Origin of the sequence: Agrobacterium tumefaciens (assembly GCF_013337285.1) — a bacterium.
GTDB classification, from domain to species: Bacteria; Pseudomonadota; Alphaproteobacteria; order Rhizobiales; family Rhizobiaceae; genus Agrobacterium; species Agrobacterium burrii.
Map to the genome: position 1 here is coordinate 287304 of NZ_SUPW01000001.1, position 227606 is coordinate 514909.

At 59.0% G+C, this 227606-nt stretch carries 218 protein-coding genes and 5 tRNA genes (2 of these 223 cut by a window edge); 90 read left to right on the plus strand and 133 right to left on the minus strand.

Features of this window, described 5'->3' with window-relative positions; all coding sequences use genetic code 11:
- From gcvT to FCH38_RS01400, 5 genes are all read left to right on the plus strand, one after another.
- Positions 1-435, plus strand: partial view of a glycine cleavage system aminomethyltransferase GcvT gene (gene gcvT / locus FCH38_RS01380; protein WP_174372635.1) — the 3' portion only. It extends 705 nt beyond the left edge of the window; the window shows 435 of its 1140 coding nt (coding positions 706-1140); its start codon lies off the left edge, out of view; it ends in the stop codon at positions 433-435.
- A 27-nt stretch (positions 436-462) separates the two neighbouring features.
- Positions 463-825, plus strand: a complete 363-nt coding sequence (gene gcvH, locus FCH38_RS01385; protein ID WP_174372636.1) for a glycine cleavage system protein GcvH — start codon at positions 463-465, stop codon at positions 823-825.
- Positions 825-3689 carry an aminomethyl-transferring glycine dehydrogenase gene (gene gcvP / locus FCH38_RS01390; protein WP_153513666.1) on the plus strand — a complete coding sequence of 955 codons (2865 nt, stop codon included), beginning with the start codon at positions 825-827 and terminating at the stop codon, positions 3687-3689. Before gcvH ends, gcvP begins: the two co-directional genes overlap by 1 nt.
- A gap of 218 nt (positions 3690-3907) precedes the next feature.
- Positions 3908-4465: a fasciclin domain-containing protein gene (locus FCH38_RS01395; protein WP_046800194.1), complete on the plus strand. Its 558-nt coding sequence runs from the start codon at positions 3908-3910 to the stop codon at positions 4463-4465.
- Between the two features lie 186 nt (positions 4466-4651).
- Positions 4652-5455: an endonuclease/exonuclease/phosphatase family protein gene (locus tag FCH38_RS01400; RefSeq protein WP_153513665.1), complete on the plus strand. Its 804-nt coding sequence runs from the start codon at positions 4652-4654 to the stop codon at positions 5453-5455.
- A gap of 43 nt (positions 5456-5498) precedes the next feature.
- Here FCH38_RS01400 and FCH38_RS01405 read toward each other — a convergent pair whose 3' ends face one another.
- From FCH38_RS01405 to cysG, 6 genes are all read right to left on the minus strand, one after another.
- On the minus strand, positions 5499-6014 hold the full coding sequence (locus FCH38_RS01405) for a hypothetical protein (protein ID WP_174372637.1): 516 nt from the start codon (positions 6012-6014) through the stop codon (positions 5499-5501).
- 162 nt (positions 6015-6176) lie between these two features.
- Positions 6177-6989, minus strand: coding sequence for a ferredoxin--NADP reductase (locus FCH38_RS01410; RefSeq protein ID WP_035217416.1), 813 nt, complete (start codon positions 6987-6989; stop codon positions 6177-6179).
- Positions 6990-7137: 148 nt separating this feature from the next.
- The gene (locus FCH38_RS01415; RefSeq protein ID WP_149897640.1) at positions 7138-7644 is read right to left on the minus strand and encodes a DUF934 domain-containing protein; all 507 of its coding nucleotides are present in this window, start codon (positions 7642-7644) and stop codon (positions 7138-7140) included.
- Positions 7645-7654: 10 nt separating this feature from the next.
- A complete protein-coding gene (locus FCH38_RS01420) occupies positions 7655-9325 on the minus strand; it encodes a nitrite/sulfite reductase (protein ID WP_174372638.1) in 1671 nt (556 codons plus the stop codon).
- A gap of 8 nt (positions 9326-9333) precedes the next feature.
- Positions 9334-9648, minus strand: coding sequence for a DUF2849 domain-containing protein (locus FCH38_RS01425; protein ID WP_174372639.1), 315 nt, complete (start codon positions 9646-9648; stop codon positions 9334-9336).
- Positions 9641-11101 carry a siroheme synthase CysG gene (gene cysG / locus FCH38_RS01430; protein WP_174372640.1) on the minus strand — a complete coding sequence of 487 codons (1461 nt, stop codon included), beginning with the start codon at positions 11099-11101 and terminating at the stop codon, positions 9641-9643. Before cysG ends, FCH38_RS01425 begins: the two co-directional genes overlap by 8 nt.
- A gap of 262 nt (positions 11102-11363) precedes the next feature.
- On the opposite strand from cysG, the gene FCH38_RS01435 reads away from it, so the two are divergent.
- Both FCH38_RS01435 and mazG read left to right on the plus strand, forming a co-directional pair.
- Positions 11364-11951 (plus strand): deaminase, encoded by a 588-nt coding sequence (locus FCH38_RS01435; protein ID WP_174372641.1) that lies wholly within the window; start codon positions 11364-11366, stop codon positions 11949-11951.
- Positions 11952-12020: 69 nt separating this feature from the next.
- Complete coding sequence (gene mazG, locus FCH38_RS01440) at positions 12021-12866, plus strand: nucleoside triphosphate pyrophosphohydrolase (RefSeq protein WP_174372642.1); 846 nt, start codon at positions 12021-12023, stop codon at positions 12864-12866.
- Between the two features lie 283 nt (positions 12867-13149).
- Here the strand turns inward: mazG and hflX are convergent, their stop codons facing one another.
- From hflX to dusB, 8 genes are all read right to left on the minus strand, one after another.
- Positions 13150-14574 (minus strand): GTPase HflX, encoded by a 1425-nt coding sequence (gene hflX, locus FCH38_RS01445; protein WP_174372643.1) that lies wholly within the window; start codon positions 14572-14574, stop codon positions 13150-13152.
- Between the two features lie 108 nt (positions 14575-14682).
- Positions 14683-14925 carry an RNA chaperone Hfq gene (gene hfq, locus FCH38_RS01450; RefSeq protein ID WP_003496145.1) on the minus strand — a complete coding sequence of 81 codons (243 nt, stop codon included), beginning with the start codon at positions 14923-14925 and terminating at the stop codon, positions 14683-14685.
- Positions 14926-15109: 184 nt separating this feature from the next.
- Positions 15110-16486 carry a Trk system potassium transporter TrkA gene (gene trkA / locus FCH38_RS01455; protein WP_174372644.1) on the minus strand — a complete coding sequence of 459 codons (1377 nt, stop codon included), beginning with the start codon at positions 16484-16486 and terminating at the stop codon, positions 15110-15112.
- Between the two features lie 48 nt (positions 16487-16534).
- Complete coding sequence (locus tag FCH38_RS01460; RefSeq protein ID WP_003496149.1) at positions 16535-17899, minus strand: sigma-54-dependent transcriptional regulator; 1365 nt, start codon at positions 17897-17899, stop codon at positions 16535-16537.
- Positions 17889-20150 carry a sensor histidine kinase NtrY-like gene (locus FCH38_RS01465; protein WP_149897647.1) on the minus strand — a complete coding sequence of 754 codons (2262 nt, stop codon included), beginning with the start codon at positions 20148-20150 and terminating at the stop codon, positions 17889-17891. Before FCH38_RS01465 ends, FCH38_RS01460 begins: the two co-directional genes overlap by 11 nt.
- 150 nt (positions 20151-20300) lie before the next feature.
- Positions 20301-21752, minus strand: coding sequence for a nitrogen regulation protein NR(I) (gene ntrC, locus FCH38_RS01470; RefSeq protein ID WP_149897648.1), 1452 nt, complete (start codon positions 21750-21752; stop codon positions 20301-20303).
- Positions 21749-22897, minus strand: coding sequence for a two-component system sensor histidine kinase NtrB (locus FCH38_RS01475; RefSeq protein ID WP_149897649.1), 1149 nt, complete (start codon positions 22895-22897; stop codon positions 21749-21751). Before FCH38_RS01475 ends, ntrC begins: the two co-directional genes overlap by 4 nt.
- A complete protein-coding gene (gene dusB, locus FCH38_RS01480; RefSeq protein WP_153513657.1) occupies positions 22894-23910 on the minus strand; it encodes a tRNA dihydrouridine synthase DusB in 1017 nt (338 codons plus the stop codon). The genes FCH38_RS01475 and dusB overlap by 4 nt, the downstream gene beginning before the upstream one ends.
- Before the next feature lie 275 nt (positions 23911-24185).
- Here dusB and FCH38_RS01485 point away from each other — a divergent pair, with 275 nt between their 5' ends.
- Both FCH38_RS01485 and FCH38_RS01490 read left to right on the plus strand, forming a co-directional pair.
- Complete coding sequence (locus FCH38_RS01485; RefSeq protein ID WP_153513656.1) at positions 24186-25373, plus strand: bifunctional 2-C-methyl-D-erythritol 4-phosphate cytidylyltransferase/2-C-methyl-D-erythritol 2,4-cyclodiphosphate synthase; 1188 nt, start codon at positions 24186-24188, stop codon at positions 25371-25373.
- Positions 25370-25879, plus strand: a complete 510-nt coding sequence (locus tag FCH38_RS01490; RefSeq protein WP_149897652.1) for a CinA family protein — start codon at positions 25370-25372, stop codon at positions 25877-25879. The genes FCH38_RS01485 and FCH38_RS01490 overlap by 4 nt, the downstream gene beginning before the upstream one ends.
- On the opposite strand, the gene FCH38_RS01495 is transcribed toward FCH38_RS01490, so the two are convergent.
- Both FCH38_RS01495 and FCH38_RS01500 read right to left on the minus strand, forming a co-directional pair.
- On the minus strand, positions 25861-26316 hold the full coding sequence (locus FCH38_RS01495) for a type II toxin-antitoxin system RatA family toxin (protein ID WP_153513655.1): 456 nt from the start codon (positions 26314-26316) through the stop codon (positions 25861-25863). The two genes, FCH38_RS01490 and FCH38_RS01495, sit on opposite strands and share 19 nt — an antisense overlap.
- 9 nt (positions 26317-26325) lie before the next feature.
- Positions 26326-26895 (minus strand): AAA family ATPase, encoded by a 570-nt coding sequence (locus FCH38_RS01500; protein WP_153513654.1) that lies wholly within the window; start codon positions 26893-26895, stop codon positions 26326-26328.
- Positions 26896-27142: 247 nt separating this feature from the next.
- Here FCH38_RS01500 and FCH38_RS01505 point away from each other — a divergent pair, with 247 nt between their 5' ends.
- The 3 genes from FCH38_RS01505 (at position 27143) to FCH38_RS01515 (ending at position 29472) form a co-directional block, all read left to right on the plus strand.
- Positions 27143-27319, plus strand: coding sequence for a hypothetical protein (locus FCH38_RS01505; RefSeq protein WP_003496171.1), 177 nt, complete (start codon positions 27143-27145; stop codon positions 27317-27319).
- 129 nt (positions 27320-27448) lie between these two features.
- On the plus strand, positions 27449-28183 hold the full coding sequence (locus FCH38_RS01510) for a helix-turn-helix transcriptional regulator (protein ID WP_153513653.1): 735 nt from the start codon (positions 27449-27451) through the stop codon (positions 28181-28183).
- A gap of 356 nt (positions 28184-28539) precedes the next feature.
- A complete protein-coding gene (locus tag FCH38_RS01515; RefSeq protein WP_153513652.1) occupies positions 28540-29472 on the plus strand; it encodes a DMT family transporter in 933 nt (310 codons plus the stop codon).
- Between the two features lie 184 nt (positions 29473-29656).
- Here the strand turns inward: FCH38_RS01515 and lipA are convergent, their stop codons facing one another.
- From lipA to FCH38_RS01575, 12 genes are all read right to left on the minus strand, one after another.
- Positions 29657-30628: a lipoyl synthase gene (gene lipA, locus FCH38_RS01520; protein WP_149897657.1), complete on the minus strand. Its 972-nt coding sequence runs from the start codon at positions 30626-30628 to the stop codon at positions 29657-29659.
- A gap of 104 nt (positions 30629-30732) precedes the next feature.
- A complete protein-coding gene (locus FCH38_RS01525; RefSeq protein ID WP_149897658.1) occupies positions 30733-30981 on the minus strand; it encodes a GlsB/YeaQ/YmgE family stress response membrane protein in 249 nt (82 codons plus the stop codon).
- Between the two features lie 80 nt (positions 30982-31061).
- A complete protein-coding gene (gene lpdA, locus FCH38_RS01530; RefSeq protein WP_174372645.1) occupies positions 31062-32507 on the minus strand; it encodes a dihydrolipoyl dehydrogenase in 1446 nt (481 codons plus the stop codon).
- Between the two features lie 60 nt (positions 32508-32567).
- Complete coding sequence (locus FCH38_RS01535; RefSeq protein ID WP_149897659.1) at positions 32568-33212, minus strand: SGNH/GDSL hydrolase family protein; 645 nt, start codon at positions 33210-33212, stop codon at positions 32568-32570.
- A 12-nt stretch (positions 33213-33224) separates the two neighbouring features.
- Positions 33225-34580 (minus strand): pyruvate dehydrogenase complex dihydrolipoamide acetyltransferase, encoded by a 1356-nt coding sequence (locus FCH38_RS01540; RefSeq protein WP_174372646.1) that lies wholly within the window; start codon positions 34578-34580, stop codon positions 33225-33227.
- A gap of 2 nt (positions 34581-34582) precedes the next feature.
- On the minus strand, positions 34583-34867 hold the full coding sequence (locus FCH38_RS01545; protein WP_174372647.1) for a hypothetical protein: 285 nt from the start codon (positions 34865-34867) through the stop codon (positions 34583-34585).
- Positions 34868-34878: 11 nt separating this feature from the next.
- Complete coding sequence (locus FCH38_RS01550) at positions 34879-36291, minus strand: pyruvate dehydrogenase complex E1 component subunit beta (RefSeq protein WP_174372648.1); 1413 nt, start codon at positions 36289-36291, stop codon at positions 34879-34881.
- Positions 36292-36308: 17 nt separating this feature from the next.
- Positions 36309-37352 carry a pyruvate dehydrogenase (acetyl-transferring) E1 component subunit alpha gene (pdhA, locus tag FCH38_RS01555; protein ID WP_149897663.1) on the minus strand — a complete coding sequence of 348 codons (1044 nt, stop codon included), beginning with the start codon at positions 37350-37352 and terminating at the stop codon, positions 36309-36311.
- A 153-nt stretch (positions 37353-37505) separates the two neighbouring features.
- Positions 37506-37823: an FtsB family cell division protein gene (locus FCH38_RS01560; RefSeq protein ID WP_149897664.1), complete on the minus strand. Its 318-nt coding sequence runs from the start codon at positions 37821-37823 to the stop codon at positions 37506-37508.
- A gap of 303 nt (positions 37824-38126) precedes the next feature.
- On the minus strand, positions 38127-39401 hold the full coding sequence (eno, locus tag FCH38_RS01565; RefSeq protein ID WP_006312487.1) for a phosphopyruvate hydratase: 1275 nt from the start codon (positions 39399-39401) through the stop codon (positions 38127-38129).
- 136 nt (positions 39402-39537) lie between these two features.
- A complete protein-coding gene (kdsA, locus tag FCH38_RS01570) occupies positions 39538-40383 on the minus strand; it encodes a 3-deoxy-8-phosphooctulonate synthase (protein ID WP_149897665.1) in 846 nt (281 codons plus the stop codon).
- Positions 40383-41264 (minus strand): VOC family protein, encoded by an 882-nt coding sequence (locus tag FCH38_RS01575; protein ID WP_174372649.1) that lies wholly within the window; start codon positions 41262-41264, stop codon positions 40383-40385. Before FCH38_RS01575 ends, kdsA begins: the two co-directional genes overlap by 1 nt.
- Before the next feature lie 212 nt (positions 41265-41476).
- On the opposite strand from FCH38_RS01575, the gene lexA reads away from it, so the two are divergent.
- Positions 41477-42199 carry a transcriptional repressor LexA gene (gene lexA, locus FCH38_RS01580; RefSeq protein ID WP_149897667.1) on the plus strand — a complete coding sequence of 241 codons (723 nt, stop codon included), beginning with the start codon at positions 41477-41479 and terminating at the stop codon, positions 42197-42199.
- Between the two features lie 413 nt (positions 42200-42612).
- Positions 42613-43290, plus strand: a complete 678-nt coding sequence (locus FCH38_RS01585; protein WP_149897668.1) for a glutathione S-transferase family protein — start codon at positions 42613-42615, stop codon at positions 43288-43290.
- 19 nt (positions 43291-43309) lie between these two features.
- Here FCH38_RS01585 and FCH38_RS01590 read toward each other — a convergent pair whose 3' ends face one another.
- Complete coding sequence (locus FCH38_RS01590; RefSeq protein ID WP_174373109.1) at positions 43310-45745, minus strand: ComEC/Rec2 family competence protein; 2436 nt, start codon at positions 45743-45745, stop codon at positions 43310-43312.
- Between the two features lie 306 nt (positions 45746-46051).
- On the opposite strand from FCH38_RS01590, the gene gltA reads away from it, so the two are divergent.
- Positions 46052-47341 carry a citrate synthase gene (gene gltA / locus FCH38_RS01595; RefSeq protein WP_149897669.1) on the plus strand — a complete coding sequence of 430 codons (1290 nt, stop codon included), beginning with the start codon at positions 46052-46054 and terminating at the stop codon, positions 47339-47341.
- A 123-nt stretch (positions 47342-47464) separates the two neighbouring features.
- Here gltA and lpxB read toward each other — a convergent pair whose 3' ends face one another.
- The 14 genes from lpxB to FCH38_RS01665 all read right to left on the minus strand — a co-directional run bounded on the left by lpxB (position 47465) and on the right by FCH38_RS01665 (position 61785).
- The gene (lpxB, locus tag FCH38_RS01600; protein WP_174372650.1) at positions 47465-48646 is read right to left on the minus strand and encodes a lipid-A-disaccharide synthase; all 1182 of its coding nucleotides are present in this window, start codon (positions 48644-48646) and stop codon (positions 47465-47467) included.
- A 4-nt stretch (positions 48647-48650) separates the two neighbouring features.
- Positions 48651-49523 (minus strand): UDP-2,3-diacylglucosamine diphosphatase LpxI domain-containing protein, encoded by an 873-nt coding sequence (locus tag FCH38_RS01605; protein ID WP_174372651.1) that lies wholly within the window; start codon positions 49521-49523, stop codon positions 48651-48653.
- A gap of 3 nt (positions 49524-49526) precedes the next feature.
- The gene (lpxA, locus tag FCH38_RS01610; protein WP_174372652.1) at positions 49527-50342 is read right to left on the minus strand and encodes an acyl-ACP--UDP-N-acetylglucosamine O-acyltransferase; all 816 of its coding nucleotides are present in this window, start codon (positions 50340-50342) and stop codon (positions 49527-49529) included.
- Positions 50339-50806, minus strand: coding sequence for a 3-hydroxyacyl-ACP dehydratase FabZ (gene fabZ / locus FCH38_RS01615; RefSeq protein WP_149897672.1), 468 nt, complete (start codon positions 50804-50806; stop codon positions 50339-50341). The genes lpxA and fabZ overlap by 4 nt, the downstream gene beginning before the upstream one ends.
- Positions 50799-51866 (minus strand): UDP-3-O-(3-hydroxymyristoyl)glucosamine N-acyltransferase, encoded by a 1068-nt coding sequence (gene lpxD, locus FCH38_RS01620; RefSeq protein WP_174372653.1) that lies wholly within the window; start codon positions 51864-51866, stop codon positions 50799-50801. Before lpxD ends, fabZ begins: the two co-directional genes overlap by 8 nt.
- A gap of 49 nt (positions 51867-51915) precedes the next feature.
- Positions 51916-54240, minus strand: coding sequence for an outer membrane protein assembly factor BamA (bamA, locus tag FCH38_RS01625; protein WP_174372654.1), 2325 nt, complete (start codon positions 54238-54240; stop codon positions 51916-51918).
- A gap of 199 nt (positions 54241-54439) precedes the next feature.
- Positions 54440-55561, minus strand: coding sequence for an RIP metalloprotease RseP (gene rseP, locus FCH38_RS01630; protein WP_174373110.1), 1122 nt, complete (start codon positions 55559-55561; stop codon positions 54440-54442).
- Between the two features lie 49 nt (positions 55562-55610).
- Complete coding sequence (locus FCH38_RS01635) at positions 55611-56444, minus strand: phosphatidate cytidylyltransferase (protein WP_149897676.1); 834 nt, start codon at positions 56442-56444, stop codon at positions 55611-55613.
- On the minus strand, positions 56444-57187 hold the full coding sequence (locus tag FCH38_RS01640; RefSeq protein ID WP_149897677.1) for an isoprenyl transferase: 744 nt from the start codon (positions 57185-57187) through the stop codon (positions 56444-56446). Before FCH38_RS01640 ends, FCH38_RS01635 begins: the two co-directional genes overlap by 1 nt.
- A 64-nt stretch (positions 57188-57251) precedes the next feature.
- A complete protein-coding gene (gene frr / locus FCH38_RS01645; RefSeq protein WP_149897678.1) occupies positions 57252-57809 on the minus strand; it encodes a ribosome recycling factor in 558 nt (185 codons plus the stop codon).
- Between the two features lie 66 nt (positions 57810-57875).
- Positions 57876-58598, minus strand: coding sequence for a UMP kinase (pyrH, locus tag FCH38_RS01650; RefSeq protein WP_045018801.1), 723 nt, complete (start codon positions 58596-58598; stop codon positions 57876-57878).
- A gap of 97 nt (positions 58599-58695) precedes the next feature.
- Positions 58696-59622, minus strand: a complete 927-nt coding sequence (gene tsf / locus FCH38_RS01655) for a translation elongation factor Ts (RefSeq protein ID WP_149897679.1) — start codon at positions 59620-59622, stop codon at positions 58696-58698.
- A gap of 361 nt (positions 59623-59983) precedes the next feature.
- The gene (gene rpsB / locus FCH38_RS01660; RefSeq protein ID WP_149897680.1) at positions 59984-60751 is read right to left on the minus strand and encodes a 30S ribosomal protein S2; all 768 of its coding nucleotides are present in this window, start codon (positions 60749-60751) and stop codon (positions 59984-59986) included.
- Between the two features lie 191 nt (positions 60752-60942).
- Entirely contained in the window at positions 60943-61785 is an 843-nt protein-coding gene (locus tag FCH38_RS01665; RefSeq protein WP_153513638.1) for a cell envelope integrity EipB family protein, read from the minus strand.
- A gap of 116 nt (positions 61786-61901) precedes the next feature.
- On the opposite strand from FCH38_RS01665, the gene FCH38_RS01670 reads away from it, so the two are divergent.
- The 4 genes from FCH38_RS01670 to FCH38_RS01685 are packed head-to-tail and all read left to right on the plus strand — an operon-like array spanning position 61902 to position 64758.
- Positions 61902-62372 (plus strand): RidA family protein, encoded by a 471-nt coding sequence (locus FCH38_RS01670; RefSeq protein WP_153513637.1) that lies wholly within the window; start codon positions 61902-61904, stop codon positions 62370-62372.
- Complete coding sequence (locus FCH38_RS01675; RefSeq protein ID WP_174372655.1) at positions 62369-63109, plus strand: glycerophosphodiester phosphodiesterase; 741 nt, start codon at positions 62369-62371, stop codon at positions 63107-63109. Before FCH38_RS01670 ends, FCH38_RS01675 begins: the two co-directional genes overlap by 4 nt.
- Positions 63106-64305, plus strand: a complete 1200-nt coding sequence (locus FCH38_RS01680) for a GNAT family N-acetyltransferase (protein WP_174372656.1) — start codon at positions 63106-63108, stop codon at positions 64303-64305. Before FCH38_RS01675 ends, FCH38_RS01680 begins: the two co-directional genes overlap by 4 nt.
- Positions 64306-64326: 21 nt before the next feature.
- Entirely contained in the window at positions 64327-64758 is a 432-nt protein-coding gene (locus tag FCH38_RS01685; protein WP_174372657.1) for an HIT family protein, read from the plus strand.
- 105 nt (positions 64759-64863) lie between these two features.
- On the opposite strand, the gene FCH38_RS01690 is transcribed toward FCH38_RS01685, so the two are convergent.
- On the minus strand, positions 64864-65715 hold the full coding sequence (locus FCH38_RS01690; protein WP_174372658.1) for an urea carboxylase-associated family protein: 852 nt from the start codon (positions 65713-65715) through the stop codon (positions 64864-64866).
- A 110-nt stretch (positions 65716-65825) separates the two neighbouring features.
- Between FCH38_RS01690 and FCH38_RS01695 the strand changes: the two genes are divergently transcribed.
- Positions 65826-66716 (plus strand): LysR family transcriptional regulator, encoded by an 891-nt coding sequence (locus FCH38_RS01695; protein ID WP_153513634.1) that lies wholly within the window; start codon positions 65826-65828, stop codon positions 66714-66716.
- Here the strand turns inward: FCH38_RS01695 and FCH38_RS01700 are convergent.
- From FCH38_RS01700 to cckA, 6 genes are all read right to left on the minus strand, one after another.
- Positions 66695-67645: a phosphatase PAP2 family protein gene (locus FCH38_RS01700; protein WP_174372659.1), complete on the minus strand. Its 951-nt coding sequence runs from the start codon at positions 67643-67645 to the stop codon at positions 66695-66697. The two genes, FCH38_RS01695 and FCH38_RS01700, sit on opposite strands and share 22 nt — an antisense overlap.
- Positions 67646-67712: 67 nt before the next feature.
- On the minus strand, positions 67713-68057 hold the full coding sequence (locus FCH38_RS01705) for an AzlD domain-containing protein (protein WP_174372660.1): 345 nt from the start codon (positions 68055-68057) through the stop codon (positions 67713-67715).
- Positions 68054-68812, minus strand: coding sequence for an AzlC family ABC transporter permease (locus tag FCH38_RS01710; RefSeq protein WP_174372661.1), 759 nt, complete (start codon positions 68810-68812; stop codon positions 68054-68056). The genes FCH38_RS01705 and FCH38_RS01710 overlap by 4 nt, the downstream gene beginning before the upstream one ends.
- Positions 68813-68976: 164 nt before the next feature.
- A complete protein-coding gene (gene clpA, locus FCH38_RS01715; protein ID WP_149897687.1) occupies positions 68977-71484 on the minus strand; it encodes an ATP-dependent Clp protease ATP-binding subunit ClpA in 2508 nt (835 codons plus the stop codon).
- Between the two features lie 10 nt (positions 71485-71494).
- Positions 71495-71848, minus strand: coding sequence for an ATP-dependent Clp protease adapter ClpS (clpS, locus tag FCH38_RS01720; RefSeq protein ID WP_149897688.1), 354 nt, complete (start codon positions 71846-71848; stop codon positions 71495-71497).
- A 272-nt stretch (positions 71849-72120) separates the two neighbouring features.
- The gene (gene cckA / locus FCH38_RS01725) at positions 72121-74703 is read right to left on the minus strand and encodes a cell cycle histidine kinase CckA (protein WP_174372662.1); all 2583 of its coding nucleotides are present in this window, start codon (positions 74701-74703) and stop codon (positions 72121-72123) included.
- Between the two features lie 346 nt (positions 74704-75049).
- Between cckA and FCH38_RS01730 the strand changes: the two genes are divergently transcribed.
- Complete coding sequence (locus FCH38_RS01730) at positions 75050-76306, plus strand: flagellar biosynthetic protein FliO (protein ID WP_174372663.1); 1257 nt, start codon at positions 75050-75052, stop codon at positions 76304-76306.
- 120 nt (positions 76307-76426) lie between these two features.
- Here FCH38_RS01730 and dksA read toward each other — a convergent pair whose 3' ends face one another.
- Positions 76427-76846, minus strand: coding sequence for an RNA polymerase-binding protein DksA (gene dksA, locus FCH38_RS01735; protein WP_046800250.1), 420 nt, complete (start codon positions 76844-76846; stop codon positions 76427-76429).
- Positions 76847-77108: 262 nt separating this feature from the next.
- On the opposite strand from dksA, the gene FCH38_RS01740 reads away from it, so the two are divergent.
- From FCH38_RS01740 to FCH38_RS01755, 4 genes are all read left to right on the plus strand, one after another.
- Entirely contained in the window at positions 77109-77624 is a 516-nt protein-coding gene (locus tag FCH38_RS01740; RefSeq protein ID WP_423753165.1) for a SixA phosphatase family protein, read from the plus strand.
- Between the two features lie 131 nt (positions 77625-77755).
- Positions 77756-79234, plus strand: a complete 1479-nt coding sequence (locus FCH38_RS01745) for a YcjX family protein (protein WP_174372665.1) — start codon at positions 77756-77758, stop codon at positions 79232-79234.
- The gene (locus tag FCH38_RS01750; RefSeq protein WP_174372666.1) at positions 79231-80310 is read left to right on the plus strand and encodes a TIGR01620 family protein; all 1080 of its coding nucleotides are present in this window, start codon (positions 79231-79233) and stop codon (positions 80308-80310) included. Before FCH38_RS01745 ends, FCH38_RS01750 begins: the two co-directional genes overlap by 4 nt.
- Positions 80311-80439: 129 nt before the next feature.
- Positions 80440-81000 carry a hypothetical protein gene (locus FCH38_RS01755; protein ID WP_046800254.1) on the plus strand — a complete coding sequence of 187 codons (561 nt, stop codon included), beginning with the start codon at positions 80440-80442 and terminating at the stop codon, positions 80998-81000.
- A gap of 14 nt (positions 81001-81014) precedes the next feature.
- Here the strand turns inward: FCH38_RS01755 and folK are convergent, their stop codons facing one another.
- The 3 genes from folK to folP form a co-directional block, all read right to left on the minus strand.
- Positions 81015-81530: a 2-amino-4-hydroxy-6-hydroxymethyldihydropteridine diphosphokinase gene (gene folK, locus FCH38_RS01760; protein ID WP_174373111.1), complete on the minus strand. Its 516-nt coding sequence runs from the start codon at positions 81528-81530 to the stop codon at positions 81015-81017.
- Between the two features lie 4 nt (positions 81531-81534).
- On the minus strand, positions 81535-81900 hold the full coding sequence (folB, locus tag FCH38_RS01765; RefSeq protein ID WP_142839671.1) for a dihydroneopterin aldolase: 366 nt from the start codon (positions 81898-81900) through the stop codon (positions 81535-81537).
- Between the two features lie 78 nt (positions 81901-81978).
- A complete protein-coding gene (gene folP, locus FCH38_RS01770; protein WP_174373112.1) occupies positions 81979-82764 on the minus strand; it encodes a dihydropteroate synthase in 786 nt (261 codons plus the stop codon).
- 179 nt (positions 82765-82943) lie between these two features.
- Between folP and FCH38_RS01775 the strand changes: the two genes are divergently transcribed.
- Positions 82944-83570 (plus strand): DUF922 domain-containing Zn-dependent protease, encoded by a 627-nt coding sequence (locus tag FCH38_RS01775; protein WP_153513626.1) that lies wholly within the window; start codon positions 82944-82946, stop codon positions 83568-83570.
- A gap of 309 nt (positions 83571-83879) precedes the next feature.
- Here FCH38_RS01775 and FCH38_RS01780 read toward each other — a convergent pair whose 3' ends face one another.
- Together FCH38_RS01780 and FCH38_RS01785 are read right to left on the minus strand one after the other, a co-directional pair.
- On the minus strand, positions 83880-84200 hold the full coding sequence (locus FCH38_RS01780) for a 2Fe-2S iron-sulfur cluster-binding protein (RefSeq protein ID WP_149897695.1): 321 nt from the start codon (positions 84198-84200) through the stop codon (positions 83880-83882).
- A gap of 130 nt (positions 84201-84330) precedes the next feature.
- Positions 84331-84699: an Hpt domain-containing protein gene (locus FCH38_RS01785; RefSeq protein ID WP_174372667.1), complete on the minus strand. Its 369-nt coding sequence runs from the start codon at positions 84697-84699 to the stop codon at positions 84331-84333.
- A gap of 480 nt (positions 84700-85179) precedes the next feature.
- On the opposite strand from FCH38_RS01785, the gene FCH38_RS01790 reads away from it, so the two are divergent.
- Positions 85180-91536 carry a hypothetical protein gene (locus FCH38_RS01790; RefSeq protein WP_174372668.1) on the plus strand — a complete coding sequence of 2119 codons (6357 nt, stop codon included), beginning with the start codon at positions 85180-85182 and terminating at the stop codon, positions 91534-91536.
- A gap of 114 nt (positions 91537-91650) precedes the next feature.
- Here the strand turns inward: FCH38_RS01790 and FCH38_RS01795 are convergent, their stop codons facing one another.
- Complete coding sequence (locus FCH38_RS01795; RefSeq protein WP_153513623.1) at positions 91651-92568, minus strand: PhzF family phenazine biosynthesis protein; 918 nt, start codon at positions 92566-92568, stop codon at positions 91651-91653.
- A gap of 201 nt (positions 92569-92769) precedes the next feature.
- On the opposite strand from FCH38_RS01795, the gene FCH38_RS01800 reads away from it, so the two are divergent.
- Complete coding sequence (locus FCH38_RS01800) at positions 92770-93648, plus strand: NAD kinase (RefSeq protein WP_336510787.1); 879 nt, start codon at positions 92770-92772, stop codon at positions 93646-93648.
- Positions 93649-93669: 21 nt separating this feature from the next.
- Positions 93670-94164, plus strand: coding sequence for a hypothetical protein (locus FCH38_RS01805; RefSeq protein WP_174372669.1), 495 nt, complete (start codon positions 93670-93672; stop codon positions 94162-94164).
- A 3-nt stretch (positions 94165-94167) separates the two neighbouring features.
- Here FCH38_RS01805 and FCH38_RS01810 read toward each other — a convergent pair whose 3' ends face one another.
- The 4 genes from FCH38_RS01810 to FCH38_RS01825 form a co-directional block, all read right to left on the minus strand.
- Entirely contained in the window at positions 94168-94638 is a 471-nt protein-coding gene (locus FCH38_RS01810; protein WP_174372670.1) for a cysteine hydrolase family protein, read from the minus strand.
- Between the two features lie 73 nt (positions 94639-94711).
- Positions 94712-95843 (minus strand): peptide chain release factor 2 gene (prfB, locus tag FCH38_RS01815; protein ID WP_174372671.1). Its coding sequence is split into 2 segments (ribosomal slippage): positions 94712-95773 and positions 95775-95843, totalling 1131 coding nucleotides; the frame shifts between segments, so codons are not numbered across the junction.
- A gap of 98 nt (positions 95844-95941) precedes the next feature.
- The gene (locus tag FCH38_RS01820) at positions 95942-98389 is read right to left on the minus strand and encodes a penicillin-binding protein 1A (RefSeq protein ID WP_174372672.1); all 2448 of its coding nucleotides are present in this window, start codon (positions 98387-98389) and stop codon (positions 95942-95944) included.
- A gap of 327 nt (positions 98390-98716) precedes the next feature.
- Positions 98717-99988 carry an N-acetylmuramoyl-L-alanine amidase gene (locus FCH38_RS01825; RefSeq protein ID WP_174372673.1) on the minus strand — a complete coding sequence of 424 codons (1272 nt, stop codon included), beginning with the start codon at positions 99986-99988 and terminating at the stop codon, positions 98717-98719.
- Positions 99989-100633: 645 nt separating this feature from the next.
- On the opposite strand from FCH38_RS01825, the gene FCH38_RS01830 reads away from it, so the two are divergent.
- On the plus strand, positions 100634-103567 hold the full coding sequence (locus tag FCH38_RS01830) for an Rne/Rng family ribonuclease (protein ID WP_174372674.1): 2934 nt from the start codon (positions 100634-100636) through the stop codon (positions 103565-103567).
- 95 nt (positions 103568-103662) lie between these two features.
- Here FCH38_RS01830 and FCH38_RS01835 read toward each other — a convergent pair whose 3' ends face one another.
- The 3 genes from FCH38_RS01835 to FCH38_RS01845 all read right to left on the minus strand — a co-directional run bounded on the left by FCH38_RS01835 (position 103663) and on the right by FCH38_RS01845 (position 105201).
- On the minus strand, positions 103663-104367 hold the full coding sequence (locus FCH38_RS01835) for an SDR family oxidoreductase (protein WP_174372675.1): 705 nt from the start codon (positions 104365-104367) through the stop codon (positions 103663-103665).
- A gap of 145 nt (positions 104368-104512) precedes the next feature.
- Positions 104513-104878 (minus strand): antibiotic biosynthesis monooxygenase family protein, encoded by a 366-nt coding sequence (locus FCH38_RS01840; protein WP_174372676.1) that lies wholly within the window; start codon positions 104876-104878, stop codon positions 104513-104515.
- Entirely contained in the window at positions 104875-105201 is a 327-nt protein-coding gene (locus FCH38_RS01845; protein ID WP_149897706.1) for an NIPSNAP family protein, read from the minus strand. Before FCH38_RS01845 ends, FCH38_RS01840 begins: the two co-directional genes overlap by 4 nt.
- 74 nt (positions 105202-105275) lie before the next feature.
- Here FCH38_RS01845 and FCH38_RS01850 point away from each other — a divergent pair, with 74 nt between their 5' ends.
- Positions 105276-105959, plus strand: coding sequence for a metalloregulator ArsR/SmtB family transcription factor (locus tag FCH38_RS01850; RefSeq protein WP_174372677.1), 684 nt, complete (start codon positions 105276-105278; stop codon positions 105957-105959).
- Between the two features lie 16 nt (positions 105960-105975).
- Here the strand turns inward: FCH38_RS01850 and FCH38_RS01855 are convergent, their stop codons facing one another.
- Complete coding sequence (locus FCH38_RS01855) at positions 105976-107133, minus strand: pyridoxal phosphate-dependent aminotransferase (RefSeq protein WP_174373114.1); 1158 nt, start codon at positions 107131-107133, stop codon at positions 105976-105978.
- A 173-nt stretch (positions 107134-107306) separates the two neighbouring features.
- Here FCH38_RS01855 and FCH38_RS01860 point away from each other — a divergent pair, with 173 nt between their 5' ends.
- From FCH38_RS01860 to aat, 5 genes are all read left to right on the plus strand, one after another.
- Positions 107307-108074: a DsbA family protein gene (locus FCH38_RS01860; protein WP_153513615.1), complete on the plus strand. Its 768-nt coding sequence runs from the start codon at positions 107307-107309 to the stop codon at positions 108072-108074.
- A gap of 124 nt (positions 108075-108198) precedes the next feature.
- The gene (gene aroQ / locus FCH38_RS01865) at positions 108199-108636 is read left to right on the plus strand and encodes a type II 3-dehydroquinate dehydratase (protein WP_003502495.1); all 438 of its coding nucleotides are present in this window, start codon (positions 108199-108201) and stop codon (positions 108634-108636) included.
- Positions 108637-108661: 25 nt separating this feature from the next.
- Positions 108662-109141: an acetyl-CoA carboxylase biotin carboxyl carrier protein gene (gene accB / locus FCH38_RS01870; protein WP_149897710.1), complete on the plus strand. Its 480-nt coding sequence runs from the start codon at positions 108662-108664 to the stop codon at positions 109139-109141.
- 12 nt (positions 109142-109153) lie between these two features.
- Positions 109154-110500: an acetyl-CoA carboxylase biotin carboxylase subunit gene (gene accC / locus FCH38_RS01875; protein WP_149897711.1), complete on the plus strand. Its 1347-nt coding sequence runs from the start codon at positions 109154-109156 to the stop codon at positions 110498-110500.
- Positions 110501-110506: 6 nt separating this feature from the next.
- A complete protein-coding gene (gene aat / locus FCH38_RS01880; protein WP_149897712.1) occupies positions 110507-111121 on the plus strand; it encodes a leucyl/phenylalanyl-tRNA--protein transferase in 615 nt (204 codons plus the stop codon).
- A gap of 15 nt (positions 111122-111136) precedes the next feature.
- On the opposite strand, the gene FCH38_RS01885 is transcribed toward aat, so the two are convergent.
- The 5 genes from FCH38_RS01885 to gatB form a co-directional block, all read right to left on the minus strand.
- Positions 111137-111574 (minus strand): DUF2155 domain-containing protein, encoded by a 438-nt coding sequence (locus FCH38_RS01885; protein WP_149897713.1) that lies wholly within the window; start codon positions 111572-111574, stop codon positions 111137-111139.
- Between the two features lie 131 nt (positions 111575-111705).
- Positions 111706-112104 (minus strand): NADH:ubiquinone oxidoreductase subunit NDUFA12, encoded by a 399-nt coding sequence (locus tag FCH38_RS01890; RefSeq protein WP_046800275.1) that lies wholly within the window; start codon positions 112102-112104, stop codon positions 111706-111708.
- A gap of 110 nt (positions 112105-112214) precedes the next feature.
- Positions 112215-112688, minus strand: a complete 474-nt coding sequence (locus tag FCH38_RS01895; protein WP_174372678.1) for a GNAT family N-acetyltransferase — start codon at positions 112686-112688, stop codon at positions 112215-112217.
- A complete protein-coding gene (locus FCH38_RS01900; protein WP_174372679.1) occupies positions 112685-113182 on the minus strand; it encodes a GNAT family N-acetyltransferase in 498 nt (165 codons plus the stop codon). Before FCH38_RS01900 ends, FCH38_RS01895 begins: the two co-directional genes overlap by 4 nt.
- A gap of 215 nt (positions 113183-113397) precedes the next feature.
- Positions 113398-114903, minus strand: a complete 1506-nt coding sequence (gene gatB, locus FCH38_RS01905; RefSeq protein WP_174372680.1) for an Asp-tRNA(Asn)/Glu-tRNA(Gln) amidotransferase subunit GatB — start codon at positions 114901-114903, stop codon at positions 113398-113400.
- Positions 114904-115053: 150 nt separating this feature from the next.
- Here gatB and FCH38_RS01910 point away from each other — a divergent pair, with 150 nt between their 5' ends.
- The gene (locus tag FCH38_RS01910) at positions 115054-115386 is read left to right on the plus strand and encodes a DUF1294 domain-containing protein (RefSeq protein WP_174372681.1); all 333 of its coding nucleotides are present in this window, start codon (positions 115054-115056) and stop codon (positions 115384-115386) included.
- Here FCH38_RS01910 and FCH38_RS01915 read toward each other — a convergent pair.
- The gene (locus FCH38_RS01915; protein WP_174372682.1) at positions 115368-115877 is read right to left on the minus strand and encodes a GNAT family N-acetyltransferase; all 510 of its coding nucleotides are present in this window, start codon (positions 115875-115877) and stop codon (positions 115368-115370) included. The genes FCH38_RS01910 and FCH38_RS01915 overlap by 19 nt on opposite strands.
- Before the next feature lie 274 nt (positions 115878-116151).
- Between FCH38_RS01915 and FCH38_RS01920 the strand changes: the two genes are divergently transcribed.
- A complete protein-coding gene (locus tag FCH38_RS01920; RefSeq protein WP_174372683.1) occupies positions 116152-116409 on the plus strand; it encodes a YjhX family toxin in 258 nt (85 codons plus the stop codon).
- A 60-nt stretch (positions 116410-116469) separates the two neighbouring features.
- On the opposite strand, the gene gatA is transcribed toward FCH38_RS01920, so the two are convergent.
- The 3 genes from gatA to FCH38_RS01935 form a co-directional block, all read right to left on the minus strand.
- The gene (gene gatA / locus FCH38_RS01925; protein WP_174372684.1) at positions 116470-117951 is read right to left on the minus strand and encodes an Asp-tRNA(Asn)/Glu-tRNA(Gln) amidotransferase subunit GatA; all 1482 of its coding nucleotides are present in this window, start codon (positions 117949-117951) and stop codon (positions 116470-116472) included.
- A 54-nt stretch (positions 117952-118005) separates the two neighbouring features.
- Positions 118006-118293 (minus strand): Asp-tRNA(Asn)/Glu-tRNA(Gln) amidotransferase subunit GatC, encoded by a 288-nt coding sequence (gene gatC / locus FCH38_RS01930; protein ID WP_003521472.1) that lies wholly within the window; start codon positions 118291-118293, stop codon positions 118006-118008.
- A 125-nt stretch (positions 118294-118418) separates the two neighbouring features.
- Positions 118419-119123: a metal-dependent hydrolase gene (locus FCH38_RS01935; RefSeq protein WP_174372685.1), complete on the minus strand. Its 705-nt coding sequence runs from the start codon at positions 119121-119123 to the stop codon at positions 118419-118421.
- Between the two features lie 84 nt (positions 119124-119207).
- On the opposite strand from FCH38_RS01935, the gene FCH38_RS01940 reads away from it, so the two are divergent.
- On the plus strand, positions 119208-119510 hold the full coding sequence (locus tag FCH38_RS01940) for an alkylphosphonate utilization protein (protein ID WP_149897722.1): 303 nt from the start codon (positions 119208-119210) through the stop codon (positions 119508-119510).
- Between the two features lie 14 nt (positions 119511-119524).
- Entirely contained in the window at positions 119525-120004 is a 480-nt protein-coding gene (ruvX, locus tag FCH38_RS01945; RefSeq protein ID WP_149897723.1) for a Holliday junction resolvase RuvX, read from the plus strand.
- On the opposite strand, the gene FCH38_RS01950 is transcribed toward ruvX, so the two are convergent.
- From FCH38_RS01950 to FCH38_RS01960, 3 genes are all read right to left on the minus strand, one after another.
- Positions 119956-120273 carry a DUF6105 family protein gene (locus FCH38_RS01950; protein ID WP_174372686.1) on the minus strand — a complete coding sequence of 106 codons (318 nt, stop codon included), beginning with the start codon at positions 120271-120273 and terminating at the stop codon, positions 119956-119958. The two genes, ruvX and FCH38_RS01950, sit on opposite strands and share 49 nt — an antisense overlap.
- Positions 120270-120431 (minus strand): hypothetical protein, encoded by a 162-nt coding sequence (locus FCH38_RS01955; RefSeq protein WP_153513604.1) that lies wholly within the window; start codon positions 120429-120431, stop codon positions 120270-120272. Before FCH38_RS01955 ends, FCH38_RS01950 begins: the two co-directional genes overlap by 4 nt.
- 251 nt (positions 120432-120682) lie before the next feature.
- Positions 120683-121327 (minus strand): TetR/AcrR family transcriptional regulator, encoded by a 645-nt coding sequence (locus FCH38_RS01960; protein ID WP_174372687.1) that lies wholly within the window; start codon positions 121325-121327, stop codon positions 120683-120685.
- 188 nt (positions 121328-121515) lie between these two features.
- Here FCH38_RS01960 and FCH38_RS01965 point away from each other — a divergent pair, with 188 nt between their 5' ends.
- Complete coding sequence (locus FCH38_RS01965; RefSeq protein WP_174372688.1) at positions 121516-121791, plus strand: type II toxin-antitoxin system prevent-host-death family antitoxin; 276 nt, start codon at positions 121516-121518, stop codon at positions 121789-121791.
- The gene (locus FCH38_RS01970) at positions 121791-122213 is read left to right on the plus strand and encodes a type II toxin-antitoxin system PemK/MazF family toxin (RefSeq protein ID WP_153513601.1); all 423 of its coding nucleotides are present in this window, start codon (positions 121791-121793) and stop codon (positions 122211-122213) included. Before FCH38_RS01965 ends, FCH38_RS01970 begins: the two co-directional genes overlap by 1 nt.
- Position 122214: 1 nt before the next feature.
- Here the strand turns inward: FCH38_RS01970 and FCH38_RS01975 are convergent, their stop codons facing one another.
- Together FCH38_RS01975 and FCH38_RS01980 are read right to left on the minus strand one after the other, a co-directional pair.
- Complete coding sequence (locus FCH38_RS01975; protein ID WP_174372689.1) at positions 122215-122826, minus strand: GNAT family N-acetyltransferase; 612 nt, start codon at positions 122824-122826, stop codon at positions 122215-122217.
- 137 nt (positions 122827-122963) lie between these two features.
- Positions 122964-124616 (minus strand): acyl-CoA dehydrogenase family protein, encoded by a 1653-nt coding sequence (locus FCH38_RS01980; protein ID WP_149897729.1) that lies wholly within the window; start codon positions 124614-124616, stop codon positions 122964-122966.
- A gap of 175 nt (positions 124617-124791) precedes the next feature.
- Between FCH38_RS01980 and FCH38_RS01985 the strand changes: the two genes are divergently transcribed.
- The 5 genes from FCH38_RS01985 to dprA all read left to right on the plus strand — a co-directional run bounded on the left by FCH38_RS01985 (position 124792) and on the right by dprA (position 129539).
- Positions 124792-125226 (plus strand): nuclear transport factor 2 family protein, encoded by a 435-nt coding sequence (locus FCH38_RS01985; RefSeq protein WP_153513600.1) that lies wholly within the window; start codon positions 124792-124794, stop codon positions 125224-125226.
- 255 nt (positions 125227-125481) lie between these two features.
- Positions 125482-126423, plus strand: a complete 942-nt coding sequence (locus FCH38_RS01990; protein ID WP_003502441.1) for an aspartate carbamoyltransferase catalytic subunit — start codon at positions 125482-125484, stop codon at positions 126421-126423.
- Positions 126420-127712, plus strand: coding sequence for a dihydroorotase (locus FCH38_RS01995; RefSeq protein WP_174372690.1), 1293 nt, complete (start codon positions 126420-126422; stop codon positions 127710-127712). Before FCH38_RS01990 ends, FCH38_RS01995 begins: the two co-directional genes overlap by 4 nt.
- Positions 127713-127760: 48 nt before the next feature.
- The gene (plsY, locus tag FCH38_RS02000; RefSeq protein ID WP_174372691.1) at positions 127761-128378 is read left to right on the plus strand and encodes a glycerol-3-phosphate 1-O-acyltransferase PlsY; all 618 of its coding nucleotides are present in this window, start codon (positions 127761-127763) and stop codon (positions 128376-128378) included.
- A 21-nt stretch (positions 128379-128399) separates the two neighbouring features.
- Positions 128400-129539: a DNA-processing protein DprA gene (gene dprA, locus FCH38_RS02005; protein WP_174372692.1), complete on the plus strand. Its 1140-nt coding sequence runs from the start codon at positions 128400-128402 to the stop codon at positions 129537-129539.
- On the opposite strand, the gene FCH38_RS02010 is transcribed toward dprA, so the two are convergent.
- On the minus strand, positions 129495-129725 hold the full coding sequence (locus FCH38_RS02010) for a hypothetical protein (protein WP_149897733.1): 231 nt from the start codon (positions 129723-129725) through the stop codon (positions 129495-129497). The two genes, dprA and FCH38_RS02010, sit on opposite strands and share 45 nt — an antisense overlap.
- 258 nt (positions 129726-129983) lie before the next feature.
- Between FCH38_RS02010 and topA the strand changes: the two genes are divergently transcribed.
- From topA to rpmG, 6 genes are all read left to right on the plus strand, one after another.
- Entirely contained in the window at positions 129984-132662 is a 2679-nt protein-coding gene (gene topA, locus FCH38_RS02015) for a type I DNA topoisomerase (protein WP_174372693.1), read from the plus strand.
- Positions 132659-135013, plus strand: coding sequence for a ribonuclease R (gene rnr, locus FCH38_RS02020; RefSeq protein WP_174372694.1), 2355 nt, complete (start codon positions 132659-132661; stop codon positions 135011-135013). The genes topA and rnr overlap by 4 nt, the downstream gene beginning before the upstream one ends.
- Before the next feature lie 47 nt (positions 135014-135060).
- Positions 135061-135504: a DUF983 domain-containing protein gene (locus FCH38_RS02025; protein WP_149897736.1), complete on the plus strand. Its 444-nt coding sequence runs from the start codon at positions 135061-135063 to the stop codon at positions 135502-135504.
- A 62-nt stretch (positions 135505-135566) separates the two neighbouring features.
- Positions 135567-136193 (plus strand): NUDIX domain-containing protein, encoded by a 627-nt coding sequence (locus FCH38_RS02030; protein ID WP_210267109.1) that lies wholly within the window; start codon positions 135567-135569, stop codon positions 136191-136193.
- A 17-nt stretch (positions 136194-136210) separates the two neighbouring features.
- Positions 136211-137374, plus strand: coding sequence for an MFS transporter (locus tag FCH38_RS02035; RefSeq protein ID WP_174373115.1), 1164 nt, complete (start codon positions 136211-136213; stop codon positions 137372-137374).
- Positions 137375-137463: 89 nt separating this feature from the next.
- Positions 137464-137631: a 50S ribosomal protein L33 gene (gene rpmG / locus FCH38_RS02040; RefSeq protein WP_003496403.1), complete on the plus strand. Its 168-nt coding sequence runs from the start codon at positions 137464-137466 to the stop codon at positions 137629-137631.
- An 839-nt stretch (positions 137632-138470) separates the two neighbouring features.
- Here the strand turns inward: rpmG and FCH38_RS02045 are convergent.
- Positions 138471-139841: a PleD family two-component system response regulator gene (locus FCH38_RS02045; protein ID WP_149897738.1), complete on the minus strand. Its 1371-nt coding sequence runs from the start codon at positions 139839-139841 to the stop codon at positions 138471-138473.
- Between the two features lie 18 nt (positions 139842-139859).
- Positions 139860-140231 (minus strand): response regulator, encoded by a 372-nt coding sequence (locus FCH38_RS02050; protein ID WP_003496409.1) that lies wholly within the window; start codon positions 140229-140231, stop codon positions 139860-139862.
- 131 nt (positions 140232-140362) lie between these two features.
- On the opposite strand from FCH38_RS02050, the gene FCH38_RS02055 reads away from it, so the two are divergent.
- The 3 genes from FCH38_RS02055 to FCH38_RS02065 all read left to right on the plus strand — a co-directional run bounded on the left by FCH38_RS02055 (position 140363) and on the right by FCH38_RS02065 (position 143435).
- Positions 140363-140671: a DUF3572 domain-containing protein gene (locus FCH38_RS02055; protein WP_174372696.1), complete on the plus strand. Its 309-nt coding sequence runs from the start codon at positions 140363-140365 to the stop codon at positions 140669-140671.
- A gap of 71 nt (positions 140672-140742) precedes the next feature.
- On the plus strand, positions 140743-142026 hold the full coding sequence (locus FCH38_RS02060; RefSeq protein WP_153513595.1) for a DNA polymerase IV: 1284 nt from the start codon (positions 140743-140745) through the stop codon (positions 142024-142026).
- A gap of 170 nt (positions 142027-142196) precedes the next feature.
- Positions 142197-143435: a L,D-transpeptidase family protein gene (locus FCH38_RS02065; RefSeq protein ID WP_174372697.1), complete on the plus strand. Its 1239-nt coding sequence runs from the start codon at positions 142197-142199 to the stop codon at positions 143433-143435.
- 23 nt (positions 143436-143458) lie between these two features.
- Here the strand turns inward: FCH38_RS02065 and dnaE are convergent, their stop codons facing one another.
- The 26 genes from dnaE to FCH38_RS02195 all read right to left on the minus strand — a co-directional run bounded on the left by dnaE (position 143459) and on the right by FCH38_RS02195 (position 171408).
- Complete coding sequence (gene dnaE / locus FCH38_RS02070) at positions 143459-146959, minus strand: DNA polymerase III subunit alpha (RefSeq protein ID WP_174372698.1); 3501 nt, start codon at positions 146957-146959, stop codon at positions 143459-143461.
- A 459-nt stretch (positions 146960-147418) separates the two neighbouring features.
- Positions 147419-148102, minus strand: coding sequence for an ABC transporter ATP-binding protein (locus tag FCH38_RS02075; protein ID WP_052818533.1), 684 nt, complete (start codon positions 148100-148102; stop codon positions 147419-147421).
- A gap of 15 nt (positions 148103-148117) precedes the next feature.
- On the minus strand, positions 148118-149425 hold the full coding sequence (locus FCH38_RS02080; protein ID WP_149897742.1) for a lipoprotein-releasing ABC transporter permease subunit: 1308 nt from the start codon (positions 149423-149425) through the stop codon (positions 148118-148120).
- Positions 149426-149550: 125 nt separating this feature from the next.
- Positions 149551-150873 carry a proline--tRNA ligase gene (gene proS / locus FCH38_RS02085; RefSeq protein ID WP_174372699.1) on the minus strand — a complete coding sequence of 441 codons (1323 nt, stop codon included), beginning with the start codon at positions 150871-150873 and terminating at the stop codon, positions 149551-149553.
- A gap of 712 nt (positions 150874-151585) precedes the next feature.
- On the minus strand, positions 151586-151891 hold the full coding sequence (locus FCH38_RS02090) for a DUF1467 family protein (RefSeq protein ID WP_174372700.1): 306 nt from the start codon (positions 151889-151891) through the stop codon (positions 151586-151588).
- A 251-nt stretch (positions 151892-152142) separates the two neighbouring features.
- Positions 152143-153810 carry a ribonuclease J gene (locus FCH38_RS02095; protein WP_174372701.1) on the minus strand — a complete coding sequence of 556 codons (1668 nt, stop codon included), beginning with the start codon at positions 153808-153810 and terminating at the stop codon, positions 152143-152145.
- A gap of 209 nt (positions 153811-154019) precedes the next feature.
- Complete coding sequence (locus FCH38_RS02100) at positions 154020-154760, minus strand: biotin--[acetyl-CoA-carboxylase] ligase (RefSeq protein ID WP_174372702.1); 741 nt, start codon at positions 154758-154760, stop codon at positions 154020-154022.
- 26 nt (positions 154761-154786) lie between these two features.
- A complete protein-coding gene (gene nuoN, locus FCH38_RS02105) occupies positions 154787-156229 on the minus strand; it encodes an NADH-quinone oxidoreductase subunit NuoN (RefSeq protein ID WP_174372703.1) in 1443 nt (480 codons plus the stop codon).
- A gap of 18 nt (positions 156230-156247) precedes the next feature.
- Positions 156248-157759 (minus strand): NADH-quinone oxidoreductase subunit M, encoded by a 1512-nt coding sequence (locus tag FCH38_RS02110; RefSeq protein WP_149897748.1) that lies wholly within the window; start codon positions 157757-157759, stop codon positions 156248-156250.
- Positions 157759-159756, minus strand: coding sequence for an NADH-quinone oxidoreductase subunit L (nuoL, locus tag FCH38_RS02115; RefSeq protein WP_174372704.1), 1998 nt, complete (start codon positions 159754-159756; stop codon positions 157759-157761). Before nuoL ends, FCH38_RS02110 begins: the two co-directional genes overlap by 1 nt.
- A gap of 7 nt (positions 159757-159763) precedes the next feature.
- Complete coding sequence (nuoK, locus tag FCH38_RS02120; RefSeq protein WP_003521516.1) at positions 159764-160072, minus strand: NADH-quinone oxidoreductase subunit NuoK; 309 nt, start codon at positions 160070-160072, stop codon at positions 159764-159766.
- Between the two features lie 27 nt (positions 160073-160099).
- The gene (locus FCH38_RS02125; RefSeq protein WP_080809276.1) at positions 160100-160714 is read right to left on the minus strand and encodes an NADH-quinone oxidoreductase subunit J; all 615 of its coding nucleotides are present in this window, start codon (positions 160712-160714) and stop codon (positions 160100-160102) included.
- A 136-nt stretch (positions 160715-160850) separates the two neighbouring features.
- Positions 160851-161342 (minus strand): NADH-quinone oxidoreductase subunit NuoI, encoded by a 492-nt coding sequence (gene nuoI / locus FCH38_RS02130; protein WP_149897750.1) that lies wholly within the window; start codon positions 161340-161342, stop codon positions 160851-160853.
- 36 nt (positions 161343-161378) lie between these two features.
- Entirely contained in the window at positions 161379-162425 is a 1047-nt protein-coding gene (gene nuoH, locus FCH38_RS02135; protein WP_010971512.1) for an NADH-quinone oxidoreductase subunit NuoH, read from the minus strand.
- Between the two features lie 13 nt (positions 162426-162438).
- A complete protein-coding gene (gene nuoG, locus FCH38_RS02140; RefSeq protein ID WP_174372705.1) occupies positions 162439-164520 on the minus strand; it encodes an NADH-quinone oxidoreductase subunit NuoG in 2082 nt (693 codons plus the stop codon).
- A 149-nt stretch (positions 164521-164669) separates the two neighbouring features.
- Complete coding sequence (nuoF, locus tag FCH38_RS02145; RefSeq protein ID WP_149897752.1) at positions 164670-165974, minus strand: NADH-quinone oxidoreductase subunit NuoF; 1305 nt, start codon at positions 165972-165974, stop codon at positions 164670-164672.
- Between the two features lie 10 nt (positions 165975-165984).
- A complete protein-coding gene (locus FCH38_RS02150) occupies positions 165985-167094 on the minus strand; it encodes an NADH-quinone oxidoreductase subunit E (protein WP_174372706.1) in 1110 nt (369 codons plus the stop codon).
- A 16-nt stretch (positions 167095-167110) separates the two neighbouring features.
- Positions 167111-167371 carry a hypothetical protein gene (locus FCH38_RS02155; protein ID WP_046800312.1) on the minus strand — a complete coding sequence of 87 codons (261 nt, stop codon included), beginning with the start codon at positions 167369-167371 and terminating at the stop codon, positions 167111-167113.
- Positions 167371-168561: an NADH-quinone oxidoreductase subunit D gene (locus FCH38_RS02160; RefSeq protein WP_020012326.1), complete on the minus strand. Its 1191-nt coding sequence runs from the start codon at positions 168559-168561 to the stop codon at positions 167371-167373. Before FCH38_RS02160 ends, FCH38_RS02155 begins: the two co-directional genes overlap by 1 nt.
- Before the next feature lies 1 nt (position 168562).
- Positions 168563-168991, minus strand: coding sequence for a GFA family protein (locus tag FCH38_RS02165; protein ID WP_174372707.1), 429 nt, complete (start codon positions 168989-168991; stop codon positions 168563-168565).
- Positions 168988-169590: an NADH-quinone oxidoreductase subunit C gene (locus tag FCH38_RS02170; protein ID WP_174372708.1), complete on the minus strand. Its 603-nt coding sequence runs from the start codon at positions 169588-169590 to the stop codon at positions 168988-168990. The genes FCH38_RS02165 and FCH38_RS02170 overlap by 4 nt, the downstream gene beginning before the upstream one ends.
- A 20-nt stretch (positions 169591-169610) precedes the next feature.
- Positions 169611-170195 carry a NuoB/complex I 20 kDa subunit family protein gene (locus FCH38_RS02175; RefSeq protein ID WP_149897755.1) on the minus strand — a complete coding sequence of 195 codons (585 nt, stop codon included), beginning with the start codon at positions 170193-170195 and terminating at the stop codon, positions 169611-169613.
- Entirely contained in the window at positions 170186-170551 is a 366-nt protein-coding gene (locus FCH38_RS02180) for an NADH-quinone oxidoreductase subunit A (RefSeq protein ID WP_046800315.1), read from the minus strand. Before FCH38_RS02180 ends, FCH38_RS02175 begins: the two co-directional genes overlap by 10 nt.
- Positions 170552-170986: 435 nt before the next feature.
- Positions 170987-171063, minus strand: a tRNA-Asp gene (locus FCH38_RS02185).
- A 42-nt stretch (positions 171064-171105) separates the two neighbouring features.
- Positions 171106-171182 (minus strand) — tRNA-Asp (locus tag FCH38_RS02190).
- Positions 171183-171270: 88 nt separating this feature from the next.
- Positions 171271-171408 (minus strand): hypothetical protein, encoded by a 138-nt coding sequence (locus FCH38_RS02195; protein ID WP_174372481.1) that lies wholly within the window; start codon positions 171406-171408, stop codon positions 171271-171273.
- Between the two features lie 219 nt (positions 171409-171627).
- Here FCH38_RS02195 and FCH38_RS02200 point away from each other — a divergent pair.
- Positions 171628-171703 (plus strand) — tRNA-Val (locus tag FCH38_RS02200).
- Positions 171704-172352: 649 nt separating this feature from the next.
- On the opposite strand, the gene FCH38_RS02205 is transcribed toward FCH38_RS02200, so the two are convergent.
- The 5 genes from FCH38_RS02205 to clpP all read right to left on the minus strand — a co-directional run bounded on the left by FCH38_RS02205 (position 172353) and on the right by clpP (position 180502).
- Positions 172353-174551 carry an esterase-like activity of phytase family protein gene (locus FCH38_RS02205; RefSeq protein WP_174372709.1) on the minus strand — a complete coding sequence of 733 codons (2199 nt, stop codon included), beginning with the start codon at positions 174549-174551 and terminating at the stop codon, positions 172353-172355.
- Between the two features lie 353 nt (positions 174552-174904).
- Positions 174905-175180, minus strand: coding sequence for a DNA-binding protein HupB (gene hupB, locus FCH38_RS02210; RefSeq protein WP_003496481.1), 276 nt, complete (start codon positions 175178-175180; stop codon positions 174905-174907).
- Between the two features lie 288 nt (positions 175181-175468).
- Positions 175469-177886: an endopeptidase La gene (gene lon / locus FCH38_RS02215; RefSeq protein WP_149897757.1), complete on the minus strand. Its 2418-nt coding sequence runs from the start codon at positions 177884-177886 to the stop codon at positions 175469-175471.
- Positions 177887-178299: 413 nt separating this feature from the next.
- Positions 178300-179577 carry an ATP-dependent Clp protease ATP-binding subunit ClpX gene (clpX, locus tag FCH38_RS02220; RefSeq protein WP_149897759.1) on the minus strand — a complete coding sequence of 426 codons (1278 nt, stop codon included), beginning with the start codon at positions 179575-179577 and terminating at the stop codon, positions 178300-178302.
- Positions 179578-179869: 292 nt separating this feature from the next.
- On the minus strand, positions 179870-180502 hold the full coding sequence (gene clpP, locus FCH38_RS02225) for an ATP-dependent Clp endopeptidase proteolytic subunit ClpP (protein WP_046800320.1): 633 nt from the start codon (positions 180500-180502) through the stop codon (positions 179870-179872).
- 454 nt (positions 180503-180956) lie between these two features.
- On the opposite strand from clpP, the gene FCH38_RS02230 reads away from it, so the two are divergent.
- Together FCH38_RS02230 and FCH38_RS02235 are read left to right on the plus strand one after the other, a co-directional pair.
- Positions 180957-182204: a GGDEF domain-containing protein gene (locus FCH38_RS02230; RefSeq protein ID WP_174372710.1), complete on the plus strand. Its 1248-nt coding sequence runs from the start codon at positions 180957-180959 to the stop codon at positions 182202-182204.
- A gap of 89 nt (positions 182205-182293) precedes the next feature.
- Positions 182294-183541, plus strand: coding sequence for a cytochrome P450 (locus FCH38_RS02235; RefSeq protein ID WP_174372711.1), 1248 nt, complete (start codon positions 182294-182296; stop codon positions 183539-183541).
- Positions 183542-183561: 20 nt separating this feature from the next.
- Here FCH38_RS02235 and FCH38_RS02240 read toward each other — a convergent pair whose 3' ends face one another.
- Positions 183562-184320 (minus strand): SDR family NAD(P)-dependent oxidoreductase, encoded by a 759-nt coding sequence (locus tag FCH38_RS02240; protein WP_149898140.1) that lies wholly within the window; start codon positions 184318-184320, stop codon positions 183562-183564.
- A gap of 102 nt (positions 184321-184422) precedes the next feature.
- Here FCH38_RS02240 and FCH38_RS02245 point away from each other — a divergent pair, with 102 nt between their 5' ends.
- Positions 184423-184737 (plus strand): ArsR/SmtB family transcription factor, encoded by a 315-nt coding sequence (locus tag FCH38_RS02245; protein ID WP_149897762.1) that lies wholly within the window; start codon positions 184423-184425, stop codon positions 184735-184737.
- 23 nt (positions 184738-184760) lie between these two features.
- On the opposite strand, the gene FCH38_RS02250 is transcribed toward FCH38_RS02245, so the two are convergent.
- The 3 genes from FCH38_RS02250 to FCH38_RS02260 all read right to left on the minus strand — a co-directional run bounded on the left by FCH38_RS02250 (position 184761) and on the right by FCH38_RS02260 (position 186909).
- Complete coding sequence (locus FCH38_RS02250; protein ID WP_149897763.1) at positions 184761-185102, minus strand: cupin domain-containing protein; 342 nt, start codon at positions 185100-185102, stop codon at positions 184761-184763.
- A gap of 14 nt (positions 185103-185116) precedes the next feature.
- Positions 185117-186400, minus strand: coding sequence for an O-acetylhomoserine aminocarboxypropyltransferase (locus FCH38_RS02255; RefSeq protein ID WP_174372712.1), 1284 nt, complete (start codon positions 186398-186400; stop codon positions 185117-185119).
- Positions 186401-186474: 74 nt separating this feature from the next.
- Positions 186475-186909 carry a CoA-binding protein gene (locus tag FCH38_RS02260; RefSeq protein ID WP_174372713.1) on the minus strand — a complete coding sequence of 145 codons (435 nt, stop codon included), beginning with the start codon at positions 186907-186909 and terminating at the stop codon, positions 186475-186477.
- 685 nt (positions 186910-187594) lie between these two features.
- Between FCH38_RS02260 and FCH38_RS02265 the strand changes: the two genes are divergently transcribed.
- From FCH38_RS02265 to FCH38_RS02295, 7 genes are all read left to right on the plus strand, one after another.
- A complete protein-coding gene (locus FCH38_RS02265; RefSeq protein ID WP_153513579.1) occupies positions 187595-187732 on the plus strand; it encodes a hypothetical protein in 138 nt (45 codons plus the stop codon).
- Positions 187733-187836: 104 nt separating this feature from the next.
- The gene (locus FCH38_RS02270) at positions 187837-188673 is read left to right on the plus strand and encodes an EamA family transporter (protein WP_174372714.1); all 837 of its coding nucleotides are present in this window, start codon (positions 187837-187839) and stop codon (positions 188671-188673) included.
- 253 nt (positions 188674-188926) lie between these two features.
- Positions 188927-189391: a 50S ribosomal protein L13 gene (gene rplM / locus FCH38_RS02275; RefSeq protein ID WP_149897767.1), complete on the plus strand. Its 465-nt coding sequence runs from the start codon at positions 188927-188929 to the stop codon at positions 189389-189391.
- Between the two features lie 2 nt (positions 189392-189393).
- Entirely contained in the window at positions 189394-189861 is a 468-nt protein-coding gene (gene rpsI, locus FCH38_RS02280) for a 30S ribosomal protein S9 (protein ID WP_149897768.1), read from the plus strand.
- A 123-nt stretch (positions 189862-189984) separates the two neighbouring features.
- Positions 189985-190938 (plus strand): agmatinase, encoded by a 954-nt coding sequence (gene speB / locus FCH38_RS02285; RefSeq protein WP_174372715.1) that lies wholly within the window; start codon positions 189985-189987, stop codon positions 190936-190938.
- A gap of 70 nt (positions 190939-191008) precedes the next feature.
- On the plus strand, positions 191009-191941 hold the full coding sequence (argC, locus tag FCH38_RS02290) for an N-acetyl-gamma-glutamyl-phosphate reductase (RefSeq protein ID WP_149897770.1): 933 nt from the start codon (positions 191009-191011) through the stop codon (positions 191939-191941).
- Between the two features lie 10 nt (positions 191942-191951).
- Complete coding sequence (locus FCH38_RS02295) at positions 191952-192797, plus strand: aminoglycoside phosphotransferase family protein (RefSeq protein WP_174372716.1); 846 nt, start codon at positions 191952-191954, stop codon at positions 192795-192797.
- A 6-nt stretch (positions 192798-192803) separates the two neighbouring features.
- Here the strand turns inward: FCH38_RS02295 and FCH38_RS02300 are convergent, their stop codons facing one another.
- Positions 192804-193922: a COX15/CtaA family protein gene (locus FCH38_RS02300; RefSeq protein ID WP_174372717.1), complete on the minus strand. Its 1119-nt coding sequence runs from the start codon at positions 193920-193922 to the stop codon at positions 192804-192806.
- 228 nt (positions 193923-194150) lie between these two features.
- Between FCH38_RS02300 and FCH38_RS02305 the strand changes: the two genes are divergently transcribed.
- Positions 194151-194363, plus strand: a complete 213-nt coding sequence (locus tag FCH38_RS02305) for a DUF2842 domain-containing protein (RefSeq protein ID WP_174373116.1) — start codon at positions 194151-194153, stop codon at positions 194361-194363.
- 97 nt (positions 194364-194460) lie between these two features.
- Positions 194461-195693, plus strand: a complete 1233-nt coding sequence (gene uppA / locus FCH38_RS02310; RefSeq protein ID WP_174372718.1) for a polysaccharide biosynthesis GNAT family N-acetyltransferase UppA — start codon at positions 194461-194463, stop codon at positions 195691-195693.
- Between the two features lie 16 nt (positions 195694-195709).
- On the opposite strand, the gene uppB is transcribed toward uppA, so the two are convergent.
- On the minus strand, positions 195710-197980 hold the full coding sequence (uppB, locus tag FCH38_RS02315; protein WP_174372719.1) for a polysaccharide biosynthesis protein UppB: 2271 nt from the start codon (positions 197978-197980) through the stop codon (positions 195710-195712).
- A 210-nt stretch (positions 197981-198190) separates the two neighbouring features.
- Here uppB and uppC point away from each other — a divergent pair, with 210 nt between their 5' ends.
- The 6 genes from uppC (at position 198191) to FCH38_RS02345 (ending at position 204001) form a co-directional block, all read left to right on the plus strand.
- Positions 198191-198763, plus strand: coding sequence for a polysaccharide export protein UppC (gene uppC / locus FCH38_RS02320; RefSeq protein WP_046800338.1), 573 nt, complete (start codon positions 198191-198193; stop codon positions 198761-198763).
- Between the two features lie 16 nt (positions 198764-198779).
- The gene (uppD, locus tag FCH38_RS02325) at positions 198780-199922 is read left to right on the plus strand and encodes a polysaccharide biosynthesis type 4 glycosyltransferase UppD (protein ID WP_174372720.1); all 1143 of its coding nucleotides are present in this window, start codon (positions 198780-198782) and stop codon (positions 199920-199922) included.
- 240 nt (positions 199923-200162) lie between these two features.
- The gene (gene uppE / locus FCH38_RS02330) at positions 200163-201716 is read left to right on the plus strand and encodes a polysaccharide biosynthesis glycosyltransferase UppE (RefSeq protein ID WP_153513572.1); all 1554 of its coding nucleotides are present in this window, start codon (positions 200163-200165) and stop codon (positions 201714-201716) included.
- Complete coding sequence (gene uppF / locus FCH38_RS02335; RefSeq protein ID WP_153513571.1) at positions 201713-202954, plus strand: polysaccharide biosynthesis O-antigen ligase family protein UppF; 1242 nt, start codon at positions 201713-201715, stop codon at positions 202952-202954. Before uppE ends, uppF begins: the two co-directional genes overlap by 4 nt.
- Before the next feature lie 78 nt (positions 202955-203032).
- Positions 203033-203182, plus strand: a complete 150-nt coding sequence (locus FCH38_RS02340; RefSeq protein ID WP_174372721.1) for a hypothetical protein — start codon at positions 203033-203035, stop codon at positions 203180-203182.
- A gap of 174 nt (positions 203183-203356) precedes the next feature.
- Positions 203357-204001, plus strand: coding sequence for a hypothetical protein (locus tag FCH38_RS02345; RefSeq protein ID WP_174372722.1), 645 nt, complete (start codon positions 203357-203359; stop codon positions 203999-204001).
- A gap of 74 nt (positions 204002-204075) precedes the next feature.
- Here the strand turns inward: FCH38_RS02345 and FCH38_RS02350 are convergent, their stop codons facing one another.
- Positions 204076-204612 carry a DUF1269 domain-containing protein gene (locus tag FCH38_RS02350; RefSeq protein WP_149897781.1) on the minus strand — a complete coding sequence of 179 codons (537 nt, stop codon included), beginning with the start codon at positions 204610-204612 and terminating at the stop codon, positions 204076-204078.
- A gap of 228 nt (positions 204613-204840) precedes the next feature.
- Between FCH38_RS02350 and FCH38_RS02355 the strand changes: the two genes are divergently transcribed.
- From FCH38_RS02355 to FCH38_RS02365, 3 genes are all read left to right on the plus strand, one after another.
- Positions 204841-204917, plus strand: a tRNA-Pro gene (locus FCH38_RS02355).
- A 272-nt stretch (positions 204918-205189) separates the two neighbouring features.
- On the plus strand, positions 205190-205450 hold the full coding sequence (locus tag FCH38_RS02360; protein WP_149897782.1) for a hypothetical protein: 261 nt from the start codon (positions 205190-205192) through the stop codon (positions 205448-205450).
- Positions 205451-206335: 885 nt separating this feature from the next.
- The gene (locus FCH38_RS02365) at positions 206336-206539 is read left to right on the plus strand and encodes a hypothetical protein (RefSeq protein ID WP_149898141.1); all 204 of its coding nucleotides are present in this window, start codon (positions 206336-206338) and stop codon (positions 206537-206539) included.
- A gap of 321 nt (positions 206540-206860) precedes the next feature.
- On the opposite strand, the gene FCH38_RS02370 is transcribed toward FCH38_RS02365, so the two are convergent.
- A complete protein-coding gene (locus FCH38_RS02370) occupies positions 206861-207415 on the minus strand; it encodes a dual specificity protein phosphatase family protein (RefSeq protein ID WP_174372723.1) in 555 nt (184 codons plus the stop codon).
- 138 nt (positions 207416-207553) lie between these two features.
- The gene (locus FCH38_RS02375) at positions 207554-208141 is read right to left on the minus strand and encodes a YqaA family protein (RefSeq protein ID WP_174372724.1); all 588 of its coding nucleotides are present in this window, start codon (positions 208139-208141) and stop codon (positions 207554-207556) included.
- Between the two features lie 521 nt (positions 208142-208662).
- Here FCH38_RS02375 and FCH38_RS02380 point away from each other — a divergent pair.
- Positions 208663-209307 carry an exopolysaccharide biosynthesis protein gene (locus FCH38_RS02380; protein WP_149897785.1) on the plus strand — a complete coding sequence of 215 codons (645 nt, stop codon included), beginning with the start codon at positions 208663-208665 and terminating at the stop codon, positions 209305-209307.
- A gap of 5 nt (positions 209308-209312) precedes the next feature.
- Here the strand turns inward: FCH38_RS02380 and FCH38_RS02385 are convergent, their stop codons facing one another.
- A complete protein-coding gene (locus FCH38_RS02385; RefSeq protein ID WP_149897786.1) occupies positions 209313-209591 on the minus strand; it encodes a hypothetical protein in 279 nt (92 codons plus the stop codon).
- A 176-nt stretch (positions 209592-209767) separates the two neighbouring features.
- On the opposite strand from FCH38_RS02385, the gene FCH38_RS02390 reads away from it, so the two are divergent.
- Positions 209768-209842 (plus strand) — tRNA-Asn (locus FCH38_RS02390).
- Between the two features lie 98 nt (positions 209843-209940).
- Here the strand turns inward: FCH38_RS02390 and FCH38_RS02395 are convergent.
- Entirely contained in the window at positions 209941-210360 is a 420-nt protein-coding gene (locus FCH38_RS02395; RefSeq protein WP_174372725.1) for a DUF2934 domain-containing protein, read from the minus strand.
- A 170-nt stretch (positions 210361-210530) separates the two neighbouring features.
- On the opposite strand from FCH38_RS02395, the gene FCH38_RS02400 reads away from it, so the two are divergent.
- Positions 210531-210770: a hypothetical protein gene (locus tag FCH38_RS02400; RefSeq protein ID WP_174372726.1), complete on the plus strand. Its 240-nt coding sequence runs from the start codon at positions 210531-210533 to the stop codon at positions 210768-210770.
- Positions 210771-210835: 65 nt separating this feature from the next.
- Here FCH38_RS02400 and FCH38_RS02405 read toward each other — a convergent pair whose 3' ends face one another.
- The 3 genes from FCH38_RS02405 to FCH38_RS02415 form a co-directional block, all read right to left on the minus strand.
- Entirely contained in the window at positions 210836-211279 is a 444-nt protein-coding gene (locus tag FCH38_RS02405) for a TIGR02594 family protein (RefSeq protein ID WP_153513565.1), read from the minus strand.
- A 113-nt stretch (positions 211280-211392) separates the two neighbouring features.
- Positions 211393-211950 carry a methylated-DNA--[protein]-cysteine S-methyltransferase gene (locus tag FCH38_RS02410; protein WP_174373117.1) on the minus strand — a complete coding sequence of 186 codons (558 nt, stop codon included), beginning with the start codon at positions 211948-211950 and terminating at the stop codon, positions 211393-211395.
- Between the two features lie 136 nt (positions 211951-212086).
- A complete protein-coding gene (locus tag FCH38_RS02415) occupies positions 212087-212368 on the minus strand; it encodes a DUF982 domain-containing protein (RefSeq protein WP_174373118.1) in 282 nt (93 codons plus the stop codon).
- Positions 212369-212556: 188 nt separating this feature from the next.
- Between FCH38_RS02415 and FCH38_RS02420 the strand changes: the two genes are divergently transcribed.
- From FCH38_RS02420 to sseA, 4 genes are all read left to right on the plus strand, one after another.
- A complete protein-coding gene (locus FCH38_RS02420) occupies positions 212557-213996 on the plus strand; it encodes a cryptochrome/photolyase family protein (protein WP_174372727.1) in 1440 nt (479 codons plus the stop codon).
- 122 nt (positions 213997-214118) lie between these two features.
- Positions 214119-215156, plus strand: a complete 1038-nt coding sequence (locus FCH38_RS02425; protein ID WP_174372728.1) for a cysteine synthase A — start codon at positions 214119-214121, stop codon at positions 215154-215156.
- A gap of 11 nt (positions 215157-215167) precedes the next feature.
- On the plus strand, positions 215168-215905 hold the full coding sequence (locus FCH38_RS02430) for an alanyl-tRNA editing protein (RefSeq protein ID WP_174372729.1): 738 nt from the start codon (positions 215168-215170) through the stop codon (positions 215903-215905).
- Positions 215906-215921: 16 nt separating this feature from the next.
- Positions 215922-217343: a 3-mercaptopyruvate sulfurtransferase gene (gene sseA, locus FCH38_RS02435; RefSeq protein WP_174372730.1), complete on the plus strand. Its 1422-nt coding sequence runs from the start codon at positions 215922-215924 to the stop codon at positions 217341-217343.
- 167 nt (positions 217344-217510) lie between these two features.
- On the opposite strand, the gene FCH38_RS02440 is transcribed toward sseA, so the two are convergent.
- Positions 217511-218155: a dihydrofolate reductase family protein gene (locus tag FCH38_RS02440; protein ID WP_174372731.1), complete on the minus strand. Its 645-nt coding sequence runs from the start codon at positions 218153-218155 to the stop codon at positions 217511-217513.
- Between the two features lie 53 nt (positions 218156-218208).
- Positions 218209-219087 carry a DUF4344 domain-containing metallopeptidase gene (locus tag FCH38_RS02445; RefSeq protein WP_149897848.1) on the minus strand — a complete coding sequence of 293 codons (879 nt, stop codon included), beginning with the start codon at positions 219085-219087 and terminating at the stop codon, positions 218209-218211.
- A 163-nt stretch (positions 219088-219250) separates the two neighbouring features.
- On the opposite strand from FCH38_RS02445, the gene FCH38_RS02450 reads away from it, so the two are divergent.
- From FCH38_RS02450 to FCH38_RS02460, 3 genes are all read left to right on the plus strand, one after another.
- Positions 219251-219718, plus strand: coding sequence for a DUF1203 domain-containing protein (locus tag FCH38_RS02450; RefSeq protein WP_153513558.1), 468 nt, complete (start codon positions 219251-219253; stop codon positions 219716-219718).
- Positions 219719-219815: 97 nt separating this feature from the next.
- Positions 219816-220151 (plus strand): PilZ domain-containing protein, encoded by a 336-nt coding sequence (locus FCH38_RS02455; RefSeq protein WP_149897850.1) that lies wholly within the window; start codon positions 219816-219818, stop codon positions 220149-220151.
- Between the two features lie 216 nt (positions 220152-220367).
- Entirely contained in the window at positions 220368-222356 is a 1989-nt protein-coding gene (locus FCH38_RS02460) for a bifunctional 2',3'-cyclic-nucleotide 2'-phosphodiesterase/3'-nucleotidase (RefSeq protein WP_149897851.1), read from the plus strand.
- 276 nt (positions 222357-222632) lie between these two features.
- Here the strand turns inward: FCH38_RS02460 and FCH38_RS02465 are convergent, their stop codons facing one another.
- A complete protein-coding gene (locus FCH38_RS02465; RefSeq protein ID WP_174372732.1) occupies positions 222633-223601 on the minus strand; it encodes a LysR family transcriptional regulator in 969 nt (322 codons plus the stop codon).
- A gap of 148 nt (positions 223602-223749) precedes the next feature.
- Here FCH38_RS02465 and FCH38_RS02470 point away from each other — a divergent pair, with 148 nt between their 5' ends.
- A complete protein-coding gene (locus FCH38_RS02470) occupies positions 223750-224367 on the plus strand; it encodes an FMN-dependent NADH-azoreductase (RefSeq protein ID WP_174372733.1) in 618 nt (205 codons plus the stop codon).
- Between the two features lie 41 nt (positions 224368-224408).
- Here the strand turns inward: FCH38_RS02470 and FCH38_RS02475 are convergent, their stop codons facing one another.
- From FCH38_RS02475 to ilvA, 3 genes are all read right to left on the minus strand, one after another.
- Positions 224409-225674 carry a GGDEF domain-containing protein gene (locus FCH38_RS02475; protein WP_174372734.1) on the minus strand — a complete coding sequence of 422 codons (1266 nt, stop codon included), beginning with the start codon at positions 225672-225674 and terminating at the stop codon, positions 224409-224411.
- Positions 225675-225791: 117 nt separating this feature from the next.
- Positions 225792-226100 (minus strand): HlyU family transcriptional regulator, encoded by a 309-nt coding sequence (locus tag FCH38_RS02480; protein WP_174372735.1) that lies wholly within the window; start codon positions 226098-226100, stop codon positions 225792-225794.
- Positions 226101-226174: 74 nt separating this feature from the next.
- Positions 226175-227449: a threonine ammonia-lyase gene (gene ilvA / locus FCH38_RS02485; protein WP_149897856.1), complete on the minus strand. Its 1275-nt coding sequence runs from the start codon at positions 227447-227449 to the stop codon at positions 226175-226177.
- 80 nt (positions 227450-227529) lie between these two features.
- Between ilvA and FCH38_RS02490 the strand changes: the two genes are divergently transcribed.
- A protein-coding gene (locus tag FCH38_RS02490; protein ID WP_174372736.1) for a TrkH family potassium uptake protein crosses the window boundary here: on the plus strand, positions 227530-227606 show its start. The gene runs 1381 nt beyond the window's last position; only the first 77 of its 1458 coding nucleotides appear in the window; its start codon is at positions 227530-227532; its stop codon lies off the right edge, out of view.

A 227606-nucleotide genomic window follows, 5' to 3' on the forward strand; every position in this document is an offset into this window, starting at 1 on the left:
CGTCTCGAAGCCGGCCTTTGTCTTTATGGCAACGACATCGACACCACGACCTCCCCCATCGAAGCTTCGCTTGAATGGGCAATCCAGAAGGCACGCCGCGCCGGTGGTGATCGCGAAGGCGGTTTTCCGGGAGCGGAGCGTATTCTGGGCGAACTCAAGGATGGTACTTCACGCCGCCGCGTCGGCCTGAAGCCCGAAGGCAAGGCGCCGGTGCGCGGCCATTCGAAGCTTTTTGCGGATGCTGAAGGCAAGACGGAAATCGGCGAAGTGACCTCTGGCGGTTTCGGCCCTTCGGTCGAAGGCCCTGTCGCCATGGGGTATTTGCCCGTGTCCTACGCGACACCCGGCACGGCGATTTTCGCGGAAGTGCGCGGCAAATACCTGCCCGTCACCGTCGCTGCCCTGCCCTTCATCAAGCCCACCTATAAACGATAATTTCATCCTATCTCCGGAGAGAACACGATGCTGAAATTTACCGCAGAACACGAATGGCTGAAGTTCGAAGGCGATATCGCCACCGTTGGCATCACCAGTCACGCCGCTGAACAACTTGGCGATCTCGTTTTCGTCGAATTGCCGGAAGTGGGCGCAACCTTCGCCAAGGATGGCGATGCAGCGACCGTTGAATCCGTCAAGGCTGCCTCAGACGTCTATTGTCCGCTGGATGGCGAAGTGGTCGAAATCAACCAGTCGATCGTTGACGATCCCTCGCTGGTCAATTCCGACCCGCAGGGTGCCGGCTGGTTCTTCAAGCTGAAGCTTTCCAACGTGGCGGATGCCGATACGCTGCTCGACGAAGCAGCCTACAAGGAGCTGATCGCGTAATGACGACGCCCACGGAATTCCATTTCACCGACTATCAGCCTTATGATTTCGCCAACCGGCGTCACATCGGGCCGTCGCCGTCGGAAATGGCAGAGATGTTGAAGGTCGTTGGCTATAAGAGCCTTGACGCCCTCATCGACGCCACCGTTCCCTCCTCCATCCGCCAGAAGGTGCCGCTCACCTGGGGTGCGGCGCTGACCGAACGCGAGGCGCTGGATCGTCTTCGCGAGACGGCCAACAAGAACCAGGTCCTGACCTCGCTGATCGGCCAGGGCTACTACGGCACCATCACGCCGCCGGTCATCCAGCGCAATATTCTGGAAAACCCGGCCTGGTATACGGCCTATACGCCCTACCAGCCGGAAATCAGCCAGGGCCGTCTTGAGGCGCTGCTGAACTACCAGACCATGGTCTGCGATCTGACCGGCCTCGACGTCGCCAACGCATCGCTGCTCGATGAAGCGACGGCCGCCGCCGAAGCCATGGCCATGTGCCAGCGCGTCGCCAAGTCCAAGGCGACCGCCTTCTTCGTGGACGCCAATTGCCATCCGCAGACCATCGCGCTGATCGAAACCCGTGCGGCCCCGCTCGGCTGGAAGGTGATCGTCGGCAATCCCTTCACCGATCTCGATCCTGTCGACGTGTTTGGCGCGATCTTCCAGTATCCCGGCACCCACGGCCATGTCAGCGATTTCTCCGGCCTGATTTCCCGCCTGCACCAGACCGGCGCGATTGCCGCCGTCGCCGCCGATCTTCTGGCGCTGACGCTCTTGAAATCTCCCGGCGAAATGGGCGCAGACATCGCCATCGGCACATCGCAGCGTTTCGGCGTTCCGGTCGGTTATGGTGGTCCGCACGCGGCTTACATGGCCGTCAAGGACGCCCATAAGCGCTCCATGCCCGGCCGCCTGGTCGGCGTTTCCGTCGATGCGCGCGGCAACCGCGCCTATCGCCTGTCGCTGCAGACCCGCGAGCAGCATATCCGCCGCGAAAAGGCGACGTCGAACATCTGCACCGCGCAGGTGCTGCTTGCCGTCATGGCGTCGATGTATGGCGTCTTCCATGGCCCGCAAGGCATCAAGGCGATTGCCCAGCAGACCCACCAGAAGGCCGTGCTGATGGCCAAGGGGCTGGAAAAGCTCGGCTACACCATCGAACCGGAAACCTTCTTCGACACGATCACCGTCGAAGTCGGCCATATGCAGGGCGTCATCCTGCGCTCGGCCGTGGCGGAAGGTGTAAACCTGCGCAAGGTTGGCGCCACCAGGATCGGCATGAGCCTTGACGAGCGTACCCGCCCGGCAACGCTTGAGGCCGTCTGGCGTGCTTTCGGCGGCAATTTCTCGATCTCGGATTTCGAGCCGGACTATCGTCTGCCGAAGGAGCTGCTGCGCACCAGCCAGTATATGACGCATCCGATCTTCCACATGAACCGTGCCGAAAGCGAGATGACCCGTTACATCCGCCGTCTTTCGGACCGCGATCTGGCGCTCGACCGCTCGATGATCCCGCTCGGTTCCTGCACCATGAAACTGAACGCAACCGCGGAAATGCTGCCGATCACCTGGCCGGAATTTTCCGACATCCATCCCTTCGTGCCGGCCAATCAGGCGCTGGGTTACAAGGAGATGATCGACGATCTCTCCGAAAAGCTTTGCTCGGTCACCGGTTACGACGCCTTCTCCATGCAGCCGAATTCCGGCGCGCAGGGGGAATATGCCGGGCTTCTCACCATCCGTAACTATCACCTCGCCAATGGCGGCACACATCGCGACGTCTGCCTCATTCCAACCTCCGCGCATGGCACCAACCCTGCCTCCGCGCAGATGGTCGGCATGAAAGTGGTGCCGGTGAAGGTGCGGGACAACGGGGACATCGATATCGATGATTTCCGTGCAAAAGCAGAGCAGTATGCGGAAAACCTCTCGTGCTGCATGATCACCTATCCGTCCACCCACGGCGTGTTCGAGGAGACGGTTCGCGAGATCTGCGAGATCACCCACAAGCATGGTGGACAGGTCTATCTCGACGGCGCCAACATGAACGCCATGGTCGGCCTTGCCCGTCCCGGCGATATCGGCTCTGACGTTTCGCATCTCAATCTGCACAAGACCTTCTGCATTCCGCATGGCGGTGGTGGCCCGGGCATGGGACCGATCGGCGTCAAGGCGCATCTGGCTCCCTACCTCCCCGGCCATCCGACGACCGATGGTCGTGAAGGTGCGGTTTCGGCTGCTCCTTTCGGCTCGCCGTCGATCCTGCCGATCTCCTGGAGCTATTGCCTGATGATGGGCGGTGAAGGGCTGACGCAGGCGACCAAGGTGGCAATCCTCAACGCCAACTATATCGCCGAGCGGCTGAAGGGCGCTTACGACGTGCTCTACAAGTCCGAAACCGGACGCGTTGCGCATGAGTGCATCATCGACACCAGACCCTTGGCGGATAGCTGCGGCGTGACGGTGGACGATGTGGCAAAGCGCCTCGTCGATTGCGGTTTCCACGCGCCGACCATGAGCTGGCCGGTGGCCGGCACGCTGATGATCGAGCCGACGGAATCCGAGACGAAGGCGGAAATCGACCGTTTCTGCGATGCCATGCTGGCGATCCGCGAGGAAGCCCGCGATATCGAAGAAGGCCGTGCGGACAAGGTCAACAATCCGCTGAAGAACGCACCGCACACGGTGGAAGACCTCGTCGGCGAATGGGATCGTCCCTACAGCCGCGAAAAGGGCTGCTTCCCGCCAGGCGCATTCCGCATCGACAAATACTGGTCGCCCGTCAACCGCATCGACAATGTCTATGGTGACCGCAACCTCATCTGCACCTGCCCGCCGATGGAGGATTATGCCGAAGCGGCGGAGTAAATTTCGTTTCGCTGAAGACAAAAGCCCGGATTGCTCCGGGCTTTTTTTATGACGGCGCACAGATAATCATTTTTAAAATCAATTATTTATCATTTTTCGCGGCTCATCTCGAAACTTCGAGAGGCCGGCCTCCGTCTCTTTTATCGCTACGGATGACCGATAGCGGCCTCTGGAAGGACCACCTTTCGGGGTTTGGATGTCACCAAGGAGGAATAACGATGTACAATGTTTCTGTTCGCGCCCTGACGCTGGCCGCAGCTCTTTCCATCGGCATGGTTTCCGCTTATGCCGCGAACCCTAAAGTTGGCGGCGCCGCAATGTTCGAGGACAAGAACATCGTTGAAAATGCGATGAACTCGAAAGACCATACGACGCTTGTCGCAGCGGTGAAGGCCGCCGGGCTTGTCGAAACACTGCAAGGCAAAGGCCCGTTCACGGTGTTCGCGCCAACCAACGAAGCTTTCGCGGCCCTTCCGAAGGGTGCGGTTGACGATCTTCTGAAGCCGGAGAACAAGGAGAAGCTGGTCAAAGTGCTGACCTGCCACGTGGTTGCCGCCAATGCATTGTCACCCGCCATCGAAAAGATGATCAAGGACGACAAGGGTGAGCATGACGTGAAGACCGTCGGCGGCTGTGTGCTCAAGGCCAAGGAAAGCATGGGCAAAATCACATTGACGGATGAGAATGGTACGGTTGCTCATGTCACCATCGCCGACGTCAAGCAATCCAATGGCGTCATTCATGTCATCGACAAGGTGTTGTTGCCGAAGATGTAATTAGTGCTGCATGACACAATGGCCGAATGAAGCATTCGGCTTGAACCTGCATCAAAGGCCCGGAAATATCCGGGCCTTTGTCATTCGGGCGACGACACCTCTACACCCTGAAATGGCAGGATATGATTGATCGCCAGTGGTTCCATGCTAAACCGGATCATGCAATCCTGCGGCGATGGAGTGTGAATGCGTCTGATATGTCTGAACGGCTGGGGTGGAAAGCTCCATGACGAGCTTGTTCCCTATCTCTCTTCATCTGATCCCGATATCTTGTGTCTGCAGGAAGTGGTACATACGCCGGGTGCCACGCAGGACACGCTGGTCTATCGCGATCACGGCGTCGATCTGCCGCAAAGGGCGAATTTCCTGCGGGATGTCGCCGACGCCCTTCCCGATCATCTGGCGGTCTTCTGCCCGGCGGCGCAGGGCGATCTCTGGCACGGAGAAATGCGCTATCCTTCCCAATTTGGGCTCGCCACCTTCGTTCGCAAATCCTTTGCCATTGTCGCGCAGGCTCAGGGTTTCGTGCACGGTGCTTTTTCAGCCGATGGATATGGGGATCACCCGAGATCGCGGACTGCCCATGCCGTTCGTATTTTTGATTTCACAACAGGCCAGCCCACCGTCATCGCCCACATGCATGGGCTGCGGCATCTTGAGGGTAAACACGATAGTCCTGCGCGTCTGGCACAGGCGAACCGCCTCGTCCAGCTCGTTAGAAACATCGCGGAGGCTGGTGACCGGATCATCGTCTGCGGCGATTTCAATGTTTTGCCTGACAGCGAGACTTTTGCCGTTCTGAGAGAACTTGATCTCACGGAGTTGGTTACGACGCGCGGCTTTACCGACACGCGGACTTCGCATTACACCAAGCAAAACCGCTATGCGGATTACATGCTGGTCAATCCTGCTGTGAAGATCGTGCACTTCGACGTTGTGAGGCAGCCGGAGGTTTCGGATCACTGCCCGCTGTTGCTCGACTTCAGTTGAGAAGCCGGGCACTCATCCACGCGTCTCGATCAGCCGAAGATCATCAGCGTACCAGCTGGATATCGCTCGTCACCACCGTCTTTCCGGTCTTGCCGTCTTTATCGGTGGTGCGTAGCCGCAGGCCGTTATTGCCGACCTTCTCGATCGTCATGGCGGCGACACGGTCACCGTTGATATCGCGGTTCCAACGAACGGTCAGATTGATCGCATTTCCCCGGCGATTGCCCGCCAGTGCCGAAGGACGGCCGGAAGGGCCTGTGTAGGTGCCGCTGTAACGCGCGCCGCTGGCGGCGAGATCGGCGGCAATCGCCCGCTTTACCACCAGAAGCCCGCGGCAGGTGCCAGACATGCGCAACGCTGTCTGCCGCGCGTCGGAATTCAGCGTACAATTGACGTTGATGGCTGGCGCGCCGATGCGGGTGATCACCGTGCCCTTTCCCGTCCATGTGCCCTCGAGTGATGACAGAAAGGCGCTTTCATCGGCGGCTGCGGGCAGCGCGGTGAAAAGGCTCGCCGCAAGAGCAATGATGGTGGTACGTATTCTTTCTGTTTTTTCCATTGGACGTTTTCGCCGGTTCGGTTTCCTGTGAGCGCTAACGCGCCATCGCCTCCGGATGTTCCAGTCGGACGATTTGCCGTTCCGGCCTCGTCAACGCCTTAAAACAAAAAAGGAGGCCTTGCGGGCCTCCTGTTTCAATGTATTCGCATGGGAAACGCGCCGTCAGCCGACGAAAGCGCGCTCGATCACGAATTCGGCGGGCTTGTTGTTGGCGCCTTCGTTCAGGCCGGCCTTTTCAAGCAATTCCTTGGTGTCCTTCAGCATGGCCGAGGAACCGCAGATCATGCCGCGATCAATTTCCGGATCAAGCGCCGGAACGCCGAGATCGGCAAACAGCTTACCGTTTTCGATCAGCGTGGTGATGCGGCCCTTGAAGGGATAATCCTCACGGGTCACCGTTGCATAGTGCTTGAGCTTGTCGCCAACGATCTCGTTCAGGAACTCGTGGTTCCTGATTTCCTCGACCAGATCGAAGCCGTATTTCAGCTCGGCCACATCGCGGCAGGTATGGGTGAGGATGACTTCTTCGAACTTCTCATAGGTCTCCGGGTCACGGATCAGGCTTGCGAAAGGCGCAATGCCGGTGCCGGTCGAGAACATGTAGAGCCGTCTGCCGGGCGTCAGCGCATCCAGAACCAGCGTGCCTGTCGGCTTCTTGCGCATCAGCACGGTATCGCCGGGCTTGATCGCCTGAAGATGCGAGGTCAGCGGGCCGTCGGGAACCTTGATCGAGAAGAATTCCAGTTCCTCATCCCAGGCCGGGCTGGCGATGGAATAGGCACGGTAGATCGGCTTTTCTCCGACCATCAGGCCGATCATGGCGAACTCACCAGAACGGAAACGGAAACCGGCCGGACGTGTCATGCGGAAACGGAACAGATGATCCGTATAGTGCTCCACAGATAAAACCGTCTCGGCGTAAACACCATCAGGTATCTTGATCGCGAAATCTTCCGTCTTGGCTGGCGCGTTCATTTCAGGTTCCGTCCATTCTTATTCGATAAGCGGCATTCTCCAATCGGGCAATTATACCATTTTTGCCGCGGTTTGAAGGCATGAGAATATCACAACTGCTATGTGCTCAGGAAATATGTATCAAAAAATCATATTTCCGCACAACGTGTCACACAGACGCACGCCGACGCCAGCTATAGGCCTCGCCGCCCGCTGCCGGCCGGGCCGTCGGCTGGTAATAAACCGGGATTTCCGGCAGGCGATTTTCGGAGAGGCGGCGGATCGCCGTGCCGTTCGTCACCGCAAAGCTGGTAAAGCCGGTGCGCAGCATCAGCGGCACCTGGTCGATCAGCACGTCGCCGACTGCCCTCACCTCGCCCGCAAAACCGAGCCGGTTGCGCAGCAACGAAGCGTGGCTGAAACCACGGCCATCGTTGAAGGCCGGGAAACTCACCGCCACAATTTCGATACGATCGAGATAGGGCTCAAGTCGCGTGACATCGTCAGCCGGTGCAATCAGAACACCGAGACCGATATCGTTGCTTTCGGCGGCACGGACCAGAAAGTCGGCAAGCGGCAACAGCGGCTTTTGCTCGCCGGTCGCTTTCACCTCTTCGGTTTCGATGACCCAGGGGTCGTTTTCCACAAAGCCGTCGCGGTTCCAGATTTTCGTCATGACACTCTCCTCAGGCGGCTTCGGCGGCGGAACCGTAGAGCGCATCCTTGAAAGGCTGCGGTCCGACACGGCGATAGGCATCGAGGAAGATTTCCTCGTTCGACAGGCGAAGCCGCAGATAGGTATCGACGATGGTTTCAATGGCGTCAGTTACCCTGTCCGGCTCAAAACCACGGCCGATGATCTCACCGATCGAGGTGTTTTCATCACCCGATCCGCCAAGCGTGATCTGGTAGAGTTCCGCACCCTTCTTTTCTACACCCAGCAGGCCGATATGGCCGACATGGTGATGGCCGCAGGCGTTGATGCAGCCGGAAATCTTGATCTTCAGTTCGCCGATTTCCAACTGGCGTTCATGAGAACCAAAGCGGGTGGAAATTTCCTGCGCCAGCGGAATGGAGCGCGCATTGGCAAGCGCGCAATAGTCCAGCCCGGGACAGGCAATGATATCGGTGATCAGCCCGGCATTGGCGGTCGCAAGGCCAGCACCCACCAGCGCGCGATAGATCGGCTCCAGATCGGCCAGCGCGACATGCGGCAGGATGATGTTTTGCTCGTGGCTGATGCGGATTTCGTCGAAAGCGTATTCTTCGGCGATATCAGCGACGAGGTCCATCTGCTCATCGGTCGCATCGCCCGGAATACCACCGATCGGCTTCAGGGAAATCGTCACCATGCCGTAATCGGGGTGCTTGTGCGGCTGGACATTCTGGTCAACGAAACGGGCGAAACCCTCATCCGCCTTCTTCCAGCGCGCCAGGCTTTCCCAGCCTTCGGGGCGGTTCTTCAGTTCCGGCGGTGCGAAATAAGCGGAAATCGCCGCGATATCGACATCAGGCAGCTTCAATTCGGTGTTTTTCAGCTCGGCGAACTCGACCTCGACCTGACGGGACAGCTCTTCCGCGCCGGTTTCATGCACGAGGATCTTGATGCGCGCCTTGTATTTATTGTCGCGGCGGCCGTGCAGGTTATAAACGCGCATGATCGCCGTGGTGTAGGACAGCAGGTCCTCTTCCGGCAGGAAATCGCGGATTTTCTTGGCGATCATCGGCGTACGGCCCTGCCCGCCACCGACATAAACGGCAAAACCGATCTCGCCCTTGTCGTTCTTTTTCAGATGCAGGCCGATATCATGAACCTGAATGGCGGCGCGATCGCGCTCGGCACCGGTGACAGCGATCTTGAACTTGCGCGGCAGGAACGAGAACTCGGGATGCACTGAGGACCACTGACGCAGGATTTCCGCATAGGGGCGCGGATCGGCGACCTCATCGGCGGCCGCGCCGGCGAAATGATCGGCGGTGACGTTGCGAATGCAGTTGCCGGAAGTCTGGAGCGCATGCATTTCCACGCTCGACAGTTCGGACAGGATATCCGGCGTATCGGAAAGCTTCGGCCAGTTGTACTGGATGTTCTGGCGGGTGGTGAAGTGGCCGTAACCCCGGTCATATTTACGGGCGATATGGGCCAGCATCCGCATCTGTTGCGAATTCAGCGTGCCGTAGGGAATGGCAACGCGCAGCATATAGGCGTGCAGCTGCAGATAGACACCGTTCATCAGGCGCAGCGGCTTGAATGCGTCCTCGGCCAGCTCGCCGGATAGCCGGCGCTCAACCTGATCGCGAAACTGTGCCACGCGGCCTTCAACAAATGCGTGATCGAACTCGTCGTAACGGTACATCTTCTTCCTCAGACTGCGATAAAGGCTGCATCGGCCGGCTTGAAACCAGCGGCATAGTGCATGGTGGGGCCGGCGGCGCGAATGCGTTCGCGAAGCCGGGTCGGCCAGAGCTTGCCATTCTCCTCCACCACATCGACGATGGCCACATCGACCACCTTGTTGGCGGAAAAATCACGCTTGCCGATTTCCTCGAACGAAGCGACGGCCTCCGCATGGCGGGCAACGATGGCGCCCTGCAGGTTCTCCGTCCAGTCACCATTGGCGTCGAGCCAGACGGCGATACCATCGCCCAGACGATTGGCGGTCAAAACCTTGTCAACCATTTGCATACTCCCGTTTGCGGTCCGTCAGCTTTGCTAGGGCAAGCGGCTCGGACCTGTCAAAATTCGCACCCGCCACCGCATCACCGATGATGACCATGACCGGGCCGGTCAGTTCATCGCGATGTTCGAGGTCGGGCAGATCGTTCAATGTGCCATGCAGCAGGCGGCGATCCGCACGGCTGGCGTTTTCGATGACGGCGACGGTGGTTTCCACACCCAGCCCGGCTTCAATCAATCGGGTCGCCACCGAAGCGGCAACGCTGCGGCCCATATAGACGGCGATGGTTGCGCCCGAGACGGCAAGGCGCGCCCAATCGGGCAGCACATCACCGGTCAGATCGTGGCCGGTAGTGAAAATCAGGGACGAGGCGACACCACGCAGCGTCAGCGGCAATTCGAAATCCGCAGCGGCGGCGAAGGCGGAGGTGATGCCCGGCACGATCTCGTAACCGATGCCGGCATTGCGCAGCGCCGCCATTTCCTCGCCTGCCCGGCCATAGACCAGCGGATCGCCGGATTTGAGGCGCACGACGCGCTTGCCGTCTTTGCCGAGGCGCACCAGCAGACGGTTGATCTCTTCCTGCGACTTGCTGTGGCAGCCCTTGCGCTTGCCGACGGACAGGCGCTCGGCATCGCGGCGCCCCATATCCACAATCGCCTGCGGCACCAAAGCGTCGTAGACAATCACATCGGCTTCCATCAGCACGCGCTGTGCGCGCAGCGTCAGCAAATCTTCCGCACCGGGACCGGCGCCCACAAGCCAGACGCGGCCTTCGCTGCGTTGGGGCGATTGCAATAGGCGATCAGCGGCATGACGGGCGGACGAGGTGTCCCCGAGAGCGACAGCATCCGCAACCGCACCCGAAAAGAACCGCCGCCAGAAATTGCGCCGCAACGCGCCCTTCGGCACATTTTCTTCGGCTGCATCGCGATACTGTACCGCAAGACGTGCAAGCTTTCCGAGCGATGGCGACAGCATCTGGTCAATGCGGGCGCGGATCATCTGGGCAAGAACCGGCCCTGCCCCTTCCGTGCCGATGGCGATGGCGATGGGTGCGCGGGCGACCAGCGCCGGGGTGAAAAAATCACAAAATTCCGGCTGATCCACCGCATTGGCGGGAATTTTCTTCGCGCGCGCGGCAGATACGATTTCGCGGTCCAGCGCCTCTTTTCCGGTGGCTGCAAAAACCAGCGTTGCGCCTTCGATCAGTGCAGCGGCGAAAGCCAAAGCCCGATGATCAATACAGTTTTCGCTGATATAGCGAGCAAAATCCGCCTCCGGCTGATCGGCGTAAGCGACGATATGCGCATTGGTGTTGGCGAGAAGCCTCACCTTGGCGAAAGCCTCGTCACCATTTCCGAAAACAGCAACCTGCCGCCCCTCAACCCGGAAGAAAGCGGGGAAGGTTGAAAGGCGGTCGCCAGCAGCAGAAAAATCATGTTCGTTGTGCATTGGACATATATCCCGCATTGCGGCGCAAGATTGAAGAAACAGAAATTCAAGCCTTTCCAGCACCTGGATTTTTATTTCTCGAACACCCCTGTTTTTGAGGAAAACAAACCGGCACCCCTGTTTTGCACCGGTCACGGTGCCCTCAAACCCATGAGAATCCCTTGACAAACCGGATCCTCGCGCCGAACAAGGGAGGACCATTTTTTGTCGTTTTCTCCATGCGAATACCGCTTTCTTTAAAGCGGCACAAAGGATCAGACCCTTGACCAGCCACCGCCTCGCGTCCCGCCTTCTCGACGTCATCGAGCACGATATCCTGCCCTTGACGGCCCGCGGTGTGAGCTTGGGCAACAAGGTTTTTGGTGCGGCGATCCTGCGCAAATCCGACCTGTCGCTGGTGGTTGCCGAGACGAACAACGAACTGGAAAATCCCCTCTGGCACGGCGAAGTGCATACGCTGAAGCGGTTTTACGAGCTGGGTGAAAAGCCGAATACCAAGGACCTGATTTTCCTTTCCACCCATGAACCCTGCACCATGTGCATGTCCGCCATCACCTGGGCCGGGTTCGACAATTTCTATTCCTTCTTCAGCCATGAGGATTCACGCGATGCTTTTGCAATCCCGCATGATCTGAAAATCCTGAAAGAGGTATTCGGGCTGGAGCCGGGCGGCTATCGCCGCAACAACGCCTTCTGGAACTCTTTCTTCATCGCCGATCTGGTTGAGGGCGAGGACGATCCGTTGAAAACCACGCTGAAGGCGCAGACGGCCCGCATCAAGGCAACTTACGATGATCTCTCCACCAGCTATCAGTCATCGAAGAGCGACAACGATATTCCGCTGAATTAGGGCATTTTCGTTGAGGGTACAGTGCGGATTTCCGCGCGGAAAATGCGTAAAAACAAAGGTTTGAGACATATGGAAGCCTCGAAGGATATTTCCCGCCTGATCGAGATCATGGAGGCGCTCCGCCAGCCGGAAACCGGTTGCCCGTGGGATATCGTTCAGACCTTCGAGACGATCAAGCCTTATACCATCGAAGAAGCTTACGAAGTTGCCGATGCCATCGAGCGCAAGGATACGGACGATCTGTGTGACGAGCTGGGTGACCTTCTTCTACAGGTGGTTTTCCATGCTCGCATCGCAGAGGAAATGGGCGAATTCGCTTTTGGTGACGTTGTGCATGCCGTCACCTCAAAGATGATCCGTCGTCACCCGCATGTTTTCGCCGTCTCCAGTGCCGACACACCGGAAACGGTCAAGCTGCAATGGGACCAGATCAAGGCTGAAGAAAAACGCGAGCGTGCGGAGCGCCGTGCGCGCCGGGGTATTACCGAGGATTTCAAGGCCGGTTTTCTGGGCGGCGTGCAGCGCAGCCAACCGGCGCTGACCGAGGCTTTGAAGCTGCAGGAACAGGCGGCGCGCGTCGGTTTCGACTGGTCGGATCCGGCGCCCATTCTCGACAAGATCGAAGAGGAAATAGCCGAGCTGCGCGAGGCGCTGGCGGAAGGCAGGCCGGAGAAGGTTTCGGACGAACTCGGTGATCTTATCTTTGCGCTGGTCAATATCGGCCGCCACGTCAAGGCCGATCCGGAAAATGCGCTGCGCGGCACCAACACGAAATTCCGCAGGCGTTTCAATCACATCGAGACATCGCTCAGCGACAATGGCGAGACGCTTCAAGCCGCGAGCCTTGAGAGAATGGAAGACCTCTGGCAGGCGGCAAAACGCATCGAGCGGTCGCTTGATGTGGCTCCGTCCTGATCAATTGGACAGCATGCCCGGGCTCCGGGTGATGGCAAAAGCAGAACCTCTCCTTCGTCTGCCTCTCCCACTGCTGCACGGTTTTGGCCGTACCGCCTCGAACCGGGCACGAAAGAAGATCAGCGTCGTTAGATGGGAAAGCCGGGCAGGCCAATCACGCCAACGTCATCCTCTGGCTTGTCCCGAGGATCTGCAACGTATTGATTTTACTCAACGTGATTAGATCCTCGGCACAGGACCGAGGATGACGTCGAATGCAAGTGACGAACACCGTTGCGAAGCGTTAGCGCTCCCAGTCTTCCTGCTCGCGTACAGTTGACTTGCCGAGCTTCCGTTCAAGCTCAGTGGCCTGCGCTTCCGACAGGCGGACATCCAGCGCAACCGATCCGTCCTCATGGTCTTCACGGTTATCGACGATGGAATTGCTATAGACCCAGGAGATCAACGGCAATTGCTCGACAGACAAGACAACAGTCGTTTCCGTCAGTACACCGGACAGGCGCTTTGAAATCTCTTCCATCAGGGCATCGACGCCCTCACCCGTGATCGCCGAAACGGCGCGGATGTCAGAGCGGCCTTCGGCGCGCTGCATGATGGCGTCATGCGCTTCCGGCTCCAGACGGTCAACCTTGTTCCAGACCTCGATGATGCGCTTTTCGGCTTCCTTCTCGTCTATACCGAGATCGCTGAGAATACGCAGCACATCCGCAGACTGGGCGGCATTGTCAGGATCGGACATATCACGCACATGCAGAACGAGATCGGCTTCAAGCACCTCTTCCAGCGTCGCACGGAAAGCCGCGACGAGATGCGTCGGCAGGTCGGAAATGAAACCGACGGTATCGGACAGGATAACCGTGCGGCCATGCGGCAGTTTCATGCGCCGCAATGTCGGGTCGAGCGTGGCGAACAGCATGTCCTCCGCCAGAACGCCAGCACCGGTGATGCGGTTGAACAACGTGGATTTGCCGGCATTGGTGTAACCGACCAGCGCGACGATCGGATGCGGCACCTTGCGGCGCTTGGCGCGGTGAAGCTGACGGGTGCGCACCACCTGCTCCAGCTCTTTTTCGAGCTTGACGATGCGATCCTGCAGCAGGCGTCTGTCGGCCTCAATCTGGGTTTCACCCGGACCACCCATGAAGCCTGCACCACCGCGCTGGCGTTCAAGGTGGGTCCAGCTTCGGACGAGGCGGCCCTTCTGGTAATTCAGATGCGCAAGATCGACCTGCAGCGTGCCTTCCTTGGTGGAAGCGCGACGACCGAAGATTTCAAGGATCAGACCTGTGCGGTCGATGACCTTGGCATTCCATTGCTTTTCGAGATTGCGCTGCTGCACCGGGGTCAGAGGATGATCGACAATCACCAGGCCGGAATTGGTTTCATCCAGAAGATGACCGATTTCCTCGATCTTGCCGGTTCCGAACAGGGTGGCGGGGCGAGGCTGATTGACGGAAACGATGAGACCCTGCGTTACCTCGAGTTCGATGGCGAGCGCCAGACCCTTTGCTTCCTCAAGTTTGGCTTCCACGGAGCGGCCGGGAGCAGCTGGTGCTGCCGCCGCATCGCGATTTTCGCGCTGTTGCTTGAGGACCGGCACGAGGACCACGGCGCGCATGTCGTCGCGGCGCTTCTCCTGCTCCGGAATGATCGATTCGTTCGAAGTGTCGCGCGTCGAAATGGGCTCAGCCTTATCCAGAAAGAACATTGCGGCCGACAGCATCCGCGCGGACGGCCATGAAGATTAACCTCACCAGACCGGAAATGTTCCGATCCAGGTCAGTCTATATCGAAGATACCGTCAGAGGGAGCCTGATCAGGCTGCGCCTTCTTCGCTTTCGAACATCTGCATCGGCTGGCCGGGCATGATGGTGGAGATCGCATGCTTGTAGACCAGCTGCGAATGACCGTCACGGCGCAGAAGCACGCAGAAATTGTCGAAGGAGGTGACAACGCCAGTCAGCTTGACGCCGTTGATCAGGAAAATCGTGAGCGAAATCTTTTGCTTACGAACGGTATTGAGGAAAAGATCCTGAAGGTTTTGAGAACGTTCCGCCATGGCGCCGCTTCTTTCTTTATTGCCGGCAGGGACACCGGAAAATAATCAATCAATAATAAACCGGCCGAGTCTAGTCCCCCGCTTGGCCAGCCTGCAACTCTGGTATCAAATCATGTCCCGTTCCGCAACGGCGAAAACGGCCTGACGGGTACGAGTATTGACCTGCTTTTTCGATTCGAAACAGTCAGAAATATTGTATCGAAACCCGGAAAAGCTGCTCCACGTCGCGCACTGCGTCCGCTGACGCAAACAGCACGACGCGGTCCTTGGCCTTGATCTTCGTGCTGCCATCCGGGCGGATGACCACGCCGTCGCGATAGATCGCGCCGATGCGCACGCCGTCGGGCATGTCGATGTCACGGAAGGACTGGCCTACCAGCGGCGAGGTTTCCAGCGCTTCCGCCTCAATCACCTCCGCCGAACCGCGCTGCACGGCATAAACCGAGCGGATGCGGCCTTTGCGCACATGCTGGAGAACGCGGGAGATGGTGACGGCGCGAGGGTTGATATAGGCATCAAGTCCGAGCGAACCCGCGACATCATGAAAGGACGAGCTGTTCAGCAGCGCCAGATTGGACTTGCAACCCAGCTGCTTTGCCATCACGGCGGCCAGAATATTCGTCTGGTCGTTATTGGTCAGCGTCACGATCAGGTCCGCATCTTGAATATCGGCCTGCATCAGAATTTTCTGATCAAGCGCCGAACCATGCATGACGATGGTGTTGCTGAGCTGCTCCGATGCGGCAACAGCCCTGTCGCGATCCGCCTCGATGATCTTCACCCGCGTTTTCGGCTGCATCTCCTCGATCTTGCGGGCAACGAAGTGGCCGATATTGCCGGCACCGGCAATCACGATGCGCTGTGCTTCCTGCTCTTCATGGCCAAACAGGCTCAGGGTACGACGGGCGTGCTGGCGCTGACAGATGACATAGGCAAGGTCGCCGACCCGCAACTGTTCGGAGGAATGCGCCACCTTGAGGATGCCGTTACGGAAAACACCGACAACCGTGGCGATGAGGTCCGGAAAGAGGTTGGAAAGCTGGTGCAGCGGCGTATTTATGACCGGGCAGTCCTCCATACATTCGATCGCCAGCATGTATATCGTGTCATCTGCGAACCGCACGACGTCGGTGGCGCCCGGAAAGGCGATGCGGCGCAACACCATCTTGCCGACTTCCACTTCCGGGGAAATCGTCACGTCGATGGACATGTTCTCGCGGCTGAAGAGATCGGCATATTCCGGCTTCAGATAACTCTGGTCACGGATGCGGGCGATCTTGGTCGGCACGCTGAACAAAGCATGCGCCACCTCGCAGGCGACGATGTTGATCTCGTCATGCAGTGTGACGGCGATGATCATGTCCGCCTGGTCCGCGCCCGCCTTCGCCAGCATATCCGGATGCGCGCCATGGCCGACATAACCGCGCACATCGAGCGTTTCGGTGATGGCGGAGATGAGCGGCGCGGCGGTATCGATCACAGATACCTCATTATCCTCGCGCGACAATTGTTCGGCTATGCCGTAACCCACCTGCCCTGCGCCGCAAATGATGACTTTCATGCTGTCTCTCTGACGGAATAATTGGTTACGGCGATGCGCCTTCTGTCCTTATACGCCGAGAGATTTCAGTTTGCGATGTAGTGCCGATCTTTCCATGCCAACAAATTCCGCCGTGCGCGAAATATTGCCGCCGAAACGGTTGATCTGGGCCACCAAATAATCCCGTTCGAACATTTCACGGGCTTCACGCAACGGCAGGGTCATGATGTGCTGGTCGCCCTGCGCCGAAATCTTCGGCAGCATGTCGCCAATATCTGCCGGCAGCATGTCGGCCGAAATCGGCGCTTCGCCGCCTTCGGGGCGGGCGAGGATCATCAGCCGCTCGATATTGTTGCGCAGCTGGCGGATATTGCCCGGCCAGTCATGCGTCTGGAGAACGGCCATGGCGTCATCACCGATCTTGCGCGGGCGGATGCCGGCCTGTTCGGAAATTTGCCGCATGAACATGTCGACGAGAAAGGGAATATCCTCACGCCGTTCGGACAAAGCCGGCACCTTTACCGGCACGACGGCAAGGCGATGGTATAGATCCTCACGGAATTGGCCTTCGGCAATCAGGCTTTCAAGGTGATGGGCGGTCGAGGAGATGATGCGCACATCCACCTTCACCCGCTTGCCGCCGCCGACGCGCTCGAACTGCTGGTCGACCAGCACGCGCAGGATCTTGTTCTGGGTCTCGCGCGGCATTTCGCCGACTTCGTCGAGATAAAGAACGCCGCGATGGGCCTCTTCGAGTGCACCGACCTTGCGTGGCTGGCCGGGTAAGCCTTCGGTGCCGAAGAGTGCGATCTCCATGCGGTCCGGTGTGATCGTCGCGGCGTTCAGAGCCACGAAAGGTCCGGTGGCGCGCGAAGATTTCTTGTGCACCATGCGCGCCACCAGTTCCTTGCCGGAACCGGAGGGGCCGAGGATCATGATGCGGCTGTTGGTGGGCGCTACCCTGTCGATGGTCTGGCGAAGCTGCGAAACGGCAAGCGAAGCACCGACGAGTTCAACCGCATCACCCGTGCGCTTCTTGAGCTCTTGAACCTCGCGCTTCAGCTTGGAGTTTTCCAGCGCCCGTTCGGCGATCAGGATCAAGCGGTCGGCCTTGAACGGTTTCTCGATGAAATCGAAAGCGCCGCGCTTGATGGCGTTGACGGCGGTTTCGATATTGCCGTGACCGGAAATCATGACGACAGGAATTTCGGGATGGCGGCTCTTGATCTCGTCCAGCAGCGCCAGACCGTCGAGCTTCGAACCCTGCATCCAGATGTCGAGAAAGATCAGGCGCGGCACACGCTCCGAAATGGCGGCCAGTGCGCTGTCGCTGTCAAACGCCATGCGGGTCTCGTGGCCCTCGTCGGACAGAATGCCCGCTACGATTTCGCGAATATCCGCCTCGTCATCCACGACCAGAATATCAGACGCCATATGCTGCTTCCTTATTATTTTCGCCGCCGACCGCCTCGATATAGGGCAGCAGCACTCTGATCATGGCGCCATGGCCATGGTCGAACTCCGGCGGGGAATCGTGGAGTTCCAGATATCCGCCATGCTCTTCGATGATCTTCTTAACGATGGCGAGGCCGAGGCCGGTGCCCTTGTCCCGCATCGTCATATAGGGTTCGAGAATGCGGTGACGGTTTTCGACGGGAAGGCCGCGGCCATTGTCGATGATGTCAGCCACGAAACGGGAGTTGGCCTCGTCGAAAGAGGCGCGCACGAGGATTTTCCCCGGCCGCTTTTCGCCCTCCACCGCCTCGATCGCTTCCGTCGCATTCTTGATGAGATTGCCGAACGCCTGGCCCAGCATGCGGGCATCAAACATGCCTTCCAGCGGGATATCGCCCAGCTCCGTTGAGAATTTCGTGTCGGCGGCGCTGATTTCGCGCAGGAACGCCGCATCCTTCAGGATCGAACGCAGGTCCGACTTTTCCTTCGTCGGCTTCGGCATGCGTGCGAAGGCCGAGAATTCATCCACCATCCGGCCGATATCACCGACCTGCCGGACGATGGTGTCCGTACACTGATCGAAAACGGCACGGTCGCTCTCGTCGATCTGCTTGCCGAAACGGCGTTTGATGCGCTCGGCGGAAAGCTGGATCGGCGTCAGCGGGTTCTTGATTTCATGGGCAATGCGGCGCGCCACATCCGACCATGCGGTGGAGCGCTGGGCGATGACGAGATCAGTGATGTCATCGAGGGTGATGACATAGCTATCGCGGCTGTCGCGGGCATCCTCGCGGGTTACCTGCACATTGAGCGTCCGCTCCTTGCCGCGCCGCATGATGTTGATCTGCTTGCGGAAATTTCCACGCGCCCAGGTATTGGCCTCGGTCACGACCTGTTCGATCTCAGGCGCGATCTCCGAAAGCTGCGCACCGATCAGCTGCTCGGAGGTCTGCGCCAGGAATTCTTCGCCAGACGGATTGACGATGGTGATCTTGCGATTTTCGTCAACGCCGATAACGGCGGCGGTAACGCCAGACAGCACGGCCTCGATGAAGCGGCGGCGATCGTCGATATCGTCCTTCGCCTCGATGATCTGATCCTGCTGGCTGCGCAGTTCCGAGACCATCTTGTTGAAGGTGCGCGACAGGCGCCCGACGTCGCCATCGACGGCGCGAACGGGAACCAGCACATGCATATTGCCGGTCGCGACACTATCTGCGGCGCTAATGAGAAGGCGGATCGGCCGCACGATACGGTCGGCCACTGCAATTGCGGTCCAGATGGCTGCCAGAAGCACGATCAACGCAAAACCGAGATAGAGAATGGCAAAGGCGATCTGCAGCGGCGCGCGGCCCGCTTCCATCGCCTTGTATTCAGCGCGGTTCTCCTCCATCAGCCGCATCGCGCCCATCACCTTGGGATCGACGGCGCGAACGGTGTAGAGGAAAGTTCCCTCGATGCCCTCAAGCTTGATGATGGCGCCGACAAGGTTGGTTATGCCGGGCGGGATCAGAGTCGGCTGGCCGGCGGCGGCCTTTTCCAGCGCATCGTGCGGAATGGCGGGAAGCGGTTTTTCCGTCTTGATGTTGGCCTGCGCAACGGCGTCACCATCTTCCTGCACCAGAAACGCGCCAAGCAGGCCGCGGCCCTTGGCCTGACGGGTCATCAGATCGACGAAACCGGTACGGTCGAGATAAAAAAGCGCGCGGTTGCGATCGAGGTCGGTGGCCATCGACAGGGTCTGTCCCTGAAGGTAACCGGCATTTTCCATCATATAGGCCTGGGCGATATTGCTGGAGGAATCGACGATCGACTGGGTTCTAAGCGAAAACCAGCGGTCTAGACCGACATTCAGCGTCAGGCTGGCGAAGATGGCGACAAGCACTGCGGGCGTGATCGCCACGATGGAGAAAAGCACGACGATGCGCACGTGCAGACGGGCCGCCGCCCTGCCCTTTTTGCGCGCTTTCAGCAGACGGTTGATTTCGCGGCCGATCAAAAAGATCAGGCCGATGACGAAGATCGAATTGATGACAACGGAGGCGATGACGACATTCGATGTCGGCGCAATCGGTGTGACCCCCAGAAGCACGAAGAGGGTGAGGATGGCGCAAACGAGGGCGACGCCGGCGAGCACCAACCCCGGCAGGGCAAAAGACATCCTGCGATCGGCAACCACCATGCCCGCTGCTTCGTCGGCAACAGTGTTTTCGGCGGCGGGTTTCCGCATGCACTACTCCCAATCGCTGGCCAGCCAGCGCCACATTCCTGAAGTCAGGCGAGAGTCGCGTCACATCGGCGAATCTCTTTCCGTCCTAGTGTGTTCCAAGCAACACAATGTGGCGAAAATGCAACGACAAAGGCAGCCTTGTCAACATTCTCAGCTGGGGCGGGAGCTGCGATAGACGGAAACGCCAAGCTCGCGGATTTTCTTGCGCAGCGTATTGCGGTTCAGTCCCAGAAGATCGGCTGCCTTGATCTGGTTGCCGCGGGTTGCCGTCAGCGCGGCGAGAATCAGCGGGAATTCCAGTTCACGCAGCACGCGGTCATAAAGACCGGGCGGCGGCAGGCCGTCACCGAAGCTGGCGAAATAATCCCGCATGTTCTCCTCGACCGCCTGGGAAATGGTCAGTGAGCCCGTGCGAACCGCCATCTTGTCCAGCGGACTGTCGGGGACATCCGACTGCAATTCCTGCTCGACGATCTCGCGGGTGATGACTTCCTGCGGATAAAGCGCCATCAGGCGGCGGATCAGGTTTTCCAGCTCGCGCACGTTGCCCGGCCAGGCATAGGCCTTCATGACTTCCAGCGCTTCGGTCTCGAAACGCTTGCCTTCCAGGCCTTCCTTCTCGCCCGTCTGGATGAAATGACGCACCAGATCGGGAATATCCTCGGCACGGTCACGCAGCGGCGGCAGGCGCAGCGGCACGACGTTGAGGCGATAATAGAGGTCTTCGCGGAAGAGGCCCTGATTGATCGACTGTTTCAAATCCTTGTTGGTGGCGGCGACGATACGGACATCGGTGCGGATCGGCGTGCGACCACCCACCGTGGTATATTCGCCCTGCTGCAACACGCGCAGCAGCCGTGTCTGGGCATCCATCGGCATATCGCCGATTTCATCGAGGAACAGCGTGCCGCCCTCGGCCTGTTCGAAACGGCCGGTCGAGCGGTTCTGCGCGCCGGTGAAGGCGCCTTTCTCATGGCCGAACAGTTCAGATTCGATCAGGTCGCGCGGGATTGCCGCCATGTTGATGGCGACGAAGGGACCGTTGCGGCGCTTGCCGTAATCATGCAGCGCGCGCGCCACCAGTTCCTTGCCGGTGCCGGATTCGCCAGTGATCATCAGGGTCAGGTCGGTCTGCATCAGGCGGGCGAGCACCCGGTAGATTTCCTGCATCGCTGCCGAGCGGCCAACGAGCGGCATGCCGTCCTGCATGTCGTCATCGAGCTTTGCCGGCTTGCGCTTGGGTTCCGACAAAGCGCGGCCGATGATGGCGATCAGTTCCGTCAGGTCGAAGGGCTTGGGCAGGTAATCATAAGCACCCTTCTCCGAGGCCTTGATGGCGGTCATGAAGGTGTTCTGGGCGCTCATGACGAGAACCGGCAGGTCCGGACGGGCCTTCTTGATGCGCGGCAGCAGATCGAAGGCGTTTTCATCCGGCATCACGACATCGGTCACGACAAGATCGCCCTCGCCCGCCGAAACCCAGCGCCAGAGCGTTGCGGCATTGGAGGTGATGCGCACATCGTAACCGGCGCGGCTGAGCGCCTGGTTCAGCACCGTGCGGATCGCGGCATCATCATCGGCGACGAGGATAGTAGCTGTCATGGGTCATTTCCTGTCGAGTTCGGCAAGCTGCTGTCGTCCAGCGCCATTTCCGGCGAGACGGGCAACAATACGCGGAAAGTCGTGCGGTGGTTCTGGCTGTCGCATTCGACAATGCCGCCATGGGCGCCGATCAGCTTGGCGACAAGCGCCAGGCCGAGGCCCGAACCATTCGTCTTGGTGGTGATGAAGGGATCGAAGAGATGCGGCAGGAGATCGGCCGGGACACCCGGTCCGTTGTCATGCACGCAGAATTCGAGCGGCAGCGAGATGCGCTCGCGGCTGCCGGCAACAGAAAGGCGCATGCCGGGGCGGTAAGCGGTCGTCAGCAATATCTCGCCATCCGGCTGGTTGCCCACGGCTTCCGCCGCATTCTTCACCAGATTGAGAAAAACCTGCACCAGCTGGTCGCGATTGGCATAGACCGGCGGCAGCGAGGGATCGTAATTTTCCGAAATCTTGATGTTGCGGGCAAAGCCGGCCTTGGCAATGGCCTTCACATGATCCAGCACCGAATGGATGTTGACCGGTACGCGGTCCACCGGCCGCTCGTCGGAAAACACCTCCATACGATCGACCAGCGAAACGATGCGGTCGGTCTCGTCGCAGATCAATCTGGTCAGGGCGCGGTCCTCGTCCGGAACCGACATTTCCAGAAGCTGGGCAGCACCTCGAATACCGGAAAGCGGGTTCTTGATCTCATGCGCCAGCATCGAGGCAAGCCCGGTGACGGAACGGGCAGCTGCACGATGGGTCAATTGCCGGTCGATCTTGTCGGCCATCGACCGTTCCTGAAAGACGACGACGACCGATCCCGGCTCGCTGACAACAGGCGCGACATAAAGGTCGACCAGCTTGTCCTGTCCCAGACGCGGAGAACTCAGATCAACGCGATATTCGTTGACCGGAGCGCGGCGTTCCCGCACCTGATCGATCAGCGCCAGCAGCGGGCTGCCGAAAGGAATAAAGGTGGAGACGCGGTAGCGGGCAAGATGGGAGGCGCTCGCCCCGAAAAAGGCTTCGGCTTCCCAATTGGCGAATGCGATGAAACCTTCGGCATCCACAAGAATGACGGGGTTCTGCACCGCGTTCAGAACCGCCATGGCGAGCGGGTTTGCATCTGCCGGGCTGTGTTTGTCAGCGCTCATGCGGCCTTCCTTGCGGCGTCTTCGCCGGCATTGTCGCAAAGGGCGGCGCGCAGCAGATCCGCCACCTCCCCCGTGTCACGCGATGTCATGATTTTAGCCTTGTCGGGCGTGGTGAACTCAGGCGCGAAACGCTCGAGATACCAGCCCAGATGTTTGCGGGCATGCCGCAGACCGGCTTCCCTTCCGTAGAATTCCAGCATCATCTCGTAGTGCTCGACGGCGACACCAGCGATTTCGGCACGTTGCGGCGCGGCGTGTCCGGCCAGCACCGCCGGCAGCCAGGGCTGACCCTGCGCGCCGCGACCGACCATGACGGCATCAGCACCGGAACGGCGCAGGATTTCCCGTGCATCCTCTACGGTCTCGACATCGCCATTGGCGATCAGCGGCACGGAAATCACCTCGCGCACGGCGCGAATGGCGTCCCAGTCCGCGCGTCCTTCGTAAAACTGCATGCGGGTGCGGCCGTGAATGGTGATGAGCTGGACCCCTGCCGCTTCGGCGCGGCGGGCAATTTCGGGCGCGTTGATGGTGTTTTCGTCCCAGCCAAGCCGCATTTTCAGCGTGACAGGCACATCGACCGCACCGACAGTCGCCTCGATAAGCGAGAGCGCATGATCGGGATCGCGCATCAGCGCCGAGCCGGAATAACCGCCCGTCACCTTCTTGGCCGGACAGCCCATATTGATATCGATGATGCCTGCGCCGTTATCCGCGGCGATCCTGGCGGCTTCCGCCATGAAATGCGCCTCACGCCCGGCAAGCTGCACCATATGCGGCACCATGCCGGCATTTTTCAGCCGCGCCCAGGATTCGCCCCTGTTAGCGACGAGTTCGCGGCTGGCGACCATTTCCGTCACCACCAGCCCCGCGCCATAACGCCAGGCGAGCTGCCGGAACGGCAGATCCGTCACGCCCGACATGGGGGCCAGCACCGCACGATTACGGATCGTTACTGAGCCGATGCTGAACGGTTCTGACAATTCCGGAAGGGACAACTGATGATCTTTCATGCAGAAGGGTTATTTGCATTATTTTTAGACAGTGTTTGCGCAGTTGCCAAGCACTTTTAGAAGGTTGCACCTTTTATTTGCGGGGCGGCTGCCTGCCTGTTTTGCGGTCGGTGGCAAATTGTGCAGGTCCGAGCGTGCAATGACGTGCGATCCTGCGGCGTGCAGGATGAATGCGCGTCTTATCGGGCTGGCCATCCCGGTTTTGAAACGCTAGAGCAGGACTGTCAACCGCTAAGGGTTGCGTGCAAAGCATAAGACCAATGCAGGAAAGTACTATGAAACTCGGCATCGTCATCGTCGCCGCCGGACGCGGTGAAAGGGCTGGCTCCCCCGCGGAAGGGCCGAAACAATATCGCCCGATCGGCGGCAAGGCCGTGATCGAGCATACATTGTCGACCTTTCTTGGCTGGGACGGCACCTGCCCGATCGTTGTCGTCGTCCATGCAGACGATACAGCACTCCTGTCGCCGATCCTCCAGCGGCTCGATGCCGGCGAACGGATTATCACGGTGACCGGCGGCGCGACACGCCAGCAATCGGTGCTGGCCGGGCTGGAAGCATTGGCCGCGCATGAACCGACGCATGTAATGATCCAGGACGCCGTGCGGCCTTTCGTCACTGTGGACATGCTGGAGCGTATTGTGGCGCTGCACCGTGCTGGCGCTGTAGGCGTTCTGCCTGCCCTGCCCGTCACCGATACGCTGAAGCGCGGGTCAAATGATCGCGTCGTGGAAACGGTTTCCCGGCAGGGGCTTTATGCGGCGCAGACGCCACAAAGTTTTGGCTTTGGCGATATTCTCGCCGCACACCGCGCCGCTGCGGCTTCCGGAAAGACCGATTTTACCGACGATGCGTCGATTGCCGAATGGGCGGGGCTGCCGGTGACGCTGACCGAAGGTTCGGTCGACAATGTCAAACTCACTCTCAAGCGGGATATCGCCATGGCCGATGAAAAGCTCTCTCACGCATTGCCCGACGTGCGCACCGGCAATGGCTACGACGTACACCAGCTGGAGGCCGGGGATGGCGTGACGCTTTGCGGCGTGTTCATCGAACACGACCAGAAACTCAAAGGCCATTCGGATGCCGATGTGGCGCTGCATGCGTTGACGGACGCGCTGCTCGCCACCTGCGGTGCGGGCGATATCGGCGATCACTTCCCGCCGTCCGATCCGCAATGGAAGGGTGCCGCCTCGCGCATCTTCCTCGAACATGCGGCCAAGGTGGTGCGCGACAATGGCGGCACGATCATGAATGCCGATGTCTCGCTGATCGCCGAAGCGCCGCGCGTCGGCCCGCACCGCCAGGCCATGCGCGAAGCGCTCTCGGACATGCTCGGCATTGCGCTGGAGCGCTGCTCGGTGAAGGCGACAACCAATGAAACCATCGGTTTCGTCGGCCGCCGGGAAGGCATCGCAGCAATCGCCACCGCTACCGTCGTCTACAGGGGCAGACCGCTATGAGCCTCTTCCCCGCTGACATAGAAGAACTGGCGCGGCAGATCATTGCCGATTTCACCGCCCGTGGCTTCATGGTCTCGACCGCCGAAAGCTGCACGGGCGGCCTGATCGCCGGTTCGCTGACCGAAATTGCCGGCTCTTCCGCCGTCGTTGATCGCGGTTTCGTCACTTATACGAACCAGGCCAAGATGGACATGCTGGGCGTTGGTGCCGAGACGCTGACGACATTCGGCGCGGTATCCCGGCAGACGGCGCTACAGATGGCGCATGGTGCACTTTTCCGCTCAAGGGCGGATTTTGCCGTAGCCGTGACCGGAATTGCCGGTCCAGGCGGCGGTTCCGCTGATAAACCAGTAGGACTGGTGCATCTGGCCGCCAAATCGCGCGGCGGTAAAATTCTGCATCATGAAAAGCGTTACGGCGAGATCGGCCGCGCCGAAATCCGGCTTGCTACCGTCAAGACGGCGCTTGAGATGCTTGTCGCCCTCAATCAGGCCGGGTCGGCGTAAATCTTGTCTGCGCGGGTCTCGAAGGCTTCGGCGAACATACGGAAGGCCCGATCAAACATCGACCCCATGACCGCACCGAGCAGACGGCTCTTGAATTCATAATCGATGAAGAAATGAATGGTCGAGCCGCCATCCTCCGATTCTTCGAAACGCCAGCGATTGTCGAGATATTTGAACGGCCCATCGATATATTTCACATCGATGGCGCGCTCGGCCAGGTTCAGCAGCACCTGCGTGGTGAAGGTCTCGCGTATTGCCTTGTAGCCCACCGTCATATCGGCCACCAGCAGTACCCTGCCATCCCGCTCCTTGCGCGAGCGAATTGTAAGCCCTTCGCAAAGAGGCAGAAACTGCGGATATTTCTCCACATCGGCGACAAGGTCGTACATGCGGTCTGGCGAGTGTTTGACGTGGCGATGCGTTTCGAACTGGGGCATAAGCGGCAGTTAATCGTCGATAACAAGAAGATCAAGAAGGCGGCGAAACTGTTTTCGGCTTTTCAGCTGGAATACCGGCACGCCCTGACCATAAAGGGCGAAATTCTGTTCAAAAATCGGGGTGTGGCGGCGCTCGAAATTCCAGATATAGCGCAGGAAATCGGCGTCTATTCTTTCCGGGCATCCCTCCGCCATCTCCGGCCGCGCCTTGCCATAACCCTTGATCGCCCGGCTGACGGCGCCCCACAGGCAGAGCCAGCGCGGCATGCGCACCCAGAGCACGATGTGGGACCGCGGGATACGCATATCGAAAGACGACGGGTTGCTGCCATCCATCAGCCAGCGCTCCTCGGTGACGATGGTGGCAATTATCTCCCGCTGCTCCTCACGCGGACGCACCTGCCAGTCGGGCAGCCAGAAAACCTCGCGGTCCATGGAGATATAACGAAGCCCAAAATGGCGTGCGAGTTTCTGCGAGAGCGTCGACTTGCCACCGCCAGAACAGCCGACAACCATGATGCGCTGCGCCCCGGCGATGATTGCAGCCGCGTCTTCCACTTTCTCAAGATAGTTCGGCATTACACGACCTCGTCAGGATTGCAGCGATTGCCTGCCGCACGCACATCGCAATGAAGCAATATTGTCGTCGCGCATGGCAGTTACGGAAAATTGACTATTGCAACCCCCTCACAGGGATTGCTATTTATTTGCCACTAATATTACACCCACTGGATGCAAACGCGCCGGGCGCTCCCGTTTTCCCCACGCGTATTCATCTTTGGGTTCAGACCCGATACATAACCGCTTTGAGCCACTGAGTGAGCCGATGGACGATTTTTCCAACATCATCAACCTTCTCGAATCCGCCAAGCAACTCGCATCGATGAACGGCATGCCCGTGCTTGCCTACCTTATCGACGTTGCAAAATGCGAGGCGAGAGAGAACAAGCCGGTTCTGCGCAAGCGCAAACGCGGCGAATCGACCGCCAAGGAAGACTGTTAATTGCCGTTTCATATAGCCGACCGATAAAGCCGGCTGGCCCAATCTTCAAGACGATGTCATAATCAGACAATGAAACTGGCCGCTTTTTTCGAGGCGGCCATTTCTTTGCACAATGGAAACGACAGCGTCATGACAGTCGCCTCGGCAGATATCAGAACCTACCAGCAGGAAAGACCTAGGGAACGGCACGGTTTCGTGCAGATCGTTCTTCCAGTCTCCGGCTGCCTGCGGATCGATGTGGGCGGACGACAGGACGAATTGTCGACCGGACGCGGCGTCTTCATCCATCGTGATGCACCGCATACGCAGGAAGCGACGGCGATCAACCATTCGCTGGTGGTCGATATCGATGAAAGTGCTGTTTCCGAACAGACGCTGGAGAGATTCGCCCGCGTGCCGTTTCTCGATATTGCACCTGACACACGGCAATTGATCGCCTATATGCGCGGCCTCATCAAAACCGACGGCCAGCGCGACGATATCGCCGGTCTTTGGGCGCCGCTGCTGGTGGACAGCCTCGCGACCGAAAAAGCCGATATCCGCCAGCGCCTGCGCAAACTCAGTGCAGTCGTCAGAGCAGAGCCTTTCTTTCCCTGGACGATCGACATGCTGGCGACCTGCGTGACGATCAGCGACAGCCGCCTGCACGCGCTGTTTCTTGCAGAATTCGGTCTCCCGCCTCACCGTTGGCTTGCCGGGTTGCGCATGGACAATGTCTGCACGCTCCTCAGCGAATCCAGCCTGCCAATCGCCGAGATCGCGCTCAGGGCCGGTTTTTCCGACCAGACGGCGCTGACGCGCGCCATGCGCAATGCGGTGGGTGAAACGCCGGCCGCCTATCGCCGGAACCGCGGCATTCATTAGATTTGAGCTTTCAGGAGGTCGTCCGTTCATAGTGGGCGAGAGGCGCGTGTGTTTACCCCCCTCTACCCTGCCGGGCATCTCCCCCTCAAGGGGGGAGATCGACAGGAGGCGCTACCTCCACTTCATTCTCAAGCTTCGAGATGAACGAGACCTTGCCGCAGATCGATCTCCCCCCTTGAGGGGGAGATGCCCGGCAGGGCAGAGGGGGGTAAGCCACACCCACCTCGATCCGCTGTCAATGAACAACCTCCTAAAAACCAACAATCAGAGCGGCGGACAAGTCAGGAGTTTTCGTCAAGACAACCGCAAAGGCCTGTGGCACATCGCGGACAAAGTGAATGCGGATGTGACATGACATGAACAACAAAACGGGTCTCGGTGTTTTTTACGGCGTGCTGGCGGGCGCGCTCTGGGGCGGCATCTTTCTCGCCCCAAAACTCGTGCCGGATTTTTCCGCGCTGCAATTATCGACGGCGCGTTATCTCACCTACGGGCTGATTTCCCTCATCATCATCGGGCCGCGCCTGAAGCGGGTATCGGCGCATTTCGGCGCGCGGGAATGGTTTGCGCTCGGCTGGCTGAGCATGATCGGCAATATTGCCTATTATGTCTTCATATCAACGGCGGTGAAGCTGAGCGGCGTCGCCTTCACTTCGATCATCATCGGCTTCCTGCCCGTCGCCGTCACCATCATCGGCAGCCGCGATCATGGCGCGGTCTCGCTGAAGCGGCTGTGGCCGTCGCTTGCCTTCGGCGCCATCGGCATTATCGGCATTTCCTGGCAGTCGCTGACGGAAAACGACGCCGGGCTGGATGTCTCACGTGTCATCGGTCTTGCCTGTGCTCTCGGCGCGCTGGCCTCCTGGACGGCTTTTGCCGTCGGCAATGCCCGCTGGCTGTCACGTCTTCACGATGTCAGCGCCGATGACTGGAACATGATGACGGGCGTCGTGACCGGCGGGCTTGCGCTTCTGCTCGCCATTCCAGCCTTCGGCTTTGGCGGAGAAAGCCACAATACGGGAGACTGGCTGCATTTCGCCGCCATCGCCGCCGGGCTCGGTTTCACCGCCTCCATTCTCGGCAATGCCTTCTGGAACCGCATGAGCCGCATGCTGCCGCTCACCCTGGTCGGACAGATGATCCTGTTCGAAACGCTGTTTGCGCTGCTTTATGGTTTTCTCTGGGAAGGTCGCGGGCCGACCACTGTTGAGATCGTGGCGATCTGCTCGGTGGTGCTGAGCGTCGTGTTGTGCATGCGGGCGCATAGGCCGGAGAAGGTTGTGGTGTGATTGGGTTGAAGGCCGACAACAGGCGGCTGGGCCATTTCACAAGCCTCGCCTCCCACTCATCGTCATCCAATCAGGTATCGTACAATCGATAGGCCGCAGATGCTCGGGACAAGCCCGAGCATGACGGTGGAGAGAGCGTATATCACCCGATCCAGCAACCTATGTTGCTGAACCTTTCTGTCCCTTATTCCGCAGCCGCCAGCAGCTTCTTCTCGCGGGCCGCACGCAGGCGCTCGAAATCGTCGCCGGCATGGTGCGACGAGCGGGTCAGCGGGCTGGAGGAGACCATCAGGAAGCCCTTGGTGTAGGCGACCGTCTCGTAGGACTTGAATTCTTCCGGCGTCACGAAGGCCTCAACCTTGTGGTGCTTGCGGGTCGGCTGCAGGTACTGGCCGATGGTCAGGAAATCCACGTCGGCGGTGCGCAGATCGTCCATCAATTGCAGCACTTCGTTACGTTCCTCGCCGAGGCCGACCATGATGCCAGACTTGGTGAACATGGTGGGGTCCAGTTCCTTCACCCGCTGCAGCAGGCGCACGGAATGGAAATAACGCGCACCAGGACGAACGGTAAGATAATTGCCCGGAACCGTTTCCATATTATGGTTGAAAACGTCAGGCTTGGCGGCAACGACCCGTTCCAGAGCGCCGGGCTTCTTCAGGAAGTCTGGCGTGAGGATTTCGATGGTCGTGTTGGGAGACGCAGCGCGGATCGCCCAGATGACCTTCTCGAAATGTTCCGCACCGCCATCGGCGAGATCGTCGCGGTCCACCGAGGTGATGACGACGTGCGAAAGGCCCATCTGCTTGACGGCCTTGGCGACGTTTTCCGGTTCATCCATATCCAGCGCATTGGGCTTGCCGGTCGCGACGTTGCAGAAGGCGCAGGCGCGGGTGCAGATCTCACCCATGATCATGAAGGTCGCGTGTTTCTTTTCCCAGCATTCGCCGATATTCGGACAGCCGGCTTCCTCACACACCGTTACCAGCTTGTGGCTGCGCACCAGTTCGCGCGTCTCGTGATAACCCTTGGAGGTTGGCGCCTTGACACGGATCCATTCCGGCTTGCGCATGACCTCGGTATCGGGCCGATGCGCCTTTTCCGGATGGCGGATGCGCTTGTCGTCAGACAACGTCCTGTCGAGAATAGTGACCATTAAAAACCTGCTTCCATCGCTTTCCGCGACCTAAACATCTGTTGGCCCGATGCTTTAGAACAATTCCAGAAAAAGCGTAAGCCCCTTCCGGGCACCAAGCCTTTTCAGCGCCGCACCAGCTTTGCCAGAAACAGCAACAGGCTGGCGCCGAGGAACGAGGTGATGAAATAACCGAGCCTGCTATCCTGCACGAAGACATCGAGGGCTCGAAGCACCGCGACCGCGACGACCGAGCCGACAATGCCGAGCACGATATTCATGAAAATGCCGAAGCGCATATCCATGAGCTTGCCCGCAAGCCAGCCGGCGAGACCGCCGATGATGATTGCTGCAATCCAGCCTACACTTTCCATTCACGCGCTCCTGAAAGAACCAGTATCGAGACATATGGGACACCCGGCAAGGGTAGACAATGCCGGGCATCACGCGGCACTTATGCGTTCAGCACACGCCCATAGGCGTCGAGCACGCTTTCCTTCATCGATTCCGAAATGGTCGGATGCGGGAAGATCGTGTGCATCAAATCTTCTTCTGTTGTCTCTAGGTTCATGGCGACGACGAAGCCCTGAATGAGTTCGGTGACTTCCGCGCCGACCATATGTGCGCCAAGCAGCTCACCGGTCTTCTTGTCGAAGATGGTCTTGACCATGCCCTGATCTTCACCCAGAGCGACCGCCTTGCCGTTTGCCGCAAAGGAGAAGCGGCCGACGCGGATATCGCGGCCCTGTTCCTTGGCCTTGGCTTCGGTCAAACCAACCGAGGCGACCTGCGGGTTGCAATAGGTGCAGCCGGGGATCTTCAGCTTGTCCATCGGATGAACATTCGGCAGACCGGCGATCTTTTCGACGCAGATGACGGCCTCATGCTCGGCCTTGTGAGCGAGCAGCGGCGGGCCGGCGACATCGCCGATGGCGTAGACACCAGGCACATTGGTCTTGCCATAACCGTCGATGACGATGAAGCCGCGATCGGTCTTTACGCCAACGGCCTCAAGGCCGATGCCTTCGACATTCGCCACGACGCCGACAGCCGAAATCATCCGGTCAGCGGTGATCTTCTCGGAAGAACCGTCCTTCTTCTCCAGCGTCGCAGTGACGGAGTTTGCAGCCTTCTCGACCTTGGAAACCTTGGTCTCCAGATGAATCTTGATGCCCTGCTTTTCCAGCTGCTTCTTCGCGAAAGCAGAGATTTCCGCATCTTCGACCGGCATGACCTGGCTCATGATCTCGACGACGGTAACATCGACGCCCATGGTGCGGTAGAAGCTGGCGAATTCGATGCCGATGGCGCCCGAACCCATGACCAGCAGCGACTTCGGCAGTTCTTCCGGCTTCATCGCCTCGAAATAGGTCCAGATCAGCTTGCCGTCCGGCTCGATGCCGGGCAGCGCGCGCGGGCGGGCGCCTGTCGCGACGATGATGTGCTTGGCAGTGTAAGTGCCCTCACCCAGCGTGTTCTTCGGAACCGGACCCTGCGGCTGAACCACCGGCTTGGTGGACTTGCCGACGACGATTTCGCCCGGCTTGGTGATTTTCGCTTCACCCCAGATGATATCGACCTTGTTCTTCTTGAACAGGAAACCGACGCCATTGTTCATGCGAGCGGCAATGCCGCGCGAGCGGGCGACGATTGCCTTGACGTCCGGCTTGATCGAACCTTCCAGCGTCAGGCCATAATCCTTGGCGTGGGTGGCGGTGTGCATGACATCGGCGGTGCGCAGCAGGGCCTTGGTGGGAATGCAGCCCCAGTTGGAGCAGATGCCGGCAAGGTGCTCGCGCTCCACGACGGCGACCTTCATGCCGAGCTGGGCGGCGCGGATCGCGGCAATATAACCGCCCGGTCCCGAACCGATGATGATGACGTCATAAGATTGAACCATTGGAAATCCTGCCTTGTCTTATTCGGATGACGGCACGCCGTTCCGAAACGAGAATGATTGTCAAAGTCCGAGCATCATGCGGACGACGGGCTCCAGCCCGCGGCCGATGGCCCGCGTGTTTTCAGCATCGAGATGGACGCCGTCCACCGGCGTCGTGCGGGCGACCGACCCGGCATCGAAAAAGCCGCAATCGAGGTCGTCGGCAAGGTCCCTGTAGACGGACGCCAGCATCGCCGATTCATCGATCGCATCACGAAAGATCGCGCCCATGAATGGATTGGCCGTTTCGCATAGTTGCGGTGGCGCGACGATCAGAACGTCAGGCGCTTCCCAGTCCGACACCTGCCAGACGTGGTTGCGCGTAAGTTTCACCAGCCGCTCGACACCCTTCATCGCAACAATGGCCGAACCATGGATCGCCGGTTTCATGTCGTTGGTGCCGAGCATGATGATGACCAGATCCAGCGGCGCGTGGCTGTGCAGCAGCGTCGGCAAAAGCCTTGCGCCATTGCGGTCGCAATCGCCGGTGTGGTCGTCATAAGCGGTGGTGCGACCGCCCAGTCCTTCGTGGATCACATGGACGTCAGGACCGAGCGCCTTTTGCAGGACGCTCGGCCAAAGATCGTCATGGCTGTGACGGCCACCCGTTTGCGCATCCGATCCCCAGGTGAGGGAATCGCCAAAGCAGAGGACCGACTTCACCATGTTACTCTCCGATCAAACCAACATGCCCATCGGGTTTTCGATGTAGCGCTTGAACGCGCCGATCAGTTCGGCTCCGAGCGCACCATCGACGCAGCGGTGGTCGGTGGAAAGCGTGACCGTCATGACGTTGGCGATCTTGATCTCGCCGTTCTTCACAACTGCCCGCTGTTCGCCCGCGCCGACCGCCAGAATGGTGGCATGCGGCGGGTTGATGACGGCGGAGAAGCTTTTCACACCCATCATGCCCATGTTGGACACGGCAGTCGTGCCGCCCTGATACTCCTCGGGCTTCAGCTTGCGCTCTTTCGCGCGCTTGCCGTAATCCTTCATCTCGTTGGAGATGGTGGAGAGCGACTTTTCTTCCGCCTTGCGGATGATCGGCGTGATCAGGCCACCCGGAATGGAAACGGCAACGCCGACATCCGAATGCTTGTGCTTGACCATGGCGCTTTCCGTCCAGGAGACGTTGGCATCAGGAACATCACGCAGCGAAAGCGCCAGCGCCTTGATGACCATGTCGTTGACCGACAGCTTGTAGGCCGGCTTGCCGTCCTTTTCAGGAGCAGCGGCATTGAGCTGGGCGCGCAGCGCCAGAAGCGTATCCAGTTCGCAATCCACGGAAACGTAGAAATGCGGAACCGTCTGCTTGGATTCGACCAGACGCTTGGCAATGACCTTACGCATGCCGTCATGCGGCACAAGCTCGTAGGAGCCCTGTTCGAACAGCTTGAGAACCGCTTCGTCGGACTGGCCCTTGGCCAGCGCCGGGGCCGGTGCGCCTGCCGATGCAGCAGCCGGAGCAGCCTTTGCACCGCCGGAAGCGGCAGCCTTTTCCACATCTGTCTTGACGATGCGGCCATGCGGGCCGGAACCGGAGACGGCCGTGAGGTCGAGACCGGCTTCCTTGGCGAGACGGCGGGCAAGCGGCGATGCAAAGATGCGCTCGCCGGACTTTGCGACCGGGGCCGGTGTGGACGATGCAGGTGCCTGATCGGCGGCCGGCTTTTCAGCCTTGGCAGGTGCTGCTTCTTCCTTCGGCGCTTCGGCCTTAACGGCTTCCTGCTTCGGCGCTTCCGCCTTGGCAGGAGCGGCATCGCCGCCCTTTGCCGCAGCGGCCACGTCCTCGCCTTCAGCGGCGAGAATGGCGATCAAGGCGTTGACCTTGACGCCTTCAGAGCCGGCGGCAACCACGAGCTTGGCAACGGTCCCTTCGTCAACGGCTTCCACTTCCATGGTCGCCTTGTCGGTCTCGATCTCGGCAATCACGTCACCGGGGGCAACCTTGTCGCCTTCCTTGACCAGCCACTTGGCCAGATTGCCCTCTTCCATCGTCGGGGAAAGGGCAGGCATGGTGATGTTGATAGGCATGACTAGTCCCCCCAAACGAGATTATATTGATCCAACTCTTCAGGATGTTCCGCCAGCCGATCCAGCTGCGATGGCGAGACTTCGATATATCCGGCGACATCACTCAGCCATTCGCTAACGGCGCCGATGACGCCGATATACTCACGCGGAACACCGGCAATCACATCGCCTTCACCGTCATTGATAACCGCCCAAAAGACGACGCGCTCGAATTGAGGAGCCCCTTTGGAACCTAACACACGATACCAATTTTCCGTTGCCGGGAGGATTTGTTTTATTTTGCTCACAATCTCCCCCTTTACTTGTAGCAGACGGTTTTGACGGCCTGAACGACTTCATCGACGTTTGGCAGAGCCAGCTTTTCGAGGTTTGCCGCGTAAGGCATCGGAACGTCCTTGCCGGCGATCGTCAGGATCGGCGCATCGAGATAATCGAAAGCGGCGCGCATGACCTGGTTGGCGATGAAGTCACCAACCGATGACTGCGGGAAGCCTTCCTCGACAGTCACCAGACGACCGGTCTTCTTTACCGATTCGATGACGGTGGGCAGGTCCATCGGACGAATGGTGCGCAGATCGATCAGTTCGACATCGATGCCAAGCTTTTCGAGTTCCGCAACCGCCTTGATCGCATAGGTCATGCCGATGCCGAAGGAAACGATGGTCGCATCCGTGCCCTTGCGGTGAATGCGCGCTTTGCCGATCGGCAGCACGAAATCATCGAGCTTCGGCACTTCGAAGCTCTGGCCGTAGAGAATTTCATTTTCAAGGAAAATGACCGGGTTCGGATCGCGGATAGCCGCTTTCAGCAGGCCCTTGGCGTCGGCTGCCGTGTAAGGCATGACGACCTTGAGGCCCGGAATATGGCTGTACCATGCGGCGTAACATTGCGAATGCTGCGCACCGACGCGGGCAGCAGCACCGGACGGACCGCGGAACACCATCGGTGCGCCCATCTGGCCGCCCGACATATAAAGCGTCTTTGCCGCCGAGTTGACGATCTGGTCGATCGCCTGCATGGCGAAGTTGAAGGTCATGAATTCGACGATGGGCCGCAGGCCCGTCATCGCCGCACCGACGCCGATACCGGCAAAACCGTGCTCGGTGATCGGGGTGTCGATCACGCGGCGCTCGCCGAATTCCTGCAGCAGGCCTTGGGTGATCTTGTAGGCGCCCTGATATTCGGCGACTTCTTCACCCATGACGAAGACCTTTTCGTCGGCGCGCATTTCTTCGGCCATGGCGTCACGCAGCGCTTCACGCACCGTCGTCATCACCATTTCCGTGCCTTCAGGAATATCCGGATCGGCCGCAACTTCGATCTTCGGGGCTGCCGGAACCTTGGCGGCTTCCTTGGCAGCGCTCGGCTCTTCGGTCGCTTCGCGGGTCTTGCCGCCAGCGGCATCCGAATCGGAATTTGCAGCTTGCGCCTTCGGCGCGGAAGCGGACGAAATGTCGTCGGCGCTTTCGCCTTCCTGAAGAAGAATGGCGATAGCCGTATTGACCTTGACGCCTTCAGTGCCGGCATCGATCAGCAGTTTGCCGATCACGCCTTCATCGACGGCTTCCACTTCCATGGTCGCCTTGTCGGTCTCGATCTCGGCAATCACGTCACCGGAGGTGACCTTGTCGCCTTCCTTTTTAAGCCATTTGGAAAGCGTGCCTTCCTCCATGGTCGGGGAAAGGGCGGGCATAAGAATTTCTACTGGCATGGGTTTCCCTTTCCCGATCAGAGCAGAATGTCGGTGTAAAGCTCGGACGCATCCGGCTCTGGGTCGTTCTGGGCAAAGTCGGCGCTGTCGGCGACGATATCACGGACATCCTTGTCGATGGCCTTGAGTTCGTCTTCGCTTGCCCAGCCCTGCTCCAGAAGCCGTGCCTTGACCTGCTCGATCGGGTCATGTTCGGAGCGCATCTTCTGCACTTCGTCCTTGGAACGGTATTTCGCCGGGTCGGACATGGAGTGACCACGGTAACGGTAGGTCAGCATTTCGAGAATGATCGGACCCTTGCCGGAACGGCAATGTTCCAGCGCCTGGTCGGCGGCGGCCTTGACGGCGCGCACATCCATGCCATCCACCTGAATGCCGGGAATGCCGAAGGACTGGCCGCGCAGCGAATAATTCGACTGGGCGGTGGCGCGGGCAGTCGACGTGCCCATGGCGTAATGGTTGTTCTCGACGATATAGATGATCGGCAGTTTCCACAGAGCCGCCATGTTGAAGCTCTCGTAGACCTGACCCTGATTGGCCGCGCCATCGCCGAAATAGGTGACGGAAACATTGTCGTTGCCGCGATATTTGTTGGCGAAGGCAAGACCGGTTCCGAGCGAAACCTGCGCGCCGACGATGCCATGGCCGCCGTAGAAATGTTTCTCCTTGGAGAACATGTGCATCGAGCCGCCCTTGCCCTTCGACAGGCCGCCGCTGCGGCCGGTCAATTCGGCCATGACGCCACGCGCGCTCATGCCGAGCGCCAGCATGTGGCCGTGGTCGCGGTAAGCGGTGATGACCTGATCACCTTCCTTCTGCGACATCTGCATACCGACGACAACGGCTTCCTGACCGATGTAGAGGTGACAGAAACCACCGATGAAACCCATGCCATAAAGCTGGCCGGCCTTTTCCTCGAAGCGGCGGATGAGCAGCATCTCACGGTAAGCGTGAAGCTCTTCTTCCTTTGCGAAGTCCGGGCTGTTCTTACCGGTGAATTCGGTTGCAGCCTTTGCCGTTGTCTTTCGGCCGGACACGGTCGCTGGTTTTCGCGGCGCCATTCATCCCTCCCTGAGTTGCTATTTGAACGGATAGATTGGCGCGCACCATATGCAAGAAAATGCCATGCAGCAATGCTATAAACGCATGGCACATATTCACGCTAAGATGCTGTGAATAAATCAAAATTCGTTAATTAACCTGATTTCGGTTAATTAGAAATATGTGTTCATGATGACGATTTCGTCCGTGCGGGACATATTCAGCTGATAACGCGAAATTTCATCGATCATGTCTCGCTCCAGCGAGCCGTCACTCAATAATTCCACCTGCCGCTCCAGCGCCACACGCGATTGTGTGAGCTTTGCGAGCTCCGCCGTTCTGGCAATGCGCTGCCGCTCCAGCCGCTCCGTCGCCTGCAGGCCGAAGTCGCCATGGATGGAATGATAGCCGAAATAAGAGAGAAAAGCGATCGTGATGGCCGGAACGATCAAGCGGCCGAATCGTCTCTTTTTATGATGTCTGGTCCACATGCCGGAGAGAAGCCTTAAAACGCACAGTGTGAGTCTCGAGACTAAAGCGGATTGTTTAACTATCCGTTGACCTTAAATCGCGATCGGCAAAGGGGCATGAAAAAGCCCGCCGGAAGGCGGGCTGGATTCATTGGGAGACATATCCCCCTCACAGTCATCCTCGCCCTTGAGGCGAGGATCCACAAGCGGGGTTGTGGATGGATCCTCGGGTCAAGCCCGAGGAGGACGTCTCATGCGTTGATATGCATCTGGCCAACCATGGCACGCCAGACAGCGGGCCATGTCGCCAAACCCAAGCGTGAATTATCCGCGCAGGATCGAACGGCCGGCGTAAGCAGCCTGCGGACCGAGCATTTCTTCAATGCGGATCAGCTGGTTGTACTTTGCGAGCCGGTCGGAACGGGCAAGCGAGCCGGTCTTGATCTGACCGCAGTTCGTCGCGACAGCGAGATCGGCGATGGTGGAATCTTCCGTCTCGCCCGAGCGGTGCGACATGACGGCGGTGTAGCCGGCCTTGTGCGCGGTTTCCACCGCATCCAGCGTCTCGGAGAGCGAACCGATCTGGTTGACCTTGACGAGGATGGAGTTTGCAACGCCCATCTTGATGCCGTCACGCAGACGCGCGGAGTTGGTGACGAACAGATCGTCGCCGACGAGCTGGCACTTGTTGCCGACGAGATCGGTCAGCGTCTTCCAGCCTTCCCAGTCGTCTTCGGCCATGCCGTCTTCAACCGAGATGATCGGGTATTTGTTGACAAGCTCGGCCAGATATTCAGCCATTGCGCCCGGCTCCAGCGTGCGGCCTTCGCCTTCGAGGACGTATTTGCCGTCCTTGAAGAATTCGGTCGATGCGCAGTCGAGGCCGACATACATGTCTTCGCCCGGACGGTAACCGGCCTTTTCAATCGACTTCATGATGAAATCGAGCGCAGCCGGCGCGCTTTCGAGACCCGGTGCAAAACCGCCCTCATCGCCGACATTGGTGTTGTGGCCCTGTGCCGACAGTTCTTTTTTCAGCGTATGGAACACTTCAGAACCCATGCGCACGGCTTCGCGGATGTTTTCCGCGCCGACCGGCAGGATCATGAATTCCTGGAAATCGATCGGGTTGTCGGCATGTGCGCCGCCATTGATGATGTTCATCATCGGAACCGGCAGCAGATGCGCGTTCGGGCCACCGACATAACGGTAAAGCGGCAGGCCGGAAGCTTCGGCCGCAGCCTTGGCGATGGCGAGCGAAACGCCGAGGATGGCGTTGGCGCCGAGGCGCGACTTGTTCGGCGTACCGTCGAGCGCGATCATCATCTGATCGATCTGGATCTGGTTTTCGGCATCGAAACCGCCGATGGCGTCGAAGATTTCCGTGTTGACGGCTTCGACCGCCTTTTCCACGCCCTTGCCGAGATAACGCTTGCCGCCATCGCGCAGCTCAACCGCCTCATGCGCGCCTGTCGAGGCGCCGGAAGGAACGGCCGCACGGCCCATGGAGCCGTCTTCGAGGTAAACATCGACTTCAACAGTCGGGTTGCCGCGGCTGTCGAGGATTTCGCGCGCGATGATATCGGTAATGGCAGTCATGGTCTCTCCCTTGGGAATGGAACAGATATTTTCCGTCGCCTGTCTTAGACGATGACGAAGAAATTACAATGACGGCGGGCGGCAGAAACGGAGCGCCCGCCATTTAAAATCGATTGGCACAAACCGCGCCAGCCCCTTAGGCTTTGGTGATCGCGTCGAAGGCCAGAAGCTTTTCCAGCAGTTTCGGCATGTCCTTAAGGTGCACCATGTTGGGGCCATCGGATGGTGCATTGTCCGGGTCCTCATGGGTCTCGATGAAGAGGCCGGCGACACCGACCGCGACTGCCGCACGCGAAAGCGTCTCGACGAACTCGCGCTGACCGCCCGTCGAACCGCCCTGCCCGCCCGGCTGCTGCACCGAATGGGTGGCGTCGAAGACGACAGGCGCGCCGAGCGACGCCATGATCGGCAGCGAGCGCATGTCGGAGACCAGCGTGTTGTAACCGAAGGACGCACCGCGCTCGCATAAGAGCACATTCGGGTTGCCGCTTTCATTCAACTTGGCCAGCACGTTCTTCATGTCCCAGGGTGCCAGGAACTGGCCCTTCTTGACGTTGATGACACGGCCGGTTTTGGCGGCGGCGACGAGAAGATCGGTCTGGCGGCTGAGAAAGGCCGGGATCTGCAACACATCCACCACTTCGGACACGATGGCGCATTGTTCCTCGGTATGAATGTCGGTCAGAACAGGAAAGCCGAATTCCTTCTTGAGATCGGCGAAAACCTGCATCGCGTTATCAAGGCCTATGCCGCGCTTGCCGGAAAGCGAGGTGCGGTTCGCCTTGTCGAAAGAGGATTTGTAAACGAGGCCTATTCCAAGCTTGTCGCAAAGCTCCTTCAGCACGCCCGCAATCATGAAGGCATGTTCGCGGCTCTCCATCTGGCAGGGGCCGGCAATCAGCGAAAAACGCTCGGTATTGGAAAAGGAAACCTTGCCGGCGCCATCGCCGGCGGTGACTTTGAGATTGTTCGTAACGCTCATCATTTTTCCTCGAAGGCGAAGGCAACGCCCTGACCGGGTGCTGCGGGCACCACCAGCCGGCCGCCCGCTTCTGCGCTGGACACGCCATTAGCAGCAAGTGCTGCTTCTGTCACGGCAAGATCGCGAACGGAAAAGACGATGCCTGCGCCGCGCAATCCACCGCCGCCCTCTTCGGGAGCATTAAAGGCATGTCCGCCAAAGACCGGCTTTTGCGTCAATCTTATGCGGGCATTGCCGGTTGCGAAAACCACATCACCATCCGGGGACATTTTGCCATCACAGCCAAAAACAGTTTCGATCAGCCGCACCGCATTCACATCACCACCGGCAAACAGGACGATCTCGCTGAGGCCGGAAACGCCATTGGCATGGCTCTCCAGCACTGAACGGTCGCCCGGCAGGGCCTGCAACCGCTGGCAACTGAACAGGAAGAAATCCGCAGCGGAACCACTGGTTGCAAAAGCCAGCCGGAAGGCCGCTTCGCTCTGCGAACCATCAGGCATTTTGACCGGCCGCGAAAATTCAAAGACATTTCCGGCCGAAATGCCTGAGGCTACGAATCGGTCGTGATCGCCAGGAGCGTCCTGTGTTGCAGCAACTAGAGCGGAAAATCCCTCCCCTGCGACATGTTTCCGGAAGACCTGATCCCGCCCGGTGAACACATCTCCCCGGCCAATCGAGGCATTATAGTTAGCCGGGTTAGCAATTGCGAGAGGTTCCAGATAGGTGCCGTCAGCGAAAAAAACGCAGGCATTCTGAGTGCCGAAAGGGTGGAGAGCCGCTGGTGCTACCGTAAATCCAAGGTTTCCAAGGCGATTGACGGCAATGCCAAGGACTTCCACAGGCAGAACGAGATGGTCGACACGGTATGCTTTCGTCATTTTCCTGCTTCCTGCTCTCACATCCGGCATAGCGATGCCGGAACGGTCCGAAAGGCAGAAAAGCACAATTTCGTGCTTTCAGGCAAATCATCAAAACAACAGATAGCAGCTTCACGAAATTTTAGGGGATTGCGGAACACATATGGAACATATAGTGTTCGTTCTGTATTTGTTTCACGATCTCCACGACGATTCTCAAGGGTGTTTTCCTCATGCTCACGCGCAAACAGCAGGAATTGCTTCTCTTCATTCATGAACGAATGAAAGAGTCCGGCGTGCCGCCCTCCTTCGATGAAATGAAGGACGCACTCGATCTTGCTTCCAAATCCGGTATCCACCGGCTGATTACCGCTCTCGAAGAGCGTGGTTTTATTCGCCGGCTACCTAACAGGGCGCGGGCGCTGGAAGTCATCAAGCTTCCGGAGGCCTATACGCCGGGTGCGAGGCCGCAACGCGGCTTTTCGCCAAGCGTCATCGAAGGCAGCCTTGGCAAACCGAAGACGCCGGAACCCGCACCAGCGCCAAAGGCTCCGGCCAACGATCTCGGCGGGGCGGTCACCGTGCCGGTCATGGGTCGCATCGCCGCCGGTGTGCCGATTTCCGCCATCCAGAACAACACCCATGATGTTGCCGTGCCGGTGGACATGCTGGGTTCGGGCGAACATTACGCGCTCGAGGTCAAGGGCGATTCGATGATCGAGGCCGGTATTTTCGACGGCGATACTGTCATCATCCGCAACAGCAATACCGCCAATCCAGGCGATATCGTCGTAGCGCTGGTGGATGATGAGGAAGCGACGTTGAAACGCTTCCGCCGCAAGGGCGCTTCCATCGCGCTTGAAGCAGCCAACCCCGCTTATGAAACTCGCATCTTCGGGCCTGATCGGGTAAAAATTCAGGGCAAGCTGGTCGGGCTTATACGTCGTTACCATTGATCTGAATTCGCCGTCATCCTCTCGAAACAGGCATCGTCATGAGGCTAACCCTGTCGAAGATGGCGGCAATTTCCTAATTCGGCAGACTATGTGAGTGTCGGGAAAGCTTATCATTCCCGCAGACGGACGCAACCTGTCTGGTAGAGATCAGTTCCAGTCTCATATGGATATCCTTGTCGCGCTCTTCTCTCCGGCGTGTTGTCACCACTGCGTCATATACCGTGGGCTTTTGGTCGCGTGAGGTCGTTTACGCTTGAGGGATATGGCTGGCCTGGCGCTGCCGCCGAATAGTGACACGCAGTGGAAAGCCCCTGCCATTCATCAACGCGATTTATGGGTGCCATGGATTATTTTCGATATTCCATCATGCCCCGACAGGTATAGAAATGCGCGTCATATCCGGGAGATAAGCCATGTACGATCTTTATATCGCCAACAAGAACTACTCCTCATGGTCGCTGCGGCCGTGGGTGTTGATGCGCACGCTCGGTATCGCCTTTGATGAGAAACTTGTTCCGTTCGGCGAAGGTGTCGCCTTTTCCAGCTTTTCGCCAACCGGCAAGGTGCCGTGCCTTGTCGATGAGGGCGTGACGATATGGGAAACGCTGTCTATCGCCGAATATCTCGCCGAACGGCATCAGGGCGTCTGGGCGAGCGACAAGCAGGCACGTGCATGGTCGCGTTCGGCTGCGAGTGAAATGCATGCCGGCTTTTCCTCGCTGCGCAATCTTTATCCGATGTCGGTCGGTATTCGGGTCAAGCCGAAGGATGGCGATCTTGGACTTGCGGCAGACATAAAGCGCATCGATGCGCTCTGGAGCGAAGGTCTGACAAAATTCGGCGGCCCATATCTTGCCGGTCAGAAATTCACGGCGGTCGATGCTTTCTTCTGCCCGGTCGCGTTCCGTTTCCAGACCTATGGCGCTGAGCTCTCGACTGCAGCAAAAGCCTATTGTGATCGGTTGCTCGCCCTGCCCGCCATGCGTGAATGGTATGAGGCCGGATTGAAGGAAATCTGGCGCGACGCGGCGCATGAACAGGAAATCAGCGGCATTGGTGAATTGACTGCCGATCTGCGCGTGAAGGTCTGAGGATCCATGCTGGCGGCGTTCACTGAGATGTCGCCAGCAACTGCCTGACCGGTTCCGGCACCTCGTATTCGAAACGGTCGCTTTTCCAGTCGTAATAGCGGTGCTCGCTCCATGGCCTGTCCGCCCCGGCAATCGCCGCGCGCAGCCGTCCGACGACCGCGGATTGATCGCTGCCGGCAAAGTTTATTTCTACCGAGCCAATGCGCCGCAATATATCGCGGTTGAGCAGAAGCGCTCCTGAGCGGCATTGCGCAAACGAGGTCCTGCGGGAAACGACGACAATATCGGCGATGTCGCAGGCTTTTCCGGCAAACCGGCCGTCTTCCAGAACGACAATCCATTCACCACTGCCGGCGCGCGCCACGCACCATATGCCTTTGCTGCAGGTGAAGACGCCGGGTGCCGCATCTTTCAGCGCCGCCGTCATCTGCCGCGTCACCACCCTCATCTCTTCCGGCGTGAGCTTTGATTTTGTGGTCAGGCCTACACTGGTTACTGCGGCATCCGCTTTAAGAATGACCGGCGGCGCGGGCTGTTCCGGCAGCAGCAGCGCCCTTTGCCACTGGCCATATACAAAGCCCTGCGGTCGGGTTTTTGTCGTATAGGCCTTGCCGTCTTCCAGCAGCGCCACCAGTTCACCATCCTCGTGAATGAGAAGATCCGGGACATCGTGATAGGCCACAGCCGCCGACAGGCCGAAAGCGGAGACAAGAAGCGGAATACCCAGCAGCGCAAGCCGGCTGCGCAGTAAGGTCAGCAGCAGGAAGCCGGCCGAGCCGAGACCGATAAACCACTCATGCGGCCGCCCCGTTGCAGCGCTGCCGCCCCAGGACGCCACTTCATTGGCGACTTCGATGACGAGCGCCATGCCATAACCCATAACCTTCAGGAACGGCGCATCGAGCCCGAACGGCATCAGCAGCATAGCGAGCAGGCCGAAGGGCATGACGATCAGCGACATTAGCGGCATGGCGGCGAGATTGGCGAAAAGTCCATAGGTGGTGACACGATGGAAATGCTCGGCCGAATAGATCGCCGTCGAAAGGCCGCCAATCAGCGATGTGGTGATGACGCCGCCAATGACGGCGCCCGCCGTTTGAAACACCGTGATCCATGCCGGTTTGCGGCCGATGAAAAGGCGCTCGCGATCGTTGTGCCGGCGGCTCCACCAGGCATAGGTGGATACGAGCGCGATGGTCGCGGCGAACGACATCTGGAAGCTCGGTCCCATAATTTCCGAGGGCGAAAAGACAAGAATGACCAGAGCCGAAAGAGCAACATTCCTGAGGCTGAGTGACGGCTGATCAAAAAGAATCGCGATCAACATCACCGACATCATCAGCCAGGCGCGCTCGGCGGAGACAGCGAAACCGGAAATCAGATAATAGGCGAGCGTCATCAGGAGGGCTGCGAAAGCCGAAATCTTCTTGACGGGCCAGCGCTGCGCAAAGGCGGGGAACAGGCTGAAGGCAAGTCTTAAACCGACGAAAAATATACCGGCGGCAAGCGCCATGTTAAGCCCGGATATGGCAACGATATGGGCAAGGCCGGAGAGCCTCAGCGCCTCCATCGTCTCGCCGGATATGGCCTGCCTCTCATCGGTGACGATGGAGGCGGCGAAAGCTCCGGCGTCACCGCCAATGGTGTTGCGGATGCGCTCGGCAATGGCGCTACGCAGGCCGTAAAGCCGCCTATCGGCCCATTCCAGCCAGCCCGTTTCGGTCTTGATGTCACCCTTGGGTGATACAAGTGTCTGCGGTGGCTTATAGAAAAATCCGGTGGCGCCTATGCCTTTGAAATAGGAAGCGAAGGCGAAATCGTTCAGCCCCGGCAAAGCGGGGCCGGATGGCGGCGACAGCCGCGCCTTGCCGCTGATGGTGGCGCCAAGCGCCACCGGCTCACCTCCCCCACGGGCAAGCAGCGAAATCCTCTTCGGCGGGCGCGACAATGTCGGCCCTTCGGTCGCGATCAGTTGAACGACGTATCGCCAGGAGCCGCGCGCATCCACTTCCCGGCGCGCCACCGTGCCGGTGATGGTGGTTGTGACCGGAGTATCCAGCACCACGGTTGCCGCCCGCCGGGTTTCAAGATCTGCCAGAAGCATGCCCAGCAGAAGAAAAGCGACAACACTGCAGATGGCTGCCCATGGGCTGCTGTCATATCGGGTAAAAAGTGCCAGACCGGCAGCCAGCAGGAATGCCATTGCCAGAACGGATAAAGACAGCGTGACTTCCAGAGAGAACCACAGGATCGCGCCGCAGCCGATGAAGACGGGAACGAAAAGAAAATCGTGGCCGAATGCGCGCTCTTCGTCGAGGCAGCCGGCAAGTTTTCGGGCGATGACTGCCTTGAGATTGCGCTTGGGAACAGGGGCTGGAAAATCATAAGCCACAACGTCGCCGGCGCGGTGAACGGGAAACAGGATTTCATGCGTGCCGGGCAAGCCGCCCTGCAACGTTTCGGCATATCCGAGATGCTTTCTTTCCCCTTGACCGAGCAATCCGCGCCGCCCCTGCCGCACTGGAAACAGGTTTGCAGGGCAGCGCGAAGGATTGCAATCCTTATCCTTTAACGGAGCGTTGACCGAGATTGAATTGCCATGGCCGATAAAGCCGCAAGCAACGTCATTGCGTATGCCGCAATGCACAATTTGACCTTCGAATAGCTTGGCATCGGCGCAAGGATCATATAGCTAATCGGTAGACGCTTAACCGCGAGGCGTGTCTCAACGCCTCCACCCGCATGTTCTCGGAGGATCAGTATGACGGACAAAAGCGCTACAGTGACATTTGGCGACAAGCAGGTCGAGCTCCCGGTCAGGGAAGGCACGATTGGACCGAGCGTCGTCGATATCGCCACGCTGTACAAACACACGGGCTCCTTCACTTACGATCCGGGATTCACATCGACGGCCTCCTGCGAATCCAAGATCACCTATATCGATGGTGACGAGGGCGTTCTCCTGCATCGTGGCTTCCCGATCGAGCAGTTGGCCGAACAGGGCGACTTCCTGGAAACCTGCTATCTGCTGCTTTACGGCGAATTGCCGACGGCGGCGCAGAAGAAGGATTTCGACACCCGCGTGACGCGCCACACCATGGTGCATGAACAGATGAGCCGCTTCTTCACCGGCTATCGTCGCGATGCGCATCCGATGGCCGTCATGTGCGGCACGGTCGGCGCTCTCTCGGCCTTCTACCACGACTCGACCGACATTACCGATCCGCACCAGCGCATGGTCGCTTCGCTGCGCATGATCGCGAAAATGCCGACGATCGCCGCCATGGCCTTCAAGTATCATATCGGCCAGCCCTTCGTTTACCCGAAAAACGATCTGGATTACGCCTCCAACTTCCTGCACATGTGCTTTGCCGTGCCTTGCGAGGAGTACAAGGTCGATCCGGTTCTGGCCCGCGCCATGGACCGCATTTTCATCCTGCATGCCGACCACGAGCAGAACGCCTCCACCTCCACGGTGCGTCTTGCCGGTTCTTCGGGTGCAAACCCGTTCGCCTGTATTGCGGCGGGCATCGCCTGCCTCTGGGGTCCGGCACATGGCGGCGCCAACGAAGCGGCGCTCAACATGCTGAACGAAATCGGCTCTGTTGACCGTATTCCGGAATACATCGCCCGCGCCAAGGACAAGAACGATCCGTTCCGCCTGATGGGCTTTGGCCACCGCGTCTACAAGAACTACGACCCGCGCGCCAAGATCATGCAGAAGACGATGTACGAAGTGCTGGAAGCCACCGGCAATTCCGACGATCCGATCATGCAGGTTGCGTTGGAGCTGGAAAAGATTGCCCTTTCCGACCCCTACTTCGTCGAAAAGAAGCTTTACCCGAATGTCGACTTCTATTCGGGCATCACGCTGAAGGCGCTCGGCTTCCCCACCACCATGTTCACCGTTCTCTTTGCGCTCGCCCGCACCGTCGGCTGGATCGCACAGTGGAACGAAATGATCGAAGATCCGCAGCAGCGCATCGGCCGTCCGCGCCAGCTCTACACCGGCGCCGGCAAGCGTGACTACGTTCCGGTTTCCAAGCGTTAAGCCCACGAAACCATAGAATATAAAAGGCCGGCGGATGAAAATCCGCCGGCCTTTTTGTTGAGTATCGAGTGGAGAAAGAAGCCAACAGGGTGTTGGCGACCAGCATGGGCGAGCGTTGCGCGCTCAGCCTTGCTGTCTGCGGCCGTTCAGCACATCGAGCAGAATGGCAGCGCCGGTTTCGCCCGGAGCCACGTCGGTGTGCAAACGCTGCTGCACCAGAGCATAACCTTCAAGCATTGCCCGCCGCTCGGTGGTGTCGGATGACAGGCGTTCAGCCCAGCGCAGCATGGACCCCGGCCGCACCACCTCGTTCAGATATTCCGGCACGACAGGGTAGTCGGCAATCAGGTTCGGAAGCGCGCCGGTCCAGGTTTTTATCCGCTTGCTCAGCATGGTGAAAATCCAGTCGGTCTTGTAGACCGATACTGTCGGCACGCCGGCTAGTGCCAGTTCGAGAATGACGGTGCCGGAGGCGGCAATCGCCGCATCGCCCTGCGCAAACGCATTCCACTTGAACGCAGCATCCGTGCCGATTTCAGGCTTGATATCATCAGGCCACGTCGCCGCCAGCTCGCGCATGCGGCTTTCCTGCCGCGGCACGGTGGGCAGCAGAAACCGGGTTGGGCCGTTGCGTTCCACGAAGGCTTTTGCAGCCTCGCGAAACGGCTCCATCAGCCGCGTCGTTTCAGTGGAGCGCGACCCCGGCAGGAGGAGAATGGTTTTCGGCTCGCCCTTTGCCGGAGGCAAGCGTTCCGCCCGCTTTTTCCGCACCGTCAGCAGATCGGGATCGACGCTGAGGCGGTGGCCGACAAAAGTGGTCGGCGGGCCGCCGAGACGCCGCATCGCCTCTGGTTCGAAAGGCAGCAGCGCCAGAACGTGATCGACATAGGACAACATCGCGGTGGCGCGATATTCCTTCCACGCCCAGACACTGGGGCAGACATAGTTGACGACCGGAAGATGCGGCAATTGCTTGCGGACTTTTTTCGCAACACGATGCGTGAAGTCCGGGCTGTCGATGATCAGCAGAATATCCGGCTTTGCGGCAATGATCGCCTGCGCAGTCTGATTGATACGCGCGATGAGTTTTGGCAGCTTTTTGAGGACTTGTGTGAAGCCCATGATGGAAAGTTCGGAATAATCGAACAGCGAGGTCAGCCCCTGCGCCTCCAGCGCCTCGCCGCCGACGCCCATCAACTCGATGGAACCCGGATATCGGGCTTTCACGGAGCGGATCAAATCTGCGCCCAGAAGATCGCCGGATACTTCCCCGGCGATAACCGCCACTTTTAGTGCTGCCGTCATCCGATCATCTCTCCCCGATCATATCACCACCGAGTGACGTATCGATGCCGCAGACAAATATGCCCGCCTGATCGGCGGCTTTCAACATCTCGTCGCGGTCAAGCACCAGCGCCCGTCCCGCTTCGACAGCGATGCCCGCCAGTCCGGCTTTCTGCGCATTCTCCACGGTTTCGATGCCGATGGTCGGCAGGTCGGCGCGGATATCCTGTTGCGGCTTGCAAAGCTTCACCAGCACACCCTTGCGGCGGGGCGATATGCGGCCCTCGGCACGCAGTGCCGCAACACGCGCCAGCATGGCATCCGTGCCCTCGACGCCCTCCAAGGCAACGATGCGGCCACCGACGGAGACAGCCCCCTGCCCGACATCGAGCGTGCCGAGCGCAAGTGCCGCCTCAGCCGCTTTACGTATATCGCGCAGGTCTTCGTCTGTGGGTTTCTGAGCACCCAAAGTGCCTGTCGTGGCAAGCAGGCCGGGTGCAATCTCGTGGGCACCGATGACCTTTGCGCCAAGCGTGCCGATGACCTTGATCACCATCTGCAACACGGCGTCATCACCGCCCGACAGCAACGTGCGGACGATGGAGGGCAGTTTCAGCACGATTCCGACCGTCGGGCGGATTTCCCGCCATTCCGGCCGTCGCGCCACGGCGCCGGAAAGCACGACGCGGTCCACCCGGTTTTCACGCAGCAAACGGCCGAGCCCTGCCACGTCGCCCACGCTGATGACGGCATTGTCGAAACCGCTCCAGTCGAAGCTGGAATCATCGCGCAGACGCACGATGAAGGGATTTTCACCCATCTCGCGGGCGGCGGCCGCCACATAAAGCGGCAGCTGGCCGCTGCCAGCCACGATGGCGAGACGCCCGCCGCCTGTCACGGCTCACTTGCCCCGGTTTGGTGAGGAGATCGGGCGGTCGCTGCCAGCACCGATGAAATCGATGACTTCGAGGGCCTGCGGGCAATCCAGATAGTCATTGCGCTCGATTGCCGCCGCGTTGCCGCGGATCGTGCCTTCGGCCTCGAAAACCTGCTTGAAGACGCGCCGGACCTTGTGAATATCCGCCCGTTCAATGCCGGCACGTGTCATGCCGACCACATTGAGGCCGCCGAGAATACCGGGGTTGCCGTTCAACATGCCATAGGGAATGACGTCGTAGTTAACCGCCGACAGCCCGCCGATGAAGGCCTGACGGCCGATGCGGGTAAACTGGTGCACGGCGCAGCCGCCGCCAAGAATAGCGCGGTCTTCGATAGTCACATGACCCGCCAGCATCACATTATTCGACAGGACAATATGGTTGCCGAGGAGGCAATCATGCGCCACATGTGAATTGGCGAGGAACAGATTGTCGTCGCCGACAATGGTTTTGCCGCCACCGTCGGAACTGCCGGCGTTCATCGTCACGCCTTCGCGCATGATGCAGCGTTCGCCGATCTCGAGCGTCGTTTCCGACCCATCGTGACGAATCGCCTGCGGCGTGCCGCCGATGACCGCCATGGGATGGATCACTGATCCACGGCCGATAACGGTCAAGCCGGAAACGACAGCATGATTGTGCAATATGACATCGTCGTGCAACGTGACCTTTGCACCGACATAGCTGAGCGCGCCGATGACAACATTTTCACCGATAACCGCGCCGTCTTCGACAATGGCGGTCGGGTGAATTCTGGCCGAGGCGGCGATCTTGCTCATTGCTGGTCCTCGGGGATCATCATCGCACCGACATCGGCTTCCGCCACCAGCGCGCCTTCCACCTTCGCCTCACAATGGAATTTAAAGACATTGCCGCGCTGGCGCTGCTTGACGACGTGGATTTCCAGACGATCGCCGGGGATCACGGGTTTGCGAAAACGCGCATTGTCGATTGTCATGAAATAGACGAGGTGACCACCCTCGCCCTGACTGCGAGCGCATATCGCACCAGCCGTCTGGGCCATGGCTTCAACGATCAGAACGCCCGGCATGATCGGCCGGTCCGGGAAATGGCCGGTAAAATGCGGTTCGTTGACCGTGACATTCTTGATGCCGGTCGCCGAGTTGTTACCATCGATATCGATGATCTTGTCGATCAGCAAGAATGGGTAACGATGCGGCAGAAGCTTCATGACTTCCAGAATGTCAGCCGCGCCGAGCGTCGTCTTCGTTTCTTCAGTCATTGTTTTTCTCTCCTGTTTTTTTATCACGCGCTTCAGCGCGTGCCAGAATTTCGGCCATGTCGCGCAGGAAATATTTCATTGGACGCGCAGGCGTTCCGCCGTAACGGGCGCCGGCCGGAACATCGGCGACCACACCGCTCATTGCTGCGATCTGCACCCCGTCACCAATGGTAATATGGCCATTGACACCCGCTGCCCCGCCGATCATCACGCCATCGCCGATGCGGGTGCTGCCGGCAATGCCGACCTTGCTGACGATGCCGCAATGGCGGCCGATGCGAACGTTGTGGCCGATCTGGACCTGATTGTCGATCTTGGTGCCTTCGCCGATGACGGTATCATCCATCGTGCCGCGATCGATCGTGGTATTGGCGCCGATCTCGACATTGTCCTGAATGATGACCCGGCCGATCTGCACGATTTTCAGCATGCCGCGTGGACCGGGGGCATAACCGAACCCATCCTGACCGATGCGTGCGCCGTTATGGATAATCACATTGTTGCCAATGAGGGCCACAAGAATGCTCGCGCCACCGGCAATGGTGCAATCGCGTCCCACCTGCACGTCAGGGCCGATGATGACGCCCGGACCGATCCTTGTACCCGCACCAATATGAGCGCCGGCGCCGATCACGGCGAGCGGCTCAACGATCACGCCCGCCTCCAGCTTCGCCGACGGGTCGACATGGGCAGCCGGAGAAATCTCGGCCTCCAATGGCGCAATCGTCGCGGGACGCATGGCGGAGGGATGCAGCAAGGCACCCACCTGCGCAAAAAGCGTATGCGGATTTTTCGATATCAGTGCCGGAATGTGAGGCGGAAGCATATCCGCCAGCGCCGCGTCGCAAATGACGGCACCAGCCTCGCAGGTCTGCAACTCGTCACGGTTCTTGCGGGTGAGAATGTAGCAGAGCTGATCGGGTTTTGCGCGGTAGACCGGCGCGACGGACCTGATGATCCGCTCTCCTGCTGTCTCATCAGACAGTTCCGCCCCAAAACGGTCTGCGATGTCTTTCAATCGCAGTCCCTCGTGGGGCGGAAAAAAGGCGTTGTATTCCATTAGCCGGACACTCCAGAACGTTCAAAGTTGCAGTTCTGGACTGCCGATATCAGAAAGTGTTGGACATGCCAAACCGGAAACGCTGTTCCTCGTCATAGTCTTCCTTGGCGATCGGTACCGCGTAGTCGACGCGGATCGGACCGAAGGGCGATGCCCACATCACGCCGATACCAGCGGATGCACGGATGGAGTTGTCATCCTTTACACCAGTGCTGTTGGCGACCTTGTTGCCGTAAAGCGTACCGGCATCGACGAAACCAGCCAGACGCAGGCCGAAATCTTCCGGAACACCAGGCATCGGGGCGGTGACTTCAGCAGAAGCTGCGAAGTAGGTCGTGCCGCCGATGGAGTCGGAACCGATGCGCGGGCCGATACCGTCGTTCTTGAAGCCGCGAACCTGACGGCCACCGAACTTGAACTGATCGAATACCAGCAGATTGTCACCAGTCGGAACAACATGACCCGCCTGACCGGTGAGCGAGCCGATGACATCGTACTCATCCGACAGCGTGTAATAGAAGCGCGCCTTGGCGTAGATCTTGTAATATTCGGAATCGCCGCCGAGACCTGCAAATTCGTTCGTCAGGGCAGCCTGCCAGCCTTCGCGCGGCATGTTGCGGTCATCGAGCGTATTGTAGTTCAGCGTGTTGGAGATGATGGACTGCGTCCAGTCACCACCACGGATCAGAGCCTTGTAGGGCTCGGCAAGATTGCTGCCGGTTTCCCAATCGCCTTCGCCATCATAATTGATCTGCTTGTAGGTATACTTGAACGTCGTCGAGAGGTCTTCGGTGATCGGCGCGGTTACGCGCAGCGAGAAGCCCTGCTCGTCGTAATCGTAATAGTCTTCGCTGCGGCTCTGGCTCTTGAACAGGTCGAAACCTGCGGCGAGGCGATAGCCCAAGAAATAGGGCTCGGTGAAGGACAGCGTGTAGGTACGCGCATCGTCTTCACCCGCACCGGCGGCGAGACGAATATACTGACCACGACCGAGGAAGTTCTTTTCTTCGATGGAAGCTTCAAGCAGAACGCCGTCGTTCTGCGAGTAACCAGCACCAATACCGAACGAACCCGTCGACTGGTCCTCAACATCGACAACGATCACGACGCGGTCAGGCGCGCTGCCGCCGGCGGTCGAGATGTTGACCTTCGAGAAATAACCCAGCGCTTCGAGACGACGCTTTGCCGCCGTGATGATAGTCTGGTTGAAAGCATCGCCTTCGGAAATATCGAATTCGCGGCGGATAACGTAATCACGCGTGCGGGTGTTGCCGCGGATTTCGATACGCTCGACATAAGCGCGCTCACCCTGATCGACGATATAGGTCACACCGATGGTGTTGCCGGACATGTCGCGGTCGCCGCGCGGCGTTACGCGGGCGAAAGGATAACCTTCGCCGGCGACGCGCTTGGAAATCGCTTCCATGCTCTGCTGAACTTCCTTGGCGCTGTAGCTGGCGCCCTGGCGGGTTTCAACGAGGCCCTGCAATTCAGAACCATCAACACCCGGAACGGTCGATTCGACGGCGACGTTGCCGAAGTCGTATTTCTTGCCTTCATCCACCGTGATGGAGATGGTGTATTCGTTCTTGGACTCGTCCAGTACAGCGTCGGACGACACGACCCGGAAGTCGGCATAGCCGCGGTTGTAATAGAACTGGCGCAGCGCCTCTTCGTCAGCGCGCAGCTTGTCCTCGTTATAGACGTCCTTACGTGTCAGGAACGACAGCATGTTGGACTTCTTGGTATTGATGACGGCGGCCAGACGACCGTCGCTATAGGAATTGTTGCCGACAAAGTCGATGCGGCCGATCTTGGTGCGCTCACCTTCGTTGATGACGAAAGCGATGTTCACACGACCCTGACCGACGGAAACGGTCTGCGTGGTGATTTCGACGTCGCTGCGACCGATTGCGGCATAAGCTTCCTTGATGCGGGCAATATCCGCCGTCACGATAGCCTGATTGTACGGGCCGAGCGACTGGGTCTGCACGATGCCGACGAGCTTGTCGTCCTTGATCTTGCGGTTGCCGTTGAAGACCACCTGGTTGACCAGCTGGTTCTCATTGACGGTCACGACCAGCGTGCTGCCGGAAACGCGCATGGAGACATTCGAGAAGTAACCGGTGGCGTAAAGACGCTTCACCGATTCATCGATATCCGAATTGGAAAAGTTCTTACCCGGCGCAATGGTGATGTTGGAACGCACGGAGTCCGCACCGGACCTCTCGGCCCCGCGAACATCGATCTTGCTGATAACGGCTGCGTTTGCAGCACCAGCAGAGGCAAGCACGCCAAGGCCCGCAACCGAAGAAACACCAGCAGACAGCGCAACCGCCGACACAGCGTTCAAAAATCTTGAACCAGCCTTCATTTCAAATCTTACCTTTTTACGTTGTCCCTCAGCGGGCGGAACCCGACTCCGGCCATGTGCGTCGTTTTACCTGCTTTTCCCCTACAAGCAAGTCAGAACGTTAAATTCTGTTTACTTCGTGATCCAGAGTGGCTCATTCGCCACTTCGGCATAAAAACAAGGTAAACAAGCCCCTAACAAAACCGTTAAAACACAATCCTCAGCCAATCAAGCTGCTGATATCATTCCATGTTGCAAAAACCATAAGACCCAGAATCATTGCCATACCAATACGGAACGCTACTTCCTGCGCGCCGACGCCAAGCGGCCTGCCGCGGATGGCCTCGATGGCGTAAAACACCAGATGTCCACCGTCCAGAACCGGGACAGGCATCAGGTTCAGAAGGCCGATCGACACGGAAAGCACGGCGGCGAGCTGGATCACGGCCGAAATGCCGAGCGTCGCCATCTGGCCGGATGCCTGCGCCACGCGGACGGGGCCGCCGAGCTGATCGGCATTCATGCGCCCGGTCACGAGATTGCCGATATAGTTGAAGGTGCCGGTGATGACGTGGCCCGTTTCGCGCACGCCTTCCATCAGCGCCTGCGTCGGCGAATATTCAATATGGCGGAAATTGCCGCTGGTCTGGTCGGTGACGATGCCGATGATGCCCATTTCCAGCTTGTTGCCGAACTGGTCCGTGGTTTCGGTGCGGGTCGGAACCATCGGCAGCTTCAGTTCCTCGCCTGCCCTTTCGACAGTCACGGTGATCGGCGTGCCCGGCCGGATGCCGACATAACGGCGGACATCCTCGAAGGTGACGACTTTTTCGCTGTCGATTGCCACCAGACGGTCACCCGGGCGCACGCCGGCGGCGGCAGCGGCGCTGTTTTCACGCACCGAGGCCACGATCGGATCGGAGATCATCCGGCCATAAACACCGAACAGGACCGCGAAGATGAGAATCGCCAGAATGAAGTTGGCTATGGGACCGGCGGCGACCGTCGCCGCCCTTTTCCAGAGCTTTGCACCGGAAAGCGTCTGCGCCCTCTCCTCCAGCGACATATGCGACAGGCCGGAACTATCCGGCTTGCTCGCTGCATCTTCGTCGCCGAAGAACTTGACGTAGCCGCCGAGCGGGATTGCGGAAATCTTCCATCTCGTGCCGTGCCGGTCGGTAAAGCCGATCAGTTCCGGGCCGAATCCGATGGAAAAAGCTGTCGAGCGGATGCCGCTCCAGCGGCCGACGAGATAGTGGCCCATTTCATGGACAAAAACGAGCAGTGACAGCACCAGGACGAAGGGCACGATGTAGCCGGTCAGAAAACCGGTCGCCGCCATTACTGTGTTCATGACAATGTGCCCTTTATGTCGTGACCTTTCGCGCCGCTTAGAAGCCCGGCAACAGACCGCCGCCCGATCCGGGCACGTCGCCTGTCGCTGCCGCATGCACGAAAGCAATGAGGAATACCGTAAAGCAGGCAAAAACAAGACCGTCAACACGGTCCATGAAGCCGCCATGGCCCGGGATGAGATGGCTGGAATCCTTGACCTGAAAACGCCGTTTCACGAAGGATTCAAAAAGATCGCCGATCTGGCTGAAGACCGAGAGGATAAGCGCAAGCCCAAGTATCAGCAGGCTGATCCTGCCGTGATAGGCCAGCGACACCACGCCACCGCCGATCAACGCAGCCACGGCCCCACCGATGGCGCCAGACCAGGTCTTGCCGGGCGAGATCGCCGGCGCAAGCTTTGGTCCGCCAATGGCGCGCCCGACGAAATAAGCCAGAATATCCGTCGACCAGACAACGGCGAAAATGAACAGGATAGAAACGAAGCCGGTCAACTCGTCGCCACGAATGGCAGCCAGCGAAATGCCGCTGAGACCAGCATAGATGATGCCGCCCACCAGCCACCAGTTTTTACCGCGCAGGACAGGGAAAAGTGCGGCTGTCAGCGTAAAACCGGAGAGTAGCGGCAGATCAAGCGAGGGTTCGCCAAAAATCGTGTTGCCGGCGATGACGGCGACCGCAAACCAGCCCCATGCATTGCCGGTGGAGTTGGTTTCGGACAGCCGGGTAACCGTCGACCATTCATAATAGATGAGGATCGCCAGAAGACCGGCCACGATACGGAACAGGATGCCGCCATACCAGGTGGCGGCCAATATGACCGCCGCCATGACGATTGCGGATACGATCCGCAGTCTGAGTTCACGGCTCATCAGGCGCCTGCCACGGCAACCTGCTCGGCGATGGCGCCGAAGCGGCGATTACGCGTTGCATATTGCTCGATTGCGGAAAAGAACAGCTGCCGGTCGAAGTCGGGCCAATATTCGGGAACGAACAGGAACTCGGAATAGGCCGCCTGCCAGAGCAGAAAGTTCGACAGGCGCTCTTCGCCGCTGGTGCGGATGATGAGATCCGGATCCGGAATTCCGCACGTATCAAGTCTCGCCGAAATCATCTCCGGCGTGATCGATGCGGCATCCAGCCGACCTTCGGCGACATCGCGGGCGATCGCCATCGTCGCGCGGGTAATCTCGTCACGGCTGCCGTAATTGAAGGCGATCACCAGCGTCAGCTTGGTGTTATCAGCCGTCATCTGTTCGGCTTCTTCGAGAAGAGAGCGGATGTCGTTTTTCAGGCCCTGCCGGTCGCCGATAATGCGCACGCGGACATTTTCACGATGCAGTTCTGCAAGGTCGCGCCGGATGAAGGCCTTCAGAAGCCCCATCAGATCGCTCACCTCGGATTCGGGCCTGCGCCAGTTTTCCGAGGAGAAGGCGAAGAGCGTGAGATAGCTGATGCCGCAGTCGCCGGCCGCACGCACAGTCTCGCGCACGACCTCAACCCCGCGGCGATGCCCCATCACCCGCGGCAGACCGCGCTGTTTTGCCCAACGCCCATTGCCATCCATGATGATGGCGACGTGCTCGGGTATTGAGGAACGTGTCGTCGTCGGCATATCGATCCAGTAACAGGCAGTGCGGAATTAAAACGAATAAAATACAGGTCTATCGCAAGCGATATCACACCTGCATGATTTCCCTTTCCTTCTCGCCAAGCAAGCGTTCAATATCGGAAATCGTGTCGTCGGTCATTTTCTGGACCTTTTCAGACTGTCCACGGCTCTCGTCCTGACCGATGTCTCCGTCCTTTTCGGCTTTTTTCAGGCCGTCCATGCCATCGCGACGCACATGGCGAATCGCCACCTTGGCTTTTTCGGCATAGTCGTGGGCCACCTTGACGAGCGATTTGCGGCGCTCTTCGTTGAGTTCAGGCAGCGGAATTCTCAAGTTCTGGCCATCGACGATCGGGTTGAGGCCGAGATTGGATTCGCGAATGGCGCGGTCGACGGCGTTGACCATCGACTTGTCCCAGATGTTGACGCCGAGCATGCGCGGCTCAGGAACCGTGATGTTGGCAACCTGATTGAGCGGCACGCGCGAGCCATAGGCTTCAATGGTCACCGGATCGAGAATATTGGCCGAAGCACGGCCGGTGCGCAGCGATGCGATATCGCTCTTGAATGCATTGATGGCGCCATCCATGCGGCGCTTGATATCGTTGAGGTCAATACCACTCATCTAGATACTCCATCTCTATCGGCCTTTCCGGCCGTAATTCGCCCCAGGGGCGGCGTCTTTTCTTGATTACTTGTCGTGCACGATGGTCTTGCGACCACCGCCGGTCAATATCTGTGCGAAACCGCCCTTCTCGTGGATCGAGAAGACAATGATCGGGATATGGTTTTCGCGGGCAAGCGCCACAGCGGCGATATCCATGACCGCCAGCCCCTTGCCGAGAACTTCGCTGTGGGTCAGCTCGTCGAAACGGGTGGCCGTCGGGTCCTTCTTGGGATCGGCGGAATAGATGCCGTCCACCTGGGTGCCCTTGAAGATCGCCTCGGCACCCATTTCGGCGGCACGCAGCGCTGCGGCGGAATCGGTGGTGAAGAAGGGGTTGCCCGTGCCGCCGGCAAAAATCACCACGCGGCCCTGCGCGAGGTGGTGAAGGGCCGCACGCTGCGAGAAGCTCTCACAGATCTCGGGCATGGCGATTGCGGAGAGAACGACGGTGTCGATGCTGAGCTTGCGCAGCGAGGTTGCCAGCGCCAGCGCGTTGATGATGGTTGCCAGCATGCCCATATGGTCGCCGGTAACCCGGTCGCCGCCCTTGGAGGCCACGGCCACGCCGCGGAAAATATTGCCGCCGCCGACGACGACGCCGACTTCAACACCCATCGCCCTCGCTTCGGCAATATCGGAGGCGATCCGGTCGGCCACCGCCACATCGATACCGAAACCCTGGTCACCCATGAGGGCTTCACCAGAAGCCTTGAGAAGAACACGTTTGTAGATCGGCTTGGAAGACATCATGACTCCTCGGAAATGTAACCGAAACGCGGATACACGAAGGGCACCGCGTTGTCACGCGATGCCCTCCCGTTTTCCCAAGATTGGGTAAATATAATCAGCCCTTGGCGACTGCGGCGACTTCTGCTGCGAAATCGCTTTCTTCCTTCTCGACGCCTTCGCCGAGCAGCAGGCGAACCATGCCCGTCACTTCGATGGCGGCGCCAGCTTCCTTTTCGGCTTCCTTGACGGCAGCACCGACAGTGATGTCGGGGTTGATGACGAAAGCCTGCGACAGAAGGGCGACCTCTTCGAAGAACTTGCGCATGCGGCCATCAACCATCTTTTCGATGATGGCTTCCGGCTTGCCGGATTCGCGGGCCTGTTCGATGAAGACGTTGCGTTCGCGCTCGGCAACTGCGGCATCGACTTCTTCGGAGCGGATGGCGAGCGGGTTGGTCGCAGCAATGTGCATGGCGACCTGGCGGCCGATGGAGTTCAGAACGGCCTTGTCGCCAACCGACTTCAGGGCAACCAGAACGCCGAGCTTACCGATGCCGTCGCCGGCAGCGTTGTGGATGTAGGTCGCGACAACGCCGTGCTCGACTTCGAGCGCAGCCGAACGACGCAGCGTCATGTTTTCGCCGATGGTGGCGATCGCGTCCTTGATGCTGTCGGAAACGGACTTGCCGGTCGCCGGGTAGGTTGCGGCGCCAACAGCCTCAACGGTGCCGTTGGTGGAGAGAGCGACCTGGGCGATACCACGGATGAGGTCCTGGAACGCGTCGTTACGGGCAACGAAGTCGGTCTCGGAGTTGAGTTCGACAACAACAGCCTTGTGACCCATGGTGGCGACGCCGATCAGACCTTCGGCAGCCGTGCGGCCGGACTTCTTGTCAGCCTTTGCGATGCCCTTGGCGCGCAGCCAGTCGATCGCCGCTTCCATGTCGCCATTGGTCTCAGCAAGAGCCTTCTTGCAGTCCATCATGCCTGCGCCGGATTTCTCGCGCAGTTCCTTCACCATTGCGGCTGTGATTTCGGTCATTGTTTGCCTCTTATCGGTTCGATCGGTCAGCAGGCAGAATTTGCCGTGCCGAATTCTGGGTGATGAGTGTACCCGGCCGCACACCCTTTGAAACCGGAGAGGATTTCAGGAAAGGGGTATGCGCATTCCCAAGTGCTGCGGCGTCTCCATACATCGAAATGATGGGTGCCGTCGAAGTGTGACAGCGTTATGAAGGCCGTCACCGCATTTCAACCACATCGAACGCCAAGCCTTCACCGAAGACCCGACGGAGCGGTATGAAACGAACAAGGCCGTCAACCCACTGAAGGTCTTTGACGGCCTTGTCATATCCTTATCGAGGAGACGGCGATTAAGAAATCGCCGCCAGACAGGGCCTTTATCAGGCGCCAGCCTCATCTTCGAGCGCGGGCTCGATCGGAGCTTCTTCCGAAGCGCCGATGTCACGGCCGGAAGCGCCCTGCTGACGTGCGATACCGTCGATGGCAGCGCGGGCGATCAGGTCGCAATAAAGCGAGATGGCGCGCGATGCGTCGTCGTTACCGGGGATCGGGTAGTCGATGTGATCCGGGTCGCAGTTGCTGTCGATGATCGCAACGACCGGAATGCCAAGACGCTTGGCTTCTTCGATCGCGATCTTTTCCTTGTTGGTGTCGATGATGAACATCAGGTCCGGAACGCCGCCCATATCGCGGATACCGCCGAGAGCCTTTTCAAGCTTTTCGCGCTCGCGCTCAAGGTTCAGGCGTTCCTTCTTGGAATAGCCGGAGCCTTCCGAGTTCAGGATTTCGTCAACCTTGCGCAGACGCTGGATCGAGTTGGAAATCGTCTTCCAGTTGGTCATCATGCCGCCGAGCCAGCGGGAGTTGACGTAATACTGGGCCGAACGCTTTGCGCTGTCGGCGATGATTTCGGACGCCTGACGCTTGGTGCCGACGAACAGAACGCGGCCGCCACGAGCAACGGTGTCGGACACGACCTGAAGGGCGCGCGACAGCATCGGAACGGTCTGAGCCAGGTCGATGATGTGGATGTTGTTACGGTCGCCGAAGATGTACGGCTTCATCTTCGGGTTCCAGCGATGCGTCTGGTGGCCGAAGTGAATGCCAGCTTCCAGAAGCTGACGCATAGAAAAATCGGGCAATGCCATGCCTAGTTACTCCTTTTCCGGTTTAACCCCCGCGAAGCAAACAGCGCCGTTTTATCGGCACCACCGGGCGGAACGGACCGGATTTCTCCCGGAACATCCCAAGCTTCGCGTGTGGAATGGTGAGGCGCATACAATCGCCCCAGATAAAAAGCAAGCTTTTATGCAAAAAAACCGCGCGAACAGCCCGCCTTTCAGCGAACCGGCTTGTTTTCGCAGGTTCCCGGCTTGAGAATATCAAGCTTCGCCAGTTTGCCGGTCAGAACAAAATCGCCGTAATCCATGGTCAGATCGCGGGTGATTCCGTTTTCGTAAAGCTTGAAGGACATGCGGTAGATCGGTAGCGAATCCGTTCCCGTCTTGTCGTTATAATAGGCGATAGTGACAGGCCAGAATGCGGCTTTCGCAAATTCGCCCGCCTTTACGGCGTCAGCATCGCCATCCTTCGGCATCTGCGACTTGCCTACCAGCGTCGAGGTGATCAGGCTTTCATCGCCATCATCGGAACCGTCGAAAATCCGGGATTCGAAGATACGCTTTCCCTGTTTCGCATGTTCGATGACCTGAAACATATGCTGCGTCGGGAATTCGCTGGCGACGAGACTGACCTGGCGGGCATCGGGCATCGTCAAATCGACCTTGACGCCGTCGGTGTTGTCGATTGCCGCCCCCTGCACTTCCTTGTCCAGCTTGTCGTCGGTGTAGGACTTGGTCTCGAAGGTAAACTTCTTCGCAGCCAGATCCTCGAAGGTCGTGGTCTGCTGGTCGGTCATGCGCACCGCGTCGCCGGTGTTGATCTGCGTCACGAAACGGAAATCCGTCTTATAACCCTGACAGGCCGAGCCGGTGAATTCATAGACCATGCGGCCCGTCATGCCCTCGATGCCGGAGCGATCGGACGCGTCCTTGAGTTCGAGATCGTAGACGGCGCGATGGGCGACGAGGTCCGGAACCGCCACCGGCAAGGCATTGGCGGCGTTTGACAGGCCGGTCATAAGCCCTGTTGCGGCAACAAAACCAAGCGTCCTGACAAACATGCAATATCTCCTGTTGGACTCGCTGCTCATATTGTACAAGCAACCGCCCGGCTTTTGGATCAACATCTTCTGAATGCCGGATTCTTGAAGGATTTACAACAAAACCGGAGACGAAAATGTCTGATGTCATCGAAGGCCGCCTCAAGGAACTTGGCTTTACGCTTCCCGTAGCCGCAGCACCAGCCGCAAACTACGTTCCCTTCACCATCAGCGGCAATCTTCTGTATGTATCGGGTCAACTGCCGATGGAATCTGGCAAGATTGCGGTGACGGGCCTTGTTGGCCGCGACATCGACGTTGCGGGAGCCCAGCGCGCCGCCGAATTATGCGCCGTCAATATTCTCGCGCAGGTCAAGGCCGCATTGAACGGCGACCTCTCGAAAATCCGCCGCGTCATCAAGCTGAACGGCTTCGTTGCCTCCGTTCCGGAATTCGTTGAACAGCATCTCGTCATCAACGGCGCATCCAATCTTCTCGCCAATGTTCTCGGTGATGCCGGCAAACATGCCCGCGCCGCCGTCGGCATGGCCTGCCTGCCCTTCAATGCCGCCGTCGAGATCGACGCCATCGTGGAAATCGACGCATGACGCTAAAACTTTCCTGGCTGACGGCCCAGCCCGTCGCCCATCGCGGTTATCATGATCTCAACAAGGCGGTCTGGGAAAATACGCTTTCCGCCTTTTCCCGCGCCGTCGAAGCCGGTTTTGCCATCGAATGCGATGTTCAGCTGGCAGCCGACAGCGTGCCAGTGATTTTTCACGACGACGACATGGCCCGGCTGACCGGCATCAAGGGCGACGTGCGCGAACGCACGTCGGGTGAACTGGCCATGCTTTCGGTCGGCCAGACGAAGGATCGTGTTCCGACGCTGAAGCAGCTTCTGGCGCTCTGCGCCGGCAAGGTGCCGCTGGTGATCGAGCTGAAAGGCCGCAAGGGCGAAGGCGTCGATGACGGTTTTGCCGAGGCGGTTCTGGAGGACCTCGAGGGCTACAAGGGCCATGTGGCGCTGATGAGCTTCGACCACCACCTGCTGAAGGACCTGAAGGCTGCGGGGTCTCCCTGGCCGCTTGGTCTCACCGCCGAAGGCGACAAGCCGGAAGACTTCTTTAGTCATGACGAAGCGATGCAGCTTGGGCTTGATTTCATCTCCTATCATTGGGGTCACCTGCCCAACAGCTTCATCGAGGCGCAAAGAAAACTTGGGCTTCCGGTGATTACCTGGACGGTCAGGGATGAAAATGCGCGTGAGACTACCTATAAATATGCGGACCAGATGACATTCGAAGGTTTCGACCCGAGAGAGAACCCCTCCGCTACGGCATGACAGAAGACTATTCCATTCGCGTTGCGCAATCTCTGGGGGATATCGATCCGGAAAGCTGGAAACGGCTTTCCGGAACATCACGCAATACGTCAGGAAAACCATACAATCCTTTCATCTCTCACGCATTTTTATCATCGATGGAAGAGTCCGGATCGGCGACAGCCAAGACCGGCTGGCTTGGAAACCATCTGCTGCTCGAAAACGCGTCCGGGGATCTGGTCGGGGCGATACCGGCCTATCTGAAGAACCACAGCAAGGGCGAATATGTCTTCGACCATGGCTGGGCGGATGCTTTCGAGCGGGCTGGCGGTCATTATTATCCGAAACTGCAATGTTCGGTTCCCTTCACGCCGGCGACGGGGCCGCGGCTGCTCACTTCCGAAACCGTGGACGAAACACGCTTCAAGCCGCTTCTGGCCTCCGGCCTCGCGCAGGTGACGGAAAAGATCGGCGTCTCCTCCGCACATGTCACGTTTCTGCCCGAAGACGATCTTGCAGCACTTCTGCCCCGCGATTTCCTGCACAGGACCGACCAGCAATTCCACTTCATCAATGACGGTTATCGCGACCATGATGATTTTCTCGACGCTCTTTCCTCACGCAAGCGCAAGGGGCTGAAAAAGGAGCGCCGCGCGGCACTGGAAAACGGCATCGAAATCGACTGGCTAACCGGCAGCGATCTGACCGAGGACATCTGGGACCAGTTCTTCGCGTTCTATCTGGATACCGGCGGCCGCAAATGGGGCCGGCCCTATCTGACGCGGGAATTTTATTCGCTGATCGGCGAACGCATGGCCGACGATGTTCTGCTGGTGATGGCGAAACGCGACGGGCGTTATATCGCCGGTGCGATCAACTTTATTGGCTCGGACGCGCTTTACGGTCGTCACTGGGGCTGCATCGAGGATCACCCCTATTTGCATTTCGAGGTCTGTTACCATCAGGCGATCGATTTCGCGCTGGCGAAGGGATTGAAACGGGTGGAAGCCGGTGCCCAGGGCGAACACAAGCTGGCGCGCGGTTACGTGCCGGTCACCACCCATTCGGCGCATTTCATCGTCCACCCGGGCCTGCGCCGCGCCATTGCCGATTACCTTCAGCGCGAGCGCGAAGAGGTCGAGCATATTGGCGACTATCTTGATGAACACACGCCATTCCGCAAGGGCGAGAGACAGGAACAGGAACCGGACGCATAGTCCGCGATGAGGAGATCACCGATGACGGCCAGCGCCTATGACGACAACAATATCTTCGCGAAAATCCTGCGCGGTGAAATTCCGAGCCACAAGCTTTATGAGGACGAGCATACGCTGGCCTTCATGGATGTGATGCCACAAGCCCCCGGCCATCTGCTTGTCGTTCCGAAGACCGGTTCGCGCAATCTGCTCGATGCGGACCCTGAAGTTCTGGCGAGGACCATTCCCGTGGTGCAAAAACTGGCCGTGGCGGCCAAGGAAGCCTTCGATGCCGATGGCGTCTTCGTTGCCCAGTTCAACGAACCGGCGGCCGGCCAGACCGTGTTCCACCTGCATTTCCACGTCATTCCGCGCAAGGAAGGCGAACCGCTTAAACCCCATTCGGGCGCCATGGCCGATGGCGAGGTGTTGAAGGCCCACGCGGAGAAGATCAAGGCGGCGCTGGCTTCCTGAGGCTGGCCTTACACGCAACGTCATCCTCGGCCTTGTGCCGAGGATTCAACCACGTATCGTGACGTTAATCCGTTGCAGAGAACGGAGGAGACGTTTTCCGATTTATCACTCCACAGGGCGATAGGTATTCGTTTCCGGCCAGGGCCAACCTTCGAGCACCGCCATATCCGGCCGGAATATTTCCACCTTTAGCGGATAACAGAGAGCCGCATCGCTGGAATGGGCCGAGCCACAATCGCCACCCGGACAGGCGGACAGCGCGCCAATGAGATCGATTTCCGCAAAAAGCTCCAGATAATCTCCCGGCCGCACCGGGCTGGCCTTCATGAAATATTGATGCGTGTCGCGGGTGAACCCCGTGCACATGAAGACGTTCAGTACATCATGCACATGCGGCTCGGCCTCCCGGAATGACAGGCCGCTGGCCGAAGCAAGGGCGGTCGTCAGGTTAGAATGGCAGCAATGGTGATAGTCGCCGCCGCTGAGCAGCTTGTTGGTATAGGGATCGCAGCGGGTGCCAATTACATCATGCACGCCGCCGCCATCCTCGTCCCAGCCATACCATGACAATGTATCGTGGGTGATAGTCGCGATGGGTCGCAGGGACGGCAGGTTGCTCCACAGCCGGTTGCCGACGGAAACATGAGTGGCATGCAGGGCGCGGGTCTTGCCGCTGAAAAAGCGCTCGCTCAGGTCATGCGCGTTCCAGAGGTTCAAGTCCCCGACCTGCGGACCTTCGATGCTGACGATGCGGAAAAAATGCCCCTTCGGCACATTGAAAGTCCGGCCGTCACGCGGCGGCACGATGACCTCGTCGATCTTCTCCATGCCCTCCCTTGCCTTTTCCAGACGCGCAAGGTCCGGCTTCTCAAGCAAGCCGTTCGGATAAACGACGACAGGGCGGATAGCGCGGCGCGCGGCGGCATCGACGGGTTCGGCAGCAGGCATAAGGGTCATGAAATCCTCGCGGCAATGTAAATGTCGATGTGAAATTGCGGCATGAACGCCCGGCTGACAAGAAGGGTTTTTCTTGCGCTCAGCCCAAGCGTAACTTACCCTCATCAACGATGAAACTGCCGCCGCTCGCCACCCTTCGCGCTTTTGAAGCCGCCGCCAGACAACAAAGCTTTTCTGTGGCTGCGCAGGAACTTGGCATGACGGCAACTGCGGTAAGCCAGCATGTGCGCAATCTGGAAGCTTGGCTTGGCGTGGCTCTGTTCGACCGGCATGCGAGAGGCGTGAGACTTACCCCGGCCGGCCAGGAATTCGGCGTCACGGTTTCAGGTGGCCTGCGGCAGATCGCCTCCGGCGCGGAGCGTATCCGTCGGGGCCACGACCGCATGACTGTGCGCCTGGCGAGCCTGCCCTCCGTGGTGGCGCATTTTCTGACACCCCGCCTGCCCCGCTTCCGGGCGCTGCATCCAGACATACAGGTGTCGATCAGCTATTCCGGCACGGACTACGCCGTGGAGGCCGATCTCAGAATCATACATGGCGCGACCCCTGTGCAGAAAGCCGTGGCGCTCTTCAGCGCCGAGACGCGCCCGACATGCGCACCGGCTTACATTGCGAAATCCGGTACCTTCGATGACGTCTCCAGCCTATGCCAAGCGGAATTGCTGCATGATGACAGCGAGACGGCATGGCGGGAATGGCTGGCAACTGCTGGCCTATCCCCGCCACGGAGCGCCGGCCCGATCTTTGCGGATTTCAACCTGCTGGTGACCGCGCTGAAGACCGGTCAGGGCATTGGCCTGTGCCCGACTGCACTTCTGCGCGACGAGATCGCCGGAGGACAATTGACAGTGCTTTTCGACCGGGCTGCCGATACGGAAAAATATTACTGGCTGATTGAAGCCGAAGTGATGAGCGCATCGGCCCGGCTGTTATCCGACTGGCTTCTCGCGGAAGCCCGCGAGAGCGAAACCCATGGCAATTATTCCGCCGCGGTAAGTTGAGCCGGAACGCTTACCGTCTCACCGGTGCGCTTCCTTGCCGACATCCAGTTGAGCAGGCGGGCCGAGGCGGCGCAGACGATGACAAAAGCGATGAGACCGCCGAAAACATCGGCAAGATGATGTCCGCCTTGTACTAGAACGGCCAGTAGCATCACGAAATTCAATGGCAGGATTACCGCCATCACCAGCCGATGGCGCGGCACGAACCAGACGGACATCGCCGCCATGAAGATGTGGAATGACGGAAAGCCGATCAGCCCCAGCACGTTTCTGGGAGTAAGGTAACTCACGCCTTCCTGCCCCAGCCGCATCAATTCCCGCCCATAGGCAGGGTCGACAGCCAACGGAATGGTCTGCGTAACCCACTGCGGCAACTCATGATAGGCTTTGGCACCATAGGTCGGGAAAAATATCCAGAAGGTGATGCTGACCATGGCGCCAATCACCCCTGTGACGAGGAAATGGTGCAACATCCTGTCCTTACCGGTGAAACCCAGCGTGATGATGATCAGCAGGAGTTGCGGCAACGAGGTCGCGTAAACCATGAACAGCGTTTTGCCGATCCAGGGATATGTGGCCGCCCAAATGACGATATCCGGCCAGCTATAACCAAAAGCCGCATCCACACGGAAAAGCGCCTGATCGATGACCGGAAAAGCAACCGGCAGGAACATGTAATTGAAAACCGAGGCGACGAGCGAAAACAGGATGAACAGCCCGCTCGAAATCAGAGCGGCGGCGATGCCAGAATCGCGCCCGGTTTTGCGATAGAACTGGCCGAGGATAAAAACACCGGCACCTGCCAGCGCGCACAAAAAATATCCGATATAATCGACATTGATGCCTTTGAAAGCGATCAATGCCGCGTCGATAACGAGCAATACGGCAATAAAACCAACAACAAACCGTTCTGCCGCAAAGAGTCGCATGAAGCCGATATCCCTGTTTATGATCCACAATCTAAAACAGAGAGCTTTAATATTCGAATAAATGAAATCAAAAACCTAGCGCGAACAGCCCACCCGCCAGAAGAAAAATCGGAACAGCCACACCAACGATGATGCGCTGGCCGGACAATAGAAATGCCACGAAACCGAGTGCCGCCGCGCCAATGCGCAGCCACAGGGGCGTGGCCTCCAGCGTTCCGGTTGGAAAGACGATCAGCTTGGCGGTGACGGCCATGACCAGCGACGTAGCGACCGCCCTCACCCAATAAAGCGCCTCGGAATCTTCCTTGAGGCGGTTACCGGCGAGAACGCCGAGCCAGCGCCACAGATCGGTCGCCAGCCAACCGGCGATGGCGATGAACAGATAGGGCGCCCACCAATTTTCGGTCATCATGGTTCGCTCTCGGGTGAGACGGGTTTGATCTTTCGGCGGAAGACGAAGCGGTCGATCAGATAGGCGAGCGTACCTCCACCGATGCCGGCATAGAGGATGTCGAATTCGGGGGCGATCACCGCGAAGGCAGGCCCGGCGATCACGCCGATGACAAAAGCGACCTTGACGACGGAATGGCGGGCGGTGGCCCAGATCGATGCCACGAAATAGACGGGTGTGAGGAAAAACAGCACACCGGCGACCAACGGCGGAAAGGCGGCGACGACGCCGTAACACAGGCCGACGATGATGGCGTTGATGACGGTCAGCGTCATGCCGAAACCGGCGAACCAGGCGGCGCGCGCCTCACGCGGCACCTTCGACAGATTTTGCGTCGCGAAGACCCAGGCGGTGATGGCGACGAAATGCGAGAGAAACAGCAATATCCATGTCGGCGTCTTTGCGCCGCGCATCTCCGGAACGATGGATGCGACCATCGGCATCATCCGGACCGAGGACAGCGTGACCGCCAGAAAACAGGCGGCGAGATTGGCGCCACCGACCATCGAACCGATGAGGATCATCTTGGCCGGCAGAGCCCAGATCATCAGCGTCATGAACACTGCTTCGCCGCGCGGCACCCCGGATTCCAGCGCGAAGGCGCTGAAACCGACGAAGGATGTCATGAGAATGAGCGAGGGCAGTGAGAAGATGCCCCGCATTCCCCTGAAAAACCAGCCACGCAGGGAGATGGTGTCGCTATCGGCCGTTTGCATTCAGAATCCAATAATACATGTCGCCCGAAACTGAGCAGCGGTTTCAGGATAACGACGTGCATAAAACAAAAAACGCGTTGCGTGAATTCGGGAAATGCGTTGCGCTTTACACATGAAAATGCCGGGCTTTCGCCCGGCATCGGTTTATCGGTTGAGCAACCGCATCATTTCTTCTTCGGCACTTTCGGCACCGTATTGGCCTTGCGGCGCGGCTTGTTCTCTTCGTCTGGCTTGTCCGCCTCGGCGACTAGAACATCCGCCTCCTCTGCCGCTTTCGAGGCGGGTTTCGCCTTGGCCTTCGACGCCTTGCCCGGCGACTTGGCGGCCTTCAGCTCCGCCTCCGGCTTCGGCTTCACAGGCGCGGTCTCCGGCAGAACCTCAAGTTTAAGGCCGTCGGAACCGTCGTCCTTCTTGCCGACGGTGACGCTGACGACGCCGCCCTTCTTGAGCTTGCCGAAGAGAATCTCGTTGGCGAGCGGCTTCTTGATGTGTTCCTGGATCACGCGCGACAGCGGGCGAGCGCCCATCTTTTCGTCGTAACCCTTTTCCGCCAACCAGGAGATCGCATCTTCGTGCAGATCGAAGGTGACGTTGCGTTCGGACAGCTGGGTTTCCAGCTGCATGACGAACTTCTGCACGACCTTGTGAATAACGGCGGTCGGCAGCGGCGAGAACGGAATGATCGCATCCAGACGGTTGCGGAATTCCGGCGTGAACAGGCGGTTGATCGCCTCTTCATCCTCACCCGTGCGACGCGAAGAACCGAAACCGATGGCCGACTTGGCCATTTCGGACGCGCCCGCATTGGTCGTCATGATGAGGATAACGTTGCGGAAGTCGATCTTCTTGCCGTTATGGTCGGTCAGCGAGCCATGGTCCATCACCTGCAACAGAATGTTGTAGATATCCGGATGCGCCTTTTCGATTTCGTCCAGCAGCACCACCGAGTGCGGATGCTGGTCGACGCCATCGGTCAACAGACCGCCCTGATCGAAGCCGACATAACCGGGAGGTGCGCCGAGCAGGCGCGACACGGTATGGCGCTCCATATATTCCGACATGTCGAAGCGCAGCATCTCGACACCGAGCGAGGCGGCAAGCTGCTTGGCCACCTCCGTCTTGCCGACACCGGTCGGGCCGGAGAAGACATAGGAGCCGATCGGCTTGTTGGGTTCGCGCAGGCCGGCACGCGCCAGCTTGATGGCTGTTGCCAGCGCCTCGATGGCGATATCCTGACCATAAACGACCGAGCGCAGTTCCTTTTCAAGATTGGCGAGAACCATCTCGTCATCCTTGGACACCGTCTTCGGCGGAATGCGGGCCATCGTCGCGATGGTGACCTCGATTTCCTTTTCGGTGATCAGCTTGCGGCGCTTGGATGCCGGCAGCAACATCTGGGCGGCACCGGTCTCGTCGATCACGTCGATCGCCTTGTCCGGCAGCTTGCGGTCGGAAATATAGCGGGCCGACAATTCGACGGCAGCCTTGATCGCCTCGTTGGAATATCTCAGGTGGTGATATTCCTCGAAATAGGGCTTCAGACCCTTCATGATGGCGATGGTGTCATCGATGGACGGCTCGTTGACGTCGATCTTCTGGAAACGACGCACCAGCGCACGGTCCTTTTCGAAGAACTGCCGATATTCCTTGTAGGTGGTCGAGCCGATGCAGCGGATCGCGCCCGAAGACAACGCCGGCTTCAACAGGTTCGATGCATCCATCGCGCCGCCTGACGTGGCGCCAGCACCGATGACGGTGTGGATTTCGTCGATGAACAGCACCGCACCCGGAAACTCTTCGAGTTCCTTAACGACCTGCTTCAGCCGCTCTTCGAAATCGCCGCGATAACGGGTGCCGGCGAGCAGCGTGCCCATGTCGAGCGAGAAGATCGTGTCGTTGGCCAGCGCTTCCGGCACCTTGCCTTCAACGATGCGCTTGGCCAGACCTTCGGCGATTGCCGTCTTGCCAACGCCGGGATCACCCACATAAAGCGGGTTGTTCTTGGAGCGGCGGCAGAGAATCTGGATGGTGCGGTTGACCTCCTCGTGACGGCCGATCAACGGGTCGATCTTGCCGTTTCTCGCCTTGTCGTTGAGGTTGACGCAATAGGCTTTCAGCGCGTCCTGCTGCTTTTTAGCGGACGGACCTTCTTCCTCGGGATTGCTGCGGCTTGCCTTCGGATCGGCTTCGGGTTCGTCGGCGCCGCGTGGTGCGCGGGTCTGCGACGTGCCCGGACGCTTGCCGATACCGTGGGAGATGTAATTGACCGCGTCGTAACGGGTCATTTCCTGCTCCTGCAGGAAATAGGCGGCATGGCTTTCGCGCTCGGCGAAAATGGCGACGAGCACGTTTGCGCCGGTCACTTCCTCGCGGCCGGACGATTGCACATGGATGACAGCCCGCTGAATGACGCGCTGGAAGCCGGAGGTGGGCTTGGAATCCTCGTCATAACCGGTCACGAGGTTGGTCAGTTCGTTGTCGACGTAGTCGCTGACGGTCTTGCGCAGCGCATCGAGATCGACGTTGCAGGCGCCCATCACGGCGGCGGCATCCGCGTCGTCGATCAGCGCCAGAAGGAGATGTTCAAGCGTCGCATATTCGTGGTGACGCTCATTTGCAAAGGTCAGTGCCTGGTGCAGCGCCTTCTCGAGACTTGGGGAAAAAGTTGGCACGTTGCGATCCTCATTTCTTTTCCATGACGCATTGCAGCGGATGCTGGTGCTGTCGGGCGAAATCCATGACCTGGCTTACTTTCGTCTCTGCGACCTCATATGTAAACACCCCGCATTCGCCCACACCGTGCTGGTGCACGTGCAGCATGATACGGGTTGCCGCTTCGCGATCCTTCTGGAAAAAACGCTCCAGAATATGAATAACGAACTCCATGGGAGTGTAGTCGTCATTCAGTAAAAGAACACGGTACAAATTCGGTCTTTTCGTCTTTGCCTTGACGCGGGTGATAACGGAGGTACCGCGGTTGTTGCCGCCGTCTTCCCCGTCGCCCTCGCCCTGCATGTAGATCGGCCTAGCGATCATCTTTCATCATTCTCCACACTATTCTCGAACCGACAGCTCATCGCCAGCAGGGAGAACTTCGCCTCTTCATATCTAGGTCGTCGTGACGCGATTTTAAGCCCCTTGCGCAACGGCGCAATCACTATTGCGTTTGCAAGGAGGCAAACCTCGGGAAAAATTGGGGACTTGCGGCAGCGCTTCGGCAAACTGCGTGACACCCGCCGTCCCCGAAGCATTTTTTGGCCAGGCGGCAGCGGTTCCCGCGCATGGCAGGCGACGGCGAAAATCCGTCGTCATTCCTTGGCGTCGAGCATTTCGCGAACGGCAATGGCCAGTTGCTTCAGCGAAAAAGGTTTCGGCAGGAAGCCGAACTTGGCGTCCGCCGGCAGGTTTTTTGCGAATGCGTCCTCGGCATAACCGGAAACGAAGATGAATTTCAGATCGGGATAAGACTTGCGCAGTTCCTTAAGCAGCGTCGGGCCGTCCATTTCAGGCATCACCACATCGGACACGACGATATCGACCTTGCCTTCCAGCTCTTCCATTACCTCCAGCGCCTCGGTGCCGGAACCCGCCTCATGCACGGTGTAACCGCGGGTTTCCAGCATGCGCTTGCCGCCGCGCCGCACCGCCTCCTCGTCCTCCACCAGCAGTACGACAGCGGAGTTGCCGGTGAGGTCGAGCGGTTCTTCCTTTACCGGCTCAGGTGCCGCCACAGGAGCGAGCGCTGCTTCTCCAGGCTGCTGGCCCGCAACGGCCTCCACCACATGGCGCGGCAGGTAGATGCGGAAGGCTGTTCCCTTGCCCATTTCCGATTCGGGATAGATGTAACCGCCGGACTGCTTGACGATGCCATAGACCATCGACAGGCCGAGACCGGTGCCCTTGCCGACTTCCTTGGTCGTGAAGAAGGGCTCGAAAATCTTGTCCATGATTTCAGGCGGAATGCCGGTGCCATTGTCGGCAACTTCCACCATGACCATGTCTTCCGCCGGAACTTCCGGCCGGCCGAGTGCTGCCGCCTCCTGCGCATCCACATTGCGGGTGCGGATGGTGATCTTGCCACCTTCAGGCATGGCATCGCGGGCATTGACGCAGAGATTGATGAGCACCTGCTCGAATTGTGACAGGTCAGTCTTCACCGGCCAGAGGTCGCGTCCGTAATCCACCTCAAGCTTGACATTGGTACCGGAAATCAACCGGTCGACCAGCATGCGCAGATCGCCGATCACATCCGTCAGATTGAGGATCGCCGGACGCATCGTCTGCTTGCGCGAAAACGCCAGCAGCTGGCGCACCAGAACCGCTGCGCGGTTGGCGTTGCGCTTGATCTCCATCAGGTCGGCGAAACTCGGATCGGCGGGCCGCGCCTGTAGCAGCAGATGGTCGGATGACAGCAGGATGGCAGTCAGCACATTGTTGAAATCGTGGGCGATACCGCCCGCCAGCGTGCCGACGGCATTCATCTTCTGCGTCTGCGCCATCTGGGTTTCCAGCGCCTTCTGCTCGGTCACCTCGATGGCATAAACGATCGCCACTTCTTCGGGCGCCTCGTCGTCCTGATCGATGACAGCGTTGACGTAGAAACGGAAATGTCTGGTCTCGTCGCTCGGGTGGCGCGAATCGAACGGTGCGATATCGCCCTGCCGGTCCTTCGCCTCGGCCAGCGCCTGTTCGAGCCGCGGCTTCTCATTGTCGTGCAAGACGGTTTCAAGCGCCACGCCACGGTCGATATCGTCACGCCCGACGACACCGGAGAACAGCTTCAGGAACGGCGCATTGATGCGCAGAATGCGGCCTTCGCCATCGAGCGAGGCAATCGCCATCGGCGTATTGTTGAAGAAGCGCGTGAAACGCATGGCGGAGGATGATTCGGTATCCTCCTGCCCCTTGGGGCGCATCAGAACGATCGTCCGGCTTTCACCGGGTGCTCCATCCTTCAAGGTGACCTGATGCACGAGGCGGGCCGGCATGCTCTGGCCGTTCACCCGGCGCATGTCGAGATCGAGGATTTCGGTGCGCTTGGCACTGCCCTGCGGATGGACGGATTCGATCAGCGCCATGCCTTCGCCGGCGACGATATCGGACACCGTCATCGAGCCGGGTGAAAATTGCGCCAGATCGATGCCCAGCCATTCGGACAGGGTGGCGTTCAGATAAACGATCTCGCCCTTGCGGCCGGCGGAGAAGAAACCGGCCGGCGCGTGGTCGAGATAATCGATGGCGTTCTGCAATTCGCGGAAAAACCGTTCCTGATCCTCGCGCTCCGGCGTGATATCGGCGATCTGGAAGACGTGCAGCCCCTCGCCGCCCGCATCCTTCAGCACCCGGCCTTTCAGCCTGTACCAGTGCGGCCCGGCGCTCCCATCCTCGCCCAGCGGTTTCTGCAGCCGGAACTCCTCGTAACCGTCGCGGCCTTCCCGCAGCACGTTGATGAGCCGGTAAAGCGCTTCGGTCGATTCCCGGCTGCGCGACAGCAGCGTTTCGAGGCTCTGGATATCGCTCGCCCTGGTGGTGCCGCTCATGCGGCAATAGGTGGCGTTGGCATAGACCATATGCCCCTTGGCATCGGTGATCAGCGTGCCTTCGGGATGGGCCGACAGGAACCGGCGGGCAAGCCCGTCCGATTGCGACTGCGGCATGACCTCGATGAAACCGATGATCGACGAGACCAGAAAAAATATGCCCATCATCGCCAGCACGCCCAGAATGCCGAGCACGATTTCGTTTTCCAAAGAGTTCTTGAAATAAACGAAGGCGGCGGCAGCGGCGATCAGCACCAGCGCCAGAAGCAGGATGCGCAAAACCGTGCCGGAACGGGCACGCCTGTCCACCAGCGGAAGGTCGTTGTCGCTTGTCTCGCGCACCCGTGTCATCTTGGCCTCGCAGTCGTGCAGGTCGTCATTCGGTCAGCCACGGTTCTCGACGGAATCGGGCGTTAAAATTTCTTGTAGCAACTCGCTTGCGCATCAAAAAGCTCCGCCGGGCCACAAAGGCTTAAAAACGCACAGGGAAAACGCTTAGAAAGGCGCAATACACAGGCCTTTCAGTCGGCAAGGGAACCGAAAGCCACACCAGGCGGTTTTGTGTTCCAGGGGGACGGTGGCGGATAAACCTTGTATCGCGCCCAAAAAAATCGTCTTTTCCTGTTTGATGTTCACACTATAAGAACCACGGCAATATTAATTGCCCAAGAAATTAAAGGCCAGAAAATCTGAAGGGATGATCTCCATGATGGAAGATTTTATCGGCACCTATGGAAATAATCTCATCGTTGCCGTCGTCGGTGTGGGTGCGGCGCTGCTTATTCTGGCGATCGCTTTGTGGATCCTGCGCCGGCGCAGCGGTTCGTCGCCGTTTATCCGTGGCGGGCGCAACCGGCAGCCGCGCCTGCAGGTTCTCGACGCGACGGCCGTTGATGCGCGCCGCCGTCTGGTGCTGGTTCGCCGCGACAATGTCGAGCATTTGGTGATGATCGGCGGCCCGACCGATATCGTCATCGAAAGCGGTATCGGCGCAATTCCTATCGTCAGGGACGTGCAGGAGCCGGAACTGAAGGCCCTGCCGCGTCAGGAGAGCGAACCGAAGAGAGCCGAGCCGTCTATTCCCCAGGAACGCCGCGCCGCCCTGCCGCAACAGCCGCCCGTCGCAGCGGCAGCCCCTCCCGTGTCGCAGGAACCGGTGAGACAGCCGCAACGGCCGGAGCCGGCCCCGCCTGCTCCTCGCCCGCCACAACCGGCCGCAACAACCGCACCATTGCCGCCACGTCCATCGACACCGCCGCAACCCGTATCGCCGCCGCCCGTGGCAGTCCGCGAGCCCGCTCCACCGGTCAGACAGGCCGCACCAGAGAGGGAGATCGTGCGTCCCGTCCCGCCACCGCCAACAATGGCTGCCGCAGCCCCGGCAGCTGCCATTTTGCCAGTAGCCGCCGCGTCGCTCGACATGGCCAGCGAACGAAGCGAGCCGCGTCGTGCGGAACCCTTCGTACCCGCTCCGGTACAGACACCGATACCGGTCGCACCACCGGCGCCAGCACAGGCGACGCAGGCAAAGGTGGAGGAAGAACGGCCGACGGTCATCGCCCCACCGGTTTTTGCCGCGCGCGAGCCGGTATTCGACCAATCCAGCGCCGCAGATTTTCTCGATGCGGCGCGCGAGCGGGTTCTTCCCGGCATGAAGCCTGAGCAGAACGCGCCGCCCGCCCCCTTCCCGCCGAAACCCGAAAGTCCGGCTTTTGCGTCCAACGACGCTGAACCGAAATTTTCCGATGAGCTGGCCAGCGATTTCGAGAGCTTTCTCGAAGCGGAGATAGCCAAGAGCCGGGATGCGGATAACGAACCGGCAATTGCCGCCGCCGAAAAGCAGCAGAAAAACGAGCCCGTTTCGCCACCAGTTACCGGAGCGTCGCCAGATGGTGACGTGCAAAAGGAAATGGCGCGTATTTTTGGCGAGCTTTCCGTTACCCGCGACCGCTGAGGCGGCGTGCATAAAGCTTCAATGCCAAAAGGGCACGGAACAATTCCGTGCCCTTTTGCTTGTGCTTGTGCAGGTGCTTAATATGGCCGGTTCGCTGCGGCGTCCGGCACAGCAGCCTTGTTATTCGTCGCGATAAACTTTTTCGCGACGCTCGTGACGTTCCTGCGCCTCGATGGAGAGCGTCGCTATCGGGCGGGCGTCCAGACGCTTGAGGCCGATAGGTTCACCCGTTTCCTCACAGAAACCGTAGGTGCCGTCTTCGATCCGCTGAAGAGCCGCATCGATTTTGGAAATCAGCTTGCGCTGACGGTCGCGGGCGCGAAGTTCGATCGCCCGGTCTGTTTCGGATGAAGCCCGATCAGCGAGATCGGGGTGATTGGCGCTTTCTTCGGCGAGATGTCCGAGGGTCTCGCGCGCTTCTCTCAGGATGTCATTTTTCCAGGCGACCAGCTTCGCGCGGAAGTAGGCCCGCTGGCTGGCATTCATGAACTCGTCGTCTTCCGAGAGTACATATTTGCTAAGATCGATCTTCTCACTCAACGCGATTCTCCTCGAAGAACATCTCAATGCGGCGGTGTATACTCCAATGATATAGGCCGGTTCAAGTCTACAGATCAGTTTTCAGGCATTTTTAAAACTGACACAAAAATCATCTAAATGACTAATTTTTATCCTCTATTGGCGTCGAGGCGATCTGTTCTTCGATCACTTCAATGCGACTTGCCAACAGGAAAGAGGACTTGCGGTCCCTCGATCCTATCCTGTAGCATCCGGCTGTACCCAGAGTTTCGAACGCCGGTTCCTGCCCTTGACAGTTTCTCATCCGAAGCGAGTTTATCTTTTACGCCACGCCAAAGCCGCCTGGGCGGCGCCGGGGGAACGCGATTTCGACCGGGGATTGAACGAGGCAGGTTTTGCCGAGGCGGAGATCATTGCCGACCTTGCCGCCGACCGGCGCTACCGCCCCGACCTGCTCTTATCCTCCACCGCCGCACGCTGTCGGCAGACCACGCAGGCCTGGCAGCGCGCCTTCAACGAAGGCATCGAAATAGCCTATGTCGATGAGATGTATAATGCGCGCAGCGAAACCTATCTCTCCCTCATCGCAGCGCAGACGGATGCTGGTTCGGTGATGCTGGTGGGCCATAACCCCACCATGGAGGCGACACTGGAGGCGATGATCGGCGAGGATATGCTGCATGCCGCCCTGCCCTCCGGTTTCCCGACCGCAGGGCTCACCGTGCTCGATTACGACGGCAGTGGCGCAAATGGCGAGGATCGCTGGCGGCTGGTCGATTTTCTCTCACCGGGCAAGTAGCCGCCCCAACGCGTGACGGAGCCATCGCCGATGGCGGCTGTCGTAAAAATCCATCGGGGCGCTTCTTTTTTGGGCAGCCTCGACTTCCTATATTGCAGCCGTGATCATGAACCACAGCCGGGAAACTGCCATTGCCGCCTTCTCTGACGTCCCTGACAGACAGTGCGCTTATCGCGCTCGATAATCTGGCCGACCGTGCGAGCAACCTCACCCATCCGACATTACGGCTTGGCGTTACAGGCCTTTCGCGGGCGGGAAAGACGGTTTTCATTTCCTCCCTCGTCCATAATCTCCTGAATGGCGGCCGCCTGCCCCTATTCGAGGCCATGCGGTCAGGCCGCGTCTCGAATGTGCGCCTTGAGCCGCAGCCGGACGACGCTATTCCCCGCTTCCAGTACGAAGACCATATTCAGGCGCTGGTGCGCGACAGGCTGTGGCCGGATTCGACGCGGGCAATCTCGGAACTCAGGATCACGCTGGATTACCAGAGCGCCAGCGGCTGGGGCCGGTGGTTCTCGGCCGGCAAGCTATCCATCGATATTGTCGACTATCCCGGAGAATGGCTGCTCGACCTGCCGCTGCTCTCACAGGACTACAAGCAGTTCAGCGATGCGACCGTCGCACTTGCCGGAAGCGGCATCCGCGCCGAACTGGCGCAGGAGTGGCTGGCGATCGCCTCTTCGCTAGATATCAATGCGCCTGCCGATGAGATGACGGCGCGCCGCCTTGCCGAAAGCTTCGCAGCCTATCTGAAAGCCTGCAAATCCGACGAGAGATCGCTCTCCACCCTGCCGCCCGGCCGTTTCCTGATGCCGGGCGATCTGGAGGGTTCTCCGGCGCTGACCTTTGCGCCCCTGCCGGGGCTGACCAACGAAAAGGCACCAAAGGGCTCGCTACGGGCGATGATGGAGCGGCGTTACGACGCCTATAAGTCGATTGTGGTCAAACCCTTCTTCCGCGAGCATTTCGCCCGCCTCGACCGTCAGATCGTGCTGATCGACACGCTGCAGGCCGTTAATCGCGGACCGGAAGCCGTTCAGGATCTGGAACGGGCGCTGGGCGATGTTCTTGCCTGTTTCCGCCCCGGCACCAACAGTCTGTTGTCCTCGCTCATCGGCCGTCGCATCGACAAGGTGCTGATTGCCGCCACCAAGGCCGACCATCTGCATCACGAAAGCCATGACCGGCTGGAGCGGCTGACCCGTCGTCTGGTGGACCGCGCCATCACCACCATCGGCATGAACGGTGCCGGCATAGAGGTCATGGCTCTCGCTTCCGTGCGCGCCACCAGAGAGGCAAGCGTGCGTCAGGATGGCCACGAACTGCCCGTCATCGTCGGCACGCCGATGGCCGGTGAAACCATCAATGGCGAGACCTTCGACGGCAACCGCAAAACGGCGATCTTTCCCGGCGACTTGCCCGAAGACCCGGAACCGTTATTTCGCAGCATAGACGAGGATGGCGACAAGGCGACGCTACCGGATGTCAATGTCGTGCGCTTCCGCCCGCCCAATGTTGACGAGCCGGGTAGCGGCGGCATCCGGCTTTCCGTTCCCCATATCAGGCTCGACCGCGCCATGCAGTTCCTGTTCGGAGACAAGCTCGCATGAAGGCTCCCACACAAAACGATCCGCAGGCCCGCCGCCCGGCGGCTTTCACCCTCGAGACAGAGGAGACGGCACGGCCGTCGCCGGCGCAGAAACGCGCGCCGCGTAGCTTCGATACCGAGATTTCATTGACGCCTGACGAGGACGATCCGTTTCTGGCGCCTGAAGAGATCGATGCGGCCGCATTGCCGGTGGCCTCACCGAAGAAAAACCGCTTCTCTCTCGGCAAGCTCGCGCTCGGCGCGCTTGGTGTCCTGTTCTCGCTCGCCTTCGGCCTCTGGGCGGACCAGCTTATCCGCAACCTGTTCTCCCGCTCCGACTGGCTAGGTTATACGGCGAGCATCGCCCTTATCGTGGCGCTTTTCGCCGTTCTCGTCCTTGTCGGGCGGGAAGTCTTCGGGATCATGCGGCTCAACGCCGTGCAGTCGCTCAAGGCCGATGCCGAGACCGCGAGCCTCGACAAGAGCCCGAAACCTGCCCGCGCCGTTATCACCCGCCTTAATGCCGTCCTCTCCCACCGGGCCGAAACAGCCAAGGGCCGTGCGGCGCTGAAGGATACCGAAAATGATGTGATTGACGGCCCACATCTCATCGAGCTCGCCGAGCGTGAATTGCTGGCACCGCTCGACCGGCAGGCGCGGGCGCTGATTCTCAATTCCTCCAAGCGTGTCTCCGTGGTCACCGCCGTCAGCCCGCGCGCTATCGTCGATCTGGCTTACGTGCTGTTCGAGGTGACACGGCTGGTCAGGGCCATGGCCGAGCTTTACGGCGGCCGTCCCGGCACGCTCGGCATGCTCCGGCTGCTGCGCGACGTCGTCGCCCATCTTGCCGTCACGGGCTCGATTGCCGTCGGCGATGGGCTGGCCCAGCAAGTTCTTGGCCACGGTCTTGCCTCGAAGCTTTCCGCCCGCCTCGGCGAAGGCGTCATCAACGGCCTGATGACGGCGCGAATCGGCATTGCGGCGATGGACCTTTGCCGCCCGCTGCCGTTTCGTGCGGTGAAGCGGCCGGGGATCGGTGATTTCATGTCCGACCTGACGCCCGATTTAAGCGGCGGAAAAAGCGGTGAAAAAGCCTGATCGGTGGGGCGTACACGGCTCAAAAGGTTACGGACGAAGCCGCAAATACGGGTGAAATAAACCAAGCATTAACCATTCCGCCGGTAGATTGCCGCCTATCGAACAGGCTTCTTCGCCGGGGAAAGTATCATGTATTCGCGCTTCTTTTCGCTTGTGGGCGGACTTGCCGCCATATTGTCCGTCAGCGGCGGCTTCGGCCTGTCTGACGTCCATGCCGCATCGCGCGATCGCGACGACGTATTCTTCCGCTCTGTGGCCGGCGTCTGGAAAGGTCCGGGAGAAATCGTCGCGGGCAAATACAAGGGCACCAAATTCACCTGCGATCTGACAGGCGAACCGCTCGATGATAAAAAGACCGGCATCAAGCTTGGCGGCACCTGCCGCGTCGGCGTCTTCAGCCAGCCCATGTCTGCCATCATCAGCCAGAAGGGCAGCAGCTACGAAGGCAAGTTCCTCGATGGCGCCGAGGGCAAGGGACTGGACATCACCTCCGGACAGGTCAGTGGCGACAAGGTCGTTGTCGGCATCAACCGTTCCAAGCTCAATGGCGCCATGGTCGCCCGCGTCTCGAGTGACAATTCGATGAACATCACCATTTCCGTCAAGGTCGCCGACCAGATGATCCCTGTCATCGGCGTGACGCTGGCGCGCGACATCGACCAGCTCGCCGTTGGTTCGATCAAGCCTTAAGCGCAATAATCTTCTCAGTCATTACCGAGCGGGAGTGTCCACCACTCCCGCTTTTCGTTTGTGCGGACAATGCCGCTTCTATCCGCCTGCTGAAGCCATTCCCGTACCAGCTTCCCCCTGACGTCGATATCCGGGGCGATCTCGGCGAGCGGCATCAGGACGAAAGCGCGCTCGGTCATGCGCGGGTGCGGCACTTCGATGCTTTCCGTTACGATAACCTCATCGCCATAGGTCAACACGTCAATATCGATGGTCCGTGGCCCCCAGCGTTCCGTGCGCACCCGCTTCATGCCCTTTTCAATGTCGAGGCATAATTGCAGCAGCGCGGGCGCCGTGAGCGAGGTTTCGACCAGCGCACAGCAATTGAAGAAATCCGCCTGATCCGTCTTACCCCAGGGAGGTGTGCGGTAAAGGCCGGAGACGGCCAACAGGCGGCAATTTTCATGCGTATCCAGTTCGTGCAAGGCCTTGGCCATTGCGGCGGCGGGATCGCCGATATTGCCGCCGAGACCCAATGCGGCGACTGTCATCTTTTCAGGCACGGTGTTCAACACTCACCTGCGCATAATCGAGAATGCCGGGAACGGGCGCGGACGGTTTACGCACCGTGATGCGCAGCCAGACGATTTGCGGGTAACGGGCGCGCAGCGCTTTGGCGATGTCGTTCGCCAGCGCCTCGATCAGATAACGGCGCTGGCCCACGACGATTTTTTCGATAACGGCGAAGGCCACGCCGTAATCGACGGTATTTTCGATCTCGTCGGTTTCCAGCGCGTCACCCGCCTCGACCTCCATTTCGGCATCGACGAAAAAGCGCTGGCCCAGCACCTCCTCCTGCTCGAGAAGGCCATGACGGGCGAAAAAGGAACAGTTTTTCAGGATGATGGTATAGCGGCTCATCGCATCGCCTCCATGGCAGGAATGTTTCGCCCGAAAGCCGCGCCTTTGTCAGGACACGGCATTCCGGCACTCGTTGATCTACGCATCGGCCTTTGCCGGCGCTTTGGCAAGAACCGCATCGGCAATTGCCAGTGCATCGCGTGTGGCAGTGACATTGTGCACGCGAAAAATCGAAGCACCCGAAAGGCGCAGGATCGCTGTCGTCGCAGCCGTTCCGATATCGCGTTCGTGGGCAGCATCCCTGCCCGTCAGCGACCCTATGAAACGCTTGCGCGACGTGCCGGCCAGAACCGGCAGGCCAAAAGCGGCAAGTTCACCGAATCGCGCCATAAGCTCGACATTTTCGCGCTCGTCCTTGGCAAACCCGAAACCGGGATCGAGCACGATGGCATCACGGGCAATGCCCGCATCCTGCGCAATCTCCAGCGAGCGATTGAGGAATTCAAACTGGTCCTCGATGACATCGACGAGCTTCTGCCTGTCGCGGCCGGTATGCATGATGCAGACGCCAGCACGTGTGGCGGCAATCACGCCCGCCATCTCCGCATCCTTCTGCAACCCGAAGACATCATTGACGATATGCGCGCCAGCCTCGATCGAAAGCCTCGCGGTGGATGCGCGATAGGTATCGACCGAAATCAGCACATCCGTCTCGCGGCGCAGTTTCTCGATGACAGGCAACACGCGGTCCTGCTCCTGCGCCTCTGTCACCTGCGCCGCACCCGGCCGGGTGGATTCGCCGCCGATATCGATGATGTCAGCTCCCTCTTCCACGCAGGTCAGCGCATGGGAAAAAGCCGCTTCGACGGCAAGAAAACGGCCGCCGTCGGAAAAGGAATCGGGGGTGGCGTTGACGATGGCCATAATACGGCCACGCCCATCAAGTTTCAGGGAGCGACCATGGGCCGCTTGCCACACATTGCTGCCGGCTGTTATCACGTAACACGCGCCTTTCAGGAATAACGGAGTGTTATGCCAATCCTTATAAGTTCCGCTCCGCCTATGCAGCAAACGTTTTTCAAGTTCAACCGGAAGGCCGGGTCATGACCAAAACATCACGTGCTCTTTGCGCCGCCCTTGCGGGTGCGCTGGCACTTTCTTCGGCCGGGCCGGCTTTTTCCGAAACCATCGTCCGCAAGACCTATTCCTATTTTTCGATCGCCGGCAAAACCGCCGCAGATCTCGACCAGCAGCTCTCCAAGCATGGCCCGCTGACGCGCAATACCGGTGCGCGCCATCCCGGTGCGACCGAGATCAAATTCGGCGGCGAACTCAGTTATGTCGAAAAAAACGGCCAGTGCAGCGTTGGAACGGCCAAGGTTCTTTTGAACACCCGTATCCTTCTGCCGCGATGGAAAAACCGTCGCCGCACCACGGCGGAACTGGCCTTCATCTGGGATACGCTGCTTGCCGATATCAAGCGCCATGAGGAGCGGCACGCGGAAATCGCCCGCACCCATGCCCGTTCGCTCGAAAGAGAGCTGGCAGCACTTCATCCGCAGAAAAACTGCGAGACGCTGCAGGAAATGGTCGGCAAGATCACCCAGACGGTGATGGATGAACACGACAGGGACCAGATGCGTTTCGATGTGGTAGAATCGAAAAATTTCGATGCCCGCATGACCCGACTTTTGAAAAACCGGCTCGAACAGGGGCAGAATCGGCGCTAAACCGCCTTTCGCCGCATTTCCCGTTAAGGCGCAACGCAACGGAAACATGACGTTACGTCATGTCCGATCTCACCCGTGACTTCTCGTCATGGTGCCGTCGCCGAGACTCATTGTAGCTTGTTCATACGGTTTTTAACGGTTGTGGCCCGCAACGGGTCCGACGCTCAAAACTCTCTCCGGTTCTCCCGGTGCGCACTTGAGGGCTCGCAGGTGTTTCCTCCCTCGCCTGCATGCTGCGTACCCGCCTCGCCCCGCTCCCCGCTACCTGGTGAGCGGGGCTTTTTCTGCGACCGGCAGTGCGAAGGGCTTTCAGCCCTGGCGTTCGGGAACGTGAACGACGAGACCGTCAAGCTCGTCTTTCATCTTGATCTGACAGGAGAGACGCGAGGTGGGGCGCACGTCGAAGGCGAAATCCAGCATGTCCTCTTCCATCGGCTCCGGCCCGCCGACACGCTCCGCCCAGGCGTCATCGACATAGACATGACAGGTCGCGCAGGCACAGGCGCCGCCACATTCCGCATCGATGCCCGGAATGGAGTTGCGCACGGCGTTCTCCATGACGGTGGAACCGTTGCTCACATCGAGTTCATGGGGCGTGCCGTCAAAGGCGACGATGGTCAGTTTTGTCATGCCGGAATCCAAAATGGTGATCTAAGAACTGTTCTAAACACATAGAAAGGCCGGTTCGCCTTGGCAACCCGCTTCCAGGGCGCACAGGCTGAACCGGCCTTATAAAATGACAAATTTGATGAACTCCGCCTCAGCGGCAGAGCTTGAGGATAAAGTTTTCCGCCTCGACGATGGTTGCCGCGAGTTTCGCAATTGCCGCGCTGTCCTTGCCCTTGTCCTCTACCGCAGCGGCGGCGGCGGAAACAGCGGGGGCGCCAACGGCCTGTGCGGCACCCTTCAGGCGATGGGCTGTCGCCCTCACGGTCTTGTCGTCAGCCTCGGCAATTTCATGCAAGGCGGCGCGGGCATTACGGCTGAACAGTTGCAGCACTTCGATTTCCAGATCCTTGTCACCCATCGTCTGACGGGCAAGATGATCGAAATCGATCGGCTTTTTCGTAACGGCCGGCGCACCGCCGCAATTATCCGGAGCTTCGAAAGCAATACTGACCGCTGCCATGGCTGAAATTCCTTGTTCCGCCGTTTCTTGTTTCGTGTCACATCTGTGTCGTATTTACGCATCCAAACCGGTGCTATCGGCTTAAATTACGGCGTGACGCGGGCGAAAATCTTCTGCTATGGTTAATTTATGTTAAACTTATGCGAAACAAGGCGTTCAGAGCGAAACTCAGGTTTAAAAACTGTTAAAAAGCCGACACTTCGCTACCGTCTCAAATCCGCATTAATTGTTTCGAACACCTAAATGTGTCACTACGGTACTGCCGTTCCTGCGAGGCTTGAGTGCAAGCTTTGTTATTACGGCACAGTGATGTAATTTCGCCCGAAAGCTGGACCACCAGCAATTCGGGATTTGGTAAATGGCGGAATTGTTTCCTTTAACGGGATAATGTTCCGCCGGCATGATGGCGGCAGTCCGCTTGCAGGTTGCAAGTGGTCGAACGGCATGAAGCCGGGCGTATGTGTAACGAGGCGTAACCGCATGGCGAATAACAAGATCAGCGACTCTGTCGACGAGACTGCATTTCAGGCGTTGGAAGACGCCCTGCAGCTTGGTGCTTTCGAAGAAAAGCCGGAATCGCGGAAAACCGCAGCGCCAAAGCAGCCGGAGGCCAGATTGAAGGAAGCAAGCCGACAGACCCCTGCTCCCGAGGCCGCCCGCGCGCCTGCAGAACAGGCACCCAAATCGCCCAATCTGGAAGCGGCCAATGACGGCTCCAAGCGCAGCCCGGCGATGATCCTGAAATCGCTGGAAGGCGGCTCCATCGGCGGCGCACTCAGAAATGCGACGATCATGTCGGTCATCTGGGCGCTTGGCGGTCTCGGTGTCGCCCATCTTCTTTACGGTAACGCGCTGTGGAATATCGCCTCGATTGCCGATCTCACCGCAATCCCCGGCCTGATGGCGATCGTCGTCGGCATTCTCGTTCCCGTCATGCTGTTCTTCGCCTTCGCGATCATGATGGCGCGTGCCCGCGACCTGCGCAACGCTGCCCGGTCAATGGCTGAAGTGGCGCTTCGCCTTGCCGAGCCCGAAACGGTTGCCTCCGACCGCATCATGTCCGTCGGCCAGGCGGTTCGCCGCGAAGTCTCGGCCATGAATGACGGCATCGAGCGCACCATTGCGCGTGCGACGGAACTCGAAACGCTCGTTCATTCCGAAGTCAACGCGCTTGAGCGCAGCTATGCTGACAATGAACTGCGCGTACGCAGCCTCGTGCAGGAACTGACCGCCGAGCGCGACGCCATCGTCAACCACGCCGAGCGTATCCGCTCGTCCATCGTGGGTGCGCAGGAACAGATCAAGGAAGAGCTTTCCATCGTCGGTGAAGAGCTTTCGATGCGGCTTGCCACCTCCGGTGAAGCCTTCGCCTCGATGATCGATACGCGCTCCGCAGCACTGCTCGAAAAATCGCGCGCTTCTACCGAAGCAATGGGCAGCCTTATCGCCGCCAAGACCGAAAACCTGCTTCAGGCATTGAATTCCTCGGGCTCGACGCTGTCGAACGAATTCGACATGCGCCTGCACAATCTCGCCTCGACGCTGGATGAGCGCGGTGAAGTTCTGCTCGAACGGTTCGCGATCCATGCATCGACGCTGGATAGCGGTGCTGAAAGCCTCAACAGCGCGCTTGAAGAACGCACCCGACAGCTTAACGAAACGCTCTCCACCCGCACGCTCGAACTCAACCGCAATATTGATCGCGGTCAGCAGGTCATCGGCAGTTCGCTGGACACCGTGCTCGACAAGCTCTCTGCCTCGCTCGAGGAAAAGGGTCTCTCCTTCCGCCAGAGCCTGCAGAGCACGGCTGATGATGCGATCATGGATCTCGATCTGCGTTCCGGCCTCTACGAAGAGCGCCTGCAGGCAACGGTCGGCCAGGTCAACTCCGCCTTCGACGAACATGTGGCGGATTTCGCCAGCGCCTTCGACCAGCGTGCCGGCAGCCTCGACAGCAAGCTGATGGAAAGCCTTGCCCGCATCAACGAAACCGTTGCCGGCGGCTCGGAAGCCCTCGACACCATGCTGAACAGCGGTCTTGAGCGCATCGGCAATACCATGACCGATCAGTCTCTGGCGCTGGCAACCGCGCTGGGCACGGGCCAGGAAATGCTTGAAAGCGCGCTTGAAATCCGCACCCGCGAGTTCAGCGACGCCATCGGCCAACGCACTACCGAAATTACCAATGCTTTCGCCAATTCGCACGAGAAGATCGACGGCGTTCTGGCGGAACGCAGCAATGCCCTGTTCGGCGCGCTTTCGGCCAGCCAGGACCGTTTCGACGAGGCGCTCGCCAGCCGTTCGCTGGCCATTACCGGCTCTGTCTCCGGCACGGCCGAGCGCCTTGCCATCATGCTCGACGAACGTGCAGCCGCCATCAACAGCGTTGTTGCCGATGTCGAGCGCCGTCTGTCGGAAACGCTCGAAACCCGGGCGGCTGCCATCACCGGCGCCGTTTCCGGTATCGAGGACCGCATTTCCGACACGCTGGAAAGCCGCACGGCCGCATTGCATGACGTTGTTTCCGGCGCGGAAAGCCGCATCGCCGAAACGCTGGATGGCCGCACGGCTGCTCTTTCCAGCACGATTTCCGGTGTCGAGGAACGCATCGCCGACACCATGGACAGCCGCACCCTGTCGCTTGACATGACCTTTGCCAATGTCGAGGAAAGGCTTTCCGAAACACTCGACAGCCGTACCTCCGCCCTCACCGGCATTGTTGCAAGCGCCGAAGAAAAGATCGCCGGCGCACTCGACAGCCGCACGGCAACCTTCGGCGACGTGGTCGCGGGTGCCGAAACACGTATCGCGGAAACGCTGGACGGTCGTACCGCCGCGCTTAACGCCGTGGTTTCCGGTGCGGAAGAACGCATCGCCGATACGCTTGACAGCCGCACCATGGCGCTCGACATGGCATTCTCCGGCGCTGAGGAAAAAATCGCCGAAGCACTTGACACGCGCACCGCAGCCCTTGGCCAACTGGTGGCCGGCGCCGAGACGCGTATTGCCGGCGCGCTCGACAGCCGCACGGATTCGTTGAAAAACGTCGTTTCCGGCGCGGAAGAGCGGATCACTGACGTGCTCGACAGCCGTACCATGGCGCTGGACATGAGTTTCTCCGGCGTAGAGGAAAAAATCGCCGATATTCTCGACAGCCGCACCGCTGCCCTGCACGGCGCCGTTTCCGGCGTAGAGAACCGTATTGCCGGTGCGCTGGATAGCCGTACCGCTGCCCTTTCCGGCATCGTCTCTGGTGCGGAAGAACGTATCGCCGATGCGCTCGACAGCCGCACCATGGCGCTCGACATGACGATTTCGGGTGTCGAGGAGCGGATTGCCGAGGCGATGGATGCGAGAACATCGTCGCTTTCGCTTGCGGCGGCCGGTGTCGGCCAGCGCCTTGAAGCCACTGCGTTTACACTTGAAAACGCCCTTGCCAGCGGTCACGAGCGGCTGGAAACCATGCTCGGCTCACAGGCGGAACGCATTGCCGGTTCGCTGGAGCGCAATAGCGGCCTGATCGAGCAGAGCGTTTCCGGTGCGGCCAACCGCATCGAAACCGTTGTGGAAGATGGCAGCAGCCGTTTTGCGCAGACGGTGGAGGAAGGCGTTTCCCGCCTCGAAACCAATCTGTCGCAATCGCATGAGGATATCCGCACCGCGCTCGACCAGCGCCACGCGGATATGGCAGCGACGCTAAGCTCCGCCACCACACAGATGGGTGACATGCTCTCCGAGCAGGCGATGATGATCGGCACCACTGTCGCCTCCAGCGCCAGCATGCTCGAACTGTCGCTCGAAACCCAGCAGGACACGCTTCAGAAGGCAATCGACGGAAGTGCTGCGACGCTGGAAGAACGTCTTCGCAACAGCGCCGGCGACATCGCCGTCAAGATCGGTGAAGCCGCCCGCGAAATCGGCGGTGCGACAGACGCCCTCTCCTCCCGCATCGAAACCTCGATCGGCAACGTCACTACCCGTCTCGATGAGACCGGTGCGCGTATCGAAACGTCGCTCGACACGTTGCAGGCGCGTGTCGGCGGTGATCTGGCCAATGTGAACACGTCGATTGAAGATTCGGGCCGTCGCTTCGCCGAAGCACTCGAGGACAAGACTGCGATATTTGCCCGCACCAGCGACGAAGCTGCCGAGCGTATCACCGGTATTCTGGACGAGCAGACGACACGTGTCTCCGACACCTTCGAAAGCCGCACGAGCCGTCTGGCCGAAACTTTCGATACCGGCACGGCCCGTATCGACGAACGTCTCGGCACCATGGACCGGGCGCTGACGATCGGCCTCGAAAACGTCAACCGTACCATTGAAGGCAAGGCCAGCGATCTCGCGGTCAGCCTGCGCGGCGCAGTCGTCTCCGCCACCCAGAACATCGGTGACGAAGCGGCTCGCTCGTCTGCCCTGCTCGCCAAGTCCGGCTCGGAATTTGCCGATCAGGTCCAGGCGCAGAACGAGGCCTTCACCAAGGCCATCGAAGAGCGCTCCGGCGAGATCGTCAACCGCATCTCGGATGCGCAGACGCGCCTTTCCGGCCAAGCCGCTGCCGTCGCCCAGACCTTCTCCGAGGCTGGCAACATCATCGTCAACAAGGTTGCCGAGGCTGAAGCTGTCGTCCGTTCTCAGGTCGGCGTCATCTCCGAGACGCTGACGGGTGTCGAATCGGCCCTCGACGCGCGTGGCGAATCCATTCGCTCGGCGCTGGATAACCGCACCCGCGAACTCAACTCGATGCTGGCCAGCCGTTCTGCGGAACTGTCACGCCTGATCGAGGAGAAAGCCAAGCCGGTGGTCGACGAATACGCCACCATTGGCCGCGAAGCCGCCGAAAAGATCGTCTCCGCCGCTCAGCAGAGCGCAGAACTTCTGTCGCAGAGCAATAGCGGCATGGTCGGCATGGTCGAACAGGCGATCAGCGACTACGCCAATGCCGGCACGGATGCGGCGAGCAAGCTTGTCGCCGCCACCCGCCAGAGCACCGACATGTTGTCGCAGACCCATACCGCGATGGCGGATGCCGTCGAACAGGGTATCGACAAATATGCCCGCTCGGGCAGCGATGCGGCCAACAAACTGGTTGCCGCCACCCGCCAGAGCACGGATATGCTGTCACAGACCCATAACAGCATGGCGGAAATCGTCGAAAAGTCGGCATCGAACTTCAACTCCGCCGTCGAGCGCGCCGCACAGGAATTCGGCACGGCCGACGAAGCGTTGAATGCATCTGCGACCCGCTTCTCCGATAGCGCCTCGCAGGCCGCCGATATGGTGTCCAGCTCCAGCCGTCTGCTCGAAGGAAAAATCGACCGTCTGTCGAATATTTCCGGCCAGACACTGGCGCAGGTTGCCGGCATCGTCGGACGCTTCGAGGAACATTCGAAGGTGCTGAGCCAGGCGTCCGAACTGCTCAATGCGGCACAGTCGAGCCTCGTCGGCACGCTGGAGGAACGTCAGGATGCGCTGCGCAGCCTGTCCGTCGGCCTCGTCAAGCGCTCCGAAGAGATCGAAAGCGCCATGCGCAACGTCGTCGGTGTGGTGGAAACCACGCTCAACGAGGCCGAGGAGCGTTCGCAGAACGTCGCCGGCAATCTGCGCGACAATCTGCAGGCGTCCTTTACCGATATCGGCCGCTCGCTGGATGAAACCGAACAGCGCGCCCGCTCGGCGGCACAGACCATGCGGGGCGCCCTGCTCTCTGCCGGTCAGGATGCCAGCCGCTCGATCGAAAGCACCCTGTCCGACGCGCAGAAATATTCCGACGAGCTGGTCAACCGCCTGCGCGGCGGCGTCGAATCGTCGCTTTCCGAAGTCGACAATCTTCTGGGCAGCGCCTCGGAAAAATCCAATGCCGCCGCAGCCAACCTCAAGGAAACGCTGCGTCAGGCCGTCGAAGAAGCCGTCAGCCGTTTTGCCGGCGCAACCGACGAGATTCGCCGCTCCAGCCATGATATCCGCCGCGAGCTGGATGCGACCCGCGCCGAACTGAAGCGCGGCGCATTCGACCTGCCGGAAGAAGCCAAGGAAAGCGCTGCCGCCATGCGTCGCGCCGTTTCCGAGCAGATCAAGGCCTTGCAGGATATTTCCCAGCTCGTCGGTCGTTCGACCCACCAGATGGAAATTTCCGAACCGGTGGCCCGCGCCATTGCTGCAACCCAGCCAGCCGCCGAGCGCCGCGTCGAGCCGCGTCCACAGCCGGCGGCCTCTGCTCCGGTGCAGCAGCGCCCGGCACAACCGCAGCCTGCCCCCGCACCTGCTGTACTGCGTGGCTCCCTGCCGCTTGAGAACCGCCAGGTCGAAAACCGGCAAACGCCCGCGCCTGCTCCGGCAGCTGGCGCTGCACCCGCCGGACGCCGCGAAGAAGGCGGCGGCTGGATCAGCGACCTGCTGCGCGGCGCCTCGCAGGAAACGACTGCCGCGTCAGCGCCCCGCCCCGCCGCCGAACAGCAGCCGACCCGTGCGGCCGACACCCGCAATCCCCGGCACATGGTCGAATCGCTGAACTCGCTCTCTGTCGACATCGCCCGCGCCATCGACCACGATGCCTCGGTGGAACTGTGGCGGCGCTACCAGCGCGGCGAGCGCGACGTCTTCACCCGTCGCCTCTACACGCTGAAGGGCCAGACGACGTTTGACGAGATCAAGCGGAAATACGAACGGGAAGCCGAATTCCGCACCGCCGTGGACCGCTACATCACGGACTTCGAAAAGCTGCTCGCCGACGTGGCCCGCACCGACCGCGACCGGAGCGTCACCCAGTCCTACCTCACCTCCGATACCGGCAAGGTCTATACGATGCTTGCCCACGCGGCGGGCCGGTTCAATTGATCTGATTGACGCAAAAACAATAAAACCCCGGTCTTTTGACCGGGGTTTTTCTTTTTGAATTGCTGACTGTTTCGTCGCTCGTCAACGACGTGAACTTATTCGGTTACGCTGAAATCAAAGGTCGAACGTGCCCGTCGCAACCCGAACCGCATGCCCACCGATGCGGGCGCGGGCGATTTCGCCGTCCTTGATGTCCATGCGCAGGTGGATGTGGGACGGCCTTTCCATTTCCACGCCCTGCTCTATCAGCAGCGGATAGTGACCATCGGTCAGGCCGTCGAAATGATGGATGGCGCCCGAGAGCGCGGCGGCTGCCGAGCCGGTGGCGGGGTCTTCCGAAATCCCCATATCCGGGGAAAACATGCGGGCATGGAACTTCGCCGCATGATTGACGCCGCCGCGACAGTAGATATAGGCCGCCGTCAGGCGTCCTTCGACCAATGGCGCGGTGCGTAGCCACAGATTGGCGTCGAAATCCATGTCCCTGATAGCGGCGATATTGTGCAGCGGTACAGCCAAGAACGGCACACCGGCCGTCCAGATCGACGGCACGTGGTTTTCAAAGCCGAGATGGGCTTCGCTGACGCCCAGCGCATCGGCAAGAGCTGCATGATCGAGCGGCAGGTCAACGCGGGACGATTTTCGCGGCAGGTCGAATTCGGCGAAGCTGACCGCGCCGGCGCGCATCTTCACCGCGCAGCGAACGGGACCCACTTTCTCTTCCAGCACGCAGACCATATCGATATCTTCATCGCCATCCTTGCGGTTGCGCTCGGCGATGGCGACCGCCGCGCCGACTGTCGGATGTCCCGCGAAGGGCAACTCGCCTGATGGCGTGAAGATGCGCAGCGACGCCGCATGGGCGGGATTGTCCGAACGGTTGACGAACACGGTCTCGGACAGGTTCATTTCTCTCGCGATCGCCTGCATCGTCGCCTGATCCAGATCATCCGCGCCATACATGACCGCGAGCGGATTTCCCGCCATTTTGGTCTCGGTAAAGACATCGTAGATATTGTAGCTCAGCACCAAATCCGTCTCCTGCCATTCATCCCACGGCCTGCTTGCAGCAAACTGCATCAGGCCGCCCTGCATCGCAACCCTTGTCGGAGAGCGGAAATCAAGAAGCTGTGGAACGGTGCAGCGCAATGGCACGGTGGGGGAACGTCTCACTGCCCGAAAGGCCTTGTCGCCAACCGCCGTCTTCATGTACCAAGGATCGTCCTGCGGCTTGTGATCGACCGTTTTCATCGACGTTTGAGGATTGCGAGCCGCTTCAACAGGTTACAGCATCGTTTGCAGGCCTTCTCAGGTCTGCGCCGTTGTCGAGGGAAGCGGATGTCGCATTCTAACTTTTCACTGTCCTTCGTCGCCTCCGCAACCGAGGAGGCGCAGACGGCGATGGAGGCGCTGAAGGGCGTTTACGGCAACACGTCGTTTGAAGAGGCGGAAGTGATCGTGGCGCTCGGCGGCGATGGCTTCATGCTGCAAATCCTCAACGAAACGATGAACTCCGGCAAGCGTGTCTATGGCATGAACCGGGGATCGGTCGGCTTCCTGATGAATGATTATCGAGTGGAAGGACTGCTGGAGCGTATTGCGGTTGCGACCGGTAATGATTTCCATCCGCTGCGCATGACAACGACGGATTCGGATGGCGATGAGTTTACGGCCCTTGCCATGAACGAGGTCAGTCTGTTCCGCCAATCCCATCAGGCCGCCAAGCTCCGTGTCGAGGTGGATGGCAAGGTACGGCTGGAAGAACTGATCTGCGATGGCATGATGGTGGCGACGCCCGCCGGCTCCACAGCCTACAATTTTTCCGCCCATGGACCTATCCTGCCGCTCGAATCGCCGCTGCTCGCGCTCACCCCGGTCAGCGCGTTTCGTCCGCGGCGCTGGCGCGGCGCGCTTTTGCCGAATAAGGTGACGGTCGATATTCATGTGATGGAGCGGGATAAACGCCCGGTGAATGCCGTCGCTGACCATACCGAGGTGAAATCCGTTCGTCATGTTCGGATCGCACAATCGCAGGACCGGACGGCCAGAATTCTCTCGGATTCGGACCGTTCCTGGTCCGACCGGGTTCTTGCCGAACAATTCAACAATTGACGTCAACCACCGATAATGGCCATGCAACTGAAAAAAACTATCCTCGCTGCCCTCCTCCTTATTACCACCGTGTTGCCTGCACGAGCGCAGGCGATCGATGCGTTGCCGGTGTCGGCGATCTTCGTTGTCAGCAGCGGCATGTGGGAAGAGCAGAATCTGGAACCGGTAAAGGGCGCTGATGGCCAGCTGCGGCCACCACCTGCAACGCCGACACGCGGTTATTACAAGGTGGTTGCGATCCGCCAGAGCGACGGCACAGCGAAAATCTACCTGCAGCGCATCGTCTTTACCGCAGATGGACCGAACCTGCTCGAGAACGTCGAGCTGGAAGAGTTCAACCAGATGAAGTCCTATGTCACGGATGTTCGCCCCGAAAGCTCGAACGGCGCTTCCGCCTCGCCTGGCCTGTTCGTCACCGTTTATCTGAAAACAGACCCTATGGCCAAGGAAGCCGAAAGCTGGACGATCCTGATCGACGAGCTTGGCGAGATGAAGATCGAGAAAGCCTCGAACTGACGGCTAAATATTAAGCTCATGCGGTCCGGCCAGAACTGAGCCGAAATGGTGTTTCCAGAGCCTGGCGCCAAGTTCGCCGCTGCGGTCGAGGCTGGAACCGACCGTCAGCCACGGTAACAGCGTGGGGTGCAACCCCGCATCGAACAGCGAAAAACCGGCCGCCAATACGCAGGTATCAGCTTGAATGCCGCAGACCAGCACCCTGTCGGGCTTGAGAGACAAGAGATGGTCGACCGCAGCCTTCGGTGGTGCATAACCGTGCTTGATGAATATGCGATCCGCGGCGACGAGCGACTCATCATCCCTGCCCGGCTTCCAGCCCAGTTGCCGCTCGAAGGGGGTTACGCTCTCATCATGACGCTCGACGGTGGCAATGCTGACCATCCTAGCTGCAAGTGCCGATATCTCCGCCACCAGCGCAGCCGGTGGATTGAAGCTCGGCTGAACGTCGACGATGTAGAGCACCTGTTTCATGCAAAACCTCCAACGAAAAACCCCTCGCAATGGACTTGCGAGGGGCAATTTCTTGATCGACGCGACTGGCGTCTTAATCGATATCCGACACTTCCACGTCCGCGCCACCGCTGATGCGATGCGCGAGAGCGGCTTCCATGAATTCGTTCAGATCACCGTCCAGCACGTTGCCGGGCGCAGTGCTTTCAACGCCCGTACGCAGATCCTTGACCAGCTGGTAAGGCTGCAGAACGTAGGAACGGATCTGGTGGCCCCAGCCGATATCGGTCTTGGACGCCGCCTGGGCGTTGGCCGCATCTTCCCGCTTTTGCAGTTCCACTTCATAGAGGCGGGCGCGCAGCATGTCCCACGCCTTGGCGCGGTTCTTGTGCTGCGATCGTTCCTGCTGGCAGGCAACAGCAATACCGGTCGGGATGTGCGTGATGCGCACGGCCGAATCTGTCGTGTTGACGTGCTGGCCGCCGGCACCTGACGAACGGTAGGTATCGATACGGCAATCGCTTTCGTTGATGTCGATCTGGATCGAATCATCGACGACCGGGTAAACCCAGACGGAAGAGAACGATGTGTGGCGGCGCGCATTGCTGTCATAAGGCGAGATGCGAACGAGGCGGTGCACGCCCGATTCCGTCTTCAGCCAGCCAAAAGCATTGTGGCCCTTGACGAGGATCGTCGCGGACTTGATGCCGGCCTCTTCGCCGTCGTGAACTTCCAGCACCTCGACCTTGAAGCCTTCGCGGTCGGCCCAGCGGGTGTACATGCGCAGCAGCATGTTCGCCCAGTCCTGGCTTTCCGTGCCGCCGGCGCCGGAATGCACTTCGAGATAGGTGTCATTGCCATCAGCTTCGCCTGACAGCATGGCTTCCACCTGACGGCGGTTCGCATCGCTTCTCAGCGCCTTCAGCGCGTCTTCGGCGTCCTTGACGATCTCGTCGTCGCCTTCCATCTCGCCGAGCTCGATCAGTTCGACATTGTCTCTGAGCTGCTGCTCAAGCGCCTTGACGCCGCTGATGCTGTCATCCAGCTGCTGGCGCTCGCGCATCAGCTTCTGGGCCTCGGTGGCATCGTTCCAGAGGGTCGGGTCCTCTGCCTTGTTATTCAACCAGTCCAGTCGTCTTATCGCCTGGTCCCAGTCAAAGATGCCTCCTCAGCAGGCTTATGGCCTGCTTGATTTCGTCGACTACGTTCACGATTTCATTGCGCATTTCGCTGGTTCTTCGCCTTCATTGAAACTTGTTGCTCAAATAAATGCGGGGGGCGCGGATGTAAAGACCCGCGCCCCCCGATGATCCCGGAACTGGTATCAATAAAGACCGCCGCCACCGCCGGTGATGGCCTGCTGCGCCTGCGGCGAGGTCTTCAGAATATCTTCCTGAGACATGTAGTTTTCCGCGCCGATCACCGAGAAGCTGTCGGCCGGGCCGGTGCCCGGCTTGAAGGCTTCCATGATGGTGTCCGGCTCACCCACAACCGCCGCCATGCCTGTCTTGCGGTTGACGGCGACGAAGTTCATGCCAGCAGGCACGATGAACTTGCTCGGCTCCAGATGCTTGGCCGCATCGGCGATGAACTCACCGAAGATCGGCGCCGACAGCGAACCGCCCGTGCCGCCACGACCGAGAGGCGCCGGCGAGTCAAAACCGATATAGAGGCCGGCAACCATGTCCGGCGTGTAACCGACGAACCAGGCGTCCTTTTCATCATTGGTGGTGCCCGTCTTGCCGGCAACCGGAAGATTGACCTTGATCTTGCCCGCCGCCGTGCCGCGCTGAACCACACCTTCCAGCATCGAGGTCGTCTGGTAGGCGGTCATCGGGTCGAGAACCTGCTCGCGATTGTCAACGATGACAGGCTCGTCCTGGTTCTGCCAGCGCGCGGCGTTGCAGCCCTCGCAGGCGCGCTCTTCATGGCGGAAGATCGTCTTGCCGTAACGGTCCTGAATACGGTCGATCAGCGTCGGCTTGATCTGCTTGCCGCCATTGGCAAGAACGGAATAGGCCGAGACCATGCGCATGACGGTGGTTTCACCCGAACCCAGCGACATCGACAGAAGCGGCGGCATCTTGTCATAGATGCCGAAACGTTCGGCATATTCCGCCACCAGATTCATGCCCATATCCTGCGCCAGACGCACGGTCATGAGGTTACGGGATTTTTCGATACCGAGACGCAGGGTCGACGGACCGGCGGAACCCCCGCCGTAATTCTGCGGCTTCCAGACCTGACCGCCGGAAACCACCTCGATCGGCGCATCGAGAATGACCGATGCCGGAGTGTATCCATTGTCGAGGGCTGCCGCGTAAATGAACGGCTTGAAGGAAGAACCGGGCTGGCGCATTGCCTGCGTGGAGCGGTTAAATTCCGACTGCGCATAGGAGAAACCGCCGACCATGGCCAGAACACGGCCGGTATGCGGGTCCATCACCACCATACCGCCCTGCACTTTGGGCGGCTGGCGCAGGCGATATTCATTGCCGGAATTGGCCAGCGGCTGCGCATAGATCACATCGCCTACCGCCACGACACCCACCGGCGACTTGGCTGTCGCCTTTTTGCCGGTCGCGTCGCGATAGGCCCAGCGCATGTTTTCAGCGGAGATATGGCCGCGCGTGCGCTTGTCGCCATCTTCGGTTTCCGTATCCGGCTGGACACCGATATCGATGCCATCGGCCGCAACGGCGAGGACCACGGCGACCTTCCATTCGGGAACGTCGCGCAGGCCCTTGACCTTGGCGAGCGCCGCCGTCCAGTCGCCTGCCGTCTCGATCTTTTCGACGGGTCCGCGGAAACCGCGACGCTCGTCATATTGCACCAGACCATCCTGAAGCGCCTTGCGCGCTTCCGCCTGGATCTGCGGATCGAAAGAGGTGCGGACGGACAGTCCGCCTTCGAGAAGCGCTTTTTCGCCGTATTTCTCGACGATCTGGCGGCGGACTTCTTCGGCGAAATAGTCAGACGCGAAAATATGCGCGCCGCCACGACGCAGATTAACGCCGAGCGGCTGCTTTTTAGCGTCTGTGGCATCTGCAACGGTGATGTAGCCGTTTTCGGCCATACGGTCGATGACCCAGTCGCGACGCTCCAGAGCAGCCTTTTCACGACGGATTGGATGATAATTGGCCGGACCCTTCGGCAGCGATGCGAGATAGGCGGTTTCCGCAATCGTCAGTTCCGTCACCGATTTGTTGAAATAGGTGAGTGCTGCGCCGGCAATACCGTAGGAATTCAGGCCGAAGAAGATTTCATTGAGGTAAAGCTCAAGAATCTTGTCCTTGGAATAGGTTTGCTCGATGCGGAAGGAAAGGATGGCTTCCTTGAGCTTACGGTCGAAGGTCTGGTCGTTGGTCAGAAGAAAATTCTTGGCGACCTGCTGGGTTATGGTCGAAGCGCCGACAGGGCGGCGACCGGAACCAAGGTTCTGCACGTTGACCAGAACTGCGCGGCCAAGCCCCCAGATATCGACACCGGGGTGATTGTAGAAATTCTTGTCTTCCGCTGACAGGAAGGCCGCCTTCACCCGGTCGGGAATGGCCTGGATCGGCAGGAACAGGCGCTTTTCATGGGCGTATTCCGCCATCAGCGCACCGTTGCCGGCGTGCACACGGGTCGTTACCGGCGGCTCATAGGTGCTCAGAACTGCATAATCCGGCAGGTCCTTCGTCACGCCGTGCAAATAAATCGCACCGACGACGGCGGCGCACAGAAAGAGCACGCTGGCCAAGCCGAAAAAATATCCAATTAGTCTGATCATACCAAGCTACCGATAATTCGAATCGTAACCATCAACGCCCGACGATATACGGGCGCATCCTTGCATATCGCGTGCCGTTTTGCACACCATACCTTCGATGACAAGCGGATACGGCAGCATTCGCTGATATGTTACCGCGCCACCGGCCCGCAATCGCGCTCCGGCTGCTTTACGGATCGCCACCGAATCCGCTTCCCGAGTAACGCGGGGAATGTGAGTAAAATAGGGCTCCTGCCCCTTAATCATCCGCAAGGCCCAAGAATTGAACAGCTTTTTGAACTGCAATAGCAAGGCGGCAACAGGCTCGTGCCGTCTCCACCTGATGCTTCAGCCGCCATTCGCCACGGCTTTTGCGCGGTAGCGGCCAACCGCCGTCGCCAGCGTATCCGCGACCTTCTTGCGCCATTCGGCATCGAGAAGCAGTTTTTCGTCTTCCGGATTGGAAAGAAAGCCGAGTTCCAGCAGCACCGACGGCACATCATGGGCGCGCAGCACCATGAAACCGGCATAACGATGCGGATTGTTGATGAGGCCGACCTGCCCCTCGAAGGAGGAGACGATGTTTTCGGCGAGCGTCACCGAAAAGGCCTGGGTTTCGCGGCGGGTGAAATCGAGCAGGATATCGGCGACTTCCGGCGGCTCGGTGGAGGCAGCCACACCGGCGATCTGGTCGGACTTGTTTTCGCGCTCCGCCAGTTCCTGCGCCTGCCGGTCCGATGCCCGATCAGACAATGTGTAGACGGTGGCGCCACGGATGCCCTTCTGCTTCAGCGTATCGGCATGCAGGGAAATGAACAGGTTGGCGTTGTTCTGCCGGGCGATCGTCACCCGCTCTGACAAAGCGAGGAACGTATCGGAATCGCGGGTCAGAAATGCCTTGATACCGGCCTCCCGGTTCAGCCGCTCCACCAGTTCCTTCGCAAAGGTCAGCGTGATGACCTTTTCCTCCGTACCGGTTGCGCCGCCTGTCGCACCGGCATCGATGCCGCCATGGCCGGCATCGACCGCGATGACGAATTCCGCCTGCCGCGAAGTCTTGTCGGTGGGGGTGATCGCGGCAGTGGTGACGGGTACCGGCAACTGCCATTGCTGCGTTTTTACCAGTTCGGCGAATTTGGCCTTGGTGGTGATTTCCGTGTCCAGCACGAAACGGAAAGCTGCGCCATCCTCGCCCTTCTTCGTTTCAGCCACAGTCACCTGCACCGGTTTTTTGGCCGTCAGCACGATGCGGGCGCTGTTCTGGCCCATGCTGCCGAAGCGGATGTCCGAAAAAAGGCCTGTCGGCTTGAGGTCGGATGCCGGAAAGGCGAAATTCACCGCCGGAAAGTCCACAACGATACGGGCCGGCGAATCGAGATAGTGAACATCGAATTCCGGCTCTTCGGCAAAATCGAGAACGATGCGCGTGCGCGCCTCATCGCCAATGATGCGCGCCTGATTGACGATAAGCGGCTCAAGCGCAAAGGCCTGTAGAACGCCGGAGAGGACGGCTACCACTGAAAGGAAAGCAGGCAGGACGAGGACACGCACAAGCCGCGCGATTCGCACGCCAAGCGGCCCTGCCCCACCTGATATCTCTGCGCTGCGCGTGAAATTCATGGTCTTGAAGAAATTCCGTATTTCAGTCGTTTTCGATAAATGGAGCGGAAAAGCACCGGGAACAGCACTGTTTCGACCACGCTAGGCGTTTGTTTGCGCGTTTGCGCCCCACAATCGCAGGCCTTGGTGAACCAATTGTTAACCCGGAAATTCCACCAATAATATGGCATATTTAGCCAGCCTATTGCTATTATGACAGAGAAAACATACAACAAGGGTGAGGGTTAAAAGTGTTGACGGGATAGATGCCCGCCGGCTGCCAATCGAAAAAGACGCTGGCGCTGCAAAACGGGCAATCATCTGCCGTCGTTACATTTATCCTGAAACTGGATCAATTCCGGCCGTGGCCGGAGACCTACCCGGTGGCCCTACCACCGCTGCTCTGAGGAGAGCAAATTCATCGGACCCCAAGGGGTCTATATATTATTGTCGTTCCGCCTGGCCAATGATGTCGCAGCAGTTTTCACATGAACCGGATACCAGGAGCAGGCCAAGCGCCTCGCCGTCGGTCCGGATGCTGCCAGTTTACAGAAGCCCGGCAGGAGACTTCATTTCCGGCACATCCTTGCACTCATATGAAAGGCTCGTCCGTGTGGCGGGCCTGTTCTCGTATAAAACAAGGCTGCGCCGAGGAGCACAGCTTACATGGCAGACAAAATGCTTATCGACGCCTCCCACGAAGAGGAGACACGCGTAGTCGTTGTCCGTGGGAACCGGATCGAGGAATTCGATTTCGAGTCGGAACACAAGAAACAGATCCGCGGCAATATCTACCTTGCCAAGGTGACGAGGGTTGAACCCTCGCTTCAGGCGGCCTTCGTCGATTACGGTGGAAATCGCCACGGCTTTCTCGCTTTTGCGGAAATCCATCCGGATTATTACCAGATCCCGCTTGCCGACCGTCAGGCTCTGCTGAAGGCCGAAGCCGAGGATCATCGCCGCAGCGACGACTTCGAATCGGCTGATGCCCCTGAACCCGGCGCGCCGACGGTTGATCTTTCGCAGGTTGACCAGCCCGATGTCGGCATTGTTGCCGCCAGCGAGACTACGGACGTCGTGGTGACGGAAGAAATCGCTCCTGCAGCCGAGGAAGTCTCCGGGGAGGCTGCGGTTGCGGCCGTCGAGGAAGCGCCCGCCAAGGCAGAAAAGCCGAAGCGCGTCCGTCGCCCGCGCGTCAAGAAGAAGACACCGGAAGAAGAAGCCGCTGAAGCATCTTCCGAGGAAGACGGCAGCACCGGCGGCGAGATGGCCGCGATGGTCGATACCGATACGATTTCCGAAGAAGTCGAAGGTCTTCGCCGCGGCAATGACGATGATGACGACGATGACGACGATCATCACGAAAAGGAAGTGATCGAATCCGTCGGCGCCGAAGACGCCATGGAAGAGGTTCCGGATCGCGTTGCCCGCAAGCCGCGCAAGCAGTACCGCATTCAGGAAGTCATCAAGCGCCGCCAGATTCTTCTGGTGCAGGTGGCCAAGGAAGAACGCGGCAACAAGGGTGCCGCCCTCACCACCTATCTGTCGCTTGCCGGCCGTTATTCCGTGCTGATGCCGAACACGGCGCGTGGCGGCGGCATTTCCCGCAAAATCACCCAGCCGACCGACCGCAAGCGCCTGAAAGAAATCGCCCGCGATCTGGAAGTTCCGCAGGGTATGGGCGTCATTCTGCGCACCGCCGGCGCCAACCGTACCCGCGTCGAGATCAAGCGCGACTTCGAATATCTGATGCGCCTGTGGGAAAACGTCCGCACGCTGACGCTGAATTCGACGGCTCCCTGCCTCGTTTACGAGGAAGGCTCGCTGATCAAGCGTTCGATCCGCGATCTCTACAACAAGGATATCGGCGAGATCATCGTTTCCGGCGAAGAAGGCTATCGTGAAGCGAAAGACTTCATGAAGATGCTGATGCCGAGCCACGCCAAGGTGGTTCAGCCTTACCGCGACATTCACCCGATCTTCTCACGCTCCGGCATCGAAGCCCAGCTCGACCGGATGCTGCAGCCGCAGGTAACGCTGAAATCGGGCGGTTATCTGATCATCAACCAGACCGAAGCGCTGGTTGCCATCGACGTGAACTCGGGCCGTTCGACCCGCGAGCATTCCATCGAAGAAACAGCGCTGACGACCAACCTTGAGGCTGCGGAAGAAGTGGCGCGCCAGCTGCGCCTTCGCGACCTTGCCGGTCTCGTCGTTGTTGACTTCATCGACATGGAAGAGAAGCGTAACAATCGCTCCGTCGAGAAGAAGCTCAAGGATTGCCTGAAAAACGACCGGGCGCGCATCCAGGTCGGCCGCATCTCGCATTTTGGCCTTCTGGAAATGTCGCGCCAGCGCATCCGCGCTTCGGTGCTGGAATCGACCACGCAGGTCTGCCAGCATTGCGGCGGCACGGGCCATGTACGCTCGGAATCCTCCGTCGCGCTGCATGTGCTGCGCGGTGTCGAGGAATATCTGCTGCGCAACACTACCCACAACATCACCGTGCGTTGCACGCCGGAAACGGCGCTTTACCTGCTCAACCACAAGCGCGGCACGATCGTCGATTATGAAGGCCGCTTCGGCGTGTCGATCATCATTGCTGCTGACGCCAGCGTCGGTGCGCAGCATTTCGCCATCGATCGTGGTGAAGCCGTCGAAAATCCCGTGAAGATCGAAAGCCTCATCCAGATGCTTCCGAGCTTCGTGGAAGAGGAAGACGATATCGTCATCGAGGCCGATGAGGATGAAGACGAGGAAGAAATCGTCAAGGCTGCTCCTGCCGGTGAACCGCGCCAGCAGCAGCAGGGCGAAAATGGTGAAGACGGCAAGCGCAAGCGCAAGCGTCGCCGCCGTCGTCGTGGCAAGGGCGGACAGAACGACCAGAACGGCGCTCTTGATGCGCAGGCCGACGATGACGCCGATGATGTTGATGGCGACGACGACAGCGTCGAAGCCGATGACACCGACGGTGATGCCGACGAAAACGGCGTGAACGAAGCCGCAAACTCCGACGAGGACGGCAAGCGCAAGCGCCGTCGTCGCGGCAAGCGTGGCGGCCGCCGCAACCGGGACGACGCTCTCGATGCTGCAGGCAGCGAAGCTGGTGACGAAGGCGAGACGGAAGGCGAAAGCGAAGAAGTTTCTGTCGAAGCGACCGCATCAGTCGCAGCGACCGTGACGGAAGAGCCGACCGCCGCCGACGTGGTGGAAGGTGTGGTTGCCGACGTCGTCGCAGAAGAAGCACCGAAGAAGCCGCGCCGCACCCGCAAGGCGAAAGCCAAGACAGAAACCGAAGAAGCGCCGAAGGCTGAAGTAGAAGCCCAGGCTGTCGAAACGGTTGAGCCGGTGATCGTCGAGCCGGTCGTTGTTAAAGCAACCGTCGCCGAAGTCGCCATTGAAGAGGTCGGTGAAGCATCGGCCGATCTGGCAGCGGAGGCAGACGCACCTGCAACGGAAGAAAAGACCCGCGCCAACCGGGGCACCAATGTCTCGAGTTCGGAACCGGTCGTGACCTCTTCCGGTTCGCCTGCGAACCCCGACGGCGACGAGCCGAAGCCGCGCAAGGGCGGCTGGTGGCAGCGCAAAGGCTTCTTCTGATAGAAGCGACTAAAACAAAAAGCCCGCGACCATGTTGCGGGCTTTTTTTATGCCGGATGTCTTGTTGTCGTCTTGCCGGGTCTACATTCCACCCCTCAGACAGATCGCGTCAGGCCGCCATCAACGCGGATATTCTGGCCGGTGATGTAGCCTGCGCCTTCCGAGGCAAGAAACGCCACGGTGGCGGCGATCTCTTCGCTTGTTCCGTAACGCTGCATCGGCACGCCCTGACGGCGTTCTTCCGTGGCGGGCAGGCTGTCGATCCAGCCGGGCAGGACATTGTTCATGCGCACATTGTCGGCGGCATAGGTATCGGAAAAAATCTTGGTGTAAGAGGCAAGGCCGGCGCGGAAGACGGCCGATGTCGGGAACATGCTGCTCGGCTCGAAAGCCCAGGCGGTCGAGATGTTGACGATCGTGCCCGCCTTCTGTTTCACCATGACCGGGGCGATGATCCGGGTCGGGCGGATGACGTTCATGAGATAGACGTCGAGACCCGTATGCCATTGCTCATCGGTAATATCGAGGATGGAGGCGCGCGGGCCATGTCCGGCGCTGTTGACCAGCACATCGATACGGCCGAATTTTGCGAGCGTCAGATCCGTGAGGCGCTGGAGATCGTCGTTCGACTGGTTGGAGCCCGTGACGCCGATGCCGCCCAGTTCCTGCGCCAGCGCTTCCCCCTTGCCCGAAGACGACAGGATCGCGAGCTTGTAACCATCCGCCGCCAGCCGTTTCGCCACGGCGGCCCCCATCCCGCTGCCACCTGCCGTTACAACAGCTACTTTTTCTGCCGACATCGTTTTCTCCATTTTCAATTCGGCGAACCGCCGCGTGGCGATCCTTGTCCATCCAGAACCCGCCTCATCTATAGCGGGTTTCGGAAACGAGTTCGAACCAGAAAGCCTTGGGCCGGCATGAAGAAAAACTGATGCTGACGGTTTGTCAGCGTGGCACCTCCATATCCGCCGAATGGATTTGCCTGCTGTCCGGTGGCGCCTCTTCCCTCTCCTGCAAGCCGTAGTCCCGCATCGCATAAGCGATGCGCAAGCGATAATTGGAAAAGACGTCGGAGCGCCCCATGGCCTGTGCGGCGCGATGCGGCGCGGTATTGCGCCACGCCTTCACCGCCTCCTCATCCCGGAAGAACGACAGGGAAAGCATCTTGTCCGGATTGCTGATGCTCTGAAACCGCTCAACCGAAACGAAACCGTCAATGGTTTCCAATTCTGCGCGCAGGCTGGCGGCGATATCGAGATAATGCTGTTTCTCGCCTTCAGCTGGCCAGACCTCGAAGATGACGGCGATCATCGTCCACCTCCGGCATGGGGAGCGGAAGCCAGCCGCAGGAAAAGCCTGTCCTCACGGCGGATGAATTGTTCGCGTCGGGCGAATTCGTAGTTCTCCCGTCCAGCCGGATCGGCGGCGAGCCGTGCCCTGTAGGCTTCGTAAGCGGCGAGGCTTTCGATATTATAGACACCGTAAGCAATGGTGTTCGATCCTTCCTTCGGTGCGTAATAACCGATGAGATCAGCCCCGCAGCGCGGTATCGCTTCGCCCCAGTTGCGGGCATATTGGTCGAAAGCATCGACCTTGAAAGGGTCGATCTCGTAGCGGATGAAACAGGTCAGCATCGTCTTTCTCCTCGTGTTCTGCCTCTCCCGTATAAGCCATTGCCTCGCATCAATGCTTCGGCTATCATCGAACTATGAAAGACGGACCCTTGATCGCCAATGTCGCCGCCCTGATCGGCGACCCTGCCCGCGCCAACATCTTGACGGCGCTGATGGACGGGCGTGCGCTGACGGCAAGCGAGCTTGCCGAAGCCGCCGGCGTAACCCTGCAGACAGCCAGTGGGCATTTGTCTAAACTCTCCGATGCGCAGCTGCTGAAGGCGGAAAAACAGGGCCGTCATCGCTATTTCCGTCTCTCCGACGAGGATGTAGCGCAGGTTCTTGAAGCACTGATGGGGCTTGCCCAGCGCACGGGCGCAGTGCGCGTGCGAACCGGACCGAAGGACAAGGCGCTGCGCGAGGCGCGTATCTGCTACGATCATCTGGCCGGGGAAAGTGGTGTGGCACTGCTTGCGGCTATCACTGCGAGCGGGCTCGTGACACCGGGTGACGATCCCGTCCTGACAGATAGGGGGCGCGATTTTTTCTCAGGCTTCGGCATCGACGTTTCGCCGCTCGAAAAGGCCCGGCGTCCGGTCTGCCTGCATTGTCTGGACTGGAGCGAGCGCCGCCATCACCTCGGCGGCGGGCTTGGCGCGTCGCTGCTCGACGCCATGCAGCAGCGCGACTGGCTGCGGCGCGGAAACGGCCGCGTGCTGACCTTCACCACCAAGGGTGAAAAGGCGTTCAACACCACCTTTGGCTGCACGCCCGCCTGATGCCTTGTGATCTGGCTTATTTCAGCCAGCCCGCGATACGCCCCACGGCCTCGGCAATGTCAGAGACTGAACCCGCATAAGAAATGCGCAGCGCACGGTGGCCCTCCTCCGGGTCGAAATCCATGCCGGGCGTCGCCGCCACATCGATCTCCGCCAGCATGCGTTTGGCAAAATCCATGCTGTCATTGGAATAGCGACTGGTATCGACATAGGCATAAAAAGCCCCATCCATGGGCGATGCCAGCGGCAAGCCGATCTCCGGCAGGCGCGCCATCAGGAAGTCGCGGTTGGTGCGGTAGCTTTCCCTGTAGACATCCAGCTCCTCCGCCGCGGAAAAGGCTGCGGTCGCGGCGAGTTGGGACAGTTCCGGCGGGGAGATATAAAGGCTCTGGGCGAGACACTCGACCGGGCGGACGAGATTTTCCGGCAGGACCATCCAGCCGATACGCCAGCCGGTCATGCAATAATATTTCGAGAAGGAATTGATGATCACCGCACTATCGGTGATTTCGAGCGCGCTGGTTTCCTCGCCGACAAAGGTGAGGCCGTGGTAGATTTCATCGGAAATGAAGGCCATGTCGCGGCTTTCGCAATAGCTCGCCAGCCGCTTCAACGCCTCACGGCCCGTAACGGTGCCGGTCGGGTTGGCCGGACTTGCCAGAAGCACGCCCTTCAGCTTTAAGCCGGCTTTGGTCTCCGCCCGTTCCAGGCTGGCAGGCGTCAGCGTGTAGCCCGTTTCAGCCGTAACCGGCACTTCCACGACATTGAGGCCAAGCGCTTTCAGAATATTGCGATAGGCGGGATAGCCGGGCCTTGCGATCGCGACGGAATCGCCGGCATCGAAAAGGCTGAGGAAGGCAAGATTGAAGGCGGCGGAAGACCCTGTCGTCACGGCAATGCGAGCCGGATCGACGGCGATCTGATGGCGCAGCCGGTAGTGACCGGCGATCGCTTCACGCAACTCGCGCAGGCCCAGTGCGTCGGTATAGCCAATGCGGCCGTGTTTCAGCGCCTCCTGCGCGGCTTCCAGCGAGGCTTTCGGCGCGGGATGGGAAGGCTGGCCGACCGCCATGGAAATGACGGGGCGTCCCGCCTGCCTGCGCCGGTTCGCTTCCGCCAGGATGTCCATGGCGTGAAAGGGTTCGACGGCGCTCCGCTTCGAGATCGTTATCAAGGGCATGCTCTTTCCTGAACCGTATTTCGCAGACTTGCCGCAGAATCACGATCTTCACAATCATGCGATCATAATGCGGACAAGTATTTTTGCCGTATGGCATTTGGCTTAAAGTAAGGTAATTGCCTTCATAAGATTTCAAGAGGCTCCGGCCGCACAGAATGAGGACCGATATGGCGCATTTTCTACGTTCCGCCCTTCTCGCTAGCGTGACGGCGCTTTCCACGGTATTTGCCACCCTGCCCGCCCATGCGCTGGATGAACAGCAGAAGAAGGAAATGGGCGAATTCATCAAGCAATATCTGATCGAAAACCCCGAGATCATGCTTGAGGTTCAGGACGCGCTGGAGCGCAAGCAATATGCGAACCGCAACGCCAAGGCGGCGGAAGCGGTTGCCGACAACAAGAAGACCATCTTCGAATCGAAATACGATCTGGCGCTCGGCAACCCCGACGGTGACGTCACGCTGGTCGAATTCTTCGACTATAATTGCGGTTATTGCAAACGCGCCATGGGCGACATGGACACGATCCTGAAGGGCGACAAAAAAGTGCGCGTCGTTCTCAAGGAATTCCCGATCCTCGGGCCGGAATCGGTTGCCGCGCACCGGGTCTCCAACGCCGTGAAGCTCCTGGCGCCTGCCAAGTACCCCGAATTCCAGCGCACCCTGCTTGGCGGCCGCGGACGGGCGAATGAGGACAGCGCCATGGAAGTCGCCACCTCGCTCGGCCTGAAAGAAGTCGATATCCGCAAGTCGATGGCGGAAAACCCCAATGACGCGCAGGTGCAGGAAACCTACAAGCTGGCCAACAGCCTCGGCATCACCGGCACGCCGTCCTATATCGTCGGTGACGAGGCGGTTTTCGGTGCCGTCGGTGCGGACCCGCTTAAGGAAAAAATCGCCAATATGCGCAGCTGTGGAAAAGCCACCTGCTCCTGATTGTCAAAAAAGCTCCCGCATTGCCTGTGGATGCCGGGCCTCCCGGCTGTTTACGGCCTGCGGGGGCTTTTCCTTGACGGCTGCGCAGTCTATAGGTGTCGCTGATTTTCTTATGGAAACGTGAATGAGCAACATCATCATCGTCATCAATGGCCCCAATCTCAACATGCTGGGAAAAAGGGAACCGGGTATCTATGGTGGCAAGACGCTGAAAGACATCGAGAATGATTGTCTTGCGGCTGGTGCCGATCTCGGTTTCGCGGTTGAATTTCGCCAGTCCAACCACGAAGGCGTGCTTGTGGACTGGTTGCAAGAGGCGGGCGAGCGGGCGGCGGGCGTCGTCATCAATCCCGGCGCCTACAGCCACACCTCGATTGCGTTGCACGACGCCATTCGTGCTATTTCCACACCGGTCGTGGAAGTGCACATTTCCAACATCCACGCGCGGGAAGAGTTCCGTCACAAATCGATGGTATCACCTGCGGCGAAAGGCATGGTCTGCGGTTTTGGACCATACGGATATATCATGGCGCTTCACGCGCTGAAAAACATCACGGCATAAAAAGAAACAAAGAATAGGGTTTGTCATGTCTGAAAAGAAACAGGGTATCGACAAGGAACTGATCCGCGATCTCGCGAATATCCTCAACGATACCGACCTTTCGGAAATCGAAGTGGAGCAGGACGACCTGCGCATCCGCGTCTCCCGCGCCGCTCCGCCCGCCACGGTCTATGCCGCGGCGCCCGCCCCTTACGCAGTACCGGCAGCAGCGCCTGCCGCAGCACCGGCGATCGCAGCACCTGCAGCCGCCGCCGCACCTGCCCGCAACCCGGCCAACACCGTGTCCTCGCCGATGGTCGGCACGGTCTATCTGTCGCCTGCTCCGGGTGCCCGTCCCTTCATCGAAGTCGGCGCGACCGTCAAGGAAGGCCAGACCATCGTTATCGTCGAGGCCATGAAGACCATGAACCAGATCCCCGCGCCCAAATCCGGCAAGATCGTGGAAATCATCGTCAACGACGCGCAGCCCGTGGAGTATGGCGAAGCCCTCGTGGTCATCGAATAAAGGCGGTTCAGCATGGTTTCGAAGATCCTCATAGCCAACCGTGGCGAGATCGCGCTGCGCGTCCTGCGCGCCGCCAAGGAGCTTGGCATTCCCACGGTGGCAGTGCATTCCACGGCCGACGCGGATGCGATGCATGTGCGTCTTGCCGACGAAAGCGTGTGCATCGGCCCGCCGCCCTCGCGTGACAGCTACCTCAACATCCACCAGATCGTTGCGGCCTGCGAAATCACCGGTGCGGACGCCGTTCACCCCGGTTACGGCTTCCTGTCGGAAAACGCCAAGTTCGCCGATATTCTCGACGCGCACGGCATCACCTTCATCGGACCGACCGCCGAACATATCCGCATCATGGGCGACAAGATCACCGCCAAGCAGACGGCGCAGCAACTCGGCATCCCCGTCGTTCCCGGTTCTGACGGCGAAGTGAAGCCTGAAAACGCGCTGGAAATTGCCCGGACGATCGGCTTCCCGGTCCTCATCAAGGCGACGGCAGGCGGCGGCGGTCGCGGCATGAAAGTGGCAAAGACCGAAGAAGACCTGGAAGAGGCGGTTGCGACTGCCCGTTCCGAAGCGGCAGCGGCCTTCGGCAACGACGCCGTCTACATGGAAAAATACCTCGGCAAGCCGCGCCATATCGAAGTGCAGGTTTTCGGCGATGGTGAAGGCGCTGCCATTCACCTTGGCGAGCGCGACTGCTCGCTTCAGCGCCGTCACCAGAAGGTGCTGGAAGAAGCCAATTCGCCGGCACTTACCGTCGAACAGCGCATGAAGATCGGCGAGATTTGCGCCGACGCCATGCGCAAGCTGAAATATCGCGGCGCCGGCACCATCGAGTTCCTTTATGAAAACGGCGAGTTCTATTTCATCGAAATGAACACTCGTCTGCAGGTGGAGCATCCGGTGACGGAAGCGATCACCGGCATGGATCTCGTGCAGGAACAGATCCGCGTCGCTTCGGGCCAGGGCCTGTCGGTGACGCAGGCGGATATCGAATTCCATGGCCATGCCATCGAATGCCGTATCAATGCCGAAGACCCGCGCACCTTCGTTCCCTCACCCGGCACGCTGACCTATTTCCACACGCCGGGTGGCCTTGGCGTTCGCGTCGATTCGGGCGCGTATCAGGGCTACAAAATCCCGCCCTATTACGACAGCATGATCGGCAAGCTGATCGTTCACGGCCGCGACCGGGACGAGTGCATTCGCCGCCTTCGCCGGGCGCTGGATGAGTTCGTCGTCGACGGCATCAAGACCACCCTGCCGCTTTTCCAGGATCTCCTCCAGAACGAGGATATTCTCAATGGCGATTACGACATTCACTGGCTGGAAAAATATCTGGCCGGTGACGCGTCTCACTAAGACGATATGGCTGGGCGGCGCAGCAGAAATAACGACATAACGGTCGATATTCTGCTGCGCGCCTATTCCGCCGGCCTGTTTCCCATGGCCGATTCGGCTGACGATCCGGAACTTTTCTGGGTCGAGCCGGAGATTCGCGGCATCATCCCACTCAATGATTTTCACGTTTCCAAAAGCCTCACCAAGGCAATACGCAAGAAGCCGTTCGACATACGCTTCAACACCGCCTTCGAAGCTGTCATGGCGGGCTGTGCGGCGGAAGCGCCGGACAGGCCGAGCACGTGGATCAATGCCACCATCCGCAAGCTTTATACCGAGCTGCACCAGATCGGTCATGCGCACAGCGTCGAGGCGTGGGATGGCAAGGAACTTGTGGGCGGCCTTTACGGTGTCTCGCTCGGCGCTGCCTTTTTCGGCGAAAGCATGTTTTCCCGCCGCACCAACGCCTCGAAGATTTGCCTCGTGCATCTGGTGGAGCGGTTGAAAACAAGCGGCTTCGTGCTGCTCGACACACAATTCACCACCGAACATCTGAAGACATTCGGCGCCATCGATGTGCCGAAGCAGGAATATGCAAAGATACTGGATCTTGCCGTCAACCGGCCCAGCCTGCAATTCTGAATAATTTACGTTAGGTTATTTGCTTGCCGTTGAGGGAGCCGGGACTTCCGAGTCCGGCTTGCAGCCCGTCAGCCAGACGTCGTAGATCGGGTGCTCAACGGCGTTGAGGCCGGGGCTGTCGGCAAACATCCAGCCGGTGAAAATGCGCTTGATCTTGCGGTCGAGCGTGATTTCATCAACCTCGACAAAAGCGTCGATCTTCTGGGTTTCCGTCTGGTCGCGGGAATAACAGACCTTCGGCGTCACCTGAAGCGCGCCGAACTGTACGGTCTCGTCAATATAGACATCAAACGAGGTGATGCGGCCGGTGATCTTGTCGATGCCGGAAAACACCGCGACACGGTTTTCCAGACGCGCCGCAGAGACGGGCGAAATGAGGATGACAGCAGAAACCGCTGCGAACAGCGACACTGTCAGCGCACGCAAAGAACGATCCCGCGTGATTTTCCTCATACGATATGTCTCCAAATATTTGCCTGTGTCGAGACGCCGACCGGATCAACGCGTAAGGGCGGAATGTGGCAAAAACCGGTGAGGCCGGATGTCAGCGCGGTGTTTTGCACAACACCGCGCATCACAATGGCTCAGTTGCCGGGTGTCCAGGCGTCGTAGTCGCCGGTCACGCGCGGGCGCTCGCCGGCAACCGCCAGCGACCCTTGAGGGCGATAGGCTTTGGACGTGCCGGTGTGGTTCGGCTGATGCGGCTTCTGCCAGTCGCGCGCGACGTAGCTTTCCTGGCTCGGCGGTACGTCGGTGCGGTAGTGCATCCAGCCATGCCAGCCGGGCGGAATAGCCGACGCTTCCGCATAACCATTATAGATCACCCAGCGGCGCGGCATGCCCCAAGAGGTGGTGCCGCCTTCGTAGTAGGTATTGCCCAACTCGTCCTGTCCGACTTTCTTGCCAAAACGCCAGGTGTGAAACCGCGTTCCGATCGTCTGGCCGTTCCACCAGGTGAAGATTTGCGTCAGGAGAGTCTTCATTATCCGTTCCTCGGGCTTGAATGCGCTGCAGCGATTTTAAATCGCACGGCACAAGACATGCTTATGCCGCCCCTCACGGCAATTGTCCAGCATTTCGAGATATATCGGCGCTATTTCAGCTTCATCCTGAAGCCTAAATGCCGCTTCTCGAAACCCAGTCGCTCATAGAAGCGATGTGCATCCAGCCGGGCCATGTTGGAGGTGAGCTGCACGGCGTTCACGCCCTGACGGCGGGCGTCCTCAAGGCAATAATTGATCATAACCGCGCCGATGCCCCGTCCGCGCATGTCAGACCGTGTCTGCACCGCCTCGATCACCATGGACTTCGCCCCTCGCCCCACGAGCTTGGTCAGGATCGCCGTCTGGAAAGTGCCGACCACCTCGCCATCCAGTTCCGCGACATAGAGCGTTTCGCTGGGCGATGCGGCAATGGCACGGAAGGCCGCGAGATAGTCAGGCTGCGCCGATTCGTCGGCGGTGTCGCCGTGGCCGCCGATCTCGTCGGCAGCAAAAATGGCGGCGAGTGCCGGGAGATCGTCTTCGCGCGCCGTGCGAATGATCAGTTTTTCTAACGTCGGATTCATCGTTTAAGGCTCTTTTCCATCACGATGCCGGGTAAACCCTCAATGCCGGCCATGCGCTCGATTCGGTCCACTTCGGCAAAACCGACGCCTTCATAAAAGGCGATTGCGACAGTATTTTTAGGCTCGACCTCGAGACGCATGATTTCCGCATCCGGGAAACAGGTTTCGAGTTCCGCGAAGAGATCGCGGCCGACGCCCTGCCGCTGAAGGTCGGGCGCGACATAAAGCTGGTGTAGCAGGGCCGTCTTCGCCATCTTGGTGGACATCGAACCATAGGCCATGCCGCCGATCCGCTTGCCATCATCAGCCACCAGAAATTCGCCGCCCTTTTTCGCAACACGGTCTTTCATAGCCTGCGGCGAATGCCATGCGGCAATCAACTCGCTCACCTTTTCTGCGCCGTAGATCGGGTCATAGGTCGCATGCCAGGTTGTGGCGAGCAGCGCCCGGACTGGCTCGATGTCACGCAGGCTTGCCGTGCGGATGAAAAACATGATTTGGCTCCGTCTGGAAACAGAAATGCCGGGTGTTATCCCGGCAGTAAGCGATGTCAGTCCCCCAATCTCGACGTAATCCTCGGGCTTGTCCCTAGGATCTAATCACGTTTGATCTTGTGGGTCGTTAGATCCTCGGGACAAGCCCGAGGATGACGGAGGAGAGGCGTGCGGTCTCTCCAACCTTTACTGATGGCCACTCCGGCCCGCAGTTACTATTCGTCCTCTATGCCGAGCTTGGCCTTGACCAGCACCTGCACGGCCTGCGGGTTGGCCTTGCCGCCCGTCGACTTCATGACCTGCCCGACGAACCAGCCGGCGAGCGCGGGCTTCGCCTTGACCTTCTCGACCTGATCGGGATTGGCGGCGATGATGTCATCCACGGCCTTTTCGATGGCCCCGGTATCCGTCACCTGCTTCATGCCGCGCGTCTCGACGATTTCGGCCGGATTGCCGCCCTCATTCCAGACGATTTCGAACAGGTCCTTGGCGATCTTGCCGGAAATGGTCTCGGCCTTGATGAGATCGATGATACCGCCGAGCTGTTCCGGCGAAACCGGGGTCGTCTCGATATCCTTGCCCGACTTGTTGAGCGCGCCGAGAAGATCGTTGATGACCCAGTTGGCGGCGGCCTTCGGATCCCGACCGGCGGCGACGGCTTCGTAATAATCGGCAATCGCCTTTTCCGACACGAGGATCGAGGCGTCATAGACCGACAGGCCGAGGTCAGCCACGAAACGGGCCTTCTTGTCGTCGGGCAGTTCCGGCAGATCGACCTTCAGCGCCTCGACGAAAGCATCGTCGAATTCGAGCGGCAAGAGGTCCGGATCGGGGAAATAGCGATAGTCATGCGCGTCTTCCTTGGAGCGCATGGAGCGCGTCTCGCCCTTGCCGGGATCGAACAGGCGGGTTTCCTGATCGATGGCTCCGCCGTCTTCCAGAATGGCGATCTGGCGGCGCGCCTCATATTCGATGGCCTGGCCGACGAAGCGGATGGAGTTGACGTTCTTGATTTCGCAACGCGTGCCGAAACCTTCGCCGGGACGGCGCACGGAGACGTTGACGTCGGCGCGCATCGAGCCTTCATCCATGTTGCCGTCGCAGGTGCCGAGATAACGGACGATGGAGCGCAGCTTGGTGAGATAGGCCTTGGCCTCATCCGACGAGCGCATATCCGGCTTGGAGACGATTTCCATCAGCGCCACGCCCGAACGGTTGAGATCCACGAAGGACATGGTCGGGTGCTGGTCATGCATGGATTTGCCGGCGTCCTGCTCCAGATGCAGGCGCTCGATGCCGATCTCGATATCCTCGAAATTGCCCTGACGGTCCGGCCCGAGCGAAATGGTGATGATGCCCTCACCGACAATCGGGTCCTTGAACTGCGAAATCTGGTAGCCCTGCGGCAGATCCGGATAGAAATAGTTCTTGCGGTCGAAGATCGAACGGTTGTTGATCTTGGCCTTCAGGCCCAGACCGGTGCGCACTGCCTGCGCAACGCATTCCTCGTTGATGACGGGAAGCATGCCGGGCATGGCGGCGTCCACCAGTGACACATTGGAATTCGGCGCATTGCCGAAGGTAGTGGAAGCGCCGGAAAACAGCTTGGAATTGGAGAGAACCTGCGCATGGACTTCCAGCCCGATCACGATTTCCCAATCGCCGGTCGCGCCGGGAATGAAGCGTTTCGGATCGGGGGTGCGCACGTCTACAAGGGTCATATGAAGCTCACGATATACGGGTTCTTTGGCTCTGGTGGGTAGAACATATGGCGCGCGGGCGCAAGACATCTTGCGCCCTGTCGCACGAAGCGCCGGATTTTCGGCGCTCTGCATACGTAATTTTTACGCGTCTGATTTTCAATTCACATCATGACGATGATCGCCCTGTGTTTCATGATCTATGTCGCCTTCAATCTTGTCGTCTTTCTTGTCTATTGGTGGGACAGGCAAGCGGCGAGGAATGGCCGCTGGCGCATTCGCGAAAGCACATTGCTGGGGCTCGCCTTCGTGGGCGGCAGCGTGGGCGCTATTTCGGCTCAACGCCTGCTGCGGCACAAAACGCGCAAGGAGCCCTTCCGCAGCATTCTGCTCTCCATTGTGATCTTACAGGCGGGCCTTGTTGCGTCATTGGCAATCATGCCGGACTGGCCGCCTCGCCTTCTAAACAGCTTGGCAAGTCTCAGTCAGAATTCCGTCCCGTAGAGGCCGCTCTCGACCTCGACAAGCTGCTTTTGCAGACCAACGGATTGCACGTCGCGATCAAGCTTTGGCGCATAGGAAACGGAAAGCCAGCGGACGCTGTAGCCATGGTGGCGGAAAAAGGCGACGGCGGGTTCGTTCTGCGCGTGGGTTTCGAGCCGGATGGCTTCGAAACCCTTGTCCGCTATCAACCGTTCAACATCAGCGAGCAGGAGGCTGCCGACCTGCCGGCGCTGAAAATCCGGATCAATCCAGAAATCGGAAATCGTCTCGTCAAAATGCTCCCGCGCCGCCCATCCGGCAACCGTGCCGCTAAATTCCGCCACTCGAATGGCAAGCCATGACGAACGGGTAAAATTGGAAAAAGCGCTGGAAGCATTGTCGTAAAGCGTCGCGGTGATGCCGAGTGCGGCGGTTGCCTGCCGCCAGGCCCTGAGACCGATGGCCGCTAAGGCCTCCGCTTCCTGCTCATGCGCATTGCGAATGACGATCAAGCCGCGCCCTCCATGGCCATGGCGAGTAAAACATCGGTGGCGCGATTCGGCCAGTATGGTTTTTCGGGGTGCGCTGCGGACTTGACCATGCCAGCCTTGCCCGCTAACCAGAACGGGCAATAACGGAGTTTTTATGTTCGCTCAATCGGAGTCCTGGTAAAGGCCCCGCCCGCAAGTTTCTTGCGCGCCGGGCCAGATGAAACCGAGCCGGATGCCCTAACGGCAGCCGGGTTTGCTTTCACGCGTCTAAAAGACGCCGACCGGACTTCCAAAAATGGACATTTCCCGCGCCGAACAGCGCATTCTTCACCTGCTCGCCCAGGGCGGCAGAATTGAACTCGTTCGAGACGACCACCAGAAAATCGAAAAGATCGCGCTTTATACCCGCGACGGCTGGATTTTCAGCGGCCTCGACCTGCTCACCTTCCGCAAACTGAAACGGAAAAGAGCGATCGCCTCTTCCGCCGGCAAGCCCTACCGCATCACCCCCCGCGGACTGGAACTCGTAAGGGGTGAGCTGGACAACAGATGAAAAAAACGGGCGGCACTTGATGCCGCCCGTCCAATTTCTCTAACGCCCTTGTTCAGGCGTTCACCACCACTTGGCCGGCGTGAACTTGCCCGCTGCCTGCTCGATGGCGTGTGCGGTCTTGAACAGCGTTTCTTCCTCGAAAGGCTTGCCGATGAGCTGCAGGCCGAGCGGCAGGCCCTTGCCGTCAAGGCCGGCAGGCACCGAAAGGCCGGGAAGGCCGGCCATGTTGACGGTGATGGTGAAGACGTCCTGGAGATACATCTTCACCGGATCGGAAGCGAGTTCCTCGTCACCCACAGCGAAGGCGGAGGACGGGGTGATCGGGGCCAGAACGGCGTCAACGCCCTCATGGAAGACGTTTTCGAAGTCGCGCTTGATGAGGGTGCGGACCTTCTGCGCCTTCAGGTAATAGGCGTCGTAATAACCGGCCGAGAGCACATAGGTGCCGACCATGATGCGGCGCTGCACTTCCTTGCCGAAACCGGCGGCACGGCTTTTTTCGTACATGTCGGCAATGTCCTTGCCGTCGACGCGCAGGCCGTAACGAACGCCGTCATAACGGGCAAGGTTGGACGAGGCTTCGGCCGGTGCGACGATGTAATAGGCGGGCAACGCGTATTTGGTATGCGGCAGCGAGATATCGACCACTTCCGCACCAGCATCGCGCAGCCATTCCACGCCCTTGGCCCAGAGCTTTTCGATTTCTTCCGGCATGCCATCGACGCGATATTCCCGGGGAATGCCGATCTTCAGGCCCTTCAGCGACTGGCCGATGGCCTTTTCGTAATCCGGCACCGGCAGGTCTACGGATGTCGTATCCTTGGCATCCACGCTCGCCATTGTCTTCAGCAGGATCGCCGCGTCGCGCACGTCACGGGCAATCGGGCCGGCCTGATCGAGCGAAGAGGCATAAGCGACGATGCCGAAGCGCGAGCAGCGGCCATAGGTGGGCTTGATGCCAACGGTGCCGGTGAAGGCCGCCGGCTGGCGAATGGAGCCGCCGGTGTCGGTTGCGGTCGCACCGGCGCACAGATGCGCAGCGACGGCTGCGGCCGAGCCGCCGGACGAGCCGCCCGGCACCAGCTTCTGTTCTGAACCGTTGGCGCGCCACGGGTTGATGACCGGACCGTACCAAGAGCTTTCATTGGATGAGCCCATGGCGAATTCGTCCATGTTGAGCTTGCCGAGCATGACAGCGCCCTGATCCCAGAGATTCTGGGTGACGGTGGATTCATATTTCGGCTTGAAGCCATCGAGAACATGCGAACATGCCTGCGTGTGCACGTCGCGGGTGGCGAAAAGGTCTTTTACGCCGAGCGGAATGCCTTCCAGCTCGCCCGCCTTGCCGGCGGCGATACGTTCGTCGGAAGCCTTCGCCATGTCGCGGGCCTTTTCAGGCGTCAAGGCGACATAGGCGTTCAGCGCGCCGTTGGCCGCATCGATGGCTGAGAGATAGGCGTCGGTCAGCTCGAGGGCGGAAAATTCTTTGCCCTTCAGCTTTTCGCGGGCTTCGGCAATGGTCAGGCTCGTCAGGTCGGTCATGGTCGGCAACGGCTTTCGAAAATCTCGGAAAAATCGGGCGGTAGAGGCGGTCGCTTATTCGACCACTTTCGGGACCATGAAGAAGTCCCGGTCGGTCGCAGGCGCATTGGCGACGATGTCTTCCGCCTTATTGCCGTCGGTCACCACATCGGCACGCTTCTTCATGTCCACCGGGGTCACTGATGTCATTGGCTCGACGCCATCGACATTCACTTCCGAAAGCTGCTCCACGAAACCGAGTATGCCGTTCAGCTGGCCGAGCATATTCTGTGCTTCTTCTTCGCTGACAGCGATACGGGCAAGGCGCGCAACGCGCTTTACGGTGGCGAGATCGACGGACATGGTTCTACTCCGGTCAGAATTTTCCTAACCGCTATAATCACCATGTCCGTCCTTCGCAACGGTAGAAAGCATGTCGTGTCAAACTGTGTTACGGTTTTGCGGTCACGATATGCTCTAGCAAAATGTCAGAAGGACAGCGTCTCGCCAGCCTTCGGCGTATGAACGCGGGCTTCCGCGCCTTCCATGCCGGCCACGAATTTCTCCGGCGTCTGGTCGATGATCGGGAAGGAACCGTAGTGGCAGGGGATGACATTCTGGAACTTGAAGAAGCGCTGGCAGGCAAGTGCGGCCACAGCACCACCCATGGTGAAACGGTCGCCGATCGGCACGAGGCCGATATCGGGCTGATGCAATTCATTGATGAGCTTCATGTCGGAGAAGATATCGGTATCGCCCATGTGATAGACGGCCGGGCCATTTTCGAAATGCAGCATCAGGCCGTTCGCATTGCCGAGCGAATGCGAAACGCCATCTTCGGTGAGCTGGGCAGACGAATGCAGCGCATTGGTGAAGGTGACGGAAAAACCGTCGAAATGCACCGTGCCACCGGTATTGCCCATGTCGATCTTCGCAACACCTTTCGAAGACAGCCATGCGGCGAGATCGGCATTGGCAAGCACCGTCGCGCCCGTTTCGCGGGCAAGCTCGACGGTATCGCCAACATGGTCGCCATGGCCGTGGGTCAGGAGAATATGGGTGATGCCCTCGGCTGCTGTCTTCGCGTCCTGTCCGGCAAAACCGGGATTGCCGGTGAAAAACGGATCGATGAGGATCTTCGCGTCGCCGTTTTCGAGGCGGAAGGCGGAATGGCCGAGCCATGTGATTTTCATGGGAAGTTCTCCTTTGTATTGCCGGTGTAGTATGACATAGGACGACTTGAGAAACCGCACTACCTGTATTTAAGAGAGGCGACAATGGCCGCTGACAATGACGATTATGTGTACGATGAAGCGTCTGGCGAATGGCGGCCGGCTTCCGAAGTGGCCGCCGAGGCGGCTCGCGCGAATGAAGTGCACGATGCAGCCGGCAATGTGCTGGCGGACGGCGATTCCGTAACCTTGATCAAGGACCTGAAGGTCAAAGGCACCAACACGGTCATCAAGCAGGGCACCGTCATCAAGTCGATCCGGCTCACCGAAAATCCGGAAGAGATCGATTGCAGGCATGATGCGGTCAAGGGTCTGGTGCTGCGCACCGAATTCGTCCGCAAGCGATAAAGGCAGCGCGAGACATGGCGATACTCACCATCGAGGAACTGGCGGAAACGCTTCAGCCCGCACAGGCGATTGCCGGTCTCGACCTTGGCACGAAAACCATCGGGCTTTCCATGTCGGACCTGTCGCGACGCTTCGCGACGCCTCGCCCCGTTTTGAAGCGGGTAAAATTCACTCGGGATGCCGAAGTGCTGCTGGCCTTTGCCGAAAAGGAGAAGGTTGCCGCCTTCATCATCGGTCTGCCAATGAACATGGATGGCTCGGCCGGGCCGCGCGTGCAGGCAACACGCGCCTTCGTGCGCACCATGGGCGAAAAAACCGCCCTGCCCTTTATTTTCTGGGATGAGCGGCTTTCCACGGTCGCGGCCGAGCGCGCGTTGCTGGAAATGGATGTCTCACGCGCCAAGCGGGCCGAGCGCATCGATTCGGCAGCCGCCAGCTTCATTCTTCAGGGTGCGCTGGACAGGCTTTCGGCACTCGCCCGCGCCGTCGACTGACGGCCCTGCCACCAGGCGGCAATCTGCTTCCTCTTGCGAAAACCGAGGATAGCAAAAACGATCAGGCTATCGACCGCAACAGCGCGCGCCACCAGCGGCGGCAGGCTTTCCGGCGGCAGGCCGAGAATATTGCCGTAAATCTGGAATACCAGATCATGCGTCTGGCGCGTCAACATGAAAAAGCCGAAACTCATGTCGTAATAGGAAAGCCAGTACCAGCTGCCCAGCAATGCGACGGGACCTGCCCACAGGATCAGAAACCACTTCATGCCGCCTGCCCCCGCGCGAAAACCGTATCGGGAATGCCGGCAAGCACCGCCCAGCGCACCGCGGCCATCAGGCAGAGGTTCAGCGCCGGCGCGTCGATATCCAACGGCAGCATCACAAAAAACGTCATCATGACGCCCAAAGCTGTCCAGCGGCTCACTTGCGGCTCCCTTATGCGCAGTCATTGCGCATGGTTAACTTTTCGTTAATTCACACTGGACCGGCAGCCATGGCGACGCAATTGAAAGCTGTCATTATGGTTAATGGCGGGCGGGCGGCATGTGGAAAACGCGTATCTGCGTGAACGGGCAGATACGGCGGGCGGTTGCCGGCCCGGTGAAAACATCACTTATTTTTCTTTAATACGGCGCTTGCGCAGGGATTGCAGTCTCCCCCAACCCGGCAGCGGTTTCAGCCGTAGACGCCGCGCACCAGCCTTTTGACGGCCGTGGTGATCTTCTCCCAGTCCCGCTCGGATTTCAGCGGTACACCGGCGAACTGGCCACTGGTGGCAGCGGAAATGACGAGGTGCTGGATGGCGGCGAACAGCACGGCATTGACTGCGGCGGTATCCACGCCCTTCGGAGCCGCGAGCGAACCACGCATGCGCTCCAGCCACTTGCCCAGCGACTTGGCGCGGGCTTCGGCCAATCGCCGGACCTGCGGCGAGCCATCCGAGACTTCCCAGGCGATGATTTTGCAGACGAGAGGATCGCTGCGTAGCGCATCCATGAAATAAAGCGCCAGCTTTTCCATGAGATCGCCATAGGTCAGAAGGAACATACCGCCGGTGTCTTCGGGAATGCGATCCTTCACCCAGGAGCCGAGATCCTCGCCAATCGCCTCGATCAAACCGTCAAGGCCGCCGAAATAACGATAGATCAGCTGCTTGTCGCAACCGGCGCGGCGGGCAACCGCATTGATGCCGAAGCCCTGAAAGCCTTCTTCGGCAAGCAGCGACCTCGCCGCCTCAAAAATCGCTTTCTCGGTCTGAGCGCGATCCTTGATACGTTTTTCCGGTCTGTCGGCTGAAATCGCCTCTGCACTCGCCAGCATGATTCCCTACCCGTGTTCTAAAAGGCCTGACCACAGGGGTTAACAAAGCATGAAGGGAAGAACAATGTGGCTGGGCGGATGGGGAGAAGGTTCCTGTGGACGAATAGGCATCGAGACCGATATCCGCGGCTTTAAGTTTTCTGTATTTTCTGTATTATTCAGAATTACACAGATTTTGAGGCTTTCTCATGAAAAGAAAATCTATTTCCACCGCCGAGTTTATGCGGCATTTCGGTCGGTATCATGACGAAGCGCAGAAATCGCCCATCACCCTGACGAAGCATGGGCGTCCTTCGGTCGTCGTCGTGCCGGTCGAACTCTTCGAGAAAATGCTGGGAAGCGACGATCCGCGCCAGTCTTATGGGGCCGGTGAAATGCCTGATGAAATGGCAACCATGTTCGAGACCCAACTGGAGAAAGATTCCAACGAATATCGGAAATCTCGCGATGAGCAGGACCGATAATGTCCAAATTCAAACGGGGCGATATCGTTTCCTATCCGTATTTGTGGAGATGGCAGTTTTCCGCTGATCCACAGCGGGACCATGGAGAAAAGGACCGCCCCGTTTGCATAATCCTGTCGGTTACGGACGCTCAGGGACTATCACATGTACTGCTGCTGCCGATTTCATCGAAACCGCCGCTCGATAGCCAGCAACAAGCCATCGAAATACCCAAACTGGAACTCCGACGGGCAAAACTTACAAACTATGACGGAGGCTGGATCACCGTTAGCGAATGCAATTACGACGTAATCGAACGTTCATATCATTTCAATGCTACGCAATCTCCAATCGGGCGTTTCAGCGACACATTTCTCGAAGAGATTCGCACCGCATTTGCGCCGTTTCTGGCAGCAGGTGCAGCGAGGGTCATCAGAACCTGAATCACTCCAACGCCATGCCGAACCACACACTGCCGGGCGTTTCGTGGCTGTCCAGGCGTTTGAAGCCGCGGGTTTCCCAAAAGCGCATACCGGCATGGTTGCGTTCGCTGGCGCCGAGATGGATGCCGTAGACGTTGTTCTGTCTTGCCATATCCAGCCAGCGCGACAGAAGCCGGGTGCCGCCGCCCTTGCCCTGCGTGCGCGGCAGAAGGTTCATGTGGATATGGGCCGGGAACGGATCCGTAAGCCACTCTGGCGTGCGGCGCGGGTGGTGGATGAAATGGGCGCGGCGCTGGTCGGCGTCCCATGTCTGCTGGTCGCCGCCGGGGTCGGGGTAAAGGGCGCGCAGATGCGGCCACCATTCCTGCTCCAGCCGCTCTTCATGCAAGGCCGTATCGAGCGCGCCGGCGATATAACCGCAGACCCCCTCCTCGTCCTCGGCCACGAAAACGGCATCTGGCCACAGATGCAGATAGGGCACGGAATAGATATGCCCGACCATGCGGCCATCATTATAAAGCGGAGTTGCATCCTGCCCGGCATCGCCGGTGGCAAGGCTTATGGCGTAGAGCGCGTCTTCATCCTCGGTTCGGGCGGAACGAAAGGTCAGCATTGGCAGCCGCCTTCCCTTGCCGCGCGTCGACACGCGAAAGTGTCACGACAGATCAGAACACGCCTAACGCCATTGCTGTTTTTCAAATCCGAGACCCCTCCCGCCGGGACTGTAAAACCTTCATCCGTATACGTCGATCAGGACGCAGGCGGATAAAGGAGATCGATTATATAGTTCGGATCGAAGCGGGAATCGAGCATGCCGTAAGTGTGCCGCCAGCCACCCGCAAGACGGGTTTCGAGGAAGGCATCGGCGATCTTGCCGGCGCCAAGCCGGCAAAGCTCGGCGGCAGCGGCTGCAAGCGCGAATTGCTCCACCAGCAGACGGGCCGCCCCTTCGTCGCGCTCGGCAAGCGCGATGGCTGCGCGCAGCACATCGGTGGTCTTCTTGCCGGCAGGCCCGAGGTCGCGTTCCAGCGTCTGGAAGACAAGATCGAACAGGTCCTTGCCGCGCTGTAGAACCCGCAGCACATCCAGCGCCATGACGTTGCCGGAGCCTTCCCAGATGGCGTTAACAGGCGCTTCACGATAGTGGCGGGCAATCGGCCGCTCTTCCACGTAACCGTTGCCGCCGAGGCACTCCATGGCCTCGTAGATGAGGGCCGGCGCAATCTTGCAGCACCAGTATTTCACGATCGGCGTCATCACCCGCGCATAAGCGGCCTCGGCCGGGTTGTTGCGGGCGGCATCGAAAGCCGACGCCAGCCGGAAGGAAAGTGCTGTCGCGGCAGCCACATCCAGCGCCATGTCGGCGAGAACACGGGTCATGATCGGCTGGCTGACCAGCATCTTGCCGAAAACCGAGCGTCCTCTAGCAAAATGCACGGCTTCGGCAAGCGAGGCGCGCATCATGCCGGCGGAGGCCAGCGCGCAATCGAGCCGCGTCAGCGTCACCATGTCGAGGATGGTGCGCACGCCGCTGCCCGGATCGCCGAGCAGATAACCGAAGGCATCGGTGAATTCGACTTCGGCCGACGCATTGGAGCGGTTGCCGAGCTTGTCCTTCAGCCGCTGGAAGTGCAGGCCGTTCTTCGAACCGTCTTCCAGATAACGCGGCACGAGGAAGCAACCCATGCCATCACCCATCTGGGCCAGCATGACGAAACCGTCACTCATCGGCGCGGAGAGGAACCACTTGTGGCCGGACAGGCGGTAGATGCCCTCGCCCACCCGCTCGGCCGTCGTGCGGTTGGCGCGAACATCCGTGCCGCCCTGCTTTTCCGTCATGCCCATGCCGACGGTGACAGCAGTTTTCTGCAGGGCCGGTTTCTGCGCGGAATCATATTTGCGCGACAGGATTTTCGGCATCCACTCCTTCTGCACCCGCGGCGAGGTCATGATGGCGGCGACGGAAGCGCTGGTCATGGTCAGTGGGCAGAGGTGCCCTGCTTCGAGCTGAGATGTCAGGTAGAATTTCGTAGCGCGGGCCTTGTGTTCGTTGCCGCGCGTATCGGAAGAGTTTTCCCAGACGCTTGAATGCAGGCCTGATGACATGGAACGGCGCATCAGCGCGTGCCAGGCGGGATGGAACTCCACCTGGTCGAGACGTTCGCCTCGCGGGCCGTGGGTGTGCAACTGCGGCACCCCCTGATTGGCCATGCGCGCCAGTTCCTGCGCCTCATGCGAGGTAACGTAGCGGCCGAGCTGATCGAACTCGTCCCTCAGGTTACGCGACAGGCCAGAGGTAAGATCGACGATCAGCGGATCGGAACGATAGGCATTGATGCCGGACCAGAGGCTTGGCTGGTTCAGTTCGGCGAGCGATTCTTCTGTCCGGGAATTCTGGGTCATCCACTGCTTCTAGCTGTTTTGTACTGGAATTGCATAGTGGGGTGATATTGCATAATTTTGCCCACAGGAAGCGATTGAGACGATTAAGTCCCCGGTTTCAGCATTTTTCGGGACCACCTGAAGATGCCGAACATGTTTCCAGCAAGACCGAGCGACATCACCAGGAGAGGACACCATGGAGGAGCCCGTCGTAAGAAAGCTCTTCGAGCGATATGAGCGCTGTTTCAACACGTCTCTCAACGGCGAAATGGACATGGAAGAGGTCGCGTCCCTGTACGCCTCCGATTTCATAGCGGCTTCGCCTGCCGGCCTGATGACCGGAAAGAACGACGATCAGCTCAGGCAAGTGATGGCGCAGGGTTATGAGCGGTATCGCGCCATGGGCACAAAGGAAATGCGGATACGCGATGTCTGTCTCTCGCCCATCGATGAACATCATTGCATGGCGCATGTGGCATGGACGGCGACCTATGCCCGCCAAAACCAATCGGACATCGGGATCGATTTTGATGTTCATTACTTTGTCCAGACGCTGGACGGCGAACCGAAAGTTTTCGGCTGGGTTTCCGGCGACGAGCAGGCGCTTTTGAGGAAGCACGGCATCGCCTGATATTCGCTTGCGACAGGAGCAAGGTTTGCCCACCAGACAGTCTCTCTGTTATCGAGGTTGGGGAAACATCGCCATGTTTTCATTTCAAGGGTTTGTGACGCTTGCCCCTGCGGCGAGCAGTCTCTATAGAGCGCAGGACCGAATTCCGCGGCGCTCCTGAGGCGTGTTTACGGCGAATGGCAGCGCACGGATCAGCATTCGGGCGTTCCAGGCATTTTCACGGGAAAATGCGACGCCCGTCAGGAGGCAAACCGCATGGTCTTCTTCCCCCATCGCCATCTCCTCGGCATCAAGGGGCTTTCCCATCAGGATATAACCCTGCTTCTCGACAAGGCCGACGAGGCGGTGAAAATCAGCCGCCAGCGCGAGAAAAAGACCTCGACGCTCCGGGGCCTGACGCAGATAAACCTGTTCTTCGAAGCCTCGACGCGCACGCAATCCTCCTTCGAGCTGGCCGGAAAGCGCCTTGGCGCAGACGTGATGAACATGTCGGTCGGCAATTCCTCGGTGAAGAAGGGCGAGACGCTGATCGATACGGCGATGACGCTGAACGCCATGCGCCCGGACGTGCTGGTCGTGCGTCATTCCTCCGCCGGCGCCGCCGCCCTTCTGGCGCAGAAGGTCGCCTGCTCCGTGGTCAATGCCGGCGACGGCCAGCATGAGCACCCGACACAGGCGCTGCTCGATGCGCTGACCATCCGCCGCGCCAAGGGCGAACTATCAGGCATCACGGTGGCGATCTGCGGCGACGTGCTGCATTCGCGCGTGGCCCGTTCCAACATCATCCTGCTCAACCAGATGGGCGCGCGCGTTCGTGTCGTCGCCCCCGCCACGCTTCTGCCCTCCGGCATTCGCGACATGAGCGTGGAAGTCTTCCACGACATGAAGGAAGGGCTGAAGAATGCCGATGTGGTGATGATGCTGCGCCTGCAGCGCGAGCGCATGTCCGGCTCCTTCGTGCCTTCGGTGCGCGAATATTTCCATTATTACGGCCTCGATGCGGAAAAGCTGAAGGCGGCGAAGGAAGATGCGCTGGTCATGCATCCCGGCCCGATGAACCGCGGCGTGGAAATCGCCTCCGAAGTGGCCGACGGTCCGCAGAGCGTGATCGAAAGCCAGGTGGAAATGGGGGTTGCCGTGCGCATGGCTGTGATGGAAACCCTGCTTGTCTCGCAAAATCAGGGTGAGCGCGTATGAGTGCCGTGACCGTTCTAAAAAACCTCCGCATCGTCGATCCCTCCCGCGATCTCGACGAGACCGGTAGCGTGATCATCGGTGCGGACGGCACCATTCTGGCGGCGGGCAAAGACGCCCACAATCAGGGCGCACCGGAAGGCGCGACGGTGCGAGACTGCAAGGGGCTGCTGGCTGTTCCCGGTCTGGTTGATGCCCGTGTCTTCGTCGGCGAGCCAGGTGGCGAGCATCGCGAAACCATCGAATCCGCCTCACGCGCGGCAGCGGCTGGCGGCGTGACCAGCATCATCGTCATGCCGGATACCGACCCTGTTATCGATGACATCGCGCTGGTCGAATATGTGAAGAAGACGGCGCGCGACAAGGCGCTCGTCAATGTTCACCCGGCAGCGGCCCTGACCAAGGGCCTCAACGGCGAAGAAATGACAGAGTTCGGCATGTTGAAGGAAGCCGGTGCGGTTGCCTTCACCAATGGTCGCAAGGCGCTTTCCGACACGCTGGTCCTGCGCCGCGCCATGACCTATGCCCGCGAACTGGGTGCGGTGATCGCGCTCGAGACCCGCGACAAATATATTGGCGGCGGCGACATGAACGAGGGGCTTTTCGCAAGCTGGCTCGGGCTGTCAGGCATTCCGAAAGAAGCCGAAATCATTCCGCTGGAACGTGACCTGCGCATTGCCGGCCTGACGCAGGCGATCTATCACGCCGCCAAGATTTCCGTACCTGAATCGGCCGAGGCGATCCGCCTTGCCCGGCAGCGGGGCGTCAAGGCCACCTGCGGCATCTCGATCAACCATCTCACACTCAACGAGAACGATATCGGCGAATACCGCACCTTCTTCAAGCTTTCCCCGCCGTTGCGCGCCGAAGACGACCGCAAGGCCATGGTGGAAGCGCTGAAGGACGGCACCATCGATATTATTGTCTCCTCGCACGACCCGCAGGATGTGGACACCAAGCGCCTGCCGTTTTCGGATGCGGCCAGCGGCGCGGTGGGTCTGGAAACCATGCTGGCGGCGGCGCTGCGCCTTTACCACAGCGGCGAGGTTCCGCTGATGCGCCTCATCGATGCGCTTTCCACCCGCCCGGCGAAGATTTTCGGTCTCGACGCCGGAACGCTTAAAGTCGGTGCAAAAGCCGATATCACCCTGATCGATCTCGACGAACCATGGCTGGTGGCCCGCGATCAGCTGGTGTCGAAATCCAAGAATACGCCGTTCGAAGACGCCCGTTTCAGCGGCCGTGCTGTCGCCACTTATGTGGCTGGCAAAGCCGTTCATTCCTTGGCATAAGATCAGCAACAGAGATCACGCTGACGGCGCGACAGAGGGGACGTTTGAATGAGTGCTTTGACTGACTGGCAGACGGCGCCTGCCCTTCTCGCGCTTTCGGCGCTGATCGGCTATCTGTTCGGCTCCATCCCCTTCGGCCTCATCCTCACCCGCATGGCGGGGCTGGGCGACGTGCGCAAGATCGGTTCGGGCAATATCGGCGCGACCAATGTGCTGCGCACCGGCAACAAGAAGCTCGCCGCGGCCACCCTGCTGCTTGACGCGCTGAAGGGCACGGCGGCCGTGCTGGTCGCCAATGCGCTGTGGGGTTACGAGGCCTCGCTGGTGGCCGGTTTCTTCGCCTTTCTCGGCCATCTGTTTCCGGTGTGGCTCGGCTTCAAGGGCGGCAAGGGTGTCGCCGTCTATATCGGCGTGCTTCTTGGCGCAGCACCTCTGATGATGCTGGCCTTTGCGCTGATCTGGCTCGCGACCGCCTTCATCACCCGCTATTCATCGCTGTCGGCGCTTCTGGCCATGCTTGTCATTCCCGTGGCGCTATGGGTGCTCGGACCTGAAAAGACCGCGCTGGTCGTTACATTGCTGAGCGTAATTTCGTGGTGGAAGCACCGGGAGAATATTGCGCGGCTTCTGGCCGGCACCGAAAGCCGGATCGGGCAAAAGGGCTAAGGCCTATTCTAAGGATATGTCATGCCGCATGAGGAAACGACACGGCAGGGCATAGAGCTTTCCGCGCGGCAACGGGTCGCGTGGCTGCGGCTGATCCGCAGCGACAATATCGGCCCCGTCACGTTTCGCGAACTGATCAACCATTTCGGCAGTGCCGAAAAGGCGCTTGATGCCCTGCCCGAGCTTTCGAGACGCGGCGGCTCGCTGCGCAGTCCACGCATCGCCACGCAGGCACAGGCGGAAGACGAGATCGAAACGGCTGAAAAATTCGGCGCGCGTTTCGTCGGTATCGGCGAGCCGGACTATCCGCCCGCTTTGCGGCATCTGGACGGCGCGCCGCCGCTGATCGCCATGAGGGGCTCGGCGTCCACCGCAACAAGACCATCGGTCGGCATCGTCGGATCGCGCAACGCTTCCATCAACGGGGCGAAATTCGCCGCGATGCTGGCGCGCGATTGCGGTAGGGGCGGTTATGCGATTGCTTCGGGTCTGGCGCGGGGCATCGACGCGGCGGCACATCGGGCAAGCCTTGCAACCGGTACGGTGGCCATGCTGGCGGGCGGTCTCGACCGTCCCTACCCGCAGGAAAATTTCGGGCTGCTGGAAGACATCTATGATCAGGGCGGCGCGACGATCAGCGAAATGCCCTTCGGCTGGGAACCGCGCGCCCGGGATTTTCCCCGCCGCAACCGGCTGATATCAGGCGTCTCGCTTGGCGTTGTCATCGTCGAGGCGGCAGAGCGTTCCGGTTCGCTGATTACGGCCCGGCTTGCCGGCGAAGCGGGGCGGCTGGTTTTCGCCGTTCCCGGCTCGCCGCTCGATGCGCGCTGCGAAGGCACCAACCGGCTGATCAAGGAAGGCGCGATGCTGACCACGGGTGCTGACGACATTCTGGAGGCGCTGCGACCGCTGATGGAGCCGCAATTGCCCTATGACCGCAAAATCGAGGAACCGCGATCAGAAGAAGAAATGTCACCGCCCGGAGATGATGAGCGCAGCATCATTGCCGCCGCACTCGGCCCCTCGCCCGTCGAGACAGACGACATCATTCGCCACACGGGTTTTTCCGCCGCTACCGTTCATATGGTGCTTTTGGAACTCGATATTGCCGGGCGATTAAACCGGTACGCCGGGGGACGGGTTTCGCTCCTCGCGGATTGACAGCTTGCGCCGCCCGCTCTGGATATCGCCGACTTCCACATAGGCCATCTCGATCAGATAACACAGCATATCGGCACCCTCACGGTTGGCGACCTGCCGCAGCTCTGCCAGCATCTGGCGAATGTAAGCCAAGTTCTCTCTGGTCCCTTCATTATCGGCATTATTGTTTGTTGCGTTCGGGACCATATATTTATCCTGAGAATTTCGTCTGAAACGAAGAGCAATAAGTAGATTCAAATGATGTTGGTGATCATAACCAATTTACCAAAGATTGCAATACAACAATAGATTATCCATAGGTTGCATGAACCCTGAAGCGATAAAATCGGGCTTGCCTCTTGACCAGCGGACATTACCTGTCCATGTCGAATTATAAAGAAGCCTTGTTGCGGCGTTCCTCCGTGATCCGGCTATGTTAACGGACAAGTTCCCAGAGAAAAAAATATGAATGTCGTCGTCGTAGAATCTCCGGCCAAAGCCAAGACAATCAACAAGTATCTTGGTCCGGGCTACAAGGTTCTTGCATCCTTTGGCCACGTCCGGGATCTTCCCGCCAAGGACGGATCGGTGCTGCCCGACCAGGATTTCGAAATGTCCTGGGAGGTCGACGCCGCATCCGCCAAGCGGATGAAGGACATTGCCGATGCAGTAAAATCCTCCGACGGCCTGTTTCTCGCAACCGACCCGGATCGCGAAGGTGAAGCCATTTCCTGGCACGTTCTCGATCTCTTGAAGAAGAAGCGCGTTCTCGGCGACAAGCCGGTGAAGCGCGTGGTCTTCAACGCCATCACCAAAAAGGCGGTGCTGGACGCCATGGCCAACCCGCGCGACATCGACGTGCCGCTGGTGGATGCCTATCTCGCCCGCCGCGCACTGGATTATCTTGTCGGCTTCAATCTGTCGCCGGTTTTGTGGCGCAAGCTGCCCGGTGCCCGTTCCGCCGGGCGCGTGCAGTCCGTTTCGTTGCGGCTCGTCTGCGACCGCGAATCCGAGATCGAACGTTTCGTCTCCGAGGAATACTGGAACATCAGCGCGCTGTTGAAGACACCGCGCGGTGACGAGTTCGAGGCGAAGCTGGTTTCAGCCGATGGCAAGCGGCTGCAAAGCCGCGGGATCAAGACCGGCGAAGATGCGAACCGGCTGAAGACACTGCTTGAAGGCGCGACCTATGTCGTGGATACGGTCGAGGCAAAGCCGGTCAAGCGTAATCCCGGCCCGCCCTTCACCACCTCGACGCTGCAGCAGGCGGCCTCCTCGCGCATGGGTTTTGGCGCCTCGCGCACCATGCAGGTGGCGCAGAAGCTCTATGAAGGTATCGACATCGGCGGCGAAACCGTCGGTCTGATCACCTATATGCGTACCGACGGTGTGCAGATGGCCCCGGAAGCCATCGATGCTGCCCGCCAGGCCATCGGCGAGCAGTTCGGTGGCCGTTATGTCCCGGAAAAGGCGCGTTTCTATTCCACCAAGGCCAAGAACGCCCAGGAAGCGCACGAGGCCATTCGCCCGACCGATTTCAACCGCACGCCGGATCAGGTGAAGCGTTATCTCGATGCAGATCAGCTGCGTCTCTACGACCTGATCTGGAAGCGCGGCATCGCCAGCCAGATGGCTTCCGCTGAAATCGAGCGCACGACGGTCGAAATCCTCGCGGACAAGAACGGCGAGAAGGCCGGGCTTCGCGCCGTTGGCTCGGTGATCCGTTTTGACGGTTTCATCGCCGCCTATACCGACCAGAAGGAAGATGGCGAGCAGAGCGACGACGGTGACGACGAAGGCCGTCTGCCACAGATCAATGCGCGCGAAAATCTCGCCAAGCAGAAGATCAATGCCAGCCAGCACTTCACGGAGCCGCCACCACGTTATTCGGAAGCCTCGCTGATCAAGAAGATGGAAGAGCTTGGCATCGGCCGTCCTTCCACCTATGCCGCGACACTGAAGACGCTGAGCGACCGCGAATATATCGTCATCGACAAGCGCAAGCTGATCCCTCATTCACGCGGCCGGCTGGTAACGGCTTTCCTCGAAAGCTTCTTTTCCAAATATGTCGAATATGACTTCACCGCTGATCTGGAAGAAAAGCTCGACCGCATTTCGGCGGGCGAGCTGGACTGGAAGCAGGTGCTGCGCGATTTCTGGAAGGATTTCTTCGCGCAGATCGAAGATACCAAGGAATTGCGCGTCACCAACGTGCTGGATGCGCTGAACGAGGTTCTGGCCCCGCTGGTCTTCCCCAAGCGGGAGGATGGTTCCGATCCGCGCATCTGCCAGGTTTGCGGCACCGGCAATCTTTCGCTGAAGCTAGGCAAATACGGCGCTTTCGTTGGTTGCTCCAACTATCCGGACTGCAACTTTACCCGCCAGCTCACCTCCGACGGTTCGGAGGCGGAAGCTGCGGCCTCGAACGAGCCGAAGGCGCTCGGCGCTGATCCGATGACCGGGGAAGAGCTGACATTGCGCTCTGGCCGTTTCGGACCCTATATCCAGCGCGGCGATGGCAAGGAAGCCAAACGTTCCTCGCTGCCCAAGGGCTGGAAGCCTGAGGACATCGACCACGAAAAGGCGCTGGCGCTGATCAACCTGCCGCGCGATATCGGTAAGCACCCGGAAACCGGCAAGATGATCTCCGCTGGTCTCGGTCGCTACGGACCTTTCCTGCTGCATGACGGTTCCTATGCCAACCTCGAAAGTATCGAAGACGTGTTCTCGATCGGCCTCAACCGCGCCGTCACCGTGATTGCCGAAAAGCAGAGCAAGGGACCGGGTCGCAGCGGCACGCCGGCGGCATTGAAAGAGCTGGGCGACCACCCCGATGGCGGCGCAATCACCGTGCGTGACGGGCGTTATGGCGCTTACGTCAACTGGGGCAAGGTCAACGCCACCATTCCGAAGGGGCAGGACCCCGTTTCGGTGACGCTGGACGAATCGCTGGTGCTCATCGCCGAACGCATCGCCAAGACCGGCACCGGCGGCAAACCCGCCAAGGCCAAGAAGCCTGCCGCTAAAAAAGCCGATGGTGATACCGCCGCAAAACCGAAGGCGACGAAAGCCAAGGCTGCGACCAAGAGCAAGGCGGCCGCCAAGCCGAAGGCAGCGGCCAAACCCAAGAAGGCAGAATCGTGAGCAAGACGCCGCGTCAGACACAGGGTTCCGCCGGCGACGGTTTCGGGCGCACGGGGCGCGGCAAGCGGGTGAGCGAAGGTGAAGGCATCATCCATGGCGAAGTGCCTTCCCGCGAAGTACTGCTGAAATTTATCGCCGACCATCCGCAACAGGCCTCCAAGCGCGAAATCGCCAAGGCCTTCGGGCTGAAGGGTGAAAACCGCATCGTCCTGAAAGCACTGCTGAAGGAACTCGAAGTCGACGGCATGGTGCACAAGAGCCGCAAGTCGCTGACGCGACCGGGCGGCCTGCCGCCTGTGACTGTGCTCGACATCACCACCCGCGACAAGGACGGCGAATTGATCGGCCGGCCCGCGGAATGGCCGGAAGATATGGGTGCTGCACCCGCCGTGCTCATCCGCCAGTCCTCGCAGGATCGTGGCAAGAAAGCGCCTGCCGCCGGTCTGGGCGACCGCATTCTGGCAAAGATTTTCCCTTCCAAGGAGAGCGTCGGCCCGGCCTATACCGCCCGTGTCGTCAAGCTGATCGACCGTCGCCAGAACGCGCTGCTCGGCGTGTTCAGGCCAACCGAAGGCGGCGGCGGACGGCTGATGCCGATCGACCGGCGCGGCGAGGAAATGGTCATCGATCCCGAGGGCGTCGGCGATGCCAAGGACGGCGATCTGATCGAGGTGGAAACATCGCGCAATAGCGGTCGTTACGGCCTGACGCGCGCGAAGGTTCTCTCCGTCGTCGGCTCCGTTGCGTCGGAAAAGGCGATCTCGATGATCGCCATTTATGCGCATGGCATTCCGCATATCTTCCCGCCAAATGTTCTGGCTGAAGCCGATGCGGCCAAGGCCGCCACCATGTCGCACCGTGAGGACTGGCGCGACCTGCCGCTCATCACCATCGATCCGGCCGACGCCAAGGACCATGACGACGCGGTCTATGCCGAGCTGGACCCCTCGCCCGACAATCCTGATGGTGTCATCGTCACCGTCGCCATCGCCGATGTGTCCTGGTATGTGCGCTCGGCATCGCCGCTCGATCGCGAGGCGCAGAAGCGCGGCAACTCCGTCTATTTCCCGGATCGGGTCGTGCCGATGTTGCCGGAGCGCATCTCCAACGATCTCTGCTCGCTGAAGGAAGGCGTCGACCGCCCGGCCCTTGCGGTGCGCATGACCTTTTCGAAGGAAGGCCGCAAGGCGGGCCACACGTTCCATCGCATCATGATGAAGAGCGCCGCCAAGCTCTCCTACCAGCAGGCGCAGGCCGCCATTGACGGAGACCCTGACGACAAGACCGGCACGCTGCTGGAGCCGATCCTCAAGCCGCTGTGGCACGCCTATGCGGTGATGAAGCGCGGCCGCGACCGCCGCCAGCCACTGGAACTCGACATGCCGGAGCGCAAGATCCAGCTGCGGCCAGACGGCACGGTGGACAAGGTCGTCATTCCCGAACGCCTCGACGCGCATAAGCTGATCGAGGAAATGATGATCCAGGCCAATGTCGCCGCCGCCGAGACGCTGGAAAAGAAGAAGCAGCGGCTGGTCTACCGCGTCCACGATGCCCCGACGCTCTCCAAGCAGGAGGTGCTGCGCGAATTCCTCGGCACGATCGGCATATCCATGGCCAAGGGTGTGGCGATGCGCGCCAATTCCTTCAACGGCATTCTGGCACGCGCCCTCGATACGCCGCACCAGATCATGGTCAACGAGATGGTGCTGCGCAGCCAGAGCCAGGCGATCTACAGCCCTGAGAATATCGGCCATTTCGGCCTCAATCTGATGAAATATGCGCATTTCACCTCGCCGATCCGCCGTTATGCCGATCTGATCGTGCATCGCGCGCTGGTGGGGTCGCTGGGGCTTGGCGAAGGCGGCATCACGCCGCAGGAAGAAGCGACGCTGGACGATATCGCCGCCGAAATCTCAACCTTCGAGCGGCGCGCCATGGCGGCCGAGCGCGACACCGTCAACCGGCTGATCGCGCATCATCTTTCCGAACGCGTGGGTGAAGAATTCGAGGGTCGCGTCGGCGGTGTCACCAAGGCGGGACTATTTGTCGCGCTTCCGCAGTTTGGCGCTGATGGCTTTGTTCCTATATCTACACTCGGAACCGACTATTTCTTCTATGACGAGGCGCATCAGGCTCTGACGGGGGAAAAGACCGGTCTCGGTTTTCAGCTGGGCGACTCGGTTCAGGTGCGACTTGCGGAAGCAGTACCTCTGGCGGGTGCGTTGCGTTTCGAAATGCTGAGCCCCGGGCGCAAGATGCCGGTCGGTTCGCGGTCGTTCCACAAGGCAGGCCGGCGGACATCGCGTCCCGGCGCCAAGCCGGGAACAAGGCCGCCCAGAGGGCGACGGTAACAACACCGCGAATAGGCGGTTGAAAGAACGGAAGAAGGACTTAGGGGATGAGTGCACATCAGGGCTCGGAAACAGTCACCTTCGGAGACGCCAGCGCCGAGCGGCCACTTGGCCGTTCGATCATGCGCGGCATGGCGAACCGCTGCCCCGCCTGTGGCGGCGGCCGCCTGTTTCGGGCATTCCTGAAGCCGGTGGACAATTGTGCCGCCTGCGGCGCGGAAATGCACCACCACCGGTCCGATGACCTGCCGCCCTATATTTCCATCGTCATCATCGGCCATATCGCCGTTGGCGGTTTCATGATGACGGATATGGTGTTCTCTGTGCCCATGTGGGTGCATTTCGCCATCTGGGTGCCGATCACCATTCTGGCCGCGCTGTTGACGCTGCAGCCGATCAAGGGCGGCGTCATCGGCCTGCAATGGGCGCTGCGCATGCATGGCTTTGACGGAAAGCAGCCAAAAGTGCAGATAGACGGCTCCTCACACTGACGACGGGCGGCAACGTGCGCGTGACCGAACCCCGCAAGAGCGCCGAGGTTGCGAGCCCGACCCTGCGGCCACGGGATGCCGCTTCCATCATTTTATTCGACCGTTCCGGCCCGGCGATCCGCGTATTGATGGGCCAGCGCAGCCATGCCCACATCTTCATGCCCGGCGCCTACGTATTTCCCGGCGGCAAACGTGATCCACGCGACCACGCGCTGCCCTTTTCCGGCGATCTGCACCCCGCGGTCCTTAACCGCCTCACCGCCTCCGCGTCGCGCCGCCTGAGCGTTGCCGGTGCAAGGGCGCTGGCGCTTGCCGCTGCGCGCGAGCTTGTCGAGGAAACCGGGGTGGATATGGGGCTGGATGCTGATGGTCCGAACCTTTCCTGTTTCCGCTATGTGGCGCGCGCCATCACCCCGCCCGGCAATATCAGGCGTTACGACACGCGGTTCTTTTGCTGTTATGCCGACGAATTGCGGCTGGATACCCGGCTAATCCGGGATTCTGACGAGTTGCACGATGTGCAATGGCTTGACATGACAGACCTTTCTGGTCTGAACATGCCGAAAATCACACGCACGGTTCTCGAAGATGTCACAAAATTCATGATAGGTGATCCGTCACTGCCCTTTGAAAGCCCCGCGCGGCTCTATGTCACGCGCCACGGCCGGTTTATTCGAGACGTTGTATAAAGGCCGTCATGTCACAAATGAAATGCGAAGCGGATGCCATTCACTGGCCCTCACTGATCGCCGCGATTTCCGCCATCAGTGCGGTCGGTGTCGCCATCGGTCTTGGCCTGCCGCTCCTGTCGATCATCCTTGAGAAGCGCGGCATCTCCTCCACCATGATCGGGGTGAATTCGGCCATGGCCGGCGTCGCAGCGATGATGGCGGCTTCGGTGACCAGCAAGATAGCCCATGATTTCGGCGTGGCGCGAACCATGCTGCTGGCCGTGGTCATTTCCGCGCTGAGTGCGCTCTGTTTTTATTTCGCCGACGCCTTCTGGATGTGGTTTCCGTTGCGAATCGTTTTCCACGGCGCCACCACCACCCTGTTTATCCTGTCCGAATACTGGATAAACATGACCGCGCCGCCGAAAAAACGCGGCATGGTTCTCGGCATTTACGCCACTGGTCTCGCGGTGGGCTTCGCGGTCGGCCCGCTGTTGTTCTCCGTGGTCGGCAGCGAGGGCATTCTGCCCTTCCTCGTCGGGGCGGCGATCATTCTTCTGGCAGCGATTCCCATCTTCATGGCGCGCCGTGAAAGCCCGGAGCTGGACGAGCGGCCCAACCACCATTTCGTCCGTTATGTCTGGCTGGTGCCGATGGCGTCGGCGGCGGCTTTCGTCTTCGGCTCGGTGCAGGCCGGTGGCCTGTCGCTCTTTCCCATCTATGCCACGCGTGAAGGCTTCAACGAATCGCAGGCCGCATTGCTGCTGACCGTGATGGGCATCGGCAACATGGTCTTCCAGATACCGATCGGCCTGTTATCGGACAGGATGAAGGATCGGCGCACCATGCTCGCGCTGATGGCCTTTGCGGGCGTTTGTGGCACGCTGGCGTTGCCTTTCCTGGTAGACAGCTGGATCCTCGTGGCGGCGCTCCTGCTGTTCTGGGGCGGCCTCGTCTCCGGCATGTATACCGTCGGCCTCACTCACCTCGGATCGCGCCTTAAAGGCGCTGATCTGGTCTCCGCCAATGCCGCCTTTATCTTCTGTTACGCCATGGGTACGATTGCCGGACCGCAGGCCGTCGGCATTTCCATGGATGTCGCGGGCACTGATGGTTTCGCCTGGGCGCTTGCCGTATTTTTCGGGCTTTACGTGGTCCTTTATGGCTTCCGTTTTGTTTTCCGGGCAAAACAGACTTGACTTTTCAGGCGCGATACGTAGTTTCGCGCCAGATTTAGCCGAGGTGAGAAGCGCCTGCGGCTTCTCTTTTGTTTAAAGGCAGGACGACCATGGCGAAAGCTACAACAATCAAGATCAAGCTGCTGTCGACAGCCGACACCGGTACCTTCTACGTCACCACCAAGAACAGCCGTACGTTCACGGACAAGATGACGAAGACGAAGTACGACCCGGTTGTACGCAAGCACGTTGAATTCAAGGAAACCAAGATCAAGTAATTTTCTTGATCGGGTTCTCCGACAAAAGCGCGCCCAATGGGCGCGTTTTTTGTTTGTGCGGATAGTCTTTTCGTGTGGATGGCAAAGACATTTTCAGCCGGAATGCGTGGCGCTTCCGCGTCCAGAAAATGTGTGATGCTGACATATGGAAGGCAGCCGGGAGGCCGCTAAAACCCGGCAAAGCTTCTTGGCACAGTGACTTAGCACTTCACCCCTCCTCCCGCTACAGCGGTGCAGCCGTGGACGACGTGGAGCCGCCACACCGACCCGGTGGGCGGACCTGTTTCTCAAACAGACAAGTTTTCGGGAGAAGGCGGTCGGCCAACGATGTGATTACGGCACGAGGAACCGATTCGGACATCGTCAGCCGACCGACCCCACGATTCAGGAGATGCGGCGGACCTGAGCATCATGGGGCATTCGAACTACGCAATACCAGCCCCTGACGAGCGAAACCGCAGCGGCATGAACCGCCATCATTCCATCATCACAAGACGGAAAAACCGCCGGAAGAACTGTTATTCTCGATAATGAGTGTGCGCAGAAGTAAAATAAAAATCAACAAATTCTTAAGCCAGCGATACATAACTCAAAAAACATGGTTAAATATACAACGCTGGCACACTATAGTTTCCCGCGAGATTGAATTCAATATATTTTTCAACTTGAACTGTATTAAACCCGCTGAATTTCGCCTATTCATTGCAATAAGATAAAATACAGGCAAGGTCAGGGGCTTGAGCCTGTCAATGTGGCTTTTCAGCTCCTCGAACGACGGCTATCTTCGGTAAACCCAAAAAGATGACATGGTTTTCCGCGCCAGACGCCTGCGGGCCGCTTCAGGCGGCAGCAGCCACCACCCGGTTGCGCCCGGCATGTTTCGCTTCATAGAGCGCCCGGTCGGCCTGTTTCACCAGTTCGTCCGGCATGCCGAAAGCGCCGCTGCTGGTGGCGATGCCGAGCGAGGCGGTAATGCTCAGTTCACGGTCGATGGAGCGGACGTAGAAGGGCTTGTCTTCGACGATCGCCCGCAGCCGCTCGGCGACGCTGGCAGCAAGCTCCATCGGCGTGTCAGGCATGACCACGACGAATTCTTCGCCACCGTAACGGCAGGCAAGATCAGCGCCGCGCACCGTGCTGCGGATGCGTGCTGCAAATTCCCGCAGCACCTCATCGCCCACATCATGGCCATAGGTATCATTGACCAGCTTGAACCGATCTATGTCGGTCATGCAGATGGAAATCGGGCGGCCCCGCACGGCGGCACGGTCGAAGAGTATCTTGAGATGATTGTCGAGATAACGGCGATTGTTGAGGCCGGTCAGCGCGTCGACGATGGCAAGCTCCATCGTATGCTGCATATTGAGCCGCAGGTGTTCGTTGTAACGCTTGCGCCTGATCTGCGTCAGTGAGCGGGCGACAAGTTCGTTGGGGTCGATCGGGCGCAGGATATAATCATTGACGCCGAGATCGAGCGCACGCGCCACCATATCGTCCGCCCCCTGCTCCGCCACCAGAAGCAGCGGGAGGAAACGGGTGCGTTCCAGCGAGCGAAGCTGCGAACACAATCGCAGCGGATCGTAATCCGCAAAATTGGAATTGACGATGACAAGCTCGAAGGGGTTGCTTGCCGCTTTCAGCAGCGCCGCCTGCGGCTCGGTGACGGCATCCACCTCGGCGACCGGCTTCAGCGCCCTGACGATACGTTCCTGCGAGCTGGCGCGGCCATCCGCGACGAGTACACGGCCGGGCGTCTGCATCAGGCCGTCGGCACGTAGCATCTCCTCGATGCCGATCTGCCTTGCAGTTTCGGCGCGCAGCCGCAATTCGTCGCTGACGGCTTTCAAGCGCACGAGGCTTTTGACACGGGCAATCAGCTGCAGGTCGTTGACCGGCTTGGTCAGAAAATCATCGGCGCCGGCTTTCAGGCCGCGCACCCGGTCGGATGGCTGATCGAGCGCAGTGACCATGACCACGGGAATATGCGCCGTCTTCGGGTTGGCCTTCAGCCTCTCGCAGACCTCGAAACCGTCCATGCCCGGCATCATGATGTCGAGCAGGATAATATCGACCTGTTCCTCGTCGCAGATCGCCAGCGCCTTAAAACCATCCTCGGCGGTGACGACATCGAAATATTCCGCCACAAGCCGAGCCTCGAGAAGCTTCACATTGGCAGGAATGTCGTCAACAACCAGAACTCTCGCCGTCATAACCGTTCCCCAGCCGCCTTAGGCGTCGCCCAGATAAGTCTTGATGATTTCGATGAATTTCGGGACGGAAATTGGCTTCGACACATAGGCCTCGCAGCCGCCCTGACGAATGCGTTCCTCATCGCCCTTCATGGCGAAGGCGGTGACGGCGATGACCGGAATGACGTGCAGCTCGTCGTCCTCCTTCAGCCATTTCGTCACCTCCAGCCCCGAAACCTCCGGCAGCTGGATATCCATGAGAATGAGGTCCGGACGGTGCTTGCGGGCAAGGTCCAGCGCTTCCATGCCGTTGCGCGTCTGGATCGTCGTATAACCAGACGCCTCGATCAGGTCGCGAAAGAGCTTCATGTTCAGCTCGTTGTCTTCGACTATCATGACCTGTTTGGGCATGGTGGGCAGTCCCCGTTTCGCTTTGAAACCTTCATCCAGACATATAAGTTGTCAGAGAACCGATTCCATCGTCCATTTGTTGCGCAAGGCTAGAGGGATTTGGTTTCAAAATAGGTAACTTCGGGGAAGAAATGCTGCGCGATACGAAAAACAAAGGCAATGCCGGCAAAGATCCGCAAGAAACGGCGGCCGCCATACTTGGCTGGCTGGCCAACGAGCCGGACATGCTGGCACGTTTTCTGGCGCTGAGCGGCTTGCAGGCCAATATGCTGCGCCAGGCCGTCGCCGACCCCGGCTTTCTGGCCGGCCTCACCGATTTTCTGATGAGCCACGAGCCGGACCTCATGGCGTTCTGTGCCGCAACCGATACCTCACCCGAAACGGTGGCTGCCGCCTGGCACCATTTTTCCGGTCCGGGGCTGGATTCGGGTGTGTATTGACCGGCCAGCCCCTTGAGCGACCGTCTCCACCGGAGTATGGTCGGCAACGTTCTGGTTTTGTTTTCAGCCCCATGTCCACGTCGCACTCCTATGATCCCGGTTTTTGTCGCGACTGTCTGGCCGGTCAGCCAGCGGGTTTGAGGCGTTGCCGCTCCTGTGGCAGCCCGCGTCTCGTCTATCATGATGAACTCTATGATCTGAGCATCGCCCATATCGACTGCGACGCCTTTTATGCTTCCGTTGAAAAGCGCGACAATCCGGAACTGGCTGACAAGCCGGTCATTGTCGGCGGTGGCAAGCGGGGCGTGGTTTCGACGGCGTGCTACATCGCCCGCATTCAGGGCGTGCGTTCCGCCATGCCGATGTTCAAGGCGTTGGAAGCCTGCCCGGATGCGGTGGTCATCAAACCCGACATGGAGAAGTACAGCCGTGTCGGACGCGAAATCCGCGCCATGATGCAGGAATTGACGCCGCTGGTGCAGCCGCTTTCCATAGACGAAGCTTTTCTCGATCTCGCCGGCACGGAGAGGCTGCATCACGATCCACCAGCGCGTGTGCTGGCGAAGTTTGCAAAGCGTGTGGAAAAGGAGGTCGGCGTGACCGTCTCGGCCGGGCTTTCCTATTGCAAGTTTCTGGCCAAGGTCGCATCCGACCTCAACAAGCCGCGGGGTTTTTCGGTGATTGGCGAGGCGGAGGCGCTTGCCTTTCTGGCGACGCGGCCCGTAACCACAATCTGGGGCGTGGGCAAAGCTTTTGCTGCGACACTGGAGGCGGACGGTATCCGCATGATCGCCCAGCTGCAGGAAATGGAAGAAGGCGACCTGATGCGCCGTTACGGCGTGATGGGACAGCGGCTCTTCCGGCTTTCGCGCGGCATTGACGAGCGGCATGTGCACAATAACGACCCGGTCAAAAGCGTGTCTTCCGAAACCACCTTCTTCAACGACATTTCCCGCCATGAGGACCTGGTGCCGATCCTGCGGTCGCTTTCCGAAAAAGTCGCATGGCGGCTGAAGAAAAACGGCATTGCCGGCCAGACAGTGGTGCTGAAGATGAAGACGTCCGACTTTAAAATCCGTACCCGCAACCGCAAGCTCGATGATCCCACCCAGCTTGCCGACCGGATTTTCCGTACCGGGCTATCTATGTTGGAAAAGGAAACCGACGGCACAAAATTCCGCCTGCTCGGCATCGGCGTCAGCGATCTGCGCGATGCGGGTCTTGCCGACCCTCCTGATCTCGTCGACAGGCAGGCTGCCCGCCGGGCGGCGGCGGAAGCGGCGATGGACAAGCTGCGTGACAAGTTCGGCAAAGGCAGCGTCGAGACCGGCTACACGTTTGGCACACGCAAATAGCGGTTTAATCGTGAGCCTTGGGAACTGCGCATCGACCCGTTCCGCCACTTCATACCAATGTATTTTAGATTTTACACAAATTAGTGATGTTACGGCTGCGCCGTCCTTAAGCTTCCTTAAACTTCGCGTGGTTGAGTGAAGCAAGTTTTGTGCATGTGGTGTATTGCGTCATGTCCCTTCGCCTCCGTCTTCTGACCGGCATGCTGTCGGCCAGTATTTTTGCCTTCCCGGCGCTTGCCGCCGATAGCAGATCGCTGCAGATCCTCGTTTCGAAAAGCGACCAGTCGCTTTCGCTTTATGAAAATGGCGAGATCATCGCCACCTCGAAAGTCTCCACCGGCAAGGCCGGGCATGAGACGCCGAGCGGCATATTTTCCATTCTGGAAAAACGGAAATACCACGAATCGAATATCTATTCGGCCGCCCCCATGCCCTTCATGCAGCGGCTGACATGGTCCGGCATTGCGCTGCACGAAGGCAAGGTACCGAACTACGCGGCTTCGCATGGCTGCGTGCGCCTGCCTTCGAAATTCGCCAAGTCACTTTTCGGCGACACAGCGACTGGCGTGCATGTCATCATCACCGACCGCCCGGTTTCGCTGCGCTTCGTTGAGCATCCGGCGTTGTTTACACCGCGAGACGACGGCGATGACGGCAAGCTGCTTCTGTCCGATGTCGAGTTGCGCCCGGCGACCTTCGATGCGGCATTGGGCGCGGTCGAGGTTGCCGTCAATGAAAAGACGCAAGCCATCAAGCCGGCGGCGAAGGTCAGGGATCCCTCCCCTTTGCGCATTCTCATTACCCGGCGTGGGGAGCGGGAAAAGGTGATGGATATCCAGGCCCTGCTGACCCGCCTTGGCTTCGATGCCGGTTCGCCCGATGGTTATACCGGAGAAATGACTGTCAGCGCCGTGAACGGTTTCAAGCGCTGGAAGGGATTGCCAACCACCGGACCGCTTCTGACCGACGCCTTCGTGACGGCGCTTTACACTTCCGCCGGCGAAGATCATCCACTGAGCGGCAAGATCATGGTGCGGCAGGATTTCAAGCCGCTGTTCGAGGCGGCTATCGACATCAGGGATCCGGAGGTGGCGCTGGGAACCCATTTTCTAGAAGCCGTTTCAGTGGATCGTGCAAAAGGAACCGCCGAATGGAACGGCGTGACGCTCGAAAACCATCTTCCCGCCGCCGCCCGCAAGCGGCTTGGCATTACCGTCACCGAAGCGCCGGGCGGCTTCGATCAATTGAGCGCCGTACTTGGCCGTCTCGACATACCGGCAGACATTCGCTCCCGCATTGAACAGGAGCTTTCAACCGGCAGCTCGATCACTGTTTCCGATCTCAGTCACCAGATGGAGACAGGAACCGGAACGGACTTCATTACCGTGACGAAGGAAGGGCCGGTTTGAGGGACGCGTGAGCGTCTGAACCCTTAAACCAGTTCCACATCGACGACGCCGGGAGCGGAGCGAAGTGCTGCGGCGATTTCCGGTGAAATGCGGTATTTCTCCGTCAGTTCCACTTCGATTTCGCGGCTGCCCTCATCCTTGATGACGATGAAATAGACTGACCCGTCACCCTTGGTGTTGAGGTGGCGGGCGACGGTTTTCAGTGGGCCGGAATCGCGCACATAGACGCGCAGAGCCTTCTGCATCTGCACCGACTTCTCCTCCAGCGATTGCGCCGTCTGGATGCGCAGACCGATGCCTTCCGGGCGTTCTTCCGCAGCCACGGTGATGACAAGTGATTTGCCGACCTCGAGCAGATCACGGAACTGAGCGAGCCCTTCGGAAAAGAGCACCGCCTCATATTGCCCTGACGCATCAGAGAAGGTGACGATGCCCATCTTGTTGCCGGTACGGGTCTTGCGCTCCTGTTTGCCGGTGACGGTGCCGGCCAGACGCCCGGCGGTTGCGCCCTGTTTCACCGCGGCGGAAAAATCAGCGATATTCTGCACACGCAACTTTTCCAGCACGGGGCGATAGGTGTCGAGCGGATGGGCGGTGAGGTAGAACCCGAGCACCTGATATTCACGCAACAGCTTTTCCGAAGCGAGCCACGGCTGGAAGGCCGGCAGCACCAGCTTTTCCGGGCCGTTTCCACCACCGGAACCGAACATGTCCGACTGGCCGATGGTGCGGTTGTTCTGCGCCATCTGCGCATAACCGATGATGCGGTCGAGCCCACCGATCAATTCGGCACGATCGCGGCCGAAACAATCGAAGCCGCCGGCATTGATAAGGCTTTCTAGAACACGCCGATTGATCTGCTTCGGATCGATACGCAGGCAGAAATCCTCAAGGCTCGTGAACGGCTTGTCGCCACGCACTTCGACGATATGTTCGACAGCACCCTCGCCGACGCCCTTGATGGCGGCCAGCGAATAATAGATGCGGTTTTCACCCGTCTCGAACTGGCGGAAAGACGTCTGCACCGAAGGCGCTACGACCTCGATGCCGAGGCGGCCGGCATCCTGACGGAAATCATTGAGCTTTTCCGTGTTCGCCATATCGAGCGTCATGGAGGCGGCAAGGAATTCCACCGGATAATGCGCCTTCATATAGGCGGTCTGGTAAGAAACGATGGCGTAAGCGGCGGCGTGGCTCTTGTTGAAGCCGTAATTGGCAAACTTTGCCAGAAGGTCGAAGATGGTGTTGGCCTGCGGTTTCGACACACCGTTCCTGATGGCGCCATCGACGAAACGTTCGCGCTGCTGGTCCATCTCTTCCTTGATCTTCTTGCCCATGGCGCGGCGCAGAAGATCGGCCTCGCCGAGCGAATAACCTGACAGGACCTGGGCGATCTGCATCACCTGTTCCTGATAGACGATAACGCCCTGCGTTTCCTTCAACAGATGGTCGATGGTCGGATGGATGGACTCCAGCTCCTCCTCGCCATGTTTGCGGGCGTTATAGACCGGGATATTTTCCATCGGGCCTGGACGATAAAGCGCCACCAGCGCAATGATATCCTCGATGCAGTCCGGGCGCATGCCGATCAGCGCCTTGCGCATGCCCGCACTTTCCACCTGGAACACGCCGATGGTTTCGCCACGCGAGAGCATCTCGTAGGTTTTCGTGTCCTCCAGCGGAATGGCGGCAAGATCGACCTTGATGCCACGCTTGGCGACGAAATCGACCGCCACCTTCAGCACCGTCAGCGTCTTCAGGCCGAGAAAGTCGAATTTGACGAGACCGGCGCTTTCCACCCATTTCATGTTGAACTGGGTTACCGGCATGTCGGACCGCGGATCGCGATACATCGGTACCAGCTTCGACAGCGGCCGGTCGCCAATGACGATACCGGCGGCGTGGGTGGAAGCGTGGCGATAAAGCCCCTCGATCTTCTGGGCGATATCCAAGAGGCGAGCGACGACCGGCTCCTTGTCCGCCTCTTCCTGCAGGCGCGGCTCTTCCTCGATCGCTTTCGACAGCGGCGTGGGATTGGCCGGGTTGTTGGGCACCAGCTTGCAGATCTTGTCCACCTGCCCATAGGGCATTTCCAGCACGCGGCCGACGTCGCGCAGGGCCGCGCGCGCCTGCAACGATCCGAAGGTGATGATCTGCGCCACCTGCTCGCGGCCATATTTGCGCTGCACGTAGCGGATTACCTCTTCGCGGCGATCCTGGCAGAAGTCGATATCGAAGTCGGGCATCGAGACGCGTTCGGGGTTGAGGAAGCGCTCGAACAGCAACGAGAAACGCAACGGATCGACATCGGTGATGGTCAGCGCATAAGCCACAAGCGAGCCGGCGCCCGAACCGCGGCCGGGGCCGACCGGGATGTCCTGCTGCTTGGCCCATTTGATGAAGTCGGCAACAATCAGGAAGTAGCCGGGAAAACCCATGCGTTCGATAACGCCGAGCTCAAAATCCAGCCTGTCGCGATATTCCTGTTCGGTGTAGCCCGGTGCCATGCCAAGGGCTGCAAGGCGTTGATCGAGACCCTCGACCGCCTGACGGCGAAGCTCCTCGGCCTCTGCCCGCTGCGCCGCTTCCGGGTCCTCGCTGGCGCCGGTGAAACGCGGCAGGATGGGTCCGCGCTTTTTCAGCACATAGGAGCAGCGGAGCGCAATCTCGATGGTGTTTTCGAGCGCCTCGGGAATGTCGGCAAACAGCGCCGTCATCTCTTCGCGGCTTTTGAGATAATGATCGGGCGTCAGGCGAAAGCGGCTGTCATCGGAAACGATGGCGTTATGCGCCACCGCCATCAGCGCATCATGCGCCTCGTAATCGGCCTTGGAAGGGAAAAACGCCTCGTTGGTGGCGACCAGCGGTATATCGTGTTCATAAGCAAGACCGATCATGCGTCGCTCATGGGAGCGGTCGTAACCGGACTGGCGTTGCAATTCGATATAAAGCCTGTCACCGAAGAGTGATTTCAGCACCAGCAGCCGCTCTTTGGCCTGTGCAGCATGGCCTTCTCTCAGGGCCATATCCACCGGCCCGCCGGTGGCGCCCGTCAGCGCGATCAAGCCGGCATTGGAAGCCTCTTCCAGCCATGCACGGGTAATATGGACGGATTGACCGCCGCCCTCGCCATCCAGATAGGCACGGCTGATGAGATCCACCAGTCGCTCGTAACCTTCGGCATTGGCGGCCAGAAGCACGATTGCGGGGAGCTTCGCAAGATGGCTGTTATGATTGCGGCGATCCTCCGCCGCGTCCTGCATGTCGATCGACACCTGGCAACCGATGATCGGCTGCAGGCCTTCATCGCGCGCCTTTTCGGAAAATTCCAGCGCGACGAAAAGATTGTTGGTGTCGGTGATGGCGATTGCCGGCTGGCCGTCTGCGACAGCCTTGGACATGATTTTCTTGAGGGGTAATGCCCCCTCAAGCAGGGAATAAGCGGAGTGAACCCGCAAATGAACGAAACCAGGCGTCTTCAGCGTTTCGTCAGAGTTTTCTCCACGCACAACCGTATCGCCCATATCGTCGTCCTGTCATTCTGAATCGAGGGGGCGATTTTCCGATTTCCGGCGCTTAAAGTCTACAGCCTTGCGGCCTCCATACAGGCTTCTGCGCCGGTGTTTCCTTCACAGGGCAGTGAGGATCACCGAAAAGCTGGCAACAAAGACAGCGATGGAAGCGAAAGCGGCAACGTCACGGATGAAATCAGTCATTGGTCTCTCCTTACTCGTTATGTTCCAAATTTGTTCTCATTTTGTTCGATTGTCAACAGGGTTTTGCTGATATTCCCCTTGCTAACGCGGTAGAATCGAATGGGGTTCCGTTTGCGCCTGGGGCAAGCCTCTGACTCCAAAGCGAAAAAACCCGGAGGTTAAAACACCTCCGGGTTCGGAAAAAATTCAATTGTGGACGAAAGAGGCGACACATGGAGGTGCCGCGACGAAGCGGCTCAACCGTGTGGACGGTATTACCGGCTCAGATCAGAAATCGACGATCTTGCCGTCTGCAAGCGTTACGCGGCGGTCCATGCGGGCAGCGAGGTCGTGGTTATGGGTGGCGATCATCGCCGCAAGGCCGGACTGGCGCACTAAGGCCTCCAGCGCATCGAAAACATAATGCGCGGTCTCGGGATCGAGGTTGCCGGTCGGCTCATCCGCAAGCAGCAGAAGCGGCGCATTTGCAACCGCGCGCGCAATTGCCACACGTTGCTGTTCGCCACCGGAAAGTTCGGCCGGACGATGTTCGCCGCGATGCCCGACGCGCATATAGTCCAGCAGGGCGCTCGCGCGCTTGCGGGCCTCGGCCTGTGTCAAGCCAGCGATGAGCTGCGGCATCATCACATTTTCCACCGCTGAAAATTCCGGCAGGAGGTGATGGAACTGGTAGACGAAGCCGATATCGCTGCGGCGGATCGCGGTGCGGGTTTCATCCGGCAGGCCGTTGCATGGTGCGCCGTTGATGAAGACCTCGCCGGCATCGGGGTGTTCCAGAAGCCCGGCCAGATGCAGCAGTGTGGATTTTCCGGTACCGGAGGGGGCGACGAGCGCCACCATCTCACCGCTTCTCAATTCAAAATCGGCCTTGCGCAGAATGGAAAGCGACGTTTCACCCTGACCATAGGTCCGTTCCACGCCGGTAAGCCGCAGCACTGTTTTTTTTGCCATATTTCGAAGCGGTCCTTATTCGTAACGCAGGGCCTGCACCGGATCGAGCTTGGACGCCCGCCATGCTGGAAAGATCGTTGCCAGGAAAGAAAGCGTCAACGCCATGATGACGACGGTGATGGTCTCGCTGATATCCATTTCGGCCGGCAGCTGGCTGAGGAAATAGAGCTGCGGATCGAACAGCACCGTGCCTGATATCCACGAGAAGAACTGCCGGATGGATTCCACATTGAGGCAGACGATGACGCCGAGCGCCACACCGGCAAAGGTGCCGACCGTACCGATGGCCGCTCCCGTCATGAAGAAGATACGCATGACGGCGCCGGAACTGGCGCCCATGGTGCGCAGAATGGCGATATCGCTGCCCTTGTCCTTCACCAGCATGATCAGGCCGGAAATAATATTCAGCGCCGCCACCAGAACGATGAGGGTGAGGATCATGAACATCACGTTTCTTTCCACCTGCAGGGCGGAAAAGAAGGTCTGGTTCCGTTGTCTCCAGTCGGTGATATAGATCTGCCGTTCGGCCGCCTGCTCCACCAGCGGCCGGATGCCGTCGACATCATCAGGCCGGCTGACGTAGAGCTCGATGGATTGCACGATGCCGTCGGCGTTGAAATAAAGCTGGGCTTCGGAAAGCGGCATATAGATCATCGATGCGTCATATTCCGACATGCCGATCTCGAAGACGCCTGATATCTTGTAGGATTTGACGCGCGGGTTGACGCCCATCGGCGTCACGTCGCCTTCCGGCGAAATGAGGGTGATATCGTCGCCAGCCGTCACGCCAAGCTGCGCGGCGAGCCTCGAGCCGACCAAAACGCCATCGCCTGCCATGAAGCCGACGAGGTCGCCGGTCTTGATGTTGCTGGCAACTTCCTTGATCTTGTCGATGTCCTCCTGGCGCACACCGCGCACCAGCGCGCCGGAGCCTGCACCACCACGGCCGGAGGCCAAGGTCTGGCCTTCCACCAGCGGCAGGGCCATGGTGACGCCCGGCACGGCGGAAAACTTCTTCGCCAGCTCATCGTAATTGTTGAAGGGCTGGTCGATCGGCTGCACGATCATATGGCCGTTAATGCCGAGAATGCGCGAAATCAGCTCGGTGCGGAAGCCGTTCATGACAGCCATGACGATGATCAGCGTCGCGACACCCAACATGATGCCGACGAAGGAAAAACCGGCAATGACGGAAATGAACGCTTCCTTGCGCCGCGACCGCAGATAGCGCCACGCCACCATGCGTTCAAAAGCGGAAAAAGGCCGGGCGGTCTTTCCCTTGGCGGAAGGAGCCGCACCCTTGTCAGCCTCGGCTTTTGCCATGTCGTCTCCCTGATCTCAAATTGCAAGATCGGTCATTTCAAAGACCGGTCCCAATCTCTGCGGCATCTGCGCATTAAACTGGAGCGGTCTTCGGGTGAAGGCCGCTCCCATCTTTCCGTTTGCGCTTAGGCAAGCGCCTTGTTCATTGCCGCCTCGATTGTGACGGTTTCACGTTCGCCGGTCTTGCGGTCCTTCACTTCGACTTCGCCATTCGCGACGGAACGTGGGCCGACGATGATCTGCATCGGTACACCAATCAGATCGGCAGTGGCGAATTTCTGGCCCGCACGGTCGTCGGTATCGTCGTAAAGAACATCCTTGCCGGCGTTGGAGAGCGAATAATACAGCTTTTCGCAGGCCGCATCACAGGCCGCATCCCCTGCCTTCATGTTGATAATGACGACATCGAAAGGAGCGACCGAGGCCGGCCAGATGATTCCGTTCTCATCATGCGATGCTTCAATGATGGCGGGAACAAGGCGTGTCGGGCCAATGCCATAGGAACCCATGTGGACAGGGTGTTCCTTGCCGTCCGCGCCCTGCACTTTCGCGCCCATCGGCTCGGAATATTTGGTGCCGAAATAGAAGATGTGGCCAACTTCGATGCCGCGCGCCGAAAGACGTTCACCGTCGGGGATGGCATCATAAGCGGCTTCGTCGTGCATCTCGGAGGTCGCGGCATAATCGGCCGTCCACTCGTCGAACACGCCCTGCAGGGCTGCAACATCATCGAAATCGGTATTTTCGGCCGGGATGGCGCGGTCGAGGAAGCTCTTGTGGCAGAAAACCTCGGATTCGCCGGTATCAGCCAGAATGATGAATTCATGGCTGTGGTTGCCGCCGATCGGACCGGTATCGGCGCGCATGGGAATGGCGCGCAGACCAAGGCGCTCGAAGGTGCGCAGATAAGCCACGAACATCTTGTTATAGGAGTGGATCGCGTCTTCCTTGGTCAGGTCGAAGGAATAGGCATCCTTCATCAGGAACTCACGCGAACGCATGGTGCCGAAACGCGGACGCACTTCATCGCGGAACTTCAGCTGGATATGGTAAAGGTTCAGCGGCAGGTTCTTGTAGGACTTCACATAGGACCGGAAGATGTCGGTGATCATCTCCTCATTGGTGGGGCCGTAGAGCATCTGGCGGTCCTGACGGTCCTTGATGCGCAGCATTTCCTTGCCGTAATCGTCATAACGGCCGCTTTCCTGCCAGAGTTCGGCGGTCTGCAGCGTCGGCATCAGAAGCTCGATGGCGCCGGAGCGGTCCTGCTCCTGACGGATGATCTTGTTGACCTTGTCCAGCACGCGCTTGCCGAGCGGCAGCCAGGAATAAATGCCTGCCGATTGCTGCCGGATCATGCCCGCACGCAACATCAGGCGATGGGAGACGATCTCCGCTTCCTTGGGATTTTCCTTCAGGATGGGCATGAAATAACGGCTGAGACGCATGACGGCTTCCATTGATGTGGACGACGGCGCGAAAGGCGCGGGAATCGCCCCGAATAAAGGGATATTGGCGCCGGATATAGCCGTTTCCCGCCAAGAAGAAAACCCGCCATGAAAAGAGCATTGAAGGCGAGTTCGTGGCATTTTCGAGATAGCTAATTCGCGTCAAAACGCTTTGACCGGAATATTATTCTTGATCCGGTGCGACAAATTGCACCATAGAGAATTTTTTGCCGACTGTAACAAATATGCAAAAAATGAGATGACAAGCATGGGTGATTAAGCTAGCTTTAGCTTACAAAAGAGGCAGGAAGTCTAAATTCTTGTCGTTTTCGCGGTCAGTCTTGGGAGGATCAGATCTTAGGCGCGCTCGTCGCTGCCCCGGCAACGGTTACAGATCACGCGAAACCTGAAAAACAAGGCTGAAATGCCTTGTTTTTTTTTGATTCCATCACACCAAAACGCGTCGGCCGGTTATTCCGGTGAAATTGTGACGGTGAATCAGCCGTTCACTATGCTCATGCTGTGTGCACGACAGAGATGACATCCATATGACAGCCCCATCTTTGCCCGCGTGCGAAACGGGCAGTTTCGTCAGTGCGCTACGACATTTTCTGTCACTCCAGCCTTGAGCCAAAATCCGTTAGACATCGCATTTGCCCTCGTTGGGAACGCGGTTCTCAAAGCACGGATTTGGCAGCGTGGGGGCCGATATTCAGTCGTAAACGGGGACAATCCTCGGGAGATCATCGAGGCTGAAACCGAACCACCAGGACACCCCGTACCAGACACCACAGATCAGGGCCGATATCAGAGTTGTCCACAGAACGATGCGACCGCCTCGGAAGCGGGAGGGCGCGCTGGCGATGGTGCCGAGTGCCACATCGCCCTCTTCCGCCTGGGTGCGAAGTCCAATCGGCAACACGACAAAAAGCACCGTCCACCAGACGATGAAATAAACGGCGAAGACCGAAAGAAGCGGCATGACGTCCTCCTGCGCAATGCGTTCCTTGTAACGCATTCATCCGTATAGCGAAATCACTTCCGTGCCAGAAGTGTAAAAAGCCGTGGAGGGAGGAACAGAACCGCGCTTTGAGCGGGCACCCTCAGATCGCTGACCAAGGAGGGCGACTTATCTCCGTCATTCCAGACTAGATCCGGCATCCAGCCACGGCGCATCTGCGCCGTGAGACAAGTCTTTACGCGATCAAGGACTTGATCGTGCTGGACCCCGGAATTAGTCCGGGGTGACGGAGCGTCTTGCTTCCCCGATCAGACCTTCGTCACAAAAACCGTGACGATCGGCTTCTTGCCCCAGGTCTGGTTGGCGGCGGCGCGCACGGCGCGGCGCACCGCTTCGCGCAACAGCGCCAGATCCTTGCGGCGGGCGCGGGGAATGCTTTCCACGGCGCCGAGAACGGCGTCATACAGCGTGTCTTCCATATCCTCGCCCTCATCATCGAATTCCGGCAGGCCGAAGGGCACGACATCGGGATCGCCGTGGAAGTCGTAACGGCTGTCCAGCACGACATTGACGGAGACGTGACCGGCGAAGGAGAGCTTGCGGCGGTTGCTGATGCCCATCTCATCCATGTCGCCGATGAGATTGCCATCCTTGAACACGCGGCCATGCGGCGCGTCATCGATGACTTCCGCGGGTCCCGGTGCCAGACGCAGAACATTGCCGTTGCGCACCTTGGGAACCTGCGAAATACCGGCCTGCTCGGCCAGTTCTTTCTGCGCCACCAGATGCGCAGCCTCGCCATGAACGGGCACGACGATCCGCGGCTTCGTCCATTCATACATCCTCAGAAGCTCGTTACGGCGCGGATGGCCGGAAACGTGAACCAGAGCCTCGTTGTCGGTGATGATATGGACACCCTGCTCGATCAGGCCGTTCTTGATGTCGATGATGGCCTTTTCATTGCCGGGAATGGCGCGCGAAGAAAACACAACTGTATCTCCCGCAGCCAGCGCCACATTGCGCATCTCGTCACGCGAGAGCTTGGCGAGTGCGGCGCGCGGCTCGCCCTGCGAACCGGTCAGGATCAACACCACCTTGTCGCGCGGGATATAGCCATATTCGTCTTCGGCCAGAAACGGCTTGATGCCTTCCATGATGCCGAGATCCTGCGAGACGTTGACAACGCGCTTCAGCGACGAACCGAGCAGCAGCACCTCACGGCCCGCCGCCTCCGCCGCCTGGGCGATGGAGCGGATACGCCCGACATTGGAGGAGAAGGTGGTGACAGCCACCCGGCCCTCGGCATTTTCGATGATCTGCCGCAGACCCTCGGAAACTTCCTGTTCGGAAGGCGATACGCCTTCGCGCAACGCGTTGGTGCTGTCGCACATCAGCGCCAGCACGCCCTCTTCGCCGATGGCGCGGAAACGGGCTTCATCCGTCAACGGTCCGAGCGACGGCGCTTCGTCGATTTTCCAGTCACCGGTGTGGATGACATTGCCGAGCGGCGTGCGGATGACCAGCGACATCGGCTCGGGGATGGAGTGGTTGACGCCTACGGCTTCGATTTCGAACGGACCGACATTGATGCGATCGCCCGCCTTGAAGGGAGTGATCGGAATTTCGGCGCGGCTGCCCTCATAGGCCCGTTTGGCTTCCAGCATGCCGGCGGTGAAACCCGAGGCATAGACCGGCACGTTGAGGCCCGGCCACAGATCGTTCAGCGCGCCGTAGTGGTCCTCATGGGCGTGGGTGATGATGATGCCTTTGAGGTTCTTCTTCTGCTCGGCGATATAGGTGATATCGGGGAGCACCAGATCGACGCCCGGCAGATCGAGACCGGCAAAGGTCACGCCGCAATCCACCATGATCCATTCGCGCTTGCCTGCCGGCCCGTAGCCATAAAGCGCCAGATTCATGCCGATTTCACCGACGCCGCCAAGCGGCAGGAAGACCAGTTCGTCCTGTTTAGCCATTGTTTTTCTTATCCATTCACAAGAGCGCACAGGCGACGGCGAAATGCCGCGCCCCGCGCATGTTTCCAGCATCGGACCTGTTAAACCATCTGATCGACCGGGCCGATGCGGAGCCGGTCTACCGTCCTGCTTTTCATGAGCTGCAGGAAAACTCCAACCTTTGGGATCGGGTTCGGCGCGGCGTTTTTATAAACTCCGCACCGCGCACCTCATCCGAAAAACACGTCGCCGGCGGCGATGGCGCGTCTCGCACCCTCATCCTCATCCAGCAGCAGATAACCATTATCATCTATTCCAACGAAACGCCCGCCGATCGAGCGATCCGGAAAGTTGACGGTGATATGCTCGCCGATACCACAGGCCGCTGCACGCCAGCCGACCATGACGCCGGCAACGCCCCTGCCCTCATCCCAATCTCGCAGCACATCCGCCGTCTCGCGGAACAAATGCGCGAAAAGCTCGTCGGGCGAGCAGGACGCGCCGTGTTCGGACAGCATGGTGACGGGATAAAGCGGGTTATCCGGCTTATGGGCGATATTGATGCCGATGCCGATGACGATGGCGCGGCGTCCATCCGGCAGAAGCTCGGCCTCCATCAGGATACCGCAGGTTTTCTGGCGGCCGATCAGCACGTCGTTCGGCCATTTGATTTCAAGCGGCGCGCCGCCCGTCGGCAAAACTGCGCGAATGGCGCGATAGACCGCAAGCGCGAAGGCAAGCGGCAGGGAGCCGATACGGTCCATCGGAGCGGGATCGATGAGGAGAAGCGAGGCGTAGAGATTGCCGGGTTCGGAGACCCACGGCCGACCGCGACGGCCGCGCCCGCCGGTCTGGCGAATGGCGGTGATCCACAGATTACCGCCATCGCCTGCCCTTGCGCGGGCGAAACATTCGATGTTGGTCGATGGCGTCTCCGCCATCGCCTCGTGCCGGAAGTCATCAATGGACATCCGGCCCGTATGCTTATGGGTATCGCTCAAAAGAACGTCTTTGCCGCGACCGTGACCGCATTGCCGAGCGCACCGCCGAAGACGATGAAGCCGACGACGAACAGGCCCGAAAGTGCATAAACGACCTTCAGTTCGCCGGCCGGACGCTCGAAGCTGCCCTTGGCTTCATCGAACCACATGACCTTGACGACGCGGATGTAATAATAGGCACCCACGACCGAGCCGATCACGCCGATGACGGCGAGCGGATAGAGCTTGGCCTCGATGGCGGCGAGGAAGACGTAATACTTGCCGAAGAAGCCGGCGAGCGGCGGGATGCCGGCAAGCGAGAACATCAGGATCGTCAGAACCACCGCCATGAAGGGATTGGTGGAGGAAAGCCCGGCCAGATCCTCGACATTTTCGACATTGCCGATTTCCTTGCGGCGCATGGAGAGAATGCAGGCGAAGGTGCCGAGCGTCATGACCATATAGATGGTCATGTAGAGGATCACCCCCGAAATACCGGCTTCTGTTCCGGCCGCAAGACCGACCAGCGCATACCCCATATGGCCGATGGAGGAATAGGCCATCAGGCGCTTGATGTTCTTCTGGCCGATGGCCGCAAAGGAACCAAGCAGCATCGAGGCAATCGAGATGAAGACGACGATCTGCTGCCAGTCGGCGAACACCGGCTGGAAAGCCTCGACGACGATACGCACGAGGATCGCCATGGCGCCGATCTTCGGTGCGGCCGACAGGAAGGCGGTGACCGGGGTCGGCGCGCCTTCATAGACGTCCGGCGTCCACATGTGGAACGGTACGGCCGAAATTTTGAAGGCAAGGCCGGCGAGAACGAAGACCAGACCGAAGACGAGGCCGAGCGACCGGGTTTCAGATGCCAGCACCTGGGCGATTTCGGCAAAGCCGGTATTGCCGGTGAAGCCGTAAACCAGCGACATGCCGTATAGCAGCATGCCGGAAGAGAGCGCGCCGAGAACGAAATATTTCAGGCCCGCTTCCGTGGAGCGCAGGCTTTCGCGGTTGATGGCGCAGACGACGTAAAGCGCCAGCGACTGCAACTCCAGCGCCATATAAAGCGAGATCATGTTATTGGCGGAGATCATCAGCAAAATGCCAAGGGTCGCCAGAACCAGCAGCACCGGATATTCGAAACGGCCGATAGGCTCGAAACGACCCTGGCCGACGGAAAGGATCATGGCGGTGATCGAGCCGATCAGCGCCAGAACCTTCATGAAATTGCCGAAGGAATCGGCGATGTAAACACCGCCGAAGGCCACGCCCGATGCCGGGGCGAAGATGATCCAGAGACCGACGACGAGCAGCAGGGCAACGGCGAGGCCGGTGACCGTCGTTGTCGACTTGTCGCCCGAGAAGACGCCAATCATGAGCAGCGCCAGGGCGCCGACCGCAAGGATCAGCTCGGGCGTCGCGATGTGCAGACTGGCAAAAAGGATTTCAGCGGTCATGTCCAACGGGTCCTGTCGTCAATTCATAGAAAGCGCAACATTTTGCGCCGCCTGCAATGCAGCCGAATAGTTGTTTACCAGAAGATCCACCGATGCGGCTGTCGCATCGAAGACCGGCGCCGGATAGACGCCGAAGAAGATCGTCAGCGCAACCAGCGGATAAAGGATGATTTTTTCGCGGGTAGACAGATCGAGCATCGATTTAAGGCTTTCCTTCTCGAGCGCGCCGAAAATCACGCGGCGGTAGAGCCACAGCGCATAAGCGGCCGAGAGGATGACGCCGGTTGCCGCAAACAGGGCGACCAGCGTGTTGGCGCGGAAGATACCGATCAGCGTCAGGAATTCACCGACGAAGCCGGAGGTGCCGGGCAGACCGACATTGGCCATGGTGAAGACCATGAAGGCGACGGCATATTTCGGCATGTTGTTCACGAGACCGCCATAGGCGGAAATCTCGCGGGTATGCAGCCGGTCGTAAACGACGCCGACGCAGAGGAAGAGCGCGCCAGACACGATGCCGTGCGACAGCATCTGGAAGATTGCGCCCTGCACGCCCTGCACATTGGCGGCGAAGATGCCCATGGTCACGTAACCCATGTGGGCGACCGACGAATAGGCGATCAGCTTCTTGATGTCGTCCTGCATCATCGCCACCAGCGATGTGTAGATGATGGCGACAACCGACAGCGTGAAGACGAAGGGTGCGAAATAATCCGACGCCAGCGGGAACATTGACAGCGAGAAACGGATGAAACCGTAACCGCCGAGCTTCAACATGACGCCGGCCAGAATGACGGAGCCTGCGGTCGGCGCCTGAACGTGGGCATCCGGCAGCCAGGTATGCACCGGCCACATCGGCATCTTCACCGAGAAGGCCGCAAAACAGGCAAGCCAGAGCCATGTCTGCATGCCGGCCGGGAAGCCGAATTTCAGAAGCTCGGTCATGTCGGTCGTGCCGGCCTGCCAGTACATCGCCATGATGGCGAGCATGGTCAGAACCGAGCCGAGCAGCGTGTAGAGGAAGAACTTGTAGGAGGCGTAAACGCGATCCTTGCCGCCCCAGACACCGATGATGATGAACATCGGGATCAGCGTCGCTTCGAAGAAGACGTAGAAGAGAACGGTATCCAGCGCCACGAAGACGCCGACCATGACGACTTCCAGCAGCAGGAAGGCGATCATGTATTCCTTGACGCGCTTCTCGATCGAATTCCAGCTTGCCAGTACGCAGAAAGGCATGAGGAAAGTGGTGAGGATGACGAACAGCATGGAGATGCCGTCGACACCCAGATGATAGGCGGCGATGTTGCCAAACCAGGCGTGTTTTTCCACCATCTGGAAACCCGGGTTCGAATTGTCGAACCCGATCCAGACGAACAGCGACACCAGGAAGGTGAAAACGGTCGTCAGCAGAGAAACGTTGAGAATGTTACGGCGACCGAAGGGGCCGTTCTCATTCGTCAAAAGCAGGAGCACCACGCCGACGAGCGGCAGAAAGGTGACCGTTGAAAGAATAGGCCAATCGGTCATCAGAGGGCACTCCCGAGCATCATCCAGGTGACAAGCGCCGCGATGCCGATCAGCATCGCAAAGGCATAGTGATAAAGGTAACCGGATTGCAGGCGGACCATGCGGTTGGTCACGTCAACCACACGCGCTGCAATGCCGTTCGGTCCATAATGGTCGATGACGGCGACGTCGCCCTTCTTCCACAGGAAGCGGCCGAGCGCCTTTGCGGAACGAACGAAGAGGAAGTCGTAAAGTTCATCGAAGTACCACTTGTTGAGAAGGAACTGGTAGAGGCCACGATGGGTCTGCGCCAAACGCTTCGGCGTCTCCGGCGACTTGATGTACATGTACCATGCGGTCACGAAACCAAGGGCCATGGCGAAGAACGGGCTCCACTTTACCCAGAGGGGCACGTGGTGGAATTCCTCGAGGATTTCGTTTTCCGGAAGCATGAACAGAGCCCCCTTCCAGAATTCGGCATATTCCTCACCGAAGAAATGGCCTTCGAACAGGACACCGGCAAAGATCGCGCCGATGGTGAGAATGAAGAGCGGGATCAGCATGACCATCGGCGATTCATGCACATGGTGCATGACGTCGGCCGAAGCGCGCGGCTTGCCGAAGAAGGTCATGAAGGCCAGACGCCAGGAATAGAAGCTGGTGAACAGCGCGGCGATGACCAGCAGCGTGAAGGCGAAACCGGACAGCACCGAATGGGATGCATAAGCGGATTCGATGATGACGTCCTTCGAGAAGAAACCGGCAAAGCCGATCATCGTGCCCGGAATACCGACGCCGGTCAGCGCCAGCGTGCCGACAGTCATGGTCCAGAAGGTGATGGGGATATGCTTGCGCAGGCCGCCCATGTACCGCATGTCCTGCTCGCCATCGACGGCATGGATGACCGAGCCGGCGCACAAGAACAGCAGGGCCTTGAAGAAGGCGTGCGTGAAGAGGTGGAACACGGCAGCACCATAAGCGCCGACGCCGAGGGCCACGAACATGTAACCGAGCTGCGAGCAGGTCGAGTAAGCAATCACGCGCTTGATGTCGTTCTGCACCAGACCGACGGTCGCCGCGAAGAAAGCGGTGATCGCGCCGATCAGCGTCACGACGGTCAGCGCATCCGGCGACAGTTCGAACAAAGGCGACATGCGGGCGACGAGGAAGACGCCGGCGGTGACCATGGTTGCGGCGTGGATGAGGGCGGACACCGGGGTCGGGCCTTCCATGGCGTCAGGCAGCCAGGTGTGCAGCAGGAACTGCGCCGACTTACCCATCGCGCCCATGAAGAGCAGCAGGCACACGCCCGTCATCGCATTGGCCTTGTCCAGCTGCATGCCGAACAGGTTGATGACGGTTTCGGTGGACGCGGCGCCTTCGGCCGGCAGATAGGTGCTGGCGGCGGCAAAGATCGTTTCCAGATTGATCGAGCCGAACAGCACGAACACACCGCCAATGCCGAGGATGAAGCCGAAGTCACCGACACGGTTGACGATGAAGGCCTTCATGGCAGCGGCGGAGGCAGACGGTTTCTTGAACCAGAAGCCGATCAGCAGATAGGATGCCAGACCCACGCCTTCCCAGCCGAAGAACATCTGCAGCAGGTTGTCGGAGGTCACCAGCATCAGCATGGCGAAGGTGAAGAGCGACAGATAGGCGAAGAAGCGCGGACGATGCGGATCGTGGTGCATGTAGCCGATCGAATAGAGGTGCACCAGCGTCGAGACCGTGTTGACCACGACGAACATGACGGCCGTCAACGTATCGATGCGGAAAGCCCATTCGACGTCGATGCCGCCGGACTGGATCCAGCGCAAAACGGTAACCTTGATCACCTCGCCCGGCTCGCCATGGGCAAGCGCCACGGTGAAGAAGACGATCCACGACAGGATGGCGACCACGATCATCAGACCGGTGGTGACATATTCCGACGCCTTGGCGCCGATCGACCGGCCGAACAGGCCGGCGATCAGGAAGCCGATCAGGGGAAGAAAGACGATAGCCTTGTAGATCATAGCCTTATCAGCCCTTCATCATATTGACGTCTTCGACGGCGATCGATCCGCGGTTGCGGTAGAAGACAACGAGTATTGCAAGACCGATGGCCGCTTCGGCGGCTGCGACGGTCAGAATGAACAAAGCGAAGACCTGGCCGACGATATCGTTCAGGAACGCCGAAAACGCCACCATGTTGATGTTGACCGCAAGCAGGATAAGCTCGATCGACATGAGGATGACGATGACGTTCTTCCGGTTGAGGAAGATGCCGAACACGCCGATCGTGAAGAGAATGGCGCTGACCGTCAGGTAGTGGGAAAGACCGATTTCCATATTCTGTTTCCTTGGATCCGTTCGCCTTCAGATGCCCTGGCCCGGCTTGACCTTGACCGTGGTAACGGCGGTCTTCGGGTCACGGCCGACCTGCGTGGAGATATCCTGCCGTTTGATGTCGGTGCGATGACGCAGGGTCAGCACGATGGCGCCGATCATGGCCACCAGCAGCACGAGACCGGCCAGCTGGAAGAAGTAGACGTAATTGGTATAGAGCACATCGCCGAGGGCAGCCGTATTGGTGCGCACGGCCGGCGACGGTATCGGCATGGTGATCGATTTTGCCGCGACCGGGTTCAGCACACTGCCGCCGACCACAACGATCAGTTCAGCCGCCAGAATGACGCCGATCAGCGCACCAACCGGGGCATATTGCAGCACGCCGGAGCGCAGCTCGGCAAAATCCACATCCAGCATCATGACGACGAAGAGGAAGAGTACCGCGACCGCGCCGACATAAACTACCAGCAGGATCATGGCGAGGAACTCGGCCCCCGTCAGCAGGAACAGCGCGGCTGCGTTGAAGAAGGTCAAAATCAGGAAGAGCACCGAATGAACAGGGTTCTTCGATGCGATGACCATGAACGCAGACGCCACGGCGACGAAAGCGAATATATAAAAGAATACAGCGTGCAGACCCATCTTGGTGCCTTCTTGTCCTCATCGGGAAGAATGACGCAGCCGCCCCCTCACCCGTTTCGTCCCCGCCGGCGAAAACCGCGCAGGCATTTTACGTTGTCATCGCTTTCCGGGATCGCCCCGGAAAGACGGTTGCGCCTTAACGGTAAGGCGCATCCAGTGCGAGGTTGCGTGCGATTTCACGCTCCCAGCGATCGCCATTTTCGAGAAGCCTCTGCTTGTCGAAATAAAGCTCCTCGCGGGTTTCCGTCGCGAATTCGAAGTTCGGACCTTCGACGATGGCGTCGACCGGGCAGGCTTCCTGGCAGAAGCCGCAATAGATGCACTTCACCATGTCGATGTCGTAACGCACCGTGCGGCGGGTGCCGTCATTGCGGCGCGGGCCGGCTTCGATGGTGATCGCCTGAGCGGGACAGATCGCTTCACACAGCTTGCAGGCGATGCAGCGTTCTTCACCGTTCGGATAACGGCGCAGCGCATGTTCGCCACGGAAGCGCGGAGAGACCGGACCCTTTTCGAAAGGATAGTTTATCGTCGCCTTCTGCTTGAAGAAGTGGCGCATCGTCAGGAAGATCGCTCCGACGAATTCCTTGAGGAACAGCGAATTGACGGCTTGGGACAGGCTTGCCATCTCAGTCTCCAGATCTTTGAGCGAGGAGTTCAGACATCAACCGGCCCACCCCGTCAACTTCAGTACGAATGCAACAATAACGACCATGGCGAGCGACAGCGGCAGGAACACCTTCCAGCCGAGGCGCATGAGCTGGTCATAGCGGTAACGCGGAACGAAGGCCTTGGTGAGCGCGATCATGAAGAAGACCATGCAGCCCTTCAGCGCGAACCAGACAATGCCCGGAACCCAGTTCAGGAACCACACATCGACGATCGGCAGCCAGCCGCCAAGGAAAAGGATGGTCGTCAGGCAGCAGATCAAAACGATCGCAGCATATTCGCCGAGCATGAACATCATGTAAGGCGTCGAGCCATATTCGACCATGTGACCGGCGACCAGTTCCGATTCCGCTTCCGGAAGGTCGAAGGGCGGCCGGTTGGTTTCGGCAAGGCCCGAAATGAAGAACACGATGAACATCGGGAACAGCGACAGCCAGTGCCAGTCGAGGAACGAGGCAGGCAAGCCCATCATGGTGCCGAGACCCGTGCGCTGTGCCAGAACGATGTCTGTCAGGTTGAGCGAGCCGACGCAGAGCAGAACGGTAACGATGACGAGACCGATCGACACTTCGTAGGACACCATCTGCGCGGCCGAACGCAGCGCGCCGAGGAACGGATACTTCGAGTTCGAAGCCCAGCCGCCCATGATGATGCCGTACACTTCAAGCGAGGAAATCGCAAAGATGTAGAGAATGCCGACATTGATATTGGCGACGACCCAGCCATCGGCGAAGGGAATGACCGCGTAGGTGGCAAGCGCCAGCGTCACTGCAACCAGCGGCGCCAGAAGGAAGACCGCCTTGTTGGCGCCAGCCGGAATGACGGGCTCCTTGAGGATGAACTTCAAAAGGTCGGCGAAGGACTGGAAGAGACCGAAGGGACCAACGACGTTCGGACCACGGCGCAGCTGCACGGCTGCCCAGACCTTGCGGTCAGCGAGCAGCAGGAAGGCGATGGCCACCAGAAGGCAAACGAGAAGCAGCAGGGACTGGCCGACCATGATCAGCGCGGGCCAGACGTAGCTCCAGAAAAACTGTTCCATAAATCCCCTACCCTTACTCTGCCGCAGCCTGGAAATTGTTGCGGGCCAATGCGGAACACTCGGCCATGACGGCGGATGCGCGCGCAATCGGGTTCGTCAAATAAAAGTCTTTTACCGGCGAAGCAAACGCCGACTTGTTGAGTGAGCCGGTCTTGCCAGCCAAAGCCTCGATATCCTGGCCATTGCCGGCGGCGATCTCGTCGGTTTCCGCCAGATGCGGATGCGCGACATAAAGCTGGCCGCGAAGCGCCGACAGCGAATCGAACGGCAGCTTCTTGCCGAGCACGTCGGAAAGCGCACGCAGGATCGCCCAGTCTTCGCGGGCTTCGCCCGGTGCGAAACCGGCGCGGTTGCCCACCTGCACGCGGCCTTCGGTGTTGACCCAGATACCGGATTTTTCGGTATAGGCCGCACCCGGAAGGATGACGTCGGCGTTCATCGCACCCTGATCGCCATGGCTGCCGATATAGACGGTGAACTTCGCGCCCTTGTTGGACAGGTCGAGTTCATCGGCGCCCAGCAGGAAGAGAACGTCCATCGACGTTACCATTTCGGCGGCGGCAACACCGCCCTCACCCGGCACGAAGCCGATATCGAGACCGCCGACGCGCGAAGCAGCCGTGTGCAGCACCGAGAAGCCGTTCCATTCGTCGCTGATAGCACCCACCGAAGCAGCAAGCTTTGCAGCAGCAGCCAGAACGGCGGCACCGTCGGCGCGTGCCAGAGCGCCCTGACCGATGATGATCAGCGGGTTCTTCGCAGACTTCAGTTTTTCAACGAAGCTGTGCGAACCGCCGGCCAGATCGGAAAGCGTTTCGGCACCCGAGCCGAGATATTCGTAGTTATAGCGCAACTCACCGGCTTCACCGATCACGCCGATCGGGAAACCGCCGCGACGCCAGCGCTTGCGAATGCGGGCGTTCAGCACGGCAGCTTCGTAACGCGGGTTGGAACCAATGATCAGCAGCGCGTCGGCCTGCTCGATGCCTTCAATGGTGGAATTGAAGATGTAGCTGGCGCGACCCAAGGACGGATCAAGCGCTGCGCCATCCTGACGGCAATCGACATTTGCCGAGCCGAGCGACGCCAGCAGCGACTTCAGCGCGAACATTTCTTCGACAGAAGACAGATCGCCGGCAATCGCGCCGATCTTGTTGCCGGATGTCGCGGCAACAGCCTGCTTGATCGCACCGAAGGCTTCACCCCAGGTAGCGGCTTGCAAACGGCCGTCCTTGCGGACGTAAGGCCGGTCGAGACGCTGCGTCTTCAGGCCGTCCCAGATGAAGCGGCTCTTGTCGGAAATCCACTCTTCGTTGATCGCCTCGTTGACACGCGGCATGACGCGCATGACTTCGCGGCCACGAGTATCGACACGGATGGCCGAACCGAGCGCGTCCATCACGTCGATGGTTTCGGTCTTGTTCAGTTCCCACGGACGGGCGGTGAAAGCGAAAGGCTTGGAGGTGAGCGCACCGACCGGGCAGAGGTCAACGACGTTGCCCTGCAACTCGGAGGTCATGGCCTGTTCGAGATAGGTGGTGATTTCAGCATCTTCGCCGCGGCCGATGAGGCCGAGTTCGGCAATGCCGGCAACTTCCGTGGTGAAACGGACGCAGCGCGTGCAGTGGATGCAGCGGTTCATCACCGTCTTGACGAGCGGGCCGATATATTTGTCTTCAACCGCACGCTTGTTTTCCGCATAACGCGAACCGGCGATACCGAAGGCCATGGCCTGGTCCTGCAGGTCGCATTCACCGCCCTGGTCGCAGATCGGGCAATCAAGAGGATGGTTGATGAGCAGGAATTCCATCACGCCTTCGCGGGCCTTCTTGACCATCGGCGTGTTGGTGAAAACCTCAGGCAATTCGCCATTCGGGCCGCCGCGAACATCGCGCACGCCCATGGCGCAGGATGCGGCGGGCTTGGGCGGTCCGCCCTTCACCTCGATGAGACACATGCGGCAGTTACCCGCGACCGACAAGCGCTCATGAAAACAAAAGCGCGGAACTTCGGCACCAGCCTCCTCGCACGCCTGCAACAGCGTGAAATGATCCGGAACCTCGATCTCTTTACCGTCAACCTTGAGCTTTGCCATGGTTCTACTTACGTCCTGTTGCCTGTTCGTCCCATGTCTCACACGGTCCGCAACAAATCCTTAATCGCGCCCGGCATCCGAAGGTTCGCCAGACGTTTCATGGTGTTGCGAGGCCGGAAATTTCCGGCTCCGCTCGAAGCCTTTGATGCTTATTCAGCGGCTTCCAGAACAGCGCCATCATCCATGGCCCTGTAGGTATATTGGTCGATGCGCTTTTCGATTTCCGGACGGAAATTGCGGATCAGCGCCTGTACCGGCCATGCGGCGGCGTCGCCGAGCGCACAGATGGTATGGCCTTCGATCTGCTTCGTCACTTCGAACAGCATGTCGATTTCGCGCTTCTGCGCATTGCCCTTGACCATGCGTTCCAGCACGCGCCACATCCAGCCGGTGCCTTCGCGGCACGGCGTGCACTGGCCGCAGCTTTCATGCTTGAAGAAGGCCGCGATACGGGCAATCGCCTTGATGACATCGGTGGACTTGTCCATGACGATCATGCCGCCGGTGCCGAACGAAGACTTCACTTCGCGCATGCCGTCGAAGTCCATGATGGCGTCCTTCATGTCCTCACCGCGAACGATGGGGCAGGATGCGCCGCCGGGGATGACGCCGAGCAGATTGTCCCAGCCGCCGCGAATGCCGCCGCAATGGGTTTCGATCAGCTCGCGGAAGGACAGGCCCAGCGCATCTTCGAAGGTGCAGGGACGCTCGACATGGCCCGACACCATGAACAGCTTGGTGCCGACATTGTTCGGACGACCGATCCCCGAGAACCATGCCGCACCACGGCGCAGGATGGTCGGTGCAACGGCGATGGACTCAACGTTGTTGACGGTCGTCGGGCAGCCGTAAAGACCCATATTGGCCGGGAACGGGGGCTTCAGACGCGGCTGGCCCTTCTTGCCTTCAAGGCTTTCCAGCAGAGCCGTTTCTTCGCCGCAGATATAGGCGCCGGCGCCGTGATGGACGTAGATGTCGTAGTCCCAGCCGTTCTTGTTGTTCTTGCCGAGCAGGCCGGCATCGTAACATTCGTCAATAGCCGCCTGCAGCGCCTCGCGCTCACGCATATATTCGCCGCGAACGTAGATATAGGCAGTGTGAGCACCCATGGCGAAACCGGCGATCACGCAGCCTTCGATCAGCGTATGCGGATCGTTGCGCAGGATTTCGCGGTCCTTGCAGGTGCCGGGCTCGGATTCGTCGGCATTGACGACGAGGTAATGCGGACGGCCGTCATTTTCCTTCGGCATGAAGGACCATTTGAGACCCGTCGGGAAGCCTGCGCCGCCGCGACCGCGAAGGCCGGAAGCCTTCATCTCGTTGATGATCCAGTCACGGCCCTTTTCGATGATCTGCTTGGTGCCGTCCCAATGGCCGCGCGCTCTCACGCCCTTCAGGGACTTGTCCTTGAGGCCATAGAGATTGGTAAAGATGCGATCCTGATCTTTTAACATGCTTCACCCTTTACCGCGGCTTCTTGCCGAAGACCCTGATATACTCGGCTTCGCCACCCTTGGCGAGCGCCTCGGCCTGCTTGATCCACTCGTCGCGTTCGATGCGGCCCTTGAAATTCAGATAACCGTCAACCCAGTCGCACTCGGCCTTTTTCCAACCGGCAACCTGCGCGAAGGTGAAGATGCCAAGCTCGTGCAACGTGCCCTCGATCTTCGGACCGACGCCGGAAATCAGCTTCAGGTCGTCGGGTGCCGCCGGACGTTCGATGCCTGCCGGACGATCGGCGGAATCAAGCGACGGCTTGGATGCTGTCGCTTCCTTGCCAGCCGATTCCTTTTCCCCGGCCTTTGCGTTTTCAGCAGCGGCTTTCGGTTCAGTAACCGGCGTCTTCAGCTTCGGATCGGTTTCCGGAGCATCGGTCTTCGGCTTGGCGGCATTGGCCGGCGGAACCGGTGCCGCATCCGCCGCCACTTCGGCCGGCTTGTCGAGGTTGGAACGATCCGGCTTGATCTCTTCCGTCAGCGTCGTCAGGCCGCCGACCGGAACCGATTCATGACGGTCGATCTGCGGGCCGGTCTTGACCGTGTCGCCCTTGCCGGCCTCGAATGTGTCGATGATCTCTTCCAGGCGCTCAGGCGTCAGGTCCTCATAGGCATCCTTGAAGATGATGACCATCGGCGCGTTGACGCAGGCGCCCTGACATTCCACTTCTTCCCAGGACAGCGTGCCGCTGTCGTTGGTGTGCAGCGGATCGTGGTGAATTTTCTTGCGGCAGACATCCATCAGCGCTTCGGAACCGCGCAGCATGCAGGGCGTGGTGCCACACACCTGAACGTGGGCGCGCGTGCCGACCGGCTTCAGCTGGAACTGTGTATAGAAGGTCGCCACTTCCATGACGCGGATATAGGCCATATCCAGCATGTCGGCGATCTTTTCGATGGCGGCGCGGGTAACCCAGCCATCCTGCTCCTGCGCACGCATGAGCAGCGGGATAACCGCCGATTGCTGGCGTCCCTCTGGATATTTCAGAATCGTCTTTTCCGCCCAAGCGGTGTTATCCGCGTTGAAGGCAAACGCCACGGGCTGGAACTGATCTTCGGCTAGTCGACGAACGGACATACTTCCTCACGCCTTTTCAGTTTAACGTCTCACAACGCGATCTCGCCACCGTGACGAATTCGCAGGCGTAAGCCGCCTTGTCTTTTTGCATGAACACAATGAACTTGCTGCCGTTCGGAACCGAGGCCTTGATCTCGTATCCCGACGACAGAAGCTGCTTGATGGTTGAACCGCCGCCGCTTGACAGCGACACGCCACCCTCGCCGGTCGCCGTCTGGGCGAGAACGGGGGCAGACATCGCAGCAAGAAAAGCCAATATGGCCAGCGGCAGACGCATCAGCGGTCGACCTCCCCGAACACGATGTCGAGGGAGCCGAGCACGGCTGTAACGTCGGCAAGCTGATGGCCCTTGCACAGGAAATCCATCGCCTGCAAATGTGCGTAGCCCGGCGCGCGAATCTTGCAGCGGTAGGGCTTGTTGGAACCATCAGCAACCACATAGACCCCGAACTCGCCCTTCGGCGCTTCGACGGCGGCGTAAACTTCGCCGGCGGGAACGTGGTAACCTTCGGTGTAAAGCTTGAAGTGGTGGATCAAAGCTTCCATCGAACGCTTCATCTCGCCGCGCTTGGGCGGAACCACCTTACCGTCAAGCGAGGAAACCGGACCGATGCGGTGCTTGCCGGACAGAAGATCGACGCACTGCTTCATGATCTTTACCGATTCACGCATTTCCTGCATGCGGATCAGGTAACGGTCGTAGCAGTCGCCGTTCTTGCCGACGGGAATGTCGAATTCCAGATCGGAATAGCACTCATAGGGCTGCGAACGGCGTAGATCCCAGGCAGCGCCGGAACCGCGAACCATGACGCCGGTGAAACCCCAGGCGAAGGCATCTTCCAGCGAGACGACGCCGATATCGACGTTACGCTGCTTGTAGATGCGGTTATCGGTCAACAGGCCTTCAATATTGTCGAGAACGGTGAGGAACGGATCGCACCATTTGCCGATATCGTCCACCAACTCCGGCGGCAGATCCTGATGTACGCCGCCCGGACGGACATAGGCCGAGTGCATACGGGCGCCACAGGCGCGCTCATAGAACACCATCAGCTTTTCGCGCTCTTCGAAACCCCAGACCGGCGGCGTCATCGCGCCAACGTCCATGGCCTGCGTGGTCACGTTCATGATGTGCGACAGGATGCGGCCGATTTCCGAATAAAGCACGCGGATCAGCTGACCACGCATCGGGATTTCAAGGCCGAGCAGCTTTTCGACGGCGAGCGCGAAAGCATGTTCCTGGTTCATCGGCGCGACATAGTCGAGACGATCGAAATAGGGAACGGCCTGCAGATAGGTCTTGGTTTCGATCAGCTTTTCGGTGCCGCGATGCAAGAGACCGATATGCGGATCGACGCGTTCGACGATTTCGCCGTCCAGTTCCAGAACCAGACGCAGCACACCGTGCGCGGAGGGATGTTCCGGACCGAAGTTGATCGTGAAATTGCGGACGTTATGCTCAGTCATTCTAGTGCTCCGCCGAGGTGATCATGGCGATGAATTCGGGGCCGGTCATGTTCTGCGTGGTTTCTGCGAATGAGTAGCTCGAGGGCTTTTCATCCGTGAAAATCTGCTGCGCGAACGTGAAGCTGGACGGGTTGTCGAAAGCCTGCAGCGAAACGGCAAAATGTTTGCCATCCTTGGAACGCCACATCAACGTGCTGCCGCAGGTCTTGCAGAAGCATCGCTCGCCCCACTCCGACGAAGAATAGACGCCGAGGTTCTGCTCGTTTTCGAAGGCGATATCAGTGCATTCGACAGCCATGAACGCACCGCCGGACCAGCGGCGGCACATGGAGCAATGGCAAACGCCGAATTCGCGGGCGCCAATGCCGGCATTGAAGCCAACGGCGCCGCAAAGACATTGTCCATGCTCTGTCGCGGGGGCTTGGCTCATTGCTTGGCCTTTTCGTCACCCGGGAGAACATAATCGGTTCCTTCCCAAGGGGAAAGGAAGTCGAAGTTACGGAATTCCTGCTTCAGTTCGACCGGTTCATAAAGAACCCGTTTCAGCACGTCATCGTAACGCACTTCCACAAAGCCGGTAACCGGAAAATCCTTGCGCAGCGGATGGCCTTCGAAACCGTAATCCGTGAGGATGCGTCGCAGGTCCTTATGGCCCTCGAAAGGAATGCCATACATATCCCAGGCTTCGCGCTCGAACCATTCCGCGCCCATGTAGACGGAGGTCGATGACGGAACGCCTTCGTCTTCCGCCACCTGCAGCTTGATGCGCACCCGCAGATTCTGGCGCGGCGACAGAAGATGGTAGACGACATCGAAACGCTTTTCGCGCTGCGGCCAGTCAACGCCGCAAATATCGATGATGTTGACGAAACCGCACTGAACGTCGTCGCGCAGGAAGGTCAAAAGCGCAATCACGCTTTCAGTGGTGGTGTTCAGCGTCAGCTCGCCATAGGCGATATCGGCAGATACCACGAGAGAACCGCGCGCTTCCTTAACGTAAGCAGCCAGATCGTTGAGAGCTTCGCTCATTATCTATCCGTCCTTTGCCCTTAGCGCTCGATCGTACCGGTACGCCGGATCTTCTTCTGCAGCAGAAGCACGCCGTAAAGCAGCGCTTCGGCCGTGGGGGGACAGCCCGGAACGTAGATATCCACCGGCACGACTCGGTCGCAGCCACGCACAACGGCGTAGGAATAATGGTAATAACCGCCGCCATTGGCGCAGGAGCCCATGGAAATGACGTAACGCGGCTCAGGCATCTGGTCATAGACCTTGCGCAGTGCCGGGGCCATCTTGTTGGTCAGCGTGCCGGCAACGATCATCACGTCCGACTGGCGCGGCGAAGCGCGCGGGGCGACACCGAAGCGCTCCATGTCATAACGCGGACCGGACGCCTGCATCAGGCCTTCAACGGCGCAGCAGGCGAGACCGAACTGCATCCACATCAGGGAGCCGGTGCGCGCCCAGGTGATCAGTTCGTCGGTCGAGGTGACGAGAAAGCCCTTGTCGGCCAGCTCGTCATTAATTTCCGTGAAGTAGGCATCGTTGCTGCCAACCGGCTTGCCGGTCGAGGGATCGATGATCCCCTTCGGTTGCTGTGCAACGAGCGTGCTGTTGTCCTGGCTCATGCCCATTCCAGCGCTCCCTTCTTCCACTCATAGATAAAGCCGATGGTGAGGACACCAAGGAACACCATCATCGACCAGAAACCGAACCAGCCCATATCACCGAACGATACCGCCCAGGGAAACAGGAAAGCAACTTCCAGATCGAAGATGATGAACAGGATCGACACCAGATAAAAGCGGATATCGAACTTCATGCGGGCGTCGTCGAAGGCGTTGAAACCGCACTCGAAAGCAGAAAGCTTTTCCGGGTCCGGCGCCTTGTAAGCGACAGCAAACGGCGCAATGAGAAGCGCCAGGCCAATGACAAGAGCGATACCGATGAATATTGCGATCGGAATGTAGGAACTGAGGAGTTCAGTCATGGTCTCTTCCTTGCCCGGCCGGGTGCCGGACCTGCCTTTGCGACCGATAAGTCTCAAGGCGCACAAATATGTTGCAACGCCAAAGTGGTTAGCGCAGCCGCGCCCTCTCTGCAAGAGTTTAGGCACCATTTCAAGACACCTGCCGCATTGATTGGCAACAATATTGCCCGAATTGACGCAAATTTGGGCCACAATTCCGACCTAAGCCCCTCAAATACAATAATAATCGAATGAAGGACGCAACCGCAAAAAAGTCAGGCAAATTTCACGTCGAAATAGCGGCGAAGTGACGATCTCCAGAAATCGAAACTTGACTAAAAAATGCAGGAAAAATCGCGTCCGCGCAGGCGGGAATCAGGTGGCGGAATCACCAATGCCGAGGCGCTTTGTCGGCGCATCGGCTGGATTTTCATGGAGACATTTCTTGAAAAGAAATGGCGCGAGTGACGGGGCTCGAACCCGCGACCTCCGGCGTGACAGGCCGGCACTCTAACCAACTGAGCTACACCCGCGCATGACGAACGTGACCGTTCGTTTATATTTCGAGGACAGGATGGCGCGAGTGACGGGGCTCGAACCCGCGACCTCCGGCGTGACAGGCCGGCACTCTAACCAACTGAGCTACACCCGCATCTCCTGACGGACAGGACCGTGTCCCGCCGCACGAACTAGTCTCGGCTGTTCGTTGAGCGGCTAACTACGGCGTTCGTGCGGGGGTGTCAAGCAGGTTTCACGACAAAAGAATAAGCTTCTGCATTTTGATCGGGAAAAACTTGGAGACCTTTGGCGGGCGCTGGCGCAAATGCCTTGTTCTGCGGGCTTTTCCCAACGAAAACAAAAAACTTGTCCACAGCCATAGGCGTCTCAGGCAAGATTTCCGCATGTCTCTCAAGGTCGCTGAGGATAAGTTTTTACCGGAAAGCCCACAGTTCCCGGCTTTTCGCCACCAACCTCACATAAAGGGAAAAGCTGTCGGCAAAAAAAACAAAAAAACTTCACAAAAGCCCTTGCGGTTTTTTTCCGATCCGAATACATCACGGCCACCGACGCGGCGGACATGATCTGCAAAACGCGAAGGGCGATTAGCTCAGTTGGTAGAGCGCCTCGTTTACACCGAGGATGTCGGGAGTTCGAGTCTCTCATCGCCCACCATTTTCCAAGCCCTTTAAATTCTGATGCCTTCAACCGAATATCGTTCGGATGCGATTTCGATTTGTCGTAAATTCCTGAAATCGGGAATCACCCCTGCCCCACATCAACGAATGCCGGGCCTGTGTTTCGAGCGGATGGAATCGTTTTGCGATTTTTCCATGCCAGATCGGCACTCCTGTTTCAGATTCCGACAGCTTTGCCGAGGCCGTGTATCACCCCGCAACATACCGAAAAATAAGCAGATTCAGACTTTTTAAACAGATTTCAGGCATTGTTTTCGAGCCGTTTCATGATGAACGGTAGAAATAATGGATGAAACCATGGTCGACGCGTTTGTTACACTCGCGCTTATTGCGCTGCCTGTTTATATTTTTTTCCGTTGGGTCCAGCAGGACTCGGAAAAAGACAGTACTCCCAAAAGCAAGAATTCCATGGGGCGATGATCCTTTGTGATCGGTCTGCAGCTTTTGCCTGGTGCCCCCCCTCCGACAAATTCTCAATGACCGATAGCGAAGCGGCAATACCGGTTTTAACGGCCTGCATTGCGAAACATCGCGCCCAATAGGCCCCCCCGCACAGGGGTCGCTTCTGCCGCAAAAAAAGCCGGGCTATGCCCGGCTTTTCTCGTTTGCGAAGCCAATCGGTACGATCAGTTGATCGCCTTCATCTCGACCTTGAAGAACAGCGTCTCACCGGAAGAATCGTCCACACCGTCATTGTCGGTCACGGCATAGGCCGTTCCCGCCTTGTCGAAGGTGAAGCCTTCCAGCTTGTCGACGACATAACCGTTGGTCTGGGCCTTGAGGTCGGGCAGGAAGTCATGCGCTTCCTGCTTGGCGACCAGCGGCAGTTCGCCACCAATCTTGCCCGGCTTCAGGTCTGCGATCGCAACGCGGTAGAGCTTCTTGATCTTGGCCTTGTCGCCGATCTGGTTGTCGCGCTCGACGATATAGACATATTCGCCCTGCGCGGTGATTTCAGAAAGGCCGACCCAGCCTGCCTCGGTCTTGTCGAGCTGGTAACGCACGGCGCCCCATTCCTTGGACTTCGGGTTATAGGAGACGAGCTTGACGAAGCCCTTCTCGTCCGTGCCCCATTCGCGCTGCATGGCCATCCACAGCGTTGCATCGTCGCCCTTGCCGATCATGGTCACGCCTTCGAAACCGAAGCGGGTGTCGCCGGCAAGAAGTTCCTTCGGCAGCGCGATCTCAGCCTTGATTTCGCCCTTGGCGTTGACGTTGTAGAGAGCGTGCGGCACGAGCTTGGCGCTGTCGCCTTCCGAGGCCAGCCAGAAGCCACCCTTGCCATCGAGCGTTATGCCTTCGATGTCGAGTTTCTGGGCAGCGATGCCATCACGCTTGACGCGCAGCACGCTGGTGATGGTTGCGGGCTTCTTCGTTGCGTCGATGGTGTAGATCGACGGCTGGTTGCCATAAACCGAGTCGGAAACGGCATAAAGAATGCCGGGCTTTTCGGCATCGCCGACCAGGCCCGAAAGAGCGCCCCAGCCGATCGGCGCACCGTCGACGGTGGCGGAAACCAGCTGCGGATAGGCGGCCTCGCCTTCAGCGCGCTCATAAAGCATGACGTGCGAGCGAACGCCGCCATCCTCGATCAGATCGACTTCGTTCGCCGTGACAAGAAGATTGCGCGACGGGATGGCGACGGCCCCTTCCGGCGAAACGCCCGAAGGCAGGAGTTGCGTCAGTTCCGGCTCTTTTCCGGTGTCCTTGTAGACGGCGACGACAGAAGCGCGCTCGGCGAGCACGAAGAAATATTTCTGACCGCCGAATGTTGCCGCTTCCAGACCTTCCGGCTCGATGCCCTTGGCCTTGGAGCGCTTTTCCGGATAGTGGCCGATGGCCGCAACCGCATGCTCGAGCGAGGAGCCGGCCTCATAGAGAAGCTTGCCGGTCTTGTCGAAGATGGTGAAGCCGCGCGAACCGCCCTGCCAGTCACCTTCATTGGCGATGACGATACGGTCATTGTCCAGCCACTTCACGGCGTCAGGCTCGCGCTTGCGGCCTTCCTGCTTGTCGGTGAACTTCAGCTGGCCGTCGCTCTTGGTGTCGATGCCTTCGAGATCAACCTTGCCGGCGGAGAAATGTGACTTCACCGTGCCGGTCTTGCCGTCGAGAATGACGATATGGTTGTTTTCCTGCATCGTCAGCGCGATCTCGCCGATGGAGTTGATCGAAACGAATTCCGGCTCCGGATCTTCCGGGGCGATTTCGGCAAGGCCGGTCAGTTCGATCTTCTTCAACGTCGCGCAGTCGGCAACGCCGTTCTTCAGACCGACCGTTACCAGATAACCGGCAGGCATCTGCGGTAGAGCGCCTTCGTTCACGTCTTCATCGCGTTCGTTTTCGATCGCGATGGCGGCAAAGGTCTTGTCGGGAGAAACGGCAACCGAATCTGGCTGGCCGCCGAGATCGCAGCTTGCCTCGATCTTCTTGGTGGCGATGTCGACCGTGACCAGCTTGCCGGACGGCTTGGCGCGGTTTTCCGACGTGTTGACGCCGGCCAGAACCTTGACGCCGGCAACGGCAACCGAGGTCGGCTCGCCTTCGAGCAGCAACGCGCCGCCGGCCTTGGGGGCCATGGCGTCGGTGATGTCGATGAAGCCGATGCCACCGAGCGGGCTGTCCGAATAGATCAGCGTCTTGCCATCTTCGCTGGCAGTGACGATTTCAGCCGACGTGACGGACTTGGCGTCCTTGTCCGCGGGCAGATTTTTCGCCACCGGGAAAGATGCGATGCGGTTGAAAACCGGCTCGGCAGCGGCCGGGAAAGCTGCGGATGTCAGCAGCGCGGCAGTCAAAGCCATATGAGAAAATCGGAACGCCATTATAATCCCCCTTGGGTCCAGAAATACCTCATGGCTTCTGCGTCAAAGACATGACAGTGGGATGACATTTCCTGTCGGGTGAATCAAAAAGCCCGGCCGTGAAGGCCGGGCTTTCCTGTTTATGCGCACATTCCGTGTATCGAAACGCCGTGTTTCCGGATGGAAGCTACACAGCCACGTATCGACACTTTCAATCCACACCATACTGGCCGAGAAACTGGTCTGCCCGAAAGACACTTTCGAAAGACCGCCCTCTTCATGCCTGCTGATGGTGCGAGCGCGTCAAAACATGTTTCCTCGTGAACCTGAAAAACCGTATGCCCGCCGCCGGGCATCACGGTCTTCCGGAAACCTTACGAGTTAACAGCGTCCTTCAGGCCCTTGCCTGCGGAAAACTTCGGTACGTTGCGAGCCGGGATATCGACTTCAGCACCCGTGGAAGGGTTACGACCCTTGGAGGCTTCACGGCGGCTAACGGAGAAGCTGCCGAAGCCAGCGAGGCGGATGTCGCCACCGCTCTTCAGTTCGTTCTGTACGGTTTCGAATACGGCATCAACAGCGGAAGCAGCATCTGCCTTCGTGAGACCAGCCTTTTCGGCAACAGCAGAGACGAGCTCGTTCTTGTTCATGTTTCCACCCCTTTCAATGGTTTGAAACGACTAAAATTAAGCCGGCGCAGAATACAGTTGCATCCGCGCGCAGCAACTCAAAAGCGCTGGAATCGCCTGAAAAACAAGGGGTCTACGGGGTTTTTCACAAAAAAGGCCGACATTTCTGCCGGCCTTCCACATATTCGTGCCAATTTGGCATCACTTGCGCGGGGCGGAACACCGCCTCTTGTCTTCCGACACCTAACACATTGATTCTATGCATCGCCTTTGCAAAAACCGATTCCGGCTTCCGCGCGGATGCATGTATCAATGCGCGATCGTCTGGCCGCCGTCATCGACGCCTTCGACCGTAGCGATCACCGGCGTTTCGATGCTGCCATCCCACTCGATGGGCTCCGGCGTGCGAAGAAGCGCGTGCGCGATGACCTCGCCCATGCGCGAAACCGGGATGATCTCCATCTCGTTCTTCACATTGTCCGGAATCTCCGCCAGATCCTTGGCGTTTTCCTCCGGGATCAGCACCTTCTTGATGCCGCCGCGAAGCGCTGCGAGCAGCTTTTCCTTCAGGCCGCCGATGGGCAACACGCGACCACGAAGCGTGATCTCGCCCGTCATCGCCACATCCTTCGAAACCGGAATACCGGTCATGATGGAGACGATGGCGGTTGCCATGGCGACGCCGGCGGACGGACCGTCCTTCGGGGTAGCACCTTCCGGAACGTGAACGTGGATGTCGCTCTTGTCGAAGCGCGGCGGCTCGATGCCGAAGTCCACGGCGCGCGAACGGACATAGGATGCCGCTGCCGAAATGGATTCCTTCATCACTTCCTTGAGGTTGCCGGTGACCGTCATACGGCCCTTGCCCGGCATCATCACGCCTTCGATGGTGAGCAACTCACCGCCGACTTCCGTCCAGGCGAGACCGGTGACGACACCGACCTGATCCTCGCGCTCGGCCTCACCGTGGCGGAACCGCGGAACGCCCAGATAATCCGGAACATTGGCGGCGGTGACTTCCACGGATTTGGTCTTGCCCTTGATGATCTCGGTGACGGCCTTTCTGGCAAGCTTCATCAGCTCGCGTTCGAAGCTGCGTACACCCGCCTCGCGGGTATATTGCTGGATGACGATCATCAGGGCGTCATCGCTGACCGAGAACTCTTCCGGACGCAGGGCGTGTTCCTTGATCGCCTTCGGCAACAGGTGACGCTTGGCGATTTCGCGCTTTTCGTCTTCCGTGTAACCGGCGATGCGGATCACTTCCATGCGGTCCATCAGCGGGCCTGGAATGTTCAGCGTGTTGGCGGTGGTCACGAACATCACGTCGGACAGGTCGTATTCCACTTCAAGGTAATGATCCATGAAGGTGGAGTTCTGTTCCGGATCGAGAACCTCGAGCAGTGCAGACGACGGATCGCCACGGAAATCCATGCCCATCTTGTCGATTTCGTCGAGCAGGAACAGCGGGTTCGCCTTCTTGGCCTTCTTCATCGACTGGACGATCTTGCCCGGCATGGAGCCGATATAAGTACGGCGGTGACCGCGGATTTCCGCTTCGTCACGAACGCCACCCAGCGCCATGCGGACATATTCGCGGCCGGTCGCCTTGGCAATCGACTTGGCGAGCGAGGTCTTGCCGACGCCGGGAGGACCGACGAGGCACAGGATCGGGCCGCGGATTTTCGTCGCGCGTGCCTGCACGGCCAGATATTCGACGATGCGTTCCTTGACCTTGTCCAGACCGAAGTGATCCTGATCGAGGATCGTCTCGGCGGCATTGAGGTCGGTCTTGACCTTCGACTTCTTGCCCCAGGGCAGGCTGAGCAGCCAGTCCAGATAGTTGCGCACGACGGTGGCTTCCGCCGACATCGGGCTCATCTGGCGCAGCTTCTTCATTTCCGCTTCGGCCTTTTCCTTGGCCTCCTTGGAAAGCTTGGTCTTGGCGATGCGCTCTTCCAGTTCGGCCATCTCGTCACGGCCATCTTCGCCGTCACCGAGTTCCTTCTGGATCGCCTTCATCTGCTCGTTCAGGTAATATTCGCGCTGGGTCTTCTCCATCTGGCGCTTGACGCGCGACCGAATTCGCTTTTCGACCTGAAGCACGGAAATTTCGCCTTCCATGAAGCCGAGCGCCTTTTCAAGCCGCTGCTTCACGCTGACGGTTTCCAGCATTTCCTGCTTTTCGGTGATCTTGATCGACAGGTGCGAAGCAACCGTATCGGCCAGCTTCGAATAATCGTCGATCTGGCCGGCAGCGCCGACAACTTCGGGCGAAATCTTCTTGTTGAGCTTCACATAGCTCTCGAATTCCGAAACGACGGAGCGCGACAGCGCTTCGATCTCGACCGGGTCTTCGGCAGGCTCTTGCAACGGCGTCGCGGAGGCTTCGTAGAAATCCTCGCGGCCGGTGTATTCATCGATCTGCGCGCGGCCCTTGCCTTCCACAAGCACCTTCACGGTGCCGTCGGGCAGCTTCAGAAGCTGGAGGACATTGGCAACCGTGCCGACCTTGTGGATGGCGTCCGGGGTCGGATCGTCATCGCTGGCGTTGATCTGGGTGACAAGCATGATCTGCTTGTCCGAACCCATGACTTCCTCGAGCGCACGAATGGATTTTTCCCGCCCGACGAACAGGGGAACGATCATATGCGGGAAAACGACAATGTCGCGCAGGGGAAGTACCGGATAGGTACCGCCAGATGCCGCAGACGTGATGTTCGTCATATCATTTCCTTTCATGGTCCCTTTCGGGACACCTTGCCGGACATCTTGGGGGCGTCCGGCATATTCATTTCTCGAGACTGAAAGTGGAGTTTCGAAACACCGATTTCAAGTCGCCGGAAGAGACGGCCCCGCGCACCGGCAGAACCGTGAAATTCAACAAAACCCAGCGCCGGCTATTACTCCCGACATTTCCGGTTATCCATAAGGATCAGGAACCGGGTCGCCGACGGCAATTCACATTTCCGTCACATCGCGCTGCAAATCAGTTGTAAGACTTTATCAGCAAAGCGCAATCCGCTCCAAACGCAAAATCGGGCTCCGCCAAGTTAGGCGCAAGTTTCGCACCCGGACCCAACAGAAAAGGCCCGCACGGGTGCGGGCCTTTCACATTCACGATAATCCGGATCAGTCGATCACGCCGAGACGTTGGTCTTTTCTTCCTGACGATCCGCATAGATGTAGAGCGGACGGGCGACACCGCTGACGACGTCATTGGAGATCACCACTTCGCGCACACCTTCCAGCGTCGGCAGTTCGAACATGGTATCCAGCAGGATCTTTTCCATGATAGAGCGAAGGCCGCGGGCGCCGGTCTTGCGGGTAATCGCCCGGCGGGCGATCTCGCGCAGCGCGTCCTCGTGGAAGGTCAGTTCCACATCTTCCATCTCGAACAGGCGCTGATACTGCTTGACCAGCGCGTTCTTCGGCTCGGACAGGATCTGGATCAGCGCATCTTCATCAAGGTCTTCCAGCGTTGCCAGAACGGGCAGACGGCCGATGAATTCCGGGATGAGGCCGAACTTCACCAAATCTTCCGGCTCCAGTTCGCGCAGCACCTCGCCCACACGGCGATCGTCTTCCGCCTTGACGGTCGCACCGAAGCCGATCGAGGTCTTTTCACCACGGGCCGAGATGATCTTGTCGAGGCCGGCAAAAGCGCCGCCGCAGATGAACAGGATGTTGGTCGTATCCACCTGCAGGAATTCCTGCTGCGGATGCTTGCGGCCGCCCTGCGGCGGAACGGAAGCGACCGTGCCTTCCATGATCTTCAGAAGCGCCTGCTGAACGCCCTCACCCGACACGTCGCGCGTGATGGACGGGTTGTCCGACTTGCGGGAAATCTTGTCGACTTCATCGATATAGACGATGCCGCGCTGGGCGCGTTCGACGTTGTAATCCGCAGACTGCAGAAGCTTCAGGATGATGTTTTCCACATCCTCGCCGACATAACCGGCTTCGGTCAGCGTCGTTGCGTCCGCCATGGTGAAGGGAACGTCGATGATGCGGGCGAGCGTCTGCGCAAGATAGGTCTTGCCGCAACCCGTCGGACCGACGAGCATGATGTTCGACTTCGCAAGCTCGACATCGCCGTTCTTGGAGGCGTGCGCGAGGCGCTTGTAATGGTTGTGAACGGCCACCGACAGGATTTTCTTCGCCTGTTTCTGACCGATGACATATTCGTCGAGAATCTTGATGATATCCTGCGGGGTGGGAACACCCTCGCGCGACTTCACCATAGACGTCTTGTTCTCCTCGCGGATGATGTCCATGCACAATTCGACGCATTCATCGCAGATGAATACTGTCGGCCCGGCAATGAGTTTCCGGACTTCGTGCTGGCTCTTGCCGCAGAATGAACAATAGAGTGTATTTTTAGAGTCGCCGCCGTTGCTGCCGCTGACTTTGCTCATATCTCTTTCCTTCCAGCACGCCGCAGGTCCGCCAAACGGATCGCGGTCAACTTACCGCCCGCAGATACGGCTCGCCTTGGGGTGCATTGCCGTATCCACCTCGTTTCCCGGGGTACTAGCCGTGTCAGATACAGGAGCTGACAACCGGCTGCAACGAATTCCCCATCAAACCAAAGGCCACGTCATAAAAATTCAACACAGCCTTAATATATACTAATATCGCTTTCTGTTGCGGTTGAAAGCCCCGAAATTACTTTTGCGGGATCAAACAAACGTCAAAAAGCGGCGCGCCTCAATTCGCGGCGGCGCCTTCCATTTCCTGGCGCGAGGTGAGGATCTTGTCGATCACACCCCAATTCTGCGCCTCGTCCGCATCCATGAAGTGGTCGCGATCAAGGGTTTTTTCAACCTCTTCGAGTGTGCGGCCGGTGTGCTTCACGTAGACTTCATTCAGGCGACGCTTCATCTTGATGATGTCGCGGGCGTGACGCTCGATGTCCGAGGCCTGGCCCTGGAAACCGCCGGAGGGCTGGTGCACCATGATGCGGGCGTTCGGGGTTGCGAAACGCATTCCCTTTTCGCCGGCGGCCAGAAGCAGCGAACCCATCGATGCGGCCTGGCCGACGCAGAGCGTCGAAACCGCAGGGCGGATGAACTGCATCGTATCGTAGATCGCCATGCCGGCGGTTACGACACCACCCGGCGAATTGATGTAGAGCGCGATTTCCTTCTTCGGGTTTTCAGCCTCGAGGAAAAGCAGCTGCGCGCAGACGAGCGAAGCCATCTGGTCTTCCACCGGGCCGGTGAGGAAAATAATGCGTTCCTTGAGAAGACGGGAAAATATGTCATAGGAGCGTTCGCCGCGATTGGTCTGCTCTACGACCATCGGCACCAGAGCCATGGCGGTATCAACTGGATTTTTCATGTCCGTCCTTTGTCAACTCTGCCCTTCGCGGGAAACCGCTCCGGAATCACTTCTAACCTTCATACTCCCTACATAGAGTGTCCCTGCCCCGTACTTCAAGACACGAAGCCGCATATCCTTAACGGCTCAACAGCGATTGCAGGCGTTTGAAGCCTCTGACGGCAACGGCTTCAAACCGGCGGGCGCATCCTGAACTACCTGCCCTTGCCGACATTATTTTTCATCGAAGCGACCCGCAAATGCAAAAACCCGTGGCCATGCACAGATATAACTTCTTACCGGCAAGAACTCGTTAGGGATTTACTGCTGATACTGCGCGGCGAATTTCCGGTTTCCGTCAGGAGGCGGGCGCCCCATTCGGGCGAAATGGCATCTCAACAATTTCGGCGGGCATTGCGCACATCGTGCCACAAAGCCCGCTTTCACGGCATGATAGCGCAGATAGGATTTTGCAATGCTGGATGCAAAAACGGGCATGCTGCTTTGGGCGTCGGAGACGTTCACCCTTGCCGTCCTTTTGGGAACCCTGTGGCTGCACCGCCCTGCCCGCCAGCACAATCTCTATTTCGCCGCCGGTTTCCTTTCGACCGGCATCGGCGCCATTCTTGTCGCTCTGCGCGGCGACATTCCCAACTACCTGTCGATTGAAGTCGGCAACACGCTGGCGCTTTCAGCTTTCGGTTTCTGGCTGGCCGGCCTTCTCTCCTTCGAACAGCGCAAGCTCGCCGGCTGGATCGCCATTCCAGCGCTTTTGTGGGTCGGCGGCATGCTCATCCCGCCAGTGCGGGAAAGCATGGCTTCGCGTATCCTGCTTTACCATGCCTGTGCCGCAGTCGCTTATTTCATGCTGGCCGGCGTCGTTCTGGCAAACAGGAGCCGGGCATCGCTCAGCCGCAAGGTTCTTGCCGCGATTTTCATTTTACAGGCCTTTTTCGGCGCCATCATCGCATTGGTCGTCATTCCCGGTGACATCACGTCCCCCAGTGCCGTCGCACTGACGTCGCCACTCGCCTTTTCAGGCATTCTCGGCTTTACCATCATCATCATGATCAGCGCGAAGATCATCATGGAGGATTCCGAAAACCGCCTGCACCGGCTGGCGATGACTGACCACCTCACCGGCGTTCTCAACCGGCGCGGCCTGCTGGAGGAGTTCGAGCGCATCAAGAAGCGGTCACAGGCTTCCAGCCGCTATGTGGCGCTGGTGCTGTTCGATATCGACCATTTCAAGAAGATCAACGACAAATATGGCCACCAGTCCGGCGATGCGGTGCTCGTGCATTTCTGCGACATGGCGCGGCGCGTCATCGGCGATCGTGGCCTTTTCGTCAGAATGGGCGGCGAGGAATTCGCACTGGTCGCCGAAGTCGAAAGCCCGTCCAGCACGGTGACGCTGGCGGAAGCCATTCGCAGCAATCTGCGTCTTTCCAAGATCAGTTCGCGTGGCGAAGGTATCGAAGTCACCACCAGCGTCGGCATCTCCGAAGCGATGATCAAGGATGCAGACCTGAGCGTGATGATGACGGAAGCCGACCGTGCGCTCTATGCCGCGAAAAAAGCCGGTCGCAACAGGACCGTCATCCACGTGAATTCGGCCAATGTCGTCGTCCCCTCCTCAGACCGGGACGAAAATCCGATGGACAATAATGCCGACCGGCAGGTTGCAGCGCTGAACCGGATATCGGCCATCGCCAGCCGGTGACATGATGCCCATGCGATGACAGGCGGAAAAACAGGCAGCGGTTTTTCCCCACCCTTTCCAAAGCACAGGACGCGGGCTAAACCTTGAGCATGACAGCGACATTTCCCTTCCTCACCATCGACCCCGCCACGCGCCGCGTTTCACTTGATGCCCGCGACCCGGCCTTCTACAATGATCCGAACCCGGTCTATGCGGCGCTTCACGCGCAATGTCCCACCTTTTACTGGGAAGAGCAGCGGCAATGGTTCTTCACCGAATATGACCATGTCAGCGCGCTTCTGCGCGACCGCCGGTTCGGGAGGCAAATCCTGCATGTGGCGAGCCGCGAGGAAATCGGCCTTGCGCAACCGCTGGAGCATGTGAAGCACTTCGATGCCGCCGAGCAGCATTCGCTGCTGGAACTGGAGCCGCCGGAACACACCCGGCTGCGCACGCTTATCAATCGCGCTTTTGTGTCCCGGCATGTCGACAAGATGAAGCCGGAAATCGAAGAACTCGCCAACCGCCTGATCGACGCTTTCGAAGCCGATGGCACGACGGAACTGCTCTCCACCTATGCCGATATCATTCCCGTGACGATGATCGCCCGCATGATCGGCATTCCCGAAGAGATGGGGCCGCAGCTCCTGAAATGGTCGCATGCTTATGTCGGCATGTACATGTTCAAACGCACCCCCGAGGACGAGCATCTTGCCGACAAGGCTGCGAAGGAATTTTCGGACTATGTGCGCAGCGTGATCGCCGAGCGACGGGCGGAGCCGCAAGACGATCTCTTGAGCCACATGATCCACACGGAGCATAAGGGCCAGTACCTGACCGATGACGAACTGATTTCCACCACCATCGTGCTGCTGAACGCCGGGCACGAGGCGACCGTGCACCAGATCGGCAATTCCGTACGCATCATTCTCGAAAGCGGCATCTCGCCCGAAACCCTGTTCCGCGACGAGACCACAACGGAACGCACGATTGAAGAGACGCTACGCATCTGCGCCCCCGTCCATATTTTCCAGCGCTGGGTTCTGGAACCGGTCGAGATCGACGGTGTGACCTTCAAACGCGGTGACAAGGTCAGCCTCATTCTGGCCGCCGCCAATCTCGATCCGGCAAAATTCTCCGATCCGCTGGCTTTCCGGCCGGACCGCAACGAAGGCGCCAACGTCTCCTTCGGCGCCGGCATCCATTTCTGCATCGGCGCACCGCTGGCAAGACTGGAGCTTAATCTTGCCCTGCCGTTGCTGTTCAAGCGCCTGCCGGGTCTCAGGATCGCCCAGCCGCCGAAGGTCAAGGACGTCTATCATTTCCATGGTCTGGAGCGGCTTGATCTGGCGTGGTGAATCGGGAGGCGAGGTCGCCTTTATATCTGAGCCAAACCACCATCAACGGAAAGTTCCACTCCGGTGATATAGCTGGCCTTGGCTGACGCCAAAAACAGTACCGCTTCGGCAATTTCGTCGGGATGGGCCATACGGCCGATCGGCGCTGCGTCCTTGAGATAGGCCTCGAAACCGGCGATCTTTTCATCGTCCATCTTAAGACCATTTTCCATGATCGGCGTGCGGGTGACACCCGGGCTTACCGTATTGACACGGATTCCCCGCGCCTTCAGGTCATTGGCAAAGCTGCGGGCGAACGAGCGAACCGCCGCCTTTGAAGCATTGTAAGCGCTCAATTTTTCCAAGCCCTTATTGCCGACGATCGAACCCGTCAGCACGATCGAACCGCCGTCCCGTAGCACCGGCAACAACGTCTGCACGGTATAGAACACGCCCTTTACGTTAATGTCGAAAATCCGGTCATAGAGCGCTTCGTGAGTTGCACCAAGATCGTTGTTTTCCGCGATTCCGGCATTGGCGACCAGGACATCCAATGTTCGCCCATCAGCTTCGATACGGCTTTTGAGCTGTTCCAGCTCCGACAGATTCGCAACATCGGAAACGACGCCGATTGCACGCTCCCCAAGTCTGGCGACAGCGGCATCGAGATTGGCCGCACTACGGCCCGTTACATAAACCGCAGCGGCACCACCTTCCAAAAACAGCTTCGCAACTGAAAAACCAATGCCCGTCGATCCGCCTGTGACGACGACGACCTGCCCGCTGAACATTCCAGACATTGCAATCTCCTGAAAATATCTAAATTTCCGAATTACCATAATTCGGTATTTCGGTTTTATTGAAATATTGAAGCCTGTCAAGCCTTGTGCTAGAGCGGTTTTATGGTTCAGTTTTTTCACCCCGCCCGCGAAGACATATCGCTCACCGCCATGCTGGCCGCACTCGGCGACCCCGCCCGCATGGGTATCGTTCGGAAATTATGGGAAGTGGAAGCCGGGCAGAATTGCGCTTGTGCAGCACCCTGCCCGGATATGCCACGCTCGACGCTTTCCAACCACCTGCGTATCTTGCGCGAAGCAGGACTGATACGCACCCACAAACAGGGCGTCGAAAACATCAACGTCATGCGCCACGATGATCTGGAAGCACGCTTTCCAGGGCTTATACGGTCGATCATATCCTTCGACCGGCCGTAAAGCGCGGTGGTAATACTACGCCATCACAGCCGGATAACGTAATCCTTCCTTGTCGTTTCCACGACCTCCCAGGTGCCTGTAAACCCAGGCTGCAGGACCAGCCGGTCGCCCGGCTTCAGGTGGCGCGGCGCCCCGCCATCTTCCGTCAGGATGGAATGGCCTTCGAGAATGTTGAAATATTCCCATTCGTCATAGACCACCCGCCATTTGCCCGGCGTAGATTGCCAGATGCCGGCATAGATGCCGCCCGGCGCTTCCTCCAGATTCCACGTGGTGAATCTGGGATCGCCGGAAATCAATCGTTCCGGCGCAGGCGCGCCATGCTCCGCTTCGACCGAAACATCAAATGTCAGCAAGTTCGTCATGGCGAGCCGCCCTCTCAGATTTTCGAAAGCGACTGTTCGAGATCGGCGATGATGTCTTTCACATCTTCAATGCCGATGGACAGGCGCACCACATCCGGCCCCGCACCTGCCGCCGTCTGCTGTTCCGGCGTCAGCTGCGCGTGGGTGGTGGACGCCGGGTGGATGACGAGCGAGCGCGTATCGCCGATATTGGCGAGATGCGAGAAAAGCTGCAGCCCTTCCACCAGCGCCTTGCCGGCGGTATAACCGCCCTTGACGCCGAAGGTGAAGACGGAGCCCGCCCCTTTTGGCGAATAATGCTGCTGGATGGCATAGTTGTCGCTGTCCTCCAGCCCGGCATAATGCACCCAGCCGACTTTTGGATGCGCCTTCAGCCATTTGGCGACAGCGAGCGCATTGTCGGAATGGCGCTGAACGCGCAATGGCAGGGTTTCGATGCCGGTGAGGATGAGGAAGGCGTTGAAGGGCGAGATGGCCGGGCCGAGGTCACGCAGGCCAAGCACGCGGCAAGCGATGGCGAAAGCAAAATTGCCAAAGGTCTGGTGCAGCACGACGCCCGAATATTCCGGCCGGGGCTGCGACAGCGCCGGATATCTGTCGGTCGCCGACCAGTCGAAGGTTCCGCCATCGACAATGATGCCGCCCATGGAATTGCCGTGGCCGCCAAGGAATTTCGTCAGTGAATGCAGCACGATGTCAGCGCCATGTTCCAACGGCCGCAGCAGATAGGGGCTTGCCATCGTGTTGTCGACGATCAGCGGCAGACCATGGCGGTGAGCAATCTCGGCAATTGCAGCGATATCCACGAAGGTACCGCCGGGATTGGCAAGGCTTTCAATGAAGACGGCGCGGGTGCGCTCGTCGATCTGCCGCTCGAAACTGGCCGGATCGGTCGCATCGGCCCAGCGTACCTGCCAGTCGAAACCCTTGAAGGCGTGGCCGAACTGGTTGATGGAACCGCCATAAAGCTGGCGGGCGGCAACGAAATTATCGCCGTGTTGCAGCAGCGTGTGGAAGACCAGCAATTGCGCGGCGTGGCCGGATGCGACCGCGAGCGCCGCCGTGCCGCCCTCAAGCGCTGCGACACGCTCTTCCAGAACCGCCTGGGTGGGGTTCATGATGCGGGTATAGATATTGCCGAATTCCTTCAGTCCGAACAGCGCCGCGGCATGATCGGCATCACGGAACGCGTAGGCGGTCGTCTGGTAGATGGGCGTCGCGCGCGCCCCGGTGGTCGGGTCTGGCTGTGCGCCTGCATGGACGGCCAGCGTTGAAAAACCGGGATTGCTGCTCGACATGATGTTTCCTCCAATAACAATTTTGGAGGGATCATAATGCCTTGCGGCGAAATGATAAGCCCGATCTGTACCAACTATCGCACAATATTGAGACGCGGATACTCAATTGCGGGGCAACGGTCCATCACCACGTTCATGCCATAGGCCTCGGCCTTGGCGGCGGCATTGTCATCGCGCACGGATAGCTGGCCCCAGATCACTTTAGGGCGCTGTGGCAGCAATATCGCCTCCTCCACAATCGCCGACAGATATTCCGGCGCCCTGAAGACATCGATCATGTCCACAGGTTCGGCAATATCGGCAAGCCGGGCATAGACCTTCTGCCCCAATATCTCCTTGCCCGCCTGACCGGGATTGACCGGAAACACCCGGTAGCCCTTCGACAATAAAAAGCGCATGACGCCATGGCTGGGGCGGTCCGGATTGGGTGAGGCGCCAAGCAGGGCGATGGTCCTGACATCGGTCAGGATTTTTCTGAGATAGTCCGGTTCGTAAGTATCATGCTGCATGTCAACTTGTCCCTTTGGCGCATTACGCAGTTTGAGAGATGCTGGCAGGCACCCCTTCCGAGAGATCAGCGCGAGTATCGCGTTTCCTGCATAAATCCGCAGCTACATTTGCACGCTACCGTCGCTTGCTTTTGTCCGTTGCTTTCATTGTCATTTAGGAAGCGTTGTGGCTTTCTTGAACCCCCTGCCCGGTTTAAAACCACGTGAACATGGCCTCGTCCTCGCTCGATATGGGGTATTTCATTCACGCAAAATGATTTCACGAAAGCACCCTGCATAAGCTGGTATTGAGTATTTTCATCCAGTTTCCAAAACGATCCATATGCGAAAGAACGCTGGCTCAAACAACATTAGCGTGCAATTTATGCGCCATTCGTCTCCTGTTTGTTTTCATTCCGTTCACCGATGAATTAGACTTGACTAATTTTCAGAAAGTTATTTTGTAAATCAATCCATCTGTAAATCTACAACGTTGCAGTTTGTTATTTTACACGGCGGTGAAATTTATTTTCATAACAGTGAAAGAAATAGGCGCTGAAAATACTACACTCTCACGCTCCGCTAGAAACGCGAATTACGCGCGAAAATCCGCTGAAATAACCCTGATTTTTAGAAAACGCGCAAGATTTCGGCGAGACTGGAGCTGTGCATCCGGAGCCGGCATGCCCGTCCCGCGGATGAAATCATGAGCAAAGCGATTTCGCTCGCGAAGCAGGAAGTCTCGCGACATGCACAAACCCAAAATTTGACGCATGTCATTATTGGCGGAAGGCTGAATACTCGCGCCGATGATCAGACGAAACCGGCAATCATTTTCGAATGATCGCAAAGCGTCCACAACGCCTCCCGACCTCCATCGAAAATGGATTCCGGTATTCAAACCCATGCTATAGGTTTCGGAAAGTAGCCTGCGAGCGAGTCCCTATTGTGACAATCGACATTCTTTTTCTGGTTCTTCTGGGTGCCATCCTGCATGCCGGATGGAATGCGCTGGTCAAGTCCGGCTCCGACAAGTCACTTGACGCCTCGCTGATTGCGGCGGGCGCGGCGGCTTGCTCGTTGCCGTTTCTGCCCTTCCTGCCTTTTCCTGCTCCGGTCGCCATTCCTTTTCTGATCGCGTCTGCCTTTCTGCAATTTGCCTATTTCCGCCTTGTCGCCGCTGCCTATACGATCGGTGACATCGGCCTTGTCTATCCCGTCATGCGCGGCGTGGCCCCCCTGATCGTTGCAGCGACGAGCAGCCTTTTCCTGAGCGAGGTGCTGAGCCCGCTGGCGCTTGCCGGGATCGCCATCATTTCCGGCGGCATCCTGACACTCGCCTTCGAGGCGCGGCGTGGCGGCGGAAAGGCGATCGTCCTTGCGCTCATCAATGCCTTCGTTATCGCCTCCTACACCTTCGTGGACGGTGTCGGTGCAAGGCTTTCGGGCAATGCTATTTCCTATACGCTGTGGATGTCGCTGCTGCCGCCCGTGCTGCTTTTCAGCTTCGCCTTTTACCAACGCGGAATAAGCACCGTCGCGGCGCATGTACGGCGCAACTGGTGGCGCGGCCTGATCGGCGGCGGCGGCTCGATTCTCTCTTACGGTCTGGCGCTTTACGCCATGACCAAGGCCCCCGTCGCCGTCGTTGCGGCGCTCCGGGAAACCTCCATTCTGTTTGCGCTGGTCATCTCCGTCGTGATCCTGAAAGAGCGCGCCAGCATCTGGCGTTATCTCGCCGGCGGCATCATCGCAGCAGGCGTTCTGGTCATGAGACTGGGATAAAATAGACAAATTAAATGGGGTAAAATATTACCACATAAATAAGTTATTGTTTTTACTTAATTATTTTTGAGGCCTTCAAAAAACGTCATATTGACGCCTCTGCCAGCGCACCGTATAAGCGCGCCAGATCGGATTCCAGCCGGAATAGGGTCATTTGCGGTTACCCTCAGGGCAACCAAACCAAGCAACAAGAAACGCCCGTTTGCTCTTATTCAAAAAGAGGATCACGGGTCCACGTTAGAAAGTGAAACCAATGTCTACTTTCGTTCAGAAGCCTGCTGAGGTGGAGAAGAAGTGGATCATCATCGACGCCGAAGGCCTCGTTGTTGGTCGCCTCGCCACTATCGTTGCAACCCGCCTGCGCGGTAAGCACAAGGCCACCTTTACCCCCCACGTCGATGATGGCGACAATGTCATCGTTATCAACGCGGAAAAAATTGCCTTCACCGGCAACAAATACGCCGACAAGAAGTACTACTGGCACACCGGTCACCCGGGTGGCATCAAGGAGCGCACCGCTCGCCAGATCATCGAAGGCCGCTTCCCGGAGCGCGTCGTTGAAAAGGCCATCGAGCGCATGATCCCGCGCGGCCCGCTCGGCCGTCGCCAGATGAAGAACCTGCGCGTTTACGCCGGCTCGAACCATCCGCACGAAGCACAGCAGCCCACCGTTCTCGACGTGGCCGCGCTTAACAAGAAGAACGTAAGGAGCGCCTGATAATGGCCGATCTTTCCTCTCTGAAAGACCTCGCCCCGGCATCGGAAGCTTCGGCTCCCGTGCACGTCCGCAAGGTTGATACCCTCGGCCGCTCCTACGCGACCGGCAAGCGCAAGAACGCCGTCGCCCGCGTATGGGTGAAGGCCGGTTCTGGCAAGATCATCATCAACGGTCGCGATTTCTCTGCTTATTTCGCACGTCCGGTTCTGCAGATGATCCTCCAGCAGCCGCTGGTCGCAGCTGCCCGCGCTGGTCAGTTCGACATCATCGCAACGGTTGCAGGCGGCGGTCTTTCCGGCCAGGCCGGCGCCGTTCGTCACGGTGTTTCCAAGGCCCTCACCTACTTCGAACCGGGCCTGCGCCCTGTTCTGAAGAAGGGTGGCTTCCTGACCCGCGACAGCCGCGTTGTCGAGCGTAAGAAGTACGGTAAGGCCAAGGCCCGCCGTTCGTTCCAGTTCTCCAAGCGTTAATCGCTTACTGGTGCAATACATTCGAAAGGCGGGGCTTCGGCTCCGCCTTTTTTTATTGCCGTTTCCCTTGTTTTTTGGACGAGAAGACAGCACCCTCAGCGCAAACCGCAACAGGGGTGATCAATGCCATCCAAAACCATCGACCACGCCTTTACCGCCACAACGCTGACATCGGCTGCGACCGACCCGACCCATGCGGGCGTCCTCTCCTTCATGCGGCGCAAATACACAAAAACCCTCAAGGGCGTTTCGACAGCCGTCTGGGGCATTCCCTTCGATGCCGCTACATCCAACCGGCCGGGCGCGCGCTTTGGGCCGCAGGCAATCCGCCGCGCTTCGGCGATCTTCGATAACGATCCGCAATATCCCTTCGCGCGCGATCTCTTCGCCCATATGCCGACCGTCGATTATGGCGACTGCCTGCTTGACTACGGCAATCACTGGAAGACGCCGGAGACGATCGAAAAGGAAGCGCGCAGGATCATCTCCAAGACGGATTATCTGCTGACGCTTGGCGGCGACCATTTCATTACCTGGCCGCTGCTGAAGGCGCATGTGGCCAAGCATGGGCGGTTGGCGCTGGTGCATTTCGACGCGCATCAGGACACCTGGTTCGACGACGGCAAACGCATCGACCACGGTTCCTTCGTGGCCCGCGCCGTGCGTGACGGGCTGATCGATCCCGACCGCTCGATCCAGATCGGCATCCGCACCCATGCGCCGGAGGATTTCGGCATTCGTATTCTCCATGGATACGAGGTGGAGGAGATGCGGGCGGGCGACATCGCCTCGCTGATCGTCAAACATACGGCTGGTATGCCCACCTATCTGACCTTTGACATCGATTGCCTTGATCCAGCCTTTGCGCCCGGAACCGGCACGCCAGTCGCCGGAGGGCCGACCAGCGCCAAAATTCTCTCCGTTCTGCGCGGGCTTGGCCAGCTCGATATTCGCGGCTCCGATGTGGTCGAAGTCGCGCCCGCTTACGATCATGCGGATATTACCGCCATTGCCGGAGCCACTGTTGCAATGTATATGCTTGGCCTGCGTGCCGAACGGCTGGCCAAGGCTGGCTGACACAAAAAACGGCACTTGCCAAACTGATTCCGATTACCCTTACAACCCTTTGAAAAGTCAGGACAAGGACATGACAGCGAAGATCTTCATCGATGGCGAACACGGCACCACGGGTCTGCAGATCCGCACGCGCCTTGCTGGTCGCCGCGATATTGAACTGCTGTCCATTCCCGAAGCAGAGCGCCGCAATGGCGCAATGCGCGAGGATATGCTCAACAACGCCGACATTTCGATCCTCTGCCTGCCTGATGATGCTTCGCGGGAAGCTGTCTCGATGGTGGCCGGCAACAACAATGTCCGCATCATCGATACCTCGACCGCTTATCGCGTCCACAAGGACTGGGCTTACGGTTTTGCCGAGATGGACAGCGAGCAGGGCGACAAGGTTCGTTCCGCCCGCTTCGTCGCCAATCCGGGCTGCTACCCGACCGGCGCAATCGGCCTCATCCGTCCCCTGCGCGCTACCGGCATCCTGCCCGATGGTTATCCGATCAGCGTCAATGCGGTTTCCGGTTATACCGGTGGCGGCAAGCAGATGATCGCGCAGATGGAAGACCAGAGCCGCGACGACGCGATCAGCGCCAATAATTTCCTCTATGGCCTGACGCTCGCCCACAAGCATGTGCCGGAAATGACCATTCACGGCCAGCTTGACCGCGCGCCGCTGTTTGCGCCTTCCGTCGGACGTTTCGCACAGGGCATGATCGTGCAGGTTCCGTTGTTTGCCGCCGACCTCAAGGAAGGTACGAGCATCGAGACGGTGCATGCCGCGCTCACCGCCCATTATGCGGGCCAGGATATCGTCAGTGTGGTGCCGCTTGCCGAAAGCAAGGGGCTTTCCCGCATCGATGCCGAGGAATTGGCGGGCAAGGACACGATGAAGCTGTTCGTTTTCGGCACACCGGGCGGCGAACACATCAATCTCGTGGCGCTGCTCGACAATCTCGGCAAGGGCGCATCCGGCGCGGCTGTGCAGAACATGGAACTGATGCTGTCGGCATGAGGCTTTTTGCATGAGCCGAACCACCCCGTCTTTTCCGGCCTCGTGGAATATCGAGGCCGCAAAACAGATTGCCGACACGCCGGCCGGGGTGGTCTACGCGGTGACGCGTGGTGACGGCTCTCCAGCCGTCGCCAAAGTCCTGAAAAATAAGGTGCTGAAGGACAGTCTTCGCGGTGCGGATTTCATCACGTGGCGCGCGGGTGTCGGCTGCGTGGAACTACTCGAGCGTTCCGATGATATTCTGCTGATGGAACATGCCGGCGCGGAGACGCTGCGCGATGTACTGTTCCGCGACGGTGACGACGATGCGGCCACGGAAATCGCCGCCGATGTTCTGCTCACATACCATCAGCCATCGCAGCAGCCCCCGCCCTCAAGCCTGCTGACATTGCCTCTCTATTTCGAAAGCCTGTTCCGCAAGGCCGAACAGGATCGCACCGATGGCGTCGAGAGCATCTATATCGAAGCCGCCACGCTGGCGCAGGAGCTTATCGACGGGCAACGGGATGTGAAGCCGCTGCATGGCGATCTGCATCACGAGAACATCATGCGCAGCGGGCGCGGCTGGATCATCATCGACCCGGCCGGCCTGATCGGCGATGCGGCGCTCGATGTCGCCAACATGTTCTCCAATCCACTCGACCGCTTCGACCTGACACGCAGCGAAGCGCGCATCGCCTCCATGGCGGCGATTTTTTCGAGAGCGCTACAGCGGGATGAACGGGTGTTGCTGCAATATGCCTTCGCTTATGGCTGCCTCTCGGCCGCGTGGCACGAAGAAGACGGCAATGCGGAAGAGCGCGACAACGAACTCGCTGTTGCGGCCACCCTCAAAACGGTGTTGAAGCAGTTCTGAGTGCGCTCAGTCCCTGACTTCGACGGCGACAGGTGCCGGATATTCGCCAATGAAACCGCGCCAGTGGGCGACTGCAAAACCAAGGACGAACAGTGCCATGCCCTGATGGGCGAGCGCCACATGAATATCCACATGCATGAGAAGCGTGGTGATACCGAGCGCCGCCTGAATGGAAACGAGCACGAAGAACAGCACGGCGCGGCGTGCGTGTGGCGTATTCGGCAAGGCGCGCGCCATCGACACCATGTGCCACAGTGTGGCGGCAAACAGGGTATAGGCGCCGACACGGTGGATGAACTGCACCGTCTTCGGGTTTTCAAAGAGGTTGATCCACCAGGGCTGCTGCAGGAAGAGATCGCCCGGCACCAGTGAGCCGTCCATCAACGGCCAGGTGTTGTAGGAAAGGCCGGCGTTCAGCCCCGCCACCAGCGCGCCGAGATAAATCTGGAACAGACAGAGCACCGTCAACAGGCCGGCAAAGCCCCTGCCCGTCTTTTCATCAGCCGCCTCAGGCGAATGATGCGACAGGCCGCGCAATATCCACATGCAGCCGGCGAAGATGAGGCAGGCAATGGTCAGATGCGTGGCAAGACGATATTGCGAGACATCCGTGCGATTGACGAGACCTGATGATACCATCCACCAGCCGATAAAGCCCTGAAAACCACCGAGCCCCAGAAGGCCGACCAAGGGCAGGCGCAAACGCTTTTCAACGCGGCCGGTCAGCCAGAAGAAGGCGAGCGGCAAAGCGAAGATGAGACCGATGGCGCGGGCCAGCAGGCGATGCGCCCATTCCCACCAGAAAATCGTCTTGAACTCGTCAAGCGACATGCCCCTGTTGATTTCCTGATATTGCGGAATGCGCTTATAGAGCTGGAATTCCTCTTCCCATTCGGCAACCGAAAGCGGCGGGATAGCACCGTGGATGGGCTTCCATTCGGTGATCGACAGGCCGGATTCGGTGAGCCGCGTGGCGCCGCCGACCAGCACGAGACAGAAAAGCGTGAAGAGAACGACGCGCAGCCAGAGGCGCAGCAGGCGGCGGTTCTTTTCCTGCTTCTGCAGGGCAGCCTCCACCACCATTTCCGCGGAACCGTTTGCCATCGTCATGCTGCTTGAACGCATCTTTTCAGGTCTCCCTCATACAGTGATGTTGATTAGCCCCAACCGGCACCACAAAACAAGGCCTCAGGGTTTGCGGCATGCGGTCGCGGCGGTATAGTCACGCCAGATATTAGATCGTCCTGCCTCTTCTTCGAATCGCCAAGACGATCTGATTTTTTGTTTTACGCATGTCTTTTTCCCAAAACCGATGACACTTTGGGGAGACATGCTCTCATGATGGAAGATTTCATGCACCCTCGCTTCAGATCGCTTATCGGCACCGTCGTCATCATCTGCCTCGTCGTCATCTACGCCGTGGCGGCGACGGCCATCGCATCGGCGATGCTGGCGCAATCGCCCTGGTGGGTGCATCTCGCCTATTTCGTGCTGAGCGGGCTTTTGTGGATATTGCCGGCCATGCTTATCATCAAATGGATGGCCGGACCCAGAAAGCAGGGATAAGCGCCAATGTTCGCGCAACACCCTGAGGTCGCAATTTTATAAACCGATTGTTTGCCGCTCAGCGATATAGTCCCACCGAAACAACCGGAGAGAGTGGATGGCGGCTGAGGGGCCGGTCACAATCAGCGAGAGCAAAACGTCGACCGCCATCCAAGGCGAACGGCGGGGTGCCGACCGTCTGGTGATCGATCTCGTCGATGATGCTTCCACCATCCGCGCCGACTGGGAGCAGATGGAGAGAGATCCGCTCAACTCCCTGCATCAGGGTTTCGGCTGGTGCTCCATCTGGGCGCAGACACAAAAAAGCCCGCTGCTCATCATTCGCGGCAGACAGGTCGGAAAGACGGTTTTCCTGCTGCCGCTTGAAATCGTGCAGGAAGGCGGCATCCGCAAGGCGCGTTTTCCGGGCGGCCGTTTCAACAATATCAATACCGGGCTTTTCGATCCGTCCTTTGCCGAACAGGCAGAACATAAGACGGCGGCGGCGATTGCCCGCGAGGCGCGAAAACTGCTGCATGGCCGGGCGGATATCCTGGCCTTGCAGAACATACCGCTCACCTGGCGCGGCAGGACCAATCCGCTTTCGTATCTGGCCTCCGTCGAAAATCAGAACCCCGCCTTTCAACTGCCGCTGCTGGAGAGTTTTGAAAGCACCTTGCGGCAGGTCAACGCCAAGAGGCGGCGAAAGAAATTCCGTATCCAGAGCCGAAGGGCCGAGGAAATGGGCGGTTACAGCCATGTGATTGTCCGTTCGCCACAGGAAAAATGCGAGTTATTGCAGGCTTTCTTCCGGCAAAAGGCCACCCGCTTCGCCTCACAGGGCATCCCGGATGTTTTCCGGAGCCAATCGGTGAAGGACTTTTTCTACGATCTGGCCAACTTTCCGGAAACGGGCACGGACAGTCTTCTGGAGCTGCACGCCATTCGCCTGCATGGAGAAAACGAAGGCGTTATTGCCGCCATATCCGGGCTTTCGCGCAAGCAGGACCACATCATCTGTCAGTTTGGATCGATCGATGAGTCGGTCTCGGAACTCAGCCCCGGGGAGTTGCTGTTCTGGCTGATGATCGAACGGGCCTGCAAGGAGAAAGCCGCACTCTTCGATTTCGGCGTTGGCGACCAGCTTTACAAACGCAGCTGGTGTCCGCTTTCCACCGCCCAGCACGATATATTCCTGCCGGTGACATTGAAGGGGCGCGCAGCGGCCTCGGCCTATGTCGCCATCGCCAGGACGAAGAGCCTGATCAAGTCAAACCCGGCGCTCTATGCGCTGATCCAGCGTTTTCGCGCCGGGCGGCCAAGAACGGATGCCATGTCTGTTACTGACTGAGAGGGTTTGCCGTCCGTCAGGCGGCGCTGAGACGACCCGGCTTGCGCATGCCGGTCATCGGCAATGCCTGTTCGTAGCCCTGGGCCACCAGCTCACCGAGCGTCTTTTCCAGCATCTCGCCATCCTTGCCGGGCACGGAAACGATGATTTCCGCCGGCAGATTGCGTAGCATTTTTTCAAGGCTCGAAATCTGCACCGAGCCGCATTCGACCAGAACCGTATCATAGGCGTCAGACAGGGCGCTTAGAATCATCGTCAGGCGGTCGATGGCGCGCATGGCCTCACGCGGCTGCGCATTGCCGCGCGGCACGATATGGGCGTCAGATAGCCGATCACCGTGAATGGTTTCGCCAAAGGCGGCGGCGCCGGCCAGAAGGTCCATGACACCCGGCAGCCCGGCCTCTGGCGCCATCAGACGCGTGGGACAGGCCGAAGCCGTCATATCGACAAGAACGACAGAGCGACCCATTTCAGACAGGGCGCGCGCCAGCATGACGGTGGTGGTCGAACCGCTGTCACCGGCTGGCGAGACGACGGCGGCGACGGGCTTGGCAAGGCGGGTGGCCAGAAAGGCCGCAACGGCATCGATCGAGAAATCGTCGGAGGTTTCGATCTCCTCTTTCGCCGCCTCTTCTTTCAAAGTTGCGACCTCTTTCACCGGTAAAACCGAAGCAGCAGCGACGGCGGCGACCGGTACCGGCCGCTGCTCTTCGACAACAGGTGGCTGCTGGTAGGCAGCAGCAGGCAGGGCCTGGACGGCTGGTGGTGAAGTCTCATGATGTGTGGCAACCGGCTGTTCCGGCGGATCCGTAGTCTCATCCGTATCGGCGGGCGCACGCGTCGGCGCAGGCGGATCGGACAGCGGCGGAACCTGATTTCTGCCCACCGGCTTTAAGGCGCGTCCCGTGAAGAGTTCCACCAGCATGACAACGATGCAGGAGAGCAGAAAGGCCGCCAGCGTAACGACGATGGTGATGGCTCCGGTTTTCGGGAAATAGGGTTCACGCGGCTCCACCGCGCCTGAGATCACGCGCGCGTCGGCGGGCGTGGAATCCACCGAACCGGCGCGCGAGGTCGCCTCACGATAACGGGCAAGATAGGTTTCCAGAAGCTGGCGCTGGGCCGAGGCCTCGCGTTCCAGATCGTTCAGACCAACCTGCTGCTCACCGGCACGCACGCTTTCCGTTTTCAAGACGTTTAATTGCTGAACCAGTTGCCGTTCGCGCAGGCGGGAAACATTGGCCTCGTTTTCAAGGCTTGCCAGCACCTTGCGGGTTTCTTCCTGAATCTGCCGCTGTATGCCGTCCAGCTGGTTGCGTAGCGCCCTGATGCGTGGATGGCCTTCCAGCAGCGAGGAGGTCAGATCGGAAATCTGGCTGCGGATGCCCGTTTCGTTTTCCTTCAACCGCTGGATCGTCGGGGAACCGACGACATCCGGAAACGTATCGAGCGGGCGGCCGCTGGAAAGCGCATTGCGCACGCCTTCCGCCCGCGCTTCCGCATTCGCACGCTCTCCACGGATACGGCCGAGTTCGGTCGAGATATCACTGAGCTGGCGGGTGGCGAGCGTTTCGCCCTGCCCGGCCGACAGGAGATCGGATGAGGCGCGGTAGTCCGCGACTTTCCTGTCCGCATCGCGCACCTTTTCGCGCAGACTGGCGATTTCCGGCTCCAGCCAGCGTGCCGCTTCCGTGCTGGTATCGAGTTTTGCACCGCTTTGCAGCGCGATATAGGCCTTCATCATCTCGTTGGGGATGGCGGCGGCGAGCTTCGGATCTTCCGAGGAGAACTCAACGGTGATGACACGCGAGCTTTCGACCTGATAGACCTGCAATTTCTCGCGGAATGCCTTCAGCACCCGCTCTTCGGGTTGCACCTGAAGCGGATCCTTCTTGATACCGACGGCGACCAGCAGTCCCGACAGGAGAGAAGGACGCGCCTCCGGATCGAATTCCGGCAACTCATAAAGCTTCATATTTTTCGCGACCTGCTTGATGAGGTCGACCGATTGCAGAATCTGCACCTGGCTGGAAACAGTCAATTCATCGAGCACAGGTTCTGCCGGCGCATTCGACTGCTGCGAAGCGCCGAAGGAGGCCGCGCGGGATTCGATGAGGACACGCGCCTCGCCTTTATAGGCGGGCGACATCATGCTGGCGATCACGAAGGCGGCGCCGCCGGCCAGAAGCGTGACGGCCGCGATCCGGCCCCTGCGCCGCCATATGGCCGCGACAAGCTGCCCCAGATCGATATCCACATCCCTGTCATCAATGCGATCGCCGTTCATGTAAGCTCCGTAACCGAGACAAATCTCGGGCGCTCAAATATAGATGGCCAATTTTCGCGGATTGTAAGTCTTGGCGGTAACACAACAGTTAATCCCCGCGAATCCGACAAAATAAATCAGATATTGCAATACTCCGGACCGACTGTTTACCGCGCATTAACCCTAACAGAACGATAAGAATGCTCATAGATCGACTCGGAGCCAGATGAGATGCCGCTCGCCGGATCACGACATGTCACCGCACTGACGCTAGCCGTTCTGACGGCCCTTTCCGGTTGCGCGGCATATCAACCCGCGCCGCGCTCATTCAATGAGGCCGCCCTGCAACCCTATCATGTCGATAGCGGCGACAGGCTGCGCATCAACGTTTTCGAACAGGTGGGACTGACGAACACCTACACGGTCGATCAGGCCGGTTATGTCGCCTTCCCGCTTGTCGGTCAGGTTCCTGCCCGCGGCAAGACATTGCCGCAGCTCGAAGCCGCCATTGCCGCGAAATTGCGCCAGGGTTATCTGCGCGACCCTGATGTGACGATCGAGATCGACCGGTATCGCCCCGTTTTCATCATGGGTGAAGTTGGTCGTCCCGGCCAATATTCCTATGTGCCCGGCATGACGGTGCAGAACGCCATTGCCATTGCCGGCGGATTTACCCCGCGCGCCAATCAGGCCGATGTCGATCTTACCCGCAAGATCAATGCCGAGGTAATGACCGGCCGGATCGGCATCACCGCACCCATTCTTGCGGGCGATACGGTCTATGTGCGTGAACGCTTCTTCTGAAAACGGAGTGGCACACGTGTCGGATGACGGCCCTCCCCTGCGCATCATTCACTGTTTCCGCTCCCCCGTCGGCGGTGTCTTCCGCCATGTGCGCGACCTGATCGAAGAACATGTCAAACAGGGCCACAAGGTCGGCATCGTCTGCGACAGCTCGACCGGCGGCGCGCATGAGGAACGGCTTTTCACCCAGATAGCCCCGATGCTGGAGCTGGGACTTACCCGCCTGCCCATCAGGCGCTCCATCGGCCCAGGCGACCTGCCGGCGCTCTGGAGATCCTACAAGCAGATAAAAAGTTTGCGGCCGGACATCTTGCACGGGCATAGCGCCAAGGGTGGCGCTCTTGCCCGGCTGATCGGCTCATTGTTGCGGGCGAACAGGTATCGCGTAGCCCGCCTCTACTCGCCGCATGGCGGCAGCCTGCATTATGATCGCAAGAGCCTGAAGGGGCAGCTGTTCCTGCGGCTCGAGCGGTTTCAGGAACATTTCACCGACGCGCTCTGTTTCGTCTGCAATTTCGAACAGCGGACTTATGAAACCAAGGTCGGCAAGCCGCGCACCCGAACGGCGATGATCTATAACGGCGTGCAGGAAAGCGAGTTCGAAACCGTGCCGGTTCGCGAGGATGCCGCCCGTTTCCTCTATATCGGCATGTTGCGCGACCTCAAGGGGCCTGATGTCTTCATCAAGGCCTTCGCCAGGATGGAGCGCAGTATCGGCCACCCCATGTCCGGGGTTATCGTCGGTGATGGACCGGACAGGGACAAATATGCTGATATGATCGACAAATCAGGGCTTTCCCGGCGGATTGCCATGCACGCCGCCATGCCCGCCAGACAGGCCTTCGAGCTGGCGGAGACAGTGGTGGTTCCCTCACGCGCCGAAGCCATGCCCTATATCGTGCTTGAGGCGCTGGCGGCGGGCAAGACGGTTATCGCCTCACATGTCGGCGGCATTCCCGAGGTTCTGGGAGAAGACAGCGAGGCGCTGGTTCCGGCCGGGGACGCCGAGGCGCTGGCGAAAATCATGGTCAGGGACGCTGAAGACGGCGATTGGTCAAAGCGGGTGATGCCCCCACCAAACAGCTTTAAGGCGAAGTTTTCAACACCTGTCATGGCCGATGACATGATGAAGCTCTATCGCGACCTGCTTTCACGCTAAAGCGCGCCTCACGTCTAAAGACATTTTAAAAACACGATTTTTAATTGTATATTCCGCCATCCTGTAGAAAAGCATCATAAACGTTTCTTAGCATGTTTCGGCTAGTTTCCTGCTCGTAGAGCGCGTGTGTCCGTTCGGACGCTACGCAAGGAGGCTTTACCACTTTGAAGTTGCGCATCGTTCCCATCGAAAATCGATCTCGATTTTCGGGCCGATCCGCTAGAGGGTGCGGACCAAGTAATGACCAAGGCTGACAAGGACAGACTGCAATTCGATCTGGCGTCGTTGCGCAAGCAAATCTCCGAGCGCGAAGCCGGTGAGCCTTCGGCGTCCGAGACCGTTGTTCTCAATCCGCTTGCTCGGCAGATCGCCAACCAGCTGCGTGCCGGCAACCATTCACCGAATATGGTGATCGGCCAGTTGCGGCTGCTGGAATTCACGATGCTCGTGGTCATCGCCGCCATCGTCAACGGCATCGCCGCCGACCGGGGTCTTGAAACCTTTCTCTCGGTTTTCGCGGCCGGCGTTCTGGGCGCGGCGCTCTGCGTGTTCCTGCTGCAGGCGAGCGATTGTTACCAACTGCCGACGCTGCGCACGCCGCTGAAGATGTTTGCCCGCATTCAGGGCGCAGTGTGTCTGTCTTTCGTGGGCATCGCCTGCTTCCTTCTCGCCTTTTTTCCCGATGCGCTGCATTCCTGGCCGGCTTTCGGCATATGGTACGCGATAGGCGCGGTAGCCATTTTCACCGGACGGCTGATCCTTGGCTTCGCCATTCGCCACTGGGGCCGTAATGGCGTCATGGAACGCCGCGCCGTCATCGTCGGCGGCGGCGATGCTGCCAGAGACCTCATCCGTTCGCTCGAGCAGCAGTCGGACAATGATATCCGCATCTGCGGGATTTTTGATGACCGGAAAAGCGAGCGCTCGCCAGAGGTTGTCGCCGGTTATCCCAAACTCGGCACCTTTGCCGAACTGGTGGAATTTGCCCGTCTGACGAAGCTCGACATGTTGATCATCGCGCTGCCGCTCAGTGCAGAGGCTCGCATTCTCCAGCTCTTGCGCAAACTCTGGGTGCTGCCGGTTGATATTCGCATCGCAGCACATGCCAATAAATTGCGGTTCCGTCCGCGCGCCTATTCGCATGTGGGCAATGTGCCGATGCTCGATGTGTTCGACAAGCCGATCCGCGACTGGGATTCGGTGGCGAAACGGATATTCGACATCACCTTCAGCCTCCTCGGCATCGCCCTTTTCTGGCCGGTGATGCTGGGTGCCGGGATTGCCGTCAAGGCCACTTCCAAAGGCCCCGTCCTCTTCAAACAGAAGCGTCACGGCTTCAACAATGAGACGATCAATGTCTGGAAGTTCCGTTCCATGTATACGGAACTCAGCGACCCCACCGCCAAGAAGGCCGTCACCAAGAACGACCCGCGCGTCACACCCGTCGGCCGTTTCCTGCGCAAATCGTCGATGGACGAACTGCCGCAGCTCTTCAACGTTCTCTATGGCGATCTCTCGCTGGTCGGCCCTCGCCCGCACGCAGTGCATGCCCAGACGGGTGATCTGAAATATACCGAAGTGGTGGAGCATTATTTCGCGCGCCACAAGGTCAAGCCGGGCGTGACCGGCTGGGCGCAGATCAATGGCTGGCGCGGCGAAATCGACCATGGCGACAAGATCAAGTTCCGCACCGAATACGATCTTTATTATATCGAGAACTGGTCGCTTTTCCTCGATCTCAAGATCCTGTTCCTGACGCCGATACGGCTGCTCAAATCGGAAAACGCCTATTGACCCACGTCGGTTACCAGCACGCACCGGGTTTTGACGCGCCACTCGCCGCCATGCGGCTCGTCGGTTCGTTCTTCATTGCCTTCGGCGTGTTCCTCTCCGGCTTCGTCATCTCCGAACCGGCGCCCTACGAACTGATGATGGTCGGGCAAGTGGCCATCTGGTTCCTTCTGGGCCTGCGCCTTTCCCGCACCGTCGTGCTGCTGCTGTGCCTGCTGCTTGCCTTTAATGTCGGCGGTTATCTTTCGCTGACCACCATGGCCGATCTGGACGAGGGACCGCTTTACCTCGCCGTCTCGACCTTTCTGGCGCTGACCTCGGTTTTTTACGCGGCGATCATCGAGGACAAATACCAGCGGCTGCTGCTGATTTTTCGCGCCTGGCTTGCGGCGGCGCTGATCACCTCGCTGCTCGGTATCATCGGATATTTTCACGCCCTTCCCGGCTTCGAAGTCTTCACGCTTTACGATCGCGCCAAGGGTGCCTTTCAGGACCCGAACGTCTTCGGTCCCTTCCTGGTGACACCGTCGCTTTACCTGATCTATGGCCTGCTTACGGGCAAGGCGATGCATGCGCCCTGGCGTATCCTCGGCCTGCTGATCCTGTCGCTTGGCGTGTTCCTGTCGTTTTCGCGCGCGGCATGGGGCCTGTTTTTATTCGCCGCCCTCCTGCTCGTCTTCGTCATGCTGCTGAAGGAGCGCACAGCCGCGTTTCGCCTGAAAATTCTCGTGCTGTTTCTCGTTGCGGTCGCGCTCATGGTCGCAGCCGTCATCATCGCGCTGCAATTCAAACAGGTCTCCGACCTGTTCTTCAGCCGCGCATCGGCGGTGCAATCCTATGATGGCGGGCATCTGGGGCGTTTTGCCCGTCACTATCTAGGTTTCCTGCTGGCGATGGAGCATCCGCTCGGCATCGGGCCGATGGTGTTCGACAATATCTTTCCCGCCGCCGAACATAATATCTGGCTGAAAAGCCTGACCACGCATGGCTGGTTCGGCTTCGTGATCTATCTGACGCTGATCTGCTGGACGATCGCTGCCGGTTTCAGGCAGCTGCTGCGGCCGCGGCCATGGCAGCCGTTTCTGATCATTTCCTGGGTGACCTTTGTCGGCCACGTCATGATCGGCGCCGTCATCGATACCGATCACTGGCGGCATTTCTTCCTGCTGCTCGGCATATTGTGGGGCTGCATGGCACTGGAAAAACGCGAAAGCCTGCGCCGCCGCACAAGCCGCGCCTAAAATGCTTCCCCTTACGGAACCCTGCGCGATTTCATGCGTTTAGCCCCCGATTACGATCGTCAAACGGGGAGACATCTTATGACGCAGACCAATAATCTCTATCTCATCATCGGCGCACTGATGGTGGTCCTTATTGGCCTTGGAGCCTATGTCTGGCACGAGGAAAGCAAGCCGAAGGGCATCGAGATGAATATCGGCCCGAACGGCGTTTCCGTTCAGGAAAATTAAGGCGCAAGCGTCGCGCAAACTTCCTTCATTAGACCGGGTGCACCCCAAGCCCAAGCGGCGCGGGACGCACCCGGTCTTCTTATGAGAGAAGACGAAAGGCGGGATCAAGGATCCGCGCCAAGCCGGTTCGGTACGAATGATGCGTATCGGGCTGATCATGGAAAAGTTACCGAGATGGTTTCCTCCGTCGACCTGTCCACCCGCCTCACTGCCACGAGATTAGCCCTCAAGGCCATCAAGGAGCAGGATGACAATTCCACCGCAACCTCATCCTCCTCGTCACGGGCAGCCCTTCTTGGCGCCTATGGCGTCGATACGTCTTCTTCTTCCACCAATACGAGGCTGACACAGCTTCTGGCGCAATATGCGCAGACCTCCGGCGAAGAGACGCAGACCGAGACTACACCTCAGGCGTCATCCGGCGATATCACACAGGCCGGTTTCATGAAGGATCTGAAGGCGATGCTGGAGGACCTGTCCAAGGACCCGGACAAGGGCTCGCAGGCAAAGGCGATGCTGGAAGCACTGGCAGCCGGCACGCTCACCGTATCCGATCCATCCGAAGGCGCGCAGATCAAGGCGTGGGATGTAAAGTCCGATTCGAAAACCACTTCGAAACCGGCAACCGAGATCGCCACGACGGGCTGGAGCGATTTTCTGAAGGATCACCTCAAACGCGACGGCTCAGCCTACGCCAAGAGCGCCAGCGGCGCTTATGTTGACAGCATCTCCGGCGCCAACGCGTTTTTCGGCAGCGTCGGCAGCCGCTACTATTATCTCACCTGGCCGCAGGCAAAACCCGGCACGCTGACCGTCTAAGCGGCTTCTTCAGGAGACTCATCTGGATAAAACGCTGCGGCATGGATCATGCCGCAGCGTTCTTCGTGTTTCCACTAAGCGACGGGTGCGGCAGCCTGTGCGGTTTCACCCGACAGGGCCTTTTGCAATTGCGCCTCCTGCTCCGGGGACAGCGAGGTCTTGATGACCCGGCCGCGCAGCCCTTCCAGTTCCGCCATAACCTTTTCCGGCTGTACCTTGCGTATCAACACAAACAGCGCCGACGAGCCATTGGGGATGGTTTCGCCAAGGGATTTGATGAAATCGTCATCGATGCCGAAATCGGTCAGTGAACCCGCCAGCGCGCCCGTGCCGGCACCAATCGCGCCGCCTATTGCGAAGCCCGCCAGCGGATTGAGGAACAGCAGGCCAACAAGACCGCCCCATAGGCCGCCGGACAGAAAACCGGAGCTTGCACCAAGCGCCGTCAGATTGACGCTCTGCTTCAGATGCACCTTGCCGTTCTCATCACGAACGACGACCACGGCGTCTTCCAGATCGACCAGATATTCCTTTTTCAGGCCGGCAAGCTTCAGAAGGACCCGATCAGCCTCTTCCGTTCCATCAAAACCAACAACGACGAGTTCGGACATATTTATCTCCCTGAGTTTCAATTCCGCTGCAATTGAACGCTGAAGTTCACGGCAGGTTCCAGCCATGATGGAAAGAGGATGTGTCAGGCGTTTGACGGAAGCAACCGGCAATAAACGGAACGACAGTCTCTCCCCTGCCCGCCATCCACACCCTTTGTTCCTTTTTTTGAGAAAAGGCGATTTTCCGCTTGCGCCCTAACAGGCTTATATATAAACGGCTTTCAGGTTCGGAGCGTAGCGCAGCCCGGTAGCGCACTTGACTGGGGGTCAAGGGGTCGTGGGTTCGAATCCCGCCGCTCCGACCATAAAAATCAGATAGATAGCCAGTTCCCCCAGAGCTGGCTATATTTGTTTTAGCCACATTGTAGCCAGCGGGTCCGCCCTCGCAACTGCGCGTTAGCTTTGCGTGGTGTTTGGTTCTCTCCCGCCCTGACGGCGCGCATTTGACTTGCTGGAGGCTGGTGGATTGAGCGCTAGACCAAATTTGTTCTTACCGCCATCGCCGTCTCCCTGACGGTTATCGCGTTCAAGGACACCCCCAGCACCCTGACGAAGCCTGAGCCTGAAGGACATAGACATGGCGAAGAAATCAAAAATCGAACACTCCGAATTTTCAGGCGAATTCGAAGATGACGGCATCACGGTCCTCGTTGATATTTACCGATCCGCCGGCACGCAGCAGGATTGGAAGCTTGAGGTCATAAGCGAAAATGACCTTGTCACCACCTGGGACGAGCCTTTCGCCACCGATAAAGATGCATGGGAAGAATTCCTTGCCACGTGCGAAAAGGACGGCATTCGTAGCTTTCTTGAAGACGAGGATCCCGCAGTCCACTAAGGCTTAAGCCAAACAAGCCACGTCGCGGGATATTGAGGGGCCACCAACCGTATTCACCACACTGAGGAGAACCAAAAGCTTTCGGCGGCAGCGTCGGCGGCAATTGTTGCCTCGTCATGGAGTGGTGACTTGCCCCTGAAGCCTATCAAACGCAAAGATAGCCCATCGTGGCACCAACAGGAATCCATTCGCGGCACTAGCGTTTATACCTCAACGCACAGCGATGACAGCAAGGCGGCTGAAGCGATCAGAATGCTTTTCGAGCAGCAGTCGCTGAAACAGGTGTTTTAGATGAAGGTGCTCGTGGCCTTGCCCTGTTGCGCAAATTGCTGCCGCATCACTGGATATTGGCCCGGGTAATCTGGGGCGTCACGAGTGTTTCCGACGGGCGTTTACGATCCGCTGGTTTCTTTTTCCTTCTTCGCCTGATCATGATGCCACTTGATGGCGAAGTACATGCCCGTACCCAATACGATAATCTTGAACGGGAAGAAGACTATAGGGAACAAATCCACCCAATTCCAATCCGTCATTTTGAATATTTCCAGTCTATTACTTGACATAATCTCCCGCGGCTAGAGCTACGTCAAAACTGCTGTCTCAGCAACTTCATTCATGCACGCAAGCACGGTCTTTTTGACGCAGGCCCGCCCGGTTTTTTCATCTGGGCGCTTGCCTCATGCCCCAGCCATCCCCTGCCGTATGGCGCTCATCAGCCACCCTTCGTTCGTTTCGGTAGCGAGGAATGCCAAGTAATCAACAGGTTGGCGATTTGCTCTTTGTTCATGCCACTCGCCTCTCGTCAAACAGAACGATTGCTCACATTGCTTTGTTGACTCTTCGCTAAAATTGGAACATTTAGTGAACAAAAGAGAGGTCGCCGATATGTCCGATGCTGCAAAAATCACCCCTGTACGGCCTGACGACATAGCCGGATACGTCATCCAGTGTCACGATGGCGATGCAAGGGCGGCCGTCGAAACGCTGCTTGGTGAAATCGAACATCTGCAGGAACAGCTTTCCCTTGCGGTTGCCATCATGGGCAAAGGATATACGCGTGGCTGGACGCCGGATATGGCAGGCGATTGAGCTGGCTGTTTGCCGTTGGATGCGGTTTACCGGGTGAGGATACCTTAACTTTGATGGACCATGCCTTTGATGTGAATGGAGCGCGCACCTACCAGAGTCGCCTTCGGCAAGATATCTCCGACAAGATTGTGCGTTGTTGGTAAAGCCGATTACACAGCGACTCCTGATCCGCTTTCAAACCACTCCGTCGCCATCAGGGTTTGCCAATTCACCAGACCCTGCACCGAGAATTGCGCCCAGCCGCATTGTCAATCAAGATGGGATGCAAATCCTTATGCCGGGAAGGGTCCATGATTTACGCAGGATCAGCTCGAAACGCCCTCAGAATTCATTTGACGCGATGGCGAAGTCGTCGGTGATTGGCATGTGCTCCACATTTTCCCAGGTTCTATCCATGGCATAGGTTGCCGAGAGATAGGGGATGCCGATGTGGCCGTAACGCACCGAAAGCTGGCTCTCCGCCTCCTTTTCACCAAGACGCGCGACGCGGCTGAGATAGAGGGCGGTGGCGAGGCCCGTCCGGTCAGCGCCGGCCTTGCAATGAATGAGGATCGGTTTTGGCGCATCGCGCATGATCGCGACGAGCTGGTTGACCTGATCCATGTTGAGCTCCTGGCTGGCCGACATGCCGAAATCGACGTGCTTCAGCCCAAGCTCGCGCGCTGTTTCGACCTCGTCCCGGTACCAGGCCTTGGATTCGTTCGGCCCGCGCAGATTTATAACCGTCTTGATGCCGTGATCTTTGGTGTAGCGGACAAGCTCTTCGTTGCTCGGCTGGTTGGAGCGGTAAAGCTGACCGGCCACAACCTCGTGAAAGTTGCCGAGGAGCTGGATGGCGTAGAGATATCCGCCTGCCGCAAGCACAACAACGCCCATGCCCCCAAAGGAGCACTTCCAAAATCTTCGCATAATAAAACGGTTCCCTTACTCGACAAGAGAACCGATACAGATGGATTCTGACAGCAAGCTGAAAGTTATGCGACAGTATTGTAAGAGTAGAAAAATTGCGTTCGATCAACGCACGAAAACGTAAACCGCATAGACCGCGATGAGCGCCGCGGCCACTGCTGCCGTGATAACACCGAGGCGTTTTTCGATGAAATGGCGCACTGAATCACCGTATCTCTGCAGCAATCCGGCAAGAATGAAAAAGCGGGCGCCACGTGTGACGACGGCCGAAAGAATGAAGAGGCCGAGGCTGATATTGGCCGCACCCGACAGGATCGTCACCACCTTGATCGGCGGCAGGTGCGCCAGCCCCGATGTCACCAGCAGGAGAACGATGGTTTCGTAGTCCACCGAGTTTTTCAGCTGTTCGAAACTGTCGAGCTTGCCGTAAAATTCAAGGATGGGCCGGGCGATGCTCTCGAAAGCATAGTGGCCGAGGAACCAGCCGGCGATGCCGCCAAGGACCGAGGCGACTGTCGCCACAAACGCATAAAACATCGCCTTTTTCGGCTTGGCCAACACCATGGGCAGGAAAAGCACATCCGCGGGCACGACGAAGACGGAGCTTTCCACAAAAGCGACGACCGCCAGCCACCATACGGCGGTTTTGCGCGCCGCAAGCGCCATCGTCCAGGCATAGATGTTTTTCAGCATTTCATGTCCCCGGGGAAGAGTGTGGAGCGAAGTCAAGGCGGGAGTGCCGAGGCATCTCAGCGATGGATTGAGGCGATTTAAGACGGCGCGCAGCAGACGGAGAAGAGCCAGCGCCGCAGCAGGATTAGACACAACGCAAGAGAATGGCAAATGTTGGAAGATTTATTTTTGCATCGCGAAAAATGGGAAATGCCAGCAATTCCAGTCCATACCGGCAAGCGGTTGCTGCGCTGCGAAATTTCACCCTGTAGTAGATGAACTCGCCTTTTTGCTGTAGAATAAGAGACGTAAGAAGTGGAGGAAGTTATCATGGACTATGTAAACTTCATTACCTCGATCAATCCGGTGATACTCGCCATCCTGCTGGTGGTTCTTCTCGCCGGCGCCTATAGCCACTGGGTTTCGCACTAACAATGCGAAAGATATGACGAACCATGACGCTGCCGATTTCTTTCGGCGATAGGCATGCGGCCGGATGAATGTTATCAAACTCGGAGTTAAAACAACTTCCGGGAAGCGGCATGACGAACGAATTCGCATTCACTGATACGTCTGAAAAGCTCAGCACCACGCTGGAGAAGCTTATAGGCAAGTTGCAGGGCCAGACGATCACGTTGCGCGAACTGATGGAAGCAATCGGCGAACAGGGCCTGTTGCTCATCTGCGCAATTGCGTCCCTGCCCTTTCTCATTCCGGTCTCCATTCCCGGCGTCAGCACGGTGTTCGGCGCGGCGATCATCCTCGTCAGCCTGGCGATCACGCTGAACCGCCTGCCATGGCTGCCGGCGAAGATTCTCGACCGGCAGATGGAAACGGCAAAGCTGGTGCCGGCGCTTCAAAAAGGTGTCGCCATCGTTTCCAAACTGGATGGATTTATTCGTCCGCGTGTACCGGTGCTCACCACCGGCATCGTCGCCAACAGGATAAACGGTCTGGCGCTGATGACGGCGGGCGTGCTGCTGATGATGCCGCTCGGCTTCATTCCTTTTTCCAACACCCTGCCCGGCGTCGCCATCCTGCTTTTATCTGCGGGCATGATCCAGCGTGACGGTGTCACCGTGCTCGGTGGCTATCTGTTTCTCGGCCTGACGGCGATTTATTTCGCAGCGCTCGCCTATGCCGCCTTCTGGGCCGGACAGGGCATCAGCAGCTCGATCGGCGGATAAAAAGCCTACTGTCCCCTGTTACGACGGGCTTCGCGGCTGTTCTGTCGCGATGCCCACCAGACCGCGAGCCTTCGCCGCCTGCGGCGCACCGCCGGCAGATCGTGCGAAAGTACGACAAGACCGAGCGGAATCATCCAGAAACCGAGAACGGGCAAGAACCCCAGCGTTCCGCCAACCACCAGAGCGGAGCCGGTGGCGATCCTGCCAACCCGCGAACGCGGCATGGCAAGGCTCCATTTTCCGACATGGAGGCGACCTGTCTTGTGGTTCATTCCGAATTTCATTCCATCCTACCCTTCAGCGTCTGGCCTGTGGATAATTTTTTGACCGTCGATAAGCCCGGAAAATCGGGGCTTCAGAGGGATAAAACAAGAGGAATGCGTTTTTTTTGAAAAAACCGCTTGGCAAATCGGAAAAGCATTTGTATTACCCCGCTCACACCGCGCCAAGCAGCGCACGTTCCCTGGTAGCTCAGCGGTAGAGCATTCGACTGTTAATCGACAGGTCGCCGGTTCGAATCCGGCCCGGGGAGCCATTTCTCTCAAAACATGTTTTGAAGAGCGAAGTGCCGCTGCATTCGCCCGATCCGGTTCGTGGCGTCTTTCGCCCGCCGGAATAGCGGGCTACAGGCAATCAGCTCTTCTTGACCGCGCGCTTCGTCGCCTTTGCGGGGTTGGTCAGCGCCGGTGGATCGCTTGCCGGGAAACTTTCTTCAAGGCTCTCCGTCAGATCGTCAACTTTACCCTTGTCCGTCGACTTCTGCTCCTTCTCGAGCGATTTTACCGCCGGGGATTTAGCCTTTGCAGCCGGAGCCTTCTTCGCTGGCGTTTTCTTCGCAGGCGCCTTGTCCGTCGAGGTCTTGTCTGTCGAGGTCTTGGCGGCAGCGGATTTTTTCACGCCGTTCTTACCCGTGGTCTTTGCGGCTCCCGCACCAGCAGAGACTTCCCGTTCTGCCTCGGTCCAGTGGCGCTCATGATGCCCGTCAGGCTTGCCTTCCTTCTCCCATATTGCGCGCGCTTTTTCACGGATTGCGGCTTCGCGATCATGGCTCATAACGGGCCTCCCTCTTTGCGTTGCACCGGTTTTGATTGTGCCACTGAAAAAACAGAAAAAGCCAGACTTTGTTCCTCGCAGACCGAATGCGAATGAGCATTTCTTCGAAAAAGGGAACCGTCATGGAGGCGGGATCGTTTGCCCGCAGAAACCCCGCAGGAGAATTATCCATGAACACCCCAAAGAAGCCGAAGAACGAACCGCTCGATATTCGCGACGAAGATGTGGCGCGTTTCGAAACCGACAGCGAACTCAAATCGAAGGATGGTGAGATTTATCCGGATGAGACGATGAACCTGCGCGCCCGCCGGCAGGCTGCGCGCCAGCATGAGGACACCTTCATCGTTGCCACCGACCTTGAGGACGACGACCAGCGAGATGCCGCACCGGGCACCAGGGAGCAGCCATAGGCCGCTTAAAATGGATAAGGCGGGTCATTGCCCGCCTTTATAAGAAATATGATGTTGTCCGGTCGTCAACGGCGAACGGAAACGATTGCCTTGCGGTTGAAATTGGATACCTGCACCCGGCCAGACTGGTTGCCACCAAGAATCTGGGCGGTCTTGCCGCTCATGCTCTTTAGAATTCCGGCGTGATAACCGCGGCCGTTACGGATGACGACGATATCGCCGGGCTTGGCCTGGCTGACGGGAACGGCATAACCGAAAGACGTCCAGGATTTTGCAAATCCGTAGGATTTCGGCGACTGCCGGCCGGCCTTGCCGGCAACGGCATGCAGGAAAAGGCCGCACCAAGGGGTGCTGCGGGGATTTGCCCCAAGAATATTCTTCAGGCTCTTGTTGTTCTTGGACTCATGCAGCCCGGTGTATTTTTCTGCCTGGTTCAGCATGCCGGCAGAGGCCGGCGCCGCGACTGTAAAAGCCAAGGCAGCGGATAGAATTAACGCGGATACTCTCAAACGTCTCGCCCTTATGTTGGAGGGCGTCCGTGTATTGTGACAATTTAGCGACAATTTGACGAGAAATGGGCAGAAATCAGACAGCTATTCATGCGGCCTGATCTGTCATTGCTTCAAAACAGGCTGCCCTGCGCCTCATCGGCGCGGCTGCGGCCGCCATTTTCGAGATCCAGCATGCGCAATTTGGTGTTGTTTCCGCCCGGTGCGGAAAAGCCGCCCAGCCGGCCGCCGGCAGCCAGAACGCGGTGGCAGGGAATGATGAGCGGCACCGGGTTTTTCGCCATGGCCTGACCGACATCGCGGGCCTTTTCCATGCCGAGGCCAAGGTCCCTTACTATGCCGCCATAAGTCGTCGTGTGGCCCCAGCCGATTTGCCGCGCCACCGCGTAAACATCGAGAAAGAAACGATCCTGTCCGGCAAGATCGAGTTCGACGGGGGTAAAATCAATCGCCTCACCACTGAAATAGCGGGTGATCATCGCGATCACCTCACGCGTGCGTGTGTCGGGAACCGCAATCGTGGACGACGGAAAACGTTTAAGGAGAAGCTTTTCGGTTTCCCCTGCGTCAGCACCGGGCAATTGCAGACGGGCGATGCCGCGTCCTGCCCATGCTAGGCCGCAATGGCCGAGTGCGGTTGGAAAAACAATATAGCCGTAGTGGTTGGTCATCGCATTCATTCATCCGCTTTCGGGCGCACACGATGCCATATCCTGCGTTCGAAACAACCCGTTTCCTGATCTCGAAAAAAACAAGGCCACCCTGCTCTGGCGGGTGGCCTTTAACGGATCAGTCCTGAAAATCCGCTCAGGATGCGATTTTATTCGGCTCCTCCGCCTTGTCCTCCATCAGGCATTGCGCTTGCCGGCTCGCGGCAACGAAGGCGGTACGGGCGATTTCTCCCGCCACATCACCCATCAACGAGGCGCGGCACAGACGCAACGCCTGTTCATGCGCCTTGTCGCCGCGTTCGGGCCATTCGTGCTGCAGGAAATCGAAGGCTTCGTAAACGCCGTTGAAAATCCGGGGAGCACCGTTTTCAAGGGAGATGGTAACGGGCTTTTCCCACTTAACGTCTTTCAGCAACATTGATTGCACTTCCATGCTCTATTAACCCGCGACAAACGCCGGCTCCTCCAGTTGGTTCCCTTCACCTGCTGTTTCAAGAGCGAAAAAATAACCCTCGAGAAACCATGTGCCCCATCTTTCCATTCTAGCCGATTTGCGGAACAAAGCGTTTCAACACTCGTTCAAGCGGAAGTGAACCGGGTTCTTTCATGCCAATAACAGCCTCCCCCGTCATCGTCTGGTTCCGCAAGGATTTGCGCCTTTCGGACAATCTTGCCCTTCTCGCAGCAGTGGATCACGGCGGCCCCATCATCCCCGTCTATGTCAGGGAAAAATCCTCTGGTCCGCTGGGCGGTGCGCAGGAATGGTGGCTTCACCATTCGCTCGCCTCGCTTTCCGCAGCACTCGAAGAAAAAGGCAGTCGTCTGCTGCTTCGAAACGGCGACGCCGAAAAGGCGCTGCGCCAGTTGATATCCGAAACCGGCGCTGAAGCCGTATTCTGGAATCGCCGGTACGAACCAGCCGGCTTGGCGACCGACAAGGCGCTGAAACAAAACCTGAGAGATGCCGGTCTGACCGTTCACAGCTTTTCCGGCCACCTGCTGCACGAACCCTCCCGGTTGAAGACGAAATCCGGCGGCCCCTACCGGGTCTATACGCCCTTCTGGCGGGCGCTTGAGGGTGGCGAGGAGCCACATGCCCCGGCGGATGCGCCGAAGAGCCTCAAGGCACCTGCGACATGGCCGAAATCGGAAAAGCTTGATGACTGGAAGCTGCTGCCGGTCAAGCCTGACTGGGCGACGGATTTCAGCGAGATATGGGCACCCGGCGAAAACAGCGCGCGGGAAAAACTCGATGACTTTATCGACGGCGCTTTGAAGGGATATGAGGAAGGCCGCGATTTTCCGGCAAAGGGCGCAACCTCTATGCTCTCGCCGCATCTGGCCTTGGGTGAAATATCGCCTGCCACCGTCTGGCACGCAACGAAGGGGCTTTCCCGCCACATCGCCTCAAACGATATCAGCCGTTTTCGCAAGGAAATCGTCTGGCGGGAATTCTGCTATCACCTGCTGTTTCATTTCCCCGAACTGGACGAGAAAAACTGGAACGACAGTTTCGACGCCTTTGGCTGGCGGGACGATGAGAAATCCTTCAAGGCCTGGACGCGCGGCATGACGGGTTATCCCATCGTCGATGCCGGCATGAGACAATTGTGGCAACATGGCACCATGCATAACCGGGTGCGGATGATCGTGGCGTCCTTCCTCATCAAACATCTGCTGATCGACTGGCGCAAGGGCGAGACGTGGTTCCGCGATACGCTGGTCGATGCCGATCCGGCCTCCAACGCCGCCAACTGGCAATGGGTGGCGGGTTCCGGGGCGGATGCCTCACCATTTTTCCGCATCTTCAACCCCATCCTGCAGGGCGAGAAATTCGATGGCGATGGGGATTATGTGCGCCGTTTCGTGCCGGAGCTGGACAAGCTGGAGCGGAAATACATCCACAAGCCATTTGAAGCACCGAAGGAGGTGCTGCAAAAGGCGGGAATCGAGCTTGGCAAGACCTATCCGTTACCAATCGTCGATCACGGAAAGGCGCGGGAAAGAGCGCTTGCAGCCTATGCGGCGGTGAAGAACAACGCATAAAATTGGGTATCGGCAAAATTTTGCGTGGCGAAGCCCAAGCCGGGAAGATAATTTCTTGCCTTGGGGCGGTTGTAACGGGACATAACGGCACCTAATTTCCGCTCAGACAAGAAGGCTCAATCATGACCATTCATCCCTCTGCGCTCAGTGCTATCGGCAACACGCCACTCATCCGTCTGAAAGCTGCCTCCGAGGCGACGGGGTGCGAAATCCTAGGCAAGGCGGAGTTCCTGAACCCCGGCCAATCAGTGAAGGATCGCGCCGCGCTCTACATCATCCGCGACGCTGAACGGCGCGGACAGCTGCGGCCGGGCGGCACCATTGTCGAAGGCACGGCGGGCAATACCGGCATCGGCCTTTCGCTGGTCGCCAATATGCTCGGTTACAAGACGGTCATCGTTATTCCCGAGACGCAGAGCCAGGAAAAGAAGGACGCGCTGAAGCTTCTTGGCGCAAAGCTGGTCGAGGTTCCGGCCGCCCCCTATTCCAACCCGAACAATTACGTGAAGGTCTCCGGACGGCTGGCGAAACAGCTGGCCGCGACCGACGAGAACGGCGCAATCTGGGCCAACCAGTTCGACAATATCGCCAACCGTCAGGCCCATATCGAAACGACTGCGCCTGAAATCTGGGACCAGACGGATGGCAAGGTCGATGGATTCATATGCTCGGTGGGATCAGGCGGAACGCTTGCGGGCGTGGCCGATGGCCTGCGCGATTTCAACCCTGATATCAAGATCGGCCTTGCCGATCCTGAGGGTGCGGCCCTTTACGAATTCTACAAGCACGGTGTTCTGAAGTCCGAAGGTTCCTCCATTACCGAGGGCATTGGGCAGGGCCGTATCACCGCCAATCTGGAGGGTTTCACGCCGAATTTCTCCTATCGTATTTCGGATGCGGAAGCCCTGCCGGTGCTGTTCGATCTGGTGACAAAGGAAGGGCTTTGCCTCGGTGGCTCCTCCGGCATCAACATTGCCGGCGCAATCCGCCTTGCCCGCGAGCTTGGTCCGGGGCATACAATCGTGACGATACTATGCGACTACGGTAATCGTTATCAGTCGAAGCTGTTCAATCCGGATTTCCTGCGCTCCAAGGGGCTGCCGATTCCGCAATGGCTGGCGACGAAAAGCGAGATTGCGGTTCCGTACGAAACCGTTTGAGGACATGCCGAATGCCTGTGAATGCCCTGTTCCGTGACGATTTTTATCTCTCAACCGTAGAAGCAATCGTCACGGCGGTGCATGAGGATGGCGGCATAGAATTCGACCAGACCTGCTTTTACGCAACGTCCGGCGGCCAGCCGGGCGATAGCGGGTTTCTCGAGCGGGCCGATGGCTCGCGCATCGACCTCGGCGTCACGAAAAACGGTGCCGACAAGAGCGTCATCATCCATGTGCCGCTCGACGGCCAGCCTTCTCCGGAAGTCGGCGAAAAGCTGACCCTGCATGTGGACTGGCCGCGCCGCTACAAGCTGATGCGCATGCACACCGCCTGCCATCTCCTGTCCGTCGTCTGCCAGTGGCCGATAACAGGTGCCGCCGTCGGCGAGGACGAATCGCGTGTCGATTTCGACATGTCGGAAACCATCGACAAAGATGAAGTGACGGCGAAGCTGATGGAACTGGTGAAAGCCAACCATCCCGTCTTCCTGCAATGGATCACCGACGAAGAACTTCAGGCCAATCCGGGCATCGTCAAATCCAAGAATGTGCGCCCGCCGATGGGCCTTGGCCGGGTCAGCCTTGTCTGCATCGGCGAAAATTCCAGCATCGACAGCCAGCCTTGCGGCGGCACCCATGTTTCGCAAACGCAGGAAGTGGGCGATATTCACATTGCCAAGATAGAAAAGAAGGGCAAGGAGAACAGGCGGTTCCGCATTCGTTTCGGCGCGCCTGAAGCTGCTGCCTGAAATCAGGAGAGACATCGTGAGCACGGATAAGAGCCGTTTCGTCGTTTCGGCGGACTGGGTGGAAAAACAGCTCGGCACATCAGGGTTTCGTCTCGTTGATGCCTCGTGGTATCTGCCGGCACACAAGCGCAATGGCACGGAAGAATTTGCGGCTGGTCATCTGCCCGGCGCTGTGTTCTTCGATCAGGATAAGATCGCCGACCATACGACCGGCCTGCCGCACTCCCTGCCCTCACCAGAGTTCTTTGCGGAACAGGCTGGTGAGCTTGGCCTCAGCGAAGACGACACGATCGTGGTTTATGACGGTCCCGGTTTCTTTTCCGCACCGCGCGTCTGGTGGATGCTGCGGGTGATGGGCGTGCGTAAGGCCTATGTGCTGGACGGCGGTCTGGATAGCTGGAAGCGCGACGGCCGACCACTTGAGACCGGCACGCCGGAGATCGAGCCTGCGACGTTTACATCTGACTTCAACGAGAAGCGTGTGACGTCGCTCTCAACCATGCGCGGCATCGTCGACAGCGGTGATAAGCAGATTGCCGATGCCCGTGGCGCGGGGCGCTTCACTGGTGATGAGGCAGAGCCGCGTGCCGGCATGCGCTCGGGCCACATGCCCGGCGCACGCAGCCTGCCCGCCACTGCCTTTTCCGAGAACGGTCATTTCAAGGACCTGAACGCCATCCGCAAGATGGTGGCGGACGCCGGCATCGATCTCAATCAGCCGGTGGTGACGAGCTGCGGTTCTGGCGTCACCGCCGCCGTCATCACGCTGGCGCTGGAATCCCTCGGCCATCGGGACAACTCGCTTTATGACGGCTCCTGGTCCGAATGGGGCGGGTTGGAAGACACGCCTGTCGTCACCGGCCCCGCGGAGCCTGTTCCCGTGGTCTCGCATGGGCCTTTGAAGGCGCATGTGACGCAGCTGGAAATGACGTCACCTCCGAAGGTCAGCCTGCCTATCCCCGTCAATATCCAGACGGCGCTGATGCGGGTCACCGATATTCCCCTGCACTTCTATCGCTATCTTTACTGGCGGGTGGGGAAACGCTGGCATTGGCAGAAGCGCATGCGCATGAGCGACGCTGAACTGTCCGCCGTTCTCAAGGACCCGAAGAACAGCGTCACGGTTCTTTACATCAACGGTGCCGCTGCCGGCTTCTTCGAGTTGAACAAGGCAAGCGACGAGGTGACCGAGCTTTCCTATTTCGGGCTGCTCGAAGAGGCGATCGGTGCTGGCGTCGGCAAGTGGTTTCTGTTGCAGGCGCTTTACGCCGCCTGGCAGGACAATCCGAAACGCGTGACGGTGACGACCAACACGCTTGACCATCCGCGCGCGCTGCATCTTTACCAGATGATGGGCTTTTCGCCTATCGGCACCTATGAAGCCTGGGTAGAGCCGCTGTCCGATACCGAGCTTCTGGAAATTTCGCTGCGTAACTGAGGCTCCGGTTGATACTGAGGCTCGATTGATCGGGTGCCGCATGCACCTTTCCCGATCACTTCACTCCCCTCATTCCTGTGACAAGCACAGGCATGAGGGGAGTGCGGAAACGTCAGCGCAGGAACTGCTGCACAGTGTTTGTGAGGCTCGCTTTAACTGCGCAGCATTCACACCCTGTCGATGATCAGGTGGGTGGCACCCTCACCTGCCACCGTTTTGGTGGAGCGATAGCCGAGTGCCGGCAAGTCCAGCCCTTCGAACAGATTTTCGCCCTTGCCGAGAAACACCGGCGCCAGCGCCAGATGCAATTCATCGATCATGCCTTTGGCAATATATTGCCGGATGGTGGAAACACCGCCGCCAATGCGGACATCCTTGCCGTTTGCTGCCACAAGCGCGCCATCGAGGGCCGCCTCGATACCGTTGGTAACAAAATGGAACACCGTACCGCCCTTCATCGTGAAGGACGGGCGCGCATGGTGTGTCAGCACGAAAACCGGCACGTGATAGGGCGGTTCCTCGCCCCACCAGCCTTTCCAGCTTTCATCAGGCCATGCGCCGCGGATGGGGCCAAACATGTTGCGGCCCAAAATCCATGCGCCGATATTTTCGAAACTCTTTTCGGAAAAATCCTCATCCATGCCGGTCGAGCCGCCTTCCTCGCCGAACATGCGGTGGAAGGTGCGGGTCTTGAACGCCCACTGATGCAACTCTTCGCCGTTCACACCCAGCGGGTTCTGCAGGCTCTGATCCGGCCCCGCGCCATATCCATCAAGCGAAATGGAGAAATTGCGAACGACAACCTTCGGCATGGCACTTTACCTCCCATTCAGGAGGCCAGATCGCCAGCGTCCGGCAATCGACCTCAGATTTCCCGTTCCAGAACGACCGCTGTTGGGATTTGCCCCCCGGCAGCGCCCTTGTCTTCCGTGACAGTGTTCATGAGATGATCGGCAATCAGCTCCGCCTGGAATTTTCCAAGCTCATAACAATAAGTGATCTCCCGCTTTTCCGCCGACCAGTAGACATCGGGACGGCCGCAGGTTCTGGCCGTCAGCTTGACGTCACCCTTCAGACCGTAAGCGCCGAAACTGCGGCTGATGAGATCGAGAACCTTCGATTCCTTGATCATGATGGCGTAGGGTTCAAGCTCGGGATCGCGCGGCGGCATGTAGCTGACGGTGAATTTGGACGGCGTCTGGCTGCGATGGGGGCTAAGGAAACTCTCCCAAGCCGAAGCGACGCGCGGATAGGCAGCAGCGCACTTGTCGAACTCGGCCTTGTCCAGACCCATCATGGCGGCCAGATCGCCATATCCGTCCTTGTCGCGGCCGACCATCAGGCAGGCCATGTTGCGGTCACGGCCTTTCTCGGGAACGAGCGCGGAAAAGACCGGCGCTTCGTGCTCGGGCAAGGTTTCCGCCTCGCGTCCCAGATACCAGCTGTCGGTAGCGTTGACGAGCGCGGTGTCCAGCCATTCCTCGTTGGCCTGAAGAACGAGCGTGCCCGCCAGCTGGTCGGCCGGGGCCTGCATGCTGCTGGTTTCCGGCGCGCCGAAATCCGATATCAGCATGCGCGCACCCTCGTGATAAAGCGAGAAGATGGCGTTGCCGATGACGAAATTGACCGCCTGCTGCAGCTGGTCGTCGGACAGGCCATCGAGACCGGCGGCAACCTGTGCCTGAGCCGGGGCCGTCAACGAAACAAAAGCCAGCGGAACGGCGGCCAGAAAACGACGCAACATAAAATCAGACCTTCCGGGAACGAGGAGCGTCACTGATTCCCGATGCAAACGAAACACGCAATGGGCTGGTTGCATCACCTGTCAAGAATCGGGTGGATAGTGCTCCATTTCGGGATCATAGCTGCAAAGAAGCAACGCCGATCCGAACCAGAGAGAGCCCGTCATGACCGATCTCGTTTTTACAGCAATGCCGGCTAAGGAAGCTGAGGCCTTCCGCGCGGGGGCGACCGATGCCTATGGCAACCAGCCGGAGAAAGCCGTTTCTCCCGGCGGCATGCCCTGCCGCCATTGCCTTTCCCAGATCGATGAGGGTGAGCAGATGCTGATCCTCGCCTACCGGCCCTTCCCTTCGCTCCAGCCCTATGCCGAAACGGGTCCGATCTTTCTGCACGCTGAGGCCTGCGAGCACTATCCGCAGACGGATGCCGTTCCGCCGATACTGGACAGCCCCGACTATATCGTGCGCGGATATGGCGCCGACGACCGCATCGTCTATGGCACCGGCGCGGTGACGGCGACAGGCGAGATCGTATCGCGCGCGCAATATCTGCTGGAACGCGCGGACGTTGCCTATGTCCATGTGCGCTCCGCCCGCAACAATTGCTATCAGTGCCGTATCGACACAGCATAATCGCCGATTACTTACAATTTTAACAGAAGGGCTAAACGGCTTTCAAACTTTGTGCCCCATGATGCAGTTATCGGAAACAATTGATTTGAGTAGCAAAATGACAAACAACCTCAATATGGCGACCCGCAGCGCAACCCGCAGCAAGACGAGGATTTTTGCGACCGTGCACTATTTCAGCCAGTCGACCAGAGGCCGGGTGCTGGACCTCTCCGCCACCGGCATGGCGCTCGAACTGGACGGAACTTTCGCTGCCGCCAAGGGAAGCCGGGTGAAAGTGCAGAGCGAGGATCTCGGTTTCATCGAGGGCGTCGTGCAATGGCAGCACCAGAACCGCCTCGGCCTGCAGCTGAAACTTTCCACCAACACGCTGGCGCAGCTCTCCTCCTATTTCCGCTTCTTCCACGAAGAAGTGAAACCGACGCTCGCTCGCTGATCTGCTCCCCCCGAAAGCCGGAATGCGCTGCCCGGACGAAGCGCATTTCCCGATGTGGAAGCGTGCGCATCACGCTCCAATGACAAAAAATTTATCAAACGGTTGAAAACAGGCCTGTCTGTCACCGGCTTGTCATTTTGGTGATGGACTCCTCGGCGATTGCTTCTACCCTGTCCGCTTCTCATGACAGAGCAAGCTTCATCCGAAGGAGTTCCCATGTCGTCGCTTCTCGCTCTCCACCCCATCACCCGCCGTTCGCTTCTCGGCGGCATTGCGGCCTCTTCGGCGCTCGTGCTGCTGCACCCCTTCGCCGCCCGCGCCGCTGCCAATCAGGCGCATCTGCGCATCATGGAAACGACTGATATCCACGTTCACGTCTTTCCCTATGATTATTACGCCGACAAGCCGAACGACACGATGGGTCTGGCGCGCACCGCCTCGATCATCGGCGCCATCCGCGCCGAGGCCGGAAACTCGATGCTGGTGGATAATGGCGACTTCCTGCAGGGCAACCCGCTCGGCGACTATATCGCCTATGAGCGCGGCATGAAGGCTGGCGACAAACACCCCGTGATCAATGCCATGAACGTGCTGGGTTATGATTGCGGCACGCTCGGCAACCACGAGTTCAATTACGGCCTCGACTATATGTCGAATACGCTGGCCGGTGCCGGTTTCCCCTTCGTCTGCGCCAACCTTACCAAGGGCCAGCTGGCCTCGGATCCGAAGCAGGACGATCTGTTCTTCAAGCCCTATGTCATCCTTGAAAAACAGATTCGCGATGGCGGCGGCGTGACCAGCCCGGTCAAGGTCGGCATCATCGGCTTCGTGCCGCCGCAGATCATGATGTGGGATTCCAAGAACCTCGAGGGCAAGGCCCAGACGCGCGACATCATCGAGGCAGCCAAAGCCTGGGTTCCAGCGATGAAGGAAGAAGGGGCCGATATCGTCATCGCCCTTTCCCATTCCGGTATCGACGGCAAGGGCCAGAGCGACCGCATGGAAAACGCCTCGCTTTATCTGGCGGGTGTCGAAGGCATCGACGCGATCTTCACCGGCCACCAGCATCTCGTCTTCCCCGGTCCGAAGACCTGGGACGGCATCGAAGGTGTTGATGCGGTCAAGGGTACGCTTCTCGGCAAACCCGCCGTGATGGCCGGTTTCTGGGGCTCGCATATGGGCCTTATCGACCTGCTGCTCGAAAAGGACGGCAAGAGCTGGAAGATCGTCGATTTCACCTCCGAAGCCCGGCCGATCTACCACCGCGACGATAACCGCAAGATCGTCGCCGACTTCACCGACAAGCCGGAAGTCATTGCCGCCGCCAGGGCCGATCACGAGGCTGCCCTTGCCTATGTGCGCCGCCCGGTCGGCAAGACGTCCGCCCCGCTCTATTCCTATTTCGCGCTGGTGGCCGACGATCCCTCCGTGCAGATCGTCTCCAACGCCCAGACCTGGTACATCAAGGACATGCTGAAGGAAGGGCAATATAAGGATTTGCCGGTGCTTTCGGCGGCAGCGCCCTTCAAGTCGGGCGGTCGCGGCGGTGCGGATTATTATACCGATGTCCCCGCCGGTGACATCGCCATCAAGAATGTCGCCGACCTTTATCTTTACCCCAATACGGTGCAGGCGGTGCTGATCAACGGCGCGCAGGTAAAGAACTGGCTGGAAATGTCCGCCGGCATGTTCAACACGGTCGAGGCTGGTGCGAAGGACGCACCGCTGCTCAACGCAGATTTCCCATCCTATAATTTCGATGTCATCGACGGTGTCACCTACCAGATCGACATTTCCAAGCCGGCGAAATTCGACAAGGACGGCAAGGCGGTCAATCCCGACAGCAACCGCATCGTGAACCTTCAGTTCAACGGCAAGCCGATCGATCCCGAGCAGAAATTCGTGGTAGCGACCAATAATTACCGCGCCGGCGGCGGCGGCAAATTCCCCGACATCGCCGCCGACAAGGTGATCTTCGTGGCGCCTGACACCAACCGCGACGTGATCGTGCGCTATATCATCGATCAGGGCACCATCAACCCGTCAGCGGATGCCAACTGGTCCTTTGCGCCGGTTGCCAATACCTCGGCAATCTTCGAAACCGGCCCGAAAGGTCGCCACTACGCCGCCGAGATCAAGGGCGCGAAAATCGAGGATGCCGGCGACGGCGCGGAAGGTTTCGCGAAGTTCCGTCTGGTTCTCTAAGAGAACCCTGCGCTCCAGGCGATAAATCGCCGGGAGCTTTCTTCAATCGCGGTTGGGCTTATGTCCGACGTCATCGATCCGGGTTGCCGATTGTATAGCGCAGGGGGTCGGCAGGTTTCTTCTCCCCGAGGGGGAGAAGGTGGCCCGAAGGGTCGGATGAGGGGGCAAGGTTGCCGGATTTCGGAGAGCTTGCCCCCTCATCCCGCTGCCGCGACCTTCTCCCCCTCGGGAGAAGAAACAAGCGGCACTTTCACAGACCTATTTCAACAGCCAATGTCACTCAGCAGCGATAGTAATATTCCGCTGCTTGTTCGCTTCGAGCATACCACTGAAATCCTTATGATTCGGACATGCCGACAGACGCTGCTGGAAAGCCTCGGCGAGCCACTGACCTGCAGGACCTGCGGGTGAATCCACCCGCCGCAGTGCAAAGAGTGGATATTCCCCCTGCTCATAGGCCTCGAGTTCAAGCGCCTTCAAGCTGCCATTGGTAAGATCGTTTCGAACGATCGATGCAGGCAGACCGCCCCAGCCGAGACCGCCCTTGATAAGCTGGTATTTGGTGGCGATATCGCTGACCCGCCATGTCTTGTAGGACAGCACGTTGAAATCACGGCCCTTTGTCAGCCCCGACGCATCGGTGACGACCAGCTGGACCTCTTCACGCACATCCGAAAGGGCCAGCGGCCGGTCGATCTGCGCCAGCGGATGATCCGCAGCGACGACCGGCAGCATGAAGGAATGGCCGACTTTTTCGGCGACGAGTTCGTCATCCTGGCGCATCAGCGCCCCGCCGATGCCGATGCCCGCCTTGCGGGAGAGCACCATGTCCATGACCATACCCAACTCACCGACATTGAGGCTGAGACTGACCGTTGGGAACTCCTTACGAAAATCCCGCAACACCGCCACCATGGCCTCCGCCGGAACCATGGTGCTGATGGCAACGGAAAGCTCCGCTTCAAGCCCCTGCTTCAGCCCCTTGGCGCGGGCGCGCATTTCCTGCAGGCCGGCGACGATGCGCCTTGCATCCTCCAGCATGGCGCGGCCCTCATCCGTCAGCTTCGGCTGGCGTACGCCGTTGCGCTCGAACAGGGTGACTTCAAGCTGGGCTTCCAGATTGGCGATGGTGTAGCTGACCACCGACTGGGCGCGATTGAGCGCCCGCGACGCGGCGGAGAAACTGCCGGTCTCGGCAACCGTCAAAAATACCTGCAATTGGTCGAGCGTCGGGTTCGCGTCCATGTCCCATCCATTTCATCGATAGATGGCTTTCATATTATCACAGTTTTCTTGATGGCAGTAATTTTTCATATAGGGGCAAAGGAAGGGCGTCGTGCTCTCCCGCCCTCCCAAGGCGCCCGTCAATTCATCGCATATGCAAGGAAAGACCATGTCCAACATTCTGCTCATCACCTCCAGCCCGCGTGGCGACGAATCGGTTTCGAACAAGTTTTCCGGTGAACTCGCGAACAAGCTGAAGGCCAAGTCGGCGACGAATACCCTTGTTCACCGCGATCTCGCCGCCGATCCCATTCCGCACCTCGACACCGTCAAGACGGCTGCAATCCGCAAGCCGGCCGACCAGCGTACAGCTGAAGAAGCGGTTGCGGCCGACTATTCCGACAAGCTGGTTGCCGAGCTTATGGCCGCCGACACTGTCGTCATCGGCACCGGCCTCATCAACTTCAACATCTATTCCGGCCTGAAGTCGTGGATCGACAACGTCGCCCGCGCCGGTCAGACCTTCCGCTACACCGAAACCGGCCCGGAAGGCCTCGCCAAGGGCAAGAAGGTCTACATCGTGCTGGCGGCTGCCGGCGTTTATTCCGAAGGCCCGGCCGTATCGATGAACCATGCCGTTCCTTACCTCAAGACCGTTCTCGGTTTCATGGGCATGACCGATGTGGAAGTGATCTATGTCGAAGGTCTGGCATTCGGCCCGGAAGCCGTCGAGAAGGCCATTGCCGCCGCCGGCGCCAAGGTTGCCGAACTGGCACAGGCCGCTTGAGGCACGTTAAGGCGGAACTGACACCGGCGGGACTGCCGGTGTCAGCCGACCCACATTCCAAAACGGCCGTGGACCTGATCCCGGCCGTTATTTTTTGCCGCATATAGCCGCGCATCGGCCTCCGATAGAAGTGCGCGGAAAAGCTGCCCGTCCTCGAAGGCCGTAGCGACGCCGATACTGACCGTCAGCGGCGAACCATCGGGGCGGCGCAGATCCGCCAAGATCGCCACCCGGATACCTGCCGAGAAGGCAAGTGCGGCCTCATGGGCCATTGCTGGCAGGAGCGCCACAAATTCCTCGCCACCGAAGCGGTATAGATGTCCATGCGGCTGTACGCTGCGTTTCAGCACGGCGGCGAATTCCCGCAATATTTCATCGCCCTGCAGATGGCCGAAGGTATCGTTGACGGTCTTGAAATGATCGATATCGACGATCAGCACGCTAACCGGCCGCTGTTTCTCCAGGCATTCCACGACGACCGAGGGCGCATCGAGTTCCATGCGGGCGCGGTCCGACACGCCGGTCAGCATGTCGCGCCCCGAGCGGGACAGAAGCTCCTCGTAGCGCTCCCTGAACGTGAGATCGTTGAAGACATCGGCGACGCTGCGGCGTGTCAGAAAGCGGCCTTTGGTCGATGTCAGGTTGAGATAAAGGGCGAACAAGACCGAATAGATGCCGACCGCGACCATCTTCGCCTTCCAGCCATCGTAAAACACACCGACCGGCGCATCGAACAAATATCGCAATGCCCCGTAAAAAGCCGCCTGATCGAAGCTTAAAATGACGACACCACAGATCGCGAAGCGCAGCACGATATGGCGCTGGAAATACCGCCCCAGCTTTTCGTAAAGCAGGATGATGGCGATGGCATCGACATAAAGAATGCTGGTGCCCCAGACCATCAGCACGCCCATCTCATCGAGAAAACCGGTATCGACCGACTGTCCGGGGACGATCGCCACCGTCTGATGAAACCGGACGATCTGCGCCATGATGACGGTCAATATATTGCCGAGAAACAGGCCGTAGATCGGCTGGCGGACAACGGCCGCATCCTCTCGCATATAAAGCATCAGGATCATCATCAGCTTGCCGGCAAACAGGATGGAGGAGCCGGGCGACGCCACGCCAAAAGGCAGGCCGACGTAAAAGACGGCGGCCAGATAGGTTTCCAGAAAATGCATAACACCCAGCGCGGTGAGAAAAACACCGATGCCGAGAATATGCCGGTAATGAAGGAATGCCGTCATTACCGAAAAATAGACGATGGCCTCCGTCAGGAAGAGGGCCAGATTTGCCCATTGCATCGGCACACGCCCTATCGATCCACATCACGCCGGTCTATCTGCGTGACTCCATGCCCTTCAAGGACGATAGGCCTAAGCAACCAACGGAATCTTAATTTAGAGAGTAAGAAAACGTCATCATTTTCCTGGGAAAAGCGACGCGCCGTTCTGGTCGATAATCAGTTTCGCCTTGCGGATCGTAAACTCCACCGCATCGTCCATGCTGCTGAAGACGTCGGCACGCACGAATTCATGCACCAGCACTTCATCGCCGACCTTTTTCTCGATACGGCCGGCCAGACGAAACTGGCCGCCCTCCTTCATCGGCGTCGCGTAGATCAGATAGTCGCCATGTGCATGCGGCTCCGCTTGCGCCGTCTTTTGCGGCGCGTCGGACGGCTGGCCGGAGCCGAAGGCCGAAAGGATTTTGGAAAAAAACGATGCCATGGCTTTTCACTCCCTGATCTGTATCGCATTCGAAGGGCGGATATGCCCCGCCCTTCCCTGTCGTTCTTCCCCGATCAGATGATCAGGTTCGACAGGATGTCATTTTCGGTAATATCCTCATAACCAAGGCCTGCGGCCTCGAAGCGCTCCAGAAGTCCTGCGAAGTTTTCCTGCGCGTTGGTTTCGATACCGATCAGGATCGAGCCGAAATTGCGGGCGGACTTTTTCAGATATTCGAAACGGGCGATATCGTCATCCGGGCCGAGCAGGTTGAGGAAATCGCGCAAAGCGCCGGGGCGCTGCGGCAGGCGCAGAATGAAATATTTCTTCACGCCAGTGTAGCGCATGGCGCGCTCTTTCACGTCCGGCAGACGTTCGAAATCGAAATTGCCACCGGAAACGACGACAATAACCGTCTTGCCCTGCAACTTCTCGCGGCCGAGTTTCTCCAGCGCCGCAATGCCCATCGCGCCCGCCGGTTCCAGCACCACGCCCTCAAGGTTCAGCATCTCGATGATCGTTACGCAAATGGCGTTTTCGGGAATGAGCGAAACCTGCTCTGCCGGAAAATTCTTCAGCGCCGTGAAGTTCAGATCACCGATGCGGGCAACGGCGGCACCATCGACGAAATTGTCGATCTTGTTGAGCGTCACCGGCTCGCCGCGTTCGAGGCTTCTTTTCAGGCTCGGCGCGCCCTCCGGCTCGCAGAACACGAAATTGTCCTTCTGAACCGTGCCGGCGAGAAAACCCGTGAGGCCCGCAGACAGACCGCCGCCGCCGACGGGCATGACGACGATATCAGGCTTCGTGCCTTCGGGAAGCTGATCGATGATTTCGGCGGCAACCGTCGCCTGGCCTTCGATGATGTCCTCATGGTCAAACGGCGGCACCATGTAGCCGGCGCTCTCCTCGACGTATGCGCGGGCAGCGGCGTAACACTGGTCGAAGATATCGCCTACCAGACGGATCTTGATGAATTCGCCGCCGAAGATGCGGGTCTTGTCGATCTTCTGCTGCGGTGTCGTCACCGGCATGAAAACGACCCCGTGAACGCCGAAATGGCGGCAGGCGAAAGCAAAGCCCTGGGCGTGGTTGCCGGCCGAGGCGCAAACGAAAACCTTGTCCTTGCCGGCCTTGGCCACGGCCTTGCGGAGAAAGTTGAATGCGCCTCTAATCTTGTAGGAACGGACCGGGGACAGATCTTCACGCTTCAGCCAAATCGATGCGCCATACCGGCGGCTGAGATGTTCATTCAACTGCAACGGCGTTTCCGGGAATATTTCCCGCACTTCCCGCCGCGCTGCTTCCACAAGCTGCTTGTCCACGATAGTCAATCCATTGAAATTCATAATGGCACCCGCTATGCCATAGGAAGGCGTCGGAGACAAAGACTCATTTCAGCGCGGCAACGAACTCTGGGTTTCATCTCTTGAACAGCAACCTTCTGCGCTCGGTCATATATGTTTCGTCCATCTTCGGGCTTTACATGGCGACGGCCATGTTCCT

Excerpts from the sequence above, each read along its gene's own strand:
- folB (WP_142839671.1), bottom strand. The coding sequence starts at position 81,900 with ATGAGCCGCTATACCATCATCCTGAAAAACTGTTCCTTTTTCGCCCGT.
- FCH38_RS02100 (WP_174372702.1), bottom strand. The coding sequence starts at position 154,760 with ATGTCCATTGATGACTTCCGGCACGAGGCGATGGCGGAGACGCCATCG.
- plsY (WP_174372691.1), top strand. The coding sequence starts at position 127,761 with ATGAGTGCTTTGACTGACTGGCAGACGGCGCCTGCCCTTCTCGCGCTT.
- FCH38_RS01750 (WP_174372666.1), top strand. The coding sequence starts at position 79,231 with ATGAAGGCTCCCACACAAAACGATCCGCAGGCCCGCCGCCCGGCGGCT.
- FCH38_RS02430 (WP_174372729.1), top strand. The coding sequence starts at position 215,168 with ATGCCTGTGAATGCCCTGTTCCGTGACGATTTTTATCTCTCAACCGTA.
- FCH38_RS01820 (WP_174372672.1), bottom strand. The coding sequence starts at position 98,389 with ATGATCAGACTAATTGGATATTTTTTCGGCTTGGCCAGCGTGCTCTTT.
- FCH38_RS01680 (WP_174372656.1), top strand. The coding sequence starts at position 63,106 with ATGACAGAAGACTATTCCATTCGCGTTGCGCAATCTCTGGGGGATATC.
- hflX (WP_174372643.1), bottom strand. The coding sequence starts at position 14,574 with ATGTTCTTTCTGGATAAGGCTGAGCCCATTTCGACGCGCGACACTTCG.
- accC (WP_149897711.1), top strand. The coding sequence starts at position 109,154 with ATGGTTTCGAAGATCCTCATAGCCAACCGTGGCGAGATCGCGCTGCGC.
- topA (WP_174372693.1), top strand. The coding sequence starts at position 129,984 with ATGAATGTCGTCGTCGTAGAATCTCCGGCCAAAGCCAAGACAATCAAC.
- FCH38_RS02300 (WP_174372717.1), bottom strand. The coding sequence starts at position 193,922 with ATGCGTTCAAGCAGCATGACGATGGCAAACGGTTCCGCGGAAATGGTG.
- uppE (WP_153513572.1), top strand. The coding sequence starts at position 200,163 with ATGACCAAGGCTGACAAGGACAGACTGCAATTCGATCTGGCGTCGTTG.
- FCH38_RS01465 (WP_149897647.1), bottom strand. The coding sequence starts at position 20,150 with ATGCGGAAACCCGCCGCCGAAAACACTGTTGCCGACGAAGCAGCGGGC.
- frr (WP_149897678.1), bottom strand. The coding sequence starts at position 57,809 with ATGAGTGGTATTGACCTCAACGATATCAAGCGCCGCATGGATGGCGCC.
- gatB (WP_174372680.1), bottom strand. The coding sequence starts at position 114,903 with ATGACCCTTGTAGACGTGCGCACCCCCGATCCGAAACGCTTCATTCCC.
- FCH38_RS01420 (WP_174372638.1), bottom strand. The coding sequence starts at position 9,325 with ATGTACCGTTACGACGAGTTCGATCACGCATTTGTTGAAGGCCGCGTG.
- FCH38_RS01425 (WP_174372639.1), bottom strand. The coding sequence starts at position 9,648 with ATGGTTGACAAGGTTTTGACCGCCAATCGTCTGGGCGATGGTATCGCC.
- FCH38_RS02075 (WP_052818533.1), bottom strand. The coding sequence starts at position 148,102 with ATGGCAAAAAAAACAGTGCTGCGGCTTACCGGCGTGGAACGGACCTAT.
- FCH38_RS02110 (WP_149897748.1), bottom strand. The coding sequence starts at position 157,759 with ATGACCGATTGGCCTATTCTTTCAACGGTCACCTTTCTGCCGCTCGTC.
- FCH38_RS01560 (WP_149897664.1), bottom strand. The coding sequence starts at position 37,823 with ATGTGGACCAGACATCATAAAAAGAGACGATTCGGCCGCTTGATCGTT.
- dusB (WP_153513657.1), bottom strand. The coding sequence starts at position 23,910 with ATGAAAGATCATCAGTTGTCCCTTCCGGAATTGTCAGAACCGTTCAGC.
- FCH38_RS01970 (WP_153513601.1), top strand. The coding sequence starts at position 121,791 with ATGTCCAAATTCAAACGGGGCGATATCGTTTCCTATCCGTATTTGTGG.
- accB (WP_149897710.1), top strand. The coding sequence starts at position 108,662 with ATGTCTGAAAAGAAACAGGGTATCGACAAGGAACTGATCCGCGATCTC.
- nuoN (WP_174372703.1), bottom strand. The coding sequence starts at position 156,229 with ATGACCGCTGAAATCCTTTTTGCCAGTCTGCACATCGCGACGCCCGAG.
- rseP (WP_174373110.1), bottom strand. The coding sequence starts at position 55,561 with ATGGCGGCGACCGGTTTTCTGACCGGCTACATCGTGCCCTTCGTCCTG.
- FCH38_RS02165 (WP_174372707.1), bottom strand. The coding sequence starts at position 168,991 with ATGAGCCAAGCCCCCGCGACAGAGCATGGACAATGTCTTTGCGGCGCC.
- FCH38_RS02090 (WP_174372700.1), bottom strand. The coding sequence starts at position 151,891 with ATGCGTTACAAGGAACGCATTGCGCAGGAGGACGTCATGCCGCTTCTT.
- lpxA (WP_174372652.1), bottom strand. The coding sequence starts at position 50,342 with ATGAGCAAGATCGCCGCCTCGGCCAGAATTCACCCGACCGCCATTGTC.
- trkA (WP_174372644.1), bottom strand. The coding sequence starts at position 16,486 with ATGAAAGTCATCATTTGCGGCGCAGGGCAGGTGGGTTACGGCATAGCC.
- FCH38_RS02340 (WP_174372721.1), top strand. The coding sequence starts at position 203,033 with ATGACGCAGACCAATAATCTCTATCTCATCATCGGCGCACTGATGGTG.
- hfq (WP_003496145.1), bottom strand. The coding sequence starts at position 14,925 with ATGGCGGAACGTTCTCAAAACCTTCAGGATCTTTTCCTCAATACCGTT.
- FCH38_RS01690 (WP_174372658.1), bottom strand. The coding sequence starts at position 65,715 with ATGACCCTTATGCCTGCTGCCGAACCCGTCGATGCCGCCGCGCGCCGC.
- FCH38_RS01730 (WP_174372663.1), top strand. The coding sequence starts at position 75,050 with ATGATCTCCATGATGGAAGATTTTATCGGCACCTATGGAAATAATCTC.
- FCH38_RS02480 (WP_174372735.1), bottom strand. The coding sequence starts at position 226,100 with ATGGCATCGTTTTTTTCCAAAATCCTTTCGGCCTTCGGCTCCGGCCAG.
- FCH38_RS01910 (WP_174372681.1), top strand. The coding sequence starts at position 115,054 with ATGACGATGATCGCCCTGTGTTTCATGATCTATGTCGCCTTCAATCTT.
- FCH38_RS01825 (WP_174372673.1), bottom strand. The coding sequence starts at position 99,988 with ATGAATTTCACGCGCAGCGCAGAGATATCAGGTGGGGCAGGGCCGCTT.
- FCH38_RS02080 (WP_149897742.1), bottom strand. The coding sequence starts at position 149,425 with ATGGCAAAAGCCGAGGCTGACAAGGGTGCGGCTCCTTCCGCCAAGGGA.
- FCH38_RS02455 (WP_149897850.1), top strand. The coding sequence starts at position 219,816 with ATGACAAACAACCTCAATATGGCGACCCGCAGCGCAACCCGCAGCAAG.
- FCH38_RS02345 (WP_174372722.1), top strand. The coding sequence starts at position 203,357 with ATGGTTTCCTCCGTCGACCTGTCCACCCGCCTCACTGCCACGAGATTA.
- ruvX (WP_149897723.1), top strand. The coding sequence starts at position 119,525 with ATGGCGATACTCACCATCGAGGAACTGGCGGAAACGCTTCAGCCCGCA.
- FCH38_RS01805 (WP_174372669.1), top strand. The coding sequence starts at position 93,670 with ATGCAACTGAAAAAAACTATCCTCGCTGCCCTCCTCCTTATTACCACC.
- FCH38_RS01400 (WP_153513665.1), top strand. The coding sequence starts at position 4,652 with ATGCGTCTGATATGTCTGAACGGCTGGGGTGGAAAGCTCCATGACGAG.
- lpxB (WP_174372650.1), bottom strand. The coding sequence starts at position 48,646 with ATGACGGCAGCACTAAAAGTGGCGGTTATCGCCGGGGAAGTATCCGGC.
- FCH38_RS01845 (WP_149897706.1), bottom strand. The coding sequence starts at position 105,201 with ATGCTGACCTGTTTCATCCGCTACGAGATCGACCCTTTCAAGGTCGAT.
- lpxD (WP_174372653.1), bottom strand. The coding sequence starts at position 51,866 with ATGGAATACAACGCCTTTTTTCCGCCCCACGAGGGACTGCGATTGAAA.
- FCH38_RS01885 (WP_149897713.1), bottom strand. The coding sequence starts at position 111,574 with ATGAGGAAAATCACGCGGGATCGTTCTTTGCGTGCGCTGACAGTGTCG.
- FCH38_RS01675 (WP_174372655.1), top strand. The coding sequence starts at position 62,369 with ATGACGCTAAAACTTTCCTGGCTGACGGCCCAGCCCGTCGCCCATCGC.
- FCH38_RS01920 (WP_174372683.1), top strand. The coding sequence starts at position 116,152 with ATGGACATTTCCCGCGCCGAACAGCGCATTCTTCACCTGCTCGCCCAG.
- FCH38_RS01840 (WP_174372676.1), bottom strand. The coding sequence starts at position 104,878 with ATGATCGCCGTCATCTTCGAGGTCTGGCCAGCTGAAGGCGAGAAACAG.
- FCH38_RS01635 (WP_149897676.1), bottom strand. The coding sequence starts at position 56,444 with ATGAGCCGTGAACTCAGACTGCGGATCGTATCCGCAATCGTCATGGCG.
- FCH38_RS01525 (WP_149897658.1), bottom strand. The coding sequence starts at position 30,981 with ATGGAAAGTGTAGGCTGGATTGCAGCAATCATCATCGGCGGTCTCGCC.
- pyrH (WP_045018801.1), bottom strand. The coding sequence starts at position 58,598 with ATGTCTTCCAAGCCGATCTACAAACGTGTTCTTCTCAAGGCTTCTGGT.
- FCH38_RS02205 (WP_174372709.1), bottom strand. The coding sequence starts at position 174,551 with ATGGCGTTCCGATTTTCTCATATGGCTTTGACTGCCGCGCTGCTGACA.
- FCH38_RS01495 (WP_153513655.1), bottom strand. The coding sequence starts at position 26,316 with ATGCCCCAGTTCGAAACGCATCGCCACGTCAAACACTCGCCAGACCGC.
- ilvA (WP_149897856.1), bottom strand. The coding sequence starts at position 227,449 with ATGAATTTCAATGGATTGACTATCGTGGACAAGCAGCTTGTGGAAGCA.
- FCH38_RS02380 (WP_149897785.1), top strand. The coding sequence starts at position 208,663 with ATGACGAACGAATTCGCATTCACTGATACGTCTGAAAAGCTCAGCACC.
- FCH38_RS02010 (WP_149897733.1), bottom strand. The coding sequence starts at position 129,725 with ATGGTCCCGAACGCAACAAACAATAATGCCGATAATGAAGGGACCAGA.
- FCH38_RS01895 (WP_174372678.1), bottom strand. The coding sequence starts at position 112,688 with ATGAATCCGACGTTAGAAAAACTGATCATTCGCACGGCGCGCGAAGAC.
- FCH38_RS01900 (WP_174372679.1), bottom strand. The coding sequence starts at position 113,182 with ATGTTTTTCATCCGCACGGCAAGCCTGCGTGACATCGAGCCAGTCCGG.
- FCH38_RS01485 (WP_153513656.1), top strand. The coding sequence starts at position 24,186 with ATGAAACTCGGCATCGTCATCGTCGCCGCCGGACGCGGTGAAAGGGCT.
- FCH38_RS02230 (WP_174372710.1), top strand. The coding sequence starts at position 180,957 with ATGCTGGATGCAAAAACGGGCATGCTGCTTTGGGCGTCGGAGACGTTC.
- FCH38_RS01460 (WP_003496149.1), bottom strand. The coding sequence starts at position 17,899 with ATGGCGTCTGATATTCTGGTCGTGGATGACGAGGCGGATATTCGCGAA.
- FCH38_RS01960 (WP_174372687.1), bottom strand. The coding sequence starts at position 121,327 with ATGCTGGCGAGTGCAGAGGCGATTTCAGCCGACAGACCGGAAAAACGT.
- FCH38_RS01575 (WP_174372649.1), bottom strand. The coding sequence starts at position 41,264 with ATGACGAAAGCATACCGTGTCGACCATCTCGTTCTGCCTGTGGAAGTC.
- FCH38_RS01710 (WP_174372661.1), bottom strand. The coding sequence starts at position 68,812 with ATGCAAACGGCCGATAGCGACACCATCTCCCTGCGTGGCTGGTTTTTC.
- rpsB (WP_149897680.1), bottom strand. The coding sequence starts at position 60,751 with ATGGCATTGCCCGATTTTTCTATGCGTCAGCTTCTGGAAGCTGGCATT.
- lexA (WP_149897667.1), top strand. The coding sequence starts at position 41,477 with ATGCTCACGCGCAAACAGCAGGAATTGCTTCTCTTCATTCATGAACGA.
- FCH38_RS02425 (WP_174372728.1), top strand. The coding sequence starts at position 214,119 with ATGACCATTCATCCCTCTGCGCTCAGTGCTATCGGCAACACGCCACTC.
- FCH38_RS02395 (WP_174372725.1), bottom strand. The coding sequence starts at position 210,360 with ATGAGCCATGATCGCGAAGCCGCAATCCGTGAAAAAGCGCGCGCAATA.
- FCH38_RS02475 (WP_174372734.1), bottom strand. The coding sequence starts at position 225,674 with ATGCAATGGGCAAATCTGGCCCTCTTCCTGACGGAGGCCATCGTCTAT.
- FCH38_RS02410 (WP_174373117.1), bottom strand. The coding sequence starts at position 211,950 with ATGACCAACCACTACGGCTATATTGTTTTTCCAACCGCACTCGGCCAT.
- FCH38_RS02450 (WP_153513558.1), top strand. The coding sequence starts at position 219,251 with ATGACCGATCTCGTTTTTACAGCAATGCCGGCTAAGGAAGCTGAGGCC.
- FCH38_RS02365 (WP_149898141.1), top strand. The coding sequence starts at position 206,336 with ATGTCCGATGCTGCAAAAATCACCCCTGTACGGCCTGACGACATAGCC.
- FCH38_RS02170 (WP_174372708.1), bottom strand. The coding sequence starts at position 169,590 with ATGAGCGAAGCTCTCAACGATCTGGCTGCTTACGTTAAGGAAGCGCGC.
- FCH38_RS02160 (WP_020012326.1), bottom strand. The coding sequence starts at position 168,561 with ATGACTGAGCATAACGTCCGCAATTTCACGATCAACTTCGGTCCGGAA.
- FCH38_RS02385 (WP_149897786.1), bottom strand. The coding sequence starts at position 209,591 with ATGAAATTCGGAATGAACCACAAGACAGGTCGCCTCCATGTCGGAAAA.
- FCH38_RS02035 (WP_174373115.1), top strand. The coding sequence starts at position 136,211 with ATGAAATGCGAAGCGGATGCCATTCACTGGCCCTCACTGATCGCCGCG.
- folP (WP_174373112.1), bottom strand. The coding sequence starts at position 82,764 with ATGGCCATCGTCAACGCCACCCCCGATTCCTTTTCCGACGGCGGCCGT.
- FCH38_RS01695 (WP_153513634.1), top strand. The coding sequence starts at position 65,826 with ATGAAACTGCCGCCGCTCGCCACCCTTCGCGCTTTTGAAGCCGCCGCC.
- gatA (WP_174372684.1), bottom strand. The coding sequence starts at position 117,951 with ATGACCGACCTGACGAGCCTGACCATTGCCGAAGCCCGCGAAAAGCTG.
- clpP (WP_046800320.1), bottom strand. The coding sequence starts at position 180,502 with ATGAAAAATCCAGTTGATACCGCCATGGCTCTGGTGCCGATGGTCGTA.
- nuoH (WP_010971512.1), bottom strand. The coding sequence starts at position 162,425 with ATGGAACAGTTTTTCTGGAGCTACGTCTGGCCCGCGCTGATCATGGTC.
- FCH38_RS02470 (WP_174372733.1), top strand. The coding sequence starts at position 223,750 with ATGTCCAACATTCTGCTCATCACCTCCAGCCCGCGTGGCGACGAATCG.
- FCH38_RS01950 (WP_174372686.1), bottom strand. The coding sequence starts at position 120,273 with ATGAAGTGGTTTCTGATCCTGTGGGCAGGTCCCGTCGCATTGCTGGGC.
- lon (WP_149897757.1), bottom strand. The coding sequence starts at position 177,886 with ATGACGAACATCACGTCTGCGGCATCTGGCGGTACCTATCCGGTACTT.
- uppB (WP_174372719.1), bottom strand. The coding sequence starts at position 197,980 with ATGAACGGCGATCGCATTGATGACAGGGATGTGGATATCGATCTGGGG.
- gcvP (WP_153513666.1), top strand. The coding sequence starts at position 825 with ATGACGACGCCCACGGAATTCCATTTCACCGACTATCAGCCTTATGAT.
- dprA (WP_174372692.1), top strand. The coding sequence starts at position 128,400 with ATGCCGCATGAGGAAACGACACGGCAGGGCATAGAGCTTTCCGCGCGG.
- proS (WP_174372699.1), bottom strand. The coding sequence starts at position 150,873 with ATGCGTCTCAGCCGTTATTTCATGCCCATCCTGAAGGAAAATCCCAAG.
- FCH38_RS02415 (WP_174373118.1), bottom strand. The coding sequence starts at position 212,368 with ATGTTGCTGAAAGACGTTAAGTGGGAAAAGCCCGTTACCATCTCCCTT.
- FCH38_RS02175 (WP_149897755.1), bottom strand. The coding sequence starts at position 170,195 with ATGGGCATGAGCCAGGACAACAGCACGCTCGTTGCACAGCAACCGAAG.
- FCH38_RS01540 (WP_174372646.1), bottom strand. The coding sequence starts at position 34,580 with ATGCCTATCAACATCACCATGCCTGCCCTTTCCCCGACGATGGAAGAG.
- FCH38_RS02305 (WP_174373116.1), top strand. The coding sequence starts at position 194,151 with ATGCACCCTCGCTTCAGATCGCTTATCGGCACCGTCGTCATCATCTGC.
- FCH38_RS02045 (WP_149897738.1), bottom strand. The coding sequence starts at position 139,841 with ATGACGGCGAGAGTTCTGGTTGTTGACGACATTCCTGCCAATGTGAAG.
- cckA (WP_174372662.1), bottom strand. The coding sequence starts at position 74,703 with ATGACACGGGTGCGCGAGACAAGCGACAACGACCTTCCGCTGGTGGAC.
- FCH38_RS01755 (WP_046800254.1), top strand. The coding sequence starts at position 80,440 with ATGTATTCGCGCTTCTTTTCGCTTGTGGGCGGACTTGCCGCCATATTG.
- rpmG (WP_003496403.1), top strand. The coding sequence starts at position 137,464 with ATGGCGAAAGCTACAACAATCAAGATCAAGCTGCTGTCGACAGCCGAC.
- nuoL (WP_174372704.1), bottom strand. The coding sequence starts at position 159,756 with ATGATCTACAAGGCTATCGTCTTTCTTCCCCTGATCGGCTTCCTGATC.
- FCH38_RS02095 (WP_174372701.1), bottom strand. The coding sequence starts at position 153,810 with ATGGCTAAACAGGACGAACTGGTCTTCCTGCCGCTTGGCGGCGTCGGT.
- bamA (WP_174372654.1), bottom strand. The coding sequence starts at position 54,240 with ATGAAGGCTGGTTCAAGATTTTTGAACGCTGTGTCGGCGGTTGCGCTG.
- FCH38_RS01705 (WP_174372660.1), bottom strand. The coding sequence starts at position 68,057 with ATGATGACCGAAAATTGGTGGGCGCCCTATCTGTTCATCGCCATCGCC.
- nuoF (WP_149897752.1), bottom strand. The coding sequence starts at position 165,974 with ATGTTAAAAGATCAGGATCGCATCTTTACCAATCTCTATGGCCTCAAG.
- FCH38_RS02255 (WP_174372712.1), bottom strand. The coding sequence starts at position 186,400 with ATGTCGAGCAGCAATCCCGGTTTTTCAACGCTGGCCGTCCATGCAGGC.
- hupB (WP_003496481.1), bottom strand. The coding sequence starts at position 175,180 with ATGAACAAGAACGAGCTCGTCTCTGCTGTTGCCGAAAAGGCTGGTCTC.
- argC (WP_149897770.1), top strand. The coding sequence starts at position 191,009 with ATGACAGCGAAGATCTTCATCGATGGCGAACACGGCACCACGGGTCTG.
- aroQ (WP_003502495.1), top strand. The coding sequence starts at position 108,199 with ATGAGCAACATCATCATCGTCATCAATGGCCCCAATCTCAACATGCTG.
- FCH38_RS01515 (WP_153513652.1), top strand. The coding sequence starts at position 28,540 with ATGAACAACAAAACGGGTCTCGGTGTTTTTTACGGCGTGCTGGCGGGC.
- FCH38_RS01510 (WP_153513653.1), top strand. The coding sequence starts at position 27,449 with ATGACAGTCGCCTCGGCAGATATCAGAACCTACCAGCAGGAAAGACCT.
- nuoI (WP_149897750.1), bottom strand. The coding sequence starts at position 161,342 with ATGGCAAGCCTGTCCCAAGCCGTCAATTCGCTGTTCCTCAAGGAATTC.
- FCH38_RS01405 (WP_174372637.1), bottom strand. The coding sequence starts at position 6,014 with ATGGAAAAAACAGAAAGAATACGTACCACCATCATTGCTCTTGCGGCG.
- FCH38_RS01585 (WP_149897668.1), top strand. The coding sequence starts at position 42,613 with ATGTACGATCTTTATATCGCCAACAAGAACTACTCCTCATGGTCGCTG.
- FCH38_RS02125 (WP_080809276.1), bottom strand. The coding sequence starts at position 160,714 with ATGGGTCTGCACGCTGTATTCTTTTATATATTCGCTTTCGTCGCCGTG.
- FCH38_RS02370 (WP_174372723.1), bottom strand. The coding sequence starts at position 207,415 with ATGGGCGTTGTTGTGCTTGCGGCAGGCGGATATCTCTACGCCATCCAG.
- FCH38_RS01990 (WP_003502441.1), top strand. The coding sequence starts at position 125,482 with ATGGTCTTCTTCCCCCATCGCCATCTCCTCGGCATCAAGGGGCTTTCC.
- uppA (WP_174372718.1), top strand. The coding sequence starts at position 194,461 with ATGGCGGCTGAGGGGCCGGTCACAATCAGCGAGAGCAAAACGTCGACC.
- eno (WP_006312487.1), bottom strand. The coding sequence starts at position 39,401 with ATGACTGCCATTACCGATATCATCGCGCGCGAAATCCTCGACAGCCGC.
- FCH38_RS01830 (WP_174372674.1), top strand. The coding sequence starts at position 100,634 with ATGGCAGACAAAATGCTTATCGACGCCTCCCACGAAGAGGAGACACGC.
- FCH38_RS01785 (WP_174372667.1), bottom strand. The coding sequence starts at position 84,699 with ATGGCAGCGGTCAGTATTGCTTTCGAAGCTCCGGATAATTGCGGCGGT.
- FCH38_RS02350 (WP_149897781.1), bottom strand. The coding sequence starts at position 204,612 with ATGTCCGAACTCGTCGTTGTTGGTTTTGATGGAACGGAAGAGGCTGAT.
- FCH38_RS02060 (WP_153513595.1), top strand. The coding sequence starts at position 140,743 with ATGTCCACGTCGCACTCCTATGATCCCGGTTTTTGTCGCGACTGTCTG.
- FCH38_RS01550 (WP_174372648.1), bottom strand. The coding sequence starts at position 36,291 with ATGCCAGTAGAAATTCTTATGCCCGCCCTTTCCCCGACCATGGAGGAA.
- FCH38_RS01505 (WP_003496171.1), top strand. The coding sequence starts at position 27,143 with ATGGACGATTTTTCCAACATCATCAACCTTCTCGAATCCGCCAAGCAA.
- FCH38_RS01395 (WP_046800194.1), top strand. The coding sequence starts at position 3,908 with ATGTACAATGTTTCTGTTCGCGCCCTGACGCTGGCCGCAGCTCTTTCC.
- speB (WP_174372715.1), top strand. The coding sequence starts at position 189,985 with ATGCCATCCAAAACCATCGACCACGCCTTTACCGCCACAACGCTGACA.
- FCH38_RS01475 (WP_149897649.1), bottom strand. The coding sequence starts at position 22,897 with ATGAGCGCTGACAAACACAGCCCGGCAGATGCAAACCCGCTCGCCATG.
- FCH38_RS02360 (WP_149897782.1), top strand. The coding sequence starts at position 205,190 with ATGGCGAAGAAATCAAAAATCGAACACTCCGAATTTTCAGGCGAATTC.
- FCH38_RS02155 (WP_046800312.1), bottom strand. The coding sequence starts at position 167,371 with ATGCGTCTGCCGCTGGCCATATTGGCTTTTCTTGCTGCGATGTCTGCC.
- FCH38_RS01835 (WP_174372675.1), bottom strand. The coding sequence starts at position 104,367 with ATGTCGGCAGAAAAAGTAGCTGTTGTAACGGCAGGTGGCAGCGGGATG.
- FCH38_RS01410 (WP_035217416.1), bottom strand. The coding sequence starts at position 6,989 with ATGAACGCGCCAGCCAAGACGGAAGATTTCGCGATCAAGATACCTGAT.
- FCH38_RS02445 (WP_149897848.1), bottom strand. The coding sequence starts at position 219,087 with ATGTTGCGTCGTTTTCTGGCCGCCGTTCCGCTGGCTTTTGTTTCGTTG.
- FCH38_RS01980 (WP_149897729.1), bottom strand. The coding sequence starts at position 124,616 with ATGACCCAGAATTCCCGGACAGAAGAATCGCTCGCCGAACTGAACCAG.
- pdhA (WP_149897663.1), bottom strand. The coding sequence starts at position 37,352 with ATGGCGCCGCGAAAACCAGCGACCGTGTCCGGCCGAAAGACAACGGCA.
- FCH38_RS01940 (WP_149897722.1), top strand. The coding sequence starts at position 119,208 with ATGGCCGCTGACAATGACGATTATGTGTACGATGAAGCGTCTGGCGAA.
- FCH38_RS01780 (WP_149897695.1), bottom strand. The coding sequence starts at position 84,200 with ATGACAAAACTGACCATCGTCGCCTTTGACGGCACGCCCCATGAACTC.
- FCH38_RS02025 (WP_149897736.1), top strand. The coding sequence starts at position 135,061 with ATGAGTGCACATCAGGGCTCGGAAACAGTCACCTTCGGAGACGCCAGC.
- FCH38_RS02240 (WP_149898140.1), bottom strand. The coding sequence starts at position 184,320 with ATGTCTGGAATGTTCAGCGGGCAGGTCGTCGTCGTCACAGGCGGATCG.
- FCH38_RS02375 (WP_174372724.1), bottom strand. The coding sequence starts at position 208,141 with ATGCTGAAAAACATCTATGCCTGGACGATGGCGCTTGCGGCGCGCAAA.
- FCH38_RS02055 (WP_174372696.1), top strand. The coding sequence starts at position 140,363 with ATGCTGCGCGATACGAAAAACAAAGGCAATGCCGGCAAAGATCCGCAA.
- clpX (WP_149897759.1), bottom strand. The coding sequence starts at position 179,577 with ATGAGCAAAGTCAGCGGCAGCAACGGCGGCGACTCTAAAAATACACTC.
- FCH38_RS02195 (WP_174372481.1), bottom strand. The coding sequence starts at position 171,408 with ATGGCTGTGGACAAGTTTTTTGTTTTCGTTGGGAAAAGCCCGCAGAAC.
- ntrC (WP_149897648.1), bottom strand. The coding sequence starts at position 21,752 with ATGACAGCTACTATCCTCGTCGCCGATGATGATGCCGCGATCCGCACG.
- FCH38_RS02150 (WP_174372706.1), bottom strand. The coding sequence starts at position 167,094 with ATGTCCGTTCGTCGACTAGCCGAAGATCAGTTCCAGCCCGTGGCGTTT.
- nuoK (WP_003521516.1), bottom strand. The coding sequence starts at position 160,072 with ATGGAAATCGGTCTTTCCCACTACCTGACGGTCAGCGCCATTCTCTTC.
- FCH38_RS01670 (WP_153513637.1), top strand. The coding sequence starts at position 61,902 with ATGTCTGATGTCATCGAAGGCCGCCTCAAGGAACTTGGCTTTACGCTT.
- FCH38_RS02250 (WP_149897763.1), bottom strand. The coding sequence starts at position 185,102 with ATGACGAACTTGCTGACATTTGATGTTTCGGTCGAAGCGGAGCATGGC.
- FCH38_RS01415 (WP_149897640.1), bottom strand. The coding sequence starts at position 7,644 with ATGACGAAAATCTGGAACCGCGACGGCTTTGTGGAAAACGACCCCTGG.
- kdsA (WP_149897665.1), bottom strand. The coding sequence starts at position 40,383 with ATGAGCGTTACGAACAATCTCAAAGTCACCGCCGGCGATGGCGCCGGC.
- FCH38_RS02440 (WP_174372731.1), bottom strand. The coding sequence starts at position 218,155 with ATGCCGAAGGTTGTCGTTCGCAATTTCTCCATTTCGCTTGATGGATAT.
- FCH38_RS02420 (WP_174372727.1), top strand. The coding sequence starts at position 212,557 with ATGCCAATAACAGCCTCCCCCGTCATCGTCTGGTTCCGCAAGGATTTG.
- tsf (WP_149897679.1), bottom strand. The coding sequence starts at position 59,622 with ATGACCGAAATCACAGCCGCAATGGTGAAGGAACTGCGCGAGAAATCC.
- lpdA (WP_174372645.1), bottom strand. The coding sequence starts at position 32,507 with ATGGTTCAATCTTATGACGTCATCATCATCGGTTCGGGACCGGGCGGT.
- FCH38_RS02460 (WP_149897851.1), top strand. The coding sequence starts at position 220,368 with ATGTCGTCGCTTCTCGCTCTCCACCCCATCACCCGCCGTTCGCTTCTC.
- aat (WP_149897712.1), top strand. The coding sequence starts at position 110,507 with ATGGCTGGGCGGCGCAGCAGAAATAACGACATAACGGTCGATATTCTG.
- cysG (WP_174372640.1), bottom strand. The coding sequence starts at position 11,101 with ATGCACAACGAACATGATTTTTCTGCTGCTGGCGACCGCCTTTCAACC.
- FCH38_RS02180 (WP_046800315.1), bottom strand. The coding sequence starts at position 170,551 with ATGACTGAACTCCTCAGTTCCTACATTCCGATCGCAATATTCATCGGT.
- FCH38_RS01685 (WP_174372657.1), top strand. The coding sequence starts at position 64,327 with ATGACGGCCAGCGCCTATGACGACAACAATATCTTCGCGAAAATCCTG.
- gatC (WP_003521472.1), bottom strand. The coding sequence starts at position 118,293 with ATGTCCGTCGATCTCGCCACCGTAAAGCGCGTTGCGCGCCTTGCCCGT.
- FCH38_RS01700 (WP_174372659.1), bottom strand. The coding sequence starts at position 67,645 with ATGCGACTCTTTGCGGCAGAACGGTTTGTTGTTGGTTTTATTGCCGTA.
- folK (WP_174373111.1), bottom strand. The coding sequence starts at position 81,530 with ATGACAGTCGCCGCATTGGGTCTCGGCGGCAATATCGGCGATCCCGCC.
- FCH38_RS01500 (WP_153513654.1), bottom strand. The coding sequence starts at position 26,895 with ATGCCGAACTATCTTGAGAAAGTGGAAGACGCGGCTGCAATCATCGCC.
- FCH38_RS02295 (WP_174372716.1), top strand. The coding sequence starts at position 191,952 with ATGAGCCGAACCACCCCGTCTTTTCCGGCCTCGTGGAATATCGAGGCC.
- gcvH (WP_174372636.1), top strand. The coding sequence starts at position 463 with ATGCTGAAATTTACCGCAGAACACGAATGGCTGAAGTTCGAAGGCGAT.
- dnaE (WP_174372698.1), bottom strand. The coding sequence starts at position 146,959 with ATGGGCGATACGGTTGTGCGTGGAGAAAACTCTGACGAAACGCTGAAG.
- FCH38_RS01975 (WP_174372689.1), bottom strand. The coding sequence starts at position 122,826 with ATGCTGACCTTTCGTTCCGCCCGAACCGAGGATGAAGACGCGCTCTAC.
- FCH38_RS01850 (WP_174372677.1), top strand. The coding sequence starts at position 105,276 with ATGAAAGACGGACCCTTGATCGCCAATGTCGCCGCCCTGATCGGCGAC.
- FCH38_RS02465 (WP_174372732.1), bottom strand. The coding sequence starts at position 223,601 with ATGGACGCGAACCCGACGCTCGACCAATTGCAGGTATTTTTGACGGTT.
- FCH38_RS02265 (WP_153513579.1), top strand. The coding sequence starts at position 187,595 with ATGAGCAAAGCGATTTCGCTCGCGAAGCAGGAAGTCTCGCGACATGCA.
- FCH38_RS01860 (WP_153513615.1), top strand. The coding sequence starts at position 107,307 with ATGGCGCATTTTCTACGTTCCGCCCTTCTCGCTAGCGTGACGGCGCTT.
- FCH38_RS01665 (WP_153513638.1), bottom strand. The coding sequence starts at position 61,785 with ATGTTTGTCAGGACGCTTGGTTTTGTTGCCGCAACAGGGCTTATGACC.
- nuoG (WP_174372705.1), bottom strand. The coding sequence starts at position 164,520 with ATGGCAAAGCTCAAGGTTGACGGTAAAGAGATCGAGGTTCCGGATCAT.
- FCH38_RS01985 (WP_153513600.1), top strand. The coding sequence starts at position 124,792 with ATGGAGGAGCCCGTCGTAAGAAAGCTCTTCGAGCGATATGAGCGCTGT.
- FCH38_RS02050 (WP_003496409.1), bottom strand. The coding sequence starts at position 140,231 with ATGCCCAAACAGGTCATGATAGTCGAAGACAACGAGCTGAACATGAAG.
- FCH38_RS01935 (WP_174372685.1), bottom strand. The coding sequence starts at position 119,123 with ATGAAAATCACATGGCTCGGCCATTCCGCCTTCCGCCTCGAAAACGGC.
- FCH38_RS02245 (WP_149897762.1), top strand. The coding sequence starts at position 184,423 with ATGGTTCAGTTTTTTCACCCCGCCCGCGAAGACATATCGCTCACCGCC.
- FCH38_RS01965 (WP_174372688.1), top strand. The coding sequence starts at position 121,516 with ATGAAAAGAAAATCTATTTCCACCGCCGAGTTTATGCGGCATTTCGGT.
- uppC (WP_046800338.1), top strand. The coding sequence starts at position 198,191 with ATGCCGCTCGCCGGATCACGACATGTCACCGCACTGACGCTAGCCGTT.
- rplM (WP_149897767.1), top strand. The coding sequence starts at position 188,927 with ATGTCTACTTTCGTTCAGAAGCCTGCTGAGGTGGAGAAGAAGTGGATC.
- FCH38_RS02065 (WP_174372697.1), top strand. The coding sequence starts at position 142,197 with ATGTCCCTTCGCCTCCGTCTTCTGACCGGCATGCTGTCGGCCAGTATT.
- gltA (WP_149897669.1), top strand. The coding sequence starts at position 46,052 with ATGACGGACAAAAGCGCTACAGTGACATTTGGCGACAAGCAGGTCGAG.
- FCH38_RS02235 (WP_174372711.1), top strand. The coding sequence starts at position 182,294 with ATGACAGCGACATTTCCCTTCCTCACCATCGACCCCGCCACGCGCCGC.
- FCH38_RS01640 (WP_149897677.1), bottom strand. The coding sequence starts at position 57,187 with ATGCCGACGACGACACGTTCCTCAATACCCGAGCACGTCGCCATCATC.
- mazG (WP_174372642.1), top strand. The coding sequence starts at position 12,021 with ATGGAAGCCTCGAAGGATATTTCCCGCCTGATCGAGATCATGGAGGCG.
- lipA (WP_149897657.1), bottom strand. The coding sequence starts at position 30,628 with ATGGTCACTATTCTCGACAGGACGTTGTCTGACGACAAGCGCATCCGC.
- fabZ (WP_149897672.1), bottom strand. The coding sequence starts at position 50,806 with ATGACTGAAGAAACGAAGACGACGCTCGGCGCGGCTGACATTCTGGAA.
- FCH38_RS01810 (WP_174372670.1), bottom strand. The coding sequence starts at position 94,638 with ATGAAACAGGTGCTCTACATCGTCGACGTTCAGCCGAGCTTCAATCCA.
- FCH38_RS01490 (WP_149897652.1), top strand. The coding sequence starts at position 25,370 with ATGAGCCTCTTCCCCGCTGACATAGAAGAACTGGCGCGGCAGATCATT.
- FCH38_RS02260 (WP_174372713.1), bottom strand. The coding sequence starts at position 186,909 with ATGCAGCATGATACTTACGAACCGGACTATCTCAGAAAAATCCTGACC.
- FCH38_RS02400 (WP_174372726.1), top strand. The coding sequence starts at position 210,531 with ATGAACACCCCAAAGAAGCCGAAGAACGAACCGCTCGATATTCGCGAC.
- FCH38_RS01995 (WP_174372690.1), top strand. The coding sequence starts at position 126,420 with ATGAGTGCCGTGACCGTTCTAAAAAACCTCCGCATCGTCGATCCCTCC.
- FCH38_RS01890 (WP_046800275.1), bottom strand. The coding sequence starts at position 112,104 with ATGAAGACTCTCCTGACGCAAATCTTCACCTGGTGGAACGGCCAGACG.
- rpsI (WP_149897768.1), top strand. The coding sequence starts at position 189,394 with ATGGCCGATCTTTCCTCTCTGAAAGACCTCGCCCCGGCATCGGAAGCT.
- FCH38_RS01775 (WP_153513626.1), top strand. The coding sequence starts at position 82,944 with ATGACCAAAACATCACGTGCTCTTTGCGCCGCCCTTGCGGGTGCGCTG.
- FCH38_RS01790 (WP_174372668.1), top strand. The coding sequence starts at position 85,180 with ATGGCGAATAACAAGATCAGCGACTCTGTCGACGAGACTGCATTTCAG.
- clpS (WP_149897688.1), bottom strand. The coding sequence starts at position 71,848 with ATGATCGCTAGGCCGATCTACATGCAGGGCGAGGGCGACGGGGAAGAC.
- FCH38_RS01535 (WP_149897659.1), bottom strand. The coding sequence starts at position 33,212 with ATGGTGAAGTCGGTCCTCTGCTTTGGCGATTCCCTCACCTGGGGATCG.